Origin of the sequence: Paenibacillus camerounensis (assembly GCF_000723885.1) — a bacterium.
GTDB classification, from domain to species: Bacteria; Bacillota; Bacilli; order Paenibacillales; family Paenibacillaceae; genus Paenibacillus_AQ; species Paenibacillus_AQ camerounensis.
Window position 1 is genome coordinate 57672 of sequence record NZ_CCDG010000021.1, and the last position, 210479, is coordinate 268150.

The following is a 210479-nucleotide window of genomic DNA, read 5'->3' on the forward strand; positions in this document are numbered from 1 at the left end:
GCAGTGCCTTCGGTGTAGAAAAAATCCGCGCCGGAGCCACAGCAGCAATCCGGAATGCTGCCAACTCCTCTGAAATTATAGAGTACTTGTCCTCAAACTCCTCGATTACAATTGAGATTATCAGCGGCTATCAGGAGGCCTACTTCGGATTTCTGGGGGTTATCAATGCCTCAGACGTGCAGGACGGATTCGTTATTGATATTGGCGGGGGCAGCACGGAGATTACGCTGTTCCGCGGACGCCGGTATCAGCACAGCATCTCTTTCCCTTTTGGTGCAGTCAATACGAATCTGCTCTTCAGCCACAACGGGAACTGGAACGCAGAGCAGATCAAGAAGCTTCAGGCCTATGTGACCGGAAGACTGGTTGAGCATGACTGGCTGGGAACAGGCGCCGGGCTCCCGCTCTACGGCCTTGGAGGTACACTCCGGTCCCTTGGTAAGCTGGATCAGAGGAACAGGGATTATTCGCTGCCGAATTCACACGGCTACACCTTATCTGCTGAAACGGTCAACCGGTTTATGGAGATTCTTCCCGCGACGCCTTTTGATAAGCGCAAGGATCAGGACGGGCTGTCCAAGAGCCGTGCTGACATTATTGTGTCCGGGCTAATTATCTTCCATACCGTGTATCACTATATCGGGGCAAGCCAGGCGGTCATCAGCGGCGAGGGGCTGCGTGAAGGGATGCTGCATGATCTCCTGCGGCCGGAGCAGCCCGTGCGCGACAGTGCGCTGGAATTCAGCCTGGATACAATTGTCCGCTTTGACATTCACACCTCCAAGCAGCATTTGGATCATATTCATAAGCTGGCATTGCGTTTATTTAGCGCTTTTGAACCGGGAGGAGACCGGGCAGAGCAGGAGATGCTCATCTATGTCTCTGTGATGCTGCATCGTACAGGCTCTAATATTAACTACTACCAGTCCAAGCGGCATACCCGCTACTGGCTGATGAATTCACCGATCCGCGGCCTGACACACCGCCAGCTGATCCTCTGCGCAATGATTGCTTCGTACAGCACAAAAAGCCGGAAGCAGAAATTGTCCCTGGCGCATAAGGACATTTTACTGGCTTCCGACGAAGATCTGATTCATAAGCTGGGAACACTTGTGCAGCTTAGCATTGCGCTGGACAGTACCGAGATCGGCATCATCCGCGATCTAAGTGTCCGCCTGCACGGCGGAACACTGGATCTGGAGCTGCACGGCACGACAACTGTGCTTATCGGCCAGGAGGACATTGAGAACGCCCTGAAGGCGTTCAGGGCTGCTTGGTCGGTGAAGGTAAAGCTCGGCTACTTTTCCAGCGTCTAACATCCATAGCGGCGAACTGGCTCCGGAACGGGGCCTTTTTGTCGTCCGGACGCTCATAGTATCCGTTTGGCTGGAGAAAGCTTGCTTTCATGTTGTCCTTGAGCGACATATCCAGCACCTTTACAATCTGCTTCTTGATAACGGTGTCCTTCACCGGGCACATCAGCTCTATCCGCCGGGTGAGGTTGCGGGTCATCCAGTCGGCGCTGGACAGATAAATTTCAGGATCGCCGCCGTTCTCAAAGTAATAGATGCGGGAGTGCTCCAGGAACCGGTCCACAATGCTGCGTACTGTAATCCGCTCACTGAGGCCTTCGATGCCCGGACGGAGGCAGCAGACGCCGCGAACAATCAGGTCGATGGATACTCCGCTCTGGGCCGCGCTGTACAGGCTGTCTATGACCTCCTGGTTGGACAGGGAATTCATCTTGGCAATAATCCGTGCCGGCCGTCCGGCAGCGGCATGCTCGGCTTCGCGCATAATCAGCTTCTGCAGCGACAGGCTCATATTGGTTGGGGCAACGATAAAAGCGTTCCAATTATAGTTGGCCGAATAACCGGTCATCTGGTTGAACAGCTCGGAAGCATCAAGGCCGATTTCGCCATTCGCTGTAAACAGGCTGAGGTCGGTATAAGCCTTGGCGGTGCTGTCATTATAATTTCCCGTGCCGACGTGGACATAACGGCGCAGCTCGTTGCCTTCCTGGCGGACGATAAGCGTGACTTTGGCATGTGTTTTGAGGCCCATAAGACCATAGACAACATGACAGCCTGACTGCTCCAGCTTGCGCGCCCAGGCAATGTTGCGTTCCTCGTCGAACCGGGCTTTTAGCTCAACCACGACAGTAACCTGTTTGCCGGACTCGGCAGCATGGGCAAGCGCAGCAATCAGCGGAGAATTGCCGCTCACGCGGTACAGTGTCATTTTGATGGCCATTACATACTCGTCTTCTGAAGCCTGGGTGATAAAATCAACCATGGCGTCAAATGATTCATAAGGATGGTAGACAAGCACATCACGCTCACGCAAAACCTCGAAGAAATCCTCATTCTCATCAAATTCTGCCGGATACAGCGGCTCAATCGGGGAATCGAACAAATAATTGAAGCCCTTCAGGCTATTTGCGAAGCCGCGCAGAAACCCGAGATCCAGCGGACCGTCAATTTCAAATACGAAATCCTCCAGTTCGAATTCAGCCTGCAGCTGTTCGAGGGCATACGGATGGATGCCTTTTTGAACTTCAAGGCGGGCCGGTACGCCGCGACGGCGTTTGCGCAGCTCCTTTTCAATCTCCTCCAGCAGATCCTCCGCGCCTTCCTCATCAATGGTCAGATCGGAATTACGGGTTAGACGGAACTCATTGACCGCTACAGGCTCGTAACCGCTGAACAGGGTCTGGATATGATGGCGGATGACATCTTCAATGAAAACGAACTGGCGTTTTTTACTGTTAGAGCGGTGGGGCAGAGGAATACATCTGGGCAGACTAGACGGAATTTGCAAAATAGCAAAGTAAGGCTCTTCATCCTGCGTGTTCTTGCGGGTAAGCACAACGGCCAGATAGATGAACTGGCTGTGAACAAGCGGAAACGGCCGGCTCTGGTCAACAGCCATCGGTGTCAGAACAGGGAAAATGATATCACGGTAATACTGCTCAATAGACTGCTCCTGCGCATGGGTGAGATCCTCATAATTGACGAATACAATGCCTTCTTTGTGCAGATTCCGGGACAGATCACGGAAGGTGCGGTACTGGTCGGCGATAATTTTAGTAACACGTTTGATAAGGCGTTTGTATAAGCCCGAGGGCGTATATCCCGTAAAATCCTTTTTGGTGTAGCCTGCCCGGATCTGATCCTGAATACCCGCAACACGGACGCTGATGAACTCATCCAGGTTGCTTGATACGATTGCCAGAAATTTAGCGCGCTCCATCAGCGGATTCTCAATATCCTGCGCTTCCTGCAGTACCCTGCGGTTAAATTCAATCCAGCTCAGGTCCCGGTTAAGATATGCGGTTGCAGGACCGCTTTGTATGTTCTTTTTGTCATCTGTAATCACGTTGATAGACCCTCCAAGTATGCTTCAGTATCTTATAAAAACCTTATTCTATTATTCTACTATTTGCAAAAGCGAGAAATGTTAACTCTGTGTAAAATTTTTGACGGCTGGCTGACGGACTTTCTAATAAATTTATAAATTCATTTGAATTTATGATCAGTAAGTAATAAATATCGTCCTCCAAACCGTGAAGGTTATCGTATTTCTAACAGAATGGTAACATTTTCATAGGCATTGGTTACAAAATTGTGATATATTCGTTACTGTCAGTTAACAAAGCACTGCACTTTAGATGCCGGATAAGATGAAGGTACGTAAGTCCAGAGTTACTTCGGTGTGAGAAAGGGAAATTCCTGCACACCCCATTAATGAAGGAGGCACATATGAAGACCAGATTCAGAGCCGTTACATTATTAGCTGCCGCTATAGGGATCAGCACAATGCTGCAATCAGCCCCCGTACAGGCAGACAGCGTACATATCGCAGGAGGAAGTACTACCTATTATACTCTATCAGGTTATTATGGCATAAGCGTCGATGAAATTATGAATGCTAATCCGGGTGTTACAGCGGGTAATATCTATCCGGGCCTAAGCCTTACGATCCCCGGAGTTACCTCTCCCAAAGCAACAGCTGCGCTCAAAACAACAATTGAAGCAGCGGCCGTCACTCAGGCCTCTGTTATCTCGGCCAGCCTGAACGTCGAAGCAGCTACCAATACTGTCGAGGCCTGGGGCAAGGAATTCAGCTATGCCAAGGTGATTCAGGTCAAAGCCTCCGCTTATTCCTCTGCTGCAAGCGAGAACGGTGGATGGGGTGCTGTCGATTATTTCGGTAATCCGCTGAAGCTGGGTACCATTGCAGTTGATCCGAGCGTAATACCGCTTGGAACGAAGGTGCTTGTAACAGGACACTCGCATCCCGGATTACCCAAGATGGCTTTTCTGGCTATAGCTTCGGATAAAGGCAGTGCTATTAAGGGCAACCGGATTGATATATTTATTCCGGGCAGCCAGAGCTCAGTTGCGGAATTTGGTTATCAGTACGTAAATTTGTTCATTATTGAATAGCATTTGAGGTAAGCGGATGAACATCATTATTCTTTACCGCACAAAACGGATACCGTCCTGTACAGGGGTATCCGTTTTGTTGTTTTATTTATTTTTGGAGACCTGCAGCATATGAGGCACCGTCACAAATGTATATCCCCTTTTACGCATAATTGTAATCACCTCAGGCAGCGCTTGAATGGTTCCCTGCAGATTGCTGCCTTTGCCGCCGCCCCCGTGCTGCAGAATTATTGCCCCCTTGCCTGCATGGGCTACAATATTGTTCCTGACCTGGGCTTTAGACAGGCCCCGCCAGTCCAGAGAATCCACATTCCAGTTCACCAGCTTGTAACCGTGTGCCTTGGCCCACTTCAGCTGCGGCTCGCTGATATCCCCGTAGGGAGGCCGGATCAGCTTCGGCTTGTAGCCGGCCAGTGCCGAGAGGATATTTTCAGTGCGGATAATCTGGGTGCGGAATTCATTCATTCCCAGCTTGCCGAACTCAGGATGATTATAGGAGTGGTTTCCAATGACATGTCCTTCACGTATAATACGCGCAATGAGCTCCGGGTGGCGTTCAGCCCTGCTGCCGACTACAAAAAAAGTGGCTTTGACCTGATATTTACGCAGGACATCCAGCAGCTGAGGAGTAAACCGCGGGTCTGGAACATCATCGAAGGTCAGTGCGATCATTCTGGTCCGCGGGCCCTGGGTCAATAGAGTCTCCGGATATTTACGGATCAGCTGGCTTAAAGTCAGCCCTTTGTTACGCTTACTGCGCCGGGCTGCAGCAGCTTTCAGGGGGGAGTCTGCAGGGATAGACTGCGGTGTATCCTTCTCCTCCTTTTGAAGCTGTTCCGGTTCCTGAGCCATAGTGCAGGCAGAGCCGGAGACGGCATCAGCATAACCGGAGGAGCTAATGCTGCCGGCAAGCAGCAGGAGAAGACAGAGCAGGATATGTAGCTTCCGGTTTTTTGGCAGCTGCTCCATACAGCCTCGCCTCCTTTTAACGTTGTATTCGCCTGTAAAGCTTCTATCTTCCAGGAACGCTGATTCCATTGTTATCCCCAGCCGTCACGGTATTTATGCCGGACTTTGAGCGGAATGCAAAGATTCACCACTGTCTTTATTCCGTGTATACTTAAGTTATCCGGGGGTTTAGCCCGGCAATGAAAAAAGCTGAATGAAGGAAGGGAACGGAAATGTCAGATTTGTTCACCCCGTATGAATTAAAGGCGCTCACTTTAAAAAACCGGGTGGTTATGCCCCCGATGTGCCAGTATGCAGTAGATCTGGAGGATGGCGTACCTAATGACTGGCATTTCGTGCATTATGTCAGCCGTGCGGTCGGCGGCACCGGCTTTATTATTGTAGAGATGAGCGGAATACATCCGGATGGACGGATTACGAATAAGGATACAGGCATTTGGGATGACGGTCAGCTTCCTGCTTTCCGTAAAATAACAGATGCAGTCCACGCCTACGGCACCAAAATTGCCATTCAGTTGGGACATGCCGGTCGCAAGGCGCAGGATGCCAATCCGCCTGTGGCACCTTCAGCAATTGCCTTTGATGATCGGTCGAAAACCCCGCAGGCGCTAAGCGCGGAGGGTATAACCGAGATGATTGCCGCTTACAGGGACGGGGCGAGAAGAGCGGTAGAGGCTGGCTTTGACACGGTAGAGCTGCATGGTGCGCACGGATATCTGATCCATCAGTTCCATTCTCCTCTGACGAATATCAGAGACGATGAGTACGGGGCTGATCCGTTTCTCTTCGGTGAACAGGTTGTCCAGGCGGTAAAGGAAGTGCTGCCGCCGGAAATGCCGCTGATCATGCGTATTTCCGCCAGAGAGTATGTTGAAGGCGGCTACGATGCAGCCTATGCGCTGGAATTCTGCCGCCGCTACAAAGCGGCCGGTGTGGACATGTTCCATGTCTCTTCAGGCGGTGAAGGTCCGGTTGGCTCGGCAGGTGTGCCGAATGCCGGACCGGCATATCAGGTAGATCTGGCAGAGTATATCCGCAGCGGCTTGCAGATTCCGGTGATTGCTGTCGGCAAGCTGGATGACTACCGCGAGGCACAAGCAGTTATTGAGGAGAAAAAGGCAGAGCTGGTAGCAGTCGGAAGAGCCATGCTCAGTGATCCTTATTGGGCGCTGCATGCAGAAGAGGCGCTGGGCGGAGTAGATAAAGCCAATGTGCCGGTGCCGTATGAACGCGGAGTATGGAAAAGAAAATAGATTATTAATAATGTGAAGTAAGTCACAGATTTTCAGCTCCTTCTAAGGCATGGTTAATAAGATAAAATTTGAAGGAGCTTGATAACGTGGCGACGGTAATCAGTAACGAGCGGCTGGCTAATGGGGTATATCACCTTCGGGTTGAAGGGGATCACGGCGGTAAAATGGGTCAATTCTACATGCTGCGGGCATGGGGAGCCTATCCGCTGCTGTCGAGGCCTCTTAGTATACATCAGGTGAATGATGACGGTGTGGAATTTCTGTATCATGTTGTTGGTGAGGGAACCGAAATTTTTGCCGAACTGACTCCCGGAGATGCCATTCAGCTTGAAGGACCCTTTGGCAACGGCTTCCCTGAAGTAGAAGGGAAGGTTGCCCTGATCGGCGGAGGCATCGGGATTGCGCCGCTGTATTATTGCGCACGGCAGCTTCCTGACAGTGATGTGTATCTGGGCTTCAGCAGAGAAGCCTTCCGGACAGAGGCCTTCCGGCCTCTGGCAGCTGAGCTTACCGTTGACGTCGGCGGACTTATTCTGAATAGTGTGGATTTTAACAGCTATGACCATATCTTCGTCTGCGGGCCTCAGCCGATGCTGAAGGCGGCTCAGATGAAGGGTGCTGCAGCCGGAGCCGGCGGCAGAAGCCCTAAAGTGTATCTGTCTTTGGAGAACCGGATGGCCTGCGGAATAGGTGCCTGCCTCGTCTGCAGCGTATCCTGCCGTGACGGACAGCGGAAGGCTTGTACAGACGGACCTGTATTCCTTGCTGAGGAGGTTGTTTTCCATGATTAGTACTTCGGTTGATACAACAGCGACAATTGCGGGTGTTCATTTTAAGAACCCGGTCGTAATGGCTTCAGGGACCTTTGGCTTCGGCAAAGAGTATGGCAAGCTGTATGATGTTGACATATTGGGCGGAATCTCCGGCAAGGGGCTTACTCTGCACGCCAAGGCCGGTAATGCGGGCATACGGGTATATGAGACAGCATCCGGTCTGCTGAACAGTGTAGGACTTGAAAATCCGGGCGTTGAAGCCTTCCTGAGCAAGGAGCTGCCTTACTGGGAGACACTGGACACCGCACGTATCGTGAATCTTGGCGGCAATACGCTGGCAGATTATGTGCTCGGGGCAGAGCTGATCCAGCGGGATGCTAATCAGCGGGCGCTGGAGGGCAGGAAGGCTGTAGACATGATAGAGCTTAATATTTCCTGCCCTAACGTCAAGGAAGGCGGAATTGCGTTCGGTGTCAAGACACCGGCCGCCAAGGAGGTTGTCCGTGCAGTGAGGGCCGCTACAAGCCTGCCGCTTGCTGTGAAGCTGTCACCAAACGCTGAGGATATCGCCGAGATGGCTGAGATGTGTGAAGCGGAGGGCGCAGATGCTGTTTCGCTGATTAATACCATATCCGGGATGAAGATTGACGTGCGCCGCCGCCGGAGCGTATTCAACAACCTGTATGCAGGGCTGTCAGGACCTGCGATTAAGCCGGTTGCCTTGCGGATGGTGCATCAGGTTGCTAACCGGGTAACCATCCCGGTAATCGGAATGGGCGGTATTACTTCAGCGACAGATATTATTGAATTCATTATGGCCGGCGCTACAGTTGTCCAGGTTGGAACGTATAATTTCATGAACATGCGGGCCGGCAGCACGCTGGTTGAGGAGCTGCACCAGTTCATGCTGGAGGAGAACATTTCGTCCTTGGATGAAATCCGCGGGATTGTCTAAATCCTGCTTGAGTGAGACAACCGCCGGAACTAAGGTTAATATTATAGATAGGGGGAGCACAGTTGCCGCCTGAGACACAGGAGTTTGATGATATTGAGCTGTCAGCCATTCAAGCCGGAGCCGACCTGCTGCTGCTCATTACAGGCGGTGTCCGCCATATCGGCGCTGCAAGCACAGCCTTCATCGACGGGGGGGCAGTGAGCGCGGGGACAACAGCCGTTCCCCATCATAAGGAACATACGATCAGTGAGGATATCGCCCGCAGAGCTGCCGCTGCGCTGAACTGCACGGTAACGGTTGTGATGGGCATTCACTATGATCATTTGAGTAAAGAAGGCATCATGCAAGTCGTCCGGACGGTTAATAATAAAGTGGATCAATATTTGGCGCAACAAAAATGAAACGATACTGGCACTCCCTGCGTAAAAGAATACCAAGTGAGCAGTTAACTTTTATTTTGGAGGAATGAACCATGTCTATATTTAAACGTTTGCGTGATTTGACCATGTCCAATGTGAATGCCATTATTGACAAAGCAGAAGATCCAATCAAAATGACCGACCAGTATATCCGTGATATGACAGAGGATCTTGAGGATGCAGAGAAGGCGGTAGCCGCCCAGATCGCGATTGAGAAGAAATTCAAACAGCTGTACGAAGAGCAGGAAGCCCTTGTTGCCAAGCGTAATCAGCAGGCTCACACCGCAGCCCAGGCCGGTAACGTTGATCTGGCCCGCAGAGCGCTGGAAGAGAAGAAATCGGCTGAAGCGAAGCTGGTGGAATACAAGGCAAGCTTTGATCAGAATAAGGCTTCTGCGGACAACCTGCGTGCCAAGCTGGATGAAATGCGCAAGCAGCTTACCCAGATGAAGAACAAACGCGAGACGCTGGTTGCCCGTTATAATGCAGCCAAGGCCCAGACCGAAATTAACAAAGCAATGAGCGGATTCAGCTCTGATTCGGCATCAGCCGGCCTGAAGCGGATGGAAGAGAAGATGCTAGCTGCTGAAGCGCAGGCTGAAGCCAGCAACGAGATGAATTCAGGCACGAAATCGCTGGACGATGAGTTCGAGAAGCTTGGCAAGGATCAGGCTGTAGAAGACGAGCTCGCAGCGCTGATGAAGCAGTACGACAAGCAGTAACATAAGATAAGCCGGTCCTGAGCCGGTTACAGCAGGCGGAGGAGAGACGGAAGCAGGATCTCCTTCGCCTTATCTATGCTTGCTGTAGCGGACAGGTAAAATGAACAAGCGGGGGCTAATGAAATGGATTTCCATACGCTGGTGTCCATGGTTGTGTGGACGGTGAGCGGCGCAGTGCTGCTATTTGTGCTGATGTACGTGGATTCGCTGTTTACCCGTTATAACGATCTGGAAGAAATGAAAGCAGGTAATATGGCAGTTACGGCCCGTTTTCTGCTGAAGCTGCTGGCGCAGGGTTATATTCTGTCTTGCTCTCTTGCTTCATCGAGCAGCCTGGGAGATGCACTAATCGTATCCGTCGTATCCTTCTGTCTGCTGTTTATTGTAGAAAAGGCCGTTGAGCTGCTGCTCGGGAAATGGGGCAAAATCGACCTTGATCACGGAACGCGTCTGGGCAAAATCGGATACGGTCTGCTGGCAGGCTTTCTTCACGTGAACGGGGCTCTAATCATTACTGCGTTTATCCGCGGATAATGCGGAATTTGTAAGCTTCACAATCATTAAACCACTTATTAAAGGATGATGGAATTTGAGCATCTGGAAAAGAATCGGCAATCTCTTCTCCAAGCCTCCGGCACCGGAAGCGCCCAAAAGCATGCTGAATCTCGCCCCCGGAGATATCTGTGAAGTATCTCTGGTTACCTACGAGGTAACCGGCCGGACGAAGACCACCGGACGTAATGCCGTCGTGCTGACACTGCGGGACGGCAGCCGGATTGCCTATCTGCATGTTGAAGAGCGGGAACAGCTGCAATACGCGCTCTATCAGCCGATTGACGGGCGTCTGGACAATCCGGCAGAGGTGCCGGCAACGCTGGAGCTGGACGGATACACCTTTCATCTGGAGGAAGAATACGAAGGCTACGCTGCGGTTACCGGCCAGACTCCTTATATGAACGGCGGAACCCAGCATGTCTGGCAGTACCAGTCAGATGATTACAGGCTGCTGCGGGTGGAGTGGCAGAACGGACGTTTTATGCTCTACGACGGGGAGAAAATTATCCCGGCCGATGTCCGGGTCATCCGGGCAACGTAAGCTTACACAGCCGATTAAAGAAGTGAGGATGCCTATGCGGTTCCGCAAGGCGTCCTTTTTGTGCTTTTATAGCTGTAAATTCAACTTTTTACCGTCCCATGTTAATATAGTGTGAGAAAAACATCAGGAATAACGGAGGTAGTCATGGACAGACACCGGGATAAAAAGGATCAGAAGTTCCAGCGTAAAGCACTGCAGGTACAGGAAGCCCAGGCACGGGTCATGCAATATGCCAGGCCTCTCGGTTCAGAGGAAGTACCGCTAAGCCAGAGCTGCGGGCGTGTACTGGCAGAGCCGCTTACTGCGCCGCATCCGTTTCCGGCGTTTAACCGTTCGGGTATGGACGGGTATGCAGTTATAGCTGCTGATACTGCAAACTGTAATACGGAGCAGCCGGTATGGCTTGCGGTCGTGGATAATATCCCGTGCGGCTCAGTGCCTTCAGCAGTGATAACATCCGGTACGGCAGCGCGGATTATGACCGGAGCCCAGGTGCCGGAGGGCGCAGATACCGTTGTAATGGTTGAGATCACCGAAACCAAAGAAATGGACGGCCAAGTGTATGTAGGTCTCCGCAAACCACAGCAGGCGGGCAGCAATATTACACCTCTGGGTTTTGAATTAAAAGAAAGCGAGCAGGTCCTTCCGGCAGGACGTTGCATCTCGGCCGGGGATATCGCCGTGCTTGCTGCCTTCGGCGTGCCTCTGGTTTCAGTTCACAGGCGTCCGAAAGTGGCTGTGTTTGCGACGGGATCGGAGCTGCTGGAGGTGGATGAACCGCTGCAGCCCGGTAAGATCCGTAACAGCAATTCGCCTATGCTGGAGGCACTGGTCAGAGAGGCCGGCGGAGAGGCGGTTATGCTGGGGGCGATTGCCGATGATCTGGAGCTGGCGCGCAGCAGGGTGCAGATGGCGCTTGAGACCCATGATTTGGTTATCACATCCGGGGGAGTCTCTGTCGGCGACTATGATATTATGGGTGACCTGGTGCGTGAAAAAAGCAGCGAAATGCTGTTCAATAAGGTTACCATGCGTCCGGGAAGTGTTACGACCGCAGCTGTACGCGGGGGGAAGCTGCTGCTCGCTCTGTCCGGGAATCCCGGAGCAAGCTTTGTTGGGTTCCATCTGTTTGCCCGGCCAGTCATCTCGCTGATGCTGGGATTGACCCGGCCTTTGCTTCCGGAATGGACTGCCGTTATGGGTACAGATTATAGCAGAGTGAACAATTATACCCGGTTTGTACGGGCCAGGCTGGCAGTCCACGACGGGGTTGTCCAGGCCTATCCGGCAACTATCGATGAGTCCTCTGTTATGGTTACCATTAAGGACAGCGACTGCCTGATCGTTGTTCCGCCCGAAGTACGCGGTTTGAAGACCGGGGATAAAGTGAAGGTATTGAAGCTTCCGGGTGAACTCCGCGGGCAGGAATGAGAGGGGGAGGTACGATTGCGGCGCAGGAAAAATAACATTAATGGCGGAGGGCAGCACCTGCAGCAGAATCTCAACCGGCGCGTTCGGGGAATACAGGTGAGTAGAACCTCTTCCTTGCAGGCAGCGGGGAACAGAGATACTGAGAGCTTGAATAAACCGGTTGTCTGGCAAATTGTCGGCTACAAAAATAGCGGGAAAACCTCCTTGGTCTGTGCGCTTATCCCATTACTAAGTCAGGAGGGAAAGCGTGTAGCTGTCATTAAGCATGACGGCCATGATTATGACATGGATCATCGCGATACAGATACCTGGAAGCATAGACAAGCCGGTGCGATGGCGGTTGCCATTACGAGCACAGCACGCACATCTGTTATTGAAGAGCAGGGCAGCAGCCTGCAGGAGCTGATTGCGGGTTTTTCCGGCTATGATTACGTTCTGGTGGAAGGCTTCAAGCAGGAAGCATACCCGAAAATAGTGCTGATAAGACAGCATGACGACCTTGAATTACTGCAGCAGACCCGTAATATTGCCGCAATAGCGGCATGGGAACAAATGATCCCGTGTGTCTGTGCAGCAGCTCAACGGCAGCGTGAACGGATTTTTGAAATCAATGATATTTCGGGCATTGCTGACTTTTTATACAATCAACGATCTGATTTTTAAAATTTCAACATATGAAAAATTCACAATAGATTTACGGAAAATCAACTGCTGCTGCTGATCAGCAGCTATTTAACACCTGTATAAAGGAAGGGCGGTTCCAGGCCCCTGGTTAGGGAATAAGAAGGAGGATTGCACGAGTGACAATCAGCAAGCAAAATGCAGAGCACTACGTATGGGGAGAGGGATGTGACGGATGGTATTTAGTCAACGATGATAAGCTTAGTATCATCCACGAGCGGATGCCGGCGGATACAGTAGAAGTAAGGCATTATCATGAGAAATCCCGGCAGTTTTTCTTTATACTGTCCGGTACGGCTACACTGGAAGTGGATGGCGTTGAATATACCTTAAAGCCCCAGGAGGGAAAAGAGGTCCCGCCGCTTGTTGCGCACCAAATGTTAAATAAATCTGGTAACGACGTCGAATTTCTGGTTACTTCCCGGCCGCCCAGTAAGGGCGACCGTATAGTAGTTGAGCCGGCCGATTAAGCCTGGCTAAATATAAGGATAAAAGGATGATAACATTGGACCAGAGGCTAATGTGCCTTCATGCCAGCCCAATGCTCAGGCCGGACCAAAGATCCGGGAAGCTTCGTAGCCCCGTCCCCCTTGGCGGCATTCACCTGAAACTGGGTCAGGAACAGACTGCCGGTAAGATCAGCGCCGCAGATATTGGCATCGCGGAAATCGGCTCCGATCAGATCCGCTGCCCGGAGATCTGATCCGCTAAGGTCGGCGGCGATCAGCCAGGCTCCGCGCAGGCTGACCCCGCGCAGATCGGCTCCTTTGAGCCGCGCTCCGATCAGGTCAGCGCCGCGCCCGTAGGTTTTCTGACGCTTAGGCGCCGGCTGTAGCTCTCTCCGGGCAGCCTCTCTTGTAAGCTCGCTTGCCTTTATCAGCAGTTCATTAACCTCCTGCCGGTGTACAGGGATATCAAGCGAGAGCAGTGATTCCGGGTCAAGCAAGGTAAGCTGCTCTGTCCGGTCCCATGCAGCAGCCAGTGCGGCATGAACGGGCTCTGCGGCCGGCCTGGCAAGCGCCTCAGCTATGTACCACAGCAATTCGTGAAGCTGGCGCATTACCGGGAAGACCTCGAACATCTGGCCGGCAGTGAAAGGGGCCTTACGCCAGTCAACTCCGCCATAAGTGGTCAGCGATACTTTTTGTCCTGCGCCGAAGCAGTCATATACGGTGCAGCCGCGCATACCAGACTCTCTTAGCCGGGTATGAATTCCGCAGCGGAAATCCTCTTTCAGGTTGTGGCAGGGCTGACCGGCCGCTTTATCCATTGCGAAATCGGATGACTGGGCAAAGGGCAGGGCAGCACAGCATAATCCGAAGCATTGTTCACAATCCGTGCGCAGACTGAGCCGCTTTTCTCCGGCGGAACAGTTTGTTAACTCTTCATTTTCAAACAACGAATTTCCCTCCAGCAATATAACTAATGATTAATGATAGATAGGTAATAATGCCATTATAGTGACAGGCTCAGCTGTCCTGGCGCCGTTCGATCGCTTCAGACATCGTTTTATCTGTCAGGTGGGCATAGACCTCAGTCGTTTCGGTTGAGGCATGTCCAAGCTGTTCTTTAGTCTTGTAGATATCGTTCTGCAAATAGTAGTCGGTAGCGAACGAATGGCGCAGCTTATGGACGGTGAGATAAGGCTTGCCGAAACGTTTGGCGTATTTGATAATCATCTCTTGAATCGCCCGCTTAGTCATGCGCTTGCCTTCCTTACTGCCGTTGGGTAGTGCAATGAAAAGCGCTTTTTCACGTTTTGGTGTTTTGTAACGGGCCTGGCGGAGGCTCAGATACTGGGCCAGATCGTCTTTGGCCTGCTCGCGGAAATACACCGGAGTCTTGAAGGTTTCATCGTTATTACCTTTACGGTATACATAGAGCAGCTTGTTGTTTACATCCACATCGTCGATATTCAGATTAACAACCTCAGATACCCGCAGTCCTGAATTAAGGATCAGGCTTGCAATACAAGCATCCCGTTCCCGGTTTTGCTGGAAGGAATAATAGGCCTGCTTGTTAGCCTCCACATCTTGTCCGTAGCCTTCATAAATATAGCCGACGAACTCCAGCAGCTCCTCCTCCTCAAGGATTTTGCCTTTAAGCTTGGCGGCGGTGTCCTTAGGCTTATGGATGCGTTTGATTTCGACTTTGGCCATAATATTGCGCTTCAGCAGCGGATAGAAGTTCTCATCCTCGGCAATCTGGCTCAAATAATGGAATAGGGAGCGCAGGGCAGACAGCTTACGGGAGACCGTAACCCGGGAGTTGGCACTCTCGGCGCGGGTAGTCAGATACAGGCGGTAGCCGACAATGCTGTCCATATGAAGCGTTTCTAGTTCCAGTAGGGTAATGCTGGCATTACTCTCCGCAGCGGACAGACCCTCCGCCCGGAGCCAGCCGAAAAAGGATTCATAATCCCGGATATACTCCAGCAGGGTGGAGGGGGACAGATCCGGACGTTTAAAGTCAATGAACTGCTGGACATACCAGGGCATGTGAACTACACGCTGATCCAGATGCTTGCGGTCACTGTTTTTTTGAATGCTGATGACAATCACCTTTTTCTGAGTTTGCAATTTTATTGGAAATAGGGCTGTATGTTACGTGGGTTTGTCTATTTTATCATAAAGTTATATGATGTGTATTAAAACGTTAAGCACAGAGGTGAGCCCAATGGAACTTGGAATCGAGCTGGTTCCCAAGGAGCAGAAAGAAATGATCAGCAAGCTGATGCAGTTTTATCTTTATGATTTTACCCGCTATCTGGACATTCAGGTGGACCGTGAAGGCAATTTCCCGGCGTATCCGGGCCTTGAAGCATACTGGAGCAGCGGTAACAATAAATTTGCTTATCTGTTTACTGTAGACGGGAATATCGCCGGCTTTGCACTGGTGGACCGTCTGCTGCGGGACCCGGAAGGGCAATTTTATATGACTGAATTTTTTGTTATGCAGAAGTACCGCCGCAGCGGAGTAGGAACATGGGCAGCACACAGGCTGTTTGACATGTTCCCCGGAGACTGGAAGGTCTCGCAGATCCGCGCGAATACACCGGCCCGCAACTTCTGGCACAGGGTAATCGGCGAATACACGAGCGGGGATTTCAAAGAGCGCTTTAACCCGCGGCAGGGGAATCCGAGCCAGTACTTCAGCACAGTAAATGCTGCCGGAGCCAAAAAATAACGATGAGACGTTAACTCTGAACGGAAGCAGGAAAAGAGGTTTAGATGAAATCAGCAACAGATGTACCAGATCCGCTTAAGCTCGCAATCACACTGATGACTGCACTCGCAGGCGGGGGGATATTCATGATCCTGAACCTGCCGGTTCCATGGCTGCTCGGTCCGATGATCGCAACCTTGATTGGATCTAATCTGCGCAAGCAATATTATACCTGGCCTAGTCCGCTCAGGAACACGGGAATGATTATCGTCGGCTATACCATCGGCCTTTCATTAACCGCGCCGGCATTGAGGGAAATGGCGGGACAGCTGCCATCAATGCTCCTGATGACGGGGCTGCTGCTGCTTTTTTGTGCAGGAATTGCCGTCATTGTCTCCAGAATATCCGGTATGAATTACAAGACAATCCTGCTCGGAAGCATACCAGGCGGATTGACACAGATGATTGTGCTGGCGGAAGAATCCGAGAACGTTAATCTGACTGTTGTGACTGTGATCCAGGTGGTCCGCCTGATGATGATTATTATCGGGGTACCGCTGCTGATATTTAGTCCGCTTGTAGGAAACAGTTCAGGAATCGGGTCAGTAGTCCCTGTTGGTATGGAGCTCACAGCCGGCTGGACGGGTATAGATTCGAATTTCCTGATCTTCGCCGCCGCCTGTACCTTCTGTGCAATTGCCGGACAAAAGGTAAGATTTCCGACAGCCTATCTGCTTGGTCCGGCGCTAATTACCTCGGGTCTGCAGATCAGCGGACTGCAAGGACCTGTACTGCCCGCAATCCTGCTGAATGCTGCCCAGCTTATGATAGGGGTGTTTGTGGGCATGCTGCTCGATCCGCGCAAGCTGAACAATAAGCTGCTTACATTGTCACTGGCTATCGGCAGCAGCGTTGTGCTGATCGGCGGTGCTTATCTGATGAGTCTGGGGTTTGCATATATTGATGCTGTCTCCGTATCTACGGCAATACTTAGCCTGGCACCGGGGGGAATGGACCAGATGAGTCTGATCGCCCATGAGGTAGGGGCGGATTTGCCGACGGTGGCTGGTTACCAGCTGTTCCGGACCTTTTTTATCTTTTTTGCCGTACCGCCGCTGTTCAAGCTCATTTTTCGGGAAAAGAAGAGGGGAGCAACCCTAACAGGTTAACATAGCTATAGTTATGTTAACTTTGTTTTGTTGCAGTTGTAGCGGGAAACTGAAAACTAATAATTAATCAATTAATCAGCAACAGTTAACATAACAATAAGTATGTTAACTGTTGCTATTTTCACTTCGCCACATCCCCCCTGCATCTTTTTAATATTATTTCAACATATGAAAAATTCATAATAGAAAGCCCAAAATATATCCCCCCTTGATACACATTGCTGAAACACACATACAACCTCCCTAAATACAAAAAACACAAGTAGAAACGGCTATGCCGACCTTCAGAGAAGGCGGTAACCGTTCCTGCGAGAAATATAAGGATTAATGATAGCGTATAACATATAAAATCTTATATGAGGTTAATGAACCAACGCTGTGAGCCGTTTTTTTAGCTCAAGTGCAGTGTTAAGAGCAGACAGCGCATGATCCAGCGAAAGTATAGACTCTGTACCGTCCTTGAAGCAATTCAGCGCATAACGCAGACTTTCCTCATATGGGTTGACCTTGTCGAGAACGACCTCTTGTCTTCCAGAGCTGCTGTATTCATAGAGTGCTGTATCTACGCCACCCCGCATATCATCTTTTTCATGAAATTCAAGCTTGCCCTGCTCAAAGTAAGCCTCATAACCGACCTTAAAAGGATAAGCTGAGGGCATTAAGGAGGCTGCGATAACCTGAGCATTGATCTGCGGTGTATCAAAGGCTGCCTGAACCAGAGATTGGCCGGTGTGTGAACCCACTGTACCCCAGACGCTTATTAAAGCAGCATCCTTTAGTGTCCAGGTTATAAAATCAAGCTCATGGATCATCAGGCTAACTGTAATCTTATCGAGGCCCAGATCTCCCCATAATGGCGGCGTTTCCCGGGATAAACTTACCTTTAGAAGCCGGCCGTATTTCTCCTGCTGCAAAGACTCATATAGGTACCGGTATGCAGGATCAAATTTGATGAACTGGTTGACGAATACTCTTTTAGCTGATTGTGCTTCGGCTTGTTTCATGGCGATAGCATCTTCCATAGTGAGGCATACCGGCGTTTCACAGAATACATGCTTTCCGGCTTGCAGTGCCAGCAGGGTATACTGCTTATGTAGTTCCGATGGAAGGCAGATATCAATAATATCTATTCCGGGATCGTTAATTACTTCATCCAGAGAAGTAGAGATTTCAATGTCTAATTCTTTTTTGAGCTTCAGCAGCTTTTCTTCATTCCGTCCGAAGAGGACCACACGGTTAACCTTCTCTAATTTGCTTAAAATACCTGCGTGGTAAGCTCCGAATCCGGTGCCTAATATACCAATGTTCATTTACAACAGCTCCTTATGTCTGATACATTTCATAATAAACTACGATTGTTGACAACTGTTTGGCAAGAATAATCCGGTGGGCGTAAAAAGAAATGAAGGAGGCCGGTTAGCGATGCGTGTTCACCGTTTAATAGCAATTCTATTGCTGATTGAATCCCGCGGGAAAATGAAGGCCAGTGAGCTCGCGGCCGCACTAGAGACGTCAGCCCGTTCTATTTACCGGGATATAGATATTCTGGCGGAAGCCGGACTTCCAATGGTGACTACAACCGGTCCGAACGGCGGGATCTCCCTGATGGAGGGTTACACGCTTAATCTGCGCCAATTGAATGGCGATGAGGTGGTCCATTTGTATTTAACGGGAATGGGGTTCCATACAGGGCAGCAGGGAGAATCGGGCTTACAGCTCAAGAATGCCCTGCTCAAACTGGAGAAGACCTTGCCCGAAGCCTATCAGGCCGATATCCGCAAGGCGAAGAGTGTTTTTCATTTTGATCCTACGCCTTGGTGGAACGAACGTCCGGCAATTCCCTGTCTGGAAAGGCTGCGGTCAGCACTGTGGCGTTCTCTCAAAATCAGAATTGAATACAGTAAGGTTAATGGAGCGGTATCCAGCCGTACGCTGCAGCCGTATGGACTTGTTGTAAAGCAAGGGGAATGGTATCTGGTCGGCTTTTGTGAATCGGCTGAGGATCTGCGTACTTTTAAATGTGAACGGATTACAGGGGCTGAGCTGCTTGAGGAGGACTATGACATTCCTGCTGATTTTTCATTGGAGGCGTACTGGAGCAGCCGTGAGAATATATTTAAGCATAACCGCAGGGCAGAGGAATACTATCCGGTGGTTATCCGGTTGAACCAGCCTTGTCCTGAAGCCGTTAGCAGGCTGGAATTGTTGAGTGTTGCAGCTGAACAGGAGGCTCAGATCCTGACTGTTAACATGTATAGCTATGAGCAGGCGTGTGACAAAGTGATGGCTTTGCCTACTAATGTAGAGGTTCTGCAGCCGGTAGTGCTGAGAGAATATATCAGAGAGAAAAGTCTGCTTTTGCAAAAGCTATATATTTGATTTGTAATAATGAGATGTGTTCATAATGAATTAACATATTAATTATTATGTTAACTTTATTGCTGGGTTTAAACTTTTCTCATAGAATGATTGATTCTCCTACCCTGCATAGGTAAAATTATTCATTGAGTGCCGTGGGAGTATTCGGAATCTTTTGGACGATTATGGCTATACAGATGGGGGCACCGATATTTTTTGCAGCGTTCGGCATCATTTTTGTCGGGTTGGCTATCGGGCAGGCAATTTATCATTTTAAGAATGCAACGGGCGAGAACCGGATGTCGCTGCTGGACATCACAGAAGCTAATGAAGAACCGGACCCTCTGGACCGTTTTCTTCAAAAATCTGCAGGTCCCGCTTCTCACAGCCGTGAATTCCAGGATGATAATAGTGAGCACGGCTCAAGTTACTGCCCTTATTGCGGCAGCAAGGTGACGAATACGGCTTACCAGTTCTGCCCGAAATGCGGCAAGGCATTGGAGTCTTAGACGGATATCGAATGATTAATTACAATAAAACAGCGGCAGCTCAGGACCTGATGGTCCACGGCTGCCGCTGTTTATATGAGATACAGCTGCTTTGACTGCTTATGCTACAAGCAGCTTTTGGCTTCTGACAGGTCTCTGGCTTTGAGCCTTCTATGGGCAAGAATGAGGAACGGCAGACCGAGGGCTGTAGTCAGCGCAAGCGGCACAAAGACAGCGGGACCGCTTGAGGCGCCGAACTGATCCAGCAGCAGGCCGCCAAGGATGGGGGCCATAACACCGCCGAGCCCGTTGAAGCCGATTGTTCCGAAATAGGTTCCTTTCCATTCTGGTTTGGCAATCCGGTCTATCAGCATGTCCATCATAGTGAACAGCAGTACCTCTCCGATGGTGAACAGAATGACGCCGGCCATCATCAGCCCGATCCCGCCTGCGGCACCGAACAGCAGCATACTGAGGGCAACACAGATATTACCGAGAATCAGCGGCACAATCGGCGAAAACCGGCTTGCTGTGCGGACTATCGGATATTGGACAACCAGCACCGTAACAGCATTCAGCGACAGCATATAAGAGAACACCTTGCCGCCGTCGGTGAAATGCGGATTCATTGCCAGGTATTGCGCCAGCGTTGAGCTGAAATGTCCGTAGCCGAGCACACAGAAAATGGTACCCAGCAGCACCGGCAGAAAGACGCGGTCACGACCGGTAACAGCCAGCGCGGCACGGAGCTTAGGAGCCTTAGCCGCCGGACGTTCAGGCAGGGTTGAATGGTGAATCCGAAATTGCATGAACAATACCAGCCCGTAGGCGATATAGACAATCCCCGCGATAACAAAGGGAAAGGTCGATTCAGCAGAGCCAAGCTGAAGGCCGATAATAGGCCCGAACACAACACCAAGGTTAACTGCCGCATATCTGAGATTGAACACAAGCAGCTTATGCTCCGGCGGAGTAATATCCGATAGCATGGCCCGGGAGGTTGGCTCGAATACCGCACGGCAGATCCCGTTCAAGGTATTAACGAGGAAAAATACCCATAAATGCTGGGCGGCGGCAAAGCCGAAGAAGACGCAGGCCCAGCCGAAGACTGAGACGAGCATGACGATTTTGCGGCCGATTACATCAGAGATATAACCGCCGTAGAAGCTGATCATCACTCCGGCCAGAGAGCTGACGGCTACCGTGAAGCCAGTCTGGGTCGGGGAAGCCCCAAGCACCTGGGTCAGATAGATGGATAAGAAAGGAATACTCATCGAGGTAACCAGCCGGCCGAACATGGTCCCGATAATAATGGTCCAGGCTAATGGATGGATATGCTGTAGACGCTGTTTCATAAGTCGGTGAATCTCCTAATCTGCTGAATGAATTTTGAGGGACTGCCATTCCAGGCGGTGTCATGTATAATTGTAATGTAAAAAGGGGGAAATAAAAGTGTAAGGTTTACACACTCCCTTTCACCTTTATAGGAGCGATCAGGATGGATAATCATATCTCGCATTATCTGCGGATAGCAGCCGGTTCTGGCAGTCCTTACAGGCTGCTGGAGCCGCTTCCGGCAAGTATTGATGCACTGGCTGAGGTGCTGTGCTGCACACCGCGCAACGTTAAATTTATACTGCGCCGGCTGGAAGAGGAGGGATTGATACTCTGGCAGCCGGGCAGAGGCAGGGGCCATTTCTCTACAATCACTTTTCTGCGCAGCATGGAAGAGGTGCTGGAAGAGCAGCTGCAGGGACTGATGGGCAAAGGGAAGGTCAAGCAGGGAATAGAGCTAATCGGCCTTCCGGAAGTTCAAGGTCCGCTGAAGGAAAGGCTGCTGGCCGTCCTGAATAAGCAAATGGGCTACCATAGTGAAGCAGAGAGCACCACAGGGCTTGATATTCTGCGGATTATCAGCAACCGGCATGTGCTTGCGCTGGATACGGCCTCTGTCTACACCGCTTTTGAAGCTTTTTTACTTGGTCAAATTTACAGCACACTTATAACCTACGAAGCGTCCAGCGATAGCTTTATGCCTGCGCTTGCTCATATGTGGGAAGTTAACGAAGCGTGCACCAGCTACGTGTTCTATCTGCGTAAAGGCGTCCGCTTCCATCACGGACGGGTTATGACCTCCACAGATGTTAAGCACACACTGATGAGGCTCAAGGAATTGGATAGTCCGGCGATATGGCATTTCCAGAATATTGCGGGTATAGAGCTGCTTGGTGATCACCGGATCCGTTTTGACCTGTCACGCCCGAACCGTTTTTTTCTGCATACATTAAGCTCCATCTATATGTCCATTGTTCCATATGATCTGGAGTTTAATCCGCTTAGCCCGGCCGGAACCGGTCCATACCGGGTAACCAGGCTGAGCGGTGATGTGGTTGAACTTGCGGCCTTCGATGAGTACTACGGTATACGTCCGCTGCTGGACCGGGTGGAGATCTGGACATTGCCGGATCAATGGGCCAGCGTACGCCAGTATCAGCTGCCGGAAGCGGGGGAGGTCCGTCCTTCCTCAGCCGCTTGCATCAATAACAGCATCGATTATCCGGCGCTGGGATGCAGGTATCTCCTCACCAATTTCCGCAAAAAGGGCCTGCAGCACAACCGGCCATTCCGTCAGGCTATGAGACTCTTATATCATCCGCTGTCCTTGAAGAAGGAGCTTGGCGGGAACCGGATTACCCCGGCAGCGAGTTTTTTGCCCTGGCTGAGCCGTCAGGCCAACTTCAGCGAACCTTCTCCAGATGCTATTAAGAAGCAGCTTAAGTTAAGCGGCTATAACGGTGAATATATAACCTTGGCGTATACCAGCAAAAAGGATGAACGCGATGAGGCCGAATGGCTGCAGCGCCGCGGAGCTTCAGCAGGTATAGCCTTCAAGCTGCTGGAATACAAGGATTTTCAGCTGGAAGAGATCATCAGCCGGGCGGATTTTGTATTTTCTGAAGAGGTGCTTGAGGATGACTGGCAGTGGGGAATGATCAATTACTTTGTTAACAGGTCTAACCATCTGCATGGACTCCTGCTGGATAGCCAGCTGGCCGTGATTACACAGAAGGTCAGCTCATTCATGGAGCTGGATGACAAGAGCAGAAGCAGTATGCTGCAGCAGACGGAGGATCTTTTACGTGATAATGCCTGGGTGCTTTACGGGTGCCATCTGAACAAAAGAGCCCAGCATAATCAGAGCCTGTTCGGTCTGCATACCGGCTCGTTTGGATTTCTCGATATTTCGAAGCTGTGGATTAAATCAAGCTTTCCGGAGGGAAGCGTGGAGAGCTAACGTTTTCTTTTTGCGGCAGAGGGTATAGAGTATAAGATATGCGAGTTCACAGGCGTTCCCGAAATCATAACGAAGGATAACAGGAGGCAGCCAGGATGGAAAAACGAAAATACGGCAATACGGATATGGAAGTTAGTGTGCTGGGCTTCGGCGGCTCGGAAATCCGCGGTTCTGGCCAGCAGACGGTAGACCGTCTGCTGGGAAGCGCAGTGGATGCAGGGCTCAATCTGATTGATACGGCTGAATGCTACGGAGACAGCGAGGAGCTTATCGGTAAGGCACTCGGCTCGCGCCGCAGTGACTATTATCTGTTTACCAAATGCGGTCATTCCGCAGGTCTGGAATATCCGGATTGGGACCTGGCTATGCTGGAAAAGAGTATTGACCGCAGCCTCAAGCGCCTGCAGACTGACTACGTGGATATGATACACCTGCACAGCTGCCGGGAAGAGGTGCTGCGTGACGGAGGCGTGATTGAAGTGCTGCAGCGGGCTAAAGAAGCAGGCAAAACACGTTATATCGGCTACAGCGGTGACCGCAAGGATGCACTCTATGCAGTGCAGACCGGCGTGTTTGACAGCCTGCAAATCTCGGTCAACATAGCAGATCAGGAGGCTATTGACCTGACATTGGGCGAAGCAGTCAAAAGGAATATAGGCGTAACTGCGAAACGCCCGATCGCCAATGCCGCCTGGATGTCCGAAAGCGTGGATGAGAGTGATTATTCTTATATTTACTGGAAACGGCTGCGTGAATTGACCTACGGTTTTTTAGCGGACCCGCAAAAAGCAGTTGGGACGGCGCTGCGTTTCACGCTCAGTACACCAGGAGTGCATACAGCCATTGTCGGTACTACCAAGCCTGAACGCTGGCAGCAGAATGCGGCACTGTTAAGCGGGGGCGCTTTGCCTGCAGAGCAGTACGAGGAGATCCGCAGCCTTTGGCGGAGTATGGCTGGTGCAGATTGGGTGGGCCAGACCTAAACCGGTTTTCATGATAACGGGCTGGGGCTCATGCCGTTTTTACGGTGTGGGCTCTTTATTTTGCATATAGTCATGGATCGGCTGGCAGAAAATTAGTTCATCAGTTTAAGGGAATACGGAACATTGGATTAGCTTAGATAAAAAAGGGGAGCCCCGTACCAAACGGTGCTCCCCTTCACTATGAGTGCTGGAAACAGACCGTGCTAAGCCGGGACAGCGAGCTAGACCGCCTGCTTGCCGTCACACTTTTTGCAGACATCCAGCTTGCCGCCGTCCGCTTTTTTGCCGATATAGAGCAGCTTGATCCGTGTACTGCCGCAGATTGGACAGGTTCCTCTGCTGCGGGACGGCATCCGCCAGAGTGCTTTACCGCGTTTGTTCTTGGACATGAGTATTCCCACCTTCACTCGTTATACCCTATCCTATGCCTGTCCTGATCTGACTAGTACTTTTCATATTGACATACCAGTTATTACTAATATAGTGTGAAGGCTGTATATTCATAATCATTCGGTATAACGATTACAGGAGGCAGCTATGCATACTTTCATCTACATGGTAAGGCACGGTGATTCACCAAAGAATGAAGGCAACGAAAGAACCAGAGGGCTGACGGGGAAGGGGAAAGCGGATGTATTCCGGGTAACTGATTTGCTGAAGCGGGAAGAGATCGAGGTGTTTGTATCAAGCCCGTATCAAAGAGCGGTCCTAACCATTGAGCATTTGGCTCAAGCCAGCGGCAAGGAAATACTATTGTATGAAGAGCTTAAGGAAAGGATTTTTCTGAATGAAGACAAGCGCCTGCCTGATGAGGTGTTGGTCCCTTTATTGGAGAAGTCTTTTATAGACCCCGATTATTCATTACCGGGCGGCGAATCGAATGCGGATTGTCAGGGCCGGGCGATGACTGTGGTCAAAGAGCTGTTACAGGAGCATAAGGGGAAAAAGATAGCTATAGGCACCCACGGTGCTGTGATGGTCTTAATTATGAATGCTTTTGATTCAAAATATGATCTGGATTTCCTGCTGGGCTTGTCCAAGCCCGATGTATACAGACTGGAGTTCGACGGGGTTGAGCTGGTTGAAGTTGTGAGGCTGTGGAGTTAATGATAGTAACTGCTAGTTCATAGACAGCGCCAGCCGCAGATTATAGCTATATTGCAGGCTGGCGCTGCTCCGTTTACATGCTTTTCTGGTATTGAACGATCAGATAGTGACTCATGAAATGGTAGATCAGAAATACAACCACTACAGCGAGGGTCACCCATAACGGGGCTGAAATAAGGATAGTAACATAGGCGATCGCCATGATCAGCCATTGTGTGATGTCTGCAGCTTTGGCTTTGGCGCGGTTGCGGATCACCGTATTCCGTTCGTCGTTATAATCGATGCGCGCTTGTTTGTCTAGCTCAGGGTTCTTGCGTGCTGCACGGATCATTAACAGATTAGATATACTAACCCCCGCACTGCCTGCCCCGATTCCGATCAACACACCTGAGACCGCCTTGAATTCCTCATTGTTAAAAAAGAAGCTCGCCGCAACCGCGCAGATCCCCATGAATAGCAATATTCCGTAGAAAGCTCGTGATCTTCTCATTTCTGTTCCTCCTCGTAGATAAAAATCTCCTCAACGGACAGGTTAAAATAACGGGCGATTTTAAAAGCCAAAATGATGGAAGGGTTGTATCTTCCGTTTTCGAGCGAGCCTATTGTCTGTCTGGATACTTCCAAGGCAGCTGCAAGCTCTTCCTGCTTAATACCGTGCTGTTTGCGTATTTCCTCAAGCCTGTTTTTCAAATAATCACCTCACTGTGACAGATGGAAAGCATGCTTTCCATCATTAACATAGCATTAAAAACGGAAAATGTAAAGGTTACTTTCCATTTTGGTGAGATTATATTATAGGGTGCTGTCAGCTCGGAATTCGTTATTTCAGGTGAAAAAGCTGTCCATTTTAGGCCGAAAAAACAGCGTATAACATAAATTATACGCTGTTTTACTTTAAATCGATTTTTATTACATCACACGGACAAGAATCCGGCTTAAAGAACGCTCTATTTACCATTATAATCCAGAGTGTAAACAGACTTCATCTGTAATTCCATCCGTCATGCTATAATGATTCAAAAACGAACAGGTGGAGAGTTATGACAACTGGAAAATCAGGCGCTGTCCAAAAATGGAGATCGGACAAGCTTTCACATTTAGGCTCTTCCATTTTTGCTGAGGTGGCAGAGTGGAAGGAGGAGGCGATCCGCTCCGGTCTTGAAATTATTGATCTGGGCATAGGCAGTCCGGATCAGGCGCCCGCCCCTGAAATCCGAGAAGCGTTAAGTGCGGCAGTGCTCCGGGATGACAGCTATTCTTACCCGGCTTCCAAGGGCAGCAGTGCCTTCCGTGAGCAGGCTGCCAAGTGGATGAGCTGGCGGTTTGGAGTGGAGGTTAATCCTGAAGAGGAGCTGGTGTCTCTGATGGGTTCACAGGACGGGCTGGCCCATCTGGCTTTGGCCGTATGCAATCCCGGTGATCTGGCAATTGTGCCCGATCCGGGGTATCCCATTTATTCAGGATCACTTGCTATCGCCGGGGTGAGGGCATGGCCGCTGCCGCTGCTGGCGGAGAATGATTTCCTGCCTGATCTGGACAGCATTCCGGATGAGGTGTGGCGAGAGGCTGCTTTTATCCTGCTTGCCTTTCCGGGGAATCCGGTTTCGGTAACGGCCGATTATGCATACATGGAGAAGCTGGTGGCGCTGGCTCTGAAATGGGAGGTGCTGATCATCCATGATCTGGCCTACTCGGAAATGGGCTTTGACGGCTACCGTCCGCTGAGCGTCCTGCAGGTACCTGGAGCGATACATACAGCGGTTGAATTTCATTCCTTTTCCAAAAGCTTCAACATGGCCGGCTGCCGCATCGGCTTCATGACCGGTAACCGTGAAGCAGTGGGTGCGCTCCGTGAACTCAAGAGTAATGTCGATTACGGGGTATTTAATCCGGTGCAGGAGGCAGCGGTGCTGGCCTTGGAGCTGGCGATGCAGGGAGATGGACGGCTTGAGGTTGCTCCGCTCTATGAACGCAGACGGGATGTATTCGTGCAGGCGCTGGCTGAGGAAGGCTGGGGCGTTCCGAGCCCGAAGGCTACGATGTTTATCTGGGCACCGCTGCCGGAGGTGTTTTGCGCAGGTCAGACCGGGCGGTCACGGAGGTTTGCGCAGGAGCTGCTGCTAAAGACCGGAGTGGCAATTATTCCGGGGGATGCTTTTGGCGCACAGGGTGAAGGGTTTGTACGGATTGCGCTGGTGGAGGATGAAGGACGGCTTATTCAGGCAGCGCAGAGAATCGGCAGTTTCGTACAGGCTCTGTAATAGAAAGAACAAAAAGGACTTCCTGCAGTGGAAGCCCTTTTTGTTTTGAAGCAATCTATTGCGGCTGAGCGGGGCGAAGCTTTTGAAACAGACAGATTCCTAGCAGTCCTAAGCATGCAGCATCAACGATTCTCACAACATGTACGCCGTAGCTCTGTAAGGATACCGGGGCTATAACGTACCAGACCAATAGGATGACGATAGCCAAGAGACACACGGCCGCCCAGAAGATCGCTTTTTGCTTAACCGATATGCTGGAAGGCTCCTGCATGTTAGAACGGCTCCTGTAAACCAGATAAATGAAGATCAGACTGAGTCCGAGCAGTGTACTGCCATGCTGCAGGAATTTGTATAACGGAATGCTGTGACCGTACACGCTGAACATGTGATTAAAGAACCCGGGGAATTTTGTCACCATAACCCCCTGCTTATGGGTAAAAGCATCCCAGGCCACATGCGTGAGCATGCCGAAGAGTGCTGAATAGAGGAAGACGAATACCCGGATAACAGGATTTGCAGCTGCACGGTGTGTGTAAGTGTCCTGGAGATAATGCGGCAGATGGCTCATAAAAGTCTTGTGCACAAAGTAGTGATAGATCAGATAAAAGACCGCAACCAGCGGCAGATTAAATACAAAAAATCCGGTAAATGAATGTCCGATCTCGGCAACCGGCCTGCCTCTGACAAAGTATTCGAAATCCGGTGACATGCTGCCCAGGACCATCGCGGAAAAATGAACGTAAGTGCTTTTGCGGGAAAAGGGTAATAGAATTGCCGGGTGTGCAAAAGTTAAGGGCATGATTATAATCTCCTGGTTTGTTTATTCTTGTAACAAGGCTTCGGGCATTTCCAGTGCAAAGGTTATGTTCTCAAAACGCACCAGTGCGGTTGTGCCGGAGATGATAATATGGCTGAAGTAAGTGTAAGACAGACCAGTGTCTAGTTTGCCTACAGCGGCTCCGGTGCGGGCATCCATGATGATGAAGCTGCCATTATCATAGCTGGCGAATACAGCATTCCCTTCCTTTTGAATCAGCGTAATCCCATCCGCCGGAGCTGCGAAGGGGACGGTCCGCTCATCCGCCAGATGAACACCAGTCACCATATTATTTTTCCGGAAAAAAGCCATTCCATCTGTAGGCCCGGCTGCCCAAACACCGTATTCATCATAGCTTTTGACGCCTGAGCCATCCGTTTGACCAAGGGTGAAACGAATGAGTGAGCGATCTGCCTGATCCGGCTTGCTGTCAAGCGTATAGACATAGGGCTGTTCAATTAGGGTCAAGCTGCTTTCTGTGAGCTGTACATCTGTCAGAGACTGATAATGTTCTTGCCTGGTCAGTTGTCCTGTCGCAGAATCCAGTCTTACAAGAGTCAGGAGGTGACCGGCAACCGGCGAGTCTCCGGGAATGTACTGCTCAGCAGCTGTCTCACGCAGCACCAGGTCATCTTCATAGGTGGTAACCGGACTTAAGATGCCTTCCGTGCGCCACATCCGCTTCCCGGTCGCAGGCTCCAGCCCAAAGAATTGCGAACGGATATTATCGATAGTACTGGACACGATCAGCACACCTTTATGCCCGCCGTGAATGGTACCGGCATACATCGGGATATCCGGATTTGTCCACAGCTGGTTGCCTGTATCAGGGTCATAGGCGGCTATACCGCCGCTTTCATTGGCAAAAATAATGGTCTTGCCAATTAAGCGGGCGTGTCCGCCTATTTCCATAAACTGCTTGGCAACTTTCGTGCTCCATAGCTGCTTCCCGGTGTCCGCTGACAGCTTAACGAGGTGGTCGCTGCCGCTTATGGTATAAACAGTGTTACCGCTGATGATTTCCGGCGTTCCTGCGTTCTCAAAAGTCCAGGCAATTGAACCGGAGGTGAGGCTGGCGGCATGCAGCGTATTATTGTGTGAGTAGTAGAATCGGCCATCCGAGACAGGGGGATCATCCGAATATATGCCGCTGCCTTCCGTATCAGCCTGCCATAATACCTTAAGCGGAGTGACGGCTTGCGGAGACGGTTTTGGCGTTATGTTCGCTGAAGCGGCATCAGTAGCTTCCTTAGGGTTTTGGTTTTGGCTGTTCTGGCTGTAATCCGCTTCATGTGAAGCGTTGACGAGACCGTATGTAAGCAGGCCGGCTGCCAGCAGTAAAGCGAGTCCAAGGGTCGTTCTGGACAAAGGGATCAGCTCCTTGATGGATATTATTATACTTTATTGACCCTCGGATCAGGCGATTAGTTGCTGTTTGGTCATGAAAATAATATATGGTTAACATAATAATATATATGTCACCTATATTCGCGGTTAACGGATTAGGGTAATAAAAAGCAACTACAACTCAGAGGAGGAACAATCATGGGGTTTCATCTTGGCGGACTGGGCGATAAGGTCCAGGGTCTTATGAATTCAGTTAAAGACGGGAATATAGGGGAACTGCTGCAAAAGCTGCCGCTGGATAAGCTTCCGTTAGATCAGCTATTGGACAAGCTGCCTCTGGAGCAGCTGCTGTCCAGCCCGTTTCTGCAGAAGTTTACCTCCTTCGGGTCGCTGAAGGAGCTCCTGCAAAGCGGCGGATTCTCCGGCTCCTCGGCTGACGACCTGAAGTCGCTGCCCCAGGATCAATTGGACGAGCATGTGAACAAAACGACCTCGTTCGGCTCGCTGAAGGATATGCTGCTGAAAGCGGCTGAATTCTATGCCCAGCGGAAATAAGCGGAGCACATTTGTACTGAATATAAGGATAACAAACAGGCCAGCCCCACAAATGTCGGGGCTGGCCTGTTATACGTATAAAGCGGGCTGAGCTGCCTTGGGAAAACGCAGTTACTGCTTTAACCAGGCGGTTGCCAGCAGCAAGGCGCCTTTTTTCGCTTCGGTATCTGCCATTGCATTCAGCATAACAAAGTCATGGATGATTCCCTGGAAGCGTACAGCTGTAACAGGCACTCCGGCTTCGCGCAGCTTATTGGCATAGGCTTCGCCTTCATCACGCAGCACATCCGCTTCACCGGTAATGATCAGTGCCTCGGGCAGACCGCTTAGCTGCTCAAGGCTGGCCCGGAGCGGAGAGGCGGTGATCTGCGCCCGTTCTTCCGGGTCGGCTGTATATTGATCCCAGAACCATTGCATGCCTGTACGCTGCAGGAAGTAGCCTTCTGCGAACAGATGATAGGATTCAGTATCGAAGGCGGCATCTGTTACCGGATAGAACAGCAGCTGCTTGGCGATCTTCGGTCCGCTGCGCTCCTTAGCCATCAGTGTAATAGCCGCTGTCATATTACCGCCGACACTGTCACCGGCCACGGTCACATTACCGCTGTCCAGCCCGTTTTTTCCGCCTTCCTTGGAAATCCATTCCAGGACAGCATAGATTTCTTCAATAGCAGTAGGATACTTGGCTTCCGGGGACAGGCTATATTCTGGAAAAACAACCGCAGCTTCCGCACCGGCCGCCAGCTCCCGGATCAGCCGGTCATGGGTGTGGCTGTTGCCGAACACCCAGCCTGCGCCATGAATATAGAGGATGACCGGCAGGTCGTCACCGACTCTGTTCAGCGGGCGGATAATCCGCACAGGCACTTTACCGCCGGGACCGCCAGAGACGATAGTATCCTGAATGTCGACTGCAGGCTTATCAACTTCGCCGGACTGAACATTATTTACTGTTTCCCGGCCTTTTTCCGGCCCCAGGTCAGGGAGAAAAGGGGGCTCCGAGTTATCATTCGCAAATTGCAGGGCAGCTGGCTCCAGTACGATTTTATTATAATCCGACATATATTATCTCTCCTTCGTGTGTTATGAATGATAGAACTTCTCTCCTTCATCCATAACCCGCTGCATACAGTCTGAAACGATTCACTTTGAGGTTGAATAGTATGGATTCAATATTAAAGGCCGCGATTCCTTAGCAATTAAGGAGTATCGCGGCCTGTTTGTGTATAGCAATTATATACATTCTCAATTGTATTAAATGACTTTGGACTTTTTCTGCTGCGGTTTTCTTTCGGGCAGATCAGGCAGCGAACGGCGGCTGCTCCGGAGCCAGACAATGGCCGTGAAGCATGCCGCAATGGCGAGCGGATAACCGATTGCCCAGCCGGTAAACGGAAACACTGCTACCGTCGCGGAAAAAGAAATCCAGCTGATTGTTACGCCCATCCGGCTGCCCTTAAGCAATCGTATACCTGCCGCGCAGCCGCCGATGTAGGTCAGGATGAAGGTTGCGTTCGGAAACTGTATCAGGGTGGTTATAGACAGCAGTCCGCTTCCGTACAGAAACAGGATTACTGCATAGCAGCCCATAAGGAACATCGTGGCACCTGACGGTGTCTGATACCGGGAGGATAACCGGCTCATCCACCGGGGCGCGTAGCCCTGACGGGCTAAAGCGAAGGCTACACGTGAAGCTGCGCTTGTATAGGCGATGATGGTTGCCGTACAAATGAACATTCCGGTGAGTCCGGCGATGAAGCCGCCCCATGCTCCCAGCGGCTGGCTGATGATCCAGACCAGCGAAGAATCTGCTCCGCCCCGGAGATAGCTTTGAGTGCCGACCGTTGCCAGGGCAGAGAGGAAATAGAGTACGCCTACAATGACAGCGGCAATGGTAACCCCTTTTATGGCAGCACGCTGCGGATCTTTAAATTCCTCTGACAGATGAGACACGGCTTCCCAGCCGATAAAGCACCAGAAGAGAATTGCAGCAGCTTGCCCGATGCTGGTCCAGCCGTGCGGAAGGAACGGAGTGAAATGAGTGCTTTCCATCCGGGGCAGCGCCGCGGCAAAGGAGAAGACCAGCACAGAGACAATGGCGATTACGACGGCAATTTGCACTTTGCCGGCGACCTGCATCCCGATCCAGTTCGTGATCAGCCCCGCTGCCAGCATGCCGGCAGCAATAGCGATTCTTGCACCGTCGCTCCAGCCCATGGCGGCGGTCATATAGCCTGCCCCGGTTAGCGCGGCAACGGGTCCGCCGATCGGAACAGACATCAGGAAGAACCAGCCGACCATCGCTCCGGCCCGCGGACCGAACGCCAGTGTTACAAAGTGTGATACGCCGCCGGCATTCGGATATTTGGCAGACAGCAGTCCCATCGACAGCGCCAATGGAAGAATTAACAGTGTCATAAAGCCCCAGGCCAGCAGAGATGCCGGTCCGGCCATTTCGGCCGCCAGGCCGGGAACGATCAGCACCCCGGAGCCGAGCACAGCACCGATGTAGAGGGCAATGGCCTGCGGCATGCCGATATTGCGTTGCAGAGAATTGCTTTGCTTCATTTAAATATCCCGCTTTCCTTGTATTTATGTATAGAGTATCAGATAATAGATCCATTGGAAAAACGGAATTATTAAATACTATCCATTCAAAAAACCGATGATAACTTTTTTATAAGGAGGCTGGCAGGCAAGCTATGGAATCTAGGCATTTATTCACCTTTCTGGTTGTAGTTGAGGCAGGCAGCTTTACAAGAGCCGCCCAGAAGCTGGACTATGCGCAGTCGAGCATTACAGCGCAGATCCAGGCACTCGAAATAGAGCTGGGCCAGCCTTTGTTTGACCGGATCGGCAAAAAAATCATGCTGACTGATGCCGGACGCCGCCTGCTGCCTTACGCACAGGAGATTTCCCGGATGCATGCCCTGGCAGAGGGTGCGCTGCGATCGGAAACGGAGCTATCCGGTGTGCTGCGCATAGGTGCACCTGAATCACTGGCTGCGTTCCGTCTGCCGGGGATTATCAAGGAATTCCGCATGTCTCATCCCCAGGTCCGGATTACGCTGAAGCCGGGGGTCTGCTGGGAGCTGACGGAGATGGCCCGCACCGGTGAGCTTGATCTGGTCTTTCTGCTTCAGCCGGACACCGAATACAAGGACTTAACCTGTGAAACGCTGATTCAGGTGGAAATGACGCTGGTGGCGCCGCTTGATCACCCGCTGACTGCTTTACAGGAGGTTATGCCGCTCGATCTGAAGCAGGAGACTATCCTGCATACAGAGGCAGGGTGCACCTACCGCACACTGTTTGAGCGCCATCTTAACAGCCATGGCGTATATCCCGATCCTAATCTGGAATTCTGGAGCATTGAAGCCATTAAGCAGTGTGTGATGTCCGGGCTGGGCATTTCCTTCCTGCCGCTGATTACGGTCAGAAATGAGCTGTCTGAAGGCAAGCTGGCACGTCTGAACTGGAATGATGAGTCTCAGCGGGTAGCTACACAAATGGCCTACCATAACAAAAAATGGGTTTCACCCGCACTCGATGAATTTCTGGCAATCGTACAGATACATGCAGCAGAATGGCGCACAAACAGGGGGGATCGGCAGTGAGTGAGCTGGAAACGGATTACGAAGAAGAGCTGGAGGCATTTCTGATCTGGATGAAGGATGCCGGATTTACTGCATACACGCAGAAGTCTTATCTTGCTGATGTGCGTGAATTCCTGGAGGGACTTAATGGCAAGCGGCTGGAATCCGTCAAAAAGCTGCATGTAGTCTCCTATCTGACCTCTGTGCGTGAACGGGGCGTCAGTGACTCGACCAGAAACCGGAAGCATGCCTCCATCAACTGCCTGTTCCGGGCGCTGATTGAGCTTGAGCTGCTCACCGTTAATCCCGCTGCCGGCATCAAAAAATCCAAGACCGAAAAAAACCGTGAGCCGGTGTATTTGGGTGAGAGCGATCTGCAGCAGTTCCTGTCAGCTGTCAGCGGGAAATACCGCAGCCGCAACCTCGCAGTCTTCCTTCTTATGTCCTATATGGGGCTGCGGGTAGGGGAGGTGCACACGCTTAATCTTAATGATTACAGTGCAGACCGCAGATCGCTGCGTGTATTTGGGAAAGGCCGTAAATGGCGGAATGTCCCGATCCCGGAAGCTGTCGCACCTTATTTGGAAGAAGCGATCAATGAGCGCCTGACACCGTGGCGCAGTAAAGAAGAAGCCATGTTCATCTCGCAGAAAGGCCGGAGACTCTCCATACGAGGGATTCAGGGGATTGCTGCGGATACGTTTGAGCGGTTCCAGCAGGGTGTGCCCGAGGCGCACCGCCGTGCGTATTCAAGCCACAAGCTGCGTCATTCCTTCGCTACCATGCTTCTTCGCAAGGGAGCGGATCTGCGGACAGTACAGGAGCTGCTGGGCCACTCCTCGATTCAGACTACAACCGTGTATACACATATTACGAGCCGTGAAAAGGAAGAGGCTATGGCCAGGCTGCAGATTAGCATACCGGAGAAGGAAGCGGCGGTTGTGGAGTAACCAATGAGAACAGCATAGTTCATACCAGTGAATTCCCTAATCATGTGTTTATTCGAACAAGCCGGAGGACCCAAAAGTCCGCCGGTTTTTTCATATTTATAGACTCCGTGTTTTGTAGGGTGAGCAATCATGAAATAATAACTTGTTATTATTTTGTTTTTCAATTATCCTAACAAAAGATAGATATTAATTCTAAATGTTATAAGCGGAGAGAAGCTGCTAATTTAATCAACGGGAGGATACAGCGGTGAAAGAAGGATTTTTTAAAGGAATGACTTATGGCTGGGAATCAACAAGAGGAGCATACAGGCAGCCTTATGCGGAGGAATCGCTGCGGAAGCTGGCAGAAACCGGAAGTGAATGGATTGCTCTGTCCTTTTGGACGTGGCAGGACACGGTGCATTCCACCGAGATTTATTTTGACTACGGATATACAATGACAGACCGGGATATAGAGCATACGGTTAAGCTGGCTAAAGAGCTGGGGCTGAAGGTGTGCCTGAAACCGGTGGTGAACTCCAGAGACGGAATCTGGAGAGCCCGGATCGGTTTTCCTGAGGATGGGGATGTTTACTGGGCTGCCTGGTTCAAGTCCTATACAAACTTCATTAAGCATTATGCAGAACTGGCGGAGGAGCTGGAGTGTGAGCTGTTCTGCATCGGCTGCGAGATGGTGGCTACAGAATCGCGGGAGACAGAGTGGCGCAATCTGATCAGTGAGGTCAAAGGCCTGTATAACGGCCCGATTGTGTACAATGCTAATCATGGTAAAGAAGAGGGAATTGAGTGGCTTGACGAGGTTGATTATATCGGAACAAGCGCATATTATCCGGTAGCGTCCGTTCCGGGCGATACTCTGGAGAATATGCGGGCCTCCTGGGAGGAGCAGAAGCCGCGGCTGAAGGCACTGGCTGACCGGTTCGGTAAGAAGCTTGTCTTTATTGAAATTGGCTGCCGCAGCGCGTTAGGCTGTGCCACGATGCCGTGGGATTTCAGCCATAAGGAGCTTCCGGCTTCCCAGCAGGAGCAGGCGAACTTTTACCGTTCGGCGCTGGAGACCTTCTGGGATGAATCCTGGTTCGCCGGTTTCTTCTGGTGGGACTGGAGTACGAAGCTGTATCCGGCTGAAGAAGCGGCGACTAACGTCGGGTTCGATATTTACGGCAAGGAAGCAGAGCAGGTGTTAAAAGAATATTACCAGCGTCCGGTGATTCGTTAATCTGGAAATTACGTCCAGGATATTAATTTCATTGTCAGATAAAAATGTTTCATGTTATATTAACAAAATGACATGGCAAGTTAACTCCGTCCTTTAACAGCGGTGTGTGCGATACACGCTGAAGGACGGATTCTTTTGTGTGCGGGTGTACGCAAACAAGGGCTATCTTCCGGTCCGACAAAGCGACCGGGAGATAGCCCTTGTTTGTTATAGGAGAATGCTATTTTTACAGCTCCAGCTTGGAAATCTCTGATTTCAGCTTGTCCGCCGATTTCTGGAACAAGGCCTGCTCTTCCTCGTTAAGAGGCAGATCGAGAACTTCCCGCACACCGGAACGGTCAACGACACAAGGTGCACCGAGGAATACATCGGACACTCCGTTGTAGTTGTTAAGCAGGGTAGAGACATTCAGTACAGCGCCTTCATTGTCCAGAATCGAGACAACAATCCGGTCCAGTGCCAGTGCAATGGCATAGGACGTAGAGCCTTTGGCATCAATAATTTCATACGCGGCATTTTTGGTGTCTTCAAAGATATCCTTGCGCTCCGCTTCATCGAAGCCAAGGTCAGTTCCCGCAATATTGGCGAGACTCCATACCGGAAGCTCTGAATCACCATGCTCCCCGATAATCTGTCCATGAATACTGCGCGGATCAATCTCCTTGTGCTTTCCGATCAGGTAACGGAAACGTGCGCTGTCGAGCACAGTACCGGAACCGATGACCCGTCTGCGGTCAAAGCCGCTGATCTTCAGGGTGGCATAAGCCAGAATATCCACCGGATTCGTAGCAATCAGCAGGATGGCATGATGGTTGTATTTAGTGATTTTTTGGATGATGTCTTTGAAGATGGCAATATTCTTGCGCAGCAGATCGATCCGGGTTTCGCCCGGCTTCTGCGATGCACCGGCGGTAACGATAATGATATCCGCTTCCCGGCAATCTTCATAGGTTCCTGCCCATAGCTTCACGCCGCCGACAAACGGCATGCCGTGATTCATGTCCAGCGCTTCTCCAAGGGCCTTCTGATGATTGACATCTATAAGTACCAGTTCTTGCATACGTCTGCGCAGCAGCAGGGTATAAGCGGTTGTTGTTCCTACTGCACCGGTGCCGATAACTACGACACGATTGGGCTTAAATGGGGGGGCCATTGATACATCTCCTCCGAAGTTCGAATTTTTTGTGTCCAATCTTAACCATCATAATCGTTAAATGTAGTGTTTTCAAGCATGCTGTTTTTAATCCATTACCCCGGATGCGGGTATGCTAACAACAACATTTGGCAATAGGGCTGCCGGTTCCTGGTTCCGGCATTATTTTGGCTTGCTGACCATAAGGTCATTAGCGATATATCACTATTATTGACAGGAGAGAAAAGAAGTATGGATTTATTCCGCAAGAAACCGCTGGCTGTCCCTGTGAGCGACAATGCCGGCAAGCTCAGCAAAACCTTAGGTGCCCTTGATCTTACCGCACTCGGCGTGGGTGCGATCATCGGTACCGGCATTTTTGTAATGACAGGGGTTGCTGCTGCAGAGCATGCCGGACCCGGCCTGGTGCTGTCCTTCGTACTTGCCGGAATCGCCTGCGTGCTGTCCGCACTCTGCTATTCGGAGTTTGCCTCGACACTTCCCGTATCAGGCAGCGCCTATGCTTACAGCTACGTTGCATTTGGTGAGCTGCTGGCCTGGATTCTCGGCTGGGATCTGGTGCTGGAATACGGAGTTGCGGCTGCAGCGGTAAGCAGCGGCTGGTCCGGGTATTTTCAGGGGCTGCTGGAGGGCTTCGGAATTCATTTGCCTACTGCGCTGTCCGGGGCATATAATGCGGACAAAGGTACCTTTATAAATCTGCCTGCAGTGATTATCATCCTGCTGATTTCTTATCTGCTGACAAGAGGCGTCAAAGAAACAGCACGCTTTAATGCGATAATGGTAGTTGTAAAGCTCGCTGTGGTCCTGCTGTTTATCTTCACCGGTATCTTCTATGTTAAGCCGGAGAACTGGACACCGTTTCTGCCCTATGGCTTCCACGGGGTCGTTAACGGGGCGGCGACGGTATTTTTCGCTTATATCGGCTTTGATGCCTTGTCGACGGCTGCTGAAGAGGTCAAGCGCCCGCAGCGAGATCTGCCAATCGGAATTATTTCTTCACTTGCCATCTGCACAGTCCTGTATATTTCAGTCTCGCTCGTGCTGACCGGAATTGTGCCTTATCAGAACCTGAATGTCAGCGATCCGGTTTCCTTCGCATTGCGGTTTGTGGATCAGAATATGATTGCCGGCCTGATCTCCGTCGGGGCCATAGCCGGTATGACGACTGTGCTGCTCGTTCTGCTGTTCGGACAGACCCGTCTGCTGTTCGCCATTTCCCGGGACGGGCTGCTTCCCGAAAGCCTGGCGAAGATTAATACAAAGACACAGACTCCGGTGCGCAGCACCTGGATGGTCGGCGGCATTATTGCCGTATTCACCGGCTTTGTGCCGCTGGACCGGCTTGCCGACCTGACAAGCATCGGGACCTTGTTCGCCTTCCTCGTGGTCTCGCTTGGTGTTATCGTCATGCGGCGTTCGCATCCAGAGCTCAAACGGGGGTTCAGAGTGCCCTGGGTTCCGGTAATTCCGCTGTTGAGTGCAGCAGCCTGCGGTTATTTGATGTATAATCTGGGCAGAGAAACCTGGATCGGATTTTTCATCTGGCTGGTCCTCGGATTACTGATCTACTGGCTCTATGGCTATAAAAACAGTAAACTGAATAAGAAGTAAGTCAAAAGAAAGGGGGGAGAGCCTTGTTTCCTTACACTGCAGGTTACAGGAAGCTGGGAATATCCGCTGCGGTTCTTTTTATCCTGCTGATTGTATCAGCCTGCTCCTCATCCCCGGCACCAGCACCGACTCTGCCTCCTCAGCCGACGGAAGCGCCGGAGGAAGGGCAGACGATTACGCTGATTACCCCCGGCGATGCCAAAAACGTAACCAATGAAAGCACGCCAAAATATCAGATCCAGACCCGTCTGACCGATTTCAGGCTGCTGAATGAATCGGTCGGTCTGGCATGGGGTGTCACCAAAAAGGAACTGCGGATCTATATGACCAAGGATAATGGGGGAACCTGGGCTAATATTTCACCTTCAACAAATGTTCAGTTTTTGGCCAATCCGGTGTACGGGGAAGAAATTTTTTTCACTGATCCTCATAACGGCTGGATTATCCGCAGCTCGTTCGGGGTAACGGAGACGGTTGTTCTGCGGACCACAGACGGCGGCCAGAGCTGGAAGGTATCTTCTTTTCCCGATTCGAACACGGTATCGTCTATTTACTTCAGTTCTCCGCAGAACGGCTGGCTGATGACCTCCTGGGATGCAAATGCCACCAAGTCAAGTAAGGCTCTCTATGCCACTAAGGATGGAGGAGCGACCTGGACCATGGTTATGCAGAATGAACAGTATAATCCGAACCTGCCGAACAACACGATTCCTATGGCCGGTATTGTTACCGGAATGATCTTTAAGAACACCACGCATGGACTGGTGACCCTGCAGACCGGTGCGCTACCCAAAATCTACATGACCAGCGACAGCGGGGTTACTTGGCATCCGGGTCAGGAGATCCTGGTTAATGCAGAGTGGGGAGGCTGCGACAAGGTGATTACCGGAGAACCGGAGTTTTTCGGCGGAAACAGTGCCGCCGGCTTTCTCCCGGCAGCCTGTCAGACAGACAAGCAAAACAGCGTGACTTATAACGGCTACTTTACAGCTAACGGCGGTGACAACTGGAAATTTGTTGATTTTGTGCTGAACAGCCAGACTGGAGTCAACCGTTATCTTCCGCCCGCTTTTATTAGTGCCGGGACCGGCTGGCTGCTGAGCGGTAATATGATCTTCAAAACCGTGAACCAGGGCCAGACTTGGGTGCCGCTGCCGGCCAGCAGTGTCCTCCAGTCAAAGTTGCTTGAATACCCTGAGATCGTGAAGCTACAGTTTATTTCAGAGGATGTGGGCTGGCTGCTGATCCAGAAGGAAGAGGACCGCAGGTCCATATTGCTGCAGACAACGAACGGCGGGGTCAGCTGGCGCGTCATGTAGCAGAATCTATATGAGTGAAGGAAGGCTGCTCTGTGCAGTCTTCTTTTTTTGACGGAGGATGCTTATGTCTGAATATCAGAGAATAGAAACGGAAGCAGAGCTGCGTGATTTGCTGGGTTCCCCGGGGCAGCTTGTACAGCACAAGGTGATTGGTGTGATTGATGAGCATTGCCGGCGTTTTATCGCCCGGTCCCCGATCCTGATGATGGCTACTTCAGATCATGAAGGTCATGTGGATGTTTCACCAAGAGGGGATGCACCGGGTTTTGTGCAGATTCTGGACGAGCGCCGGCTGGTCATTCCTGAACGCCCGGGCAACCGCAGAATGGACTCGCTGATTAATCTGTTATCTAACCCGCGGGCAGGGCTGATTTTTATGATACCGGGGCTTGAAGAGACGTTGCGGGTGAACGGGCGGGCGGCAATTGTCCGGGATGAGCAGCTGCTGCAGCAAATGGAAGCTTACGGGCGGACGCCGCTGGTAAGGATTATGGTAGAAGTAGAGGAATGTTATACTCATTGTGCCAAAGCGTTCAAACGCTCAAGCCTGTGGAATCCGGAATCCTGGCCGGCAAAGGACCAATTACCTGATATTCCGAAGATGATAGCAGATCATGTGAAGCTGCCCGGAATCAGTGCTGAACAGGTGACAGCCTCGCTCAACGACAGCTATATAAATAGGCTGTACTAATCCAAGCTTTGTCCAAAAGTTGAACAAAAAAACGTATTTCAAATTTTCTTTAAAAATGTGAAAAAAATCACATGACAAACGAAAACGCTTGTGATATATTTAACACATAGAAAACAAGTTCATTTTTTCACAAACTTTCATCTACGAATAGGAGAGATTATAATGACAACTTTCGAAACGGATTATGTGACTAGAAACCTTCTGCAATTGTGCTATAACTGCGATGACGCTCACCTGTGTGAAACGGAAGAGCAATGCAGAGCCTGCTGGGCTGACAACGGTATGATGCCGACCGAAGAGAATGAAACCAGACAATTTCTTGATCTTGTGCATGCATAGAGTAATAGATCGGCAAGCAGCGGTTAAAGACCACATACGTTCTCGTAACTGAGAACAGAGTGGTCTTTTTTGCATTCAAAAACGTAAATCAGGAACTTCTGCAGCGTCAGGCTATTTGTATTATTAGTGATGCTGTATTAGAAGGATAAGGCATATACATGTACAGAAGCATCCCCATGAATGTGCAGGGGGCGGCAAGTATTTGGGGTATGAGGGGGAATAAGCATGGGAATGGGCTCGGATCCTTCTTGGATGTTTGATCTTACCGGAACAGTGATACCGATCTTCCTTGTGGTGATGATCGGTATTGTAGCAGTATCTGCAGGCAGAGGCTTGTTTCAGTGGAGCCGCAATAACAGCTCGCCCCTGCTCACTATCCCCGCCCGTATTGTCAGCAAACGCAGTGAAGTCCGCCAGCAGCAGCTTCAGGATGACAGCCAGTCCAGCCGGACCAGCACCACTTATTATCTGACTTATGAGCTGCAGGACGGCGTCCGGATGGAGTTCAAGGTGGACGGCAGTGAATTCGGCATGAGTGCAGAAGGGGACAGGGGCATATTAAGCTATCAGGGAACCAGATACCATGGCTTCAAGCGGCATCCCCATTACTCAACTGCAGAATAGCAGGAGGTTGAAGCAAGACGTTAGTAGCGGCTGCAGTTTATTTACTATATAGTACGGTCTCAGTACAATCCCCTTGATTCCTTAACCGGAATAAGGGGATATTTATATTATGACTCTATCACCAGCCAGCTTAGGAGGAGAATGAATAGTGGAATATGCCAACAAAATTGTAATTGTTACAGGCGCAGGCCGCGGGATCGGCAGAGCGGTAGCCGCTGCTTACGCTGCGGAAGGGGCAAAGGTAGTTGTGGCAGAGCTGGAATCCGCACTGGGTCAAAAGACGGCAAAAGAGATTACCGCAGCGGGCGGACATGCTGAATATGTGTCCTGTGATGTCAGCCGGGAAGATCAGATTATAGCGCTTGTTGCCCATACAGCGGAGAAGTATGGAACAGTCGACATTCTAGTCAATAATGCCGGGATCGCAAATCCGCATGCGGCTTCGCTGTACGAGCTGTCTGCAGATGACTGGGACAAGGTGCTTAATACAAACGCCCGGAGCGTATTTCTTGCGACCCGGGAGGCGGCCAAACACATGCGGAGGAACCCGGGCGGCGGGTCGGTCGTCAATTTGTCCTCAACCCGCGCGCTGATGTCTGAGCCTGATACGGAGGCTTATGCAGCATCTAAAGGGGCGATAACCGCCCTGACGCATGCGATGGCAGTAACCTTGGGGAAGGATGGTATAACTGTGAACTGTATCAGTCCGGGATGGATTGAGACCGGGGATTATAGCGGGCTGCGTGAGGCTGATCATAAGCAGCATCCGGCCGGCCGTGTCGGTAAGCCGGAGGATATAGCCCGGGCCTGCCTGTATTTAACAGCCCCGGAGAATAACTTCATTACAGGGGCACAGCTGGTGATTGACGGTGGCATGACCCGCAAGATGATCTATGAGCCATGATCTGCTGTAACGGGAGGCTGAGGCGTTGAGAAATTCATAACGGACTGTCACCTCTTAGGCGGATGCACATACAATACAGCGAGCAGGAAAGAAGGAGGAGAACACATGGCCGTTATCAAAACGAACTCGGAAGATGTGAGGGTGCTGGCACGGCTGATGAGGGCGGAAGCCGAGGAGGATGGGGATTCCGGCATGCTGATGGTCGGCAATGTCGGGGTCAACCGGATTCTCGGAAATTGTCTAGACTTCAACAACATCCGGAATGTGAACGATATGGTGTATCAGAGTCCAGGCGGCTTCGAGGCCCCGCAGAAGAGTTACTTTTACCAGCGGGCCAGAGAGTCGGACATCAGGCTGGCCAAACGGGCTATCGCAGGTGAACGAACCTGGCCGGCCTCCAACGCCCTATGGTTCTTCCGTCCAGTCGGAGCCTGTCCGGCAACGTGGTATAACCAGCAGAATACCGGACGTTACAAGGCCCATTGCTTCTTTACCCCGACCGCTGAGGATTGCCCGGCTGTATACTAGGCGCCCGCAGGCTGCAGGAGACAGAACGGCTGGGTCCGTCCGCCGGAGCTGTCTCCCTGAGCCAACATTTACTTAGGAGGTTTTACAAAAATGATCAGCCAACCTTACCGTCCCGTTACTTATATGATCGGCAGCAACCCCGGCGGGGCCATGATGCCAATGGGAACCATGCCGCCCCAGGTGACCAGCGGAAGCCCGATGACTCCGGGCGGAGCAGTAGTGCCTACAACCGCACCCGTTTTTGAACAATCGTACATCGAAAATATTTTCCGGCTGAACCTCGGCAAGGTCGGAACGTTCTACTACACATACGAGAATAACAAAGAGTGGAATGCTAAGGTATACAAAGGCGTGCTTGAGGCTGCCGGCCGTGACCACATTATCATCAGTGATCCGGTTACCGGACAGCGCACTGTGCTGCTGATGATCTACTTCGATTATGCCACCTTTGATGAGCCGCTGGCTTACCAGTATCCCGGCGTAATCGGCAATCCGCCTACCCGCAACTGCCGGTAAGGCACAGAGGCTTTCCTTGAATAAGACAGTCCCGAATTAGCGGGACTGTCTTTTTTTTGCCGGATCAACGGCATCAAAATCTATCCATTTGAATGGAATGTCCATAAGATTGGCAGCGAAATCATATTTTTACACTAATAATACCTGTTTTTGTGGCGCGGATAATAATATAATACAGTATATCTTAACATCCGTGATTACAGTCAGGAGATGAAGGCATTGGGAAATTGACGATGAAAGGAACAGCTGCTATGACGCAGACTGACACTCTGAATAAACGAAGGAGGTGGGCCTATCCGCTGAACAAGGACTCGGTGGATAGGAGTATAATTTGAGCGACCCTTTACCCGGTATATTACATGTAGGTCTTATTATCATGCTTGTGCTGTTTAACGGCTTTTTTGTTTCGGTTGAGTATGCAATGGTCAAGGTGCGCAGCGGCCGCATTGAATCACTGATTGAGGAAGGCAGCAAAAGAGCGCTAGCAGCTAAAGACATCGTGCACAATCTGGACGCATACCTGTCCGCCTGCCAGCTTGGCATCACGCTTGCCTCGCTCGCACTCGGCTGGCTTGGAGAGCCGGCGGTAGCCACGATTGTCGGGCCGCTTGTAACAAGTTTGGGCTTTGGCGATACTGCCGTTTATGTCATTTCGCTGATTATTGCTTTTATGTTCATTACGGTTCTGCATATTGTGCTTGGTGAGCTTGCTCCGAAGACAATTGCGGTGAACAAGGCTGAGGCGGTGCTTCTGCTAACCTCGGGAGCCATGAATGTTTTTTACCGGATCATGTATCCGTTTATCTGGATCGTGAACGGTTTGGCCCGGGGGCTGCTGCGCATATTCCGTCTGGCTCCTGCTTCGGAGCTGGCCACTGCGCATACTGAGGAAGAAATCCGTATTATCATGCAGGAGAGTAACAAAAGCGGTCTTATCGACAATACCGAAATGACACTGGTAGACAATATTTTTGAATTCGCAGATACAATGGCGCGGGAGATTATGATTCCCCGAACCGAAATGATCTGTCTGAACAGCCATCTGCCGGCGGAAGAGAATCTGGAGATTGCTTATGACGGCATGAGAACACGTTATCCGGTCTGCGACGGCGATAAGGATCATATTCTAGGCTTCATTCACATCAAGGACCTGATCCGTGAGAACACGCCGAAGTATACGGAGCTGATTCGTCCGATTCTGACGGTGCCTGAGTCTATTCAGATCAGTGCTCTGCTAAAGGTGATGCAGCGGGCCAAGACACAGATTGCTATCCTCATTGATGAGTATGGCGGCACTTCCGGCATGGTTACACTGGAGGATATCATGGAAGAGATTGTAGGCGAAATCCAGGATGAGTTCGACCATGAACGCCCCGGTGTTGAGCGGCTGGGGGAAGACGAGTTCTCCATTGACGGTCTTATGCTGATAGAAGAAATCAATGACATGCTGGGGCTTCATATGGAGACGGATGATTATGATACCATTGGAGGCTGGCTGTATTCCAAGCTTGAGGTAAGTCCTCCGCAAAAAGGCCAGACGGCCGAATTCGACGGCCATCTGTTCGTAGTAGAGGAAACCGAAAACAAACGGATATCACGGATCAAGCTGCTGAAGCTGCAGATACTGGCTGAGGAAGCCGGAGCGTAACGGTTGTATCATTAGGCATGGCGCAGGTAAGTGCGCTGTGCCTTTTTTTGATTCATTTTAAAAATAGATATTAACGAAATTTTAGCAGGTTCGTGACGTTTCTTGGAGGGTAAAGGTAGGGTAAATACATGATTTGTACAATTTTTAAAAAAGAAAGGGGAGGAGCGCATGCTGCAACATCCGGATCATTACCGTGACCTGCTGGTGCTCTTTTCTGTTATTATAGCGCTGTTGTCCTGCTTCTCAGCGTTGGATCTAGCCGAGCGGCTGATCCGCGAGAACAGGGGACATAAATTTATTCTGCTGCTGTCTGTTTTGCTTGGCACGGGAATGTGGAGCATGCACTTTATCGGGATGCGGGCAATGCGGACTGATATTAGCGTCGCTTACGATTTTCCTTTGCTGCTATTGTCCCTGATTGTACCGGTAGCGGCCTCATATGCGCTATTTTTGCTGCTCAGCAGCCCGTACACCCGCAATCGGCTGTTTTTGGGATTCGGCGGTGTTCTTTTTAGCGCCGGGATTCAGATTATGCATTATTGCGGCATTCTGTCGATGAAATTTTTCGGGAATTATGAGCAGAGCCTGCTCTCTATCCTGTTCTCCTTCGGCTTGGCATTGATTGTTCCGGCGGTTGTCTGTTTGTATCATCCGCGCTGGATTGCAGGGCCGTACAATATGTTAACACTAAAAAAGGTGCTGCTGGTGCTCGTGCTTACTGCCGGCCTGAGCGGATCTCATTACGCAGCAATGAACGGGGCAGAATTCTCAGCTTCAGGAATCTTTAATTACAGCGGCACAGTCCCGCTTCTGCCTGATTTCCTGCTGGCAATGGTACTGGCTGTTTCCTTTTTATTCATAGTTATGGCGGTACTGATACTGCTGTACAGGGACCGGCAGCGTATCCTTTTCTCGGCCAGCTTCAATGAACAGCGGTATACAGCCTTGTTTGACTCCAGCCCTGATATGGTACTCTGCATAGATCCGGTGCGCCGGAAGGTGATCAGCTCCAACCCCTCCCTGCAGCAGACAACCGGCTACCGTAAGGAGGAGCTTGGTGATTACAAAAGAATTTTCAGTACTCCGAGGGATGAAGCCATGCTGAAGGAAGCGGTAGAGCGTGCAGTTTCGGGCCATTCCTCCAAGATTGAGCTTGAAGTAATAATAAAAAACGGCGGAACCATGATCTGCAGCACAACTGTGTTCCCGCTTCTTCACGGCAACCAGAAGCTGGTATATCTGGTTGCCGAGGATATTACGCCCTTTATCCGGTTTCAGCAGCAGCTGATTGAAGCCAAGGAAGCCGCAGAAGGCGCAGACCGGATGAAAAGCGAGTTCCTGACCACGATGAGCCACGAGATCCGCACACCGCTGAACGGCATAATCGGGATCAATCAGCTCCTTGCCGATGACATTGCCGAACCCGGTCAGCAGGAGCTGCTGAGGCTGCAGTATAACAGCAGCCAGGCGCTGCTGAGTGTCGTGAATGATGTGCTGGACTTCTCCAGGCTGGCTTCGGACGGGTTGCAGCTGCGCAGTGAAGCTTTTCCGCTTCAGGCACTGCTTACGGAATGTTCCGAGCTGTTCGAGTCGGCAGCGAAGGAAAAGGGATTGCAGCTGAAGCTGCAGGTTACAGGGGATATTCCTGAATATGTAAAAGGGGACAGTCTGAGAATCCGCCAAATTTTGGTGAATCTAATCGGCAATGCCGTCAAATTTACGCCTGCCGGCGGGGTGACCGTTGAGGTAGGGTTCAGCCCTGTAGAGGGCACAAAAGGAGAATATACTTTTCGCATCAAGGATACCGGTATTGGCATCCCGGCGGATAAGCTGCCGCTGCTCTTTCAGCCCTTTACCCAGCTGGATGCCTCACATAACCGGCAGTATCCCGGCACCGGGCTTGGGCTTGCGATCTGCAGGAAGCTGGTGGAGCTGATGGACGGGCAGATTAGAATGAACTCAGAGCCGGGTGCCGGGACTGAGGCTGTTTTTAGCCTGATGCTTGATTCAGGACAGATGGAGGGTGAAGGGTCCCGTGACTTTAGTAAGCCGGACTCCCTGGAGCTGAATACGGAGGCTGGATAAGCTTAGGTTTGCCAAAGTGAGAAGTTTAATTATATAATTTTAAATTATATGATTCATATTCAACGGGTCCCGCGGGACAGAAAGGAACTCTCACTTGAGCAAAAACAAACGCAAAAGCGCTGCACTTCAACAGAAGAGCAAAAATGAGAAGCTTGTAGCGCAGATGGAGAACCAAAAGAAGAAAACACTGATAGTGATTGTTTCGACGATCGTGGTGGTGGCTGTTATTTTTGCAGGATTATTTATGCTGGCCGGCAGAGACAGCTCAACAGCAGGCACCCCAGCTGCACCGGTTGAATTCAATTACAGTGAAATGTCAAGAATGGGCAGTGAAGATGCACCGGTCAAAATCGTGGAATTCGGCGATTACAAATGCCCGGCTTGCGCCCAGTTTGCAGGTGTAATCAAGCCGCAGCTTGTTCAGGAATATGTAAATCAGGATAAGGCAGCCCTATACTTTGTAAATCTGGCCTTCCTTGGTCCTGACTCAACAACGGCAGCCCTTGCAGCCTTGTCGGTTTATAATCAGAACAATGATGCATTCTGGACATACTATGATGCTCTCTATGCGAATCAAGGCGACGAGAACAAGGAATGGGCTACGGCTGACTTCCTGGTCGAACTTGCGCAGAAAGAGAACCTGCCAATTGACTTCGAGTTGCTCCGCAAAGACATTGAAGACAAAACGTATATCAGCCAGATCCAGAGTGAAGTACAGCTGGCTACGACATCCGGCGTATCTTCAACTCCAACGCTGTTTGTCAACGGGGTAATGGTCAATGAGCCTTTTAATATGGAGGCTATTGATGCCCAGATTCAGGCCGCTTCCGAAGCGGCGGCTGCCCAGTGATGAGGTTCGCTGCCTTTTGCCGGCGTCATTGTCTCTATCTGGCCTGGTTCGTATCCATTATTGCGGTTGCAGGGAGCTTATATCTGAGCGAAGTATTGAAATATGAGCCTTGTAAGCTATGCTGGTTCCAGCGCATCTTCATGTATCCGCAGCTGTTTCTGCTGGGCATTGCCACATACCGCGGGGATAAAAAGATTATTCCTTACGTATTGCCGTTAAGCATTATTGGCGGAAGCATCTCCGTCTATCACTATGCAGAGCAGAAGATTCCTGCACTGAGCAAGGTGCTTCCATGCACGGTAGGCGTTCCCTGCAATGTAGATTATGTGAATCTATTGGGCTTTATTACCATCCCTTTGATGGCTTTAACCGCCTTCACGCTGATTACAATTTTACTGTGGACAGGCCGCAAAGATACGGCAGAGGAATAGACCGCTGACAGCAGGCTTTAGCACATAATAAACCATGATTTTTTTGTCACAAATAACATCCGAAATACGTTAAAACCAAGATACAAAGGGATAATGCAAGAGAATGAAAGAGCCATTCATCCCCGATCTTGGAATTGCGTGTTTTGGATGTTTTTTCATGTCTTTTTCATTTGTTTCACAACTTTACTGGAAATGCTTTGTCGACTATCATTAAGCCTTGTGAGAAGTTGAATATGCGCTGAATTTTCCGCAGGGAAATCGGGGGAACCAAACTCGGCTGAAAGGCCGACGGGGTGAATCGGAAGCAGGCCATAAAGGCTGTAACCGTAGGGCTTTCCACAGCCCGAATCCGCCAGCTAACCTCGTAAGCAAAGGTGGGATAATGACCATGCCAGAAGCATGCGGATCATTTCCGTATGCTTATTTTTGTGCCTGCATTTATGAAAATCCCCCTATGAAAACGATGAAAACAGCGCACGGTATAACCGGTTCAACTAACAAAGAGAGGAACTGTTACACAATGGTAAGCAAGGTAAAACGACTATTGATCGGACGTCCGATGAAGTCGAACGAACTCGATCATGAAAAGTTATCCAAGGTAAAGGCACTGGCTGTCCTGTCTTCTGATGCGCTCTCGTCTGTAGCCTACGGAACGGAACAAATTCTATTGGTGCTGGTGGCTGCGGGCTTCACCGCCATCTGGTACTCACTGCCAATCGCGCTTGCCGTATTGGGCCTGCTGGCCATACTCATTCTATCCTACCGGCAGACGATCTTTGCCTATCCGCAGGGCGGAGGAGCCTACATCGTAGCCAAAAGCAATCTCGGTGTACCCACCGGCCTGTTAGCCGGCGGATCGCTGCTGGTCGATTATATTCTTACCGTTGCCGTTAGCGCCTCGGCGGGCACGGATGCAATTACATCCGCTTTTCCAGGCTTGCATGATCACACTGTCCTTATCGCTGTATCCGTTATTCTATTGTTAACGATCGTCAATCTGCGCGGGGTTACGGAATCGGCCTCTTTTATCGCAATCCCGGTATATTTATTCGTCGTTTCAATCTTCTTCCTGATCGGTGCAGGGGTGTTCAAATACTTGACGGCAGGCGCTCATGCCAGTGTACCTGAGATCGGCTCGGCGGTGTCCAATGTCAGTCTATTCTTATTATTAAAAGCATTCAGCTCCGGCTGTTCGGCGCTGACCGGGGTAGAAGCAGTCTCCAACGCGATCCCGAACTTCAAGGCTCCGGCTGAAAAAAATGCCGCCAAAACGCTGATGATGATGGGGCTTATCCTCGGTCTGATGTTCACAGGCATCACCCTGCTGGCTTACTGGTATGGGGTTACCCCGGATGAAAAAGCCACAGTAGTGTCACAAATTGCGGAGTCAACTTTTGGCCGCGGCGGTGTGTACTTCTTCATTCAAGGGGTTACCGCTGTTATCCTCTTCCTGGCTGCAAATACGGCTTACTCGGCGTTCCCGCTGCTGGCCTTCATGTTTGCCAAAGACAAGTATTTGCCGCATGCATTTATGGTCCGCGGCGACCGGCTGGGCTTCTCTAACGGGATTATTTTTCTCGGCGTCCTGTCGGCAGTGCTGGTAGCTGCTTTTCACGGAAACACAGAAGGTCTGATTCCGCTGTACGCTGTCGGCGTATTTATCCCGTTCACACTGTCCCAGCTCGGGATGATGGTGCACTGGTTCAAAACAAGACCCAAGGGCTGGCAGAACAAGTTTGCGGTGAACACGGTCGGCATGCTCACTACCCTCACTATTACTATGATCTTCATTATTACGAAGTTCTCCAGCGTGTGGATGGCCTTCATCTTCCTGCCGGTTGTCATGTTCGTATTCCACCGGATTCACCGCCATTACATGAACACAGCAGACCAGCTGCGCATTTGCCCGGCAACCGATAAGCCGTGTATTAAAGGTAGTACCGTTGTCGTGCCTGTAGCCGGTGTAACCCGTGCTGTGCTTCATTCAATCAGCTATGCCAAGTCCTTGACGGATAACGTGGTGGCTGTATATGTGGGGTTTGATGAAGAGGAGATTCACCGGATGGAGCAGAAGTGGGAGGAGTGGAATCCGGGTGTGCGCCTAATCGTTCTGCGTTCCCGGTACCGCAGCATCATCCGCCCGCTGGTCAAGTTTATTGATACTGTAGAGTGGAAGACCGCTTCAACGGACCATATTACGGTGCTGATACCGCAGTTTATTACGAAGCACTGGTGGCAGGCGGTTCTCCATAATCAGACTAGTCTGTTCATCCGCTCTTACCTCATGAATCAGAAGGATATTGTAGTTGCAACAGTACCGTACCATCTGCATAAATAGACAGGGAATATGAAAAGGGGCTGCTTCCGTTGATGACGGAGGCGGCCTTTTTAGATGGTAAGAAAACCGGAATTTGCTATACAAAATAATTATTGTGTTGACATAGATAATGAGAATCAATATCATTTAAGGGGTTAAGACAAAGGAATATATCTTTGAGCTCAGAGCGATCTACAACCAGGAGGGGTATTAAATGTTTTTATCAGAAACAAAGAAATCCATGAAGCTGGCGCTGGCCGGACTTCTGGCCATGACCATGCTGCTATCCGCTTGCGGCAATAATAACGGAGGAAATGCAGCAAATTCGTCAGCAGCTCCGGCTGCTACAGCTGAGGGTGCTGCTGAGGCGACAACAGCTCCTTCTGAAACTGCTGCACCTGCTGCAGAAAAAACAGTTAAGGATGCCATGGGGCATGAGGTTACCGTCCCGGCGAACCCGCAGCGTGTGCTTGGCTCGTATCTGGAGGATTATCTGGTAACGCTCGGCGTAACGCCGGTTGCCCAGTGGTCCATCGCTAACGGCGGCGTTCAGGATTATCTGTCTGACCCGCTAAAGGATGTTCCGGAAATCAGCTTTGATCTTCCGCTTGAGGCTGTTACCAGCTTCGCTCCGGACTTCCACATTGTACAGTCAGAAGGCTCTGTACAAAACGGACTGTATGATCAGCTGAATAAGATTGCGCCTACCTACGTGTTGGGCGATGAAATCAGCAAGGACTGGCGTAAAGCACTGCTTACCATTGCAGACCTGCTGAACAAAACACCGGAAGCGGAAAAAGCGATTGCCGATTATGAGCAAAAGGCAGCTGATGCCAAGGAAAAAATCACTGCATCCTTCGGCGAGAAGTCGGTTGCAATTCTGTGGCTTGTGCAGAAGAACTTCTTTATTGTGGACGAGACCCGCGCGAGCGGAGCAGTTCTGTACGGGGATATCGGACTGCAGCTGCCTAACCTGGTTACAGACATTCCAGCAGAATCCAGAGCAACCTGGAATCCGATTACACTGGAAAAGCTGGCTGAACTGACTGCTGACCATATCTTTCTCGTAAACAGTGACCAGACTGATGCATCGGACATTCTGAACGGGCCGATCTGGCAGGGGATCCCTTCTGTGAAGGCCGGCAAGGTTACAGAGCTTAGCGCAACGAGCAGCTGGCTGTACAGCGGTGCGTATGCCAACACCAAGACTATTGATGATGCTGTCAGCGCACTTGTGAAGTAAGACTGCTTGACAGGATCAGTTGACTTAGACATGTGCAGGCTTTTGTATCTTTCAGATACAGAGCCTGCACCTTTTTTTAGCCTTTCATCAAGCGGGCTGCCCACTTCCTTATCATACGTGAACTCTTGTACAACTTACATATATTTGCGATAATGATAATTGAGAAACAATATCAGTAGAGTGATAAACAATTTCAATTGAACTTATTCCGTTAAGGGGAAGACTTATGGACTCATCTAGACATTCTGCATCCGGCAGTCCGCATGCAGAAACGGCAACGCCACTGCAGCCCAGGCCTGCTGCCGCAGCTATCATCTTCATTCTCGGCATTGGCGCTATTCTCTTCGGACTGACGCTGTCAGTTTCGGTAGGAGCGGCGGATATCCGGCTGGCTACGGTTTGGGAAGCGGTATTCCGGTTCAACCCGGATCTGCAGCAGCATCAGATTATATGGGAGCTGCGCATCCCCAGGGCACTGGCAGGTGCGCTCGTCGGTGCCTGCTTCGCAGTAGCTGGTGCCATTATGCAGGGCATGACCCGCAATCCGCTGGCCGACTCCGGTTTGCTCGGACTGAATGCAGGCGCGAGCGCCGCACTGGCACTGACCTTTGCGTTTGCCCCGGCAGTATCTTTTATGTACATTATGCTGTATTGCTTCACCGGTGCAGCGGCGGCATCCCTGCTTGTATTCGGCATCGGCTCGCTCAGCCATAGCGGTCTGACCCCATTGCGGCTTACGCTTGCCGGGGCTGCTGTAAGCGCACTGCTGCTTGCAGTAAGCCAGGGTGTTGCTATTCTGTTCAATCTGTCGCAGGATATTGCGTTTTGGATGGCAGGGGGAGTAGGAGGAGCGAACTGGACCCAGCTTAAGATCATGACACCCTGGATTGCCGGAGCGCTCATTGCGGCATTGCTGCTGTCCAGATCGATTACACTGCTGAGCCTGGGGCAGGAGGTTGCTGCCGGACTCGGCCAGCGGACCAGGCTGGTGCAGTTAGCGGGCATGATTGTTGTAGTAATTCTTGCGGGGGCGGCAGTCTCTACAGTAGGGCCAATTGCTTTTGTAGGTCTGATCATTCCGCATATCACAAGGTATCTGGTCGGAGTAGATTACCGCTGGATCATCCCTTGTTCAGCAATACTGGGAAGCCTGATGATCGTGTTTGCCGATATCGCCGCCCGGATGATTAACGCTCCCTATGAAACTCCGATCGGAGCTCTGATTGCTGTAATAGGCGTTCCGTTCTTTGTCTATCTGGCAAGCAAGCGGAAGGGGGAGCTGTAATGAGCCGGATGATTGCGCCAGCCTCAGCGAAGGTATCCCACAGCCGTCATTTAACGATTCTTATGCTGCTGGGTATTCTAATCATCGTTATGTTTATTGTCAGCATGAATACCGGGCTGATGCGCCTTACGCCGCTTGAGGTTGTCCATACCTTGCTGGGTGATGGAACACGGCAGCAGAAGCTGATCCTGTTTGATTTCCGGCTGCCGCGCATAGTCATCTCAATGCTGGTCGGTGCAGGCTTCGCTGTCTCCGGCTGCATCCTGCAGAGCCTCTCGCGCAATGCGCTAGCCGAGCCGTCAACACTGGGGATTAACGCCGGAGCCGGCTTTGCGGTCATTATCTTTATTTCGTTTGTACCGGCTACAGCCGCAGGCCACATCTTTGTGCTTCCGCTGATGGCTCTCATTGGGGCTATGCTGACCGCAGCACTGATCTACTTTTTATCCTACCGGCGGGAAGACGGATTATCACCGACCCGGATGATCCTGATCGGGATTGCCGTGGGGGCGGGGATCTATGCCATCCAGATGATCCTGACACTCCGGCTTGATCCTCAGAACTTTCAGTTTGTGTCGATCTGGCTGGCCGGTAAAATCTGGGGCGGCGACTGGCGGTTTGTGCTTGCATTGTTGCCCTGGATCGCCGTCATTCTGCCGTTTGCCTTATACAAATCCCGGGTGCTTAACCTGCTGAACCTAGGCGATCAAACCTCGGCAGGGCTGGGGATGCCGGTGGAGAAGGAACGCCTCGTCCTGCTGGCGGCAGCAGTAGCTCTGTCCGGCGCCTGCATCTCTGTCAGCGGCGGCATCGGCTTCGTCGGGCTGATCGCGCCTCATCTGGCCCGCAGGCTGGTCGGGCCGAAGCATCAGGTGCTGCTGCCCGCCTGCGCGCTGATTGGCTCTCTGCTGCTGATTACCGCAGATACCATTGCCCGCTGGATTCTGCAGCCTGCAGAGATTCCAACCGGTATTGTGGTGGCGCTTATCGGAGCCCCGTATTTCTTGTATTTGTTAGCCAAATCCAAAGCATAAATATATAAAATTTTTGAGGAGTGGGGATTATGTCAGAACGTTTAAACACAGAGCAGCTAAGTATCGGGTACGCGGAAGCAACCATTGTGAAGGAGCTGAACCTGTCACTGCCGACAGGGAAAATTACCGCTCTGGTCGGAGCTAACGGGTCCGGTAAATCCACCATTCTTAAGACAATGGCCCGGATTATGAAGCCGAAGAGCGGAAGCGTCATGCTGGACGGCAAATCCATCCATACACTGTCAACCAAGGAAGTAGCACGTCAGCTGGCAATCCTGCCGCAGAACCCGACCGCACCGGACGGGCTGACTGTATCGGAGTTGGTCAGCTACGGACGTTATCCGCATCAGAAGGGCTTCGGGACAATGACACCTGAAGATCGTGAAATCATCGCTAATGCCATTCAAGTAACCGGTATGGAGGAATTTCATGACCGTCCGATCGACCGCCTCTCAGGCGGGCAGCGCCAGCGTGCCTGGATCGCTATGGCTCTGGCCCAGCAGACTGAAATCCTATTCCTGGACGAGCCCACCACGTTCCTCGATATGGCCCATCAGCTGGAAGTGCTGCAGCTCCTGCAGAAGCTGAACCAGGAGGAAGGCCGGACCATTATTATGGTCGTGCATGATCTTAACCATGCTTCCCGTTATGCCCAGCATATGGTGGCGATCAAAGCAGGCACGGTCATCAGTGAAGGGGCTCCTGCTGAGGTTATGACACCGGAAGTGCTCCGCAAGGTGTTTGGGATTGAATGTGACATCGTTGCCGATCCGCGGACCGGTGTGCCGCTGTGCCTGCCGTATGAGCTGGCGGCTTACAAGGCTGCCGGTTTGTAAGCAGGTTTAAGGGAAGCAACAGGAGGAGGAAATGAGATGACAAAAGTACAGCAGCAGGAACAGATAAAGGACTTCAGCAGCAAGTTTGATTTGCATCCCGGCACACCTGAAGGCACCGTGTATTCCTTTAATGCCGGGGAGATGGCTGATGAAGCGGGAATGAGCGTTTTTGTCGAATGCTACAGGCCGCTGATAAAAGGGCTGGATGATAAGGTGGCAGCAACCTACTTTGCCGGAGCATTCGGTAATATCGCTCTTGCAGTCCAGTATGCGCTCACTGTATCTTCAGCTGTCCCTGTCGTCAGTCTGCAGAAGTTATCTGTACATCTCATTCCTGCCGATGGATATTGGCGTGTGGCCTTTTCTCTGGGTGAATGGTCATTTGAGCCTGCTCCGGCGGAGGCCGGGCAGCGGAGAGAATGGCGCAATGAGCAGCTGATACGGTTCTACCGGGATACGGCTGCTCCGCTGCTGTCCATGCTGTCCCGGGTCACCGGACTACCCGGTGGAGAAATCTGGGGACAGCTGCCTACCAAATTCAACTATTACCTGGAGGTCTTTACCTCGGGGGGGCTTCCTGAGCGCTTGCTGAATACACTGCAGGACGATTACAGGTATCTATGTGAAGAAATACCGGCAGAAATATTCGGTTTGAAGAAAAATCCGTTCCGCGTCCAGGTGCGCAAGCTTGAATCGCTGGCTGATCAGGATAAGACCGTGAATATGCGCAACCGCTGCTGCCTCTATTACCGGACCGAAGGAGGAAGCTACTGCTATACCTGCCCTCGCCTGAAAGAAGAGGAACGGGCGGTACGCCGGACGGAGTTCAGGAAAACGGCATCAGCAGGACAGGCATAGAAATAATATTTCATTAAATGTCCGCATAAACTCTATAAGCACACCTGCAGCAACAGGCTCCCGTCATTGACAAGGGAGCCTGTTCGTTGTTACAGTTGTGGATGCCATCAATCAGGCTGATCACCGGATCATGTATTGATTATAAAGGAGCATGAAAGATGAACATAAGCCAAATCGAAAAGGATTTGCAGCAGCTTCTTCCGGACGGAACGGTAAGAAGCCGGGAAATGCTGAAGCCCTATGTGTTTACACAGATCGGCGGCATTGCCGACATTCTGGCAACGCCTGCGAGCTATGAAGAAATTCAACGTGTGGTTACCTATGCCAGGGAGCAGGACATTCCTCTAACCGTGCTGGGTAACGGATCCAACGTTATTATCCGCGACGGCGGTATCCGCGGAATTGTGCTGTATACTTCTATTTTGGATAAGATGACTATAGAGAACGGTCTGCTGGTTGCCCAGTGCGGCGCCAAAATTATCGACACATCCTATTATGCGCTTGAGCGGGAGCTGACGGGTCTGGAATTTGCCTGCGGCATACCGGGAACCGTAGGCGGGGCGCTGTATATGAATGCCGGTGCTTACGGCGGTGAGGGCAAGGATGTACTGCACAGTGCACTAGCGGGGGATAAAGACGGTGAACTTGTTACGCTGCTGGGCGAGGAGCTGAAGTTTGGTTACCGGCACAGTGTTTTTGCAGGCGGAGATTACGTTGTACTGGAAGCGCGATTTGCCCTTCAGCCGGGAGAGCCGGCCGTTATCAGAGCCAAGATGGATGAGCTGACCGATCTGCGCGAGTCGAAGCAGCCGCTGGAATACCCTTCCTGCGGAAGTGTATTTAAACGGCCGCCGGGCAGATTTGCCGGGCAGCTAATTCAGGAGAGCGGGCTACAGGGCGTGAGAATAGGCGGAGCAGAGGTATCCCTCAAGCATGCCGGGTTTATTGTGAATGCGGATAATGCTACAGCCAATGATTACATCGGGCTGATCCATCATGTCCGTGCTGCGGTCAAGAATAAATTCGGCATAGAGCTGGAGCCGGAAGTCAGAATTATCGGGGAAGACTGAGCAGGAGGCCGCAGACAAGTGCTGCGGCCTCCTTTTTGTTGCCCAATTAACAATGCTGCCTTAAGCCTGTCCGAAGGAGAGGGTGTATTTAGCCCGGTCTGTCTGCAGCTCCGCTCTTTCGGCTTCCGCCGAATGCAGCTGTAAGCCGCTGACAGCTATTTCATAGCTCGGCTGAGGAAGCGGTACAAGCTCGCCGTCGCCGTTCAGCGTATTTCCGCTTCCCCTGAGAATTAAGGCATCCCCAAGATAATCGTCAATGACCTCCTCAGCCCCGCGGTAATCTACCGACTCCAGGCTGAAATGGACGGTATCGACATCGTCAAGCTCCTGCTTTGTAATGACTACTGTCTGTCCTGATTCTGAATTCAACCAATCCTTAAGCTGTTGTACAGCTTGTTCCATAAGTGATCCCATCCTTTATGCAGGAGATTATATTCTAAGTTACCCCGTTCGGCGGGATTGAATCCACCCGTTATCACTAATCGTTGAGCAGTTGCATGTGCTTGCCAGCGGAAGGGGAAACATGATATAGTTCAAGACGCTAATATACAAGCATAAGAAGAATTCTGCATTCATACGCAGGAGAGGTTCGCGAACTCCCTCTATAAAAAACTATTTAGTAGAGCCAGGTTTTCGAAATCTCGTTCTTCTTTCCTGTTCCGGCAGCAAGCCGGGGGAAAAGAGAGGGGTTTTTTGTCATGTCAGAAGGCAGACTGAAAGAGGAAATGCCGGAGGTAACCCTGCTGGGTAACCAGGGAACCAAGTATAATTTTGGATACGATCCGGAAGTGCTGGAAGCGTTCGATAACAAGCATCCCGGCCGCGATTATTTTGTCAAATTCAATTGTCCGGAGTTCACCAGCCTGTGTCCGGTAACCGGGCAGCCGGATTTCGGTGTGATGTACATCTCGTACATTCCCGATATCAAAATGGTGGAATCCAAGTCACTTAAGCTGTACCTGTTCAGTTTCCGCAATCACGGCGATTTTCATGAGGACTGTGTCAACATTATTATGAATGACCTGATTTCTCTGATGAATCCGCGTTATATTGAAGTGTGGGGCAAGTTCACACCACGCGGCGGCATCTCCATTGATCCTTACTGCAACTGGGGGCGTCCGGGTACCAAGTATGAGGATATGGCTGGGCACCGGCTGATGAATCATGACCTGTATCCTGAGAAAGTGGACAACCGGTAAACGGAAAGCATGGGAGGAGAGATGAATCGTATGAATAAAAAAGCACTTGTCGTATTCAGCGGCGGACAAGACAGCACCACATGCCTCGTATGGGCACTTCAGCAATTTGAAGAGGTGCAGGTCGTTACTTTTAACTATAACCAGCGTCATGCGGCTGAGATTGAAGTTGCGAAGGAAATTGCCGCTAATTTCGGCGTCAAGCAGCACATTCTTGATCTGGGACTGCTGAATCAGCTGGCACCCAACGCCCTTACCCGCGATGATATAGCCATTGAAGCCGGGGAGGACGGAGAGCTGCCGAGTACATTCGTGGACGGACGTAACCTGCTGTTCCTGTCGTTTGCCGCCATTCTGGCGAAGCAGCTGGGCTATGCGAATATTATTACTGGCGTATGCCAAACCGACTTCAGCGGATATCCGGACTGCCGTGACGTGTTCGTAAAATCACTGAATGTGACGCTTAATCTGTCGATGGATTATGAATTCGTCATTCACACTCCGCTGATGTGGCTTGATAAAAAAGAAACCTGGAAGCTGGCCGACGAGCTCGGCCGCTTCGATTATGTCCGTGAGCATACCTTGACCTGCTATAACGGCGTTATCGGCAGCGGCTGCGGCACCTGTCCGGCATGTCTGCTGCGCCAGCGCGGGCTTGAGCAGTATGAGGCAGAACGAAAGCCGGGTGAGCTGTAATGCGGGGTGAAGTAACAGTCTGCAAAATATTCACCTTTGATTCTGCGCATCAGCTGATCGGGCACAAAGGTAAATGCAGCAATCTGCACGGGCATACGTATAAGCTGGAGGTTATGCTCAAAGGCAAGCCGCTGGCGGAGGCCGGGCATTCGGACGAGGGCTTCGTCATTGATTTCAGCGATATCAAAGCGATCGTACAGCAGCAGCTGGTGGACCGGCTGGATCATGCTTTTCTGGCCATGGGCAATGAGCCTGTACTGGAGACGCTGAATCAGACCGGATCTAAGGTTGCGCTGCTGGGCTTCCGCACAACCGTCGAGAATATGTCTGCCTATATCGCCTACCGGCTGAAGCTGGCGGAGCTGCCGCTTTACTCCGTGAGGCTGTGGGAGACACCGACCTCCTGGGCAGAGGTCCTGTCCGAGGATATTCCGCAGGACGGGCCAGCCTACAGGATGCACGGGGGCTGTGACTGTGAGTAAAATTCCTGTAATTGAAATCTTCGGCCCTACGATCCAAGGGGAAGGGGCCGTTATTGGCGTCAAAACGATGTTCGTCCGCACTTACGGCTGTGATTACCGCTGCGGCTGGTGCGATTCCGCATTCACCTGGGACGGCTCAGCCAAGGATAAGGTGCAGCTGATGGAGCCGGAGGCGATCTTGAATGAGCTGCTGGAGCTTGCCGGCGATAACTTTGATTGTGTCACCATCTCCGGGGGCAATCCGGCCCTGATCGGCGAGAGCATGGCTGATTTCGTGAAGCTTCTTCATCAACGCGGCATTCAGGCCGCCATCGAAACCCAGGGCAGCCGCTGGCAGGACTGGTTCTATGCTATTGATGTGCTGACCATCAGTCCAAAGCCGCCCAGCTCGGGTATGGTGACAGACTGGGAGAAGCTGGATGACATTATCGATAAGCTGCGGCTGGCAGGCAAAGCTGCCCATAGCCTGAAGGTAGTTGTATTTAACGAGGAAGACTTTGCTTATGCGCGAAATGTTCACCGGCGTTATCCTGAGATTCCGATGTATCTGCAGCCTGGTAACGAGGATGTCACGGAGCCGGGAGATATTTCTGCCCGCCTGCTGGGCCGGCTGGAGTGGCTGTTCAATCTGGTCATTGCCGACCCGGCCATGAACCGGGCCAGAGTACTGCCGCAGCTGCATGCACTGATCTGGCATAACAAACGGGGCAAATAACGTAATATACTTAAGAGGCATGTGCGACCATCATCTGATGACTGTACATGCCTCTTTTACTGCAATGAGGTTGTCGACTATGAATTCCTACTATACTATTAAAAGAGTGATATAATATGATTTTATTTGCAGAACAGGGAGGGGAATCATGGGGCAAGTGAATCTCCGGGCCGGACCGATGAGCCCGGCGGCAACCCGGTTCAGCGGCCTTTCTGCCGAACACTGACCGACTTGTACAGCATATGACGGATTTCCTCCAGCCGCGAGAAATTCTGCTTAAAGCTATTGCCGGATGATCTTCTGAGCCCTTCGTTGAAATCCTTTTTATACAGGAATGGTGCTTCCAGATGCAGCGCGATAACATGAATCTGATTCCAGCCGGGGTAACGGTCGTTATGATAAAGGATGTTTGTGGTTTCCAGTGCGGTGAAGCTCTGGCACCAATTGCGTTCCTCCAGAATGTAGCGCATCGCCGGCCCGTTGCCGTGAATCATGATCTCCCGGAATTCATCCAGAGCATCTGCGGCGACGTCTACGTATTCAACGATCTGCAGCGGCTGAAACCAGCGGCGGCGTGTTCCGGTAGCAGGTATAGGGTAGTTGCTCTCCGGCGTGCTGAACAGGACTTCTTGCCGGATCAGTTCGGCGGCAGAGAATTTCTCTATGGCCGTTAACCGGTGCAGGCATTCTTCAGCGTGTCCGCGGCTGTCTAACTGTATCAAGTGAAGCGTGTTCCAGACAGTGAATTTGCCGTATTGCTCAGTTGTGATTCTATGCCTATAGATTTCATAGCCGGTAATGCCGGAATGCTTCAGCTCGTCATAGACGGGCAGAACAACAGTGTGCAGGTATTGGCTGTATGCTCTCAGAGCTTCCTTAGGAATGTTATAGGTAAAGGCAAGATAATAAGTATTATTTAACGGTTTCATCTATTCGGTTCACTCCTAATGTAATTTATATTTCTAGTCTAACAGGGTTCGCGTGCCTGTTATAACAGGCACGGGAGTTTTTTCACCCCGATCGGGATTATTGAAGCAGTAGTGCATATGTACCTAATCCAAGGAGGAATTATAAATGACCACGGCACTGTTGATTATTGACGTACAGGAAGCGATGTTTTCATATCCGGGTATGAGCCTTTACGACGGGGAGCAAGTGATGGACCGCATTGTTGCACTGCTTGGTAAGGCACGCTCGGCGGGAGTGCCGGTTGTCTACATACAGCATACGGAAGATGAGGAATATACCAAAGGCCTGCCGACCTGGGAGATCAGTAGCCGGATTACCCCGCAGGATGGCGAATCTGTTGTGGAGAAGCCTACCTGGGATGCATTTCACCGGACAACGCTGCATGAGGAGCTTCAACGATTAGGTGTTACAGGGCTGGTCATCTGCGGGATGCAGACTGAATTCTGTCTTGATACAACCTGCCGCCGCGCTTACAGCATGGGGTACAGCAATATTCTGGTACAGGATGCACATAGTACTTTTGATAATGCGAATTTCAGCGGGGAAGAGATCGTGCGCCACCATAACGGGGTGCTTGGCGGAAGGTTTGCCAGCCTTCGCAAAGCAGATGAGATCGTCTTCGCATGAGTAAGGCCAAAGCGGCAATGAAGCCGATCCGCCGCTCAAGACTGAGGCTGTTTGCCGGCAAGCGGTATTACACCTGGGCGAGATATTGGCAGTGGCTGACTGCTTCAGGTACACGGGCAAGGTCCCGCAGTGCAGAGGTGCTGGCTTACACAGCCGCCGCTCATGCAACCCCGCTGCTCCGTAAGCTTCGTAACGTGGATATGCAGCTGCAGTACAACAAAATTACGAACCTAAGACTGGCTGCCGCAAGGCTTGACGGACTGCTGATCAGACCGGGTGAAACCTTCTCCTACTGGCAGAGCATCGGTAAGCCGACCCGCCGTAAAGGTTATCTGGACGGTATGGTGTTATTCTATGGCGGATTCCGCACCGGAACCGGCGGAGGTCTATGCCAGCTGTCGAACCTGATCTACTGGATGGCACTGCATACCCCGCTGACGGTGACCGAGCGTCACCGCCACAGCTATGATGTGTTCCCGGATGAGAAGCGCACCCAGCCCTTTGGCAGCGGTGCGACCTGTGCTTATAATTATCTGGATCTGCAGCTTACCAATCATACGGAGCATACTTATCAGTTGAAGCTGCATCTCGATGACACACATCTGCATGGGGAATGGAGATGTGATAATGAGCAGCTGTATCAGTATGAAATTTATGAAGCGGAGCATGTAATCAGCCTGGAGCCATGGGGCGGTTATATCCGCAGCAACCGGATCCGGCGCCGGGTGCTGACGCGCAGCGGTGAGCTGGCCGGTGATGAGGCAGTGGCTGAGAATCATGCGCTGATGATGTATTCGCCGCTGCTGTATCCGCCTGCAGGCACTGAAGAAGGTGCCTTATAACCGTTGACTAACTTTCTGGACCGGGGATAATCTGCAGGATTTTAGGGTTATAACATAATAGACTTTGTTTGTAACCCTACTTTCGAAGGAGTGATCCTCATCATGAAAGCTGTTACTTATCAGGGAAAGAAGAAAGTGGAAGTGAAAGAAGTTGCTGATGCCAAGCTGGAGAAAAAGGATGATATACTAATCCGGGTAACTTCTACAGCCATTTGCGGTTCGGATCTGCATATTTACAATGGGGCAATTCCCGGCATGCATGATGATTATGTCATCGGGCATGAGCCGATGGGGATTGTTGAGGATGTCGGGCCGGATATAACCAAAGTCAAAAAAGGGGACCGCGTTATTATTCCGTTCAATGTTGCCTGCGGACACTGTTATTTCTGCCAACATGAGATGGAGAGCCAGTGCGATCACGCTAACGATGCCAAGGATACCGGCGGGATGCTCGGTTATTCCGATTCGTATGGCGGATTTGCCGGAGGGCAGGCAGAGCTGCTTCGTGTGCCTTATGGTAACTTCGGGCCGTTTGTGGTTCCGGAGGATGCGGAGATGGAGGATGAAAAGCTGCTTTTCCTGTCTGACATTGTACCGACTGCCTGGTGGGGCGTTGAGCATGCAGAAGTCAAACCCGGAGATACGGTAATTGTACTGGGCTGTGGTCCGGTCGGCCTGCTGACACAGAAGTTTGCCTGGATGAAGGGCGCTTCGCGGGTTATTGCTGTTGATCATGTGCCATACCGGCTGGAGCATGCCAGACGGACCAACAATGTCGAGATTTTTAATTTTGAAAAGATCAAGGACATAGAGGTCCATCTTAAGGAGATTACGCACGGCGGTGCAGATGTGGTTATTGACTGTGTAGGCCTTGATGCCAAGAAGACAGTGGTAGAAAAGGTAGAGACCGCTCTGATGCTCCAGGGAGGCTCACTCGGCGCATTCCGGATTGCATCGGAGGTAGTACGCAAGTTTGGTACGATTCAGCTTATCGGTGTCTATGGCCTTAACTATAACATGTTCCCGCTGGGTCATCTGTTTGAGCGCAATGTAAGCCTCAAAATGGGCCAGGCGCCGGTTATCCATTACATGCCGCTCCTGTATCAGATGATCAAGGAAGGCAAGTTCGATCCTACGGATATTATCACCCACCGTCTTCCTATCAGCCAGGGAGATCATGCCTATAAGGTGTTTGGGGAGAAGGAAGAGGACTGTATCAAGGTTATACTGAAGCCATAGCAGGCACATCGAGTGAGCAGAGACAGCCTGCCGGATCATCCGGCGGGTTTTTTGGTTGACTGAAAGGGTAACCAGGATATAAGCTCTAAGTTAGGTTTGATTTATGCTCTTTATATCTGAAAGGAAGCTGCTCTGTGAATTTCAAAAAACCGCCGGTTCCGGTTCCGCTGCTCATGCTGATCGGAATTGTAGCCATCTCATTCTCTGCTATTTTTATAAAATGGTCCTCTGCCCCTGCTTCCATACAGGGCATGTACCGCCTGCTGTTCACCTCACTGCTGATGCTGCCCTTTGTCCGGCCATACAGCGGAGCTGCCTTCGCGCTTAAGAAGAAAGACTGGCTCCTGCTCGGGTTCTCCGGAGTCATGCTGGCGCTGCATTTCCTGCTGTGGATGGGCTCGCTTAAGTTCACCTCTGTAGCAAGTTCAACAATGATTATGGCGCTGGAGCCGGTATTCATTATGATCGGTTCGTATGTGCTGTATAAGGAAAGAAGCACCAAATCAGCGATTCTGGGCCTGGGGATTGCAATATTCGGAACGGTCTTCATCGGCTGGGGCGACATCGGGCTGTCAGCAGATAATATAAAAGGTGACCTGCTGTCGGTTGGCGGCACAATCGCGGTCTCCGTGCATATGATGGTTGGCCAGCGTCTGGTCTCCCGTATGCCTTCTTATTTGTACAGCCTGATTGTATTCATCTCTGCTTCCGTTGTTTTTGCCGTGTACAATCTGGTAGCCGGAATCCCGTTCTTTGACTATCCGCCGAAGGAGTGGGGCATCTTTGTACTTCTGGCGATTGTGCCGACCGTATTCGGTCATATCCTGTTCAATTGGCTGCTGCAGTACGTATCAGCTACGACAGTCTCCATGAACATTCTCGGTGAGCCTGTCGGTGCCAGTATTCTGGCCTTCCTGCTGCTTGGTGAGAAGCTCAACGGCCTGCAGTGGACAGGCGGACTCCTTGTCATGAGCGGACTGGCTGTCTATCTGTATGCCGGCCGTAAAAAAGCAGCACAAATTGCTGAGCCGCTGCCATCCGCATCATAAGAGTATTCAGACAAGCTTCAGATTAATTACATAAAGGGGTACTTAATATAATGAATGAACAGAATTTGAATGAAGGACAGGAACAGCAGGCTGTGGTCCCGTCTAGTGAAGAGACATGGAACGAGGATACTTATGCTGCCTGGACGGGCAGGTTCGGGACACCGGCAGAAGCGGCTGCCAAGCTGAACAAAGACCCGCAGGGCAGATTGTTTCCGCTCCATCCTTATCTGGGGGAAGTTCAGGGCAAGAAGATTATGAATCTCATGGGTTCCAACGGGATGAAGGGTGTTGCACTCGCTCTGCTGGGTGCAGATGTAAGTGTGGCTGATTTCTCTGAAGCCAATGCAAGGTATGCGGCAGAGCTGGCAGAAGCAGCCGGAGTCGGTCTCGATTATATCGTGTCAGATGTTCTAAAGCTGCCGGAAGAGATACTGGACGGTTCTTACGATATTGTATTTGCCGAGATGGGCATTATCCATTATTTCACCGACCTTGCACCGTTCATGGACACGGTCTGCCGGCTGCTTACTTCCGGAGGACGGTTCGTCCTGCGTGATTTTCACCCCGTTACAACCAAGCTGATATCCTCAAAAGGCTCCACCGCGAAGGTGCGCAAGCATAAGGTGGACGGTGATTATTTCGATACTTCACTGGAGGAGAAGAGGGTCTCCTACTCCAAATACCTTCCGGCTTCCGCCCATATTCCCGGAAGCGAATTGAAGCAAAGTGTCGTATACTGGCGGCGCTGGACACTTGGCGAGCTGGTGACGGCAGCGGCACGCAGCGGGCTTGTCATCTGCGAGCTGGCGGAGGAGCCGAACCTGTCCTCCGATGTGTATGACAAAGGCATCCCCAAAACCTTTACTCTGGTGGCCGAAAAGAGATAGACATAAATAAACGGACTGTACCTTTAGTGCTTTTTGTAAAAGCTGAAGGGACAGTCCGTTTTTATTATTTATATACTTAATAGAGTTAATTATTAATCTGGTGATTTATTTCTGCGGCCATATCGATGAAAGCCTGCTGCAGCGGCGTTAATGCGTGATCCTTGCGCCAGGCGTAAGCAAAGCGGGCTGCTGGCGGCACTATGCCGGGCAAGGGGGAACAACGCAGCCTGCCCAGAGCCAGCTCGGTTTCGATGCCTGCTTTGGCGAATATACCAACCGTTCCGCCCTCCATGACCATCCCTTTATAGGCTTCAGGGGAGTTTACAATAGCATGATTCCATAGCCGTACAGCATTGGCCTGTGCCCAGCTGTCAGCAGCATTAGCCAGATAAGTGGCTTGTTCGTGCTGAATCCACGGCTCAAGCGCTACAAGCTCTGGAGTCAGCTCTGATTCTTGGGATAGGGGATGTTCGGGAGCAAAAATGAGCACCGTCTCATCCGGGGCGATGTCCTGTGTCTGAAAGGCTTCATTATCATTATCCGTCATATGAAGCACCGCGAGCTGAATATCCCGGCTGCGCAGCCGCTCCCTGAGCGAAGCGTCATTGTGTACGTTCAGAGTGACATCGATTCCCGGGTGAAGGTGGATGAATCGGGACAGTATTTTTGGCAAAGTATATGTACCAGGTATATAGGAAGCTTCCAGCTCCAGATTACCGGATGAAAGGGACGAGAACTGCTTTAGACTCCGTTCAGCTTCCACCGCAAGCGACACAATCCGCACAGCATACTGGTAAAGCGCCCGGCCGGCATCCGTCAAGAGAACACGTCCGCTGCGGTATTGGAACAGGGAGGTTCCGAGCTCCGTCTCCAGGCTTTTCATATGGAAGGAAACCGTGGGCTGCTTTAGGCCGAGCTCGGCGGCTACATCTGTAACTTTCTTATATTTTTCAATCAGGACGACGATTTGCAGTTTAGTTATATTCATGACTTTCCTCCGCTTAAATGGTGAACAGATGTTACTTTATCTATCTAATATAGATTATATCTATAACAATATACATTTTCTATTAGTATTTTTATCTTTCGCTTTACAAAACGCAGACTTTTATCTAACGAACGGGTTCTAGAATAAGAAGAGTAAAGCGGAGAGACAACATAGAGGAAGCTTCCAAAGTGAGTTTTGTAGAAGCAGATTCAATGGTGCACTAAAACACAAACTTTAGGAGGAACAAAATCAATGCAATTCAGAAAATCGTGGATCATGGCTCTGGCACTAACAAGCGTAGTAGCACTTTCGGCATGCGGTAACAGCAACAATGCGGCAACTAATAACGGGGGCAACAACGCAGCTGCGACAAACACACCTACAGAGAGCAGCAGCGGTGCAGACTTAAGCGGATCGATCCTGGCTTCAGGTTCTACAGCATTACAACCATTGGTTGAACTGGCAGCTGAAAGCTTCATGGATGCTAACAGCGGCGTTGATATTCAGGTTCAAGGCGGCGGCAGCGGTACCGGTCTTACTCAGGTTTCTGAAGGCCAGGTAGATATCGGTAACTCTGACGTATTCGCAGAAGAGAAATTGAAGGATGCCGATGCTGCAAAAGCGGAAGCACTCGTAGACCATCAGGTAGCGGTTGTTGCAATCGCAGCAGTATCTAACCCGGATGCAGGTGTTGACAGCTTGACCAAACAGCAGCTGGTTGATATTTTCACCGGTAAAATCACTAACTGGAGCGAAGTTGGCGGTACCGACCAGGCGATTCAGATCATCAACCGTCCAAGCAGCTCCGGTACACGTGCTACCTTTGAAGCATTCGCACTCGGAACGAAGACAGAAGACCTTCAAGGTTCCGTACAAGAGGATTCCTCCGGTACTGTTAAGAAGATGATCGGCGAAACACCGGGAGCAATCGGTTACCTTGCATTGTCCTACCTCGATGACACTATTAAGACTATTAACTATGACGGCGTTGAGCCTTCCGTAGACAACGTAGTGAGCGGTGATTATCCGGTATGGGCATACCAGCACATGTACACTAACGGTGAACCTAATGAAGTTGTAAAAGCATTCCTTGATTACATGCTGACTGATGAAGTACAGAACGGTGATGTTGTTGAGCTGGGATACATTCCTGCTTCTGCAATGCAGGTTTCCCGTGATGTAGAAGGTAACGTAACAGCGAAATAAACCAGGCTTAACACAGGATATTATCCAGTAGAACTTCATGTGAATTAGAGGCGGAATTCTTCTGCCTCTCTTTTCACTTTAGAAAGAGGGAGCATCTTGCGGGGAAAAACAAACAAAAAAAAGATCGAAAAACATCATATTGAGGACTTGGTTGGACGTATTTATATGTCCTTTTGCGTGCTGCTTCTGATCGTGATCATTGTTTCAATGGTCTATTTCGTAGCGTCCAAAGGTTTAGCCAATTTTATCAGCGGCAGAGTAAGCTTGTCGGATTTCCTCTTTGGAACAAAATGGGCGCCTGAGGCAGATACACCTTCATTCGGGGCGCTGCCCTTCATCTCCGGTTCATTCCTGGTAACACTGCTCGCGGCGTTGATTGCTAGCCCGCTGAGTATCTGTGCAGCACTGTTCATGACTGAAATTGTTCCGGGGTGGGGGAAAAAGCTGCTGCAGCCGGTTATTGAGCTGCTCTCCGGTATTCCATCCGTTGTATACGGCTTTGTAGGCCTCAGTGTTATTGTTCCGTTCCTTCGGGATACGTTTCCCGGCCAGGGCATCGGGGTTGCTGCAGGCGCGCTTGTGCTGTCGGTCATGATCCTTCCGACGATAACAAGCGTGGCTGCAGATGCGCTTGCTTCTTTGCCGCAAAATTTGAAAGAATCTTCATTTGCGCTTGGTGCCACCCGCTGGCAGACGATCTCCCGGGTCATTCTCCCGACTACAATGCCGGCCATCATGACCGGGGTAGTACTGGGGATGGCCCGCGCATTCGGTGAAGCGCTGGCTGTCCAGATGGTTATCGGTAATGCGCCTTTCGTGCCGCGTTCACTCTTTGAATCGGCCTCCACGCTGACGAGTGTCATTACGCTCAGTATGGGGAACACAACATTGGGTTCGACGTTAAATAACGCGCTGTGGAGTATGGCGCTGGTTCTTATGCTGATGACGTTTGTATTCGTCCTCCTCGTAAGAATGCTCGAAAGGAGAAATAAGATTTGAAGCCGAAAACAGCAGACAAAATCGCCACTACCTTCATCGTCTTTTTCGCATTGCTTATTGTAGCCATCCTGATTGGCCTTTTGGGATACATCCTGGTACGGGGACTCAATCATATCAGCTGGGATTTCTTAACCTCGGCACCGCAAAAAATCCGCGCAGGCGGCGGGGTAGGGCCGCAGCTCTTTAACTCGCTCTACCTGCTCGTACTGACCCTGCTCATTACCGTTCCGCTCGGCCTTGGCGCCGGTATCTTCATGGCGGAATATGCCCGTCCCGGCAAGCTTACGAACTTCATCCGTCTGATTGTGGAAGTACTGTCATCCTTCCCTTCGATCATTGTCGGCCTGTTCGGCCTCTTGCTGATCGTGAACTATTTCGAACTCGGATTCTCATTGATTTCAGGTGCTATAGCCCTTACATTCTTCAATCTGCCGCTGATGGTACGTATTACAGAGCAGGCCTTCCGCACTGTACCAAAAGCCCAGAAGGAAGCCGGATTCGCTCTCGGTTTATCCAAGTGGAAGATTGTAACCTCAGTGCTGCTTCCGGTAGCCTTGCCTACAATCATTACCGGAACCATTTTATCCGCAGGACGTGTATTTGGTGAAGCGGCGGCCCTGATGTTCACAGCGGGAATGAGCAGCCCGCGTCTGAATTTCTCAGACTGGAATCCGCTGCATGCTAATTCTCCGCTGAACCCGTTCCGTCCGGCAGAGACGCTGGCGGTTCATATCTGGAAAATCAACAGTGAGGGCCTTGCACCTGATGCGATTCAAATTGCAGCCGGCGCCTCGGCGGTGCTCGTAATTACAGTGTTGCTGTTCAACCTGCTGGCCCGGTACTTCGGCAGACTTATCTACCGCAAGCTGACAGCATCCAAAAGAATAAACTAGCAGGTATTTATTAGAGACAAACAGGAGGAGTAAGAGATGGGAACAGCGGCAGCGGTACGCGAATCATTTCAAACAGAGAATCTTAGCATTTTTTACGGGACTTACGAAGCGGTTAAGGGAATTAGCCTGCCTTTTGCCCAGAATACAGTTACGGCGCTGATTGGTCCCTCAGGCTGCGGTAAATCAACCTTTCTCCGTTCACTGAACCGGATGAATGACGATATTTCCGGCTCAACAACCAAAGGCAGCATCTGGATCGACGGAGTGGATATTAACGCTCAGGGGACAGATGTTATCAAGCTGCGCCAGAAGATCGGAATGGTCTGGCAGAAGCCGAACCCGTTCTACAAATCCATTTATGACAATATTGCCTTTGGTCCAAAGTATCATGGCATCAAAGGCAAGGCTGCACTGGATGAGATCGTTGAGAGCAGCCTGCGCCGCGCCGCCCTGTGGGATGAAGTCAAGGACCGGCTGAAAGATTCTGCACTCGCCCTGTCAGGCGGCCAGCAGCAGCGCCTCTGCATCGCCCGTGCCTTGTCGGTTAACCCGCAAATCCTCCTGCTCGATGAGCCTGCTTCCGCACTTGACCCTGTATCGACAGGTAAGGTGGAGGAGCTGATCAAGGAGCTGAAAGAAGAGCTGCGCATTGTTATCGTTACACACAATATGCAGCAGGCAGCGCGTATTTCGGATTACACGGCTTACTTCTATCTTGGTTCGCTTGTGGAATATGACAAGACTGAGAAGGTATTCAGCAATCCGGAGAACCAGATGACCCAGGAATACATTATGGGCCGCTTCGGCTGAGTCCGGTTAGGCATGAAGGGAAGCATCCTTAGGGTTGCTTCTTTTTTCACTTGTAAAACTAATGGTATTAGTTTATATTATAACTAATATCATTAGTTTTAGGGAGGAACGATATGAGAACTACTCAGATTGGGAACTTGGTACAGCTTACCTGGCTTCCGGATTTTTTTCCTGTGAATTGTTATCTTGTTGTTGAAGAGAATGAGCTGACCCTGATTGATGCAGCGCTGCCGTTTAGTGTAAAAGGTATTATTAGCGCTGCTGCCAAGCTGAACAAACCGGTTACAAGGATCGTTCTTACTCATGCCCACGGCGACCATGTGGGGGCATTGGATGAGCTGAAGAGACGGCTTCCTGCAGCGAAGGTATACATCTCCGAACGCGATGCTGCCCTTTTAAGGGGGGACCGTTCTCTGCGGGCGGGTGAGCCCCGGATGCCGATTAAGGGATCAGTGCCAAAGAAGCTGAAGACCAGACCTGATGTTGTATTGCAGGAAGGGGATCTTATCGGCTCACTGCAGGCTATCAGCACACCGGGCCATACTCCGGGCTCGATGTCCTTTATAGATACACGCACCAGGGCAATAATCGCCGGTGATGCCTTTCAGGCTTTCCACAGGACAGCTGTATCAGGCACAGTGGTTCCGCTGTTCCCTTTTCCGGCCATGGCTACCTGGAACAAAGAGCTGGCGCTGGCAAGCGCCATTAAGCTTATTGAGCTGTCACCGGCGGTACTGGCCGTAGGCCATGGCAATTTGCTTAAAGAACCTATGGAGGCAATGAAACAAGCTATCCGTAGATCAGAACAGACGCTAAGAAAGGCAGGAAGCTAAATGTCGCCCAGAGCCGGATTGGATACACAAACACTGGTACTTGCCGCAGCGGAGCTCGCTGATGAGCATGGTATGGAAGGGGTGACTCTGGCTTTGCTTGCGGCCAAGCTGGGCGTCCGATCTCCTTCCTTGTATAATCATGTTAACGGGCTTAAGGAGCTGCGCATTTTGCTGGCAACACACGGACTGCAGCTGCTGTATGCTGACATGTCAGCCGCAATAAAAGGGGTCAGCGGAGGAGAAGCTGTCCACGCCATCAGCAGAGCCTATGTAAAGTTCGCACAGCAGCGCCCCGGCCTCTACGAAACGACGCTGCAGGCTCCGGAAGAGGGGAATGCCGGCCTTGAGGAAGCAGGCGCAAAGCCCCTGCAGCTAATCATCAGTGTATTGTCCGGCTATGAGCTGGGCAAGTCAGGCGAGCTGCATGCAGTCCGGGGGTTAAGAAGCATTCTGCACGGCTTCGCTGCTCTCAGGAACAAGGGCGGCTTCGGGATGCCGCTGGACCTGGAGGAGAGCCTGATCCGGTTAATCGATGCTTATATTGCCGGAATCGGCTGTATGAGGACCGGTGATTAAGCAGCAAATGAATAGACGATTGATAATTAATCCTAAGGGAGAGATGTTCAGAATGGACGAGCAAGGTATTGTAACCACCTATGAAGAAATGACTGAAGTGGTGAACAGACTGGGAATACTGCCGCTGGCCCAGCTGATCCCCGGACATCCGTCGCTGAACAGGCTGACCAAGGCCGAGAACTGGCATACCGGCTCAGAGCTTGATCCTTGGGCCTGGCGGGCCAGATTCCCCGGGGAAGGGCTGGCGGGCTACGGCAAGTTCATCCGCAAGAAGGCAGTACTAGTCTCGCGGGAGTGGTTTCCGGCCTTTGTAAAGGCGGTAGGGAGCTCAATGGAGCTGGAAGAGCGGTACAACAACGGGCTGGCCAGCAGAGAGGCTGTACAGCTGCTGCAGATCATCCGCGATAATGAAGGGATTGAGACGCGGGAGCTGCGTTCGCTGGCGGAGATGAAGGCCAAAGAGAAGAAGACGGCTTTTGATAACGCGCTGAACGAGCTGCAGGGCACAGCAGACATTGTTATTTCAGGGGTCAAAGCCCGGTTGAATACAGAGGGTGAGGTGAACGGCTGGAACAGTACGTCCTTTGAGACGGCCGCCCGCTGGATGAAGGAGAATAACCTGCCTAGCTTCGGGGGATCGCGTGAAGAAGCCGCAGAATGGCTGCAAGCGGCTATGGAAGCCCGGTGGACGAATGAGGCTCAGGCCTGGATCAATAAAGTATTGTCTCTATAAAAAAACGGGGGATGTCCCACGGGCCGGAAACGGCCTGCAGAACATCCCGGTAAGCGCTTACTTGAAGGTGTATATAATAAATCAGCCTTACAGCATGGGTGCCAGGTAGGCAATCAGAAAATAAAGGAAACCGAATAGAAGCATGATGTAGGCTGTGTATTTGATTGCGTTGGAGGCTACGATGCTTGCATCCGTCGGGGGCTGAAGCTTAGGTCGCCCGGTTTCGGGCTGCTCCTGTTCCGGGGACATCGATTCTTTCATAGTGCTCCCTCCCAATATTCATGGATCATATATGGAAATACAATCCTTAATTGTATTGTGGCATATTTGTGAATAAAATTCAACGATATTGTGAACGAAAATAAAACGAAAGTTAAAATTTAAGCAAATAGCCCCCTGCTGAACTCATTGAGCACAGCAGGGGGCTTGCTATTATCTCGCAGGCAACCAGGTGATTCTGGCCTTATGCCCAGTTTCCTGAGCGGAAAATAGGTTCTGTCTTACCGTCATCAGTGATCCCGTCAATATTCATCTCTGCTGAGCCCATCATAAAGTCCACATGCGTGAGACTATGATTCATCCCATGCCCGGCAAGCTGTTCCTTGGTCATATTAATGCCGTCCTGCAGGGTGAAGGCGTATGCTGCGCCTAGTGCCAGGTGACAGGAAGCATTTTCATCATACAGGGTTGTGAAGTAAAGAATACCGCTCTCGGAGATCGGTGAATGGTAAGGAACAAGCGCGACTTCACCAAAGTATGCCGCGCCTTCGTCCATAGCTAGCAGTGAAGCCAGAGCATCATAGCCCACTTCTGCAGTGAAATCTGTCACTTTACCATTCTCCAGGGTCAGAGTAAAGCGGTCGATAATATTACCGCTGTAGCTGAGCGGCTTGGTGCTGCTGACGGTTCCGTTCGCGCCTGTCTTGAGCGGAGCGGTGAAGACCTCTTCCGTCGGAATGTTGGCGAGAAAAGGTACACCGCGCCCGTTAACCGCACCGGCTTGACACCAGATGTGTCCTTCCGGAAGCTCGAGGGTCAGATCTGTACCCGGAGCTGTATAATGCAGCTTGCGGTATTTACGCTCATTCAGGATATCACAGCGCTGCTTCAAGCCGTCAAGATGCTTGGTCCAGGCTTCAACCGGGTTTTCATGATCAGCACGGACCGCCTTGAAAATTGCATCCCAGAGAAGTCCTACCTGCTCCTCAGCCGGGGCATCCGGAAATACTTTTGCTGCCCACGTAGGGGACGGGTAGGCCACGATGCTCCAGCTGATCTGGTTGGACATCAGCATTTCACGATAAGGAGCCATTGCAGTGCCGGCTGTACGCTGATTGTCAGCAATCCGGCTGGCTTCGATACCGTTCAGCAGATCCGGGTTAGTGGAGACCACGTTTAAGAAAGCAGCACCCTTTTTACCCAAATCCTCCAATTCATCCGCATGCCACTTAGGCGGCTCCAAAAAGCTTTCGGCCGGAGCAAGCTCATAACGTGTCCGTGTTACCAGCTCATCACTGTAATTCACCTTGACCTGCTTAGCTCCTGCTTCATAGGCCTGCCGCACAATCAGGCGGACCAATTCCGCAGACTCGATATCTGCATTGATAACCAAGATTTGTCCCTGTTGGATATTGACTCCGACTTTTACCGCGAGCAGTGCATAGTTCTCCAGTTTTTGCTTGAAATCCAGCATTGGTCCAGCTCCCCTCAAATGTGTCTGTATATTTTAGAATGCCCAGTTTCCCTGCAGGAAGACAGGTTCCTGTGAGCCGTCTTCATGGATTCCATAGATGTCCATCTCGGCTGAGCCGATCATGAAGTCAACATGGGTAACACTGGTGTTAAGGCCGTTTGCAACCAGCTCATCCTCAGTCATTTCTTTGCCGCCTTCCAGACAGAAAGCGTAGGCTGTGCCAATCGCAAGGTGATTGGAGGCATTTTCGTCAAACAAGGTGTTGAAATAAAGGATATTCGATTCAGAGATAGGAGACTTATGCGGCACAAGCGCAACCTCGCCCAGATACTTGGCGCCTTCGTCGAGTCCGATCAGATACTCCAGTGAATCCTGGCCTGTCTCTGCGCTGACGCTGATAATACGGCCGTTCTCAAAGGTAATGGAGAAGCCTTCGATAATATTGCCGCCGTAGCTGAGCGGCTTGGTGGCTCTGACCGTTCCGTTGACTCCGGTTTTCAGCGGTGCTGTAAAGACCTCCTCAGTCGGCATATTGGCGACAAAAGAATGGCCTTTGGCGTTAATGCTGTCACCCTGTGCCCACAAATGGCCTTTTGGCAGCTCAATTGTAAGGTCAGTCCCCGGTGCTATGTAATGCAAGCTTTTGTATTTCTTGGCGTTAAGAACATCTGCCTTCTGCTCCAGGTTATCAAGGTGCTCCTGCCAGGCGGCAACAGGATCTTCGCGGTCCAGGCGTACGGTATGGAAGATTGCTTCCCACAGCTTATCTACGCGCTCCTCAGCCGGAACATCAGGGAATACCTTATCCGCCCAAGCCTGCGACGGGATCGCAACGATGCTCCAGCTGACTTTATCAGACATCTGCAGCTCCCGGTATTTTTTAAGTGCAGCTCCCCGTGTCTTCTGGAAGCCTGCTATCCGCTCGGGATCAATACCCTTCAGGGCATCCGGGTTCTCTGCGATTACATTCAGGAAGGCTGCGCCGTTCTCGGCAAATTCCGTTACTTCACCGGCAAACCAGGTAGGCGGCTTGGTGAACACCTCAGGGGCGGCGTGCTCGAACTGCTGGCGGGTAACAAACTCATCACTCCAGTTTACTTTGACCAGGCTTGCTCCGAGGCGGTAGGCTTTGGCTGTAATCAGACGGACAAATTCGGCTCCGGCAACCGGTGCATTAACGACCAGAGTCTGGCCCGGCTGGACGTTAACTCCGATTTCTACGGCGAGGTCTGCATACTTGCTGAGCTTTGCTGCAAAATCAGTCATTGGTTTTCCTCCATATTTATTCTATTTTTACTTCTGTAAAGCATTGTACTAAATTATTAACCGCCGGATGAAAAAAGTCAATTGCGTCGTAAAGGGAAGGATTTTGATGTATATAAATGCTATACTATGGATGTGAGATTGATCAGAGGAAAGGCAGGAAACAGGCATGAACGTGGAAATTGTTAAGGCAGAGCTGAAACGCGAGGAGGACAGAAGCTTTATCGGGAGAACCGTGTTCACCGTAGAGCAGCATACTTCTCCATATGAGATTACTTTCTTCAGTAAAAGAGGTAGTGAATGGGATTACAGCCTCAGCTTTGCCGGTGAACCGGGCAGTGAGGAGCAGTTCCTTGAGGTGGACGGGCTGCTGGAGAATGATGATGATTTCTTTAACCAGCTGCTGGATGCCGCTCTGGACACCCAGGAGGAACCTGTAGAATAATCCAAAAATGCGACCGCTTAGGGCATTAGCTGCCTGCTAAGGGTCGCATTTTGTTATCCGATCGTAATATTCCCCTCCGGGTAACGGAAGAGCTCTTTGTTCTTCTTGGGCTTAATTGCATACGCCAGCGTTAGCGGGCCGGTACGGCCGACAAACATCAGGATGATGACCAGAATTTTACCCGGGGTGGTCAGCTCAGGTGTCAAGCCCATCGTAATACCGGAGGTACCGAAGGCGGATACGGCCTCGAACAGGACGGTCAGGAAGTCAGCACTTTCCGTGACAGACAGCAGCATGGTAGCTATAACGATAAGCATCAGGGAGAGAAGCGTCATCGTAATGGCCCGATAGACATTGTCCTTGGAAATCCGGTGCCGGAACATGACGATGTCCTCTTTGCCTCTGATTTTGCTGTAGGCGGTGACGACCAGGATGGCAAAGGTGGTGATTTTGATCCCGCCCCCGGTTGAACCCGGAGCTGCACCGATGAACATGAGCAGGATCATCATAAACTGGGTGGATTCGCGCAGCAGCGGAATATCAATGGTGGTCACCCCGCCGGAGCGCGGTGTTATGGCCTGCAGGAAGGACGCCATGATTTTGCCGCCGGCATGCAGCGGCTTAAGCGTCTGATTCAGCTCCAGCCAGAAAAAGATTACCGCACCGATTAGAATCAGCGCTGCCGAGGCAGCGAGCACGACTTTGGAATGCAAGGTCAGCCGCTTGCGCTTCGGAAAGTCGACAATGTCCGATAAGACAATGAAGCCGATTCCGCCAAGAAAAATCAGCAGCATGGAGGTGATATTGACAATCGGGTCCTCCGCATAACGCGTAAGCCCGCTGAACGGCCCGTGAAGATCGCCGAACAGGTCAAAGCCTGCATTGTTGAAGATCGAGACACTATGGAAGAGTCCATAATAAACGGCCTTCCCGGCAGGCATATCCATGAGGAATCTGACAGTAAAGAGGAAGGCTCCAATGAGCTGAATTACCAGAGAGTAGATAAGTACCCGGCGGATCAGCTTTACAATACCCTGCATCGAGCTCTGATTCATCGATTCCTGCAGCAGAAGGCGTTCCTTAAGTGAGATTTTTTTGTTCAGGACGAGCGTAATCAAGGTGGCCATGGTAACAAAGCCAAGTCCGCCGAACTGGAAAAGCACCAGCAGGACGATCTGGCCGAACACAGTCAGCTGAGTCCCTGTATCAATTACCGCAAGACCGGTTACACAGGTTGCGGAGGTAGCCATGAATAAGGCATCGATAAAAGAAATCTGTCCACTGGTTGAAGCGGCCGGTAAGCAGAGCAGCAGTGTGCCGATTGCAATCAGCGCTATGAAGCCAAGTGACAGTATTTTGGGCGGTGTCAGTTTTAAATGCCCAAGTGATATATTAGCCAAACCATCAATCCCCCGAAGTCTTGTAATTATCCTTCAAGATTATAGCATAAGTTGCTGCTGGTCACTAAGGGGAAGGAAACTGGCGGATTGAGATCGAATCAATAAGTTTGGAATAGGATATTTTGGATGAAAAGGAGGATTACTCATGAACATATTATACAGAGAGCTTGTTCCGGAGGATGCCGGCAGCCTGCTCAGCCTGCAGCACTCCTTGGATGAGGAGACAGCATTTATGCTGCTGGAGCCGGATGAACGGCAGACAAATGTGCAGCAAGTCAAGGAAATGATAGAGGCAGCCGGGAAGTCAGCTAATTCCGTTCTAATCTGTGCTGAAGTGGCTGGTGAGCTGGCCGGCTATATTTCACTCCAAGGCGAAGGATTAAAGCGGATCAGACACAGCGCCTACATTGTTATCGGTATCAGGAAAGCTTTTCAGGGCCTTGGAATCGGCAGCGGGCTGTTCAGGGAGATGGAGAACCGGGCGCGTGCTAAAGGGCTTGTGCGGCTCGAGCTGACGGTTATGGTACATAATGAACGGGGAATCGCACTTTATAAGAAATGCGGCTTTGAGATTGAAGGACTGAAGAAGAAGTCCTTATACATAGACGGTGAATGGGTAGACGAGTATTACATGGGTAAAATCCTGGCATAGCTGTTAGAAATAAATTAAGGCGCTCCCGTCACAGGAGCGCCTCTTGCTATTGTATATGAGTATTATTCCGCTGGCTGTCCATCTGCATCCTTCTCGCCGATAAACACTTCGACTTTGCGTATCCGGTTCTTGTTCATCTCACGTACAGTCAATGTAATATGCTCATGTTCCATACTTTTGCCGATGGCAGGTTCCGCCATGTGACTGTACAGCCAGCCGCCGATGGTGGTTACTTCATCATCATGAAGATCAATGCCGGCCCGCTGCTTAAGCTCCATTAGAGATACCTTGCCGTCGAACAGGTAACGGGAATCATCCAGCTGCTCGACATTTTTGCTCTCGTCTCCGTCGAACTCGTCACGGATCTCGCCGACTATCTCTTCCAGAATATCTTCAATCGTGATAAGGCCGGAAGTACCGCCGTATTCATCCAGCAGAAGGGCTATATGTACACGTTCCACCTGCATACGGGTCAGAAGAGTCTTAACCGGGGTTACCTCAGATACAGTCAGAAGCGGCTGGATCAGTTTTTTGAAATCAAAATCAGCATTATTATTGTCATATTGCAGATACAGCTGCTTCGTGTTAATCATCCCGATAATATTATCTTTACTGCCGTCCGCCACCGGGAAGCGGGTGTATTGCTCTCTGCGGATAATCTCAAAATTCTCCTGAAGGCTATTCTCGGTAAACAGGCAGATCATGTCGGTACGCGGCACCATAATTTCCTTTGCCAGCATCTCGTCAAAATTAAAGATCCGGTTCACGTAACCGTACTCAGCCTTGTTAATCTTCCCGTTCTCATAGCTCTCGGAGAGGATCAGGCGAATCTCTTCTTCAGAGTGCGCATCTCCGTGCTCACTGGCCGGTTTCATCCCGAACAAGCGGACCAGCATATTGGCCGAGCCGTTCATCAGCCAGATTAAGGGGTAAAGAATTCTGTAGAACCAAATGATCAGCGGTGAGGTAAATTGACCGATTTTTTCCGGAATGTTGATTGCCGCCGTCTTAGGAGCAAGCTCACCAACGACAACGTGCAGGAATGTGGCGATGATAAAGGCCAGTGCGAATGCGATGGGCTCACTTACACTGTGACTGACGTCTGCCAGATCAAAGAGCGGCAGGATCAGCTGCTCAAAGGCCGGTTCGGCAAGTGCCCCGATCCCGAGTGCTGTAATGGTAATCCCGAGCTGACAGGCGGAGAGATAACCGTCGAGGTTAGCCGCTACACGCTGCACAGCCAAAGCATTCTTCTTGCCGTCGAGCACCATCTGGCTTACCTGGCTGCCTCTAAGCCGTACCACTGCAAATTCCGTTGCTACAAAAAAAGCGGTTAAAACAATCAAAATAGCCACCAACGTCAAACTAAGTCCTATACCCATAAAATCTTTACCATCCCTCTCGTCAATAAAATAGGTTATACTCATATTATGAGTTCATATGAACTCATTGTACGAACTTTCAGTTAAAAAATCAAATGGCGGAGGGATGCCATCAATGCAAGCTTTCTCATTAAGCCGTAAGGAAATGTCTGCACTCCTGCTGTCCCTGACGGAAAAAAGTGATCGCAATACACTGAGCATCCTGCAGGATGCATGGGCGAAGTTTCATCAGGAGGAAGTGCGTAGGGGGATGTCACTCACTGCCTTTTTGTCCACTGATATCCCGCCGATTATGCAGAAAATGATTAAAGGTACAAAAATTAACGGTTTGTCACTCGCTGATATTGCGGCCCTGGGCCAGCGGATTGAATATTCCACCCTGTCAGCCACCGCTATGCAGAACTGGGTCAAGCGCGATTTCAAGGAATACCTCGGCTCACCCCGGCTGGGCAGGAAATACTCTGTTAATCAGGCTGCTCTTCTATTTATAATAGATGATCTCAAATCAGCCCTGGACTTTGAAAGCATACGCCAGCTGTTCCGTATCCTGTTTCTGGCGCCTGAACGTGATGATGATGATCTGGTTGAGCCGGCCGAGCTGTATTTCGGTTATGCAGAGCTTATCGAGGATATGAAGCGGAGTCCTGTGCTGCAGGCGCAGGGGATTGCCGAGCGCAGCGCCAGCAAGCAATATTCCTGGAAGACCGACAGTACGCTTAAGGGTGCGATGGAGAAAATGATGGACAAGCTTACGCACCTTAACCCTTCAGAGAAGGATGCAGTGCGCAACATGCTGATGATAGCGGCAATTTCTGTACAGACCTGTTATTTTCAGTCGCTGGCAAGACAATACTGCAATGCCGCTTTATTCCTTGATTTTTGACCCGTGCAAATTTAGAATGTGTAGGAGTATATAATGGTTCCGGGTGCACCGCATAGCCGGAGTCAGGAAGAGGTGCTTGGAAAGATGGGTCAAATGACGCTATTGCGCAATCGTAAGCAGCGCAAGCTGCTGCTGAGCGCAGGCTTAAGCTGGATGTTCGATGCGATGGATGTCGGCATGATATCCTTTGTCGTAGCGGCGCTGGCCAAGGAATGGCAGCTGGGTCCGGAGCAGATCGGGCTGTTAACCAGTATAAATTCCGTCGGAATGGCGGTGGGTGCGGCGGCGGCCGGATTGCTGGCTGACCGTTTCGGACGCAAATCAGTTCTGCTGTGGACGCTTGTAATCTTCTCGGCAGCAAGCGGCTTGTCTGCATTCGCAACAGGGTTCGCCATTCTGTGCGTGCTGAGGTTCATTGCTGGCTTCGGGCTGGGCGGTGAATTGCCGGTAGCCTCGACGCTGGTGTCTGAGAGCATGCCTGCCGCTGAGAGGGGACGGGCTGTCGTTCTGCTGGAGAGCTTTTGGGCAGTCGGCTGGATTGCTTCAGCTTTAATCGCTTTCTTCATCATCCCGGACTACGGCTGGCGGGTCGCTTTTGCCATAGGCGCGGTTCCGGCGCTGTATGCATTGTATTTGCGCAAGGCCATTGATGATTCCCCGCGGTTCAAAGAGATGAAGAAGCAGGCTCCTGTCCCGCTCAGAAAGCGGATCGCAGCGGTCTGGTCACCCGAATACCGCCGTTCGACAATCATGCTGTGGATTCTCTGGTTTACGGTTGTATTCTCCTACTATGGAATGTTTCTCTGGCTTCCTACAGTTATGGTGCTGAAGGGCTTCAGCCTGGTCAAGAGCTTTGAGTACGTGCTGATTATGACGCTGGCCCAGCTGCCCGGCTATTTCACCGCCGCATACTTTATTGAGAAGTTCGGCCGCAAATTTGTACTCGTTATCTATCTCCTACTGACCGCTGTCAGTGCCGCCTGGTTCGGCAACGCCACAACGGAAGGTATGCTGATGGCTGCAGGGATCTGCCTGTCCTTCTTCAATCTGGGCGCCTGGGGTGGCATGTACGCCTACAGTCCTGAGCTGTATCCGACAGCAGCCCGTTCGACCGGCGTTGGGCTGGCCACCTCCTTCGGGCGGATCGGCGGCATTATTGCCCCGCTGCTGGTAGGGGTAATGGTAGGGAAGGATGTCAGCATCAGTGCGATTTTTATGCTGTTCTTCGTAACCATAGTTATCGGGGCTCTTGCAGTTCTGGTGCTTGGTAAAGAAACGAAGGGAACAGAACTGAGTTAAGCAGATGAAGTACAAGCTATATAGCAGTACAGGCCGCCGGAGGATTCCGGCGGTTTTTTGTATGCAAGGAACCAGCACAGGTTGCTTACTTATTTAATGAAAGGCCTTACTTTTATAGATGTACCCTAAGTGGAAGGACAAGTATAATTACTTTTGTAATCGCTTACTTTCGAAATGGAACGCAGCATAAGCTTACCGGTAAGCCTTATGCTGCGGGCAGGACAGAGAAAATTGAAGGAGGCAGCAGATGAAGATCAACGGAAAAAAGGGGATATTTCTGGCTTTAAGTTCGGTATTGCTGATTGCTACAGCCGCATGCTCGTCCGGCGGAGGGAATTCGGGCGGACAATCAACTGAAGGTACCGCAGCAACGGCGGGAAGTGATGCTACAGCGAAGACGATTGAGCTGCGCATGACCTGGTGGGGCTCACAAACCCGGCATGATCTGACAACCAAAATGATTGCACTGTTTGAGGAGAAACATCCGAATATCAAAATTAAGCCGGAGTATTCCGGCTGGGACGGCTATTTCGACAAGCTGTCCACCCAGGTGGCAGGCTCAAATGCACCGGATATTATCCAAATGGACTACGCTTTCCTGTCTGACTACGCCAAGCGCGGCACACTGCTTGATCTGGGGCCATACACAGAAGACGGTACCCTGCGGACAGAACAGCATGAAAGCAGCATGCTCGAAGCCGGCAGTATCGACGGCAAGCTGTATGCCATTACCCTTGGACTCAACGCTGCCGGTGTAATCTACAACGCTTCCGTGCTGCAGGAGCTGGGTATTGCGGAACCGGAAGAATCATGGACCTGGACCGATTTTGCAGACCTGTCCAACCAGATTGCCGAGAAGAAAGGCGAGGGCTATTACGGCACACCTGATATTTCGGGTACAACCAATATGTTTGAATTCTTTGTCCGTCAAAATGGAACGGGGCTGTTCGCTGACAAAGCACTGGGGCCATCGCAGGAAGTAACCATGAACTGGTTCAACTACTGGAAGGATCTGCGTGAATCCGGCGGTGCTACAACGCCCGAGATAACTGCAGCAATGACCAACGCACTGGAGACACGTCCGCTTTCTGTAGGGCAATCCGCGTTTGACTTTGCCTGGTCCAACCAGCTGCTTACCTATATCAACGTGCAAAAGAACCAGTCAGATAAGCTGAAGATGCAGGTTATTCCGCACAGCGAGAACGAAAAGCAAATCGGCGAATATCTGAAGCCGGGCCAATTCATCTCCGGTAATGCCAAAACCAAACATCCGAAAGAAGTGGCCATGCTGATTGACTTCATGGTTAATGATCCTGATGCAACTGCCATTCTGGGCTCTGAGCGCGGCGTACCTGTCAATTCCGGCATCCGCGAGCAGCTGAAGTCTAATCTGACAGAATCAGAACAGCTGGTCTTTGACTTTATCGATCTCGTATCCCAGCACTCCAGCAACATTGATCCACCTTACCCGCAGGGGTTCTCGGAAATCGACAAAAATTTCAAAAGCGCCAGTGAACAGATTGCCTTCGGTCAAGGCAGTATAGAGCAGGTAACCGAGCAATTTATCTCAGGTGCAAATCAGATATTATCAAAAACACAATAGGTGAGGGAGGCGGCGCTAGGCCCGTTGAGGCTACGGTGCCGTCTCTCCCGCAAGGGAGCGAGGGAAACCACATTGGGTACAGAGCTATTACCAGTTAAACGGCAAACCAGAACGATACGCCGGAGATCAGGCGCTAAGTATAATCAGAACGGCATCGCTCTATTGTTCCTGGCACCTTGGCTGATTGGACTGGTCTGTCTAACGCTGGGGCCGATGGCTGCTTCACTTTATTATTCTTTTACCGACTACAGTATCCTCGAAAGCTCCAGATGGATCGGTGCGGATAACTTCGTCACGATGTTCACGTCTGATCCGCTATTTACGCAATCCCTTAAGGTAACGTTTATTTTCGTATTCGTATCGGTACCGCTTAAACTGATATTTGCACTGGCAGTAGCCCTGCTCCTTAATAAAGGCATCCGCGGGCTGGGTATTTACCGTACAGTGTATTACATCCCTACTTTGCTGGGCGGCAGTGTAGCCATCGCCATGCTTTGGCGTAAGATGCTCGGTGGGGACGGCCTGCTCAACCAGCTGCTGGCGATGATCGGCATCCATGCACCGGACTGGGTCTCCAATCCGAAATATTCACTGTATTCTATTGTTCTCTTATCTGTCTGGCAGTTCGGTTCGTCGATGATTATTTTCCTGTCGGGACTGAAGCAGGTTCCCCCGGAGTATTATGATGCATCTTCGGTGGATGGTGCGGGTAAAATCGGACAATTCCTTCACATAACACTGCCGGTTCTCTCTCCTGTCATTTTCTTTAATGTCATTATGCAGACGATTACGGCCTTTCAGTCCTTCACGCAGGCTTTCATTATCAGTAACGGCAGCGGCGGGCCGGTAAACTCAACGCTCATGTATTCGCTATACCTGTATAAGAAAGGCTTCTCCTTCTTTCAGATGGGTTATGCCTCGGCGATGGCCTGGGTACTGGTGCTGCTGATCGGTATATTTACCTTGCTTGTGTTCGGCAGCAGCAAATACTGGGTCCACTATGAGGATGGGGGGAAATAAGACATGGATGCAACAGCTGCTTTTAAAAAATCAGTCATCATCAAACATATTTTTATCTGTCTGATCGCCTTTATCATGTTATATCCGGTACTCTGGATGCTTGGCAGCTCGTTTAAGCCGGCTAATATGATTTTCACCGAAATCTGGTTCTGGCCGAAAGAGTGGAACTTTCAGAATTATGCTAACGGCTGGTCCGGCTTTCAGGGCAGCTCCTTTGCCCGGTTTCTGGTCAATTCAAGCCTGGTCTCCATCGGTGCAGTGCTTGGTAATGTAATCACATGTTCTATGGCAGCTTATGCCTTTGCCCGGCTGAATTTCCGTTTCAAAGCGGTGTGCTTTGCACTCATGCTCATGACAATCATGCTCCCGCTGCATGTAACACTGATTCCACGCTACATTCTTTTTAATAATCTGGGCTGGGTGAACACATTCGCTCCCCTGATTGCTCCGAAGTGGGTGGCAACGGATGGCTTCTTTATTTTCCTCACAGTCCAGTTTATACGCGGCTTGCCAAAAGAGCTGGATGAGGCGGCAACCATCGACGGCTGCGGTCCGGTTATGATCTTTTGGCGGATAATTGTTCCGCTTGCCTTGCCAGCACTGATAACGACAATGATCTTCACCTTTATGTGGACCTGGGATGATTTCTTCAGCCAGCTGATATTCCTCAGTGACGTCACTAAATATACAGTACCGCTGGGGCTTCGCCTGTTTCTGGATTCCAGCTCCCAGTCCGATTGGGGCCCGATGTTTGCCATGTCGGTATTATCGCTGGTGCCTTGCTTTATCCTTTTCATCACCTTACAAAAGTACTTTGTCGAAGGAATTGCCACTTCCGGTCTGAAGGGTTAGAATCTTGAGTAGAGTATTCCGCGAGCAGGCAGAAACGGTTCACCGCGTCTTGAAAGCGGTTTAACTGTTTCTGCCTGTTTGGCACAAAGGATGGGGCAGATGAAACAACGGGTATTCGGCAGATGGATGCTGCGGATCAGGCGGAGCAAGCTGTCAACTTTGATGGCAGCCAGTATCATTTTTTTCAATCTAGTCTTTATGGGGATCATCGTCCTGCTGGCATACCGGACTTTTTCTACCGTTACCTTTAATGAGATCAGTAAATCACGGCTGGCCCTTCTAAATGAGAGCACGAAGCGGGGCTTCGACTTCATGGCCAATGTGTCCGGGACAGCTTACTCCATAGCTGCCAACAAGACGATAATGGAGTATCTTGAAACAGAGCCGGTCTCCAAATACCAGATGATCTCCAAAAAACGGGAGATTACTGAAATCCTGCAGCATACGCTGGTGCTGAATGAGGGAGTCAGCTCAATCGAAATATACACCGATCTGTTCAACGATGTGCAGCAGAGCTCCACCGACCTCGTCTTTCCGGTGAATACCATAGAGAAGGAAGTCTGGTACGACAAGCTGAAGCAGGCGGATGCCCTCTGGGTTCCCCTTGGAGACAGCAATGGAGGCAATGAAAGCAAGCCGTACCTGATCGGCCATATTCAGCATCTGTTCGGCAGCGAGGGCAAGACGATCGGTTATCTGTATATCCGCCTGTCGGCTGACGATATCCTTAACCAGTTCAGGGATATTCCGATTGTGCTGGACGGACAGATCCATCTGGTTGATACAAGCGGCAATATGCTGCTGCTGGTTAACGGCGGGAACGCTCCTTCCCAGAAAGCCGTACTTGAGCCGGAGTGGCTCAATCAGCATACCTATGAAGCCAAGGACGGATATGAGCTGCTGAAGACAGAAGGCCAGACCTATCTCGTAATGTTCTCCCGGCCAAGCACAATCTCCTGGCGTCTGGTGCAGGTGATTCCAACGAAAGAACTGCTGCAGGAGGTACGCAAGGCGGATAGGCAGATTCTGCTGATTGGCCTGCTCAGTCTGCTGTTGTCGGCGCTGCTGGCGTATTTCTTCATTCATAACATGATCCGGCCGGTACGCCGGCTGATTCAGGAGATGCGTAAGCTGGAGCGCGGGGACTTCAGGGCCAGCATGAGCGAGTCACTAACGGAAGAGTACACACAGATGTCGTACGGGTTCAATCACATGGTTAACCGGCTGCATGAGCTGATGCAAAGTGAACGGGAAGCCAGCGCAGCCAAACGGGAAGCTCAGGTGGGACTGCTGGAGGCCCAGATCAAGCCGCATTTTCTCTACAATACGCTCGACATGATACATTGGAAGGCCATGGATTATAATGCACAGGATATCAGCTTCATGATCACCCAGCTCGGGAAAATGCTGCGGATCGGCCTCAGCGGCGGCAAAATGCTGATTCGTCTCCGGGACGAGCTGGAGCATGCCCGTTGTTACATCAGCATTCAGCAGGAGCGTTTGCCGTTCTCAATCGAGTATACGGAAGCGATCGCAGACCCGGCTGTAAGAAGCAATTATATTCCCAAGGTCATTCTTCAGCCGCTGATTGAGAATGCCATCATACACGGGAGCAAGGCTCATGATCCGGGACCGCTGGTGATCCGGGTGGAGATTAGGGAGATCAAACCGCAGGGGAGTCAGCCGTTCCTGCAGATCTGCGTCCTGGACAACGGCTGCGGGCTGCCGGAGGACTGGTCGATGGACAATGTCAAAGGAATTGGCACACGCAATGTGATGAACCGGATTCAGCTGTACTGCGGGGAACCATACGGACTGTATCTGGCCAACCTGCCGGAGAAAGGGGTTGCGGCTATGATTACACTGCCTGTTATTGAGACGGAGGAACAGCTGGAGCGGCTGCTGCGTGATCAGTTATGAGACGTACCATATTACTTGTGGATGACGATCCTCACATTCTGAAAGCCCTTACGAGACACGTAGACTGGGAGCGTCTGGAGCTTACAATAGCGGGATCGGCAATGAACGGCAATGAAGCGCTGGAGCTGTTCCGCGGGCTGTCGCCCGATCTGGTGATGACAGATGTGTATATGCCGGGAATGAGCGGTCTTGAGCTGACCGAAATGCTCAGGGAGCAGAAGCCGGAGCTGCCGATTATTATACTAAGCGGTTACGAGGAGTTTGAGAATGCCCGTCAGGCCATGCGGTGGGGGGTGAGCCATTTTCTGCTCAAGCCGGCCAGAGTTGAGGAGATTGAAGCTGTGCTGCGGGAAGTGCTGCTGGAGCTGGATGCGCAGGAGCAGAAGCAGCGGCTCGAGGAGCGCTATAAGCAGGAGATTGGCCGTACGCTTCCCTTTTTGCGGGAGCGCCTTCTGATGGATCTGCTGACCACACGCTATAGTGCGGAAGAATTATCGGAGGAAAAGCTCGGGTATCTGCAGGTTGCCCGTCCGCAGCAGCTGGCCGCGGCCAGCATCCAGCTTAACCGACCGTCACATGCCCGGAAGCTGAAGGAACGGGAGTGGCAGCTGCTGAGGTTCGGGGCCAGCAATATCTGCAGGGAGACTCTCAAAATGAAGCTGGCAGAGTTCCCCTCCATCCAGGGACACGTGCTTGACTATTCGGAGGATCTGCTGGTTATTCTGCTGCTGGACCGTGAAGCAGAGGCGTTGTCAGTGCTGCTGACTGAAGCGGTTCAGGAAACTACAGATAAGATTATGAATTATATCCAGCTTCAGGCTTACGCAGGTATCGGTTCCGTTAAGCAGGCTATGCATGAGCTGATTGACTGCTATCTCGAAAGCCGGGAGGCACTGTTATCCGCTGAATATCAGGGAACGGGGCTGGTCTATACCTTTGAGGAGAAAGGCGGCAAAAGCCGCTGGACGTTAGAGGATTACTCCCGTCTGCTGCAGCAGTGGAACGAAGCGCTGCAAGGCCGGGATTCTGCGGGAATCTGGGAGATCTGGGAAGTCATTCATGCAAGACTCCAGATGGATGATCAGAATGCCATTCAGGATATCCAGACTGTCTGTGTCGGGCTGTTCACTGCACTGATGTATTTCTGGAATGCCTGCTGTCCTATGCGTACGCCGCCCATGACCATGCCGCAATTTCTGCAGGCGGTGTCAGGGTATAACTCGTGGAAAAGCCTGACGGAGTGGATGGGACAGATTTTTCCGGCTTATCTGAAGGCTGCATTCTCGGAAATGGGAGTGAAGAAGAACAGGCTCGTTGAGAGTGTGAAAAAATATGTGGAGGCCCGCTACCATCAGGAAATCAGCTTCATGGGCATTGCCCAGGAGCTGCATGTGCATCCGAAATATTTAAGCCAGCTGTTCAAACGGGTCAGCGGAGAGAATTTTGTCAGCTATCTGAACCATTACCGGGTGAATCGGGCTATTGAATATCTGCAGTCCGGCCAGCACATGGTGTATGAGATCAGCGAAATGGTCGGCTTCAACAATCCCGCTTATTTCAGCCAGGTCTTCAAGATGATTACGGGCCGGAGCCCTTCGGAGTATCTGAATGCTTGAGGAAGGAATTCTTCTTTATGATCGTGCCTGCTGGAGCGAATAGCTAACATAAGATCCTGAGGGGCTCAGGGTCTTTTTTTCAAATATAATGTATATGTTTACCGCCTTCTCTGAAGGACGGCATAGCCGTTTCTACTTGTTTGTGAAAAATAATAAGAACGGATAGACCTGTGGTCTTAAACCATTCGGGTGGAGGTATACGCTGCATCAGGCAGACGTCGTATATGATATAATGTTGAAATGACTATGGTATACGAGTGGAGAGATTACGGATGCCCAAAGATAAGCAGGGCCTGCATTTCTCGGAGCTGGTCTGGGAGAGCAGCGAGCAGAATATGGCGGTTCCCCCGCGGGGGTCCGTACACAGCCTGAGTAGCAGCACGGTTAATAAAAAGACGGACAAAAACGGACAGGCTGGCGAAGCTGCTCCGCAGCAGCTGCAGCTGTGGGATCTGGAGCAGGGCAGCCCGTCCGCTTCCGCGGAACGGTCTGTGCAGAAGGCGGATCAGCCTAAAGAGTGGAATATTCCGCCAAAGGAACCCCGGATGAAGTCGGCTCCTCCGCTGCCGCGTATAGCGCCATCGGCATCCACCGCCAAAAAGGAGTCGGAAAGCGAATTCGTGCAGCAGGCGGCTGAGCTCGAGGATATGACTGCAGATGAAGCGAAGCTTGTTCCGTTCAAAAGCTACTGGCCGAGCTACAGCCATATGACTGCTGAACAGAGCCGCTGGTACTTTTACTGGCGTAATGAGGTTAGACAGGGGAGATTCCCGAAGACGGATTTGTCTTATATCTTTCTGCATGTATATGAACTCATTAACGGCATCGGCTGGAGAGAGCCGGAGGAGGGTTACCGGCAGCTGGGGCTGATCTGGGAGGCTTACCGGACTCAATATAAACGGCTGGACCAGTATCTCGGCAGCTGGATGGCGGATTTCTCCTTTGTGCACAAGCTGGATGTCCCTCTGTCGCTGATTGTTGCGCGCACACGCGGATTGTCCGGCGACCTGGCGGAGATCGAGCTGCTGCGCTGTCTCAGCTCCGCTCCGGAGCAGCTGACCTTTGAGGTCCTGACGGTGATGTCCGATTATGATATCAGCAAGTCCAAGTTCTATGCCGGTGAAGGAAAAGAAGCGGCTGAACGCTATATACCGCAGGTGGTAGCCTTAATTGATGCCTATGTCGCGAGAAAGCACGGGGCACGGCTGATTGAAAAATTCCCTCCGGGTCCTCCGGTTATGCGGGAGCGCTATTTGTTCCGCAGTGCAGTATACGATATCTCGCGATACGGCTATTCTGTACTTGTGCCTGTCGTACGGATCAGCAAACTGCTGCCGCTGCGCAGCCTGATTACCCGCCTGTTCCGGCTGACCGAGAATAAGCTGAGGGAGCTGACGGGCTTCCGCGGCCGGCTGAAGGATATCCGGATTGACCCGGACATGGACGAGCTGATCACCAAATATCTGCGGCGGGAATTCCGCAAAGCGGAGCAGGAGGCTAAAGGCCCGGCGGTTGTGATCGACCAGTCGAAGCTGGAGCAGCTGAAGAGTGATTCAGAGGTTGTCCGCAGCCTGCTGACTGTAGAGGCATATGAGGAGCCGTTGACGGAGCAGTCCTATGAACCGGAACAGAATATAATAGAAGAAGAGAACAGCCCGGAACAGGATTATGGCCAGCTGATTGAGGTCAATACTGCTGCTGATGGCAAAACTTCTGCTGTACAGTTATCTGACGGTGTTCCTCCCGAATGGGCGGAGCTCAGCGGTGAATTGCTTCCGCTGCACCGGGAGGTGCTGCTGGCACTTGCTGCAGACAACGGATCTTCACAGGTTAATAGAATTGCTGCTGCGGCCGGAACGATGCCGGAGCTTGTATATGATGAAATCAATGAGCTTGCGGTGAACATACTCGGTGATCTGCTGATTGACGGTGAGGAGCTGGCTGAGGAATGGAAGCCGATGCTGTATTTATTTAATGAGGTGAATGATTAAATGAGTGAATTAAAAATACCAAAACGGATGACAACCGCACTGGTCAATTCCCTGACTGCCGGGGTCGTGCCGCGGATCGGACTGGAGCATATCGCTGTAGGACGCCGGTCTGAGGTGGAAGCGATCCTCCGGGATATGGAGAATATCGCAGATGGCGGTGCGGCCTTCAAGCTGATTACCGGAAAATTTGGCAGCGGTAAAAGCTTTCTGCTGCAGATTATCCGCAACTACGCGATGGACCGTGACTTTGTGGTGGCGGACGCAGACCTGTCGCCTGAGCGCAGGCTGGTAGGGACGAAAGGGCAGGGGCTGGCGACCTACCGGGAGCTGATGAGCCACCTGTCAACACGCACCCGTCCGGATGGCGGAGCGCTGGAGATCATGCTGCAGAAATGGATCATGGGCCTTCAGCAGGCTGTGATACAGGAAAAAGGCATTTCTCCGGATGCCCCGCAGCTGGCGGAGGAAGTGGAGCAGCGGATTTATACGGTCGCCTCGGGCATGCGCGGACTGGTGCACGGCTTTGATTTTGCCAAGGTGCTGGCTTCTTACTGGAATGGCCACAAGCTGGCAGAGGACGAGCTGAAGCAGGATGCGCTACGCTGGCTGCGGGGCGAATTCGCCACCCGTACAGAGGCACGAAAAGCGCTTGGTGTCGGTGTCATCATTGATGACGATAACTGGTACGATTATATGAAGCTCTGGGCGGAGCTCACCGGCGCGATCGGTTACAAAGGCTTGCTGCTGTTTATTGACGAAGGCGTGAATCTCTACAAAATTACGAACAGCATCTCCCGGCAGAGTAACTATGAGAAGCTGCTGACCATGTTCAATGACACGATGCAGGGCAAGGCGGAGCGCCTGGGCATCTTCATCGGGGGCACCCCGCAGTTCGTTGAAGACGGACGGCGCGGCCTGTTTAGCTACGAGGCTCTGCGTTCGCGGCTGGTTGCGGGACGTTACGGAGCGGCAGGGCTGAATAACTTTACCGGGCCGATTATTGCGCTGGAGATGCTCTCGCATGAAGAGATTCTGGTACTGCTGCAGAAGCTGCGGGATATTCACGCTCTGCACTACGGCTATGAAGCCAGGCTGACCCAGGAGCAGCTGGTGCATTTCATGGAGGAAGCCGTGGGCAAGCTGGGTGCGGACGAGCTGCTGACCCCGCGTGAAATTGTGCGTGATTTCATGGATCTGCTGCATACGCTGAGCCAGCATCCTGAGCTGTCCTTTGAGAAGCTGGTCGGGGAGCGGACGATTAAACCGGATGCAACCGATGACAATGAGCTGGACGGCCTGCTGGCGGAGTTTGACCTATGAGCAGCAACCCGTTCTACAGGCTGGCCCCGTTTATTAAAGAGTTCATATACAAGAACCGCTGGGAGACGCTGCGCGAGGCCCAGGTAGATGCCTGCCGCGTACTGTTCGACACGCCGCATCATCTGCTGATCGCCTCCGGGACGGCTTCGGGGAAGACGGAGGCGGCTTTTTTTCCGGCGCTGACGGAGCTGTATGAACGCCCGTCCGATTCCGTGGGCATTCTCTATATCGCGCCCCTTAAGGCACTGATCAACGATCAGTTCACCCGGTTAAATGATCTGCTGCGCGAGGGCAACATCCCGGTCTGGCACTGGCACGGCGACGTGCCGCAGGCCGACAAAACCAGGCTGATGCAGAAGCCTTCCGGCGTCCTCCAGATTACTCCGGAGTCGCTGGAAGGCCTGCTGATGAACCGGCCGAATGCCATTCCGGCCCTGTTCCATGATCTGCGCTTCATCATCGTTGATGAAGTGCATGCGTTTATGGGCGCGGACCGCGGCATCCAGGTGCTCAGCCAGCTGGCGCGGATCTCGCGGATGGCCGGCTGCCAGCCGCGGCGGATCGGGCTCTCCGCTACGCTCAGCGACTATGCCTCCGTGACGGAGTGGCTGGCCGCCGGAACGCGCGAGAGCGTAGAGGTCTCTGCGCCGCAGGGCGGACGCAAGCTCCGGCTGAGCGTGGAGCATTTCTCGTTCCCGGATGCGCGGGACGAGGTACAGGCCGAGCGGCTGGAGCAGGCGCGGCAAAGCTATTACGGGTTCATCTATGACCATACGCATCTGAAGAAGGCGCTGGTCTTCACGAACAGCCGCACGGATGCGGAGGAGACCATCCTCGAGATGCGGCGGGTGGCCGCGAAGCGCGGGGAGCGCGACGTGTTCCATGTGCATCACGGCAGCATCTCGTCGATGCTGCGCGAAGAGACGGAGGCCGCGCTCCGCGAGGGCTCCGGCCCTGCTGTTGCCGCAGCGACGCTGACGCTGGAGCTGGGCATTGACCTTGGCGAGCTGGAGCGCGTGCTGCAGCTCGGCGCGCCTTACAGCTGCGCGAGCTTCGTGCAGCGGCTGGGACGGTCCGGACGGCGCGGCGATGCAGCGTCCGAGATGATCTTCGTCACGCCCGAGGAGGAGGACGAGGAGGCGCAGCTTCCCGCGCGGATGCCGTGGACGCTGCTGCGGGCCATTGCAGTCATCGAGCTGTACGTGCGCGAGAAATGGGTGGAGCCGCTGAATGTACGGCAGCTGCCGGTAGGGCTGCTCTATCATCAGACGATGAGCATTCTCAAGAGCATGGGCGAAGCCGAGCCTGAAGACCTGAAAGAAGCGGTATTAACACTGCCTTCCTTCCGCAGGATCGATCCGGCGGATTATGACGCTTTTATGGAGTACATGATTGCAATGGGTCATATCGAGATGATAGATGAGGGCACAGTGCTGATCGGCCTGGCCGGCGAGAAGATCGTGAATAACTTCCGTTTCTACGCGGTGTTCAAGGATGATGAAGAGCATGTTGTATATAACGGAACCGAGGAGATCGGTTCCATTACTACTGTGCCGCCGCCGGGTTATTGCTTCACGCTTGCCGGCAAGCTGTGGAAGATCGAAGAGGTCGATAACCGCCACAAAGCGGTCTATGTCAAAAGCTCGCGCGGCAAGGTGGATACCCTATGGCTTGGCGCAGGCGGCGATGTGCATACCCGCATCATGACCAAGATCCGCGAGGTTCTTGGCTCAACAGCAATATATTCATACCTTGCGCCAAGCGCGGCTGCCAGGCTGGAGCGGGCGCGCCGGCTGGCGAAGGAGAGCGGACTGCTGACCCGCGAGGTGCTTCCGGCTGGCGGCGATTCGATCTTTATTCTGCCCTGGGCCGGCAGCCGGCAGTTCCGTACGCTGGAACGCCTGCTGAAGAACAACCTCAAGGGCCGGCTCGGCCTGCGCTCTATTGTGCCAATGGAGCCCTATTACATGGTCGTAGCCGGCAAGGCGGATGCGGAGACGCTGGAAGCAGAGATTATCGCAGAGAGCGTGGCAGCTACCGATCCGTTATCCTTGCTTGGGCCGGATGAGGCTCCGTACCTCGGCAAATATGACGAGTTCATTCCTCATGACCTGCTGCGCAAGGCTTTTTCCCTGGACGGGCTCGATGTGCCCGGACTGCTGTCTGTGCTGGACAGGTGGAAACGCGGGGAGTAAGCGCCGCAGGAGTTGCTGTTTGACCAAAATGGATTTTCGCCAGCTGTTTTCAATGGCTCCGTCTTTCAATTAGCAAAAAAAGCAGCACATACCGGTATAGAAACCGTTATCTGCTGCTTTTTTCACTTTAATCATGCGTAACCTTTTATATTTCGTAACACTGTTTAGATATTATTTGTATTGAGGTAGAAATTGCTGATGGTGTCCTCTGATCCTACTGCAAACAAAATAATAACCACAAAAAAGATGATAAGCAACGCGTAAATAATCGTACCGACAATGCCGCAGACCAGCCCGGCAATGGCCAGGCCTCGGCCCCCTTCATAACGGTTACGGATCTCCTTCAGGGAGAGGGCAGACAGAATAATGGCCACGATTCCGAACAGCAGGCCGATATAAGGGGTCACGATGGAGAGAATTCCCAGGACCAGCGAGGCAATAGATTTGCCGTTCGTTTGTGCAGGCGGAGGCGGCGGGGGAGGGTAGTAATCCTGTTGTTGACCATAGGGTTGATAATTCATGATAAAACTCCTCTGACTAAATGATGGCTAATGCGTCTTATAAAAAGCTCATACGTTCATTATATTACATATGTTCCCGTTATAGGAGATCTCAGGTTCATTTATTTCTGCTGCGGTGTGTAATTTATCCAGTGCTGAAGTTTTACTGCCAGCTTAAGTCCAGAAGCTTCAGCCAGCCGGATGGACGGCGTGTTGGTATCCTGCACCTGATATCTGGGAATATAACCCCTCTCCAGGGTATGGTGTAACGCTGTCCGGAGCACGCGTGCTGCAAGTCCTTGCCGGCGGCCTGATGCAGCCGTATGTACGGCCCCGATCTCCCAGATCTGCTCTTCGTTGCGGAAGACGATGCAGGTGCTGAGCGGAGTTAGTTCCCCGTAAATAGCCACCGAGAAGGCGCCATCCTGAAAATAATCCTCTATCTCCTCCGTAGTATATCCGTTCTCCATCCACAGCGGCAGCAGCTGCTCATCCAACCGGCTGCTAACGGTGGCCTGGCCGTCCGGGATGTAGCTGTGTCCGGGAACAGAGCTGTAAGAGTAGAAGCGGCGGACTGGCGTGAGCGGGAAATAAGGAGCAATAGCCTCACCGGCCTCCTCCTGCAGCTTGAATACAAGCCTGGCGTCAGCTGGAATTCTTCGTATAAGGTCAGGAAGCAATTCAGGGCTGGTGTAATCCATAAGGACGACGTAATCCGCCTCTGGGTATACTTGCCTGTCGTAGTAGTAAGCATCTGCCGGCATCATCAGGACCACGCCCCACTCTTTTCCTTGCTCCAAAAGATAGCAGTCCATCAGCTGATGGTAGGCTGTCAGCATCTTTAACGGGGTAATGTTCTTAAGCGGGTTACTGCGCAGGTAACACATAACCGTATCGTAATTACTCATTTTTTCATCACCTCCGTGTACTCGTAATTCACATATTCTACTACAAACCATCCTGCCTGGCTCTACTTATATCTGCGGATCTGCTTAAGCGTTAACACTGCTGCAGTCCCGAACAGGCTTAAAAGAGCTCCGGCAGCTGCCAGAACCTGTGAGACGCCAAATACATCCGCACCTGCCGAGAAAACGGCCAAGCCCAGCGGGGCGGAGCCACACTCATCAGTGAACCCAATACGCCGAACATCCGGCCCTGCAGCTCTTCCGGTACCTCCAGCCTAAGAATGATATTAATCAGTAAAGTACTGAAGGAGAAGGTGAAGCCGATCAGTAGAATGACGGGAAGTGCCGTGTTCATGGAGGAGGTGAAAGAGAGGAGAAGATAGAGCGGTCCGAGCAGCAGCAGGCTGGCAGAAATGACTTTACCGCGCTGCTTCAGCTTGCTGCCCGCCAGAATAATTACTCCTGAGCCCAGCATGTAGCCGAGCGGAATACTGCTCTCCAGCAGCCCGAACTGCAAAGGCGCCGCTCTCCAGACCTGAACAGCCATCACCTGGGTAAGCATCAGGCAGGAGAGGAAGAACATGGTAAGAACAGGCAGAAGAATAAGTATTGACCGGGCAAAAGAATGGCTCCAGATATAGCGGAAGCCGCCGGTGACATCCTGCTTAAAGGAATGATGCGCAGTAGAGACAGGAGAATTGGCAGCAAAAGCGCCGGCAGCTGCAACCAGCAGAAAAGCCAGCATGAACGTCATTCCGTCAACAAATACGGCCCATGCTCCGCCAAACGCGGCAACAAATATACCGCCCAGGGCATAACCGGTCGTCCGCGAAATATTCTCTGATAGCGTCATCCAGCCTGCAGCCTGCTGAATATAAGTTTTACCAACCACAGGAAGAAGGGAGGCCTGGAAGGCAGGTGCCTGAAACTGTCCGGCTGCTGTCACAATTCCGGTCAGGCAGATAATGAGAATATAGGACGGGGATTGTTGTGTAAGCGTGAATGCAATGGCCAGCACGGTAAGGCTCTGGACAAGATAGGAGCACAAAATCAGCGTTCTGCGGTTCATACGGTCAGCAAGTGTACCGGTGACACTCCCCAGCAATGAGCACAGAAGCAGGTTACTGATCGTTAATACGCTCATCATCCGCGCACTGCCTGTTTCCTGCAATACCCAGAGGCTGAGCGCCAGGGCGTGAAAAGCGTTCCCCAGAACAGACAAGGTGCTGGCTGAGAAAAGCAAAAGGAATACCCTGTTCTTGTGCAGAGCCGGGTACATACGGGGCTGCTCGGTTAACGGTTGGCCGGTTCCGGCGGCAGTTGGAATCATAGCGTGACCTCCTATAATAACTTAAACGTTTAAGTTATTATAAAGAAATTAAGGAGCGACATCAACTAAAAATTGGTTGCCCGCAGCAATAGCAGGGTCATCCGGTGCGGAATTCAGCTTCACCATCAGTTCAAAAGCAGTCTCAGCCCGGTCATTCTGAAACCGGATAATCCTAGCATCCGGCTGCACAACTTCCGGGAATCCGCATGTGCACAGCACTGTAACCGAGGCGGCGAGCCCGGTGCGTTCAACCGCTTTTGCCAGAAATTCATTCATGACAATAACATGCTTACCCTGGTTCCGCTGTAAAAATGCTTCAAGCTCTTCATACGCCTGACCTGCTCCAGCCGATACATAAATATCTTCCCTGGCTATTCCGGAATTGTCGATAATCCAGCTTGCAAGTGCTGTATTGTTAAAGCTCTCCATAACTAGGCAGCAGGAAGCAGCAGCAGAGGAGACCGCCGATTGCAGCGCCTGAGGGTAATTATAATTAACCTGATTAAACATCCGGTCATTGATTAGGCTGCCGATCAGAATCAGGGGGACACCGTCCACAAAATTAGCGGAGATCCGGTAAAACATCTCGTCCATGACATCCACGACGAACACAGCATCCAGCTTGCGCTCCCGGATTATATCCATCGCCGGATTCAGCGGATCAAGGCTGATTACCAGTGTATGGTAGCCTGCCGCGGTTAGCTTTGACTCCAGACTGTCGGTCAGGGACATATGGCTCTGGCGCTTCCAAAAGGGAAGGTTCTGAGATTGGTTAATGAGGATGCCTACCATTCCCGTCCGCTGGACAACAAGCGAGCGCGCAGCCAGATTAGGGACATAGTTCAGCTCCTTGGCTATACTTAGAATGCTCTGGCGGGTGGGGTCAGGGATCGTCTGGTTTTTGACATTATTCAGCACATAGCTGACCGTAGCCACCGATACATTAGCCAGCCGGGCGATATCCTTCATCGTTGCTTTTTTCATCCTGTATTCTCCTTTAATGTGGACAATCCTAGAAGAAAAGACTATCATTCACGGCCGGAAGAAGTCAATCTATGCAGCGATATTGAGGCCTTAAGAAGATGTGAAAAAAGCCGCTCAAGTCATTATCGTGACTATGAGCAGCCTATGGCTGAGAGCTAGGTTTCGTTTTTGGTCACTCCGTTAAGACTCGGTACATAGTCAGCTGCTTTGTCCGGATCAACCATTTGCGGAATCTCTGTAATTGAAGCGTGGTTCTGCTGGTTGTGTTTTTTGTCGGCACGGTTATTTGCGCGGTCGTATTTCGGGTCAGCACTGTTTTTGGGCATGAAATTCACCTCCGTTTGCTAACCCATAGTATGAGACGGCTGCTGGCATTTTATTCCGATCCGGCGATTCACTAAGATATTGTAAGTGTATTCAGTCACGCCAGAAGTCAGGGCTGGACGGTTCGTCCGGCAGCTTGGCATAGTATTCACTGATTCCGGGAGGGTTGCTGCAGCTGAAGGTTCTCCACGGATTCAGCTGCGGTGAACCGAAGCAGACATGCAGCTCACGGGCTGCGTTATCACACAGCTGTCGAGCACTGCCCGTACCACCCCCGGAAAAACAAAACCTGTCTCCGACAGAGCCGGTCTTATCCGCCCGGACGTTGTTGTTATACATAGTCCTTCTTCGTTCATGCCGTCATATCGTCCGAATAATTGAAGCGCAAATCCGGTATGCGCCGGCTTGCCTTTAACTCTGGTGGTACTGAGCAGCAATTGATTATAGGGAGCATCCTCCCAGCCAAAGTCATATTTTGTTTAGCCCGTTCCAGCAAATGTCCATACCCGGGGCGGCAGGCTGCATACATTATAGGAAGATATCCTTACACGCAATTAGCAGAGTATGCTGCTTAACGCAGGTTACGGAATCGTAAAGGAGGAGCTGCCTGTGTCCGCTACAAAGCATATCCTTGCACCGAATACGCCCTATGCGACCCCGTATTATGTGATCAATGGCCATAGGCCGGGTCCGGTCTTTATGGTGGTATCAGGCATCCATGGCAATGAACCGGCGAGCATCCGCGCAGCGCAGGCGCTGGCGGGGAGATTCCGGCGCAGGGAGCTGGTGCTTGCCGGCGGCAGATTGATCATAGTTCCGCTGGTGAATCAGCGGGCTTACCGGCAGAAGAGCCGGGGGGTACCGGATCTAAACCGGACATTTCCCCATGTCTCAGCTTCCCGGGCGGGCCATCCGCTGTCTGCTGCACTGTTCCGTCTAGCCCGGCAGCATCGTCCCGCCTGGTATCTGGATTTGCATGAAGCTAACGGACTGTCCCAGCTTAACCGCAAGCGTGTAGGCCAGACCCTGCTGGTAAGTCAGGGCACAAGTGCAGCTGCTGCAGCCCGCCGGATTATTATTAAGATGAACCGAAAGGTCGGGATTACCGCTCACCGTTTCAATATCAAGCACCGGGAGCGCTCCGGTACCTCACGGATGGCGGTCCAGCAGCTGCTGGGAGCCCGGGCTGTTACGGTTGAAACCTGCTGGAGCTTAGATTTTGCCCTGCGGGTCAAATACCAGCAGCAAATGGTATCGCATTTTTTAAAAAGAGCAGGAATGATAGGCTGAACATTGCAGGCTGGTCACGCAGAAAATGCGTGTTCAGCTTTTTTTATTGTACAAAATTCTGTGATACAAAAATCACATACAATATGCCCCCTGGGGGGATATATTTCATGATAATAGTTCTCATTTATAATAAATAAGGAGTGATAATCATGGGAGAAGTGGCTGTAAAGAAACGTTCTGTAAGAGTAGTCTGGGAGAAAAACGGCGGGATCTTCATTGCTGCAGCCTGTCTGGTGCTGATTGCACTGGCCTGGCTGCTGGAGAGGCAGGGTATGCAGGCAGGGGCCATTACATTGTTCGTGCTGGCCTATGCAGTCGGCGGATACCGCAAGGCCTGGGAGGGTATGGAGACGTTAATTAAGGAGAAGGACCTTGATGTAGACCTTCTGATGGTCGTGGCCGCAATCGGAGCAGCTGCAATCGGATATTGGCTGGATGGTGCTGTGCTTATCTTTATTTTTTGCCTGAGCGGAGCACTTGAGGAGTATTCAATGGAGAAGACGAATCAGGATATTGCGGCTATTCTGAAATACCGTCCAGAGACAGCCGTGTTGCTGAAGAACGGAACGGAAGTAACCGTTCAGGCCTCTCAGCTTATAACCGGAGATATCGTACGGGTCCGGCCGGGTGAGCGTATTCCGTGTGACGGTATTGTACTCGAAGGGGTATCTGCTGTTGACCAGTCAACCTTGACCGGAGAATCCGTCCCTGCCGATAAAATGCCGGATGACGGTGTCTACGCAGGTTCGATCAACGGACAGGGTGCGCTGAAGCTTCGTGTTACACAAACGGCGGAAGATACGCTGTTATCAAGAATTATACATATGGTGCAGGAAGCCAAAAATGAGACCCCGCCGAGCCAGCTTTTTGTCGAACGGTTCGAAGGCATCTATGCGAAGACTGTAGTGGGGGCAGCGCTGCTGCTGATGGTTTTGCCGCCTTATCTGCTGCAATGGACATGGGAGGATACCATCTACCGGGCAATGATTTTTTTGGTGGTTGCTTCGCCTTGTGCACTGGTGTCATCCATTATGCCTGCTATTCTCTCGGGAATTTCCAATGCGGCGCGCAAAGGGGTTCTTTTTAAGGGAGGCATTCATCTAGAGGCTATGGCCGGTGTGCAGGCTGTTGTATTTGATAAAACCGGTACCCTTACAGAAGGCAAGCCTGTGATAACCGGCGTGTACCCGGCAGAAGGGATGACAGAAGCAGAGCTGCTGGGCCTGGCAGCTTCCCTGGAGCAGCTCTCCCGGCATCCGGTTGCCCGGGCGGTAGTTGAATACGCCGGAGCTAAGCAGATTGCGCTCGCGCCGGTTTCTGCAATGCAGGATGTGACCGGATTCGGCGTCAGCGGAATTGTGAACGGTGCCCTCTGTATGATCGGCAAACGAAGCCTGCTCCACACTCACAAGCAGGATGAACGCAGCCAGGCGACAGCAGCACAGCTGGAGGCAGGCGGCAACACGGTGATTTACGTTGAAGCCGGGGGACAATTTGCCGGAATGCTTGCGGTTCAGGATAGGGTCCGCAGCTATTCGGCAGAGGCGGTAAAGCAGCTTAAGGGTATGAACAAGAAGGTTATCATGCTCACCGGAGATGCCCGTCACACCGCTCAAGCCATCGCCCGCCAGTGCGGAATTGATGAGGTCTATGCCGAAATGCTGCCGGACGGGAAGCTGGAGATGATTAAGGAGCTAACCGGGAAATACGGTAAGGTTGCCATGGTAGGTGACGGGGTCAACGATGGCCCGGCACTGGCAGCAGCTTCTGTCGGTATAGCCATGGGAGCTGCCGGAAGCGATGTCGCCCTGGAAACAGCCAATGTGGTGCTCATGAATGATGATATTACAAAAATTCCGTATGCAATCACGCTCGGCAGACGTACGAGCCGGGTGATCAGACAGAATATTACCTTTGCGCTGGCGGTCATTGTGATTCTGGTTGTCTCGAATTTTTGGGGCGGGCTGAATCTGCCGTCGGGGGTTGTAAGCCATGAAGGGAGCACACTGGCAGTTATTCTTAGCGGACTCCGTCTGCTGAGATAAAGCGGGGTGAATGGGGTAACCCTTCCATTAGATGGAATGCTCAATGTCATAGGAGCCGAGCCCCGGAATATGATATTTTTAGGCAAATTTCATGCCAAGGGGGAAGACAAGTGATTACTCCGGATAATCTTGAAACGTATTATGTCAGAATAGGCAGGCTGAAGCAGCGTTATCTGCCGGAACGGTTTGAACAGGATCTGCCTGCGTTTGGCTCCCACCAGGAGGCGGCAGAATGGTTCCGCTCCCTTTTCAGCGGAGATTTTATCTTCGTGGAGGTTATGGAAGCGGCAGGCGCGGAGCAGTATTACCAGTATGATATTATACATGACCGGGAAATCTGGGAGCGCAGGCAAAGGGATATCCGTGAAAAAGGGGCCGCCAGCGGGCTTGGAATGCTGCTGTGCGCCCAGCGGGTTGATATCTATGAGGACGGCTCGGTGCATCTGGCAGTGTGAATAACGGCCGTCTGGAACGATTGTATCCGTTCCGGGCGGCCGATTGCCGCAGATGGGCCGGAACACCGGCAATCCGCAGCATAAATTCCACATTCTCATAAGCGGTCATCATCGAAATGAGCGCAAAGGATTGAAACACTAGGCCCATTTCAGTCCGCCGGAGCTCATCACGCCGGCGTTCCGGGAGTTCCGTAATGTCGCGTCCGTCAAACAGAATGCTGCCTTTTGTCGGCTGATCCAGGGCACCAAGCAGATTGACCAGCGCGGTCTTGCCTGATTCGGATCTGCCCTTGAAGGCAATCAGCCTGCCTGCCTGCCGGCAGCGCCAGGTCGATGTCCCGCAGCACAGTGACTGCGCTGTTCCCGCTGCCGAAGGTACGGGAGATGCCGCTGGCACGGATAATGTCGCTAGCTGGCGTATTCACCGTTACAAACCTCCTATCCATAATTGGTATAAGTTCTGACACTGCAGGCTGTCTGACATTATGTATTTGAAAACGCTGACAAAAACTCATCTATAATTTACTACATATCCTGTAAATAACAATGCCTTAAATCGCTGCTTGTGGATCAACCGCACCGCTTCATCCCGCAATTGGTACTGACCCCTTCTGATTGACTTTTAGCCTCATACTAACAACAACTCTCTCTTACTTCTTGAATGTGGTTATATCTGCAGCTACATATTCCTGCATAAAGACAAGTGCGGGATTTTATTGCAAAAGAGCGTGGAAATGCCTACCTTTCCCGTAGAATTGCCTCTTATTACCAGGCTGAAGGGGTCACTATAATGGGGGTGTACACCCACTATTTTTAGCTGAGGAGGAGTAAAATGCGCAATAAGTATGTCATCTGGTCACTTGTAGCAGCGCTGCTGGTCTCAACCCTGTATCTGGCTGCCGGTTCGTTCGGCATCACCTATGCCGCCGGCGGGCAGAATCTGACACCGGGTAAAGCAGTAACGGCAAGCGGCCACACGCAGGAGTATGCGCCAGATAATGTAAAAGACAGCAACCAGGGTACCTACTGGGAAAGTTCAAACAGCTCATTTCCGCAATGGATTCAGGTTGATCTCGGGACAAGTACAAGCATCGACCAGGTTGTGCTGAAGCTGCCGGCCGCTTGGGAATCCCGCACACAGACACTGACTGTTCAGGGCAGCTCAAATGGAACGGCTTATACTACACTTGCTGGCAGTGCTGCTTATGTCTTCAATCCCGCATCGGGCAATTCAGTATCCGTTAACTTCAGTGCTGCCGCTACCCGGTATGTCCGGATCACTGTAACGGCCAATACGGGCTGGCCTGCGGCACAGTTCTCAGAGGTTGAAATATATGCTGCTGCCGCTGCTACACCGTCCCCGACAACGGTTCCAACACCACTGCCGGCTACACCGACTCCTGTACCAACAGCTATGCCGACAACAGCACCTACAACAACACCGGCATCATCCGCAACTCCTGTGCCTACTGTGACACCTTCCACACCTCCGGGCAGCAATATCGCTGCCGGCAAACCAGTCACTGCATCTTCTTCTACACAAAGCTATGCTGCCGCCAATGCTAATGATAATAATACTGCAACCTACTGGGAAGGCGGCGGAAATCCAAGCCATCTGGTTCTGGATCTGGGCGCTAATCACAATATTACATCTATCGTCCTTAAGCTGAATCCGGCTGTCGAATGGGGGACCCGGACCCAGACGATTCAAGTTCTCGGACATAATCAGACCACAACAACGTTCAGTAATCTGGTATCTGCGCAGAGCTATACCTTTAATCCTGCCTCAGGGAATACAGTCACTATTCCGGTAACAGCCACCGTTATGCGTCTGCAGCTTACCATTACGGCGAACAGCGGAGCACCGGCCGGACAGATTGCTGAATTTCAGGTGTTCGGTGTACCGGCTGCCAATCCGGATCTGACCATCACCGGAATGTCATGGACACCGGGGTCACCGGATGAAGCAAGTGCGGTTACACTGAATGCCGTGGTGAAAAATGCCGGAACTGCCGCTTCCGCAGCAACGACCGTCAACTTTTACCTGAACAATGAGCTTGCCGGATCAGCCGCCGTCGGCATACTGGCTGCAGGCGCTTCATCCACCGTGTCTCTGAATGCCGGAAGCAAGCCTGCAGGCAGCTATTCAGTGAGTGCGAAGGCCGATGAAGACAATCTGGTAATAGAGCAGAATGAAGCCAATAACAGCTATAGCCATACAACAGCCCTCGCTGTTAATCCTGTCTCGAGTTCCGATCTGGCCGTTACGGCCGCCTGGACTCCCGGTATGCCGTCAGCAGGCAGCAGTGTGGCTTTCTCCGTCAACATCAAAAATCAGGGGACTGTTGCTTCTGCAGGCGGAGCCCATCCGGTAACGCTTGTCCTTAAAAATGCCGCCGGAGCAACGCTTCAGACCTTTAACACCTCGTACAACGGTGTCATTGCTGCGGGAGCATCAGTTAATGCAGCTATCCCGGGCTCTTGGACTGCTGTTAACGGAAATTATACCGTCAGTACATCAATAGCAGCAGACGGAAACGAGGTGCCTGCGAAGCAGACCAATAATACAAGCTCGGTTAATCTGGTTGTCTATGCCCAGCGTGGAGCCAGCGTACCCTATAGCAGGTACGATACGGAGGACGCGGTCAAAGGCGGTGCTGCCGCACTGCGGACAGCTCCAACGTTCGATCAGTCCCTGACTGCCTCGGAAGCCTCGGGCCAGCAGTATATTGCTCTTCCTTCCAATGGCTCCTATGCCGAATGGACTGTCAGATCCGGCCAGGGTGGAGCAGGTGTAACCATGCGCTTCACCATGCCGGATTCCTCCGACGGAATGGGTCTCAGCGGCTCGCTCGATGTCTATGTCAATGGGACGAAGGCAAAGACAGTTGCCTTAACCTCTTACTTCAACTGGCAGTATTTCTCGGGTGATATGCCGTCTGATTCTCCGGGCGGAGGGCGTCCGCTGTTCCGCTTCGATGAGGTACACTTCAAGCTGGACACTGCGCTCAAGGCCGGAGATACCATCCGTATCCAGAAAACAAACGGGGATGCCTACGAATACGGTGTAGATTTCCTGGAGATTGAACCGGTGCCTGCTGTTATCGCGCGTCCGGCAGGTGCAGTGTCCGTTACCGATCACGGGGCAATAGCAAACGACGGCAAAGATGATCTCGCTGCCTTCAAAGCTGCGGTCACTGCAGCTGTTGCTGCTAACAAAACACTATATATTCCCGAGGGAACCTTTCATTTAGGCGGCATGTGGGAGATCGGCTCGGTCAGCAGCAAAATCAGCAATATCACCATAACCGGCGCCGGCTTATGGCATACCAATATCCAGTTCACGAATCCGAATGCGGCTGGCGGAGGCATCTCACTGCGTGTCACCGGAAAGCTGGATTTCAGTAATGTCTATATGAACTCGAACCTGCGCTCGCGTTACGGCCAGAATGCCATTTACAAAGGCTTAATGGACAATTTCGGCACTAATTCGGTCATCCATGATGTGTGGGTGGAGCATTTTGAATGCGGGATGTGGGTAGGCGATTATGCGCACACACCGGCGATTTATGCAACCGGACTTGTTGTGGAGAACAGCAGGATCCGCAACAATCTGGCCGACGGCATCAATTTTGCGCAGGGAACCAGTAATTCCACCGTGCGCAACAGCAGCATCCGCAATAACGGGGACGACGGGCTCGCCGTATGGACCAGCAACACGAACGGAGCACCGGCCGGAGTAAATAATACGTTCTCCTACAATACGATCGAGAATAACTGGCGCGCTGCAGCAATTGCCTTCTTTGGCGGAAGCGGACACAAAGCGGATCACAACTACATTATTGATACAGTAGGGGGTTCCGGCATCCGGATGAATACCGTGTTCCCGGGCTACCATTTCCAGAATAATACGGGCATTGTATTCTCGGATACAACGATCATCACCAGCGGTACCAGCCAGGATCTCTACAACGGGGAGAGAGGGGCTATCGACCTTGAAGCCTCCAATGATGCCATCAAAAATGTGACCTTCAGCAATATAGATATCATCAACACTCAGCGTGATGCAATCCAGTTCGGTTATGGAGGCGGATTCGAGAATATTGTATTTAATAACATTAACATTAACGGAACGGGACTTGACGGTATCACAACATCTCGTTTCTCCGGACCGCACAAGGGGGCTGCCATCTATACGTATACAGGGAACGGAGCGGCAGCGTTCAATAATCTCATTACAAGCAATATTGCCTATCCGGATTTGAACTACATCCAGTCCGGTTTTAATCTGACTATTAACAATTAATAGTTGTGCCTGGCAGCAGGGAGGGAGAGGGTTTTTGAACCCTCTCTTTTTCCTGTACATTTAATTAACGATGTTAATAATTAATAGAGTGAATCATAATATTCCTTCCGGCAGCAGATTTCTTAGCTAATAACAGGAAACCGGTTTCTGAGTGTGTTATTAGTAGTATACGTGAGTATTACTCAGGTATCACTATGAATTTCAGCTCAAAAGATCCATTGACTGCGCTCGCTCCCGGATACTATAATCAGAATCAGGAAAAATTCATTGGAGCAAAAGCGGCATCAGCCGCTTTATTTTACTCTAATTTTGCAAACGCATACAATGGAGCTTTTCCGTCAATCCGCGGGGGTGATGGATGGTGTAGTGTAGTGCAGTGCAGGTAGCTTTAGCCGATTGCCGGGTAATCTCGTACTCTTATTTTTGCAAACGTTTGCGCATGAAAGAGGTTAGCTCTGTTTTTAACCATTTGAGCAGGAGGTAGTCTATTTGGTACAACATAAAACGAGGCGTTTTCTTTCCTGGCTGGTCATTTTTGCACTCTGCTTCAGCTTGTTCGGTCCATCCGGCGGAGCTTCCGCCAGCAATACCAATTATACCGTTACTTACACCAACAGTACCGCAACAGCTGTAACGCTGCACTGGACAACGAATAACTGGTCGAGCATAACAGATACTGCGATGTCTAAAAGCGGAACAACCTTCACGGCCAACCTATCCGTTGCCGAAGGAGCTACCCTGACGTATTGCTATCACATCACCGCTCCAACCGACAGCTGGGACAGTAACGGCGGCAAAAACTGGACCGTAACGATCCCCTCTGCCGGCAGATATGAAGCGGAGAATGCAGCATTAACTGGCGGGGCAAAAGTAAACACCAACCATACCGGCTACTCGGGAGCGGGCTTTGTGGACGGGTATACGGCCAGCGGGGCAGCTACAGCTTTTACAGTGCAGGCTTCTGCCGCAGGCACCTACAACACAACCTTGCGATATGCGAACGCGACAGGCAGCAGCAAGACGGTATCCGTATATGTGAACGGGACCCGAATCAAGCAATCTACCTTCGCGAGTCTGAGCAGCTGGGATTCCTGGGCTGACCAGACAGAGTCCCTTAATCTGCAGGCAGGCAGCAACACCATCACCTACAAATACGATCCGGCGGACAGCGGAAATATTAATATTGATTATGTAACGGTGCTGCCGGGAACAACACCAACACCAACGGCAACTCCGGTGCCGACAGCCCAGCCTACAGCAACGCCGTCTGCTACTCCTTCACCAACTCCAGTGGTTACACCATCACCAACGCCTGTACCCACAGCAACTCCCACACCTACGAATACACCAACAGCAACTCCTACACCAAGCCCTACAGTCAGCCCGACACCTGCAGCAGGCATTACAGTCCATGTGAAAAAGCCGTCCGGCTGGAATTCGGCCATGCGCATCCATTACTGGAACCTGAGTCCGGCATCGGTACCCGTCAGCGGAGCCTGGCCCGGCATTCTGATGAATTCTGACGGGAACGACTGGTACAGCTATACCATTCCCGGTGCAGCGAGCACGAGCCTGATTTTCAATGACAGCAGCGGGAAACAGACAGGCGATTTAACCCGCAATGTAAAAGAAAGCTGGTACTATACAGACAACGTCTGGTATACCGCGAATCCGGAGGCGCTGAAGACACCGGTTATCACGGTCTCACCGGCTCCAAAAACATACGATTCTGCACAAACGGTTGCACTTGCCAGCAGCAATACCGGCGACAAAATCTACTATACAACCAACGGCTCCACACCAACCGCCGCATCGGCACTGTACACTGCGCCAATCCAGGTCTCGTCCTCAATGACGATCAAAGCGTTTGGCGTTAATGCGGACGGCGTAGCAGGCAGTGTGTCTTCCTTTGCCTATGTGATTGATCTGAATGCCGATCTGCAGCCGCCGGTGATTACGCCCAATCTGCCGGTAGGACAGAACGCTACAGCGGTCAATGTCTCTTTTAACATCAAAGACAACAAAGCCGCCGCCGTAACCGCCTACTATACAGAGGATGGCACAGAGCCTACTACCAGCTCCAAAGTATACTTAACAGGTAATGTGCTTGCCGGGCTGACCGGCCCGCAAATCCTGATCGCCAAGACGACAACCCTGAAATTTCTCGTTATTGACGCCGCCGGTAACCGGACGGCCCAAAGCTTCGTCTACAGCATCGGCAGCAAGGGGGATTTCCGCGAGGATTCGATATACTTTGTCATCACTTCACGATTCTATGACGGCGATACCAGCAACAATGCCCATTCCTGGGACGATGCCAAGGCCGGCAACCCGGATTCCGATCCGGCGTGGAGAGGCGATTTCAAGGGCCTGATCCAAAAGCTTGATTACATCAAAGCGCTCGGCTTCAGCGCCATCTGGATTACACCTGTCGTGCAGAATGCCAGCGGGTATGATTATCACGGCTATCACGCAATTAATTTTGCCAAAATCGACCCGAGATACGAGTCCGCAGGCGCCTCCTACCAGGAGCTGATCAACGCCGCCCATGCCAAGGGCATTAGGGTTATCCAGGATATCGTCGTCAATCATACCGGCAACTTCGGCGAGGAGAACCTGTTCCCGATGTTCAAGAAGGATGAGACCCAGCCGGATACGATCGCGAATCTGCTCAAAATAACCGACAAGCTGCCCGCTAATTACGATTCCATGACACCGGATCAGCAGTATCAGGCCAGACTGGCCCTGATGAAGACTGCCGAGACCAACAACAATATCTATCACACCGAAAAAAGCCTCTCCTGGGAGTCGTACACCGTCCAAACGGGACAGATCGCCGGGGATTGCGTGGATCTCAATACGGAGAATCCCGTGGTCAACCAGTATCTGATCGACAGCTACAACCAGTATATCGATATGGGCGTTGACGCTTTCCGGGTGGATACGGTGAAGCATGTCAGCCGGTATATTTTTAATAAGTACTTTGTTCCGGCATGGAAGGAAAGAGGCGGCTCGAACTTCTTCATCTTCGGCGAGGTCGCTACCCGCTACAGAGATGTCTGGAACAGCGGCATTCCGGCGATTTCTACACCGTTCTATACGTGGAAGTCGGCAAAATCCTACCCTGGCGATGGTCAAAATGACTACGCTTCCAACAAACTGTCCGTCGAGCAGGAATGGGCGGATAATTCCACAACTGCGGGTCAGCCGACATCGAACAATGCTTTTCTGATCGGCAACACTTATCATGCTCCGGACTATTCGATGAAATCAGGCATGGATGTGATCGACTTCCCGATGCACTGGGCGTTCAAAACAGCGCAGGAAGCGTTCAGCATGCGCAGCGGTGACCAGTTCTATAATGATGCTACCTGGAACGTGACCTATATTGATTCACACGACTATGCCCCTGACCAGGCACCGGAGAATCAGCGGTTTGCCGGAACACAGGACACATGGGCTGAGAACCTGGCGCTGATGTTCACCTTCCGCGGCATCCCGGCTATCTACTACGGCTCGGAGATCGAATTCCAGAAGGGAAAAGTGATTGACGTCGGCCCGAATGCGCCGCTCAGCACGACCGGACGCGCTTATTTCGGCGATCACATTGAAGGCAGCGTCACCGTACAGGATTTTGGAAGATACACAAATGCTACGGGAACACTCGCTGATTCGCTAAATCATCCGCTGGCCAAACATATCCGTCAGCTTAATCTGATCAGAAGAGCGGTACCTGCCCTGCAAAAGGGCCAATACTCCACAGAGAATGTCAGCGGCAATCTGGCCTTCAAAAGAAGATACACTGACGCAGCCAAAGGCATCGACAGCTTTGCACTCGTAACGATTTCCGGCAATGCTACCTTCACAGGTATTCCAAACGGGACTTATGTAGATGCAGTAACGGGCGATAGCAAAAATGTAACGAACGGAACCATTACGCTGAACTGCTCCGGCAAAGGCAATGCAAGAGTCTATGTGCTGAACGGCAGCGGCGGGATCGGTGAGAGCGGAACGTATCTGAAATAAAAGGATGAAATAAGGTTAATGTCTGCAGCCTTCTGCTTCCCGGAGCAGGAGGCTTTTTTGAATAAAATTTAATCATACTAATTTGGTGTGGATAGTTGATAATTTATAGAGTTGCAGTTATAATCCTATTAATCATCAATGAGTAACAACGATAAATGCAATATAACATCGTATACATTTACTAATCGGACAACAGGAAGGATGGGCTGAATGACACTGGAAATTCAACCTTTACAGCTGGAATACGAATTCTTACAGGTACTGCTGGAAGCCCGGGCTCCGCTGGGAGCCAGTACCCTTGTACATACACTCGGCAAGAAATATGCGCTAAGCCAGGCAACGATCGGGCGCAAGCTGATGGAATTTGATTATCAAGGCTATACCGTGCTTAAGGGCCGCAGGGGCCGGGTGCTGACAGATAAGGGAGTTGCCCGGGTACATTATCTGGAAAAAAATCTGCAGCAAAAGAATGTAAACTCACAGCTTCTCCGGCTGCTGAACAATTCCGGTGAGTCAGCACTGCTTGATGTGCTGGTTGCGAGGCGGGCGCTTGAGCGTGAGATAGCCTCGCTTGCGGCCATACGGGCTACACCTGAAGAAATCAAGCTGCTTGAAGCTTCCATCGCCAGCCAGCTGGAGCTGCTGTCACGAGATATCACCCCGTACGAGGAAGACCGCGAGTTCCATATGCTGCTTGCGCTTGCCGCCCGCAACCAGGTGCTCCTACATGCGGTTCAGCTGGTCTGGCAGACAGGGAGGGATTTCCTGGAGACGGCGGATATCCGCCGCACCGTAGGCAGTGCGCTGGTCGTGGATCACCGCAACATCCTCGATGCAGTAATTGCGGGATCTGCCGGGCAGGCGGAAGCCGCAATGGTTACCCATATCAACCAGATGATTGAAGATGTTAAGCGGTATTATGCAATTCAAAATGAGGAGCAGCCGGGTTCTTAGGCTGCACAGGTTAAAGGAGTGGAAGCAGTGGACAGCAAGTACCGCTTAGGCATAGATATCGGAGGAACGTTTACAGATGCCATCGTAACAGACAATCAGGGCCGGGTGGTTACCACTCTCAAGACACCGTCGGTTGCTGATGCGCCTGAGCAGGCAATATTTAATGCGCTGGAGCAGCTGCAGGAACGTGGTGTGGATACGAAGCAGATTGATCTTTTTGTACATGGCACGACGCTCGGGGTTAACACGCTGATTGAGCGCAGCGGCGCCGTTACCGGACTGCTGGTCACCAGGGGCTTCCGGGACGTCCTGGAAATCCGCCGGCTGCGGCTTGAGAATACAACCAATCTGTATGGCGATAAGACACCGCCGCTGGTTCCCCGGCAGCTGGTGAAGGAAATCAATGAACGCCAGCTTGCCGACGGTACTGTGCTGACACCTCTTGATCCCCAGGAGCTGCTGGCAGCAGTGGAGGATCTGGTTCAGCTGGGAGTAACGGCGCTGGCGGTCAGCTTCCTGCATTCTTACGCGAATGACTCGCATGAGGCACAAGCGGAGCAGCTGATCCGTGAGCGTTATCCTCAGCTGTTCATCTGCAGAAGCAGCGCCATCTGGCCGCAGCAGCGAGAATTCGAGCGCACGCTGGCGACCGTAATGAATGCCTATGTCGGGGAACAGATGGGCTCCTATTTTAAACGTCTGCAGGCCGGAATAGGACAATACGGGGTATCGGCGACACTGCTGTCCACGATGTCTAACGGCGGCATGATGACGGCAGCACGTGCTGCGGCCGAGCCGGTCAGAACACTGCTGTCCGGTCCTGCCTCCGGTGTAATCGGGGCAACTTACATTGCCGGACAGGCCGGAATCAGCCAGGTTGTCACCTTTGACATGGGCGGAACCAGCGTGGATGTCGCCTTGATTGACAAGGAACCGGCTTATTCCACAGAGAATCAGGTCGGTGATTATCCGGTTATCATTCCCGCTGTCGATGTAACGGCCATTGGGGCCGGCGGCGGCTCCATCGCCTGGGTCGATTCGGTAGGCGTGCTGAAGGTCGGCCCGCGCAGCGCCGGTGCAAGACCCGGTCCGGCCTGTTATAACCGCGGCGGAGAGCACGCTACGACCACCGATGCTTATCTGCATCTGGGAATTCTTCAGGCTGACCGCTTCCTTGGCGGCCAGATGCGGCTGTACCCGGAGCTGGCCGAACAGGCGCTGACGCGGCTGGGCAGTCAGCTCCGGCTGAGCGCCACGCAGACTGCCCAGGCCATTCTGGATGTGGCAACCGCGAATATGTATGCCCAGTTCTCACCGCTGATGGCGCGCAAGGGTGTCGATCCGCGTGACTTCACCCTGCTGGCATACGGCGGCGCAGGCCCGATGCATGCTTTTCTGATGGCCCGTGAAGTGGGCATCCGCAAGGTGCTGATTCCTCCGTCACCGGGTACCCTGTGTGCCATGGGCTGTATGGTCGCCAACCTGCGTAATGATTTCGTCTTTACCTTCCATAAGAGCAGCGGGCATCTGCAGGATGGCGAGCTGCTGTCACAGTACTCCCTGCTGGAGCAGCAGGGACGGCGCTGGATTGAGGAAGAAGCCAGCGGCGGCGTAGAGCTGGGCGGAACCTATGTGATTTACAGTGCGGATATGCGTTATGAGGGACAAGCCTTTGACCTTGAGGTTACCCTGTCTGAAGCGGAAATAAACAGTCCGGATCAAGCCAAGCATAAGTTCCATCAGCAGTATGAGTCTGTATTCGGCATCAGCCAGCCTGATGCCGAGGTCATGTTCGTCAATCTGCGGGCAAGCATTGTCGGGCTGCTGCCGAGCAAGCCGGCGGTCGGGCTGGTGCAGGCAACCGGCAGCAGTAAGCCTGCCGAGCTTCGCAGCATCAGGTTTGACGGACTGGATCATCAGGCCAAGGTACTCAGCCGGGAGCAGCTAAGCTCAGAGCGCCGGATTTCCGGTCCGGTCATTCTTGAGGAATATGATACGACCGTCTTTATCCCTCCGGGCTTTGCGATCTACAGAGACGCCGGCGGCAACATCATCGGGGAGGCTGAGCTATGATTACGGATAAAGTCTTTCTCGAAATCTTCAATAACCGGATTCAGGCTGCCGTCGAAGAGATGGCTAATGTCGTCCTCCGTACCGGCTTCACAGCCTTTGTTAAGGAGACCGGGGATTTCGGCACATACCTGCTCTCGCCTGCCGGAGAAACCTTCGGCTCGCCGCTGGATACCGGTTATAACCTCTCACTCGGCATTCCCGCAGCCACTGCCATTAATGCGATTAAGGACTGGCAGGAAGGCGACATCGTGATCTGCAATGATCCTTATTCCACCGGAGGGATGGTTACCCATCTGCCGGACCTTCACCTGATCAAGCCTTATTTCCATGAAGGCCGGATAATCGCCTTCGGCTTATGCTTCGTGCATTCCTCCGATGTCGGCGGGAAGGTTCCCGGCAGTGTATCGCCAACCGCCTATGACATTCATATGGAAGGAATCCGCATTGCTCCGGTCAAGCTGTATGAGGCCGGCCGGCTCAACGGGCAGGTTCTGCGTCTGCTGCTCGATAACAGCCGAATACCGGAGCAGAACCAGGGGGATCTGAATGCCCTGATGGCTGCGCTGAACAGAGGCGAGGTCCGCCTGAAGGAGCTGATCAGACGCTATGGTGCGGAGCAGGTAGAGCAGGGGATTGAGAATCTGCTTGAATATGCCGAGCTGAAAGCCCGGACCATCATCGAAGAGATTCCGGACGGCTCCTATGATTTCTGGGATTATCTGGAGAAGGGACCGGGAGGCTACCCGATCCGGCTGCGCTGCCGGATGACCATCAGCGGTTCGGATATCCATCTGGACTTCACCGGAACCGATCCGCAGGTCAGAGCCTCCTTTAATATCCCGACGCATAACCAGCAGGGGCATTACATGCTGGTCCCGGCGCTGATCCGCTATTTCCGGACTTTTGATCCGACCATCCCCTGGAATTCAGGTATGGTGCGGATGGTAAGCAACTATGCGCCGCCGGCCTCGCTGCTCAATCCGCAGGTGAATGCGGCAGTCGGCGCACGCGCCGCAACCTTTATCCGGGTGATGGATGTGATTACCGGCGCGCTCAGCCAGGCACAGGTGAATAAAGTGCCGGCGGCGGGAGCCGGACAGGCGTGCATCGTTATGATGGCGATGACTGATCCGGCGGACGGCAAGAGCAAGGTCGGCGTGATCCAGCCGATCTGCGGCGGCTCAGGGGCGAGACCGATGAAGGACGGGATTGACGGGATGGACTTTGCAGTAGGCCATCTGCGGAATATCCCGGCGGAAACGGTCGAAGCGGAAATGCCGATCCTGATCGAGCAATACGGACTGCGTAAGGATTCAGCCGGAGCCGGCAGGTTCAGGGGCGGAAGCGGCATTGATCTGCGCGTGCGGATTCTCAGTCCGGACACGGTGATGACAGCCAGGAATATGGAACGGATGGAGTTTCAGCCTTGGGGCCGTGTCGGCGGCGGTGTCGGCGAGCATGGCGAGGCCATCCTGAACGAAGGGCGCGCGGGAGAACGGAGCCTTGGCCGGATTGACGAGCTGCTGCTGCAGCCGGGAGATACGGTAACCTTCCTGTCCCAGGGCGGCGGCGGTTATGGTGATCCGTATGAGCGGGAGCCGAAGCTTGTGCTTGAGGATGTGCTGAAAGGGCTATTATCGGCTGGACAGGCCCGGGAAGGCTACGGTGTGGAAATTGCCGGCAATACTGTGGATGAAGCAGCCACCAGTCTGCTGCGATCCGGCACAGCCGGCAGCCGAGAAGCCTTCAGCTTCGGAGAAGCACGTGAGACATTCGAAGCCCTGTGGGCTGACGAGATGCAGCTTGCCGTTATCAATGCATTAAGCCAATATCCGCTGGCACTCCGTGATTATCTGAAGCGTCAGACGATGGCGGAAGTGGAAAAGCTCACCCGTACGGGTGAAGCAGTAACCCCCCAGGCAGTACCTGAAGTAATGGAACAGCTCCGCAGGGCAATCGGCCTGCGCTGATGAACAGAGATGCTGGTTAGCATGACCACATAAATAATCAAACCTAAGGGAGAGACAACCAATGACTACTATGTTTAAAACAAAACGGACTTATCTTGTACCTGCATTATCGCTTGCCATGATGGTGGCACTCTCTGCCTGCGGCGGAAATAACGCTAATAATGCAGCCGGCAATACCTCTCCAACCAATGCCGCCGCTACCGACAGCTCTGCTGCCGCGGGCAGCGGGGAAAAAGTTAAGCTGACAATGTTCATCTGGGCCGGTTCCAACCAGGACGTGGTGCCTAAGGAAGTTGTAGCAGAGTACGTCAAGAATCATCCGAATGTTGAGGTTACCTTCGAGGAGTCCTCGAACTCCGTAATGTACCCGAAAATGCTGGCCGGCAAGCAGGCAGACCCTAATAACCCGGTTGTAAACTTCGGCTACTTTAATGCGGATGCTTCGGCTAAGGGTATTAACGACGATATGTGGGAGCCGCTGGATACTGCGGTTGTAACGAATATGAAGGATATTCCCGAGCAGTTCCACACCGCTGATAATAAAGGCATCGTCTGGGGCGTCTCCAGCTTTGCGCTTGTCTATAACAAGGATCTGGTGAAAACCCCGCCGACCAGCTGGAATGACCTGTGGAGCAGCGAGGAGTTCAAAGGCAAAACCGCACTTTGGGATTACATGTTCTATTCCTACCTGTCCCCGCTGCTGGCTGTAAAAGGCGAAGAGCTGGGTGCGTCCTACGAGAATCCTGAGCCGGCGTTCCAGTACTGGGCTGACAACAGCGACCAGATCGGTACACTGGTAACCTCCAATGACCAGCTTAAAGGGCTGCTGGATTCCGGTGATGCCCTGATCGCACCGTTCAGCGCACAGGTGGCGCAGACCTGGATTGACGGCGGCTCCCCGCTGGCAGTAGCTTATCCGCAGGAAGGCGCTATTTCGTTCCCGTACTCTCTGCAGGTCGTAAAAGGCTCTACACCGGAGCAGCAGAAAGTCGCTAATGAAATCATTAATGAGCTGCTGAGTGCGGATGCATTGTCCCGATATGCTGATGCTACTGGAACACCGGTAACAAGCACAACTGCCGTAGTTCCGGATAAATACAAAGCAGACCCTTCCTTCTCCGCCGAAGAGCAGAGCAAAGGCATTAACCCGGACTGGGATACCCTTGCGAAGAACAGCTCAGCCTGGAAGGAACTATGGGACCGTATGGTTAAGACTGAACTGTAATGAACGGAACAAAGAGGTAAGAAGATAACCCGGCTGCCCCAGGCAGCCGGCAGGAACAGGAGATGAAGACTATGAGCGGCGGACAGGGGCCCATTGCCATTGAGACACGGGATGTCATTAAGCGTTATGCGGGTAACACAGCTGTGAACCGGGTTTCGCTTCAGGTCAAACGGGGAGAGTTCGTCTCTCTGCTCGGACCGAGCGGCTGCGGAAAAACGACCCTGCTGCGGATGCTTGGCGGCCTGGAACAGCCGGATGAGGGCACAGTGCTGCTATCAGGACAGGATGTTTCCGGTATTCCCGCTTACGGGCGGAATTCCAATATGATTTTTCAGCAGCTGGCGCTGTTTCCCCATATGGATGTTTTCAATAATATTGCCTATGGCCTAAAAGTGAAAAAGACACCTAAGGCCGAGATCAGAAAGCGGGTCCATGACATGCTGGAGCTTGTGCAGCTCGGGGATTACAGCAAGCGCGCTGTATCCCAGCTGTCCGGCGGCCAGGCCCAGCGCGTGGCGATTGCCCGCGCCCTAATTAACAAGCCGGAGGTTCTTCTGCTCGACGAGCCGCTCTCCGCACTCGATATGCAGCTGCGGCTGGACATGCAGCGTGAACTGAAGCGCATTCAGCGTGACTTCGGGGGCACCTTCATCTTCGTTACCCATGATCAGAACGAAGCGATGAATATGTCCGACCGGATTGGCGTCATGCGGGGCGGCAGGCTGCTGCAATATGGCACGCCGGATGAGATCTATGAGCAGCCGGTGGACAGCTTTGTGGCCAAATTCATCGGGGATACCAACCTGATGAAGGTAAAGGTACTGGGCACAGAGCAGGGAAATGTATGGGTTCAGGCCGGGGGGGTGAAGCTGGCTGTCCGGGAGCCGGCAACAGGACCTGTGCTGCCGGATGGAAGTACAGGGTTCCTGTCGGTCCGCTATGAGTATCTGCGGACCGGTGAAGCAGCCAAAGATTGTGTAAACCGGCTGGAAGGCCGGGTGACAGACAGTGTATATGGCGGTGCAAGCATCCGCTATACACTGGATCTGGGCGGACATATCCAGCTGCAGGCGAGCAGCCTGTTCCAGCGGGGGGATGCCCGTTATGTGCCGGGCGATACCCTGGCTGCAGGCTTCAATCCCGAAGACGGCCTGCTGCTGCCGGATGATCCGTCGCCGGACCGGGAAGGTGCCCTATGATGCGCGCAGCCGGCAGGCTTACAGGGCTGTTCACCTCAGGGAACCGCTCCTGGGCGGCGCAGCTTCTTCTTCTGCTGCCGGCACTTGCCCTGATGGGGGTGGTATATCTGGGCGGCCTGCTGATTTTTGGCCGGTACAGCTTTGATCTGTATGAGAACGGACGGATGGTCCGCGACTGGAATCTGGATACGTACCGCGCCTTTCTTGGCGATCCGTACTACTGGAAGCTGATCGGTACCACGTTTAGAGTCGCAGCCTTAGTCACCTTTTGGAGTCTGCTGCTTGCTTATCCGCTGGCTTATGTGATTGCCGGCCTGAAGTCGCCGGGGATTAAGCAGACCTTGCTCCTGCTGACGTTCCTGCCGCTGCTGGTCAGTGCAGTCGTCAGATCCTACGGCTGGCAGCTGCTGCTGTCACGCCAGGGATTTATCAACTGGCTGTTCATCCGGCTTGGACTGACAGACAGCGGATTCGAGATGATGTACAACGAGACCGGTGTAGTTGTCGCGCTTGTACATATTTTTCTGCCGTTTATGGTCTTTCCGCTGCTTAATGTGCTGACCCAGACGGACGGCACGCTGAAAGCGGCCGCACATGATCTCGGCGCCGGCAAATGGCGGACCTTCTTCACCATTACGCTGCCCTTGTCAGCCCGCGGAATTGCCAGCGGAGTACAGATCGTCTTTACGCTCTGCCTGACGGCCTTTACAACACCGCAGCTGATCGGCGGCGGACGCGTAATGACACTTCCCGTCCTTATTTATCAGCGCACGCTGGATACGAACTGGCCAATGGCTGCGGTAGCCAGCCTCTTCCTGTTTGCTTCGTCGATTCTGGTGTCGCTATTTGTGAACAAGGGCGCTGACTGGCTGATGTTCCGCCGCACCCGGACGGGAGGACAGAAGCATGCGTAGAGGAAACCGTAATTACAAATGGGTACTGTATACGTTTGCCGGACTCATCGGTCTGTATCTGCTACTCCCGCTGCTGATGATCCTGCTGACCTCGCTAAGCAGCGGGAGTGCCAGCAAGTTTCCGCCGGAAGGGCTGACGCTTGAATGGTACAGCAAGCTTGGTGAGCAGAAGCAGTTCCTGGAGGCTTTCCGCAACAGTATGATCGCTTCTGCCGGAGCGGTGCTGCTGGCGCTGGTTACCGGCACGCTGGCTGCGCTGGCGATTGTGAATTATTCTTTTCCGGGCAGAGGCCTGCTGCGTGCGTTCTTCATGTCACCGATGGTAATGCCGAAGATTACGCTTGGCGTTGCCTACCTGATCCTGTTCTCCAAAATGCACATCGCGGGCGGGCTGTTTGCCCTGATACTGGGTGAAGCAGTAATTGTTCTGCCGTTTGTGCTGTCCATTGTCGGCAGCGCGCTGGCTAACCTTAATCCGGTGCACCGTGAAGCGGCTGCCGATTTAGGAGCAGGACCGCTGAAGATATTCTTCACGGTGACACTCCCGCAGCTGAAGCTGTCTCTGCTGCTCGCAGGCTCAATTGCGTTCGTCTTCACCTTTGACCAGGTGGAAACAGCGCTGCTTATCCTGCGCCAGGGAAGCTATACGCTGCCGATACAGCTGTTCCTGTATATGGAAAAATGGCAGGACCCGACGGTTGCCGTCGTTTCTGTGGTCCTTATAGCCTTTGCGCTTGCGCTGTTCTTTGCAATCAAACTGGTCATCCGCACGGCTCCGGGACTAGATACACTGGCCGGAGGCAGACAGAATAAAGGAGGTCCTAAAACCTGATGGACAATCAAGAGCAAGCTTCGGTATCCGGTGTGAACCGGCCGCGCGCAGCTGAGTATATGGCCCTGAACGGCTTATCTGCACTGGTAGCGACAACACCGGAAAATATTAACTATATCCTCGGCTCCCAGCTGCGGGCCAGCAACTGGACAATGCAGATTTATGCGGTGCTTCCGCAGGATAGTAATGCCCGTCCCGCAGTTATCATTCCAACCAACCGGCTTGGTGTTATCGCCCAGATGGGAATTTCCGGCGCGGATCTGTATGTGTACAGTGACTTTTTTGTGGAAGGCTCCATCGAAGGCAAAGCTTCTACACCCGATATTGATTTGTTCTATTCCCTGATGCAGAATACAACCAGCCATGCCGGTCCTGTAGAAGCACTTAACGCTGCACTGAAGGATCTGGGTCTGGAAGGGCAGGCGGTAGGGGTAGATGAGATGAGAATTGCCCCGGACATGCTGGCCAAATTCTCGGCAGGCCTTCCCGGCGGGACAGCTATGCCTGCGTATAAACTGTTCCGCCAGATCCGCCAGATCAAGACGCCGTTTGAAATCGAGCGGCTGCGCAGAGCAGCTCACTTAAATGAAGCGATTGAGCAGCAGCTGATCGATATGATTGCTGCAGGCGTACATGAGAAGGACATTGCCGAGCATTACCGGCTTGCTGTTATGAAGGCCGGGGGGACTCCGGCGATGACTGCTGTCGGTGCGGGGCCGCGCAGTGCACTGCCGCTGATTGAGAACTACTTCCGCGAGATTGAGCACGGGGATCAGGTCCGCTTTGACCTCTGTCTTCAGCTGGACGGCTATTGGGGCGATATCGGCAGAACGGTTGTGCTTGGTGAGCCCACACCGTGGATGGAGCAGCATTTCTCCGCGGTGCGCAGCGGCTGGGAGCAGGCGCTTGAGACGGTGCGTCCCGGGGTCAAAGCGTCTGAAGTCTTTAACGCAGCGGTAGCGCGAGTTCAAAAGGAAGGCATTCCTCATTACCGCCGCCAGCATGTAGGACATGCCATCGGTCTGGAGCTCTACGATGATATTACACTCTCACCCGGTGACCACCGTGTGCTGGAGCGGGGAATGGTACTTTGTGTCGAGGTTCCATACTATGAGCTGGGAGCGGGCGGCTTCCAGATTGAAGATACGGTTGTTGTTACGGCAGACGGCTATGAATTCCTGACCTCGATGGAACGCAAGCTGTTCCGCAAGTAAACACAAATACAAACAGAAGGTTCCGGTCAACCGGTCCTGTCAAGGCAACCGGAGCTTCTTAACATGAAGAAGGTTGGACGTCATGAAGATTCAGCAAGGTTCACCGCAATTCCGCAATATCAGCCTGGCCCTGTTCGCCGGAGGTTTTGTTACCTTTGCACTGCTATATACACTGCAGCCGCTGATGCCGGAAATAACCGGGGACTTTGGCATTACACCTACCAAAGCCAGTCTAACCCTGTCGGTTACAACCATCGCGATGGCGCTGACCATGCTGTTCATCGGTTCGGTTTCCGATGCGGCAGGACGAAGGGCCATCATGACGGCTTCCCTGGTTGCAGCTTCTCTAATCGCCGTATTCTCTGCCTTCAGCCCGGAGTTTCCGGTACTGCTGCTGCTGAGAATTGTGCAGGGCATCGCGCTGGCCGGCCTGCCGGCTATTGCGATGACTTATCTGGTGGAAGAGATTGATCCGGCCAGCCTTGGTTATGCAATGGGGCTGTATATCAGCGGCAACTCAATCGGCGGCATGGCCGGCCGGATCATTAGCGGCCTCTTGACCGACTGGTTCAGCTGGCGGGTAGCCGTCGGCGGAATCGGTGTGCTTGGACTTGCAGCAGCCGTCATATTCTGGATGGTCATTCCGCCCTCGCGCCATTTCGTCAAGCAGCCCGGCAAGCTCAGCCGGGTTATTCCGCTGCTCTGGTCACAGTGCCGCAACCCCCGGCTGTTATGTCTGTACGGCCTCGGGTTCCTGTTAATGGGCAGCTTTGTCACCCTGTTCAACTATATCGGCTTTGAGCTGACGGGTGCGCCGTATAATCTGAGCCAGTCGCTGGTCGGAAGTATCTTTGTCGTCTATCTGATGGGGACCTTCAGCTCCACCTGGATGGGGAGACTGGCTGACCGGTACGGACGGACCGGAGTGCTCATCCTGGCACTGGCGATCATTCTGAGCGGCGCGCTCTGCACACTGCATCCGTATCTGTGGGTCAAAATCATCGGCCTGGCGCTGTTCGCCTTCGGCTTCTTCGGCGGGCATTCCATTGCCAGCAGCTGGGTTGGCCTTGTTGCCGATGAACACAAGTCGCAGGCTAACGCATTGTATCTCTTTTTCTACTATGTGGGCTCAAGTCTAAGCGGTACCGGCGGCGGTGTGCTGTACGGGCATTTCGGCTGGACCGGGATCATCGGCATGATTGCCGTATATGTCGCCCTTAGTCTGCTTCTGTGCAATATCCTTGTACATAAGAACAGGGCGGTACAGCAGCACACTTTATCACCGTAGCAGAACATATTACGCGAATTTGCATAAATTATGGGGCAGCCGAATACGGCTGTCTTTTTTCAAATATTCAAAGGCACATGTGGTAAAATAGATAAGCAATTATCAAGCACGAAAAGAGTGAAATTATGCGGATTGGTTTTTTTGACTCCGGTATCGGCGGAATTACGGTGCTGCACCAGGCTTTGAAGCTTCTGCCGAATGAAGATTACCTGTTCTATGCAGATACGCAGAATGTCCCCTACGGAGAGAAAACAAAAGATGAAGTGAAACAATATATATTTCAGGCCGTTCAGTTTATTGCCGACCAGCAGGTGAAAGCACTTGTCATCGCCTGCAACACAGCAACCAGCGTCGCTATTGAGGAGCTGCGTGAGCGGTATGCTTTTCCAATCCTCGGAATTGAACCGGCTGTGAAGCCGGCTGTGCAGAAATGGGAGATTGACCGCAAAAAGGTGCTCGTCCTGGCTACCAATCTGACGCTAAAAGAAGAAAAGTTCAATAACCTGGTCAAGCGGCTTGATCATCAGGATATCGTTAATTGTCTGGCGCTTCCGGGTCTGGTGGAGTTCGCCGAGCGCCATCAGTTTAATGAAGAGATCGTCGGCAGCTATCTGCGGCAGGAATTATCGCGCTTTGATCTATGCCAGTATGGTACGGTTGTGCTCGGCTGCACGCATTTTCCTTATTTCACCGGTGTGCTCCGGGATTTGTTCCCGGAAGGTACTGATCTGATCTCCGGCAGCTTAGGCACGGCGAGGAACCTGAAGCGGATACTGGAAAATAATGATCTGCTGGAGAGCGCCAGCGGGAATATTGTCTTTTATCAGTCGGGAGTCAGGGTAGAGGATGCAGCTACCTTGGAGCGTTACGGACAGCTGCTGGCAATGATGGATGAACGGTAGACATGCTTGCCGTGATTGAGCGATTGCCGCTTTCCTGCTATACTTTTGGCATGTGAACGGAATAGGGGGTTAACCCGATGGCATTATTGAATTGCTCATTAGCTAGGCTGTCCTCATGCAAAGCCTGATCAGGGGCGATACTTTGTGTGGGGTGCGATAAAAGGTTACAAGCCAGTCGCCCAAACTAGATTTTATCGTTTCTAATAGTAGGCTTTGCACCGGTATGAGAGTAACTATCATATCTAAGGGGCGAAAACCTATGAATACACCATTTATTAGAAACCATCAATTTAACGTCATTATGAAGCAGGCGGATTTCCTGCAGAACACGCTGCGGACGGTTGCAGACCGGAGAGTGCTGGAGACGGTGAGGTACACTGCGGCTGACACGGTGGTTAATGCTTTTACTGAACTGACTGCGGACCAGCGGGAGCTGCTGGAGCGGATTTCGGTCTTTGAGTCGGGTTATGACTTTCAGCGCTTTCTTGACAGTATGGAGCCGCTCATGGTCCCTTATCCGGACGTTACGCTGAAGCAGATCCAGAAGCTTTTTCCCAAGACCAAGAAGCTGAAGGTACCTGATCTGAGTACTATAGATTTCCGGTACATCACCTATCTGAGCTGGTTAGACATCGCTGCCAACAAGCTGTTCATTGTCTATCCTTATGAAGGCCGGTTCATTGGAATCGAAGGAAGGCTTCTACCCGTGAATAAGAAGGGATACTGCCTGTTCTGCAACCGGCATCAGGAGCTTGCCTTTCTCTCGGTGTCAACCAAGCCTGTGCATGCCTCGCAGGACAACATCGCCTCTGTGGGGCAATATGTCTGCATGGACAATCTTGCCTGTAATCATAGCATTACGAGCACAGAAGCATTGGAGAGGTTCGTGCGGTCTGTTCGCAAACCATAATCAGATTAAGAGACGGCTGCCCTTAGCGGGCAACCGTCTTTTGTATTTACATGGCCTGAGTGGTACGGATTATTCACAGTTGTACTGAATGCCCCATTGTGCCCTAACCGAGCTCATTATATCCATTACATCCTGGGAGAGGGGGAGTGTATCATTGCTGCTTTTGCCGGTAATAAGGCTGTGCATCGCTGTAATTTCATATTGCAGTGCTTTGGCGCTGTCGCCGGCTTGAATCTGCTCCTGACGCCCGTCCAGATATTGAATGACAGCGCTTGAGGCACGGGGAAAATTGTCTACCGTCATGAAGCCAAGCTCACCGGCCACAATTCCGCGCTTGGGCATTTTGGACCGCATGGTTAGCGATATGACGGCCATCTCATCAGCATGATTCTGTAAAAGAATGCCCGACTGCTCATCTACCCCTGTCTCAAAAGACTTAACGTTGGTCAGAATCTCGTGTGGCTGCTGTGAGAGAAAATACCGGGCGAACGAAAGCGCGTAGGTCCCGATATCCAGCAGTGCTCCTCCAGCCAGGTCTTTATTGAAAAAGCGGCTATTCACATCATACTCCTTATGGCTCCCGAACGAGACCTGAATCATCTTCAGCCGGCCGATTGCCCCTTCATTGAGCAGCTTACGCAGCTTATGGTAAAGCGGCATATGGTAGATGGTCATGGCTTCAGCCAGGATTAACCGGTTCTGTTCTGCGAGATGCATCAGTTCACGCAGCTGCGTGCTGTTTACGGTGATTGCTTTTTCACAGAGGACGTGTTTACCTGCTATAAGGCTATCCTTGATGTACTGGTAATGATGGCTGTGTGGTGTAGCAATGTAGACAACATCGAGATCAGGGTCGGCAAGCATTGCATGATGATCTCCGTAAGCGTTCAGAGCCCCATAGCGTTTGGCGAAGTCCTCTGCTTTAACTGTGGTTCTAGATGATACTGAATATAGAGAGCCACCCACACATAGAAGTGCTTCTGCAAATTCTGCGGCAATGGTCCCCGGCCCGATAATTCCCCATTGTAACTGATTCATTTGAATCCTCCATTCTTAATAAATTTTGCCGTATGTTTCCCGAAAAATCGTCCGGACCCCGTGCTCACCTGCTACAATCACTCCGCTTACTTCCATTGTAAACAGCGAGGTTTCGATAACACCGTTAATTTTCTTTAGATTGTCCTGCAGTATTTCAATCTCCAGCCGGTCCGGCTCCGTGAACAATACATCAAGCAGCAGATGCCCGTTATCACTTATAGTGTAACCATCCTTCGCCGGACTTGTACGGACCGTACTGCTGCCGCCAAGCGAGGTGACTGAACGCTGCACATAGCCTAATGCCTCGTGTAGAATCTCCAGAACCACCGGATGCTTGAACGTCAGCCTCTCCACCAGCTTGCTTTCATCCGCGAGTAGAATATAGTGATCCGCCATGCCAGCAACCAGCTTCTCTCTGGTATGGATACCTCCGCCGCTTTTTAAAGCCCTGAACTGATGATCCACCTCATCACATCCGTCAAAAGCAACCGAAATCCGCTCCACAGACCCTAACGGAAGCAGGGGTAAGCCGTAGCGGATACATAATGCAGCAGTCGCAGCAGAAGGAGTTACCACCTCAATACACCTGCCGCATTCATGAAGGAGTTTGATTAGACAGGCAATCGTACTGCCGCCTCCAAGGCCGATAACGGTATTCTCTTGTATATAGCTAATTGCCTCTTGGGCCGCTTTCATACGCAGCTGTTCTTTGTCCAAAGTAATCATCTCCAGGGTGGATTCGTTTTTCTGCACAATTGTGCTTTTTAATATAAAACGTGCAAGATGAAGCGGATTGAGTATAATAGTGATAGTTGAATCTGTCAAATGTACTATAGAAGAGTGAGGCGATTAGGTGAACCAGCATGACGAGCGAAAGGTACTAATAAGGATTGCCCGGATGTATTATGAGCAGGATATGACACAGAGTGAAATATCTAAGGTGCTTGGCATTTACCGCACGACGATCAGCCGGCTGCTGAAGCGGGTCCGCGAAGAAGGTATTGTGACCATTACCATTAATGACGTGGATGCAGATCAGTTCTCGCTGGAAAGGGAGCTATGCAGCCGTTTTGGACTCCAGGAGGCGATTGTAGTGGCAGCCGATCCGGACCAGCCCGGTGAGTTAAAAAGAAAAGCCATGGGTCAAGCCTGCGCCACTTGGCTGCAGCAGAGGGTAAAGACCAAAGATGTGATCGGCTTCTCCTGGGGAAGCAGTCTGGCAGCGGTAGTAGAGGCCCTGCAGGCAGATAATCAGCCTTTTGTCACCTTTATCCCGATGGTGGGCGGCCCTTCAGGCCAGCTGGAAAGCCGGTTCCATGTGAATACGCTCTGTTATCAGGCGGCCTCCAGGTGGCGTGCACGGTCCCTAATGATTGATGCACCCGCGATTACGGGGCAGCGAGAGATCAGAGATATGCTGCTGCAAGCTCCTTATTTGCGAAAAATCACCGGTTACTGGGACAAAATCGATATCGCGCTGTTCGGCATCGGTTCTGCTGAAATTCAGGGAGGCGAAGCCTGGAAAGGCTTTTACGGTGAAGCCGTTATCAGCGAGCTTGAAAGCGGCCTGGCAGCCGGTGATATCTGCTCACGCTTTTATAACGGAGAAGGGGTTCCGGTTAATACGAGTCTGGATGGCAGAACACTTACTGTAACTTTAGAGCAGATCGCGAAGGCGCGGCTGTCTGTCGGTGTAGCAGAATCGATAGAGAAGGTGCCGGGGATACTGGGAGCTTTGCAGGGCGGGTATATGAATGTGCTGGTTACGACGGAGGAGACGGCGCTGGAGCTGCTGAAGTGCGAGGGGAATAACAGTGGTACGGGTGTTGATCCAAGCTAAATATCTATACATCTCTGTCTGCAGAAAAGTCCGGATTCCGGACTTTTCTTTTTTTGTTGCAAAGCTTCTGTATGTACAGCATTCTTGCAAAAGTACAGTAACATTTCCATGTGCGGCGTGCTATCTTTGGGCTGCGGGATTTGAATATTCAGATAAAAGGAGGAGTTGATGAATTGTTGTGAATGCGTTTACATTGCGCGGGATTAAATAAGACGTACCTGCAATGTCTTCTATGTATTTAAATGAGGGAGGCGGAAGTTTTGAACAAAATGAAGAAATGGAAGCTGGCGGCCGTTATAATGGCAATGCTGACTCTGGTGCCGGCGGGAGCGGGACATGCGGCTCCGGTGCTGGAGGCGGTTCCTTTTCCGATGGATTCGAGCAATCAGGCAGGCTGGTGGGCACCGCTTGCTACGTACGGGCTGGGTTTTGAATATGCTTATATGGCTTATAATGCTCCGGGCTCTATTCCGGGTAAGCACACGGTTGCTATTGCTAGACGGGACAATGACGGGAATTGGAGCAAGCTTCCGCTTATGGACGGGTCTGCACCCGCAGAGTACCTTGACGATCTTGGTCATAATCAGCCCTCGATGGCCAGAGACGGCAGCGGCCGGTTTCATGTGTTTGCTTCCATGCACAGCAATGCCTGGCGGTATTACCGCTCAGATACGGTCGGCGGCATTCCGCAGAATCACTCGGATGAACTGCCTCAGGGCATGACAGTAACCTATCCGGTGGTGACGACCGCTCCCAATGGGGATTTGTATTTAATGGTAAGGGCAGATAAAGATCCGGCCGGCAAAAGAGACGCAGTGCTTTTCCGCTGGAACAATGCAGATTCCGTATGGACTCAGGTCAAAGTGATTGCTACACATCTGAACCGGTCTGCCTATCCGGATGACCTGGTGTTTGATTCTAATGGAGATTTGCACATTTTGTTTGAATGGGCACATTTTGCCGCCAGTCCGCTGCGTCATCAGCTGTCCTATTTGAAATATAGTCCGGCTACGGACGAATTCACCAGAGCAGATGGAACAGTGGTAACAACACCAGTGACTCTGACTACGGCAGACATTGTGCAGCCTTTGGCTCCTGGTGAAGCCTATGTACAGAGCGGCAGCGATCCGGGCGGTCCAGGCGTTCAAAGCGCAAAAATGACTATTGATTCCGCCAATCGGCCAGTAATCGCATACCGTTACCGTGAAGTGGGCAGTACAAGCTTTGCAGTCAAACTGGCCACTTACGAAGCTTCCGGGTGGAACCTGCAGACGGTCTATAACGCAGCCCCTACCAATGCAGCTATAGATGTAACTTGGGCAGGTAATGCGGCAAGAATCTATTATGTAAAAAGCAGCGGAACAGACCGTGCTTTCATGGCAGTAAATACGGGCGGCAGCTGGGCTGAAACCTCGCTTGCTCCGGGCATCCCGATTGAGCGGCTTGCAGTGGACCGCAGTCCCAAAGGAATTGATATCCTGTATCTGGTGGATGTGACGAATCTGAAGCTTTATTACGGGCGGAATAACTAAGGCAGAGCAACGGATGGCAATGGATTGATTCCAGATAACTGAATGGATGAGCAGGGTGAGGCGAGTGAATTAACGTTGCTCATGTGATGAAGAGGCAGCTGATGCATATAGGCACTGGCTGCCTTTATAAATTATACAGATCATAAGGTAGGGAGTTTGTCTAATAGCATATTTATCCATGTTAAATGAAAGATTTTCCCGGGTTCATAAAATTATATAGTCATATTTATCCATGTTAATGAGGGCTTGGTACAAAGCTTAGGCTGCAGTCTTAGAGATTCACAAATCTGCCAATAGCCGTGTAAAGTGCAGGCAGGGATTGGGTTCCGAAATCTAGAATATAGTTGTAATCCCATTAGATGGATATACTGATGATGGAAGAACCGTAATTAGCTTTTTTTATGAAAGGAGTGCTGCTGATAATGAATTTGGAATTTGACAGTGAAATTAAGATACTGGAAGGTAAAATGAAATGGAAAGTGATTTATTTCCCATACTCCGTTCAGGAATTATTCAACACCAGCGGTAAGGTACCCGTACAAATCTTAGTGGATGGTCACAAGTTCGAGCATACCTTGCTGCCGTCAAAAAACGGGCATTATTTGGTTTACAATGAATTCATCCGCAGAGAAGTGCGTAAAGAGATTGGCGATCAGCTTCATGTTATTTTAACGAAATGTGAGGAAAAACGTGAGGTGACCGTACCGGACAACATTTCGAAAGTCCTGGAGGATCACCAGCTTCTGGAGCAGTTCCTGGGTCAGCCTGATTATATCAAGCGGGAGCAGCTCAATCACATCGAATTAGCCAAAAAGGAAGAGACGAATATAAGGATAATATATGGTAAAAATGTGCAAATTAATTGAATTTCAATATAAGTAAAAGCATTAGTAACAACATAAAGCACAAAAAATAAACAACAACAATCAAACAACTAAAGAAAATAAAATCAAAACTAAAATCAGAAATAATTAAACAATATAGAAGAAAGAAATAGAGCACTAAAATTACATAATACTCAGTTAACTGAAATATCCGGATTCGGTCATAAAACAGCTTAAATCAGCCTGATGCGAATTCTTTACTTACTACTTCTTCACAAAACCCGTATTTTGTACATATGTAGTTGGGTTGGATTTGGGGCTCTTTGACCTGCTTCGGTATTGTGTTGTTCCTGATGTTTACAACAATGTGTCTATTCATTTTTAAATGAAAATACTCCATCAGCACATGCTGATGGAGTAAATATGCAACCATCTACATCAAATCCCTACGGTGTTTGCCCTCTCCCCCTGAAAGTTCGCATTTAATGCTTGAGCGGAGGAGCTTGCATAGGATTAAGACCAGCCGAAGCCCAAGCCAGTGCTTGATTCTGATCTAATTTATTCAAACGATTCATTTCGATTTCTGGAATCTCAAAATCAAACAAATCCAAGTTTTCTCGGATACGTTCAGCTTTACTGCTTTTCGTTAATACCCCATAACCGTGTTGCAATCCCCAGCGAAGCAGTAATCGGGCTTCTGATACCTTTAATTTTGCAGCAATTTCTTTAGTGATCACTTGACACTCTTCTTTTATTTCTGCAAGTACTTCTCCGCCCTGTCCTTTTTCAACTCGCCAAGTGGAAAGCGGAGCAAGCGAGCTATAGGCAATGGGTGCAATTGCATTTTCCTTCATATACACTGTCAAATCCGCCTGGGCACAAATGGGGTGAAACTCTACTTGGTTTGCCTCAGGTTTAGCCAGATCTGCAGCCAAAATCTCTTTAATGGTATCTATATTGTAGTTGGATACTCCAATATGCTTTGCAAGCCCGAGTTTCCGCAGCTCCATTAAAGCACTCCACTGTTCCAGTCTAAGGTCTGATATTGGGGCATGAATAAGGTAAAGATCAACATAATCAAGCTGAAGCTGTTTAAGCTGTGTTTTTAGTGTTTCAATGGTCTGCTTATAGTTTTTACTTGGACCAGGGAAAAGTTTAGTCGTTACGTAAATTTCATTTCTTGAAACACCAGCTGCTTTAATACCTTTCCCAGTTCCTTCTTCATTATTATAAGCTTCAGAAGAATCAATGTGTCTAAAGCCGGCTCTAAGCGCCTCTTTTACACTGTATTCAGCTTGAGCTGTTGATAATTGAAAGGTACCAAAACCTACGAGAGGCATGTCGATTCCATTACGGGCCGATTGTGATAACACCATAAAATATCGATCTCCTTTTCTTGTTATTGTAGTATCATCCTCATTTTTTTTCTTCAGCTCTTATTACCGTAAAGCAAGTGCTTCAAGTTCAGGCGTTAATGCATACGTCACGTAATCCTTAGCACTTTGTTCAAGTTCCTCATCGGACAAATGATTAACACCATTCAACACATATGGGGTCAAATAGCTTGTACCAATTAAGTTGCTGGTCGCTTGAAGAGGTCTGAGTAACTCTGTAACCGTATATTCAAATTCCCCATTTGGCGAATAGTTTTCCGCAGCACCGCCTGTACTAACAGAAACAAGCAATTCTTTCCCGTGGAGTTTATCTCCTGTGCTGCCAAAAGCCCAGCCATAGACAAGGACTTCATCCTCCCATTTTTTTAGCAGCGAAGGCGTACTGTACCAATAGAACGGGAATTGCAAAATAATCCGGTCATGCTGCTCCAACATTATATCTGCAGTTAATGTAGTAAGTTCCTTAACTAATCTTGCGGGATGTTCAGAACGATTTTCCCAATGTTTGCTCCCTTTTCTATCCTTAGCAGCGCATCAGGTACTTCCTCCAGTGAATAGGTTTTGTCTAGAATGGGGCGAATTTCATGCTGCTCCACGAGCTTTACCATATCAGCGAAATCTTGGGGGCTGCCCATTGTTGATCCTATCACTGAAATTTCTTTAACCGTCATACTGGGCAGTATAAAATTTGGAACTGGGCCCCTTGTTGCTCCGAAGCTGACGATCCGGCTTCCAATCTTCCCAAGTGAAGGCAATATGCTGAATACTTCACCGCCGATACTGTCGATGGACAGATCAATCCCGCCGGTTAAGTCCTGTACTTGCTTCGCCCAATTCTCTGCTGTGTAGTTGATACCGCCGGTTGCACCGAAGCTTTTTGCTTTTTCGATCTTTTCTTCTTTGCTGGAGGTCACATAAACTTTAGCCCCAAGTGCAGCAGCAAATTGAACAATATAAGTGGCCACACCGCCTCCAACTCCCGGAATGAGTACCGTCTCGCCTTTTTTAACTTTACCTTTAGTTACAAGGGCACGGTAAGCTGTCAAACCGGCGAGGGGCAGCGCTGCTGCTTCTTCCCATGATAAATGAGAGGGTTTCGAGTAGACATTCTCTGCCGGCACTTTAACATATTGGGCATAGGTCCCGTTTGCAGGAACGCCCAGCACTGTGAATTCCGCATTTTTAATATGCATATCGCTGCCCCAGTTCAAGCCTGGATTAATGATCACTTGGTCACCGGGCACAACATTGCTGACCTCATCTCCTATCGCGGCAATTTCCCCTGCACCATCCGAGCCGGGAATTGCCGGCAGCTTAATACCCGGATACCGCCCTTGGATGACTAACAAATCCCGGCGGTTTACAGCGGCGGCCTTCAGCCGCACAACGACTTCTTTTGAACCAGGTATAGGTGTATCTACCTCTTCCAGTTTCAATTGTTCCGGTCCGCCGGTTTCTCTTAACATCATAGCCTTCATGTGTCTATTCCCGTCCTTTCGCCTCAAGCCTTTTTCTATTGAATTTCTTCAATGTGAGTATAAATTCACTATGAGATTTCTTACCTGCTCGATGGAATTATTAAAGCTCCTACTTGTCTCATCCAAGCTAAACGAATGAATGCAGTCCTCCATGCTTTACAACAGTTATCAAAAAAATGTAATCAAATTTATGATTTACAATTCTGATTTATCTGAGTTAATATAAGCCTAGCATCTTCGTGTTACACGAAGTCAATACTATTAAATTGCATTTAGGAGGTCTTTTTTTGTATACAGTAAAAGAAGTGGCCCAATTACTTAATTTAACAGAACACACCGTTCGTTTTTATACCGATAAAGGACTAATTCCTAGTATAAAACGTGATAAAAATAATAATCGTGTTTTTGATAATGAATCTGTTAGATGGCTAATCGGTGCAAAAAACCTTAAGAAATGTGGAATGTCTGTTGAGGACATTAAGAAATATGTTGACTTCTGTTTAGAGGGAGATTCTACTCTTCAGAAGCGGTATGATATTATACTCAAGCAAAAAGAGATCATGCTCGCTCATTTAGAAGAAGCTAAAATGATGGCAAAATTTATCGTTAGTAAAGAAAAGCATTACCGGGATATTATTGATGAAGTTATTCCAGATGATACCAACCCTGCCAATTGGGAACGAGTTGACTGTACACTAAAATACCCAGAGTCTACTATCCGTAGAGGCAACAAGTTTAAGAATGAGAAGGTTGTCAAAAAGTCGTATTTGTAAGGCTAAATAAATAAATAGTGGGAAAAATAATGAACGAGTTTAAATATATTGTTAGGGGGAGTTTAAGATTGACCGGCTTCTCTTCTATACACTAATTGCGTTTATCATTCCTTGGGGGATATGCATCTATTTTTTAAGGAAAAATGTCCAGCTTCTTATTGTGTATATCCCAATAGTCACAAGTGTTGCAATGTTAATGAATATCGTTGGTTTTCATTTCGATTTCTGGAGCATACACCCGTATAACATCGCTGCACTTCCGTTTGATTTTGGCATCTACCCTGTTCTTGCATGCTTTATGATTAGCGGGATTAACAAAGATAAACATTCTGCTTTAGCAGCAGTAGCTTTGTACAGCGTCTTAACAACGCTAATGGAATATGGTGCATTTTCAACTGGAATCGTATCATATGGAAATAACTGGAACATAGGCTGGACATTAATCTCATATTTTGTGGCGTATACAGTTATAGTGCTTTATAGATCCTTGTTTAATAAGTATTTCTAAAAAGGCTCATACCCTTAGGTACAATAAATGGCTTCCTCTCTGAATAAGCCGCTGTCCATGTGGACCATAATGCACACATACCATAATGCCCTCGTTGCTCGTTTCCATCCCCTTCCCCCATTTTAATCCAGATAAAAACACAAATTGAGCCCGCGGTTGACAGGCTCCTCCGGTTAATGATTATTCTGTTGAATAAAATAGGCTTGTAAATAAAAGCAAATTTTGATAATAAGTTTTTTCACCAGGAGTATAGAAAATAAATATTTACATTTTACAATTCTTCACATGTTAAGCATAGGCAGTCTACTTGGATACAGGCCGTCCCTTGATTTTACCCAAAATAAGCCAGGACAGAGGCAACAGGATATTAAAGAAAATAACACCCGTCGGCCAGACAGCCGTTATCTCAGCTGTAACCGACGGATTATCCCAAACCAGCATGGCAAGTGGAATGCAGAGCAGCGCCAAAGGTATAAGAAAGGCAAAATGCTGCTTGAGCCCAAATAAATCAGCCAGTCCATGGGCACATATATAGAAGGTGAAAATCATCCGGTAAAACATGACAATAAACCAGATTACCGTTACAGCTGTCTCAATCCGTTCGTAAAAGCCGCCGACGGTCACTGTTTTTGCAGCGAATTGGCTGGCGTACGGAATATTGGGCGGAAGATTCTCGCCGAGCACAACGGTGACCATGATTGTCAGGAAAAGCAGGCCGAGGCCTGTCAATATGCTGCTCTGCCATAAAGCCTTCCGGTAGGTTTGTTTGGATTGTATAAATGGAGCCAGGAACAAACTTAGGGCGATTTCACTGTTAGGATAACCAATAAACATCGTTGTCCCGTGTAGAACCGGACCAGCTCCGTTGTCCAAAAACGGAAGAAGCCGGTTCCACTCTGCACCGTGCAAAAGAGATAATAGTAACACTACAAGCAATAAACCTGCGATGGGAAAGGTAATCTCTGTGGATTTTGCTACTGCAGAAATTCCTTTATGTAAGCAGTACACCATCGCAAACAAAATAATGATGTATATTGCTGCGGGCGGGGTTTCAATATAGAGATCGGTGCTGGTGAAATCACCAAGGCTGCGCAGAGTCAGTACTAAGATTTGAAAGGGAACAAAGAACAGGTATACTGCGAGCAGTCCTTTCCCTATCCACCGGCCCAATATCCGGTTCAAATACTGGCCAACCGTATTTCCGTTCATCTGCTTAAAGATTCCTGTAAAAACTGGAATAAGCAGAAATTGAAATCCTGTTCCCAGCAGGATGGGTAACCAGGCATCACTCCCGCTTACTCCTATGAGTACAGAAGGAAGTCCCAACAATGCACTTCCCCAATAACTGAGCGTCAGCAGCATGCATAATTCTCGTGATGTCACCGTTACCCTCCATTCCTGTTTCGTTTACCCAAGCCCCAAAGCTTTATTGACCAACTGCAGCAGTGTGATGTAAGGTCTCAACAGGATTGGCCCGATCCAATGCTGCGTGTATATGATATTCATGACTAACGCGCAAGCATATAGTCCGTGAATTGGTATTGAATAACGAATCCTTTTTTTGTTGGCGTGAATTTTTATCCCCTGCCAGATCCACAGCATGACCGTAACTAGTATGATTAACCGGTTCACTCCACGAGTCCTTTCTGAATCGGATTGACAATTCTTCCCCTGCCCTTAATCTCATACTTTACAATAACTTCAACATCCATTTTGCTAAAATAACGGCGCCACTCATTTCTCCACTTTTTCCATTCCTTCGGGTACTTCTGATGAAATTTCTGGCCGAATCCGAAAATATCTGAAGCATACCGATGCTGTACCTCTTTAATCCCGTGATCGATAAGCTCTTTGGTCTTCTGTGCTGCCAGCTCTCTTACCTGCTCTAACACCTTCCGGTCATTAAGATTAAGCTTGCATTCAACTTCAGCAATGTTGGCTTCAACAGCAATCTCCACGGAAGCTGCAGGCTCGCCATTTCTAATCAGAGGTTTAATTTTCGTCTCGCTATGCACAAGCTCCATTACGTATTGGCCCTCTTTATCCGGGCATTCCACCTTGCCCACTGTAGATTTCACTTTTCCGGTTACATAGTTGTATGCTTTACTGTCACTGTCGTTAAGCCATCCCACAAGAATTTGATCTTTCATCACTCCGATGCCGGAATACTCAAATTTTGCCGGACTATCCAACACGGCGATATTATCCTTTCCTTTCCCTTTTTCCACATCACCTACGAGGTTGAGTCCTGTAATTACGGCTTGCTGTCCCTCTGTGTTAAACCATTTCATTAAATCAAGCAGCGTTACCGCTGCGGTAGGAGCCCAGACCTTTTCGGATTCATTGAGAGAATCGAACATATCTCTTGCGGGCATTTGTTCAAGCGGCGTGAGGATCGACAGTGCATCATGCGCGCTTCCGTTGCGGACAATGACTACATCAAAATTAGGCCTTACTTCATGATCCCGAAACAAAAAGTCCAATGCATTCAGAACGCCTTCCCTGGCAATAGCTTCATCAATGAGCAGTATACTCAAATGGGAAAGATATATTTTGCGCGGCAGTTTAGTAGTCATTTTTCGTAATGCTTCCATTACTGTTTTTTCTTCCGTGGACATCACCAGTGCAGGCGGACTTCCGGTTCCGCTGCTTGAGCCTGCCTGCCGGGGAGCTACAACCTGTGTTGTAATCCGATAGCCCTGCTCTGTCTTATCTATGCCAAGGCCAATCGTGACTGCCAGCTCATTTAGCTCTTTTCGGCTCCAGCAGCCGGTTATGCTTAAAGCCATTATGATTAGCATAGTGAAAATTCCTGTTTTTTTCATACCGGCTGCTTATCCTTCTTACCCTTTAATTTTGAACGTAGCCAATAAGGCGCCCTAATTAATCCGTCAATTTGCTCTCCGCTCATATATGGAGCATAGGGACGCATATAGGGCTGCCCCATAGATTGAAGACTGCACAGATGGACAGCCAGTACCACGAAACCGATCGTCAAACCATAGATACCGAAGGATGCTGCTATCCCCATGAAGAGGAAACGTGTAAGCCGGAAGGCAATCGACATATTATAAGCAGGAATAACAAAGCTTGATATCCCAGTGATAGCAACTACAATGACCATGGCGGCTGATACAAAGCCTGCATCCACAGCGGCTTGACCCACAACGATCGTTCCAACAATGGAGACCGCCTGTCCAATATTGCGCGGCATCCGGATTCCGGCTTCTCTAATAATTTCAAAGGTAATTTCCATGAGGATAGCCTCTACAAATGCCGGAAACGGCACCCCTTCCCGCTGAAACATTAAACTGAGCAGAAGCTGCGTTGGAAGCAGATCCTGATGATAGGTTGTGATTGCAATATAAATAGCGGGGGCAGTTAAACAGATTACGCCTGCTATTAGCCGGAGAATTCGGATAAAGCTCGAAAATACATAGGGCTGATAGCTGTCTTCTGCCGATTGAATAAAATCCAGGAACATGGCAGGGACAATCATGGCAAAGGGAGAACCGTCGATAAACAGAGCAACCCTGCCTTCGGCTAATGCGGCTGTAACACTATCCGGCCTCTCTGTATTCAGTACTGTAGGAAAAATAGTCCCTTTGTTGCTCTGCAAATATTCTTCAATATATTCCCCTTCAAGCACGGTTTTTAATGACACATGGTCAATCAGCTGCCATATTTGATCAAGCACCTGCTGTTTAACCATTCCATCAATGTACATAACTGATATATCGGTCTGTGTCATACGTCCCGCAGTATGTGTGTCGATGCGCAGGCGTTCGTCTTTCATTTTCCGGCGGATCATCGTGATGTTAGTACGCAAGTCCTCCGTAAATCCTTCCTGAGGTCCTCTTATCACCGTCTGAGTTTTGGTTTCTTCAATTCCGCGCTTCTCGTAGCCTTGGATAGATACCGTTAACCCCTGCTCATATCCGTCAATCAGTATCAACAGACAGCCTGAGAGAATGGTACGGACCGCATGCTGGAAATCCTCAACCAGGCTGACCTGACCAGCAGAAATTACCTTTCCGCTAAAAATTGAAATCATATCCTCATTAAAAGGGACGGATTGCAAATGCTGGATAGCTGGTATAATTCTTTCCTGCAGCACCTGGTTATCTACCATTCCATCCAAGTAAACCAGCCTTACCTGACAGGTTGTATCCTTATATCCTTCATGTGTCTTATTGAACTGCAGACAACGGATCGTTAAATCGGAGCTATCCCCAAGAGTCTTTTTGAGTATTGCAGCATTGGCGGATGAGTCTTTGCTAAGCGGGATAGTCTCCTCTTCGCGGTTCGATTGCCGGCTGCTTTTTTTATCATTAATTCTCATGCGGGTCCTCCTTTAATCCCTTTTTAACGATTTTTTCCTGAATAGTTTTACCTGAAATTAATTTTTCATTCTTCGATTTTGGCTATGTGTCAAACACTTAATAACAGAAGAAGAGCTGATCAATTTGTTCTCGACCAGCTCATGCTGAATAATTATGCTATTAGATACTTATCAAAAACGGTAATGGGACTTTAATGTTGTTTTCCGAATCTTTCTTTGTATGCTTTTTTGCTCTTTCAAGAGCAGCATTTCGCTCTTCAGCTTTCTCTAATGCGTCTGTCACGTAAAATCGCCGCATGTGGGGAGTTCCTTTTTTTTATTTACAAACCAACGGTCGGTTTATATAATGAATTTAGATAGCAACCTGTTCAAAGCTCGGACAAAGAGGAGAATATAGCCATGAAGAACTCAGACCGCCGAAAGCAAACAATCCAGCAGCTACTGGCTGCAACTAAGGCATTATTGCGCGACAAAAGCTGTCATGCCATTACCTTAAGGGACATCATGGAGCAATCGCAATTATCGAAGGGGGCGATATTTCATTATGTAAAAAGCAAAGATGAGATTTTTGCCTGGGTGCTGGAGGAGCGGCTTGATGCTGTTAATGAACATTTCGAGGAAGAAGTAGCAGGCACCTTGGATAAAACATTTGACGGGCCCATGCAGGCCATCTCCAGGAACCTTGCAGAACTGGAAGACAGTCATGAAGTGACGAACAAAATTCTTTTATACATGCTTGGTAAGGAGAATGAACCGGCGGTAGCAGAAGTGCTTGAGCGTTTCTATGAGCGGTCAGTATCTGTCTCCAGACAGTGGATCACAACAGGTCAAAAGTACGGCGTCGTTAAAGAAAATGTAAACCCTGATGAGACGGCAGAGTTGTTTGTTCTACTGTCACTGGGGCTGCGTGTACGGTCATCCCTGCGCTCATCCTATACGTCGCTTTCAGCGCAAAGCGTATCGGACATTATAGCTGGAATTCTGAAAAAATAAAGATAAAGGGAGGATTAATAATGGTTCCTTTTATAGCGTTAATTGTATCTTTTTCTGTGTTTCGGGTGTTAGGTTTCCTGGGCTTAACTTACTTGAATGATTGGCAAACTTCCCTTCAATGGGCAGTATTTGTTATGTTGCTATTGAGTGCTTCTGCCCACTGGGGACGGCGGCGGCCGGATTTGGTCAAAATGGTGCCGCCCGTTTTTCCGCAAAAAGAATGGATTGTGACGGGGACTGGGTTTCTGGAAATTGCCGGAGCTCTGGGCATTCTTCTGCCCGCATTCTCATTAGCTGCTTCTGTGTGCCTGGTTTTGCTGCTAATCGCTATGCTCCCCGCCAATATCTATGCCGCCCGGAACAAGTTGACTATCGGCGGCAAACCGGTGCCGAAATTTCCGGTCCGGATAGGAATCCAACTCATTTTTATTACTGCTATACTGCTTGCCTCCCCGTTGTTCAATCTATAGCTGGTAAACGATTTCTGCCCTTAACAATGCCAAGCACCATGCCCTCATACATCCTATTTTGCTTCTTACTGAGAAACGTTTTTTCGTTCTATCTGGGCGTTCAGACGTTGGTTGAACTTGTCAACGCGTCCACCTGTTTCAGTATGCTTTTGTCTGCCGGTATAAAAAGGATGTGAAGCGGAGCTTGAATCTACACGGATCACCGGATATGTCTGCCCGTCTTCCCACTTCATTGTTTCCGCAGAGCTTCTGGTACAGGCGCTCAGGAATGAAAACCCTGCGCTTGCATCTAAAAAAATTTGTCAAACTGCAGCATTAAACGGGTCTTCATTGTTATCCACGGACTCGTCCTCTTGAACCAGGCAGGCATCTAACTCGCGTATGATTTGCTCTTTGTTCATATTTTTTCCTATGAAGACAAGCTCAATCATACGATCACCAAATCGAACATCCCAAATATCTTTCAGTCCTTCTCTAGCATCAAACAATTGCTTAATTTCATCCGGACTCAGGGCAGCAATCCAGTAACCTGCTGGAATGATGTCCATCGCTCGTCCTGACTGAGAGATCTTGAACACTGTTTCAGCTTGTGTGATTAGCCACATTACGCCTTTACACCGGGTTACTTCCCGCGGCCAACGATCAAGAAATTCATCAAATCGCACCGGATGAAAGGGTTCTCTTCTGCGGTAGACAAACGAATGGATGCCAAGCTGGTCTGCTTCGTTTTCTACAAATTCACTTAAATCTTCTGTATCCAAAAAGTCTTGAATGCCGTTGCTTTCATCAAACAATCCGGTGTTCAAAACATCTTTTACAATGACGCGGCTAAAGGAAGTTTCAATAAAATTAGCTCTCGGCTGAATTTTACGAATAAACGATGTCAAATACTCTTTTTCGTTTTGAGCTAACAAATCAATTTTATTGAAGACAAGTACATCACAAAATTCAATTTGATTGATAATCAATTGATTGCTATCTGCATAATCCTCGTTATACATGCCATCTTGGGAGGAGAACTGCCCTAAAATCCTGTATCCATCTACAACCGTTACATTAGTATCCAAACGTGAGATTGTACGTAGTGGCATCCCATCCCGCGTCACTCCGTTAATGATGGTATTCGCTATTAATTGCGGGAGCGCAACGCCTGAGGCTTCAACAATGATCAAGTCCACTTCACCCGAAGCAGCCAAATAATATACAGCTTCAATTAAGTCCCTTTTTAAATCTGAGCTGATACTACCTGAGGACATGACCACTAGACGATCCTTGTCTGTAAAAAACTCGCTTTGCTCAACTGTCTTTGCATCTACATTGACTTCTGCCAAATCATTAACAATTAGTCCGATGCGTAAATGTTCTTTGCACAGTAAAAGATGCAAGAGCATTGTAGTCTTCCCAGATCCTAAATATCCGGATATTACTGTGACAGGTACACGACTCATTTATTGTCCGCCCTTCTACAAGATCATTCTCAGAGCAGCGACAAATGTTACTACTCGACGGGTTATTCGTAATAATTACTATTTAATCTCAATAGTCATCTTATGCTCCTGATTATTTTTTGTCAATCTCGGAGCTTATTTTCTTACATAGCCCTTTTGCAGGTCAACATTGAAATACAAAAGAAACCCGGAGTCTTTAAAAGACCCGGGTTTCTGGAATCAGCGGGTTTCCCCGCGGTGCAGAAATTCATCAATCTTTAGACGCAAAAAAATAAACCCTTTTGATAACGGGTTTATTGATATACGAGCATTCTAATAAAAGAGTTTACATTTCCCAGGCTAGGACTTTGGGGCTGTAGTCATTCATCCCATCCACGCCTTCTGCGCCATCGCCTGAAGCGGTTCACTGATGCCAATACCCACCTCTTCAGCAGTCTGCGCCTCCGGCCGGTCACTCCAGACGGAAAAGGAACAGCCAATGAGCCAAGGCGGATACGGTCTACTGTATTCCTGCACGGCATCCCGGACTTTTCCCGGGAAAAGTCCGGGATGCCAGGAACTGCTAATTTTCTTTCCAATAGGATAAGTATAGCCCGCATGTTCGCCTAATACATAGTAAAAATACGCATCGTTATAATTCAGCACCTGATGCCCGTTGGCAATAAACGTCTCAACCGGGGCCATCTGCTCATGCCATTTTGTCCAGTACGTAATTTGAATAGAGGGTTTAGGCTGTACCTTCTGGATCAGATCCCCCCGGTATAGCCCGTCATTCCAGGCGCGGACGGTCCAGCCCTTGGCTTCCAGATGGTCAGCGATGCCGTTTAGGTAATCAATGTATGTGTCCACACCGGTACCTCCGCTGATTCCAAGAGCGCTCCTTGCATACTCAGCGAGCTGCGGATACTTGCCGAACTGCCCGAAATCAATGAATTCATCACCGCCGATGTGAAAATGCGTGCTGCCGGCAAATAACTCCGCGTATTCGTCGATCAGCTCCAGAACGAACCTTCGGGCGGCTGTGTTCGTAATATCCAGCGCGCCTGGAGCGGCGGCTCCCGATGAATCCTTAAGCAGCCACTCCGGATGATTTCTGAGCGCATAACCCAAATGACCCGGCGAATCCAGCGAAGGAATGACATCAATATGATACCTTGCTGCCGTAGCGATAATATCCCGTACCTGTTCCTTCGTTAAGTACTGCTCTGACATCACCTCAGGGTACTTTTCACTCATCAGCCGGAAGCCTTCATTCTCGGAAAAATGCAGCTGCAGCGTGTTCAGCCTGAGCCGGGACATCTCCCCGATCCGCTCCTTGATCCATTCTGCAGAATAATATTTCCGTCCGATATCAATATGCAGCGCCCGCTCGGGCATCACGGGATAATCTATAATTCGGCCGTATTGCATAAAACCGTTGTTCAAGCATTGCTGCATTACCGTCCGCAAGGCGTACATTACGGCTCTTTCACTTGCAGCCGTTATTGTTACAGTGCTTCCGATATCTATACAATAGCCTTCCCTGTGAATACTTCCTCCGAATTCTGCTTGGTCACTCCGTTCAATAACCATATCTCCCGGCAAAGCTGCCTCTGTCTCTCCGTGCAGTACAGGCAGGAGCTGACCGGGCAGAAGCCCGCTGGCAGCCATTTCCTCGAGAATAAGGTTTACTGTATCCGGCAGCAGCTCATTTCCGTTCGACCGGATGCTGTTTATAAGAAGTATCCGTGATTGTGCGGATAGCCTCCACTGCTCCCCTGAAGCCACAGTGTAATGCTGCACATAAGGTGTACGTCTTTCCTGCTGAATCTGTTCATCCATACGCTGGGATCACCTCTTTCTTAACTTTGCGGGATTAGCTCAGCCGGATGCCTACCGTTGCTATTTCATGTCCTCTGAGCTGAAACGATACTATACCAGATGCTCCAGTATTGTCTTGCTCCAATATGCCCTCTTCAGTCTCCAATACATTGGATTTGTAGAAGCCTGCTGCGGCAAATCCGGTAGCCAGCTGCAATACGCAGGGCTGCTCCGCCATATTGAACCAGCGGAGCAGCAGGTCACCGTTGTCCCCGTTCATCTTGAGCGAGGAGAACGCTGCAGTCTCGCCGCTCCAGCGGAACGGGGAATAGACAGGGCGAATAACTCCTCCATGCAGCTCAGCCTGGACAGCCATCCAAGGGATCTGGAACTGGTACGCCGCTGCTGCAGCGCCGGAATCCACCGCATCCCCGCCGTGCGGAATGAGCAGCATTTCCGCTGTCTGCTCCCCTGGGCACTGGGCCTCCGGTGTAGGGAACCACCCCCAGTCACCCATCTCACCGACACAGCGGAGTAAAGTAACGGCAATTGTATTACGGCCGTCACGCAGAATTTCATATTCCTGAAGTCCAAGATTGGCTACCGTAAATCCTGCATGATCCTCTGCCACATTCACGAAAGCCTGCTGATGCTGTGCATTGCTCGGGTTCAGCCATTCCGGTGCCGGTTCATTAGGACGCTCTGCCAGCTCGAACATGGAATCAACATGGTGGGAAGCTGCAGTAAGATCTGTGGGGAAAAGCATCCGCAGCCGGTAGTCTTTGGCGTTATTGCTGATGTAGCTTTTCACTTCCAGTCCTTTGCCGCTGCGTTCCAGCCTGAGTACAGTGCGAAGCTTAAGCTGCACCGTCTCTACCGAGCGCTGCGCCTGCCGCTCCGGATAATAGACTAAGGCCCGCTGCTCAGCTTCCAGCATGGCATCGGCCGAAGCCGGAACCGTCCAATTATGGGTGATTTCCACTGAAGCCCGGTATGGCTTATTCTCAATGATACGAACCTCAGCTGTCAATCCCCTGGTCGTAAGCGGCTCTTCACCTGCGGGCTGTCTGTACATATATTCGTTGCCGATGTCTCCGGTATTCTCGTAGACGCCGAGATCACGGTAAATTCTGCCGCTTGGCTTATGCACCAGTGTGAAGGAGCCGTCAGCCTTGATCTCCACGCGCAGGGTCTCATTCTCCAGCACCGGCTGATCTTGTTCCATTGCTGCCAGCGCAGCCGGCTGCGGTAGTGCTGCTTCCGCTGCCGCAGCGCCGTCTGCCGCAAATGCGCCGGTACGAGCAAAGCCGTCTTCAACTTGACGGCGTACCCAGGCATAGGCACGCAGCCCAAGCGCAGGTACAGCTGCCGCTTCGAAGGTCAGCTTCACCCTGCGGCAGCTGTACGCCTGCCGGAATCTGTCCTCCGGCAGGTCATAGCCGAAGCTAAGCCCCAGATCCTCCACCGAACAAGGAATCTCTATCCCTTGTTCGTCGACCAGTACGCGTCCGGCCAGCTCCACCGCCTGCATCCGCCGGGCGGTCTCATCCAGCGGCAGGCCTTCGCGCAGGTACAGGCGGGCAGCATCCAGCTCCACGCTGACTGTGCCCGTGCGGGTCCAGCCGCTTGTATTCGCAGCAACAAGCGGAAGGGCCTCATCGCCGTAAGCGGCAAATCCAGCCGTATCCACCTTGCCGGCGATGAAATGCAGGCTGTCCGCCACGATGCCTTCAGCCATATGGCGGCTCTTGTCAAAGCGGGTCACCATCTCGCGGTGCACCTCATCCACACTGCAGCCGCATATCGAATCATGCGGATGATTCTGCAGCAGCGTCTTCCATGCATAGGTCAGCAGATGCTGCGGATACTCTCCGCCGTGCAGCTTGGCAGTTGCCGCCAGCGGCTCGGCCACCTTTTCCAGCAGCGCCTGGCCGCGCTGGTTCAGCTGCTTCAGGTAGACCCGGGCCGAAGCGGTATTGACCAGCGTTCCCCAGCCGTCGGTGCGCTGGCTCCGCAGCTCGCCCTTAACGGACGACAGGCTGCGGCCGGCGAGTGAGTCCTGTACGGCCTGAATATAGTCAGGGAAATTCGAGTGGACGAAGGAGATGTCCGGATACAGCTGCGCCGCCGTGCGGATCGCTTCCGGCAGATCGAGCTGCAGCGGCTGATGGTCGCAGCCGTTCATGAACAGCAGCTGGTCTGTGGCCGCGTACTGCCGGGCATCTGCCAGCTTGCGCTCCCAGAAAGCTCGGGACTCTTCCGCCCCCGCCGGAATCTCATTGCCGTTCGAGTACCAGTTGGCGAACAGGATGCCAAGCACCTTGGAGCCGTCCGCTCCTTCCCAGACCAGCTCGGAGAAGGAGGATTCGTAACCGTCTCCGGAGACGGTATTGTTGAAGCCTGTCGGCTTCACCCCGCGCCCGAAGAAGGCGTTCTGGATACCGGCCTGCACCATCAGCTGGGGAATCTGCCCGGTCAGGCCGAAGGTGTCGGGGAAATATCCGATTTTGGCTACCGTTCCGTAATCGCCCGCATCCTGGTGTCCGAGCTGCAAATTGCGCACATTGGCTTCCGGACTGGTCAGAAACGCATCCTGCAGAATGTACCACGGCCCGATATGAATCCGCCCTTCGCGGATATGGCGCTCCAGGCGTTCCCGGTTCTCCGGGCGCACCTGCAGATAATCCTCAATAATAATGGTCTGCCCGTCGAAGAAGAAGCTCCGGAATTCCGGCTCCTGTTCAAGCTTATCCAGCAGGCTGTCAACCAGCCGGATAAGCCGGAGATGATGGCGTTCATAGGGCAGATACCATTCCCGGTCCCAGTGAGTATGCGAGATAATATGCGCGGTCTGTGGTTTGTTCATCGCTGTTATACCTCAGTCTCCAGCGGGAATTCCTCCATATAATGCAGCAGCTCATCCACGGTTGTGAAGGCAAGCCCTGTTACCGTATCTGCACAGCCGTAATAGATCGCAATCCGTCCGGTAGCGGCATCGGTCAGCGCCGCACACGGGAAGGTCACATTCGGCACATCGCCAACACATTCATACAGCGTCTCCGGGCCGAGAATGTAGTTGCGTGAGCGGGCTTTTACCTTCCAGGGCTGATCCAGGTCGAGCAGCGCACAGCCCATCCGGTAGACAAACCCGTTGCACGTATTGATTACGCCATGATAGATCAGCAGCCAGCCCTTGTCCGTCTCAATCGGGATCGGGCCGGGACCAATTTTCTTCGACTGCCAGGCGGAGGCATCGCCGTTTACCGTCCCCATGACATAACGGTGCTTGCCCCAGAAGGTCAGATCCGGGCTTTCACTGTAGAAAATATCGCCAAACGGTGTATGTCCGGTATCGCTTGGACGGCTGAGCATGGCATAATGTTCACCAATTTTGCGCGGGAACAGCACACCATTGCGGTTATACGGCAGGAAGGCATTCTCCAGCTGATGGAAGGTAACAAAATCAAAGGTATACGCCAGCCCGATGGTCGGCCCGTGATAGCCGTTGCACCAGGAGATGTAGTAGCGGTCACCGATTTTGCAGACCCGGGGATCATAGCGGTATTCCCGCTTGATAATCTCCTCATCGCCCTCAAAGACAATCGGATCATGGTTGATGCTCCAGTTCACGCCATCTGCGCTGAACCCGGCAAAGATATCCATGCTGACCGATCTGGAATCACAGCGGAATACTCCCGCGAAGCCGTCTTTAAACGGAATAACGGCGGAATTGAATACACTGTTGGAATTCGGAATGGCGTTGCGCTGAATGATCGGGTTGGCGGAATATCTCCATACCGGCGCATTTACATCGGCCGGCTTTTCCTGCCAGGGAATATTCGCTAAAGGTTCTCCAATAATGGTAGTCATGTTAAAGTCTCCTTTGGTTATATAATTTGGTTATATAATTTGGTTAAATAAAATAAATAACAGTGTTAAAGAATGCCTTCCTGCAGCGCCCGCCAGATCAGCTGGGAGAACAGGCTGTTCGACCAGGCGAACCATTTGCGGGTATAGACATCCGGATCGTCGGCATGAAAGCCTTCATGCATATATCCGGTACCGCCGTCGGTTGCCTCAAGCATATCAATGACCGCCAGCTTTTCTTCCCGGCTATCCGCTGTAATCCCCTTCATGGACAGCGCCATATGCCAGATGTACCCCGGCGGGGTATGCGGGCTGCCAATTCCCTTCGCGGCTTTGCCCTCGTAATAGAACGGGTTCTCCCGGCTTAGTGCAAACCGTCTTGTATTCTGATAGACCGGATCATCATTCTCCAGATAGCCCAGGTACGGAATGGAGATCAGGCCAGGTGTTCCGGCATCGTCCATCAGGCAGTAGTTACCGAAGCCGTCCGTCTCATAAGCATAGATGGGTCCGAACTTCGGATGGCGGTAGATACCGTACAGCTTGATGCCGTGCTCTACCTCCTGCTCCAGCTCTTTCAGCTCAGCCAGAAAATCAAGATCGCGGAATATCCATTCGGCAAAATCCTGCATCTGCCGCAGCGCCACCACAGCGAACATATTCCCCGGAATGTTGTAGTGGAAGTCACAGGCATCATCGCTGGACCGGAAGCCGGACCAGATCATCCCCGTATAGTTGACCGGCATACCCAGGCCGCCGTTACGGATGGAGTCCTTCATAATCCCGTTATTCCGCGTGAAGCGGTACGGGGATTGTTCAGCATGGTGCTGCTCCCGCTTGAACAGACCGGTAATGATTCTTAGCATTTTTTTGAACTCAGCAGTGAAGAAATCCGTCTGCTTCGTCTCCTCCCAATAGGCATGCGCCAGCCGGATTACGAAGCATAGCGAGTCAATCTCGAACTTGCGCTCCCAGACCCAGGGGGACATCTCCGTCACATCCCCTGCATTCCAGTGCCAGTCATTGGCCGTTTCGTTGAACGCATTGGCATAAGGGTCGGTCAGCACATACTGTGTATGGCGCTTGATCAGGCCGCCGATAACACGCTGCAGCTCAGGGTCATTTTTGGCAAAAGGCACATAATGAATAACCTGCTCCACTGAATCGCGCAGCCAGCAGGCGGGAATATCGCCCGTAATAACGAACGTCGTCCCGTCCTCAAGCAGCTTGGTTGTGGTCTCCAGTGTGTTCGGGAAACAGTTCTTGAACAGCTGCTGCAGCTTGGGCCGGTGGGCCAGCTTGTCATCGGCTTCGGCCAGCACGGCCTGAATGGAGGCTGGCAGCGCCAGCTCCGGCATTTGAATTTGGGGAAGACGGAATTGTTCCAATGGTTTGTTCTCCTTCTAATTAATCTGTGGAATGAATGATTTTGACTGTCTTGATCTCGAACGGGCGGAATTCCAGGATTAGCCCCCCATCGTCTTCTGATTGCAGCAGCTCTGTCTCTTCCTCCAGAGCATTCGATAAATACAGCTTGGAGTAAGGCTGCGGCCAGCTAAGCTTCACCGTTTCACGCCCGCCTGCCGATTCATAGAACCGCAGAATGCTGCCGCTGCCGTCTTCCGCAGGTTTGACCGTATCGAGGACAACCTGCTTCCCGTCGTAAGGAATAAAGGAGCCTGCCGCAGAGAACTTGCCCGCATCTGCTGCTTCACCGGCACCTCCGTTTAATGCACCGGCAGCAGCCACTGCATAGGCTGGATGATTAAGCTCTGCCGCTTTGCGCAGCGTATGCGCCGACCGCCAGTCTCCGCGGTGCGGATAGAGGGAATACGTAAATTCATGGGTGCCCAGATCGGCGGAATGGTCCGGCCAGCGCGGTGCGCGAAGCAATGACAGCCGGATCGTGCTGCCCTGAATGTCATAGCCGTACTTGCAGTCATTTAGCAGGCTCACGCCATAATCATGCTCGGACACATCGGCATAACGGTGGCCGCAGACTTCATACTGCGCCTGCTCCCAGCTTGTATTGCGGTGTGTAACCCGCTCCAGCGCCCCGAATGGAATTTCATAGGTTGCCTTGCTGGTTACTACATCTACAGGGAAACCGGCTTTCAGCAGTTTATGGGCTTCCTTCCAATCGACGGTTGTCTTGAAATCGATTCTCCGGTCGGCATGATACAGGATCAGCTGCTGCCGGATTTCAGACTGGCCGATACTCCAGCGGAAGAACAGCACATCGCAGACTTCACCTGCGGACTCCAGGCCTTTCTCCAGCAGCACAGCCGCTCCGGCAGGCTGGGCCTCATAGCGGCTGTCAATATCCCAGGCATCCCATAGCACCGGACGGTCGTGGAAGAAATGAAGCCGGTTTGCGCTCTCTCCGGGTTTTACAATCTCCCTCAGGGATTCCTTGTCGTACAGGCTGATGATTTCACCCTGTTCATTGAACAGAATGCGGTAATATTCGGTCTCCCAGCGGTCTTCCAATACCGGCACGACAGGGATAACGGCCGATTCTTCCGTATCTTTCAACGAACCTGAAGCCGCGCGCTGATCGTGCTCATTGCCTTCAGCCTCCGAGTGTTCCTCTGCTCTCAACCATACGGTTGCGTACCCGAACGCCGGCACCTCCGGTATCCGGACACGCAGAAGATTCTGATCTCCAGTAGTAACCAGCTGGGCTGCCAGGCGCTCCCCGTTCTGGTCATACACCGCAAACGCAGCATCCTCCGCTCCTTCATGCTGCAGCTCTACAACCAGATCCCTGGCCCAGCCCAGGCTGTTCAGCACAACATACGGCCGGCCTTCACCTTCCGCAGGGATGCCGGAAACAACGGCTTCCGTGACGGTCTTCAGACTTCGTTTCCCCAGGAAGAAGATCTCCTTATATTCCTTCTCTGAGGTTTGATAGACCTCGGGAATTGAAGATCCGGGGATGATGTCATGGAACTGGTTGAGCAGAAGCAGCTTCCAGCCGTCATGCAGCGCCTGGTTCACCGCTTCACGCTCCTCCGGATGCAGCCGGTCTCCGGCCAGACTCTGCCACAGCTCAGCTTCCCGGTACAGGATTTCGGCCTTGCGGTTATTGCGCTTATTGCGCGCATGGGTCGTATATGTTCCCCGGTGCAGCTCCAGATACAGGTCACCCTGCCAGACCGGCAGCTCCGGCAGCTTCGGCTGAATACCGGCAAAGAAATCAGCAGCTGTGCTGTAGCCGGAGGCCGGCTGGCCGACCATCAGCTCCGAACGGCTGATGTACTCCAGCATCTCCCGCGTAACCCCGCCGCCGCCGTCGCCGTGTCCGTACAGCAGCATCTGCTCGCCGTGGACAGCCTTCTCGCGGTAGGACTGCCAGTGGTCATGGATATCCTTCGGCAGCGTATTTTCGTTCACCCCGTGATTCATGAAGGATAAGAGTGAGGTACCGTCGATGCCCACCCAGCGGAACAGATCATAAGGGAACAGATTGGTATCATTCCAGCCGAGCTTGGTGGTCATGAAGTAGCGGATTTTGCCGTGCTGCAGAATCTGCGGCAGTGACGCGCAATACCCGAAGGTATCCGGCAGCCACTCAATTTCTGAGCGCAGGCCGAACTCCTCCTGGTAGAAGCTCTGCCCGTAGAGCATTTGCCGCATCAGCGATTCACCGCTCGGGATATTAAGATCCGGCTCAACCCACATGCCGCCGACCAGCTCCCAGCGTCCTTGGCGGATGCGCTCCTTAACCTTGCCGTACAGCTGCGGATCATTCTCCTTCAAATAGGCAAACAGCTGCGGCTGGCTCTGGGCATACCGGTAATCCGGATATTGCTCCATCAGTGCATTCACCGTAGAGAAGGTCCGGCTCGCCTTGCGCACCGTTTCCCGCGCCGGCCACAGCCAGGCGATGTCGATATGCGACTGGCCGATCATATGAATGAAGCCTTCGCTGTTGCCGCCAAGCTTGCGGACTTTGATGATCAGCTCCTGTTCAATGCCCGAGATTGCTATGCCGTTCATCGCAGCCTCCGGCCCCAGCATGACAAAGGCATCCATCGCCTGAATCAGCGCCTCAAGGATCCGGTTCCGGCGGAAATCCTGCTCCGGCAGCAGCAGCGCCGAGTCCCGGATAACGGTCGCCGTATACATCAGCGACTGCACCGGCAGGTTCACTCTAACCAATGCAGCGGTAACTGAGCGGACCGGCGGCTGGATAACGGCTTGTTTATTCAGCGGGTCATCCGGTTCCGGGACCGGATCATAGAGCTCGATCTCCAGCTCCGGTGTCCGGCTGTCGGCTTCCGGGTTGAGGGCGGCAAAGGTATGATTACGGTCCAGCCCCTGGCGTGAAGCCCCGTTAACCCGCAGCAGCCCTTCTCCGCCGGAACGGAAGAGGATACCGGTGTCCGTTCCAGTCCACCCGGCAGGAATAACCGGTCTCGCGCGGAAGAAATAGGTGGTTCCCTGCACACTCGGAAACAGGCCGAAGGCTTCACTGCCGTGATAGGGCTGCAGCTCAGTGTAATCGCCCGGCAGCCTGTACTCGGCGGAGAAAACCTTCCAGTCCTCAATATCCTGGTATTCCAGCCATTGCTGCTGCGCACATTCACGGATAAACCGGTTAATTCGTTCTAGATCCATACGTTCCATGTCTATTCCTCCATAACAAGAAGTCCAATATCGAGCGTATCATTGACATTCCGGCCGACCCTGACCCGGAAGCTTCCCGGCTCTACCACCGGCATATAATCCGGTCCGATGTAGCTCAGCTGTTCTGCACCTACTGTGAAAGTGACCGTCTGTTTCGCTCCCGGCTCCAGAACGATTTTGCGGAAGCCCTTGAGCTCCTTCGCCGGTCTTGTCACCTTGCTGACAGAGTCGGAAATATACAGCTGAACGACCTCTGCACCTTTGCAGGAGCCGATATTCTCTACTTCAACCGTAACCGCAGCAGTACCGTCCGCCGGAATCTCCGCCGGTTCAATCCGCAGACCGCTGTAGCGGAATTCGGTATAGCTTAAACCGAACCCGAAGGGATAACGGGGCTGAGACGACCCTTCCAGATAACGGGCACCGCGCGAGCGTTTGCCGAGATAATAGACCGGCAGCTGTCCGGCATCCACGGGGAGGGAGACGGTCAGCCGGCCGGAAGGATTGACATCGCCGAACAGGATATCCGCAATGGCATGTCCGCCTTCCTGCCCGGGATACCAGGCTTCCAGAATGGCATCTGCATGCTCATCAATCCAAGGCTCGGCGACAGGACGGCCGTTGATGTACACAACGACCACCGGATTGCCGAGCGCTTTCAGCTGCTGCATCAGCTCCAGCTGGATGCCGGACAGGTGCAGCGACATCCGGTCGATGCCTTCCCCGCAATCCATATCGCTCAGCTCATTCTCCGTAACCTTCGAGGCTCCGGTCCGCAGGTCAATGCTGCCTTCCCCGAAATCTCTGGCACTGGACCCGCCCAGCACCAGAACAATTGTGTCCGCCCCGGCTGCTGCCTGCACCGCAGGCTCCAGACCCTCGGCTGACTGATCCTTAATCCGGCAGCCCGGCGCATAGCTGACCCGCTCCGGCTCTGCAGAGAGCTTGCTGCGGATTCCGCCGAGCACCGTCGTCACCTTGCCGGGCGGCTGCGGGGAGGTATAATCCCCGAGCTGGTTATAGCCGGCGTCGGCATTCGGGCCAATGACAGCAATCCTGCCGCTGTGCCTGGGCAGCGGCAGCACCCCTTCATTCTTCAGCAGCACAATGCCTTCGGCGGCAATGGTCCGGGCCAGCTCCGCATGAGCTGCGCTGCCAATGACGTTCTCCGCCCGGTCCGGGTCGGCAAACGGCTGTTCAAACAAGCCCAGCCTGAACTTCAGATCAAGCACACGGGAGACAGCTTCATCGACGAACCGTTCCTCCAGCCGTCCGGAGCGGAGCGCCGTAAGCAGATGCCGTCCGAACATCTCGCCGGACATCTCCATGTCAATGCCCGCCTGCAGCGCCTGCACAGCCGCATCTTCACCGCTATCGGCCGTATCATGACCCGAGGCCAGCATATCAATTGCGCCGCAATCGGTAATGATCATGCCGCGGAAGCCCCATTCCCCGCGCAGCACATCCTGCAGCAGCTCCTTATTGGTTGTGCAAGGAATGCCGTCAATTTCGTTGTAGGCAGGCATAATTGATACCGCGCCGGCCTCCACCGCTTTGCGGAAGGGATGCAGGTCAACCTCAAGCAGCTCCCGCCTGCCGATATGCGCGGGTCCGGCATTCCGGCCGCCCTCCGAGCTGCCGTAGGCGACAAAATGCTTCATCGTCGCGCCAACACTGGACCCGCTGCTGAGCTCCTCCCCCTGCAGTCCTTCCACTGAAGCTGCGGCGAATTCACCGATGAGATACGGGTCCTCGCCGAAGCATTCCTCGGTCCGGCCCCACCGTGGATCGCGGACCACGTCCAGCACCGGCGAATAGGTCACGGCTCCGCCCTGGCTCCGGGTCTCCAGAGCTACAGCCCGGCACATCTCCCGGTACAGCTCCACATTCCAGGTGCTGCCGATCAGCAGCGGAACGGGAAATACCGTCGCCCCGATCGCCATATGCCCGTGCGAGCATTCTTCCCCGATCAGCAGGGGAATGCCCAGCCTGGAGTGCTCCAGAGCATAACGCTGAATGATATTCACCGCTTCCGCACCGGCACGTGGTCCGAGGCCGGTATCCAGCGTAACCCCGGTCCAGGGATCTGCGCGCAGGGTTCCATATAAAGAGCCGACACTGCCTTCACGGATTCTGCTTTTAAAATCCGCTGTCAGCCTCACCATGCCTCCGGTCACTTCCGTATGATCGTCTGCCGCGTCTATGCTGTCTTTTATATATTCATAGGTCTGCCATCCGAACAGCTGAATCAGCTGGCCCACCTTCTCTTCCGGCGTCATCAGCCCCAGCAGATGTTCCGTCCGCCTGGAAATCGGCTGCGTATGGTCTTTATATAACATCCGGCTCCACTCCCTCTTTGTTGTTTGGTGCACTGCTTTGCTTCACTTTCACTTAGTCTTATTCTTTGACTGCCCCGACGGTCAGACCCTGGATGAAATAACGCTGGAAAAACGGATAAGCGAAGATGATCGGCCCGGTAGCCAGCACAACCATTGCCATCCGCGATGTATCCTGAGGCATGGAGCGGAGCGCTTCCAGGCTTAGCGAGCTGTTCTGGGAATTCTGCAGAATGAACTGCATGCTCGTCTCAATCCGCATCAGCATGGACTGCAGCGGCACCAGATTAGGATTATCAATATAGAGCAGCGCATTGAACCAGTCATTCCAGTACCCGAGTGTGCTGAACAGGCCAATCGTAGCCAGGCCGGGCAAGGACAGCGGCAGCACAATTCTCAGGAAGGTGCGGAATTCACCGGCTCCGTCTATTTTGGCCGATTCAATAAGGGGGTCCGGTACGCTGGTAATGTAAAAGGTACGCAGAATTATAATGTAAAAAGCATTCATCGCCAGCGGCAGCACCAGCGCCCAGATACTGTCCTTGAGGCCGAGCATCTGCGTCACTATGATGTAGGTCGGAACCAGGCCCCCGTTGAACAGCATCGTAAAGAAGGCGAAGAAGGCGAAGAATTTGCGGTATTTAAAGCTTTTACGCGAAATTGCATAGGCATAAAGTGATATAAGCAGCAGGCTGACCATTGTGCCAATCACCGTCACGGCAATCGTCACCCCATAGGACCGGAGCAGGGTATCCCCCGTGCCGAAAACATATTTATACGCCTCCAAACTCCACTTGGCCGGAATTAACTTGTAGCCGTCCCGGGCCAGCGCCCCTTCATCCGTAAACGAGATAAGCACCACAAACAGAAACGGGAACACACACAGTAAGGAAAAAGCTCCGGCAATACAATTAAAAACGATATTCCATACGGACGAGAGCTGATGAAAATCGCGCGATTTTATAGGCTTAGCAGACATTCAAAGACCTCACTTTCCTTTAATTCCCCTAAAATAATGCACTGTCCTTATCAAATTTACGCACGATGTAATTGGAGGCAAGCACCAGCACGAATCCAACCACCGACTGATACAGGCCGGCTGCGGTACTCATTCCGATCTCTCCTGTTGTCTTAAGTCCGCGGTACACATACGTATCGATTACGTTGGTCACGCTGTAGAGCGTCCCCGAATTTCTCGGCACCTGATAGAACAGCCCGAAATCTGCATAGAAGATTTTCCCGATTGCAAGCAGGGTCATAATGATAATAATCGGATTCAAAAGCGGCAGCGTAATGTTGCGGATCTGCTGGAATTTGCTGGCCCCGTCAATCATCGCCGCCTCGTACAGCGACTTGTCTATGCCCATAATCGCAGCCAGATACACCACGCTGTTATACCCGACGGCCTTCCACAAATAGACGAAGATAATGATGAACGGCCAGTATTTCGATTCCGAATACCAGGAAATGTGGCTGCCGAACAATTGATTCAGCAGTCCACGCTCCGAGCTCAGGAAGCTGAACGCGAAATAGCCTACAACCACCCAAGACAAGAAGTACGGCAGGAACATTCCTGTCTGATACAGCTTAGCAAGCTTTTTATTGGCTATCTCTGACAGCACAACGGCCAGCAGCACCGACATAATCAGGCCCAGCACAATAAAAGCCGTATTATACAAAATCGTATTGCGTGTAATCAGAAAGGCATCATTCGTGCTGAACAGAAACTTGAAGTTATCCCAGCCGACCCATTTACTCCTGATAATGCTGGCCCAGAACCCGTCCCGGCTGAACCGGTATTCCTTGAAGGCAATAACCGTCCCCACCATCGGCAGGTAGGAGAAGAATAAAAACCACAATGTGCCCGGGAGAACCATAAACAGCAACACTTTATTTCTCATAATATCCTTAGCCGATCTTCCTATTTTCCCCATGCGCCTAGCTCCTCCTATGCCAAAAAATACATTTATGGTGCAAAAAGACCGGGCCAGGTCTGTTCACCCTCCCGGTCTTCAATCCGTAACTACTTGTTATTCGCTGCTTTCCAGGCATCGATTTGTGTCTGGGCTTCAGCAATAATGTTGTCCAGGCCGGCGGCTTTAAATTTCTCATTGGCTTTGGCCAGGTATTCATCTGGATCTACTGATCCTGTCATCAGCGGAGCCCAGAACTCTTCCTTCACGTTCTGCACGGCGGCAATCTCATTGGTGATATTGGATGTATCGAAGTTGAAGCCGAGCAGCGGAGCATTGATACCGGAATCATTAAAGGTTTTGAATTCTTCCCATTTGTTCTCAGGGTCACCTTCATTTAGGTAGTTGATCATGATATTGCCCAGGGAGAAGGTTGGCATATCATAGTTTTTGGCGTCCGGCAGGTTCTTGATCATGTTGTCGCTGATTTTCTCGTAGTGCACACCTTCGATACCGGAGTCAATCATATTGCGCAGTACAGGATCTGTGTTCAACAGGTTCAGGAATTCCATTGCCTTCTCAGGATACTCGGAGTTCGCCGAAATCGCCTGCATTGAGCCCATTACGGACCAATTGTAGATGTACGGCTGGCCGGCCGGTGTCGATACAACCGGATAACCGTAGCTTGCGCTCCACAGATTGTCGGCCATCGGCTGGGTAGCCGCGCGGTCTGTGAACCATTTGCCTGCTTTGTACAGGTCATCCACGGAGGTTGTAGTGGCTACTTCAGGAGAAATGTAACCGGCCTGATAGAACTTGCGGACCGTTTGAAGCGCTTCCTTAATTTCCGGAGTTTCAAGAATATTTACAACCTTGTAGTCCTTGGTGTCCATATATACAGCCATTGGCATCTTTTCAATGACATAGTCGAACGGCATAACCGGCATAAAGTCCTTAACCATGGCGTACGGTGTGATTTCAGGCTCGTTATCCTTAATGGTTTTCAGCAGCGGCTCCAGGTCAGCCAGCGTTTTTACGCTGGTCAGATCGAGATTATATTTGTCCAGCAGCTCTTTGTTGAAGCGGTACACCTCTTGTGCGGGAAGCTCTTTGTTGGCCGGAATGGCATAGTTGTGGCCGTCAACCTTGGAGCCTTCCAAGAATGCAGGATCAATTGTATCCACAATGCCCTTACCTTGATCTTTGAGCAGATCATCGAGCTGCAGGAAGGCGCCTTTGCGGGAGTTCTGCACATAATCAAATGCCCAGGAGCAGGTGAACAGAATATCCATCGGTTCGCCTGAAGCGACCATAACCTGCATCTTCTGTGTGTAGTCGCCAAAGTCGATCATTTTCACGTCGAGCGTAGCATTGATTTTGTCCAGCGTGTATTTGTTGACTTCCTCCATGACTTTATCCAGGTCCTTCTGCGGTGCACCGATGGTATACCAGATCAGCTCTACAGGCTCTTCTGCAGGCTTGGTGTCAGGCGCGTCCGTTGTCGTGTTCGTTGCCGCAGCGTTATTACCGCCCGTACCCGTAGTATTCTTGGTGTTGTTGTTTCCCCCGCATGCGCTAAGGGCCATCGAAATCGTTAAAAGCGTTGTCAACAATAAGGAGAAGTGTTTCTTTTTCTTGCTCATTTGTCGTACCCCCTTTTAATTAGCTGGCAGGCAAGCAGTCATACCGGTTATTTCCGGCTGCTGTTTCCCTGTGGCTATAGCCTAACTTTATAAGATGAAAGCATTTTCAAATAGAAGAGAAACTATATAAATTCAGGTATGAAATAAAGAAACAATGCGGTAAAAATGAAATCCTGCTCTTTTCGCAAAAAGGACTGCCTTAGAGTAGCCCTTTGAATTCTGTCGGTGAGATGCCGACGTATTTCTTAAATTGCTTATAAAAATAGCCCATTTCCCAGTAGCCGACGCTCCGGGCAATTTCGTGCACCTTATGATTTGTCAGGCGCAGCTGCTCCTTCGCTTTCTCAATCCGGTAGCGGTTCAAATATTCGGCAAAGGATTCGCCGGTCGATTTGTGGAAGACCTGTCCCAGATAGACGGGGTGAATATTGAACATGAAGCCCAGCTTCTTCAGGGACAGATCCTCCCCGTAGGATTTCTCAATGTAATTCAGCACCTGATTCACCACCGGACTTTTCAGCTCCCGGTCCAGCAGCTCAATAATGCATCCGGCCGTCTGTCTTAAGGCTGCCGCTAATCCGGGCAGGGATTGCGCCTTGTGGATTGCAGTCAGGCCGGCCGCAATGAGATCGCGCTCCAATTCATTGCGGATATCCTTAATGAGCATGCGGAAGTAAAGAACCCATTCGATGGCGATTTCCCTCAAGAGCTCAGGGGTGAGACCCTCCATACAGGGCGCGGAGAAATACAGGTCGAACTGCTCCGCCAGCCCCGCCGCATTTTTGGCCATAATTAATTTGGAGTATTCACTCCAGTCCTCCGGCAAGGCCGCTTCCAGATTCTCCTTGCGGTCCTTCAGCTGTTCATAATAAACCAGGCTGCGCTCCGGATGGATCTCCAGGAATTCCTGTACCTGCTTCGCCTGCTCATAGCTTAGCGGGGCGGAATCCTGCACATCGACGATGCTCCCGACCGAGATACGGAGCCTCTGGCTGTCAGCGCATAAGCCCTGTACCGCCTGCAGGAGTGAGGACAGCTCCTCCGCCCCCTTCTTTTCCCCGGCAAAATTATGTATGAGCACCAGATCATTGTCTGAATCCCAGAACATGAAGAAGGCCGGATGGGCAGTAACCAGCTCTGCCGCATTTTCCCTGAACCTATCTGTTGCCGGATCAGCCTGGACCAGTGCTACCTGAACATAAGGCTCATTGAACGACAGGCCCAGCAGCCGGAGCCGCTCAGCCAGCTCTTCCGGGTCAATCTGGCCCCGCAGCCAGCGCAGCAGCACATTGTCTTTAAGCACGGAATGGGTATATTGCGAACGCTCGGTATCCATCCTGGAGACATTCAGCTTCTCCACAAGGGTCTCCAGGGTACTGTGGAATTCCTCCAGATTAATCGGTTTGAGCAGATAATTTTCGATTCCGAGCGACAGCCCTTCTTTTACATACGTGAATTCATCATAGCCGCTCAGTACAACCGCCTTCATCTCCGGACGGATTTCACCGGCTGCACGGATTAGCTCAAGACCGGTCATCTCCGGCATCGAAATATCGGTTATCAGAATATCAGCGGGTACCTCACGCAGCCTCTCCAGCGCCTCCCGCCCATTCTCAGCCTGCCCGGCAATCGTAAGGCCCAGCAGATTCCAGTCCAAAATATCCTGTAAACCGCTCAGGATGAACGGCTCATCGTCCACAATAAATACCTTATACATGCTCTGTCTCCTCCTTCGCGGGATAAGGGAATGTGAGGGTGACTTCGGTACCCTTTCCCTCCTCGCTAATCAGTACAACACCAAACGGTGCCCCATACATCAGTCTAAGACGCTCATGAATACTCCGCAGTCCGAACGACTCTGACCCGGATAGAGCCCCTTGATTATCCAGTCCCTGCCGGAGCTGGCTCAGCCGTTCTGCGGGAATACCGAGCCCGTTATCAGCTACGATAACCCGGATATGCCCATTCTCCGCGGCTACTGTAATGGTAATTACGTTCCCGCTTTGCCCGGTCCGCATGCCGTGCAGGATATAATTCTCGATTACCGGCTGAAGCGACATTTTGAGGACAGACAGCCCTTCCAGCTCTTTACTGCATTCAATCGTATAAACGAACCTGTCTTTATAGCGGATGCGGAACAGCTCCAGGTACATCCGGCACGCCTCCAGCTCATCCTTGAACGTATATCTCGCCTTGGGCCGGACGTAGGCTTTGAACAGCACGGACAGGCTGTAGATCATCTCGCCAACATCCTTCGCCCCGCTTGAGATCGCCCGCATACGGATGACCTCCAGTGTATTGTAGAGAAAATGCGGATTCACCCGCGCTTCCAGCGTGGCAATCTCCGTATGCTTTTGCCTGATTTCCGCCTTGTACACCTGATCAATATATTGGTTAAGCTCATCCAGCATACTGTTGAAGCTCTTGGCGATCTGGCCCAGTTCGTCCTCACGGCTGTCGACAATCCGGGTATTGAGGTCCCCGTTCTTCACTCTGCGGGTAAAGCGGATGATCCGGTGTGTGCGCTTGGCAAAATTAGAAATAAACATCGCCGGCAGCAATACCGCGAACAGGATGCAGATAAGGGCTATGAACAGAATCGTATTGCGCGCACTGCGGTAGGTTTCGGCCAGCTCCTGCCTGGAGATCAGGCTGACTACCGAATAACCGGCCTGGCTCTGGGTCAGGCTTGTCACCACCATCCCGTCAACGGTGATTTCCTCACCGAAGTTCAGTCCCGTCAGCTTATCGAATTTCTTGCCATACCCTGCACCCGAAGTATCGAAAATGACTTCATTCTGTGCCGAGAGCACAAGAATATTCCCCTTAAATTCCGCTTTATAGTTGTTCATCGCCTGCCAGATCGCCGACGAGTCGAAGTAGACCAGCATCTGGCCGATATTAAGCAGCGACGACTTATTGTTAATCGGGATTTTCACCGAGAACATGGGTGTATTCTGCATTCCGATGCTCTTCAGTACCCAGATATTCGGGACAGACACGAGACTTTCCTCATCCAGATACATGCTGTCCGGGACATAGGAGTGCGCAGCATTGGTCGCCACGATGTCGAACTGCCTGCGGTCCTGGTAATAGTACATCACCTGCTGGTTGGCACTGTACAGCATGAGGCTGCGGATATCAGGGTCATCATCGATTTTATTCTGAAAATACTGCACAACATTGGATGTGGACGGGTCTCCCTGAAGATAGCGGTCCAGCCGGTGCTCCACATATTCACCATACGGGTTCTCTAGTAAAAAAGTAGTATTGCTCGCCAGACTCCCGTCCCGGTATACATCGCGGATCATATCCTGGACAGACTGATATTTGCTCTCCACATAATTGCTGATGCTCTCCATCGTCTTCCGCTGGATATCCATCTGCCGCTGTACCGCCGATTCCGAGATCAGCTTCAGCATCAGATAAGTAAAGACGATAATCGTTGCAACGAACACACAGGATACGATCAGGGTGAAGCGCATAAACAAATTATCTTTAAAATATTTACGGTACAGGGTGTTTCTCCGCATAATCCACCTCCTAAGGTACATTTGAACTGTGAGCATGATACGCAAGAAGCGCTCCCCCCTGATGGCATCAGGAGGCGAGCGCCTTGAGTTATGGCTTGCGGAGCATGAGCTGCCCGCTTCTTAAACAATAGTATATTGCAAATTATTCGGCAGAAGCTGGGCTGCCTTCACATATTGCACCGCCGATTCCGAAATTTCTGAAGCAATTTTCAGAGACAGAGGGAGCCGGCTTTCCTTCGCTGCTGTCCAAGGTAATATGATATGGTCCTCTAAGATAGACAGGTTCAGATTTATTTCCGCTATAATCTTCCATTACGGCTGTGACTACTTTTGCCGTAGAGGTAAAACTCAGACTGGATTTGGTCGTGCGCCCGCGGATAATCATCGGTTTATTGGCCGCAGAGCCTGACAAGTAGGTTACCGGGAAGGATTTATCCTTGCCGTCTTCATTAATGTACATATACCGCCAGTCCCGGGTATTCGGCATTGGCAAATTCAGTGTATTGTTGTTCCAGGACCAGGCCTCAGCGTATGGCTCTGCTACCTTATCAATGAAAGACCCGTTATAGGTGACAGTATCCGTACTGCCCGCCTGCACTGTAACGGTATACTCATCTCCGTTGACAGGCATGTCAGTGAACAAGGCTGAGACTGTACCCTGCGGCAGGATCATTTCTCTGGATACAGGCTCAGGGGTTGTGATCCAGTTGACCGATTTCACAGTAACCTTGATGCTGCCCGGGCTCTGGCCCGGATTGGACCATTTGACCAGAAAATCGCCATTGCTGCCTGACTCGGTTTCAATGTTCGAGACTGCGGTGTTCAGGTCAAAGGACACCCTTGCCGCTTCACCCTCCAGCCCGTCCGCTCCTACCGGAACGACCTTCAGTACACTATACTTGGACGGCAGCTTCTTAATGTAGAAGGTTTCGTCGTATTTTCCGCCCATAAATACGTCGTTCACGTAGACATTATATTGCTTCACTTTGGAATAATCGTTGTCCATCGTCCAGCTTACGATCATTTCATTAGTACCGGACCACGCCTGTGCAATCTTTAGATTTGCCGGAGCAGCCGGTTTGACAGCCGAGCCGTCATAAATGCGGAGCTGTCCGAGATTCACCTGATAATTTGCGATTGTACTCTGCCCCGGAGTGAACACAAGCCCAAACGCCGCGATCTCCCGGCCGGCATAGGCTCCAAGATTCAGTTCGGCAGCGACCCAGCCGGCGGTTTGCTTGCCGCTGTTCCCAACAGGCAGCTTAACCACTTCGTCCGGCTTATCCTTAAAGATCACTCCAGCGCTTATGACCGAAGCATCGTCAGCCGACGGCTTACTATAGACGATAGACAGCTTGGAGCCAGGCTTCACGGCCAGATCACTCTTGTACAAGCGGAGAAAATTCTCCTTGTCCAAGGCCCCGCTTACAGCGAGGGAGCTGCCGCCGTTGTAGGCGCCGAGCTGCTTGTAATGGACCCGGCTATTGGCGGTTTGATTATATTCCGGGCCATAATCGAAATCTACCGTCAACCGGCTGCCTGCAGTATCCTGCCACCACTGCCAGGTAACCGGGACATCCTGCAGACTCATATTGGACCACTCGTCCGCACTGGATTCTGCCCCGTTCACATAATAGGAGAGCCCGTGTCCGGTATTGAAATTTGTATAGAAGTTCGTATCCTTCACAACCGAGCGTTCCGCAATGACCGAGGCGATGCCCGGCCAGTAGCGGTTATCGGCATAGACATCAGCCACGGTATTGGTTGACGATACGGCTGTACTGGCCGGATTGACATTCGGTCCGGACCACCAGAGCTGCTCCCGCAGCTGGGTCATCCACTGGTAGCTGTTATCAGAGCGGTTGGAGACCGGCCAGGCTTTTCCCATATCCTCATCAAGCCCGGCATGTACAAAGTCAGCTCCCAGCGTGGCAAGGCTGACCAGCGGTACGCCGCCCGACAGCTTGTTCTTAAGCGCAGTTCCCTGCACACTCTTGAAGCGGTCACGTCCAGCCTCAAGTCCCGCAAAGCCGATGTCAAAGAGATTGTAATCAGTTCCTTGAGCGTTGTTCAGATTGCTCAGATAATTCTTTGCTGAAGTAATCTGCGAGCTGCCCATGCCATAGTCGAAAAAGTAGGAATTTGAAACCTGCTCCTTCGTTGACTTGTCATACAGCATTGAGATGTTATTGTCGTTAAAGGTACGGGCAAAGGTATTGGAACCCGTTGACGTATTCAGGGAATCGTACCATTGGACGTACATCCCTCCCTTTTGTAACGCTTTCATAAAAGCGATATAAGCGGGAATATCCGCAGTGGCCACATTCGGGCTTAGCTCCTCCTGATTCAGGAAATACCCGTCGTAGCCAAAGTAATGCGCCATCTCAATCATTTTCTCCGCAACCGGGAAATTCCCGTTCTCGTCCTTCACAATCATCTGCTTGTAGGTCTGCTGACCGCGGTCATTGTTGGAGAAAAAGACACCGGCCAGTGACAGAACCCCGTTCTTGTGTGCGGCATCTGTATAGGTCGGGTTGGGTATGTTCAGCATTCCGAATTCAAACCATTTCTGCTGCCAGTCGGACTGCGCCAAGTCATCGTAATATTCATGCGGGGTATACGCCGTTGCGGTACCGTGCCAGTAGGAATAATAATCAATGTATTGCCAAAAATTGAAATGATACTGGGCAAACTTGTTCGTATACGGGGCATTCTCTATGAATGCGTTTCCATAATCACCTGCAACGGTAATCATTTTTACGTCAGGGTTCAGACTGGGATTTGCCTGTGTATCCTTGAAAGGCGCAATCCGTTGCTGTAGCGGAACACGGGACCTAAGCAGCTCAGCATCGGGATCGGTGGCCGGGCTCCAGTCGGCAATCTGATTGCTTGTATAGCCGTGTACACTGGGCTGATTCACTCCATGCGCACTGTCTTCCTTGAACGGCCAGGTGTCTCCGGCAAGGGCGGTCTGCGGCAGCATTGTGACAAGAAGCGCTGCACTAAGTACAGCTGAAGTCAGCTTACGGAGCTTATGTGCTCGTGGATATAATACCATTGCTCACTCTCCTCATTCCATGGATAATTTCTGGTGCTTAGCTCAAGCATTATCTGAAATCGCATTCATGAAAAGATCCGCTATACCTCCCCTTTCTGTTTTATCCAACATAACTATATAGCAGGATCTGCAGGTCCAAGTAGAAGCGATATTAAAGATACCCTAGTCAAATTAAAGAAAAAGATGATATTATCCTCTTATATTTGCTCAGCTGTTTATAATTTAAATGTGGAGATTAACTTATGAAGTATTTCTATACATATACATCTGCGCCGCTATCCTTTGGGACCTGCGGAAACCTTATGAGTAAGGATGGTTTTCTTCATCACAGACGGAATTTTGAATACAATGTGTTCATTTATGTACTTGAAGGGGTTCTGAATATTACCCAGGCGGAGGGTGCTCATGCGGTGGCTTCGGGACAATATATTTTCCTTAAAAGCGGAGAAGAGCATTATGGACATCTGCCTTCCAGCGGCAGGCTTTCTTATTTGTGGGTTCACTTTTCTTCAGATCATCCGTGGGAGGAAGGTTCGTTCCACAGCCGTTTCGAGCCTCCGGCCTCCTACTCCTATTTGATCTGCGAGCACGGCTCGTCAGGGAATCAGCAGCGTATCACCATGTTATTCCAGCAGCTGATCAGCCTCTCGCGCCAGGAAACCCTTTATAATGAAGCAATGCTCCACTACGCTGTGAGCCTGCTGGCTATGGAGATTACACAGGTGTTTCTCGACAGCTTATTTAACCGGAACCGTAATATTTCGCCTGTTGTGTACACGATTATGGAATGGATCACAGCCAATTGCCACAAGCCGCTTAGCCTGCAGGAGATTGCTGATGAATTTCACTATAACGCTGCCTATCTTTCCTCATTATTTAAAAAGGAAACAGGCATGAAGCTGATCTATTTCCTGAATAAGTCGAGGATTGATATTTCCAAAAACCTTATGTCCAGCAACAACATCAGCATAAAAGAAGCCGCATTTTCATGCGGCTTCCACGACGAGAAATACTTTATGAAGCTGTTTAAAATGTACGAGGGCATAACTCCCCAGCAGTATAAAAATGCTTTTCACAAAAAATGATTATTTTTGGCTGAAATAGACTGTGTATGATTCATCTGTAATCTCGTACAGCGGCTTTAACATAAAGTTAGTCTGCTGATGGCGTGTGCGGTAGCTGTTTTGTCTCCATGGGAATGTTCCATAAGTGTGCTCGGCCTGCGGCATCAGGAAGTCCTTAGGATTGCTGAAATCGCCTTTAAGTCCGCAATCGCTGTCAGTAAGCCCTGCAAGTACAATCGGCCCGTCAACTATAGCGGCAAGCTCCGGCATGTCAGGTAACGGCTCCATAACCAGGGCACTCGGGAAGAAAATATGAATCGTATCGTTCTTCCATTCTTGCGTAAGCTTCAAATAGCCGCCGCTGATTTCAGGTGCTGCAACCGCTTGTCCATTAACTTGGACCGTAGGAATTCCTTTGACCCAGGAGGGAACACGGAAGAGCAAGGTAAACTTATCTGAGACGGATGACGTAACACTGAATTTCAAAGACCATCTCGACATCTGACTGTCATCGTGCTCGTCAAAGAAAGCCTGGGCATTGTAGTATTTCATATCCGTGGTCTGCTCGAGGGTGATATCTGCCTCCCCCCGGCGGTACTCAAGCCTTGAGGGAATGTACTGGCTGATAGTCAGACTGTTCGCTTCAGGATCTTCAAAGTAAATGAGATCAGCATATATTGACTGTGCCTGGACCATCGTTCCGTGGCAGCACCAGAAATCTCTGGTTTTGTTCCCCCACTTTTTGCGGCTACCGGCTGTTAGCGGAAGAAAATAAGCGGGCATTCCCGTTTCTGCATTGTGCTGCGCCAAAAATCCGTTGTAGAGGCTTCTTTCAATATAATCCGCGTATTCGGTATTGCCTGTCCACTTAAACAGATAGGAAGCCGTTCTAACCATATTGTAGACGGTGCAGAACTCCTGATTTTTTTCACCAAGGAATTGTCCAAGCATAAAGGGAGGCTCCCAGAATTCGCCTGCATTTTGGCCGCATGTGCAATAGGTTCCTCTATCGGTAACGGCATTCTTCCAGAACAGCTCTGTAAGATTGCGCCAATGCTCTGAACCGGTCACTTCATAAAGCTTAGCCGCCCCGTGGGAAAACGGGATACTTGCATTAGCATGACTGTTGGTGAGCGCATCTTTGCCCTCCTGAAGCTTTCGGAACAGGCTCGGATTCTGATAGCTTTCTGCAAGGGACATATATTTGTCATTACGGGTTATCTCGTATAAATTCACCCAAATTTCAAGCATGCCTCCCTCTTCCCCGCTGTACACCGCATGAGGATTAGTCTTCAGCATCGCATTCACCCACCGGATATACCAGTCGCTCAGCCTGTCTAAAATCACCAAAGCCTGTTCGTTACCGGCATCTGTGTATGCATGGGTGAGTCCCATAATGGTTTTGTGCATTACATATTGCGGTGACCAGATGTGCTTGTTATCTGCCAGCCTCTGAAAATATTTCTCGGGTATCGAGCCGATCCATTCTCCCCCGTTCAGCTCTTGACATTTGGCCAGCTCTGAAACGATTTTATCAAGCTTGGCCTTCAGCTCCCCGTCCTGTTCTGTTGCCACATAAGCAGCTGCAGCAGACAGCCAGTGGCCCAAAAAGTGTCCCCTAAGCTGACATGTCGGAGCCTCCCAGCCCCAGTGAAGCTTTGCCGTTTCCGGATTATCCACCACCTGCAGTCCAGGTAAAATAATACCCGCTTCCAGATAGAAATTTTGGAGCAGGCACTGGGTATCCAGTTCCATCAGGTATTCCCTGTTAATCTCGAATCTCTCCCGAAAAACACCCGGAAGCAGCTTAACCTTCGTTTTATCGATTTTTGACAGCATCGCTATCCCTCACTTAACCAAAATAATGTACTACGATCATCTTAGTTCAATTTCACGGGGGCGTCGGTAGACAAAAGCCCAGAAAGGGTTGAGGAATTTTAGGAGTTCTCTCTTCTATTTCTGTGCCTAACTAAATAAACAGTGCCTATCCAAAGTAACAATATAATGGTGAAGGCAGCTGAAATAAGGATGAACCCGCTTTTTTGCGTAAAGAAAAATGGACTTGACTGGTGGAATTCAGAATGGCCTTCTTTAGGGGCTGGCTGCCTATTGATACTGAAATCAAATCGCGCTACATTCGCATCCCCCTGTCCCGTTCTGACAAGTGCTGAGTAATCGCCTGGTTTTAAAATGGCCGGGTATGGAATTCTGACGGTGGATTGCTTATTCAAGTCCACAATGACTCTCCCGCTTACTTGTGTATGTCCGATAGGATGATAAGAATATTCATTTTGAGCGTTAGATTTTGCTTTTAATAAGTCAATAGAAACACGTACTTCTGCGGATTCCATCCCCTGATTTCTGACCTCAATCAACATTAACGATTTTCCGCCATCGTCATACCCGAATGTGAAATGATCTATACTTACCGTACTCCCGGCAGCTGAGAGATGCTGTGTAAAGAACATAAGACATATTGCTAACGCAGCAAAAAGGCTTAGCGCCCGCATACTTGCCTCCCCCTACTCCTCATAAAGGCACCCCTTGCGGGATGCCCTGGGACTTAACTATTCCGTTAACCTACTCGGCCTGCTTCTGAAGCTTCAGTTCATCCAGTGCATGCTCGATCTCACCAGCAAGATTAGGGTCCAGATACTGCGGGGTTATACTCTTGGCTGCTGAGTTGAAGTGGTTCAGCGCTTCAAGCTCCGCTTCGATGAGAAGAACCTTCTCTTCAGCCCGGGCGAATCCGTGGGCGATATTCTCCGTCTGGAAGGCGACGACGGTCTGCTGTATGTCCTTCAATGAACTTGCTACATTAACACGAGAAGCGAGCAGCAGCCGGCGGTGATTATATTCTTCAGACTGCACAAGCAGCTGGCCGATCTTTTCGGTCAAGGTTTTGGTCTGCTCCTGGATGGCTGCATATTGTAAACGGTAGGCGGTGAGCTTCTTCTCCTGCATCATTTTTTCCTGAAGGGCAAGCTTGGCCACATGATCTTCTCCGCGTTCAACAGCAAGCTTCGCCTGACGCTCTCTTTTCTGGACGGCCGATTCTGCTTCAGCAATCAGCGCTGCTTGTCTTTTCTCAATAAACAGCTGATTTGTCAGTGCCTGCTGGCCTCTCGCTAATTCCTGGTCAAACTCGCGGATATATTGGTTGACCATGTTAAGCGGCTGTTCGCATTTATCCAAAAGCCCATTCGTTTCTGCCAGAAAAAATTGTTTTACCCGTTTGAAAATTCCCATGTTATTTCGTCTCCTTTAGGTTCATTTGATGGGTCTCCCATTGGTCGAGGAACTTTGAAGTAGATGGAGCTGCAAAAGCTGTCTGTCCTCCAGTACTCCAATCCTGGCGCTTTTTCCGCCGTATGAAGGAATAAAGCAGCCCGGTTCCAAGCAGTCCTCCGCCAATTCCTGCGGCTAGCCCCGCACCATCCCATTCTTCTTCATGATGACCATCCCCGCGTCCTTCACTCTGCTCATGGTCATCCTCTTTAAACGGAGAGTATTCTTTGTCATGGAATCCGGACTGCAGGGAAGTTTGGAGCGTGTAACCCGTTTCCTCTTCATTGTGTCCGTCGTATAACTCTGAGGCTGCATATACACCCCCTCCAATTACAGCGATAATGATGGCTGCAGCCAATGCTTTTTTAAACCAGCTCTTCCGGGTTTTCATTCTGCACCTTTCCTCTCTGTAGATCATGTATCTCTTTCATGTGTCTCACTATATCCGTGATAAGTAAAAGTACAGTAAATGATTAAAAGGAAATACACAAAAATAAAAGCCTCTCTCCTAATTACAGAGAAAGGCTTGAATAGGGATGGGGATATCCCTAATCTAAAGCTAAAGGAAATGTTGCTGTAAAAAGACTTCCCTCGCCAAATACACTCTCGGCCCGGATTGATCCCTCATGGGCTTCCACAATCCACTTAGCAATCGGTAAACCAAGACCGGCACTCCCTTCATCCCGTGAACGGAATTTCTCCACCCGGTAAAAACGGTCAAAAATCCGCTCTAAATCATCCTTGGGGATACCGATGCCCGTATCTTTTATCAATAAACTCCATTGCCTTGCGTTACGCTCTACTTTAACGTCAATTGTGCCACCTTCAGGTGTGTATTTAATCGCATTATCTAACAGGATGTATACGAGCTGCTTAATCCGTTCAATATCTCCTTTAACCAGGAATGCTTCGGATATCGTTGTGCTGAGCGTAATGTTCTTTTTGTGCGCGACAGTTTCAAAGGGAGTTACCCATTGATGCATTTTTGGCAACAAGTCAAAAGATTCTTTATTAAATGGAATATTTTCCGAATCAGAACGGGCGAGCAGCAGCAAATGCTGAACCATCCGGCTCATCCGCCCGACTTCTTCTCTCATATCCGATACAACTTCCTTGGTATAAGCGGAAAAGTCCTCTCCGTTCTCGATTTCAATGACATCCAGAGAGGTATTCATAATGCTTAGCGGAGTACGAAGCTCATGTGAAGCATCGGCCAGGAATTGCTGCTGCTGCTGATACGAATGCTGGACCGGAACCATCGCCTTTTTGGACATGGAGTAACTCAGCCATATCGCAGCAATCAGGAACAGGCCCAGAATAAACAGTGCCACCATGAATAAGTTCTCGTACACTTCCAGATAAAAGCTTACATCTTTTGCTGCATAAACCGTTATTTGCCTGCCATCTTCTGTTATCATAGGACGGGCACCCATAAAGAGCAGCCTGTCATGCTCCGTCCTGTCTTCTCCTTCATGCCCGTTATGAGGCAGATCCAGCCATGTCAGCCGGTATGCCTCCCGTTTAGGATGCCATTCTTCAATCTTTTCCAGGTTAGCTCCGGCGTTTTGCGGAAAGGCTGCGCTTCCCGATAGGACGTTCCCTTGATGATCGACCATATAAAAAAAGTAAAGGTCCTCAACGGTAGTTCCGGATAAATCCGGGACAGCAAGGTTACCATCCGCTGAAGCATACAAGGTAGTCTGCAAGGATTGCCGCTGATCACGATAAGCCATGCCTACAAAAAAGACAGAGACAATAAGCGAAAATAGGATCAGAAAGAGGATAATCAGCCAGGTGTAGGTGAATGTCAGCTTTCTCCTTGTTTGAACAAACAAATCCCGCTTCTTCACTGATTTATACCGAAAAACGGTACCCCACACCCCTGACGCTGACGATAAGCGACTCCCCTGTGCGGTCCTGTAATTTGTCACGAAGCATTTTAACCGTAACATCCACGTTTTTATAGGAAACTTCACTTTCAACCCCCCATACACGATCCAAAATGACTTCTCTTGTCAGCACGTTACCGGTATTTTGCAGAAAAAAATCCAGCAGCTGATACTCTCTAGGACTAAGGTAAATCTCTTCATCATCTCTCATCAGCTTTCGTGAAGTCCGGTTCAAGCTAAACATCCCGAACGGGATGATCTCTGAATGGATGGGGGCAAAATTGCGTCTCATCAATGTGCGGATCCGTGCCAGCAATTCTTCCATTTCAAACGGTTTGGTCAGATAATCATCAGCACCGGCGTCGAGTCCCAGTATTTTATCCTGTAGCGCATCTTTTGCAGTCAGTAAAAGAATAGCTTTGGCGTAGTCCTGTGTTCTTAAGCTCTTACACACATCGATTCCGTCCATCAGGGGCATCATCCAGTCGAGAATGACAACGTCATAGGCTGCGCCTAAGGCATATTCAAGAGCATCCTGGCCGTTGTCTACCCATTCCACATGATACCCGCCCTTTTTCTCGAGCACATATTTAATAAGCTTTCCCAGCTTTTTATCATCTTCAGCAAGCAGAATATTCATGTTACCTTCACCACCAAATGCATAATAGGATTATGATACCACAGTAAAATAAAAATGTAGTAAAGGCATGTGTGCCTGTACTGAAATACCAAAAAACTCCCCATGCAGGCGCAGGTTTACTGGTTCACCTGATTGCCTGTGGGGAGCGCACACTATAATTCTGATTATCTGTTATTTACTGAAAAGCTGCTCTGCATCATCGAGAGCCATACTATGTCCAATCGAGGAATAATCGAGCCACTTTTGCCCGTCCAGAATGTAGACATGATTGTTTTTGACTGCCTTCAGGTTTTGCCAGATCGGATTTTTGGTCATTTCTTCATAATTGCTTTTTGCCACATCACCCGTGCTGATAATCACAAAGATGGCATCGGCATCAAAGTCCGGCAGCACTTCCTTGGAGATCACCTGATAAGGCTCATCTGCAGGGATCTTCTCGACCCCGTCAGCCATCTTCAGCTTCAAATCCTCGAACATAATCGGACCGAGCGGACGTCTGGTTCCCATAACACGCAACTCTTTTGCCGTCATGCGAATGGCCATTACCTTAGCATCTGCACCAAGCTCATTTGTGATCAAGCCGCTTACCCGTTCTGCTTTTACTTTATAATCCTGAATAAAAGCTTCCGCTTCCTGCTCCTTACCAACATGTTCGGCAATGCGCTTCAGATGATCTGCCCAGGTGCCGCTGTCCATGTCGATCGTAACGGTTGGTGCGATTTTTTCGAATTTGGCCAGGTCGTCCCCGGAGTACACTTCATCGATATAGATCACGTCAGGTTTCAGAGCAAGCACAGCCTCCATATCCGGATCGGTCACTACACCGAATTTCGCTGCTCCCTGCAGCCGGTCAGCCACATGGGGCAGGAAATCCTTCACATCCCCGCCTACAACGGAGCCTGCAGGAGTAATCCCGAGAGCCAGCAGATTGTTGGTGATGTGAATCGACATCGAGGCAATCTTGGCATTTGGATCGTGGGCAATAACATCTGCTGCCGATTCAGCAGCTTCCGTTGGTGCCGCAGATGCTTCCGCAGACGGTGAAGCCGCCGCAGAGGAATCTGCTGTATTGTTAGATTGCCCGCAAGCGGATAGTACAGCAAGCAACAGGATGGATACGAGCATTAAGGTTATCTTTTTCATATGAATTCTATACCCCCGAGTAGTTATTGAATGTAGTAAATCAGTTTTTTGTTTTAAATAAAAGATATAAGAAGTATGGCCCGCCAATCGCGGCCACAACGACACCTGCCGGAATCGCATTGGGCCGGAAAATCGAGCGGCCGACTGTATCGGCCGTGACCAGTATGAGCAGACCAATCAGCGCTGCTACCGGCAAAAAATAGCGGTGCTGCGGTCCGGCCAGCCGTTTGGCGATATGAGGCGCGACCAGGCCGATAAATCCGACCCCCCCGGCCACTGAGACGCTTGCACATGACAGTGCAACCGCCATACCCAGCAGCACCAGCCTTTCACGGGTCACATGGTTCCCGACACTATAGGCTATTTCATCGCCTAGCACGAAGATATCCAGCGCTTTTGACCGGCTGTAAATGACCGGAACAAGCACAGCAATCCATGGCAGCAGCGCCCATACATGAATCCAGTCCCTGCCCCATACACTTCCGGCAAGCCAGCGCGCAGTAAAAGCGTAGGTCTCCTCATCCAGCTTCAAGGACAATAGCAGGGTAACAGCACTTATTCCTGCAGCGACGGCAATTCCTACGAGAATCAGTCTTATAGGCAGGATTCCCCGGTGGCGATCATAAGCGAACATAAAGATAATTAGTGCGCTGAGAACACCTCCGATAAAGGTGAACAGCGGGATCAGCACTGCCATTGGTCCGTCCATGGAGCGGAAAAAGGAAACGAAAATAATCAGTCCGAGCGCAGCTCCTGTATTGATTCCAAGAATGCCGGGATCAGCCAAGGAATTCCGTGTAGAACCTTGGAACACGGCGCCTGAGATTCCAAGCCCGATGCCGGCCAGCATGGTCACGATGATTCGCGGCATCCGGTAATCAAACAGGATCATCTGCTCTTCACTTGTGCCGTAACCGAACAGCGTTTTCCACACAGTCAGCGGAGCCAGGGAGATCGAGCCAGTGTTCAGGCTGATCAATATCACGGTTATGGCCAGCAGAAGCAGAGCTGTACTAACAGTCAGAGCACGCCGGGCCCTCTTTTTCTCCACTTGAGCCATGTTCAGGTTCATCTTATAGATCCCTCCCTTCTTTGCGGGCAAGATACAGGAAGAAGGGAACTCCGACCATGGCTACCATAGCACCGATGGCGAATTCCTGCGGCGGATTAACCATCCGCGAGGCAAAGTCCGCCCAGACCAGCAGGATCGCCCCGAGCAATGCGGAAAACGGAATGATGATCCGGTAATCGACCCCGAGCAGTCGCCGGGCAATATGCGGCACAACCAATCCGACAAAGCTGATGGAGCCGGCAACCGCCACAGAGGAACCCGCCAGAATCACGGCTGCAGTTAAACCGAGAATGCGGATACGGTTTGTATGTACGCCCAGATTAACCGCTGTTTCCTCCCCAAGTGACATAAAGGTAATGGGCCGGCCCATTACAGTAGCCCACAGGACTACAGCTATCACGACAGGTGTAAGAATCCGCAGATGGTCCCAGCTTACACCTGCGACACCTCCGGCATACCAGAAGGCCAAATCCTGGCTCAGAGCAAAATAAATCGCAATACCTGTACTGAGCGAGTGAAGAATGGCTGCAACGACGGCACCGGCAATCGTTAACCTTAAGGAGGTCAGCCCTCCTGGTGTCGAAGCACCAAGCAGGACAATGAATACTGTAGTCAGGGCGGCACCTGCAAAGGAAAACAAAATAAGTCCCCAATATGACATCCCTGGTACAATGGCAAAGCAAAGCGCCACGGCAAAAGCAGAACCGGCATTTACGCCCAGGATCCCGCTGTCGGCCAGCGGATTGCGTGTTACTCCCTGCATCACTGTTCCGGCTACCGCGAAGGCCATCCCGGTCACGACAGCTCCCAGCACCCGCGGCAGCCGCAGATCATGGACGATCTGATGCGGGGTTAGCGTGGTGTCGTAGTGAAAAACCGCGGCCCACACCGTCTGAAGCGTTAATTCCTTGGCGCCGAAGGAAACGGCCAGAAAGATGGAGACTGCCAATCCGGCAGCGGCGGCAATAAACCATAGAATGATTAAGATTCTTGAATGTAATTTCATAGGACTGCGCTCAGATAGGCTCCTCCTTTTTCTGTGGTTCCATGATTATGATAATCATTATCACTTATTATAATTACCTTTTTAAATAGGTACATGCCGATATCCAAGATGCTAATATGGACATTTTTTAGATCTGCTCCCGCAGGCTGGAGGATTGGGTCAGCAGTCTTACTGCCTCCTCCATCTGCTGGTTTATCACATGAGGGGCATAGACCAGCCATTTCTCCCAATCGATAAAAAAGAACCGTTTGCTGCGGATGGCCGAATGCTGCCCCCAGGCCGGATTATCCCTCTGCCAAGCACGGATACGCTGCTTGTCCCCTTCTGTCTCCACGGCAAAAAAGAGGAAATCACAGTCATAGTCCTTCAGCTCATCCGGAGTAATCGCCGTCCAGTTGAAGCCGGTGCCTGCGGGATACAGATCCATTTGTGCCTGTATCCGCTCGGGCGGCGTAAGCTGAAGGGAACGATAAAGAGCGTGGCCGACATTCCTTGCCCCGTACATCCGCAGCTCATGTTCGCGGCAGACACATACTCCGACCGTTCCAGATCCCGTTATCGGGCGCAGAGCCTTGCGCAGGTTCTGCGCCTTGCGCTCATGGGATTCCAGCCATTTGACAGCTTCTTCCTCCCGGTTCACAAGCTCCCCGATCTTCAGCAGATGTGTATATACATCCTGGCTGACCCAGGGAATGGCTACTACCGGCGCTATATCGTTGATATGTTCCCTGGCTTTGGACAGCACATTATCCTTGCATAGAATCAGGTCCGGCTGCTCCAGCAGAAAGTCCTCCCGGCTGATTCCCCAGGGATCAGTGGCATGTTCAGGCAATGTCAGGTTTTTGGTAATCAGGGAGAGATGGCGGTGCAGCTGCGCTGCGCAGGGCTTTATCCCTAGTGTGTACAGATGGTCAGTGTAGGCTGCAGACAGCGAAATGACTTTTTTATCGTGATTCTTGGAATACATTCTCGGGGAGCAACCGCTGGTCTCTTTAAACCGCCGGCTGAAATAGAATTCATCCTTGTATCCTACCTCCGCTGCGATTTCCTTTACAGGCTTCTCTGTTAACAAGAGCATTTCTTTCGCCCTGTTCACCCGCAGGTGGGTTAGAAAAGAAACCGGTGATTTATCCATGGTCTGCTTAAAAACCTGAGAATAATAAGAAGGATGAAGCCGGGCCATGTCGGCCAGCTGGTCGATTCTAATATCCTCCTGGTAATGGTTTTGCAGATAATTCAGAGTCAGCTTTAGTCTCAGATCTATATCGTTTGAGGCAGGCCCGGCATAACGTAAAAGTCCATCCAGCATATCGTGCAGATATTGCTGGCTCAAGAACGGGTTCTGCATACGCCACAGCTGGCCTTCGGCAACCAGAAGATTGAACAGCTGTTTGAACTGGCTGCCGCCGATCCGGATATAGCCCTGGAGAGGAAAGCCGGTTTCACGCTGATATTCTCTGGAATTCCGTTCCTTTTTGAACATCCTGTAGATGTCAAAAGCGATCCAGAACAGCTGCAGCTCCTCTCCGCTGCTGGCGGTGAGCTTAAGGCTGGTTTCCGGAGGATACATATAGAGGGCATCCCGCTCAAGCTTAAGCGTCTGCCCGTTAACGTTCAGCTCTCCTTTTCCGCGGGCTATGTATAGGAGCGTATGATGCTCCAAAGGCTGTCCTTCCGCCCATTTAGGGACAACAGAAGCCTGCCAGGCTTCCGCAATTTCATAAAAAATCCCGTTTAGAAAGGAACTGCTCTTCACCGTTGCTAACATTGCATTGAAGCTCCCTTCTGTGTAAACCTGACGGGTTCATAAATCACTGACGATCAACTTAAAAACACTACCCCGCGGGTAGTGTTAATGGACTAAAACAAGTCTGGAGATAATGATAATCACTATCAATTATATGAAATCTTCGGTTTACTGTCCATATGTTTAAAATTGTGAGGAATTTAAGGGCAGTCCCCTATAACCGAATAATATTTGCTAACGGATAAATAACGGCTCACCGGGTGCTCATAGTGCTCTTTAACAGCCGTTATCCAGCTTAAGTCCTGTGCAGATACATTAAGTAAGCCGGCTTGCCTCCAATATCCCGCGCTCTCATCCGGAGTCCGGATATTGGCTAAAGGTGCCGCTGAGGTCTGAAGAAGCTGTGCAGAATGAGCAGCAGGTTTCTTTTTGCTGAGCAAGTGTTTAGAGAACTCTGTTAGACCTGCCCTCCGCTTGCGGTGATCAAGGCGTCTCGTACTGTCAATAGCGGCAATTCTCCCGTTCTTCCCGGTAAGCAGGGCCCAGCGTTCCAGCACAGCTAACGGATCAGGCAGCAGCCAGAGCAGATTACGGCTTATGACCGCATCGATCTCACCCGGTGCAATCGGCGGATCGGCAACATCTCCAACCCGTACAGAAGCCATGGGATAAGGAGCCAAGCGCTGCTCTGCAAGTCTCGCGCGGCTCTCGGCGAACTCAACCGCTATCACCTCGTATCCCAGCCGGGCTAAATATTCAGCGATGATCCCTGTTCCGCTGCCCATGTCGGCGATCCGCCGGATCACGCGTCCGCCTGCAGGCCGTTCAAGCAGAGGCGGCAAAGCGCCGAACCATACCGGATGTTCCCGGAAGCCCGCGCTGCCGCCAAGCCTGCTGTGGTCATCAAGGGACTCCCTTAGTCCTCTTGTATTCCAGTATTGTTGTACCTTATTACTTTGGGCCAATCCGATCCCTCCATATTGAGATTATTTGTTAATTGCCGGTACCTTCAGCTGAAGTCCTGCTGTGAAGAATAACCGGTAAATGAATACGCTTAGCAATATGCTTGTAATTGCAGCAGATGAAGTAAAGGAAAACACGATTAGAATCTGATACCGCACAGCAATGACCGGATTTGCTCCGGCAATAATCATTCCGGTCATCATCCCCGGCAGCTGGACGAGACCTACGGTTTTCATCCCGTCAATTGTAGGAATCATACTGAATTTTACTGCTCTTGTTCTGACTGTCTGGATGGCCTGCTTCGCAGTCGCCCCGAGTGACAATAACGTTTCAATCTCCCCTTTGTTCTGCTGCACCTCATGCTTAAACTGGTTGATGAACAAACCGGAGACGACCATAGCGCTTCCGATTGTCATACCGCTTATAGGAATGATGTATTGCGGGGTTGCCTCTATAATATGCAGGCCCAGCAGTATTCCCATCATCAGCATCTCGGAAGCAGATATAGCCACCGCAATCCGCCATAACAGTCCCGGCAGGCCCTTCCCCCGCTTGGCAGCGTTCCAGGAAGCAACGCCAATCATAAAGATAATGATGAGTATAACAAAGAGCATATGCTCGGCATGAAAAATGAACTGGAGCACATAGCCGACAGCCAGCAGCTGAACAGCTGAGCGGACGGTTCCTATAGCGATGTCCTTTTCCAGTCCGAGCTTCTGCCAGATAGAGATCAGCATTGTGCCTATAACAAATAGCAGGGTAAAGCTAAGTGCCGTTAGGCTCATTAGTGTCTCCCCCTTCCATGCTGCGTATATATTTCCGGGCCAGTTCCGCAACAGGCTCCTTAAACAGTACATCACTTTGCTGATCCTGCAGGCTCCCCTGGCTCATAACCCAGGTTCTGCTGCTAATCCTCCGGGCCTGCTCCAGATCGTGGGTAACCCAGAGGAAGGAGGTTCCTTCTTCCCGGTGCCGCTTGAGCAGAAGCGCTTCTACCAACTGTGAGCTGTTCATATCAAGTGAAGCTGTAATTTCATCCAGCAGCAGGATTTGCGGACGGAGCAGTAAGGAACGAATTAGCGAGATGCGCTGCTTTTCCCCACCGGAGCAGTCTCCGGCGTTTTTACTGAGATCCAAATAATGAAGCCCCAGCTCCTCAATCAGCTTGGCAGCAAGCCCGGAGTTATATGGAGTTCCGTGAAGCTTACTGGTTAACCGGAGATTGTCCTCCACACTGCCGGGCAGCATTACGGCTTGCTGCGCCACATATGTCACTGCCGTGCGCCACTGCCGGGAACTCATCGCCCTAAAGGATACACCATCCAAGATCAGGTCCCCTTCATCTGGGGCATCGAGCAGAGCCAGCATCCGGAGCAGAGTGCTTTTCCCCTGGCCTGATGCACCTATAACTGCTATTCGTTCTGGTCCTAAGAGTGCAGCATTGAGGTTTGAGAAGAGATATTTTGAAGGCCTGTCGCCGGCATCCCAATGGGTTTTGGCCAGATGATGTATTTCAAATGAACTGTTCAATACGAATCCTCCATTCGCTAAACAGCATGTGCTAATAAATCGCAATTGGACCATAAGGGCCAGCGATAATTTCTATTTTGGTTTCAAAAATATTCGTCAATACTTCTGGATTCATGACCTCTTCTACTGTTCCAAAAGCAGCGATTTGACCATCCTTCATAGCACAGATTCGATCCGAGTATTTGGCTGCAAAATTAATATCATGCATCACAGTCAGAATGGTTCTTCCGAATTCATCAGCGGCATGCCGCAAATGCTCCATCATTTGAACAGATCGGGCAACATCAAGATTGTTCAGAGGCTCGTCCAAAAGTACATACTCAGTCTCTTGGCACAAAACCATTGCTACATATGCCCGCTGTCTTTGACCGCCGGATAGCTCATCTAAATATCTGTTTTCGAGCTCAGTCAGGTCTAAAAAGTCGATATATTTAGATATAATAGCTTCATCTTCTTTAGTTAATCTTCCCTTGGAATAAGGAAAACGCCCAAATCCGGCCAGTTGCCGGACGGTGAGCCGTGTTACAAAATGATTTTCTTGCCGTAATATGGTCACGATTTTGGCTAAGTCTTTGGATTTGGTTGCTGAAACGTCCATATTGGCGATCGTAATCTGCCCCTCGTCTATATTCAGGAGTCTTCCAATCATCAAAAGCGTTGTAGATTTCCCTGCACCATTGGGACCAATTAAAGAGGTAAAACCAGCCTTTGGTATTTCAATATTGAGGGGTCCTATATTTACTGTATTACTGTATAACTTTCTGACATTATTAATCTTTATCATAAGGACCTCTTCCTTAATATCACAAATAGGAATATTACGCCACCGAACATCTCAATGATAACGGATACTACACCCTGGGCATTAAACACATGATACATTAGAAAGTAAGCAGCCGTTAGGATCAAAAAGCCTATCGCAAGTGCCATTGGATAAATGTATCTGTGATCATAAGTCGGCGCAGCCTGATAACTCAAGGTTGCGACTAAAAAACCAAAAAAGGTAAGCGGTCCAACCAAAGCTGTTGAGATTGACATCAGAACAGACACTAGAATCAGCGCATAAATAACACTGGATTGATGTTTAACTCCAATAGAGGTAGAGACATCCTTTCCAAGTGAAACTACATTTAAATTCCGGGAATTCACAAGAAGCAATAAGGCTACAATGATTACCATCGGAATGACAATAGGATAATATTCGGAATCCGCATTGTTAACAGAGCCGAATAATCTTGCCTGCAAAAGATCAAACTCAGACGGTGCAAGCAGCTTTCTCATAAAGGTGGATACCGAATTAAGTCCTGTTCCAATAATGATTCCGACCAATAGCATCAGCTGCAGATTTCCATACTTCCCGGAAAGCAGCCATCCGTACAGGATCAAACTCATCATGATCATAATGACAACCTGAAATAAAAAGGGGCCTGTACCACTGAAACTTACCAATGTGCCCGCACCAAAGAAAAATATCGTACCCGTATTAATTACGGAGTAAAGAGATTCAAAACCTAACAGAGACGGAGTTATAATGCGATTATTCGTAATCGATTGAAAAGTAACGGTAGCCAAACTGTGACAGACAGCAGCAATAATCATAGCTATAATAGCGTCCAGCCTTCTCCTCACTACTGGAATAAAAGAAGGGGAATCTACAGGAACCGGATTATTGTAAACTAAGAGGCCATAAGCAAAAAGTATGCCAAAAGCAATCAATGTAAACAACATGAGCCAGTACCGTTTTTCTTCTTTTTTAGAACGAAAAGCGCTAGCTGATCTGCTCTTGCTATGAAGGCCGGATATGACTTCGCTCATCTTAGCCTCCTTGGCTTTCTTTGTCTTAACAAAAGAATAATAAACACGGCTGATCCCGCAGTTCCGAGTATTAAAGAGACGGGGACTTCAAATGGCATTATGATTGTACGCGAAATAATGTCACAAAGCGTTATTGTTCCCATTCCTAACACACACACCCAAGGCAGATTACTTCTAAGGTCATCTCCTCTGATCATTGAGACAATATTCGGGACAATTAATCCCAAAAAAGGTAGGTTTCCAATGACCGCTGCTACAATACCTACTGCAATAGAAATAAGACCAGTGCCTAAAAGGATGATCCGGTTATAATTAACACCCAGACTAGTTGCAACATCTTCTCCTAATCCAGCCAAAGTCAATCTGTTAGCATAGACAAATATAAGTAAAGTAACGATAACTATGATCCATAAATATTCATACCGTCCAATTTGAACTGCAGCAAAAGAGCCTACAAACCAAGTCTCAATATTTTGTGTGGCTTGAAACAGCAGTCCGACAAAAGTAGAAATAGAAGAAATAACCGCCCCAAGCATAATCCCGATAATCGGGACAACTAAGGAGGAACGAAGCTTAACTCTTCTTAAAAATAAAAAGAAAATCATTGTTCCTATAAAAGAAAAAGAGATTGCGCCTGTCATTCTTAAAACTAACGTAGGGGCCGGGAAAAATAAGTACACTATTAGAAGCCCTAAACCTGCCCACTCAATCGTTCCTGTGGTGGTAGGTTCGACTAAACGATTTTGGGTAATTAGCTGCATTACAAGTCCTGCCATGGACATCGCAGCTCCAGTAAGCATCAGTGCGGCTGTTCTAGGAACACGGGTGGTAAAAAACATCTGCATACCGTCCTCTTGTCCGCGTATATCATAAACGCCTGTAAACAGTGATATTATTCCTAACATAGCAACAACTATGACTGCCAATATAAAAGATTTGGTCCATAGCTTATTTTGGGTATAAAGCTGGGGTTGAGAAAAATTCTCAACCCCAGCCTTTGCATTTTTCAGCACTATGGTTATACTCCTTTAACCTATTTGGATAAGGTATCTGCGAGGTTCTTAAATATCTCTATAAATGTTTCAATGGATTCGTTGGTGTAGGTGTCATTTGGCGCATAAGCAAGCTGTCCTTTAGAAACTGCCGTTACGTTTTGAAGAGCTGGAGAATTATCAATTACGTCCTGTGCAGGAACCGCATCCGTCTCAGAAGATACTGCCGCATCACGATCCAGTACGAGAAGCCAATCCGGATTACTTTGTGCAATGGCTTCAACAGAAATATCATCGCCCTTATGATCTGAAGTCGCATTTTCGATTTCTAATGCCGGTTTCCAGCCGAAAATATCATACATCGGTCCCCATACACGTCCAAAGTGAGGAGCCGAGAACCCGATATTCCCGCCAGATACTTCAACGCCCATTACTGTATCCGTTCCGTTATAGGCTGATTTAGCAGCTTCAATAGCTTTATCGAAGTCAGCTGTTAATTGTTTAGCTTCTTCATTCTTATCAAAGATTTGACCTAAAGTTACTGTAGCATTCTTAAGCCCGTTTACCAGATTATCCCCGGGTGTAGCAGCTGCCTCAGAAACATCAAAGTTAAGATCAATTACAGCTGCATTTGGCACCAGCTTTTTGATATCTTCATAATAACCGGCAAATCTTTGACCAATAATGACCAGCTCAGGATTTGCAGCAGCTACGATTTCAAGATTGGGTTCACGGTGATTCCCGACATTTTGAACGGACTCGTCGCTTACATATGGGGAATCAGCAGGCATAACATCCTTGGGAACTGCCGCTAAATTAATATTCCAGCTCGCTAAAGTTTCAAAGGTTCTGCTATCTAAAGAAATCACATTTTTTGGATTTACAGGAACCGCAACTGTTCCATGTGCATCTGTAATTTCAATTGTAGCTGTAGTTGCAGTTGAATTATTTGCTTCTCCATTCGTTCCAGCTTCAACATTTCCGTTATTTGAATTCGAACAAGCTGCCAGCATCAGTGTTAAGACAGCCAAAAAAAACATTAATTTTATTTTTCTCATTTTCAGTACTCTCCCCTTATATATGCTATGTAAAAAAACAGACCCTGCCCCCCTACTCATTATTTTCCAGAAAATGATCGGATTTTAATCTCCTCAACGCCAATTGCTATTGATAATCATTTTCATTTGAAGCTTTATGGACTAGTATAGCCATTAATTATGTGAAAATCTTGTGAAGGATTCTACTTTTCAATCATCGAATAACCCCTGCCATGAATCGTTTGAATGTACCGGTCATTTTTCTCACACTTTAACTTCTTTCTTAAATATCCAATATACAGATCCACTACATTTGGATTGACAGCTGAATCATAGCCCCACACATGGTTCAAGAGCATTTCACGGCTCAATATCCTATTTTTGTTCTTAATTAAAAATACAAGTAAATCGAATTCGCGGTTGGTAAGGCGGAGAAGAGTATCTCCTTTTTTCACAATATTGCTGGATGCATCAACGAAGAGTTCTTTACATTGATAAAACGGAGTATCGTTTGGCTGAATGCCGTCCCCTCTTCTTAAAATCACTTTTATCCGTTCAACTAATTCTTCCTTCACAAAGGGTTTTCTTATGTAATCATCCGCTCCCGCCTGTAATCCTGCTATGCAATCCTTGCTGGACACATTATCGGTCAAAATGATGATCGGTGTCGTTTTTGCAACCCGGATCTGTCTGCAAATTTCCGGTCCGGGAATACTCAGTGAATCCCAGTCCAGCAGGATCATATCCCAATCTTGCTGATACACTATATCTAAACCTTGATTTTCATTATGAAGGGTAAGAACAAACCCTCCTTCTTGCTTTAGTCCGCTTACGATTTTCTTTGATAACGATCGTCTATTCTTAATTACCAGCACTTGCTTCACTTGTCTAAACCTCTCTTTCTAAGTTAATCCGCTCTCTCCGGTATGTTTGATAAGATGCCATATGATGGAATATGGCGCCTTTTCCGTAGGAATTGTGGAGTATGGAAATGGGTGGAACATTGGACGGACCTTCATTTCTTATCTTATAGCTTATACGGTAGTGATAATCTATAATCATATTCTGTAATTTCAAATTCAAAAGAAATCAATCCTCACCGGGAAGTGTGGGGATAGCTAAGGCGGGGCTCTTCTATGAGCAAAGTTCGAGATTATGCTAGATGCGAGTGCTCTGCGACATCATTCAACAAGAAATGTCTTGCATCCTATTTCAAAATTATAAAGTAAAGACTAAATACAAAGTCAACCCGAATTTGTCAGAGGAATAAAAAAACCACAAGGAATTGTTACATTCGCATGTGGTTTTATCATTTAATGATTTCGTTTTTGTTTATCCCTTAGCTTCAATGAAGATGTATTTGGAGGTGCGCTCTTTGATAAGCCACTTCCCGTTTTGTCGTTCGTAAACATCATTATATTGAACGCTGTAATGGATGCAAGATAGGTTTTCTTGAAATCAGGCGGAGTATAAATTGAACCGGATAATTTGATTGCTTCAATCTGTAAATCGCTTAACTTACACATTGAATATAAGCCAAAAGCTAATGTAAAAGCGGCATAGATAAAGTTCGCTATATTTTTCTCAATAGTCGTATATAGGATGGCATGCAATTCAATAAGTCGTTCATACTCCATTAAAGTTTCGGTCCATATTTCACCAATCTCTTGGATAGAATACAGCTTGTTGATTACAAAAGATTAACTTAGCTTAGCTATCCAGGACTTGAGATCCTGATTCAAGATTAATAATATAATTTCTTCTTTTGTTTTAAAATATTTATATAGTGGCAGTATCTTTTTCTGTTCTAACTATGATTTTGCGAGATAATCCACTCATCAACGGTAACTACTTCAGCTTGAGCTGGGAATACCTTCTCAATAAGAACGCGGTGAGTCTCTGGATCCGGATCAATACAAGCATCGGATAGAACCTTAATAGTATAATCCTTATCTGCTGCTTCTCTTAATGTCGACAGAATAACTCCGCTAGTAGCAATACCGCTAAGTATAAGTGTATTGATATGGTTGGATCTGAGAATCACATCAAGGTCACTACCCGTGAATGCACTCACTCGGAGTTTGTTCACAATTATCTCATCTTCTCTGGGCTCAACTGATTGGTGAATCTGTGTCATCTCTTCTGGTATTGTCATTGATCCTGCCCGATTACGTGTGTTTCCAAACATTTTGTTATTGGGATTAATTTCAGGAAAACCGGCACGAAAAGCCACTTTTACATAAATAACAGGAATTCCTTGATCACGTGCAAACGCAATAGACTGCTGAAATGGGGATAGAAGCTTGTCGTTATCTACATAACGCGAAACAATACTGTTCTGCATATCCATTACCAACAGCGCACTTTTGTTGCTTGAATTAGACATAAGCAGTTTCCTCCTTAGAATACGATTATTTGTGAGCCCTCTCCAGATTCATATTCCTTTGGAATAAACGGAGGGGTGGTTCCGTTTAAGATTATACGGAACCACCCCTCCGTTTGTCAAACCGACCTGACATGCTATACTATTGGATAAAGTGAGGTGTTCATTTATATGTCTGATTTAAATGAAGGTAATGAGGCTTCAAAAAAGGGGATCCGTAAAGATGCCCGGCGAAACCGGGATACTTTACTCGAAATTGCTCAAAAAATCTTCACAACCCAGGGTATCTCCGTTTCTATGGATGAAATTGCAAAGCATGCAGGTGTTGGTGTCGGAACAGTATATCGTCATTTTCCAAATAAACAAAAGTTGTTTGAGGCAGTTATGATTAGCCACAAATCCCGCCTTATTGAAGAGGCAAATCAGTTAATCAATCATGAAGAACCCGGTGAAGCATTCTTTTCCTACCTTGATAAAATTATTCGTGAAGGCATCTCTAATAAAGCAATTACGGATGCCCTTATTGGAAATCTTCAGGTAGACATAGGACGGTCAGAGCTTGCATCGGAGTACTGGAGCGGTATTAAAAAATTACTTGTCCGTGCACAACAGGCGGGTTATGTGAGAAGTGACGTTGAGATAGAAGATATTAAAATCATCTTTATCGGTATTCTTCAGGCATCTGGAGACAGCAAGCTATACCCTTCCCGTGCGGTGTCAATCCTCTTTGACGGTCTTAAAATACATAAATAATGTAATTTTATTCGGATATGCTGGAAGGAAATGCGGGATAGAACAAAAAAAGCCGCTACAATAGCGACTCCTAACTGGCACTGTGACTTTTCACATGTTTATACTATATAGATTGAACTAATAATATTGCTGTTTTGGGATTGCATGTGACTCCAGAGAATGTTTGGACTTCCAGCCGCTGTTGTCTGCAGATTTCTTGATTTATACCGTTTTTAACGGTTGAAATCCGCAGACAAAGGCGGTCGCTACCGCTCCTCCAGTTCCAAAATTCCCCTCCGCCACTTTTCCCTTAACTTAAATTCTTAAGTTCAATCTATATAGAGTTTGTTTTGTAAGATCATTTTTCCCCATACATGCATGGCTTCTAGTACAGGCTGAAATTGTTTGCCTTGCCCGGTTAATGAATACTCCACTTTCGGGGGAACAACCTTATATACTTCCCGGTGTAGAAGCCCATCCTCTTCAAGTTCACGCAGTTGACGCGTTAGAATCCCTTTTGATACGCCTGGTATCATCCGCAGCAATTCGTTAAACCGAATGACTCCATGCTCATGCAAATGCGATAAAATGATGATTTTCCAACGTCCTGCAATTACATCTTGAGCTAAGGTGAGCGGACAGATTTTTTCGATTGTGTCTGTTGAGACGTCTATTTGATCATACAGATGTCTAGCCATAGGTCTTCCTCCAAGGTCTCATTTATGTGACTATGTCATGAAAATGTGCGTACTTATATTAATGTTTATAATGCTTTATTATAGCGTTAAGCAAATATAAATCTAGCTCTTATTGGAGGCACATGACATGAAAATTTTTGTAACAGGCGCTACTGGACATTTAGGCGGACAAATCATTGAATTTTTAGCGGAAAAAATACCGGCTGCGGATATTATCGCAGGAACAACAAACCCCGCCTCTGAAAAGGCGTTACGTTTAACTGCTCAAGGAATCGAAGTGCGTAAAGCAGATTTTGAAGATCAGGCTTCTCTGGTAGAAGCATTTACGGGTATCGATAAAGTATTTATCGTCTCAACCTTTGGTGATCTCGAATTATACGTACGCCAGCAAACAAATGCTGTTGAAGCTGCAAAACAAGCAGGTGTACAACAATTGGTGTATTCTTCTGCCCCGCGTGCTGACGTAAGCCCATTTATTTTAGCAGGTCCCCACCTGGTACGTGAAAATATCATAAAGGAATCAGGCATTCCATACGTATTCGTACGTAATAACTGGTATGTAGAAAACGAATTAGCCACGATACAACAATGTTTAAACGGTGCACCTTGGGTAACTTCCGCTGGTGAAGGTAAAGTGGGCTGGGTGCTACGTGCTGATCTGGCTGAAGCAACTGCAAACGTTCTGGCTACTGGCGGTCACGACAACAAAATATATGAACTAGGCGGAGAGAACTTAACACAAGCTGAATTTGTTGCAGCCTTAAATGATGTGACGGGTAAAGAAATTGCAGTCATGAACGCAGATGATGCCACTTATAGTAAGATGTTAGAGCAAGCTAACTTGCCAGCAGAAATGATTGGTATGTTAACTATGATTCAGCAAGGCATTCGCGAAGGCGGATTAGATATCAATCCGTCTGATCTAGAGATGTTGCTTGGCCGCAAACCGGCAGGTGTAAAAGAAGCGCTTCAGCTATTATTAGCATAAAATAGATAAAGCCTCTGTTCATTAAGAACAGGGGCTTTTAAAAGTCGTTCTATATAATTATTGGAAATGTATGTATAAATCTAAAGGATGTTTTCTGCAAAAGCGTAATTATATCTTTACAATGCGTACGTTGAGCGCGCTTCAAGCAAAATTTTTTCCGTTGAACTCTCCGATTCCCTTATTGGCAACCTGCTCCAGAGCATAAATCATCTCCTGGGTAACACGTTCCTTCCCGCGAAATCCGCCAAGCAGGACTCCTGCAACACGAAAGTCGTTCCACACTGGCACCGCTCCAATACTCTTTAAACTTTCCATCCTTGAAATTGGATAATTGAAAAGCTCGCCTGGCTGCAGATATTCATCAAACGAAGGTATAAGTATTGATCTCCCAGTCTGAAATACTTCTGCAATGCCTCGCCCCGAATGTAGAATAATTCGTTTATAACCCTCATTCCTATTACCAGAAACATATCTCCAGCGAATTACGCCCTCGTATGCTATGGCTAACGAAAGAAACTCGTACCCAAGAGCCTCCCGGATCTGCTTTAATTCCAAGTTGTAGTCTATCTTGTTAGACATCTATTTCTCCTTTGCAAAAAAAACTTGTTGGGTTCCTTTTAATAGTCTATCACAAGTCATTCTGATTCAAAAAGCATTAATATTATCTAAATATAACGATAAATATTTACTTGATATTCTAATTATAATTAAAATATATTAATTAATACAAAATCAATGACAGTTTATTATTTGAGAACACTAAAAGAACCCGCATTGCTGCAGGTTCTAAGGATTGTCTTCTGATGGAATGTATCCGGATTATGCCCTCTCCAGCCAAAACCATTTTCTCATAGTGATTCGATCCGCCTAATCTCCCTTGTTCACTTTTGCTGTCAGATGAACCGGATGAATGCGATAGACGGCTACAGTGTTGCCGTCCTTCGCCGAGCGGTAGCGCTCCACCATGCGTTCGGACATGCCTTGCGGATATACACCGGGCGTATATTTGTCCAGCAGCTTTTGCAGTGCACCTGTTGCCTGCCGCAGATCGTTGACTCTTACTACCTCGCCAAACAGCATAACACTGAAGTAGGCAGTATCCGCCTTACATGGCACGGGGTCAGTCACTGTGCGGTCCTCGCGGAAGACGGTAAAGCTAACTGCCGGATGTGCTTCTAGCAGCCGGACTTTTTTGCCTGAGCCCATGCCGTGGAAATAAATAGCCCCTTCATGCCATACATAGTTGACCGGAACAGCATACGGATAAATATCACCGCCAATCCCTATAATACCGACCCTCGCCGTATCCAAAAAAGCATCGATCTGCTCCTGATCCTGGCAATCGCGCTGCCGGTAGCTTACCTGCTCCATCCTGCCGCCACCTCCCTCGCTTCCAGACGGCTTAGAAACTCCGCCATCCACAAATTGTTAAGCTCCAAATATCCGTCTCCGGCGCCGGCAATCACCTGCTCTGGAGTCTGCACATAACGTGCCGGCTTCATTTCAGCTCCGCCCTCTTCAATATATCCGTACAACATCTCCTCTGTATTCTCCAGATGGAACTGGAAGCCAAAGACCCGGTCCCTGTACATGAACAGCTGGTTCGCACAGGCTTCGCTGCCAGCCAATACGATCGCCTGTGGCGGAAGAAGGCTGAAGGTGTCATAATGCCACTGAAAGACGATGGAGGTCTCGGGGAAAAAGGAGAACAGCTCATGCTTCTGTGCCGCAGCGCACCATCTGACCGGTATCCAGCCGATCTCCGGTTCTGAGTTCCGTGTAACCCGCCCGCCCAGCACATCGGCAATAAGCTGACTGCCCAGGCAGAGGCCGATGACGACCTTGCCGGAGGCAATGGCTACACGTATTAGCGCTTTCTCAGGCTGCAGCCAAGGGTAAATCTTCTCCTCATAAATATTCATCGGACCGCCCATGATGATCAGCCAGTCGAACTGCTCCGCACCGGGCAGAACTTCATTCTGATACAGCAGCGTCCGGGTCACCGTATGCCCTCGCTGTGCTGCCCAGCCAAGAATGCAGCCCGGATGTTCAAGCGCAATATGCTGCAGATAATGAATCCTCACCTTCTCCCGCCTCCTCTTTGTTTATGCGGTGCGCATAACGGCCCGCATCGCAGCAATATGTCCGGGATCAAATAAAGCATGCACCTGCCTGCACATAGCCAGCACCCGGTCGGCATCCTCCGGCTCCGGCACGCCGTGGAAGTAATCGTCCAGCGAGCAAATACCGAAGATAAAATCCAGCGCGCGTATATCCTTATTCAGCTCGGGCGGAAATGCCACCGCCTGCTCCGCTGCGTTCATCAGACAGATGAAATTATGATTCAGCGGCTCCTTGCCGTACAGGTGACATACCGCCACCAGATAGCGCTCCAGCGCAACCGAGCCAACATTGAAAATCAGACTGTGACGGAAGCCCTCGCGCTTCAGCTGCTCCGTCCGCCGGTGGTATCCTTGCGCATCGCGATAATTCTCCTCAAAGGACTCCATGTCAATCCCGGCCAGCATGGACATTTCTTCAGCACCTCCTTAAATAACGCTTACGTTCGCAGCCCCCGCCCCGCAGATTACCCGGAGTTCATTCCGAAGCATACGCTTTACATTGCAGGGAACTTTTGCGGGGATTTCTCACCACACGTTCAGAATCCATTCTTTATTCTTCTTGTATTCCATATCGGTGAATAGCGTGTTCGCCATCTCCTCCGCCAGCCAGATTGCTCCGGCATAGCCGACCACCGGATGACGGTGCAGGCCCGCGCGGTCATAGGTAGGGAAGCCGACGCGCACCATGGGTACGTTATTGTCGATAGCGACGAATCGGCCTTTGGAGTGGCCCAGGATCAGGTCAAGGTTCAGCTCCTTGTTTTTGATCCGGTCCTCCAGCTCCATCAGGTCGGCGTTCAGCACAATCTCCATCTCGAAATCAACGCCGCTCTGCAGCGCTTTAATGCGGGGGTCGTTCTTATACGTCGTATTGTCATCACCGAGCAGCAGCAGCACCGGCTTCATCTCCAGGTCGATACAGAATTCGGCGAGGCCGATGACGAGATCCGGATGCCCATAGATCGCTACCCGCTTCTCGGCGAGGAACATATGCACCAGGTCGGCCAGCGCATCTATTGCCTTGCCCCGCTCGCGCACGAGTGACTGCGGAATCGGCTTGCCGGTCAGCGCTTTGACATTGTGCAGGAACGTATCGGTGTTGCGGATGCCGATCGGCGTCGGTCCGATTATCGACGGAATCCCGAATTCATTCTCCAGATAGCGCGCCGCCCGGCCGCCCTCATACCGGTTCAGCGCCAGCGTGCCGATGGCGTTCGCCGTGCCGGTAAGGTCCTCGATGGTGGTGCTGCCGTGTGACTCTCCGCTTTTATCCGGCATAATCGGGGAATCGAACGACTCGATCTCGAACAGCACGGTCGCGTCAACCTGCATCTCGGCCAGCAGCTGCTTCAGTACCGTCACGTCCCCCGGATTAACCCAGCCGGTAATCAGATTCAGCTTGCCGCTGGGCTCTGATTTCTTGGCGAAATGGCTGACGAACGCTTCGACTGCCACATCATAGCCGCTAACCTGGCTGCCGACGAAGCTTGGCGCATGCACGGCGATGAGATGTACCTCGCGGTCGGCATATTTTTCCTGCAGGAGGCCACGGTTCAGCTTCAGGATGACCCCGTCCACATCATCTCCGATGACCTCGGTTGAGCAAGTGGTAATGATCGGAACAACCTTCACATCCGGGTAACGCATCAGCAGGACATCGACTGCCTCCTCTACCCGGTTCAGTGCTCCGAATACAGCTCCGTCCTCATGTACCGAAGAAGAAGCGATCAGGAAATTTTCCTTGAAATGCTGGGAAAACAGCAGCCGGACGAACATCACACAGCCCTGGCCTCCATGCACGATGCCGATGCAATCCTTAATTCCGATGCTGGCATATTGAGCCCCCGCCGGCTGGCAGGTGAATATCGGATTAATGACCCCGCTGCGCCCTTTTTGAATGACTTCACAAGTCATAATTCATGACCCCCCACTCTTCCTTCCGGTTTCAGCACCGGATTAATACTGCTTCACGGTCAGCTCCTTGTTGAGAGAGCCAGTAATGGTCACATAATCGATCCGGTCCTTCAGCGCCGCCATCAGCACCCTGATCTCGGGCACCGTTAACGATGCGGTCCAGGTGAACCGGCTGCGGTATTCCTCTGCCAGCACAACGGCATCAACCCAGTAGCAGCGGTCCTCGGCCGTCTCTTTTGCAACCGGATCACCGCACAGAATCTGTGTCGTCTTCGTCAGAACACCCTCATTCTGGCGTTCCCGGTCCCAGGCGCGGGAGTGGAACTGCCAGAGGCATTTTTTCAGAATAAAATCCTCCAGCTGAGCCACCCGCTCCTTCAGCACATCCTCTTCCATCTGGTTATGTCCCCCTCCCATGCTTATACCAAGGCTTTAGATTCGTTCATATACGGGTAATCCCGCTCGCGCAGCGGACTGACCGAATCGTAACCGCCGGTGTACTGACGCATCTCTGATGAATCTCTAATTTCCGGTGTTAGATGAATATCGGACAACATACGTCTTGTTATAAATCCTTTGTCGGCCGGAATTTCGTCCTTACTGATATCCAGTGCGGATAACTGGTGAATCGGCGAATAGATCGCATTATAGATATCGCGCGCGAAGCGGACCCAGCCCTCATAACCCTTATACGGCCCGTTGTGATACGCATGCGCATTGAGATACGGTACACGGATTTTTTTCGCAACCTCTCCCGGACGTTTCCCTGTAAAAATAACATCAGGCTTTAGCTTCTCCATCGCCTCCAAGCCTTCCAACTCGTTCGGATCATCGATGGCCAGCGCTCCCTGCTCACAGCGGGCAATTCCCTTTTCCATATCGCCCTGATGGCCGAACTTCGTGTACAGCGATACGACCTCGACGCCCATCTCCTCATGGATGACGTTCGCCCAATGCCACAGCTTGGAGCCGCCCGGCCACAGGCATACCTTCTTGCCCTTCAGCCGTTCCTTGTACCAGTCCAGCTCAGGCTTCCAGCGCGCCGTCTCTGCGTCAATAATTGCTTGGGCACGATCCTCGATGCCGAAGAACAGCCCGATCTTGCGCAGTGAAGCGGATAATGGCTCGAAGCCGAAGCCGTCGATGTCCAGCCGGGGAATGCCGTAGCGCACCCGCAGCTCATTGCAGATATACTCCGCCGATCGGGCGCATTCCAGCACATTGAGGTGTGCACGGTGCATTGCCCGGAGATCGTCATATGATCCGTTGCCAGTGAAGGTCGAGAGCACCTGAATGCCCATTCGTTTAAAATAGTCGATCATAACCTCCTGGTCGCCCTGGATGTTATATTCGCCGACGTAATTGATCACGTAGTCGCTTGTGATCTTAGGCTCGACCGTACCTACCTTGTTGTTGACCCAGGCGATGTTGATCTTGTGATGGCCGCCGGATTGGCTCGGGCCGGCAAAGCCGGGCGAGTTACAGACGAAGATGTCCACATCCGGCATCTCTTCCATGACCTCCTGCGCTATTGCCCCGATGTCATCCCCAATCAGCGCGGTGGCACAGGTCGAGTAGATCGTCATCCGCTTAATTTCCGGAAAAGCCTGGAAGGCCTCGATGATATTTTTCTTGAGCAGCCCTTCCGCCCCGAACACGATATGCTTCTCCTTCACATCGCTGGCAAATGTGTTCTTGAGCTGGAAATTATCGTTGTCGCTAATATACCGCTTTGTCTGCCAAGTATCATAGGTGCAGCCTACCGGACCGTGGCTCAGATGAATAACATCCTTCATCGGCGTGCCGATAACATGCTTCGCACCGCAATACGCGCAGCCGCGTTCCGAGATGGAACCGGGGATGGTATTCAGATAGCCGAGAGGCAGCGCCGAGGTCAGATCCTCGCCCGGCCCTTTAACAACCGCGTGCTCCCTCCGCTCAGGGATACAGGTACTGCAATTAAATTCATGAAAGGGCATAATGGCTCCTCCTTACCCGAATTAGATTAATCGACGATACCATACTTCGAGACCATGGACTCCAGCTCATCCATGCTCAGCGGCTTAGGGATAACAAAGTTCTGATTCTCAATAATTTTGCGGCCCAGCTCACCATATTCCCCGGCCTGATTACAATTGGGATCGAACTCGACGACCGTCTTCTTGTTGAACTCGGCCTTTTGGACGATATTGTCACGGGGCATGAAGTGGATCATCTGCGTGCCGATGGAAGCAGTGAACTCCTCCAGGAACTCACGTTCCTTGTCGACGTTGCGGCTGTTGCAGATGATGCCGCCAAGCCGGACGCCGCTCTGTTTGGCGTATTTCACAAGGCCTTTACAGATATTGTTCGCGGCATAGATTGCCATCATCTCGCCGGAGGCTACGATGTACACCTCCTGGGCTTTGCCGTCACGGATCGGCATGGCGAACCCGCCGCACACCACGTCGCCCAGTACATCGAAGAAGACGAAATCAAGATCATCCGTGTAAGCCCCGTTGCTCTCCATCAAGTCAATTGCCGTGATAACACCGCGTCCAGCACACCCGACCCCAGGCTCAGGTCCGCCCGACTCCACGCACTGGATATTAAGATATCCAGATTTGACGACCTTCTCGGTTGTGATATTCTCGGCTCCGTCGTCGCGCAGCATATCCATCAGCGTCTTTTGGTTCATGCCCCCGAGAATCATGCGGGTCGAATCCGCCTTCGGATCACAGCCGTGAATGAACACCTTTTGCTTGTGGTAATATGCCATTGCCGCCGCCGTGTTCTGCTGGGTTGTTGATTTGCCGATGCCGCCCTTTCCGTAAATTGCGATTTTTCTTGTCATCCCTCAACACTCCTTCTGATCTTCTCAATTGGTTTGTGCGATGCTGTAACTTGCCTTCCGAGTTGACTCGATCATAGCAGACAGGGACGGAGTGTCAACGCTACTTCCGTACTATGGGGAGGAACTTGCTTGGAAACGTTCGTATAATTAAACTTGAAAGCGTTTAATATTAACAAATGGAAGTCAGGTTCATGGGAAAAAGCAATAATAATACGGCTTAGTATTAATGATAACGGTATCATTGCAAGGGGAAAACCGGGTTTGTATCATTGATGTTAATAAATGTGTCATCATTCTTGAACCTATTGTTAAAGGTTATGAAATAGGCTTGTTTTCGGGGATTTGCAGCAAGTACAATGGCGTCAGAAGCTGTGGATTCCTGTACATCCGCTGAGCACACACCGTTCGAAATCGCGGGATGAAGCTGGCCTACAAATGGTAGACAAGGAGTGATAGACATGAAGCAATATGCAAGTGTGACAAAGGATAGCTGTATCGCCTGCGGTTCCTGCAGCTCTGCTGCGCCTGAAATTTTTGATCTCGATAACGATGGAGTAGCTGAGGTGATTTACGAGGGAGACAGCAACCGCGGCATTACGGCGATCGCGAGGGAGCTGCTCGCAGATCTGCAGGATGCTATCGACAGCTGCCCGACCGGCTGCATCAAGCTTGCGGCTGCGCCGCTTACGTAAGACGCGAAGCAGACCATTGTAAAGCAGGCTGGCATGACCGGATTACCACAGATCACAAGGGTGCAATGAACGGATCAGCCGGACATGAACTGAAGAACGACAATAGAAAGGGATGCATTGGCAGTATAACACTGCTCAAGGCACCCCTTGTCTGTGCGTATTTAGGGCAAGGTCACTCTCCGGCTGCCCTCGACTGCGCACGGGCGAAGGCGTTCACCAGCCAGCGCGGACGGGACGTGGTCAACATCTCGTGTAGTTGATCGAGCAGCGGCGCGATCTCGCTGCCGCTTCCGGTACTTCTCGCAGCTCTGTCAAGCGGTACCCCGCTTCATCGAGCTCGGAGATCGTGAACGAGCTGCACTGTCCGAAATGGCAGTCGAGCGTCGCTCCTTGATTAGAGGCAAACGCCAGCTTCATAGGTACATCCTCTCCTTGCTGATTAAAGTATTGGCATACAGGCATAACAGCTCCGCTGTGCCCCTGTAGCCCACGCTGGTCGTTGCAGGCGAGCCGAAGCGGTTGAATACCGGGAAGCCGGCAGGCAGATACGGAGTATGCTGTTGCTCCGCCCGCTCTGCCCCGTAGGAGTTGCTGATCCACAAATCGCCCTCATCCATGGCCAGCCGTTCCAGATCATCCAGGTCACCGACGCTGATGCCGGGTGGCAACAGCTCCAAGGCTGGTGACTGTACCGGCACAACACCGCTAAAGCGCCTGATTCCCATCTCTTTGAAGGTCTGAAAGACAGATACAAGGTGATCGCCTTCAAGCGCAGCGACAACATGCCGGCCCCGGAAGGCGGAACGGGTATCCAGCATGCAATCGAGTAAAAATTGCCGCTGCCAGCGGTATTTGTTCGGCCCTTCGTTGCCGCTGAGCCGGCGGAGTAGCAGTATCAGCTCATCCGATTCGCATAATCCGGTCACTCCGTGGAACAGCCGGTACGGGATGCCGAGCTCTTCCTCCAGCAGCCTGGCGCACGGCTCCATGGAACGTCCGATTACAATCGTGTACGCCGAGGAAGGGAGCTCACGCAGATAATCGAGCGGCACACCGCCCCGCGTCAGCGGGGTGTAGCCGGTCATCAGATGCCCGGTCAGCGAAGAAGATAAGTCGGGCAGCACGATAACCTCGATGCCGAAGGAAGCGATCATCTCCTTCAGCTCCATCACATCCCCCGGCGTGAGATGCGAACCGGGCAGCAGATTGATGCGTGAGGTGCGCTTGCGGCTGCGGGAGCGCCGTCCGCTGCTGCGCAGCAGCTTTTGCAGCACACAGTATACCGTCTGCGCGTACCCCGACTCCAGGGAGCCTTCATAATCGGGCAAATAGAGTCCCAGCAGCAGCCTGTCATGAAACCGCTCCTTGTGCAGCTTATAATAGGCTTCCACTGCTCCGAGCAGATCCTCACCGACGACTTCGGTAAGTGAGGTGCCGATCAGGGCGATGACATCAGGCTGATATTCGCTTGTTACATGCTGCAGCATGTCGTGGATGCTCTGAGACCCGCCGAAGATCAGATTTTGCTCATGAATCGCAATGTTCTGCACAGAGATAGGCTCTCGGAAATGACGGGCCAAGGACTGCTTCACGGATTCGGTGCATCCCTCCGCACCGTGAAGCACCGGGACCGAGCGGTAAATGCCCTGCAGCGCCAGTACCCCGCCCACTGCCTGACTGACCCGCAGCGGGTTAATCGGCCACGGCTTGGCCGGCGGTATCTCATTATTCACTCGAGCCATAACTCTCTACCTCCCACGGCGAGCTGCGGCGAATCATTGACCAGACCGGCTGCTCAAGTGTATCCAGCAAGTCCTGTGCCAGCCTGCGTGCACCTTCATATCCGGCATACCCGCCATGGAGCGCCTCATCGATGTTGATGAATGGCAGCTTCTCCTTAAGCGGGACGAATGCGTTGCGTCCGCTTACGATCATCAGCTCCGCCTTGCGTACACGGTACGCTTCCAGTATTTGCGCTTCGCTGCTGCGGTGGATTAGCACCGTATCCTCCCGAATCCGCTCCTTGATCCGCGATAGATCCTCCTGGCCGTTCTGGTTCGTGCCGATCGCAACGATCCGCAGGCCAAGCTCAACCAGCAGGGGAATGTAGATCCAGCTCTCGATGCCGTCGGTAAATAATACAATTCGTTTGCCTTTCAGCGGCTTATAACGGCGGAGAATCTCTTTGTGCAGCAGCTCCTCTTCCCTCCGCATATAACGGTGAATCCGTTGGTCCAGCTCCGCATTCTGAAAATGATAAGACAGCTGGCTTAGCGAGAAACGGATTTCTCTTGTTCCGCAGAATGATCCTTCAAAATAAGGAATGCCGAACGAATCCCGCATCCTGCGGGCTAGCGTCACCATTGACCGAGTACAGATGAGAATATTCAGCTTGGCAAGATGGGCCGAGCGCAGCTCCTCTAACGAACAATCGCCGGCAATCTGCGAGATGACTCTGATTCCCACGCTGGAGAGCATGGCTTCGATCTTACGGCCTTCACGGGAAAAACGGAAATCCCCGATCAGATTGACATCATACGGGGTCTGTTGTTCGCCCCTTATTCCAGCGGTTCCGATGACCTTATTGAATAGCGCTTCCCCCGCCTGGCGGTTACCCATATTCCCGCTGCCGATAAATCCAGCATTATGAATTGGAATAACCGGTACTTTGTATTCGTCCTCCGCCTGAACGCACACCGCTTCCAGATCCTCTGAGGTCAGGAACGTAATACAGGTCTCATACACAAAAATGCATGGAGGCTGATAGGTGATAGCGATGTAACGAATCGCTTCCAGCAGCTTCTTCTGGCCTCCGTGGATGATGTCCATCTCCGTGAGCCCCATCGAGAAGCCATGGCTCGACAGCGGTCCTCCAGTCGCCCCGGCTTCAAGCATTCCCCAGCTGTTCTGCAGACAGCCCGGTGTCCCGTGAACGAGATGGGCCGCATCCGTTATTGGCAAAAGCACAGCTTGAGAGCCCTGAAACGCACAGCTTTTGGTCAACTCGCCCGGAACGGACTTCGTACAGCTCTTGGTGTGCTGGCTGTTGTGCTCGCATTCCGGCTCAATAAACAGATTCGGATTCCCTTTGGACAGTGCCTTCCCCTCCTTCGGCTTTATCCGTGACCCAATAAACTACCGGTTACAATATCTCATTCCCAGATGACCGAAACACCTCCTGTTTATAACTAAAACATACTAATTATCGAATAATAGCTGGAATAAAGGTTTTAATTATATTACTTTTTATCCAAACATAACACAATATAAAAAAGCATTTCCAAGTGGATCGACATATTTTATGTTATGAATTCTGACAATCCCTTCACGTGAAACGCTTACTTCAAGGCATGAGAGCGTATTATATTTTTCGTTGAAGACCGATCTCTTCAGGTATATTACACTCCTCGAATCCCCCTGTATATTGAATCGCACAGTTCTGTTGTAAATCTTCCTGACATTCCTTCAAGCGCCGTATTGGTGAACGCTACTACACTAAGTTCCTCTATCGGATCGACAAACCAAGAGTGACCATAGGTGCCACCCATCCGCCACGTACCCACCGACTCAGGTGTATTGGCATCCGCCGGGTCTTTAAGCAGTGTAAAACCAAGCCCGAAGCCTCGCCCCGGCCAATAGGGCATCTCAAGATTCCCTATTTGGCTGGTAAAGTGTTAGTACATATATTGAAGATAACGCTGTGATTGTGTTAAACAGAAGAAAGCCGATGATGCACAGCAGCAGAAGCAAAATCTCCTTTTTTTATTTTTTGGCTAAACATGCTTTCGCTTCCGTATAAGCTTATATAAATGAAACACTTTTTCACATAGATGATTAAAGGGAGGATGGATGAATGAAGAGGAAAATTCTCTAATTTTCATAAAAATACCGTTATTTTATAGGGGGATTGAGAAAGCATGTTATGGGGGAAGTGGATACAATCGTCATTAGAAAAACTGGTTGAAGACCAGGTTCTTATGGCGGTTAGAATCTATACGTATATTAATTGAATTAAATATCCTCTATACAAGCATTTTTAAAAGCCGACCCCAATAAGGGATCGGCTTTATGGTGAAGAGGCCTACAGTCAATCTTGTCTGTTCTCAACAGATTTCATACGGTTCTGATCATCAGGCAGCCGGTCATTGCTAAATTCCTGGCCTGCTTCTGACTCACCATGCCCGCTGGCACTGCGTGCAAAATTTGTGAACTGTTTTTTTTGCTCATCCAGCTCGTGTTTTTTTTTTAGAAGCTCCTTCGGATCCTGCGTTGTCATAAATTACCCTCCTGGACAATCAAATCATACAGCTTGGTTTACGTTTGAAGTTTTCCATATTATCCAAGTGCTTATTCAGCTAATGTAATTATATTTCAACAGGCAGCTCTACAATCTCTGCGCCGCCCCTGATCAGTTGGATGTTTGGATTGTCTTCATGTACGCTTTAAAGTCAGCGGCGATTTCCTTATATTTCGTATGATGCAGGTAATGGGAGCCTTCCATCGGGATCATAAGGCCCTGTGCTGATTGTTTGACTTGTGCCTCATGCAGCGGAATCCACTGGTCGTTCTGTTCGTTGTTCGACTGGACAAAGAGAAGGAGCGGCAGATCGTTTGGATAGGTCAGCTTCTCTCCGTTTTTGAAATTGGAACCGAGATGCTTTAGCTCGTTCATTAATGTTGTATTGCTCCCGACTTGATTCGTAATGAGACGCAGCTGTTCTTTGGTATGCTCATCGTAGTCAAGCGACGCATAGGAATCTCCGCTCACCTTTTGCAGCAATCTCGTCAGCCCTGACTGCTGCATGAACTGCATCGTTTTCAGAGGTAATTTGACATCCATGCCGGGCTGATTCGGAACACTGCTGTCGATACCGACAAAAGCAAGAACCTCGTCAGGGTAGCTGTTCACATATGACACAGCGTACAGTCCGGTAATGGAATGTCCCATAAGAATGTAGCGGTCGATACCCAACTGCTGTACCGCTTCATGAATTTCGCTGATGATATTCTCCGTTGTCCGCGCTTTATCCGTTGTGTCGCTAAGTCCGTATCCGAAGGGCTCTATCGCTACAACCCGGTAATCTGGAGACAATTCGTCGATCAATAATTTAAAGTCAAGCACTGGTGACGGGGTCCCCTGACCGGGAAGAAGGACAATGGTCTGTGCGCCGCTGCCTTGGATGTACACGTTCATTTGCTTGCCGTCCACAGATACGGTCTGGCCGTAAGGCTCAATCTTCTTTTTTTCGATTCCCTTACTGATCACATGAACAAAAAATACAATGCCCATGAACAACACAAGCGCACCGGCAATGCCTCCCAATATCTTTAACCATAATCTCCGTTTTTTGCGGATTCCGGTCCCGTTCTTAATGTCTGTCTTTTCTGTCACGTTCATCTTCTCCTGTCCTGATATCTGTAGAGCCATAATAATAACGGCATAGATAAAGTGTACCTAGACAATATGTCCCCATCGTGACGGCAATATGAACGGAGTATGAACAGGTATAAAAAAGAAGAGATACACCTCAAAGATGTATCTCCTTCTATTCGGAAAGGGATGACTATGCTTAGGCTGAATGATCCTGCCCTGCCGGCGGCCGGATGGGCAGCGTAACGATGATGCTTGTCCCGCGGCCGGACTCACTATCTGCCCGGATATCACCGGAATGCAGCATAATAATCTGCTTCACAATAGCTAATCCCATACCGCTGCCGCCGTACTGGCGGCTATGGGAACGGTCCGCCTTAAAGAACCTTTCGAAAATGCGCTGCTGGTCCTCCGGAGATATACCGATTCCCGTGTCGGTTATACGGACGATAACATTTCTGCCGTCCTGTCTGATGCTGACGGTGATGGTATCCCCTTCATCAGAGAATTTGATGCTGTTGCCGAGAATGTTCGTCCAGACCTGATTTAAAAGATCATGATCTGCCTCAATCCGAAAGGTCTTTAACTGAAGCTCAAAGCTGATGCTGCGTGCTGACCATTGCGGCTGAAGCGCCACAATGACCCGCCTGATCTGCTCATCGAGGCTGAAGGTGCGGGGCTGCAGCTGCTGTGACTGTGATTCAAGCAGGCTTAGCTTCATTAGGCTATCGCTCATTTTGGACATCCGTTCCGCTTCAGAGATAATAATATCGAGATAGCGTTCCCGCTCGCTGACCGGGAGGTTCATCTGTTTCAGCGCTTTGGCATATCCGGTAATTGAAGTAAGCGGGGACTGAACCTCGTGGGATACGTTGGATACAAAATCCCTGCGCATCTGTTCGACCTGCTTCAGATCATATGTCATCTTTTCAAAGCTCTGAGCCAGCGTGCCCAGCTCCCCCTTCTGCTTAATGTTTAGCCTGATATTAAAATTCCCGCTGGCGATATGCACGGTTGCATCCGTCAGCTTTTTGATCGGATTCACGAGAAACTTGGTAGCAACCAGAATAACCAGACTGCCTGTTACCAATGTGAAGATTGAGAAAATCAGCAAAAATTCTACGGCCACTGTGTTAGAGGTTGGTGTTATGGTCTCTATGAACATGGCCCTGATTTCCCCTTCACTTGTAAAGGGCAGTCCGACAAGTGTGGTGCTGACCACCCCGCGGTTTGCCTGAACCGTATTCCCCTTCAGAACCCTGCTCCATAATGCCTCTGTAATTGCAGCCGGTTTATATCCCTCAGGCCCTCCGAAGGACTGGTACTGGCCGGTTTCATCAAAAAACCTGACGTTGTACATTTCCAGAAGGCTCATCCCCTTCACATAAGCATTTGCTTTGTCTAAAGGGAGTGTTTCATATATCCGGGCAACATCACGGCCAAAGTAAATCATAGGTATCTGCAGGTTCTCATTCAGCTTATCTTTCAATACCCAGGCTGCCAGTAAAAAGGAAATAAAGGTGCCGCCGATTACTGTGGCCAAGAAGATTAATACCACCCTTGTATATAAAGATCTAATCATAGGTTAATGCCATCCCCTTCAGCCTGTATTCCTTCATATTCTAAGCTCATTGTAGTTTAGATTTCAGCAAATGATCAAATCGGCCCTGCCTTAATCCAAAAAAAAGTCCAGCAGATTATACCTGCTGGACTTTAGAGCCTAACTAACGCCTAGTGAGCCGGCTCGGACGAAATTAACGGATGTAGTTGTTGATTGCAGCATTCAGTTCAGCAATCACTTGGGCTTCATTGCCATGATGAACGGCATCTACCACACAATTCTCCAAATGATCCTTCAACAGCAGCTTAGCTGCTCCATCCAGTGCTTTTTGCACAGCGGCAATCTGCAGCAGAATGTCGGGACACTGGCGTCCGCTGATCGTCATTTCTTTGACAGAACGGATATGTCCCTCTACCTTAGCCAGCCGATTAATAATATCTTTACGGTATTTATGCTCATGATTATGCACTTCAGACATGTGATGCTTACCTCCCTAACGAAATCCTGTATGTACCGGCATGAGATCAGACGTAATGTACAATATAAATAGTACCGTTGTCTGAGCTTGCTGTCCAACATTCCATAGGGGAATTACTTGTTTAACGTACTGAACCAGTTATCCAATGCCTGAACAACATCCTTAAGCTGCTCATCTCCTGTGATTTCTGGTACATTGTCACCTTTTTGCATACCGTATGATCCGAATTGTCCGTGATTGCCGCCTTCTATACTAACGAATGTCGTGTCTGCGGGAAGATTGGTTTTGGTCTTCTCCCATTCTTCCTTGTTAAGTACACCATCGGATGTTCCTGTAATTTGCAAAGCGGATAAGCCGGTTGTGCTTAAGCTTCCGCCGTCATCGGCATAAGCCGCCAGGTAAAAGATTCCTTCGAGCTTACCGGAGTTATCTGCTGCGTAACGGGATGCAAAAGCGCCCCCCAGCGAGTGTCCGCCAATCACAAAAGCTTCATCAGGATGCTCAGCAATAAATGAGTCTGCTTTGTTTAGACCGAATATGGCTAAATTCAGCGGCATCTTGGCGATGTATACTCTGTGTCCTTGTTCGGCCATTGTTCTGGCGAGGGGAGAGTAGCTTTCCGGTTCTACCAGTCCTCCAGGATAAAAAATGATATTCGGCTCAACGGCCTCTCCTCCCTGCGGCTCAAACCGGTAACCCTGCTTAATCTCAGTGACAACAACCTTAGCGTCGCTTTGCATTGCGGCTTCAGCCTGCCCTGAAGGGCTGTAGGTAACGGACGCCAGAAAGATAAACCCGCCGGCTGCAAGGACAACGGCGACCACGCTTATCCATATCAGTATTTTCTTCCATCTGCTCATGCGCTTAGCCGTTTTCAAGGGTTAACCACCTTTACTTCATACGATTTTAACTACAAATTAAATTATATTTACCGGTGAGTAAAATTACAAGAGGATTTTGCTTATACCCGGGGAATGTCATAATATAAACATGAAGGAGAGTGTGCAATGCCAGAGAAATCAGCAAAACGTATGCCGGGCAGGCCCAAGCAGGCTGACATGAACATTTCCATTCACCAGGCTATCATTTCTACAGCTTCTGCTTTATTTAAGGAATATGGCTATGAATCGGTGTCGCTTCAGCAGATCGGACGACGCTGCGGCGTATCCAAACAGACTATTTATTATCATTTCGCAAGCAAACCCGAACTATTCAAGGTTGCTATGACAACAATGCTTCAAAATATTCTGGCAGTTACTTCTCAAATGCTGGATGAAGCCGATCATCTGGAGCATGGCTTGGTGCGTTTGGCTGAAGTCATATTAGCGAATCCGCATGCTGAGATTGAGACGATGATGAGAGAAGCCGAGCCTTTTCTTGAAACAGAGCAGATATTAGCGATTCGGGAAGCTGAGCAGCATATTCATGAATTGTTGGCTGTTCACTTCAGGCTCGCCATGGATCAGCAGTTCCTTCGTGAAGAAGATCCAATGTTCCTGGCCGAGACCTTCTCGACCTTGATGCTGATGGGAAACCGTGAGAATGTTCTTAATAAATATGAATCTCCTCTGATTCTGGGTCAGAAGCTGATAACCCTGTTTCTTCGCGGGGCGAAGGTAACGTAATCCCTTACCAACAAAGTGCGGTTACATGTAAAAGACGTTCAAGCCTCCACGGCGGCCCGCGGGTATGAACGTCTTTTTCGCCGTAGTCAAGCACGGGCTAATAAATTAATATGTAGTCCTGCCGGCAGTTTATTTATCCGGTAAACCGGCTATCCTTAACATCAGCCTAATTTGGTTCCGGCGTGGAAATTACTGGTGTGCAATTAACCCGGCGAATCGGGCTTCCAGCTTGTCTGCTGTCATGGCACCTCCGCCCAGCTCGAAGATCTCATCCCCTTTTTGCAATAACAATGTAGGGTAGCTTCTTGCTCCAAGCTTAAGGGCGATCTCAAAATCTTCATGTGCCTCCGCAATAGTCTCTGGTGCAGTAAGACCTTCAATGAGCTGCTGCTCATCCAAACCGTACATGCTTGCAAGCTCAAGATAAGTTGCGGCATCACTTAGGCTTTTGCCATTGAAGTAGAATGCCCGCTGCATTGCCGAAGCCAGATCCAGCGCACATTCAGGAGCAAGCGCACGTAATGCGGAGAAACCGATAGCGGCCGCTTCTGAGTCAAGAACCAGACTCCCTTCCTTTAACAGTTGCTCATAGGCGGTACCAAACACTGCTCCTGTAAGCTGGCTAATCCGGTTATTCGCCTCCGGCATATATGGATATGCGGTCAGAGGCTGGCTTCGCTCACCTGTAAATAGACCGCCGGATACTACCCTTACGGGAAGCTCCAGGTGATTCTCGTGAAAAGTGCGCAGGCTTTTTGAGAATCCATAACACCATCCGCAATAGGCATCCCATACATAGATTAATGAAAGCTGTTCATTTGTCATTATTAGCATCTCCTATTTCTTTAATGTAACTATAGTAGTTACAAGTAACAATATAAGTTACAATCAGTCTTCTGTCAACATATCGGTGGTAATCTGTTTATCAGCAGCAGCTCGTGGTCCTCTAAACGTGAAAGGTCCTGTCAGTATATTTACTGACAGGACCTTTCAGCTTGTATTAACTAAATAACGCCTTCTCCTCCAATAGCAGTTGCTGTGAATGCTATCGGTCCGAACAGATTGATAGGCAGGGTGCTGGCGTTTTGAATAACCAGTTCATAGTTATGGATTCCCAGATAAGGACCGTCTACCCACAGAACATGTAATTGAATATCCGTTAGGGTAGTAAAGCGGAAAAAGGACCGATAAATATCGACTCCAGCACGCCGTATTATAACGTAAAATTCGCTGTCAGCTAGGGCCGTGACACTAAAGCTGCCATTCAATTCGACTCTGCTGGAGAAAGAAGCAGGGTTAGCGGGACTTAGATTAACTTGTACAGCAGCCAGCCCCGCCCCGGCTCCAACAATTCCGGCAATCGATACAGCTGTGTTAAGCGGGTCTAACGGGATTTTTGCCTGAGAGCCATAGCTTATAATGGTCGACATTTGTGATCACTCCATTTCGGGTTTATACGTTATCATATTGGAAACTTCGATGATAGATTGGACTTCCTTGCCCCAAAATAAATATAGTAGATTGTCACCGGGAAATCGGGCATAAAAAAATCAACCCATTTAAAAATGAGTTGATTCATCATTGGTATCATCTTTGTTGTTCAATTATTTTAACAGCTTTTCCGGGTTCTTCACTTTTATGGAAGCAACCTCTCCGCAGTCCGAGCAAATCGTATAGACCTTTTCAGAGCCGATTGCCAGTTTCTTATCCAGCGGGCGAAGATTGATAAAATCCGTAGCTTGTACAAAGGAATTTCCGCCACATGCAGTACATTTCTTTTCAGCAACATCCATAATTATGATTCCTCCTTTATCTGTTAAATGGTAATACGTTATTAATAGTGTTAAAGTTCCAAATTTAGAAAAGATTTAAGGCTAATAACCCTTCTACTAAACACGGGATATATGAGAGTGAGCCCTAAAGCTGAAGCTGTCATTAGTAATGCTGCTAAATCTAGCGTCATCATATCATTCACAAGCCGGATCATCGGTGATAACAGTAAAAAACCGGCCGACGCAAATATTGCCGAAAGCCATGTCCATTCACCCTCACGGCTTAAGAAGGACAAATTCATACCGGTCAGGCTAAAGATAAGAGGCCACGTGAATATATAACTGGCGCCTGTCAGATACACAGTGCTGGCAATGCAGAGTAACAGCCAAAGGAACAATGCACCCATCCAAAGATTTTCAGTACGGATATAGCGTGATAACACACGTATTAGGATAAACGAAATAAACAACGTCAAGACCAATAATCCTAACAGATAGGTTAAACTTAATTGAGAATCCAGCAGTAAAGAGATGTATTCATCTCGGGGCAAATTAGACTTAACTACATTCCATAAAAGCGTAATAACACCATATGTAATTCCCAGACACAGCAGTGTAATCAGGAATCCGCCTGTCGTTCCCGTCATACGGATACGGCTTCTGCGCATCCCGTGCAATAGGGTTATAACAAATAACAATACAGCTGATAAAGTGAACCCTGTAGCCCAAGATTCCGGATAACTAACCACATTCCAGCCGATTACGTTAAAATAGACACGGTCTTCTTGTTCCACTTGAGTCAGATCAAGGTTACCAAAGTGCCGGGTCAGGCTAAGCATATATTCCCCATGGTGCTGCAGGCTGGCCTGATCCAAATTGTCCGGAGTATCGGTTGGCTGGTGATAGGTGTCGAGACCCGATCCAAAGGCAAAATTTAATCCGGCCAGTCCGCCCTCACGGAACTTTGTCAGGTCGGTATCGTTAGGCATATGTTTATACACATCATAGAGCAGAGAGTAAGCCAGCGGCTGTGGAGCTGATTTTAAGAACTCTTTAACCATCCAGCCATTCTGCCCGCTTGTCTCAAACATAAACGATGCGCCTTTGTTTCCGCGCGCTTCAAAATTAAACACGAGTCCAACGTCATTCACCCATGGATGTTCATTCATGAACGCTTCGGCTCCAAGCATACCCGGTTCCTCGGCATCTGTCATCAGCACGATCAGATCGTTTTTCAGCGGACCGGATACCTGTAATGCACGCACTGTCTCCAGCATAGCAGCAATTGCGGCACCATCGTCTGCCGCTCCCGGACCTGTGGCTACAGAATCATAGTGGGCTGCAATCATAACGGCTTTACTGTTATCGGTGCCTGGAATTCTCGTGACGATATTTTCGATGTATCCGAGAATTCGTTCCCCGTTCCATACGTTCGAGACAAAGGGCTTTTGGATTTCCGGCTGTAAGCCGAGACCTTTCAGCTCGGACAGCAGATAATCGCGAACCTTATCATGCTCAGGCGTCTGAATCGGGTGCGGTTCCTTTGCAATTACTTGAAGCTTCTCCATCGCACGTTCCGCCGAGAACGAATCGGGAGATGCATTCAAATCTGCAGGTGCCGGAGCTTTAATCTGCAGCAGGCCGGTCAGGACAGCACCTGCTAATACAAGGGGGATGCCGATTCTCTTTAACCATTTTGTTGCATGGCGCATAGTTTTACTCATAACCTCCCAACATTTTCTCATATCCGCCGATATGCAATTATCAACTTAATTTACATATTCTAGATTATCGTGAGAAAACCTTTAATTCCCTAATTTGAACGCAAACAAGCCCTTCTTTAGAAGAAGGGTTGTTAGCAAGGTTTATAACCTGAAAGTTAAAGTGAATGTCACGCCGCCGTCTTTATTCTCTACAGTATAGCCGCACTCGTGCAGCTCCAGAATTCGTTTTACAACAGCAAGGCCCAGTCCGGTTCCTCCGCTCTTGCGGTCCCTTGCGGCTTCTGCACGGAAAAACCGTTCCCAGATCCGTTTCAAATAGGGATCCGGGATACTATCCCCCTTATTGTGAATGTAATAGCAGCAGCTGCCCTCCGCACCCGATATACCGATTTCAATCGTACTGCCTGCTTCCGCATGACGAATCGCGTTGGTCAGGAGGTTCACCATTACCTGCTCCATTTTGCCGGCATCCACCTGGACTGCCCTCTCTTCGTGTATGACGACTTGGGCAGTGAGTTCTTTTTCCCGCATCTGATAGACAAGCTTCTGAAGCACTTCATCCGTCAGCTCACTGAGCAATACTGTGGATTTATACAGCTTAACTGCCGGCGAATCCAAGCGGAGCAGCTCCAGCATATCCTGAACAAGCCGCTCCATCTTCTCGCTCTCCTCCACAATCACACTGATGTAATGCTCCTGTCTGCCCGCGCTGATGCCGTCCTGCATGCCTTCCGCGAACCCGCGTACAATGCTTAGAGGCGTCTTTAGCTCATGGGAAGCATTGGCGAAAAAGTCCTTCTGCAGCTGCTCCAGTTCCTTATTCTGCTCAATCTCTTGGGTTAGCCGGATGTTGGCCGTGCTCAGCTCATCCAAGGTCAATCCCAGCTTGCTTGACAGCTCGTACAGCGTATTGGCGAGATTGCCCAGCTCATCCTTACGCTGACGAGGCTCCTCTCCTGAGAAATCGAGACTGTTCATCTGCTCCGCCCGCTTATTCAGGATCAGAAGCGGACGCGTGACCAGACGGGAATACAGCATGGAGAGAAGCACAATCAGCACGAGCCCGCCGGCTCCCAGATAAGCGAAAAACAGGCGTAACGCGCTGTTGGTCTCTTTAATTTCCTGCAGGGAGGTTACCAGCAGCAGCAAATTAATTTCACCGTCATCACCGGGCACGGGCTGAATCAGAATACCGCTCCGGTTCCCTCCGAAGGTATCAATCCATTCCAGCTCGACCGGCTCCATTCTTTTCAGCTGCCGGGTATAAGTGTCGGATAAGGGGAAGAATTCATCCAGTGCCAGAAACAGAAGCCCCAAGCGCCGCGCCGGCTTGTTCACCCCGGGTACGCTGACGGTTTCAATCGTCCCTTTTATCGCATCGTATTCATTTTGCTCCCCTTTATCTCCGGCAGACTGTGCGGGTGTTTCCTCACCGCCGGCTTTGGCAATATAGTAGGGGTAAAAAACCTCGCTGTCCCCTGCCTCGCCTTTTTCACCGTACAGCGTAACCTCTTCTCCTGGCGCAAGCCTAAGCTGTTCAAATTCGGACCGGTATGTCAAATAGATATAGATCAGAGAAACATCGAGCGCTGTACCGTCAGCACGGATAATGTGCATGCGGAACGGGTCGTTGGCCACCTTGCTTCCCTCAAAATCGGTCAATACAAAGTTCACATCCTCCCGGCGCATCCGTAACATGACAGGTGAGTCTGTTGCGCGGAGCTCCTCCGGGTTCTTCCGGTAGACAGAAGCTAGATAGGCTGCATCACGCTCAAGCTTTGCCATTTTGCGGTGCTCGTAGAATTGCGGGAAGACCAGCAGTTGGGCCAGCAGCACAACAACATAAAATAGAATAAAGGTGGCAGCTGTAGCAATAAAGAGCTTAGCGGTTATTCCGCCTCTTTTCATGGCTTGTCCTCATAGGTGTAGCCTATGCCGAATACAGTCCGTATGCTGTCTGCTGCTGGGCCCATTTTGCCTCTCAGCTTTTTGATATGTGTATCGACAACGCGCACATCTCCTTCATATTCCGCTCCCCAGATATAGGCCAGAATGGCATCGCGCGACATGATGATCCCCCGGTTGCGCAGCAGCAGCTGCAGTATGCCGTATTCCTTGGGGGTCAAATCAAAGGTTTCGCCTTCACGCTCCAGTCCATGGCTGCGGTTGTTCAGCTGAACGCCGGAGCTGATAGGCGTATGTGTTGCCGATACCAGGTTGCCGTCTACTCTGCGCATCAGCACTTCCGCCTTGGATACCAGTACCTTGGGGCTGAAGGGCTTGGTCACGTAATCATCGGCTCCCAGCTCATACCCTTCAATCTGCCGTTCAGCACCGGACACTGCGGTCAGGATAATGATGGGCACGCCCGAGGTCTGCCGGATTCTGCGGCATAGCTCCCATCCGTCCATCTCCGGCATCATCAGATCCAGAATCACAAGATCCGGGATCTCAGTTTCAAAAGCATGCATCCCTTCACTGCCGTCAGCAGCCTGGACAACAAGCCATTGCTTCGCGGCAAAATAATCCGTGATGAGCTCACGGATCCGTACTTCATCTTCAACAATCAGGACTTTCTTCGACAAAGAACCGCCCTCCCTTCTTCCGGGTTCAAAGACTTGCATGTCCCAATATTTTACCTGTAATGATAAAAAACAGACACCATACCAGGGCGCCGATTGCTGCAAATAAACTGTATTTCCGTAGCGGCATCCGGCTGATTCCGCACATGTAGCAGGTGACATGTCTAAAGCCCGGAATGAAATAGCCGAATATCAGGGACAGCCGGCCATAGCGGTTCATCCAGCCTTCTACCTTGGCAATCCGCTGCGGCTTCAGGCCCACCCATTTTCCATAGCGGTCAAGCAGCGGCCGCCCTGCCTTACGTCCGATCAGGTAGCTGATCATCATTCCGCTCAGAGCGCCCATGAAGCTGAACAGCAGGGCATAAGGCAGCTTCAAGGTTCCGATGGCTGTTAAATAACCGACACCAGTCATAAGCAGCTCATCGGGAACGGGTAATCCGATAATTCCCAGTGCCAGCAGTCCGTAAATCGCTGTATAGCCATATTCTGTCAGGAACAGCATCACGTTATCCATCAGCAGTCCTCGGCCGGCTCAGGCTTCATTTTTTTGAGGCTGGGAAAAGCCAGCCGGCTGATCATCAGCGCTCCGACTACCGGCATTCCGATGACAGCGGCAGACGCCGACGGAATTACAGTGAGCAGTAATACGGCCATAGCTGCCATTGGGGTCGGCATTCCGATGAAGCCGGGCACATGACTCTGTCCGGTATTGAAGCGTGCCAGCCGCAGCGCACTGCAGCAGACAAAAATAAGGCAGCCCATGGCACCGGCTACGCGGATTTCATTAAGCGAAGCAGCATAGATAAGAGCGGCTGGCGCTATACCGAATGTCACCAGATCAGCCAGGGAGTCCAGCTCCTTGCCCAGCTCTGATGCGGCATCCAGCTTTCTCGCGCAGAAGCCGTCGAAGAAATCGCAGATCATTCCAAGCCCGATCAGCAGCATGGCTGCGGGCAGGTGTTGTTTGTAAATGCATAATATAGCGAGGAATCCGGCCAGCAGATTGGCCAGTGTCAACGCCGAAGGAATCAGCTTTTTCATGAATCTTCACTCCCGGTTCAATGTTTAGG

The 210479-nt window shown here is 50.6% G+C and carries 194 protein-coding genes, 2 pseudogenes and 2 riboswitches (1 of these 198 only partly in view); of the genes and pseudogenes, 99 read left to right on the forward strand and 97 right to left on the reverse strand.

What is annotated here, in order from left to right; translation table 11 throughout:
- Positions 1–1316, forward strand: the 3' portion of a protein-coding gene (locus BN3772_RS08180; RefSeq protein WP_042198599.1) for a Ppx/GppA phosphatase family protein. 214 nt of this gene lie to the left of the window's left edge; the window shows 1316 of its 1530 coding nt (coding positions 215–1530); its start codon lies beyond the left edge, outside the window; it ends in the stop codon at positions 1314–1316.
- Here the strand turns inward: BN3772_RS08180 and ppk1 are convergent.
- A complete protein-coding gene (gene ppk1, locus BN3772_RS08185) occupies positions 1264–3378 on the reverse strand; it encodes a polyphosphate kinase 1 (RefSeq protein ID WP_086074460.1) in 2115 nt (704 codons plus the stop codon). The two genes, BN3772_RS08180 and ppk1, sit on opposite strands and share 53 nt — an antisense overlap.
- A gap of 383 nt (positions 3379–3761) precedes the next feature.
- Here ppk1 and BN3772_RS08190 point away from each other — a divergent pair, with 383 nt between their 5' ends.
- Complete coding sequence (locus BN3772_RS08190) at positions 3762–4448, forward strand: 3D domain-containing protein (RefSeq protein WP_052380419.1); 687 nt, start codon at positions 3762–3764, stop codon at positions 4446–4448.
- Between the two features lie 84 nt (positions 4449–4532).
- Here BN3772_RS08190 and BN3772_RS08195 read toward each other — a convergent pair whose 3' ends face one another.
- Positions 4533–5417: a polysaccharide deacetylase family protein gene (locus BN3772_RS08195; protein ID WP_086074461.1), complete on the reverse strand. Its 885-nt coding sequence runs from the start codon at positions 5415–5417 to the stop codon at positions 4533–4535.
- Between the two features lie 212 nt (positions 5418–5629).
- Here BN3772_RS08195 and BN3772_RS08200 point away from each other — a divergent pair, with 212 nt between their 5' ends.
- The 10 genes from BN3772_RS08200 (at position 5630) to BN3772_RS08245 (ending at position 13217) form a co-directional block, all read left to right on the forward strand.
- Positions 5630–6670, forward strand: a complete 1041-nt coding sequence (locus tag BN3772_RS08200) for an NADH:flavin oxidoreductase/NADH oxidase (RefSeq protein ID WP_042198603.1) — start codon at positions 5630–5632, stop codon at positions 6668–6670.
- An 86-nt stretch (positions 6671–6756) separates the two neighbouring features.
- Positions 6757–7461, forward strand: coding sequence for a dihydroorotate dehydrogenase electron transfer subunit (locus BN3772_RS08205; RefSeq protein ID WP_042198607.1), 705 nt, complete (start codon positions 6757–6759; stop codon positions 7459–7461).
- Positions 7454–8398: a dihydroorotate dehydrogenase gene (locus tag BN3772_RS08210; protein WP_086074462.1), complete on the forward strand. Its 945-nt coding sequence runs from the start codon at positions 7454–7456 to the stop codon at positions 8396–8398. Before BN3772_RS08205 ends, BN3772_RS08210 begins: the two co-directional genes overlap by 8 nt.
- 62 nt (positions 8399–8460) lie before the next feature.
- The gene (lpdD, locus tag BN3772_RS08215) at positions 8461–8799 is read left to right on the forward strand and encodes a prenylated flavin chaperone LpdD (protein ID WP_052380420.1); all 339 of its coding nucleotides are present in this window, start codon (positions 8461–8463) and stop codon (positions 8797–8799) included.
- 71 nt (positions 8800–8870) lie between these two features.
- Complete coding sequence (locus BN3772_RS08220; RefSeq protein ID WP_039873692.1) at positions 8871–9539, forward strand: PspA/IM30 family protein; 669 nt, start codon at positions 8871–8873, stop codon at positions 9537–9539.
- 123 nt (positions 9540–9662) lie between these two features.
- Positions 9663–10073, forward strand: a complete 411-nt coding sequence (locus BN3772_RS08225) for a DUF350 domain-containing protein (RefSeq protein ID WP_042198613.1) — start codon at positions 9663–9665, stop codon at positions 10071–10073.
- Between the two features lie 55 nt (positions 10074–10128).
- Positions 10129–10635 (forward strand): DUF4178 domain-containing protein, encoded by a 507-nt coding sequence (locus BN3772_RS08230; protein ID WP_042177245.1) that lies wholly within the window; start codon positions 10129–10131, stop codon positions 10633–10635.
- Between the two features lie 144 nt (positions 10636–10779).
- Entirely contained in the window at positions 10780–12066 is a 1287-nt protein-coding gene (locus BN3772_RS08235) for a molybdopterin molybdotransferase MoeA (RefSeq protein WP_042198615.1), read from the forward strand.
- 147 nt (positions 12067–12213) lie between these two features.
- Entirely contained in the window at positions 12214–12729 is a 516-nt protein-coding gene (mobB, locus tag BN3772_RS08240) for a molybdopterin-guanine dinucleotide biosynthesis protein B (protein WP_042198968.1), read from the forward strand.
- Positions 12730–12866: 137 nt separating this feature from the next.
- On the forward strand, positions 12867–13217 hold the full coding sequence (locus BN3772_RS08245) for a cupin domain-containing protein (protein WP_042198617.1): 351 nt from the start codon (positions 12867–12869) through the stop codon (positions 13215–13217).
- Positions 13218–13264: 47 nt separating this feature from the next.
- On the opposite strand, the gene BN3772_RS08250 is transcribed toward BN3772_RS08245, so the two are convergent.
- On the reverse strand, positions 13265–14146 hold the full coding sequence (locus BN3772_RS08250) for a pentapeptide repeat-containing protein (protein WP_042198619.1): 882 nt from the start codon (positions 14144–14146) through the stop codon (positions 13265–13267).
- Between the two features lie 70 nt (positions 14147–14216).
- A complete protein-coding gene (gene xerS, locus BN3772_RS08255; protein ID WP_042198970.1) occupies positions 14217–15299 on the reverse strand; it encodes a tyrosine recombinase XerS in 1083 nt (360 codons plus the stop codon).
- 124 nt (positions 15300–15423) lie between these two features.
- Between xerS and BN3772_RS08260 the strand changes: the two genes are divergently transcribed.
- On the forward strand, positions 15424–15933 hold the full coding sequence (locus BN3772_RS08260; RefSeq protein WP_042198621.1) for a GNAT family N-acetyltransferase: 510 nt from the start codon (positions 15424–15426) through the stop codon (positions 15931–15933).
- Positions 15934–15977: 44 nt separating this feature from the next.
- Positions 15978–17081 carry an AbrB family transcriptional regulator gene (locus tag BN3772_RS08265; RefSeq protein ID WP_042198623.1) on the forward strand — a complete coding sequence of 368 codons (1104 nt, stop codon included), beginning with the start codon at positions 15978–15980 and terminating at the stop codon, positions 17079–17081.
- Positions 17082–17443: 362 nt separating this feature from the next.
- Here the strand turns inward: BN3772_RS08265 and BN3772_RS08270 are convergent, their stop codons facing one another.
- Positions 17444–18391, reverse strand: coding sequence for a Gfo/Idh/MocA family protein (locus BN3772_RS08270; protein ID WP_042198625.1), 948 nt, complete (start codon positions 18389–18391; stop codon positions 17444–17446).
- Positions 18392–18503: 112 nt separating this feature from the next.
- On the opposite strand from BN3772_RS08270, the gene BN3772_RS08275 reads away from it, so the two are divergent.
- Positions 18504–19460, forward strand: coding sequence for a helix-turn-helix transcriptional regulator (locus BN3772_RS08275; RefSeq protein ID WP_042198627.1), 957 nt, complete (start codon positions 18504–18506; stop codon positions 19458–19460).
- Between the two features lie 134 nt (positions 19461–19594).
- Entirely contained in the window at positions 19595–19948 is a 354-nt protein-coding gene (locus tag BN3772_RS08280) for a zinc ribbon domain-containing protein (RefSeq protein WP_244444709.1), read from the forward strand.
- Positions 19949–20052: 104 nt separating this feature from the next.
- Here the strand turns inward: BN3772_RS08280 and BN3772_RS08285 are convergent, their stop codons facing one another.
- Positions 20053–21282 (reverse strand): MDR family MFS transporter, encoded by a 1230-nt coding sequence (locus BN3772_RS08285; RefSeq protein ID WP_042198633.1) that lies wholly within the window; start codon positions 21280–21282, stop codon positions 20053–20055.
- Positions 21283–21425: 143 nt separating this feature from the next.
- Here BN3772_RS08285 and BN3772_RS08290 point away from each other — a divergent pair, with 143 nt between their 5' ends.
- Together BN3772_RS08290 and BN3772_RS08295 are read left to right on the forward strand one after the other, a co-directional pair.
- Entirely contained in the window at positions 21426–23222 is a 1797-nt protein-coding gene (locus BN3772_RS08290) for an ABC transporter substrate-binding protein (RefSeq protein ID WP_052380422.1), read from the forward strand.
- Positions 23223–23317: 95 nt separating this feature from the next.
- Entirely contained in the window at positions 23318–24205 is an 888-nt protein-coding gene (locus BN3772_RS08295) for an aldo/keto reductase (protein ID WP_042198635.1), read from the forward strand.
- A gap of 221 nt (positions 24206–24426) precedes the next feature.
- Here the strand turns inward: BN3772_RS08295 and BN3772_RS30875 are convergent, their stop codons facing one another.
- Positions 24427–24594, reverse strand: coding sequence for a hypothetical protein (locus tag BN3772_RS30875; RefSeq protein WP_167336658.1), 168 nt, complete (start codon positions 24592–24594; stop codon positions 24427–24429).
- Between the two features lie 148 nt (positions 24595–24742).
- Here BN3772_RS30875 and BN3772_RS08300 point away from each other — a divergent pair, with 148 nt between their 5' ends.
- The gene (locus BN3772_RS08300; RefSeq protein WP_042198637.1) at positions 24743–25312 is read left to right on the forward strand and encodes a histidine phosphatase family protein; all 570 of its coding nucleotides are present in this window, start codon (positions 24743–24745) and stop codon (positions 25310–25312) included.
- Between the two features lie 73 nt (positions 25313–25385).
- On the opposite strand, the gene BN3772_RS08305 is transcribed toward BN3772_RS08300, so the two are convergent.
- Positions 25386–25802, reverse strand: coding sequence for a hypothetical protein (locus BN3772_RS08305; protein ID WP_042198639.1), 417 nt, complete (start codon positions 25800–25802; stop codon positions 25386–25388).
- Entirely contained in the window at positions 25799–26002 is a 204-nt protein-coding gene (locus tag BN3772_RS08310) for a helix-turn-helix transcriptional regulator (protein WP_039873665.1), read from the reverse strand. The genes BN3772_RS08305 and BN3772_RS08310 overlap by 4 nt, the downstream gene beginning before the upstream one ends.
- 350 nt (positions 26003–26352) lie before the next feature.
- On the opposite strand from BN3772_RS08310, the gene BN3772_RS08315 reads away from it, so the two are divergent.
- A complete protein-coding gene (locus tag BN3772_RS08315) occupies positions 26353–27573 on the forward strand; it encodes an aminotransferase class I/II-fold pyridoxal phosphate-dependent enzyme (protein WP_042198641.1) in 1221 nt (406 codons plus the stop codon).
- Positions 27574–27628: 55 nt separating this feature from the next.
- Here BN3772_RS08315 and BN3772_RS08320 read toward each other — a convergent pair whose 3' ends face one another.
- Together BN3772_RS08320 and BN3772_RS08325 are read right to left on the reverse strand one after the other, a co-directional pair.
- Positions 27629–28372 (reverse strand): DUF4184 family protein, encoded by a 744-nt coding sequence (locus tag BN3772_RS08320; RefSeq protein ID WP_042198644.1) that lies wholly within the window; start codon positions 28370–28372, stop codon positions 27629–27631.
- 21 nt (positions 28373–28393) lie between these two features.
- A complete protein-coding gene (locus BN3772_RS08325; protein WP_042198647.1) occupies positions 28394–29758 on the reverse strand; it encodes an outer membrane protein assembly factor BamB family protein in 1365 nt (454 codons plus the stop codon).
- Between the two features lie 177 nt (positions 29759–29935).
- On the opposite strand from BN3772_RS08325, the gene BN3772_RS08330 reads away from it, so the two are divergent.
- On the forward strand, positions 29936–30292 hold the full coding sequence (locus tag BN3772_RS08330) for a hypothetical protein (protein WP_052380423.1): 357 nt from the start codon (positions 29936–29938) through the stop codon (positions 30290–30292).
- Positions 30293–30403: 111 nt separating this feature from the next.
- Here the strand turns inward: BN3772_RS08330 and BN3772_RS08335 are convergent, their stop codons facing one another.
- Together BN3772_RS08335 and BN3772_RS08340 are read right to left on the reverse strand one after the other, a co-directional pair.
- On the reverse strand, positions 30404–31354 hold the full coding sequence (locus tag BN3772_RS08335) for an alpha/beta hydrolase (protein ID WP_042198651.1): 951 nt from the start codon (positions 31352–31354) through the stop codon (positions 30404–30406).
- A 192-nt stretch (positions 31355–31546) separates the two neighbouring features.
- The gene (locus BN3772_RS08340) at positions 31547–32860 is read right to left on the reverse strand and encodes an APC family permease (RefSeq protein WP_042198653.1); all 1314 of its coding nucleotides are present in this window, start codon (positions 32858–32860) and stop codon (positions 31547–31549) included.
- 134 nt (positions 32861–32994) lie between these two features.
- On the opposite strand from BN3772_RS08340, the gene BN3772_RS08345 reads away from it, so the two are divergent.
- The 3 genes from BN3772_RS08345 (at position 32995) to BN3772_RS08355 (ending at position 36057) form a co-directional block, all read left to right on the forward strand.
- The gene (locus BN3772_RS08345; RefSeq protein WP_042198655.1) at positions 32995–33909 is read left to right on the forward strand and encodes a LysR family transcriptional regulator; all 915 of its coding nucleotides are present in this window, start codon (positions 32995–32997) and stop codon (positions 33907–33909) included.
- On the forward strand, positions 33879–34838 hold the full coding sequence (locus BN3772_RS08350; protein WP_042198656.1) for a tyrosine-type recombinase/integrase: 960 nt from the start codon (positions 33879–33881) through the stop codon (positions 34836–34838). The genes BN3772_RS08345 and BN3772_RS08350 overlap by 31 nt, the downstream gene beginning before the upstream one ends.
- A 247-nt stretch (positions 34839–35085) precedes the next feature.
- The gene (locus BN3772_RS08355) at positions 35086–36057 is read left to right on the forward strand and encodes a glycoside hydrolase family 113 (protein ID WP_042198658.1); all 972 of its coding nucleotides are present in this window, start codon (positions 35086–35088) and stop codon (positions 36055–36057) included.
- A gap of 226 nt (positions 36058–36283) precedes the next feature.
- On the opposite strand, the gene BN3772_RS08360 is transcribed toward BN3772_RS08355, so the two are convergent.
- Complete coding sequence (locus BN3772_RS08360) at positions 36284–37210, reverse strand: L-lactate dehydrogenase (protein ID WP_042177214.1); 927 nt, start codon at positions 37208–37210, stop codon at positions 36284–36286.
- A gap of 231 nt (positions 37211–37441) precedes the next feature.
- On the opposite strand from BN3772_RS08360, the gene bcaP reads away from it, so the two are divergent.
- The 19 genes from bcaP (at position 37442) to murB (ending at position 57402) form a co-directional block, all read left to right on the forward strand.
- Complete coding sequence (gene bcaP, locus BN3772_RS08365; protein ID WP_042177209.1) at positions 37442–38824, forward strand: branched-chain amino acid transporter BcaP; 1383 nt, start codon at positions 37442–37444, stop codon at positions 38822–38824.
- A 23-nt stretch (positions 38825–38847) separates the two neighbouring features.
- On the forward strand, positions 38848–40143 hold the full coding sequence (locus BN3772_RS08370) for a WD40/YVTN/BNR-like repeat-containing protein (RefSeq protein ID WP_042198660.1): 1296 nt from the start codon (positions 38848–38850) through the stop codon (positions 40141–40143).
- A 64-nt stretch (positions 40144–40207) separates the two neighbouring features.
- On the forward strand, positions 40208–40834 hold the full coding sequence (locus tag BN3772_RS08375; RefSeq protein ID WP_042198662.1) for a pyridoxamine 5'-phosphate oxidase family protein: 627 nt from the start codon (positions 40208–40210) through the stop codon (positions 40832–40834).
- Positions 40835–40996: 162 nt separating this feature from the next.
- Positions 40997–41173, forward strand: a complete 177-nt coding sequence (locus BN3772_RS30880) for a hypothetical protein (protein WP_167336659.1) — start codon at positions 40997–40999, stop codon at positions 41171–41173.
- A 225-nt stretch (positions 41174–41398) separates the two neighbouring features.
- Entirely contained in the window at positions 41399–41797 is a 399-nt protein-coding gene (locus tag BN3772_RS08380) for a DUF2500 domain-containing protein (protein WP_081947636.1), read from the forward strand.
- A 148-nt stretch (positions 41798–41945) separates the two neighbouring features.
- Complete coding sequence (locus BN3772_RS08385; protein WP_042198663.1) at positions 41946–42701, forward strand: SDR family NAD(P)-dependent oxidoreductase; 756 nt, start codon at positions 41946–41948, stop codon at positions 42699–42701.
- 105 nt (positions 42702–42806) lie between these two features.
- On the forward strand, positions 42807–43229 hold the full coding sequence (locus tag BN3772_RS08390) for a cell wall hydrolase (RefSeq protein WP_042198665.1): 423 nt from the start codon (positions 42807–42809) through the stop codon (positions 43227–43229).
- 90 nt (positions 43230–43319) lie between these two features.
- Positions 43320–43745 carry a spore coat protein GerQ gene (gene gerQ / locus BN3772_RS08395; RefSeq protein ID WP_042198668.1) on the forward strand — a complete coding sequence of 142 codons (426 nt, stop codon included), beginning with the start codon at positions 43320–43322 and terminating at the stop codon, positions 43743–43745.
- Positions 43746–44076: 331 nt separating this feature from the next.
- The gene (locus BN3772_RS08400) at positions 44077–45393 is read left to right on the forward strand and encodes a hemolysin family protein (RefSeq protein ID WP_042177198.1); all 1317 of its coding nucleotides are present in this window, start codon (positions 44077–44079) and stop codon (positions 45391–45393) included.
- A gap of 168 nt (positions 45394–45561) precedes the next feature.
- Entirely contained in the window at positions 45562–47478 is a 1917-nt protein-coding gene (locus BN3772_RS08405; RefSeq protein ID WP_052380424.1) for an ATP-binding protein, read from the forward strand.
- A 94-nt stretch (positions 47479–47572) separates the two neighbouring features.
- Complete coding sequence (locus BN3772_RS08410) at positions 47573–48328, forward strand: DsbA family protein (protein ID WP_042198670.1); 756 nt, start codon at positions 47573–47575, stop codon at positions 48326–48328.
- Positions 48328–48759 carry a disulfide oxidoreductase gene (locus tag BN3772_RS08415; RefSeq protein WP_042198672.1) on the forward strand — a complete coding sequence of 144 codons (432 nt, stop codon included), beginning with the start codon at positions 48328–48330 and terminating at the stop codon, positions 48757–48759. Before BN3772_RS08410 ends, BN3772_RS08415 begins: the two co-directional genes overlap by 1 nt.
- A gap of 226 nt (positions 48760–48985) precedes the next feature.
- Positions 48986–49145: riboswitch (cyclic di-AMP (ydaO/yuaA leader) on the forward strand.
- Positions 49146–49279: 134 nt separating this feature from the next.
- A complete protein-coding gene (locus BN3772_RS08420; RefSeq protein WP_042198674.1) occupies positions 49280–51097 on the forward strand; it encodes an APC family permease in 1818 nt (605 codons plus the stop codon).
- 193 nt (positions 51098–51290) lie between these two features.
- Positions 51291–52319, forward strand: coding sequence for an ABC transporter substrate-binding protein (locus BN3772_RS08425; RefSeq protein ID WP_042198678.1), 1029 nt, complete (start codon positions 51291–51293; stop codon positions 52317–52319).
- A 226-nt stretch (positions 52320–52545) separates the two neighbouring features.
- The gene (locus BN3772_RS08430) at positions 52546–53604 is read left to right on the forward strand and encodes a FecCD family ABC transporter permease (RefSeq protein ID WP_042198681.1); all 1059 of its coding nucleotides are present in this window, start codon (positions 52546–52548) and stop codon (positions 53602–53604) included.
- A gap of 8 nt (positions 53605–53612) precedes the next feature.
- The gene (locus BN3772_RS08435; protein ID WP_425280427.1) at positions 53613–54638 is read left to right on the forward strand and encodes a FecCD family ABC transporter permease; all 1026 of its coding nucleotides are present in this window, start codon (positions 53613–53615) and stop codon (positions 54636–54638) included.
- 29 nt (positions 54639–54667) lie between these two features.
- Positions 54668–55474: an ABC transporter ATP-binding protein gene (locus BN3772_RS08440; protein WP_042198686.1), complete on the forward strand. Its 807-nt coding sequence runs from the start codon at positions 54668–54670 to the stop codon at positions 55472–55474.
- A gap of 36 nt (positions 55475–55510) precedes the next feature.
- Positions 55511–56332, forward strand: coding sequence for a (2Fe-2S)-binding protein (locus BN3772_RS08445; protein ID WP_042198688.1), 822 nt, complete (start codon positions 55511–55513; stop codon positions 56330–56332).
- Positions 56333–56490: 158 nt separating this feature from the next.
- Complete coding sequence (gene murB, locus BN3772_RS08450) at positions 56491–57402, forward strand: UDP-N-acetylmuramate dehydrogenase (protein WP_042198690.1); 912 nt, start codon at positions 56491–56493, stop codon at positions 57400–57402.
- 60 nt (positions 57403–57462) lie between these two features.
- Here murB and ymzB read toward each other — a convergent pair whose 3' ends face one another.
- A complete protein-coding gene (gene ymzB / locus BN3772_RS08455) occupies positions 57463–57804 on the reverse strand; it encodes a protein YmzB (RefSeq protein WP_042198692.1) in 342 nt (113 codons plus the stop codon).
- A 176-nt stretch (positions 57805–57980) separates the two neighbouring features.
- A riboswitch (PreQ1 riboswitch) is annotated at positions 57981–58024 on the forward strand.
- Positions 58025–58100: 76 nt separating this feature from the next.
- Between ymzB and queF the strand changes: the two genes are divergently transcribed.
- Genes queF through queE form a run of 4 tightly spaced genes read left to right on the forward strand, consistent with a single transcriptional unit; the run spans position 58101 to position 60491 of the window.
- Positions 58101–58601 (forward strand): preQ(1) synthase, encoded by a 501-nt coding sequence (gene queF / locus BN3772_RS08460; RefSeq protein ID WP_042198695.1) that lies wholly within the window; start codon positions 58101–58103, stop codon positions 58599–58601.
- Between the two features lie 30 nt (positions 58602–58631).
- Positions 58632–59294, forward strand: a complete 663-nt coding sequence (gene queC / locus BN3772_RS08465) for a 7-cyano-7-deazaguanine synthase QueC (protein WP_042198697.1) — start codon at positions 58632–58634, stop codon at positions 59292–59294.
- Complete coding sequence (locus BN3772_RS08470; protein ID WP_042198699.1) at positions 59294–59776, forward strand: 6-pyruvoyl trahydropterin synthase family protein; 483 nt, start codon at positions 59294–59296, stop codon at positions 59774–59776. Before queC ends, BN3772_RS08470 begins: the two co-directional genes overlap by 1 nt.
- Positions 59769–60491, forward strand: coding sequence for a 7-carboxy-7-deazaguanine synthase QueE (gene queE, locus BN3772_RS08475; protein WP_042198701.1), 723 nt, complete (start codon positions 59769–59771; stop codon positions 60489–60491). Before BN3772_RS08470 ends, queE begins: the two co-directional genes overlap by 8 nt.
- A 200-nt stretch (positions 60492–60691) precedes the next feature.
- Here queE and BN3772_RS08480 read toward each other — a convergent pair whose 3' ends face one another.
- Positions 60692–61420, reverse strand: coding sequence for a hypothetical protein (locus BN3772_RS08480; protein WP_042198704.1), 729 nt, complete (start codon positions 61418–61420; stop codon positions 60692–60694).
- 145 nt (positions 61421–61565) lie between these two features.
- Here BN3772_RS08480 and BN3772_RS08485 point away from each other — a divergent pair, with 145 nt between their 5' ends.
- The 5 genes from BN3772_RS08485 (at position 61566) to BN3772_RS08505 (ending at position 66104) form a co-directional block, all read left to right on the forward strand.
- Positions 61566–62087 carry a cysteine hydrolase family protein gene (locus BN3772_RS08485; protein WP_042177177.1) on the forward strand — a complete coding sequence of 174 codons (522 nt, stop codon included), beginning with the start codon at positions 61566–61568 and terminating at the stop codon, positions 62085–62087.
- Positions 62084–62929: a VanW family protein gene (locus BN3772_RS08490; protein ID WP_244444699.1), complete on the forward strand. Its 846-nt coding sequence runs from the start codon at positions 62084–62086 to the stop codon at positions 62927–62929. Before BN3772_RS08485 ends, BN3772_RS08490 begins: the two co-directional genes overlap by 4 nt.
- A gap of 102 nt (positions 62930–63031) precedes the next feature.
- Positions 63032–64168 (forward strand): zinc-dependent alcohol dehydrogenase, encoded by a 1137-nt coding sequence (locus tag BN3772_RS08495; RefSeq protein WP_042198706.1) that lies wholly within the window; start codon positions 63032–63034, stop codon positions 64166–64168.
- A gap of 134 nt (positions 64169–64302) precedes the next feature.
- Positions 64303–65217, forward strand: a complete 915-nt coding sequence (locus tag BN3772_RS08500; RefSeq protein ID WP_209443630.1) for a DMT family transporter — start codon at positions 64303–64305, stop codon at positions 65215–65217.
- A gap of 50 nt (positions 65218–65267) precedes the next feature.
- Positions 65268–66104, forward strand: coding sequence for a class I SAM-dependent methyltransferase (locus tag BN3772_RS08505; RefSeq protein ID WP_042198708.1), 837 nt, complete (start codon positions 65268–65270; stop codon positions 66102–66104).
- Positions 66105–66189: 85 nt separating this feature from the next.
- On the opposite strand, the gene BN3772_RS08510 is transcribed toward BN3772_RS08505, so the two are convergent.
- Complete coding sequence (locus BN3772_RS08510) at positions 66190–67092, reverse strand: LysR family transcriptional regulator (RefSeq protein ID WP_042198710.1); 903 nt, start codon at positions 67090–67092, stop codon at positions 66190–66192.
- A 252-nt stretch (positions 67093–67344) separates the two neighbouring features.
- Here BN3772_RS08510 and BN3772_RS08515 point away from each other — a divergent pair, with 252 nt between their 5' ends.
- The 7 genes from BN3772_RS08515 (at position 67345) to BN3772_RS08545 (ending at position 73142) form a co-directional block, all read left to right on the forward strand.
- The gene (locus BN3772_RS08515; RefSeq protein WP_042198712.1) at positions 67345–68298 is read left to right on the forward strand and encodes a phosphate ABC transporter substrate-binding protein PstS family protein; all 954 of its coding nucleotides are present in this window, start codon (positions 67345–67347) and stop codon (positions 68296–68298) included.
- Positions 68299–68394: 96 nt separating this feature from the next.
- Positions 68395–69297 carry a phosphate ABC transporter permease subunit PstC gene (pstC, locus tag BN3772_RS08520; protein WP_209443631.1) on the forward strand — a complete coding sequence of 301 codons (903 nt, stop codon included), beginning with the start codon at positions 68395–68397 and terminating at the stop codon, positions 69295–69297.
- The gene (gene pstA, locus BN3772_RS08525) at positions 69294–70190 is read left to right on the forward strand and encodes a phosphate ABC transporter permease PstA (protein ID WP_042198718.1); all 897 of its coding nucleotides are present in this window, start codon (positions 69294–69296) and stop codon (positions 70188–70190) included. Before pstC ends, pstA begins: the two co-directional genes overlap by 4 nt.
- A 36-nt stretch (positions 70191–70226) precedes the next feature.
- Entirely contained in the window at positions 70227–71000 is a 774-nt protein-coding gene (pstB, locus tag BN3772_RS08530; protein WP_042177166.1) for a phosphate ABC transporter ATP-binding protein PstB, read from the forward strand.
- A gap of 113 nt (positions 71001–71113) precedes the next feature.
- Positions 71114–71833 carry an MBL fold metallo-hydrolase gene (locus BN3772_RS08535; RefSeq protein WP_042198720.1) on the forward strand — a complete coding sequence of 240 codons (720 nt, stop codon included), beginning with the start codon at positions 71114–71116 and terminating at the stop codon, positions 71831–71833.
- Positions 71834–72409, forward strand: coding sequence for a TetR/AcrR family transcriptional regulator (locus BN3772_RS08540; protein ID WP_042198723.1), 576 nt, complete (start codon positions 71834–71836; stop codon positions 72407–72409).
- 52 nt (positions 72410–72461) lie between these two features.
- On the forward strand, positions 72462–73142 hold the full coding sequence (locus tag BN3772_RS08545; RefSeq protein ID WP_042198726.1) for an AlkZ-related protein: 681 nt from the start codon (positions 72462–72464) through the stop codon (positions 73140–73142).
- An 87-nt stretch (positions 73143–73229) separates the two neighbouring features.
- On the opposite strand, the gene BN3772_RS30565 is transcribed toward BN3772_RS08545, so the two are convergent.
- From BN3772_RS30565 to BN3772_RS08555, 3 genes are all read right to left on the reverse strand, one after another.
- On the reverse strand, positions 73230–73403 hold the full coding sequence (locus tag BN3772_RS30565; protein WP_156123824.1) for a hypothetical protein: 174 nt from the start codon (positions 73401–73403) through the stop codon (positions 73230–73232).
- 202 nt (positions 73404–73605) lie between these two features.
- The gene (locus tag BN3772_RS08550) at positions 73606–74835 is read right to left on the reverse strand and encodes an aminopeptidase (protein WP_042198729.1); all 1230 of its coding nucleotides are present in this window, start codon (positions 74833–74835) and stop codon (positions 73606–73608) included.
- Positions 74836–74868: 33 nt separating this feature from the next.
- Complete coding sequence (locus tag BN3772_RS08555; RefSeq protein WP_042198732.1) at positions 74869–76101, reverse strand: aminopeptidase; 1233 nt, start codon at positions 76099–76101, stop codon at positions 74869–74871.
- Positions 76102–76267: 166 nt separating this feature from the next.
- Between BN3772_RS08555 and BN3772_RS08560 the strand changes: the two genes are divergently transcribed.
- Positions 76268–76543: a hypothetical protein gene (locus BN3772_RS08560; protein WP_042177157.1), complete on the forward strand. Its 276-nt coding sequence runs from the start codon at positions 76268–76270 to the stop codon at positions 76541–76543.
- A gap of 53 nt (positions 76544–76596) precedes the next feature.
- On the opposite strand, the gene BN3772_RS08565 is transcribed toward BN3772_RS08560, so the two are convergent.
- Positions 76597–77943, reverse strand: coding sequence for a TrkH family potassium uptake protein (locus tag BN3772_RS08565; RefSeq protein WP_042198734.1), 1347 nt, complete (start codon positions 77941–77943; stop codon positions 76597–76599).
- 145 nt (positions 77944–78088) lie between these two features.
- On the opposite strand from BN3772_RS08565, the gene BN3772_RS08570 reads away from it, so the two are divergent.
- The gene (locus BN3772_RS08570; RefSeq protein ID WP_042198737.1) at positions 78089–78595 is read left to right on the forward strand and encodes a GNAT family N-acetyltransferase; all 507 of its coding nucleotides are present in this window, start codon (positions 78089–78091) and stop codon (positions 78593–78595) included.
- 62 nt (positions 78596–78657) lie between these two features.
- On the opposite strand, the gene BN3772_RS08575 is transcribed toward BN3772_RS08570, so the two are convergent.
- The gene (locus BN3772_RS08575) at positions 78658–79977 is read right to left on the reverse strand and encodes a hemolysin family protein (RefSeq protein ID WP_086074464.1); all 1320 of its coding nucleotides are present in this window, start codon (positions 79975–79977) and stop codon (positions 78658–78660) included.
- A 115-nt stretch (positions 79978–80092) separates the two neighbouring features.
- Between BN3772_RS08575 and BN3772_RS08580 the strand changes: the two genes are divergently transcribed.
- The 10 genes from BN3772_RS08580 to BN3772_RS08625 all read left to right on the forward strand — a co-directional run bounded on the left by BN3772_RS08580 (position 80093) and on the right by BN3772_RS08625 (position 94676).
- Positions 80093–80860: a DUF1836 domain-containing protein gene (locus BN3772_RS08580; protein WP_042198739.1), complete on the forward strand. Its 768-nt coding sequence runs from the start codon at positions 80093–80095 to the stop codon at positions 80858–80860.
- Positions 80861–80944: 84 nt separating this feature from the next.
- Positions 80945–82159 carry an MFS transporter gene (locus tag BN3772_RS08585; RefSeq protein ID WP_042182772.1) on the forward strand — a complete coding sequence of 405 codons (1215 nt, stop codon included), beginning with the start codon at positions 80945–80947 and terminating at the stop codon, positions 82157–82159.
- 247 nt (positions 82160–82406) lie between these two features.
- Positions 82407–83762 carry an ABC transporter substrate-binding protein gene (locus BN3772_RS08590; protein WP_042198741.1) on the forward strand — a complete coding sequence of 452 codons (1356 nt, stop codon included), beginning with the start codon at positions 82407–82409 and terminating at the stop codon, positions 83760–83762.
- A 114-nt stretch (positions 83763–83876) separates the two neighbouring features.
- Entirely contained in the window at positions 83877–84782 is a 906-nt protein-coding gene (locus BN3772_RS08595; RefSeq protein ID WP_042198982.1) for a carbohydrate ABC transporter permease, read from the forward strand.
- Between the two features lie 3 nt (positions 84783–84785).
- The gene (locus BN3772_RS08600; RefSeq protein ID WP_042198742.1) at positions 84786–85634 is read left to right on the forward strand and encodes a carbohydrate ABC transporter permease; all 849 of its coding nucleotides are present in this window, start codon (positions 84786–84788) and stop codon (positions 85632–85634) included.
- Between the two features lie 99 nt (positions 85635–85733).
- On the forward strand, positions 85734–87554 hold the full coding sequence (locus BN3772_RS08605) for a cache domain-containing sensor histidine kinase (protein ID WP_042198745.1): 1821 nt from the start codon (positions 85734–85736) through the stop codon (positions 87552–87554).
- Positions 87551–89170, forward strand: coding sequence for a response regulator transcription factor (locus tag BN3772_RS08610; RefSeq protein ID WP_042198747.1), 1620 nt, complete (start codon positions 87551–87553; stop codon positions 89168–89170). The genes BN3772_RS08605 and BN3772_RS08610 overlap by 4 nt, the downstream gene beginning before the upstream one ends.
- Before the next feature lie 272 nt (positions 89171–89442).
- A complete protein-coding gene (locus BN3772_RS08615; protein ID WP_052380426.1) occupies positions 89443–91161 on the forward strand; it encodes a TerB N-terminal domain-containing protein in 1719 nt (572 codons plus the stop codon).
- Positions 91162–92481, forward strand: a complete 1320-nt coding sequence (locus BN3772_RS08620; protein ID WP_042198749.1) for an ATP-binding protein — start codon at positions 91162–91164, stop codon at positions 92479–92481.
- Positions 92478–94676, forward strand: a complete 2199-nt coding sequence (locus tag BN3772_RS08625) for a DEAD/DEAH box helicase (RefSeq protein WP_042198751.1) — start codon at positions 92478–92480, stop codon at positions 94674–94676. The genes BN3772_RS08620 and BN3772_RS08625 overlap by 4 nt, the downstream gene beginning before the upstream one ends.
- 164 nt (positions 94677–94840) lie before the next feature.
- On the opposite strand, the gene BN3772_RS08630 is transcribed toward BN3772_RS08625, so the two are convergent.
- From BN3772_RS08630 to BN3772_RS30570, 6 genes are all read right to left on the reverse strand, one after another.
- Positions 94841–95197, reverse strand: coding sequence for a DUF4190 domain-containing protein (locus BN3772_RS08630; RefSeq protein WP_042198753.1), 357 nt, complete (start codon positions 95195–95197; stop codon positions 94841–94843).
- A 101-nt stretch (positions 95198–95298) separates the two neighbouring features.
- Complete coding sequence (locus BN3772_RS08635) at positions 95299–96084, reverse strand: GNAT family N-acetyltransferase (RefSeq protein ID WP_042198755.1); 786 nt, start codon at positions 96082–96084, stop codon at positions 95299–95301.
- Positions 96085–96202: 118 nt separating this feature from the next.
- Positions 96203–97411 carry an MFS transporter gene (locus BN3772_RS08640; protein ID WP_052380427.1) on the reverse strand — a complete coding sequence of 403 codons (1209 nt, stop codon included), beginning with the start codon at positions 97409–97411 and terminating at the stop codon, positions 96203–96205.
- Positions 97412–97459: 48 nt separating this feature from the next.
- Entirely contained in the window at positions 97460–98395 is a 936-nt protein-coding gene (locus tag BN3772_RS08645; RefSeq protein WP_042198757.1) for a LacI family DNA-binding transcriptional regulator, read from the reverse strand.
- A gap of 155 nt (positions 98396–98550) precedes the next feature.
- Positions 98551–98721: a hypothetical protein gene (locus BN3772_RS30885; protein WP_167336660.1), complete on the reverse strand. Its 171-nt coding sequence runs from the start codon at positions 98719–98721 to the stop codon at positions 98551–98553.
- Between the two features lie 192 nt (positions 98722–98913).
- On the reverse strand, positions 98914–99156 hold the full coding sequence (locus BN3772_RS30570; RefSeq protein ID WP_157643565.1) for a carcinine hydrolase/isopenicillin-N N-acyltransferase family protein: 243 nt from the start codon (positions 99154–99156) through the stop codon (positions 98914–98916).
- A 172-nt stretch (positions 99157–99328) separates the two neighbouring features.
- Here BN3772_RS30570 and BN3772_RS08655 point away from each other — a divergent pair, with 172 nt between their 5' ends.
- From BN3772_RS08655 to BN3772_RS31195, 3 genes are all read left to right on the forward strand, one after another.
- A complete protein-coding gene (locus BN3772_RS08655) occupies positions 99329–100009 on the forward strand; it encodes a succinylglutamate desuccinylase/aspartoacylase family protein (protein ID WP_086074480.1) in 681 nt (226 codons plus the stop codon).
- Between the two features lie 149 nt (positions 100010–100158).
- Complete coding sequence (locus BN3772_RS08660; protein ID WP_042198765.1) at positions 100159–102054, forward strand: heavy metal translocating P-type ATPase; 1896 nt, start codon at positions 100159–100161, stop codon at positions 102052–102054.
- 110 nt (positions 102055–102164) lie between these two features.
- Positions 102165–102509, forward strand: a complete 345-nt coding sequence (locus BN3772_RS31195; protein ID WP_042198767.1) for a hypothetical protein — start codon at positions 102165–102167, stop codon at positions 102507–102509.
- 103 nt (positions 102510–102612) lie between these two features.
- Here the strand turns inward: BN3772_RS31195 and BN3772_RS31700 are convergent.
- Both BN3772_RS31700 and BN3772_RS31200 read right to left on the reverse strand, forming a co-directional pair.
- A pseudogene (locus BN3772_RS31700) lies at positions 102613–102813 on the reverse strand (ATP-binding cassette domain-containing protein); the annotation flags it as partial.
- On the reverse strand, positions 102716–102934 hold the full coding sequence (locus BN3772_RS31200) for a hypothetical protein (protein WP_042198769.1): 219 nt from the start codon (positions 102932–102934) through the stop codon (positions 102716–102718). The pseudogene BN3772_RS31700 and the gene BN3772_RS31200, both read right to left, overlap by 98 nt.
- A 407-nt stretch (positions 102935–103341) precedes the next feature.
- Here BN3772_RS31200 and BN3772_RS08670 point away from each other — a divergent pair, with 407 nt between their 5' ends.
- The 13 genes from BN3772_RS08670 to BN3772_RS08730 all read left to right on the forward strand — a co-directional run bounded on the left by BN3772_RS08670 (position 103342) and on the right by BN3772_RS08730 (position 124322).
- A complete protein-coding gene (locus BN3772_RS08670; protein ID WP_042198771.1) occupies positions 103342–106815 on the forward strand; it encodes a discoidin domain-containing protein in 3474 nt (1157 codons plus the stop codon).
- Positions 106816–107304: 489 nt separating this feature from the next.
- Positions 107305–110841, forward strand: a complete 3537-nt coding sequence (locus tag BN3772_RS08675; protein ID WP_042198774.1) for an alpha-amylase family glycosyl hydrolase — start codon at positions 107305–107307, stop codon at positions 110839–110841.
- A 210-nt stretch (positions 110842–111051) separates the two neighbouring features.
- Positions 111052–111795 carry a FadR/GntR family transcriptional regulator gene (locus tag BN3772_RS08680; RefSeq protein WP_042198776.1) on the forward strand — a complete coding sequence of 248 codons (744 nt, stop codon included), beginning with the start codon at positions 111052–111054 and terminating at the stop codon, positions 111793–111795.
- Between the two features lie 27 nt (positions 111796–111822).
- Positions 111823–113868: a hydantoinase/oxoprolinase family protein gene (locus BN3772_RS08685; RefSeq protein ID WP_042198778.1), complete on the forward strand. Its 2046-nt coding sequence runs from the start codon at positions 111823–111825 to the stop codon at positions 113866–113868.
- On the forward strand, positions 113865–115838 hold the full coding sequence (locus BN3772_RS08690) for a hydantoinase B/oxoprolinase family protein (RefSeq protein WP_042198780.1): 1974 nt from the start codon (positions 113865–113867) through the stop codon (positions 115836–115838). Before BN3772_RS08685 ends, BN3772_RS08690 begins: the two co-directional genes overlap by 4 nt.
- 61 nt (positions 115839–115899) lie before the next feature.
- The gene (locus BN3772_RS08695) at positions 115900–117063 is read left to right on the forward strand and encodes an ABC transporter substrate-binding protein (protein WP_042198782.1); all 1164 of its coding nucleotides are present in this window, start codon (positions 115900–115902) and stop codon (positions 117061–117063) included.
- Positions 117064–117134: 71 nt separating this feature from the next.
- Complete coding sequence (locus tag BN3772_RS08700; protein WP_042198784.1) at positions 117135–118262, forward strand: ABC transporter ATP-binding protein; 1128 nt, start codon at positions 117135–117137, stop codon at positions 118260–118262.
- Positions 118259–119176, forward strand: coding sequence for an ABC transporter permease (locus tag BN3772_RS08705; protein ID WP_042198785.1), 918 nt, complete (start codon positions 118259–118261; stop codon positions 119174–119176). The genes BN3772_RS08700 and BN3772_RS08705 overlap by 4 nt, the downstream gene beginning before the upstream one ends.
- Positions 119169–120008 carry an ABC transporter permease gene (locus BN3772_RS08710; protein WP_042198788.1) on the forward strand — a complete coding sequence of 280 codons (840 nt, stop codon included), beginning with the start codon at positions 119169–119171 and terminating at the stop codon, positions 120006–120008. The genes BN3772_RS08705 and BN3772_RS08710 overlap by 8 nt, the downstream gene beginning before the upstream one ends.
- Complete coding sequence (locus BN3772_RS08715) at positions 120008–121222, forward strand: M24 family metallopeptidase (protein ID WP_042198790.1); 1215 nt, start codon at positions 120008–120010, stop codon at positions 121220–121222. Before BN3772_RS08710 ends, BN3772_RS08715 begins: the two co-directional genes overlap by 1 nt.
- Positions 121223–121304: 82 nt before the next feature.
- Positions 121305–122510 (forward strand): MFS transporter, encoded by a 1206-nt coding sequence (locus BN3772_RS08720; protein ID WP_042198792.1) that lies wholly within the window; start codon positions 121305–121307, stop codon positions 122508–122510.
- A 125-nt stretch (positions 122511–122635) separates the two neighbouring features.
- Positions 122636–123412 (forward strand): glutamate racemase, encoded by a 777-nt coding sequence (murI, locus tag BN3772_RS08725; protein WP_042198794.1) that lies wholly within the window; start codon positions 122636–122638, stop codon positions 123410–123412.
- 259 nt (positions 123413–123671) lie between these two features.
- Positions 123672–124322 (forward strand): FusB/FusC family EF-G-binding protein, encoded by a 651-nt coding sequence (locus BN3772_RS08730; protein WP_042198797.1) that lies wholly within the window; start codon positions 123672–123674, stop codon positions 124320–124322.
- Positions 124323–124391: 69 nt separating this feature from the next.
- Here the strand turns inward: BN3772_RS08730 and BN3772_RS08735 are convergent, their stop codons facing one another.
- Positions 124392–125360: a Gfo/Idh/MocA family protein gene (locus BN3772_RS08735; RefSeq protein WP_042198800.1), complete on the reverse strand. Its 969-nt coding sequence runs from the start codon at positions 125358–125360 to the stop codon at positions 124392–124394.
- A 15-nt stretch (positions 125361–125375) separates the two neighbouring features.
- A complete protein-coding gene (rpiA, locus tag BN3772_RS08740; RefSeq protein WP_244444700.1) occupies positions 125376–126077 on the reverse strand; it encodes a ribose 5-phosphate isomerase A in 702 nt (233 codons plus the stop codon).
- 136 nt (positions 126078–126213) lie between these two features.
- Between rpiA and BN3772_RS08745 the strand changes: the two genes are divergently transcribed.
- The 3 genes from BN3772_RS08745 (at position 126214) to BN3772_RS08755 (ending at position 129598) form a co-directional block, all read left to right on the forward strand.
- Positions 126214–127200: a sugar-binding transcriptional regulator gene (locus BN3772_RS08745; protein WP_042198802.1), complete on the forward strand. Its 987-nt coding sequence runs from the start codon at positions 126214–126216 to the stop codon at positions 127198–127200.
- Between the two features lie 269 nt (positions 127201–127469).
- Positions 127470–128732, forward strand: coding sequence for a BNR-4 repeat-containing protein (locus BN3772_RS08750; RefSeq protein ID WP_052380434.1), 1263 nt, complete (start codon positions 127470–127472; stop codon positions 128730–128732).
- A 422-nt stretch (positions 128733–129154) separates the two neighbouring features.
- The gene (locus BN3772_RS08755) at positions 129155–129598 is read left to right on the forward strand and encodes a YdeI/OmpD-associated family protein (protein ID WP_052380428.1); all 444 of its coding nucleotides are present in this window, start codon (positions 129155–129157) and stop codon (positions 129596–129598) included.
- A gap of 440 nt (positions 129599–130038) precedes the next feature.
- Here the strand turns inward: BN3772_RS08755 and BN3772_RS08765 are convergent, their stop codons facing one another.
- The 3 genes from BN3772_RS08765 to BN3772_RS08775 all read right to left on the reverse strand — a co-directional run bounded on the left by BN3772_RS08765 (position 130039) and on the right by BN3772_RS08775 (position 132428).
- Entirely contained in the window at positions 130039–130932 is an 894-nt protein-coding gene (locus tag BN3772_RS08765) for an aldo/keto reductase (RefSeq protein WP_042198812.1), read from the reverse strand.
- A 63-nt stretch (positions 130933–130995) separates the two neighbouring features.
- Positions 130996–131382: an NAD(P)H-dependent oxidoreductase gene (locus BN3772_RS08770; RefSeq protein WP_244444701.1), complete on the reverse strand. Its 387-nt coding sequence runs from the start codon at positions 131380–131382 to the stop codon at positions 130996–130998.
- Between the two features lie 35 nt (positions 131383–131417).
- Positions 131418–132428, reverse strand: coding sequence for a quinone oxidoreductase family protein (locus tag BN3772_RS08775; protein ID WP_042198817.1), 1011 nt, complete (start codon positions 132426–132428; stop codon positions 131418–131420).
- 287 nt (positions 132429–132715) lie between these two features.
- On the opposite strand from BN3772_RS08775, the gene BN3772_RS08780 reads away from it, so the two are divergent.
- Together BN3772_RS08780 and BN3772_RS31705 are read left to right on the forward strand one after the other, a co-directional pair.
- Complete coding sequence (locus BN3772_RS08780) at positions 132716–133201, forward strand: MerR family transcriptional regulator (protein WP_042198820.1); 486 nt, start codon at positions 132716–132718, stop codon at positions 133199–133201.
- 124 nt (positions 133202–133325) lie between these two features.
- The gene (locus BN3772_RS31705) at positions 133326–133709 is read left to right on the forward strand and encodes a CBO0543 family protein (protein WP_425280428.1); all 384 of its coding nucleotides are present in this window, start codon (positions 133326–133328) and stop codon (positions 133707–133709) included.
- Between the two features lie 303 nt (positions 133710–134012).
- Here the strand turns inward: BN3772_RS31705 and BN3772_RS08785 are convergent, their stop codons facing one another.
- From BN3772_RS08785 to BN3772_RS08800, 3 genes are all read right to left on the reverse strand, one after another.
- Positions 134013–135092 (reverse strand): GerAB/ArcD/ProY family transporter, encoded by a 1080-nt coding sequence (locus BN3772_RS08785; RefSeq protein ID WP_157643566.1) that lies wholly within the window; start codon positions 135090–135092, stop codon positions 134013–134015.
- Between the two features lie 245 nt (positions 135093–135337).
- Positions 135338–136510, reverse strand: a complete 1173-nt coding sequence (locus BN3772_RS08795; protein ID WP_157643567.1) for a Ger(x)C family spore germination protein — start codon at positions 136508–136510, stop codon at positions 135338–135340.
- Between the two features lie 20 nt (positions 136511–136530).
- A complete protein-coding gene (locus BN3772_RS08800) occupies positions 136531–138051 on the reverse strand; it encodes a spore germination protein (RefSeq protein WP_042198831.1) in 1521 nt (506 codons plus the stop codon).
- 399 nt (positions 138052–138450) lie between these two features.
- Here BN3772_RS08800 and BN3772_RS08805 point away from each other — a divergent pair, with 399 nt between their 5' ends.
- Together BN3772_RS08805 and BN3772_RS08810 are read left to right on the forward strand one after the other, a co-directional pair.
- The gene (locus BN3772_RS08805) at positions 138451–139044 is read left to right on the forward strand and encodes a TetR/AcrR family transcriptional regulator (RefSeq protein WP_042198833.1); all 594 of its coding nucleotides are present in this window, start codon (positions 138451–138453) and stop codon (positions 139042–139044) included.
- 20 nt (positions 139045–139064) lie between these two features.
- A complete protein-coding gene (locus BN3772_RS08810; RefSeq protein WP_042198835.1) occupies positions 139065–139514 on the forward strand; it encodes a DoxX family protein in 450 nt (149 codons plus the stop codon).
- Positions 139515–139579: 65 nt separating this feature from the next.
- Here BN3772_RS08810 and BN3772_RS08815 read toward each other — a convergent pair whose 3' ends face one another.
- The 14 genes from BN3772_RS08815 to BN3772_RS08880 form a co-directional block, all read right to left on the reverse strand.
- The gene (locus tag BN3772_RS08815; protein WP_086074470.1) at positions 139580–139813 is read right to left on the reverse strand and encodes a type B 50S ribosomal protein L31; all 234 of its coding nucleotides are present in this window, start codon (positions 139811–139813) and stop codon (positions 139580–139582) included.
- A 3-nt stretch (positions 139814–139816) separates the two neighbouring features.
- Positions 139817–140962: a CobW family GTP-binding protein gene (locus BN3772_RS08820; RefSeq protein ID WP_042198837.1), complete on the reverse strand. Its 1146-nt coding sequence runs from the start codon at positions 140960–140962 to the stop codon at positions 139817–139819.
- 363 nt (positions 140963–141325) lie between these two features.
- Complete coding sequence (locus BN3772_RS08825) at positions 141326–142783, reverse strand: beta-N-acetylhexosaminidase (protein WP_086074471.1); 1458 nt, start codon at positions 142781–142783, stop codon at positions 141326–141328.
- A gap of 34 nt (positions 142784–142817) precedes the next feature.
- Entirely contained in the window at positions 142818–145628 is a 2811-nt protein-coding gene (locus BN3772_RS08830) for an alpha-mannosidase (protein WP_042198839.1), read from the reverse strand.
- A gap of 5 nt (positions 145629–145633) precedes the next feature.
- Entirely contained in the window at positions 145634–146632 is a 999-nt protein-coding gene (locus BN3772_RS08835) for a glycoside hydrolase family 130 protein (protein WP_042198845.1), read from the reverse strand.
- A gap of 65 nt (positions 146633–146697) precedes the next feature.
- Positions 146698–148017: a glycoside hydrolase family 125 protein gene (locus tag BN3772_RS08840; protein WP_042198846.1), complete on the reverse strand. Its 1320-nt coding sequence runs from the start codon at positions 148015–148017 to the stop codon at positions 146698–146700.
- A 19-nt stretch (positions 148018–148036) separates the two neighbouring features.
- A complete protein-coding gene (locus tag BN3772_RS08845; protein WP_244444702.1) occupies positions 148037–151261 on the reverse strand; it encodes an alpha-mannosidase in 3225 nt (1074 codons plus the stop codon).
- A gap of 2 nt (positions 151262–151263) precedes the next feature.
- Positions 151264–153600: a glycoside hydrolase family 3 N-terminal domain-containing protein gene (locus BN3772_RS08850; protein ID WP_042198848.1), complete on the reverse strand. Its 2337-nt coding sequence runs from the start codon at positions 153598–153600 to the stop codon at positions 151264–151266.
- Between the two features lie 58 nt (positions 153601–153658).
- Complete coding sequence (locus BN3772_RS08855) at positions 153659–154576, reverse strand: carbohydrate ABC transporter permease (RefSeq protein ID WP_042198850.1); 918 nt, start codon at positions 154574–154576, stop codon at positions 153659–153661.
- 28 nt (positions 154577–154604) lie between these two features.
- Positions 154605–155531, reverse strand: coding sequence for an ABC transporter permease (locus BN3772_RS08860; RefSeq protein ID WP_042198852.1), 927 nt, complete (start codon positions 155529–155531; stop codon positions 154605–154607).
- Between the two features lie 89 nt (positions 155532–155620).
- Positions 155621–157153, reverse strand: a complete 1533-nt coding sequence (locus BN3772_RS08865; RefSeq protein ID WP_042198857.1) for an ABC transporter substrate-binding protein — start codon at positions 157151–157153, stop codon at positions 155621–155623.
- 199 nt (positions 157154–157352) lie between these two features.
- Entirely contained in the window at positions 157353–158870 is a 1518-nt protein-coding gene (locus BN3772_RS08870; protein ID WP_042198858.1) for a response regulator transcription factor, read from the reverse strand.
- Entirely contained in the window at positions 158863–160686 is a 1824-nt protein-coding gene (locus tag BN3772_RS08875; RefSeq protein ID WP_042198859.1) for a sensor histidine kinase, read from the reverse strand. The genes BN3772_RS08870 and BN3772_RS08875 overlap by 8 nt, the downstream gene beginning before the upstream one ends.
- A gap of 142 nt (positions 160687–160828) precedes the next feature.
- Entirely contained in the window at positions 160829–163744 is a 2916-nt protein-coding gene (locus BN3772_RS08880; protein WP_086074472.1) for an endo-beta-N-acetylglucosaminidase, read from the reverse strand.
- 242 nt (positions 163745–163986) lie between these two features.
- On the opposite strand from BN3772_RS08880, the gene BN3772_RS08885 reads away from it, so the two are divergent.
- Positions 163987–164829, forward strand: a complete 843-nt coding sequence (locus BN3772_RS08885; protein ID WP_042198869.1) for a helix-turn-helix transcriptional regulator — start codon at positions 163987–163989, stop codon at positions 164827–164829.
- On the opposite strand, the gene BN3772_RS08890 is transcribed toward BN3772_RS08885, so the two are convergent.
- The 19 genes from BN3772_RS08890 to BN3772_RS08985 form a co-directional block, all read right to left on the reverse strand.
- Positions 164830–166647 carry a beta-L-arabinofuranosidase domain-containing protein gene (locus tag BN3772_RS08890; protein ID WP_042198870.1) on the reverse strand — a complete coding sequence of 606 codons (1818 nt, stop codon included), beginning with the start codon at positions 166645–166647 and terminating at the stop codon, positions 164830–164832. It abuts the gene before it with no gap.
- A gap of 98 nt (positions 166648–166745) precedes the next feature.
- Positions 166746–167318, reverse strand: a complete 573-nt coding sequence (locus BN3772_RS08895; protein ID WP_042198871.1) for a hypothetical protein — start codon at positions 167316–167318, stop codon at positions 166746–166748.
- 70 nt (positions 167319–167388) lie between these two features.
- Positions 167389–168057, reverse strand: a complete 669-nt coding sequence (locus BN3772_RS08900; protein WP_042198875.1) for a PspA/IM30 family protein — start codon at positions 168055–168057, stop codon at positions 167389–167391.
- Position 168058: 1 nt separating this feature from the next.
- On the reverse strand, positions 168059–168487 hold the full coding sequence (locus tag BN3772_RS08905; protein ID WP_042198877.1) for a hypothetical protein: 429 nt from the start codon (positions 168485–168487) through the stop codon (positions 168059–168061).
- Between the two features lie 157 nt (positions 168488–168644).
- Positions 168645–169931, reverse strand: coding sequence for a sensor histidine kinase (locus tag BN3772_RS08910; protein ID WP_244444703.1), 1287 nt, complete (start codon positions 169929–169931; stop codon positions 168645–168647).
- Positions 169932–169950: 19 nt separating this feature from the next.
- Positions 169951–170625: a response regulator transcription factor gene (locus BN3772_RS08915; RefSeq protein WP_042198881.1), complete on the reverse strand. Its 675-nt coding sequence runs from the start codon at positions 170623–170625 to the stop codon at positions 169951–169953.
- A gap of 171 nt (positions 170626–170796) precedes the next feature.
- Positions 170797–171768 carry an ABC transporter substrate-binding protein gene (locus BN3772_RS08920; protein WP_042198883.1) on the reverse strand — a complete coding sequence of 324 codons (972 nt, stop codon included), beginning with the start codon at positions 171766–171768 and terminating at the stop codon, positions 170797–170799.
- Positions 171769–171808: 40 nt separating this feature from the next.
- On the reverse strand, positions 171809–172828 hold the full coding sequence (locus tag BN3772_RS08925; protein WP_042198994.1) for a FecCD family ABC transporter permease: 1020 nt from the start codon (positions 172826–172828) through the stop codon (positions 171809–171811).
- Between the two features lie 13 nt (positions 172829–172841).
- A complete protein-coding gene (locus BN3772_RS08930; protein ID WP_042198885.1) occupies positions 172842–173846 on the reverse strand; it encodes a FecCD family ABC transporter permease in 1005 nt (334 codons plus the stop codon).
- Positions 173847–173973: 127 nt separating this feature from the next.
- Positions 173974–175614, reverse strand: a complete 1641-nt coding sequence (locus BN3772_RS08935; protein ID WP_042198888.1) for an AraC family transcriptional regulator — start codon at positions 175612–175614, stop codon at positions 173974–173976.
- Positions 175615–175793: 179 nt separating this feature from the next.
- A complete protein-coding gene (locus BN3772_RS08940) occupies positions 175794–176558 on the reverse strand; it encodes a class I SAM-dependent methyltransferase (protein WP_042198890.1) in 765 nt (254 codons plus the stop codon).
- Positions 176559–176579: 21 nt separating this feature from the next.
- Positions 176580–177341: an ABC transporter permease gene (locus BN3772_RS08945; RefSeq protein WP_042198891.1), complete on the reverse strand. Its 762-nt coding sequence runs from the start codon at positions 177339–177341 to the stop codon at positions 176580–176582.
- Entirely contained in the window at positions 177322–178086 is a 765-nt protein-coding gene (locus tag BN3772_RS08950) for an ABC transporter ATP-binding protein (protein ID WP_086074473.1), read from the reverse strand. The genes BN3772_RS08945 and BN3772_RS08950 overlap by 20 nt, the downstream gene beginning before the upstream one ends.
- A gap of 31 nt (positions 178087–178117) precedes the next feature.
- The gene (locus BN3772_RS08955) at positions 178118–178870 is read right to left on the reverse strand and encodes an iron ABC transporter ATP-binding protein (RefSeq protein WP_042198893.1); all 753 of its coding nucleotides are present in this window, start codon (positions 178868–178870) and stop codon (positions 178118–178120) included.
- On the reverse strand, positions 178867–179901 hold the full coding sequence (locus tag BN3772_RS08960) for an iron chelate uptake ABC transporter family permease subunit (RefSeq protein ID WP_042198894.1): 1035 nt from the start codon (positions 179899–179901) through the stop codon (positions 178867–178869). Before BN3772_RS08960 ends, BN3772_RS08955 begins: the two co-directional genes overlap by 4 nt.
- Entirely contained in the window at positions 179898–180818 is a 921-nt protein-coding gene (locus BN3772_RS08965; RefSeq protein WP_425280429.1) for an ABC transporter permease, read from the reverse strand. The genes BN3772_RS08960 and BN3772_RS08965 overlap by 4 nt, the downstream gene beginning before the upstream one ends.
- 116 nt (positions 180819–180934) lie before the next feature.
- Complete coding sequence (locus BN3772_RS08970) at positions 180935–181951, reverse strand: siderophore ABC transporter substrate-binding protein (RefSeq protein WP_042198898.1); 1017 nt, start codon at positions 181949–181951, stop codon at positions 180935–180937.
- Between the two features lie 182 nt (positions 181952–182133).
- A complete protein-coding gene (locus BN3772_RS08975) occupies positions 182134–182814 on the reverse strand; it encodes a response regulator transcription factor (protein WP_042198900.1) in 681 nt (226 codons plus the stop codon).
- 923 nt (positions 182815–183737) lie between these two features.
- On the reverse strand, positions 183738–184316 hold the full coding sequence (locus tag BN3772_RS08985; RefSeq protein WP_042198904.1) for a cysteine hydrolase family protein: 579 nt from the start codon (positions 184314–184316) through the stop codon (positions 183738–183740).
- Between the two features lie 168 nt (positions 184317–184484).
- Between BN3772_RS08985 and BN3772_RS08990 the strand changes: the two genes are divergently transcribed.
- Positions 184485–185066, forward strand: a complete 582-nt coding sequence (locus BN3772_RS08990) for a TetR/AcrR family transcriptional regulator (protein WP_042198906.1) — start codon at positions 184485–184487, stop codon at positions 185064–185066.
- A 308-nt stretch (positions 185067–185374) separates the two neighbouring features.
- Here the strand turns inward: BN3772_RS08990 and BN3772_RS08995 are convergent, their stop codons facing one another.
- Positions 185375–185743, reverse strand: coding sequence for a winged helix-turn-helix transcriptional regulator (locus BN3772_RS08995; protein WP_042198908.1), 369 nt, complete (start codon positions 185741–185743; stop codon positions 185375–185377).
- A 127-nt stretch (positions 185744–185870) separates the two neighbouring features.
- Here BN3772_RS08995 and BN3772_RS09000 point away from each other — a divergent pair, with 127 nt between their 5' ends.
- Positions 185871–186731: an SDR family oxidoreductase gene (locus BN3772_RS09000; protein ID WP_042198910.1), complete on the forward strand. Its 861-nt coding sequence runs from the start codon at positions 185871–185873 to the stop codon at positions 186729–186731.
- A gap of 141 nt (positions 186732–186872) precedes the next feature.
- Here the strand turns inward: BN3772_RS09000 and BN3772_RS09005 are convergent, their stop codons facing one another.
- The 8 genes from BN3772_RS09005 to nifH all read right to left on the reverse strand — a co-directional run bounded on the left by BN3772_RS09005 (position 186873) and on the right by nifH (position 193601).
- On the reverse strand, positions 186873–187310 hold the full coding sequence (locus tag BN3772_RS09005) for a GAF domain-containing protein (protein WP_042198912.1): 438 nt from the start codon (positions 187308–187310) through the stop codon (positions 186873–186875).
- A 288-nt stretch (positions 187311–187598) separates the two neighbouring features.
- Positions 187599–188102 (reverse strand): pyridoxamine 5'-phosphate oxidase family protein, encoded by a 504-nt coding sequence (locus tag BN3772_RS09010; RefSeq protein WP_042198914.1) that lies wholly within the window; start codon positions 188100–188102, stop codon positions 187599–187601.
- The gene (locus tag BN3772_RS09015; protein WP_042198916.1) at positions 188090–188815 is read right to left on the reverse strand and encodes a type 1 glutamine amidotransferase; all 726 of its coding nucleotides are present in this window, start codon (positions 188813–188815) and stop codon (positions 188090–188092) included. Before BN3772_RS09015 ends, BN3772_RS09010 begins: the two co-directional genes overlap by 13 nt.
- A 21-nt stretch (positions 188816–188836) precedes the next feature.
- On the reverse strand, positions 188837–189265 hold the full coding sequence (locus BN3772_RS09020) for a hypothetical protein (RefSeq protein ID WP_244444705.1): 429 nt from the start codon (positions 189263–189265) through the stop codon (positions 188837–188839).
- A gap of 114 nt (positions 189266–189379) precedes the next feature.
- Positions 189380–190768 (reverse strand): Fe-only nitrogenase subunit beta, encoded by a 1389-nt coding sequence (gene anfK / locus BN3772_RS09025; RefSeq protein WP_042198918.1) that lies wholly within the window; start codon positions 190766–190768, stop codon positions 189380–189382.
- A 42-nt stretch (positions 190769–190810) separates the two neighbouring features.
- Positions 190811–191164, reverse strand: coding sequence for a Fe-only nitrogenase subunit delta (gene anfG / locus BN3772_RS09030; protein WP_042198920.1), 354 nt, complete (start codon positions 191162–191164; stop codon positions 190811–190813).
- A gap of 23 nt (positions 191165–191187) precedes the next feature.
- Positions 191188–192747: a nitrogenase iron-iron protein, alpha chain gene (gene anfD, locus BN3772_RS09035; RefSeq protein ID WP_042198922.1), complete on the reverse strand. Its 1560-nt coding sequence runs from the start codon at positions 192745–192747 to the stop codon at positions 191188–191190.
- Between the two features lie 26 nt (positions 192748–192773).
- Positions 192774–193601: a nitrogenase iron protein gene (nifH, locus tag BN3772_RS09040; protein ID WP_042198924.1), complete on the reverse strand. Its 828-nt coding sequence runs from the start codon at positions 193599–193601 to the stop codon at positions 192774–192776.
- A gap of 458 nt (positions 193602–194059) precedes the next feature.
- Between nifH and BN3772_RS09045 the strand changes: the two genes are divergently transcribed.
- The gene (locus BN3772_RS09045; RefSeq protein WP_042198926.1) at positions 194060–194293 is read left to right on the forward strand and encodes a ferredoxin; all 234 of its coding nucleotides are present in this window, start codon (positions 194060–194062) and stop codon (positions 194291–194293) included.
- Positions 194294–194533: 240 nt separating this feature from the next.
- On the opposite strand, the gene BN3772_RS30575 is transcribed toward BN3772_RS09045, so the two are convergent.
- The 9 genes and pseudogenes from BN3772_RS30575 to BN3772_RS09085 form a co-directional block, all read right to left on the reverse strand.
- Positions 194534–194710: a NifB/NifX family molybdenum-iron cluster-binding protein gene (locus tag BN3772_RS30575; protein WP_167336661.1), complete on the reverse strand. Its 177-nt coding sequence runs from the start codon at positions 194708–194710 to the stop codon at positions 194534–194536.
- Positions 194707–196035: a nitrogenase iron-molybdenum cofactor biosynthesis protein NifN gene (gene nifN, locus BN3772_RS09050; protein WP_042198928.1), complete on the reverse strand. Its 1329-nt coding sequence runs from the start codon at positions 196033–196035 to the stop codon at positions 194707–194709. The genes BN3772_RS30575 and nifN overlap by 4 nt, the downstream gene beginning before the upstream one ends.
- Positions 196019–197296 carry a nitrogenase component 1 gene (locus BN3772_RS09055; RefSeq protein WP_280114380.1) on the reverse strand — a complete coding sequence of 426 codons (1278 nt, stop codon included), beginning with the start codon at positions 197294–197296 and terminating at the stop codon, positions 196019–196021. The genes nifN and BN3772_RS09055 overlap by 17 nt, the downstream gene beginning before the upstream one ends.
- A gap of 395 nt (positions 197297–197691) precedes the next feature.
- A pseudogene (locus tag BN3772_RS09060) lies at positions 197692–197961 on the reverse strand (serine hydrolase); the annotation flags it as partial.
- 419 nt (positions 197962–198380) lie between these two features.
- Positions 198381–198569 (reverse strand): hypothetical protein, encoded by a 189-nt coding sequence (locus BN3772_RS09065; RefSeq protein WP_042198932.1) that lies wholly within the window; start codon positions 198567–198569, stop codon positions 198381–198383.
- Positions 198570–198701: 132 nt separating this feature from the next.
- Entirely contained in the window at positions 198702–199691 is a 990-nt protein-coding gene (locus tag BN3772_RS09070) for an alpha/beta fold hydrolase (RefSeq protein WP_042198934.1), read from the reverse strand.
- 172 nt (positions 199692–199863) lie between these two features.
- The gene (locus tag BN3772_RS09075) at positions 199864–201246 is read right to left on the reverse strand and encodes a sensor histidine kinase (protein WP_042198936.1); all 1383 of its coding nucleotides are present in this window, start codon (positions 201244–201246) and stop codon (positions 199864–199866) included.
- 172 nt (positions 201247–201418) lie between these two features.
- The gene (locus BN3772_RS09080) at positions 201419–201703 is read right to left on the reverse strand and encodes a metal-sensing transcriptional repressor (RefSeq protein ID WP_197071337.1); all 285 of its coding nucleotides are present in this window, start codon (positions 201701–201703) and stop codon (positions 201419–201421) included.
- Positions 201704–201816: 113 nt separating this feature from the next.
- Positions 201817–202581, reverse strand: coding sequence for an alpha/beta hydrolase (locus BN3772_RS09085; RefSeq protein WP_244444706.1), 765 nt, complete (start codon positions 202579–202581; stop codon positions 201817–201819).
- 129 nt (positions 202582–202710) lie between these two features.
- Here BN3772_RS09085 and BN3772_RS09090 point away from each other — a divergent pair, with 129 nt between their 5' ends.
- On the forward strand, positions 202711–203328 hold the full coding sequence (locus BN3772_RS09090) for a TetR/AcrR family transcriptional regulator (protein WP_042198938.1): 618 nt from the start codon (positions 202711–202713) through the stop codon (positions 203326–203328).
- Between the two features lie 189 nt (positions 203329–203517).
- Here BN3772_RS09090 and BN3772_RS09095 read toward each other — a convergent pair whose 3' ends face one another.
- The 8 genes from BN3772_RS09095 to pssA all read right to left on the reverse strand — a co-directional run bounded on the left by BN3772_RS09095 (position 203518) and on the right by pssA (position 210450).
- Complete coding sequence (locus BN3772_RS09095) at positions 203518–204153, reverse strand: DsbA family protein (protein WP_042198939.1); 636 nt, start codon at positions 204151–204153, stop codon at positions 203518–203520.
- Positions 204154–204332: 179 nt separating this feature from the next.
- Complete coding sequence (locus BN3772_RS09100) at positions 204333–204758, reverse strand: hypothetical protein (RefSeq protein ID WP_042198941.1); 426 nt, start codon at positions 204756–204758, stop codon at positions 204333–204335.
- A gap of 174 nt (positions 204759–204932) precedes the next feature.
- Positions 204933–205121: a hypothetical protein gene (locus BN3772_RS09105; RefSeq protein ID WP_042177025.1), complete on the reverse strand. Its 189-nt coding sequence runs from the start codon at positions 205119–205121 to the stop codon at positions 204933–204935.
- A 50-nt stretch (positions 205122–205171) separates the two neighbouring features.
- Entirely contained in the window at positions 205172–206824 is a 1653-nt protein-coding gene (locus BN3772_RS09110; RefSeq protein ID WP_042198943.1) for a M20/M25/M40 family metallo-hydrolase, read from the reverse strand.
- 141 nt (positions 206825–206965) lie between these two features.
- Positions 206966–208732: a sensor histidine kinase gene (locus tag BN3772_RS09115; protein WP_042198945.1), complete on the reverse strand. Its 1767-nt coding sequence runs from the start codon at positions 208730–208732 to the stop codon at positions 206966–206968.
- Entirely contained in the window at positions 208729–209409 is a 681-nt protein-coding gene (locus BN3772_RS09120; RefSeq protein WP_042198947.1) for a response regulator transcription factor, read from the reverse strand. Before BN3772_RS09120 ends, BN3772_RS09115 begins: the two co-directional genes overlap by 4 nt.
- Before the next feature lie 25 nt (positions 209410–209434).
- Positions 209435–209923 (reverse strand): DedA family protein, encoded by a 489-nt coding sequence (locus BN3772_RS09125; protein WP_042198949.1) that lies wholly within the window; start codon positions 209921–209923, stop codon positions 209435–209437.
- Positions 209923–210450: a CDP-diacylglycerol--serine O-phosphatidyltransferase gene (gene pssA / locus BN3772_RS09130; protein WP_042198950.1), complete on the reverse strand. Its 528-nt coding sequence runs from the start codon at positions 210448–210450 to the stop codon at positions 209923–209925. Before pssA ends, BN3772_RS09125 begins: the two co-directional genes overlap by 1 nt.
- Positions 210451–210479 lie beyond the last annotated feature (29 nt).

Bases quoted from the DNA above. Each gene is read 5' to 3' on its own strand.
- BN3772_RS08955 (WP_042198893.1), bottom strand. From the start codon at position 178,870: ATGATAAAGATTAATAATGTCAGAAAGTTATACAGTAATACAGTAAAT.
- BN3772_RS08390 (WP_042198665.1), top strand. From the start codon at position 42,807: ATGGCCGTTATCAAAACGAACTCGGAAGATGTGAGGGTGCTGGCACGG.
- BN3772_RS08890 (WP_042198870.1), bottom strand. From the start codon at position 166,647: ATGCTGTCAAAAATCGATAAAACGAAGGTTAAGCTGCTTCCGGGTGTT.
- BN3772_RS09065 (WP_042198932.1), bottom strand. From the start codon at position 198,569: ATGACAACGCAGGATCCGAAGGAGCTTCTAAAAAAAAAACACGAGCTG.
- gerQ (WP_042198668.1), top strand. From the start codon at position 43,320: ATGATCAGCCAACCTTACCGTCCCGTTACTTATATGATCGGCAGCAAC.
- BN3772_RS08645 (WP_042198757.1), bottom strand. From the start codon at position 98,395: ATGAAAAAAGCAACGATGAAGGATATCGCCCGGCTGGCTAATGTATCG.
- BN3772_RS08550 (WP_042198729.1), bottom strand. From the start codon at position 74,835: ATGCTGGATTTCAAGCAAAAACTGGAGAACTATGCACTGCTCGCGGTA.
- BN3772_RS08420 (WP_042198674.1), top strand. From the start codon at position 49,280: ATGGTAAGCAAGGTAAAACGACTATTGATCGGACGTCCGATGAAGTCG.
- BN3772_RS08850 (WP_042198848.1), bottom strand. From the start codon at position 153,600: ATGTTATATAAAGACCATACGCAGCCGATTTCCAGGCGGACGGAACAT.
- BN3772_RS08810 (WP_042198835.1), top strand. From the start codon at position 139,065: ATGGTTCCTTTTATAGCGTTAATTGTATCTTTTTCTGTGTTTCGGGTG.
- murB (WP_042198690.1), top strand. From the start codon at position 56,491: ATGAACATAAGCCAAATCGAAAAGGATTTGCAGCAGCTTCTTCCGGAC.
- murI (WP_042198794.1), top strand. From the start codon at position 122,636: ATGCGGATTGGTTTTTTTGACTCCGGTATCGGCGGAATTACGGTGCTG.
- BN3772_RS08870 (WP_042198858.1), bottom strand. From the start codon at position 158,870: ATGTATAAGGTATTTATTGTGGACGATGAGCCGTTCATCCTGAGCGGT.
- BN3772_RS08915 (WP_042198881.1), bottom strand. From the start codon at position 170,625: ATGAATATTCTGCTTGCTGAAGATGATAAAAAGCTGGGAAAGCTTATT.
- BN3772_RS08490 (WP_244444699.1), top strand. From the start codon at position 62,084: ATGAGTAAGGCCAAAGCGGCAATGAAGCCGATCCGCCGCTCAAGACTG.
- BN3772_RS30875 (WP_167336658.1), bottom strand. From the start codon at position 24,594: ATGTCCAAGAACAAACGCGGTAAAGCACTCTGGCGGATGCCGTCCCGC.
- BN3772_RS09100 (WP_042198941.1), bottom strand. From the start codon at position 204,758: ATGTCGACCATTATAAGCTATGGCTCTCAGGCAAAAATCCCGTTAGAC.
- BN3772_RS08690 (WP_042198780.1), top strand. From the start codon at position 113,865: ATGATTACGGATAAAGTCTTTCTCGAAATCTTCAATAACCGGATTCAG.
- BN3772_RS08680 (WP_042198776.1), top strand. From the start codon at position 111,052: ATGACACTGGAAATTCAACCTTTACAGCTGGAATACGAATTCTTACAG.
- BN3772_RS08880 (WP_086074472.1), bottom strand. From the start codon at position 163,744: ATGGTATTATATCCACGAGCACATAAGCTCCGTAAGCTGACTTCAGCT.
- anfG (WP_042198920.1), bottom strand. From the start codon at position 191,164: ATGGAAGAGGATGTGCTGAAGGAGCGGGTGGCTCAGCTGGAGGATTTT.
- BN3772_RS08340 (WP_042198653.1), bottom strand. From the start codon at position 32,860: ATGAAGCAAAGCAATTCTCTGCAACGCAATATCGGCATGCCGCAGGCC.
- BN3772_RS08555 (WP_042198732.1), bottom strand. From the start codon at position 76,101: ATGACTGATTTTGCAGCAAAGCTCAGCAAGTATGCAGACCTCGCCGTA.
- BN3772_RS08845 (WP_244444702.1), bottom strand. From the start codon at position 151,261: ATGGAACGTATGGATCTAGAACGAATTAACCGGTTTATCCGTGAATGT.
- BN3772_RS08630 (WP_042198753.1), bottom strand. From the start codon at position 95,197: ATGAATTATCAACCCTATGGTCAACAACAGGATTACTACCCTCCCCCG.
- pstB (WP_042177166.1), top strand. From the start codon at position 70,227: ATGGGAACAGCGGCAGCGGTACGCGAATCATTTCAAACAGAGAATCTT.
- BN3772_RS09110 (WP_042198943.1), bottom strand. From the start codon at position 206,824: ATGAGTAAAACTATGCGCCATGCAACAAAATGGTTAAAGAGAATCGGC.
- BN3772_RS08350 (WP_042198656.1), top strand. From the start codon at position 33,879: ATGGCGCACAAACAGGGGGGATCGGCAGTGAGTGAGCTGGAAACGGAT.
- BN3772_RS08775 (WP_042198817.1), bottom strand. From the start codon at position 132,428: ATGAAGGCTATGATGTTAAGAGAAACCGGCGGACCGGAACAATTGAAA.
- BN3772_RS09095 (WP_042198939.1), bottom strand. From the start codon at position 204,153: ATGACAAATGAACAGCTTTCATTAATCTATGTATGGGATGCCTATTGC.
- nifN (WP_042198928.1), bottom strand. From the start codon at position 196,035: ATGGCTCGAGTGAATAATGAGATACCGCCGGCCAAGCCGTGGCCGATT.
- BN3772_RS08700 (WP_042198784.1), top strand. From the start codon at position 117,135: ATGAGCGGCGGACAGGGGCCCATTGCCATTGAGACACGGGATGTCATT.
- BN3772_RS08560 (WP_042177157.1), top strand. From the start codon at position 76,268: ATGAACGTGGAAATTGTTAAGGCAGAGCTGAAACGCGAGGAGGACAGA.
- BN3772_RS08960 (WP_042198894.1), bottom strand. From the start codon at position 179,901: ATGAGCGAAGTCATATCCGGCCTTCATAGCAAGAGCAGATCAGCTAGC.
- BN3772_RS08945 (WP_042198891.1), bottom strand. From the start codon at position 177,341: ATGAGCCTAACGGCACTTAGCTTTACCCTGCTATTTGTTATAGGCACA.
- BN3772_RS08405 (WP_052380424.1), top strand. From the start codon at position 45,562: ATGCTGCAACATCCGGATCATTACCGTGACCTGCTGGTGCTCTTTTCT.
- BN3772_RS08435 (WP_425280427.1), top strand. From the start codon at position 53,613: ATGATTGCGCCAGCCTCAGCGAAGGTATCCCACAGCCGTCATTTAACG.
- BN3772_RS30565 (WP_156123824.1), bottom strand. From the start codon at position 73,403: ATGAAAGAATCGATGTCCCCGGAACAGGAGCAGCCCGAAACCGGGCGA.
- BN3772_RS08970 (WP_042198898.1), bottom strand. From the start codon at position 181,951: ATGAGAAAAATAAAATTAATGTTTTTTTTGGCTGTCTTAACACTGATG.
- BN3772_RS08445 (WP_042198688.1), top strand. From the start codon at position 55,511: ATGACAAAAGTACAGCAGCAGGAACAGATAAAGGACTTCAGCAGCAAG.
- BN3772_RS08190 (WP_052380419.1), top strand. From the start codon at position 3,762: ATGAAGACCAGATTCAGAGCCGTTACATTATTAGCTGCCGCTATAGGG.
- BN3772_RS08320 (WP_042198644.1), bottom strand. From the start codon at position 28,372: ATGCCCTTAACTTTTGCACACCCGGCAATTCTATTACCCTTTTCCCGC.
- BN3772_RS08615 (WP_052380426.1), top strand. From the start codon at position 89,443: ATGCCCAAAGATAAGCAGGGCCTGCATTTCTCGGAGCTGGTCTGGGAG.
- BN3772_RS08375 (WP_042198662.1), top strand. From the start codon at position 40,208: ATGTCTGAATATCAGAGAATAGAAACGGAAGCAGAGCTGCGTGATTTG.
- bcaP (WP_042177209.1), top strand. From the start codon at position 37,442: ATGGATTTATTCCGCAAGAAACCGCTGGCTGTCCCTGTGAGCGACAAT.
- BN3772_RS08830 (WP_042198839.1), bottom strand. From the start codon at position 145,628: ATGAACAAACCACAGACCGCGCATATTATCTCGCATACTCACTGGGAC.
- BN3772_RS08710 (WP_042198788.1), top strand. From the start codon at position 119,169: ATGCGTAGAGGAAACCGTAATTACAAATGGGTACTGTATACGTTTGCC.
- queF (WP_042198695.1), top strand. From the start codon at position 58,101: ATGTCAGAAGGCAGACTGAAAGAGGAAATGCCGGAGGTAACCCTGCTG.
- BN3772_RS08925 (WP_042198994.1), bottom strand. From the start codon at position 172,828: ATGGCTCAAGTGGAGAAAAAGAGGGCCCGGCGTGCTCTGACTGTTAGT.
- BN3772_RS08805 (WP_042198833.1), top strand. From the start codon at position 138,451: ATGAAGAACTCAGACCGCCGAAAGCAAACAATCCAGCAGCTACTGGCT.
- BN3772_RS09070 (WP_042198934.1), bottom strand. From the start codon at position 199,691: ATGAACGTGACAGAAAAGACAGACATTAAGAACGGGACCGGAATCCGC.
- BN3772_RS08900 (WP_042198875.1), bottom strand. From the start codon at position 168,057: ATGGGAATTTTCAAACGGGTAAAACAATTTTTTCTGGCAGAAACGAAT.
- BN3772_RS08750 (WP_052380434.1), top strand. From the start codon at position 127,470: ATGAAGAAATGGAAGCTGGCGGCCGTTATAATGGCAATGCTGACTCTG.
- ymzB (WP_042198692.1), bottom strand. From the start codon at position 57,804: ATGGAACAAGCTGTACAACAGCTTAAGGATTGGTTGAATTCAGAATCA.
- BN3772_RS08920 (WP_042198883.1), bottom strand. From the start codon at position 171,768: ATGAAAAAGATAACCTTAATGCTCGTATCCATCCTGTTGCTTGCTGTA.
- BN3772_RS08495 (WP_042198706.1), top strand. From the start codon at position 63,032: ATGAAAGCTGTTACTTATCAGGGAAAGAAGAAAGTGGAAGTGAAAGAA.
- BN3772_RS08660 (WP_042198765.1), top strand. From the start codon at position 100,159: ATGGGAGAAGTGGCTGTAAAGAAACGTTCTGTAAGAGTAGTCTGGGAG.
- BN3772_RS08860 (WP_042198852.1), bottom strand. From the start codon at position 155,531: ATGGGGAAAATAGGAAGATCGGCTAAGGATATTATGAGAAATAAAGTG.
- BN3772_RS08265 (WP_042198623.1), top strand. From the start codon at position 15,978: ATGAAATCAGCAACAGATGTACCAGATCCGCTTAAGCTCGCAATCACA.
- BN3772_RS08270 (WP_042198625.1), bottom strand. From the start codon at position 18,391: ATGAACATTGGTATATTAGGCACCGGATTCGGAGCTTACCACGCAGGT.
- BN3772_RS08290 (WP_052380422.1), top strand. From the start codon at position 21,426: ATGGATAATCATATCTCGCATTATCTGCGGATAGCAGCCGGTTCTGGC.
- BN3772_RS08300 (WP_042198637.1), top strand. From the start codon at position 24,743: ATGCATACTTTCATCTACATGGTAAGGCACGGTGATTCACCAAAGAAT.
- pssA (WP_042198950.1), bottom strand. From the start codon at position 210,450: ATGAAAAAGCTGATTCCTTCGGCGTTGACACTGGCCAATCTGCTGGCC.
- BN3772_RS08720 (WP_042198792.1), top strand. From the start codon at position 121,305: ATGAAGATTCAGCAAGGTTCACCGCAATTCCGCAATATCAGCCTGGCC.
- BN3772_RS09125 (WP_042198949.1), bottom strand. From the start codon at position 209,923: ATGGATAACGTGATGCTGTTCCTGACAGAATATGGCTATACAGCGATT.
- BN3772_RS09020 (WP_244444705.1), bottom strand. From the start codon at position 189,265: ATGTCCATGCTGGCCGGGATTGACATGGAGTCCTTTGAGGAGAATTAT.
- BN3772_RS08755 (WP_052380428.1), top strand. From the start codon at position 129,155: ATGAATTTGGAATTTGACAGTGAAATTAAGATACTGGAAGGTAAAATG.
- BN3772_RS08540 (WP_042198723.1), top strand. From the start codon at position 71,834: ATGTCGCCCAGAGCCGGATTGGATACACAAACACTGGTACTTGCCGCA.
- BN3772_RS08990 (WP_042198906.1), top strand. From the start codon at position 184,485: ATGTCTGATTTAAATGAAGGTAATGAGGCTTCAAAAAAGGGGATCCGT.
- BN3772_RS08470 (WP_042198699.1), top strand. From the start codon at position 59,294: ATGCGGGGTGAAGTAACAGTCTGCAAAATATTCACCTTTGATTCTGCG.
- BN3772_RS08380 (WP_081947636.1), top strand. From the start codon at position 41,399: ATGGGAATGGGCTCGGATCCTTCTTGGATGTTTGATCTTACCGGAACA.
- BN3772_RS09080 (WP_197071337.1), bottom strand. From the start codon at position 201,703: ATGTCTGAAGTGCATAATCATGAGCATAAATACCGTAAAGATATTATT.
- BN3772_RS08195 (WP_086074461.1), bottom strand. From the start codon at position 5,417: ATGGAGCAGCTGCCAAAAAACCGGAAGCTACATATCCTGCTCTGTCTT.
- BN3772_RS08305 (WP_042198639.1), bottom strand. From the start codon at position 25,802: ATGAGAAGATCACGAGCTTTCTACGGAATATTGCTATTCATGGGGATC.
- BN3772_RS08545 (WP_042198726.1), top strand. From the start codon at position 72,462: ATGGACGAGCAAGGTATTGTAACCACCTATGAAGAAATGACTGAAGTG.
- BN3772_RS08415 (WP_042198672.1), top strand. From the start codon at position 48,328: ATGAGGTTCGCTGCCTTTTGCCGGCGTCATTGTCTCTATCTGGCCTGG.
- BN3772_RS08985 (WP_042198904.1), bottom strand. From the start codon at position 184,316: ATGTCTAATTCAAGCAACAAAAGTGCGCTGTTGGTAATGGATATGCAG.
- BN3772_RS08480 (WP_042198704.1), bottom strand. From the start codon at position 61,420: ATGAAACCGTTAAATAATACTTATTATCTTGCCTTTACCTATAACATT.
- BN3772_RS08225 (WP_042198613.1), top strand. From the start codon at position 9,663: ATGGATTTCCATACGCTGGTGTCCATGGTTGTGTGGACGGTGAGCGGC.
- BN3772_RS08605 (WP_042198745.1), top strand. From the start codon at position 85,734: ATGAAACAACGGGTATTCGGCAGATGGATGCTGCGGATCAGGCGGAGC.
- BN3772_RS08820 (WP_042198837.1), bottom strand. From the start codon at position 140,962: ATGAGTCGTGTACCTGTCACAGTAATATCCGGATATTTAGGATCTGGG.
- BN3772_RS30880 (WP_167336659.1), top strand. From the start codon at position 40,997: ATGACAACTTTCGAAACGGATTATGTGACTAGAAACCTTCTGCAATTG.
- BN3772_RS08730 (WP_042198797.1), top strand. From the start codon at position 123,672: ATGAATACACCATTTATTAGAAACCATCAATTTAACGTCATTATGAAG.
- BN3772_RS08235 (WP_042198615.1), top strand. From the start codon at position 10,780: ATGGACAGACACCGGGATAAAAAGGATCAGAAGTTCCAGCGTAAAGCA.
- BN3772_RS08695 (WP_042198782.1), top strand. From the start codon at position 115,900: ATGACTACTATGTTTAAAACAAAACGGACTTATCTTGTACCTGCATTA.
- BN3772_RS30885 (WP_167336660.1), bottom strand. From the start codon at position 98,721: ATGCCCAAAAACAGTGCTGACCCGAAATACGACCGCGCAAATAACCGT.
- BN3772_RS08220 (WP_039873692.1), top strand. From the start codon at position 8,871: ATGTCTATATTTAAACGTTTGCGTGATTTGACCATGTCCAATGTGAAT.
- BN3772_RS08625 (WP_042198751.1), top strand. From the start codon at position 92,478: ATGAGCAGCAACCCGTTCTACAGGCTGGCCCCGTTTATTAAAGAGTTC.
- BN3772_RS08315 (WP_042198641.1), top strand. From the start codon at position 26,353: ATGACAACTGGAAAATCAGGCGCTGTCCAAAAATGGAGATCGGACAAG.
- BN3772_RS08275 (WP_042198627.1), top strand. From the start codon at position 18,504: ATGCGTGTTCACCGTTTAATAGCAATTCTATTGCTGATTGAATCCCGC.
- queC (WP_042198697.1), top strand. From the start codon at position 58,632: ATGAATAAAAAAGCACTTGTCGTATTCAGCGGCGGACAAGACAGCACC.
- BN3772_RS08765 (WP_042198812.1), bottom strand. From the start codon at position 130,932: ATGGTGTTATCACAATCGGCCCGTAATGGAATCGACATGCCTCTCGTA.
- BN3772_RS08735 (WP_042198800.1), bottom strand. From the start codon at position 125,360: ATGAATCAGTTACAATGGGGAATTATCGGGCCGGGGACCATTGCCGCA.
- BN3772_RS08580 (WP_042198739.1), top strand. From the start codon at position 80,093: ATGCAAGCTTTCTCATTAAGCCGTAAGGAAATGTCTGCACTCCTGCTG.
- BN3772_RS08905 (WP_042198877.1), bottom strand. From the start codon at position 168,487: ATGAAAACCCGGAAGAGCTGGTTTAAAAAAGCATTGGCTGCAGCCATC.
- BN3772_RS08640 (WP_052380427.1), bottom strand. From the start codon at position 97,411: ATGATTCCAACTGCCGCCGGAACCGGCCAACCGTTAACCGAGCAGCCC.
- BN3772_RS08895 (WP_042198871.1), bottom strand. From the start codon at position 167,318: ATGCGGGCGCTAAGCCTTTTTGCTGCGTTAGCAATATGTCTTATGTTC.
- BN3772_RS08485 (WP_042177177.1), top strand. From the start codon at position 61,566: ATGACCACGGCACTGTTGATTATTGACGTACAGGAAGCGATGTTTTCA.
- BN3772_RS08570 (WP_042198737.1), top strand. From the start codon at position 78,089: ATGAACATATTATACAGAGAGCTTGTTCCGGAGGATGCCGGCAGCCTG.
- BN3772_RS08515 (WP_042198712.1), top strand. From the start codon at position 67,345: ATGCAATTCAGAAAATCGTGGATCATGGCTCTGGCACTAACAAGCGTA.
- BN3772_RS08995 (WP_042198908.1), bottom strand. From the start codon at position 185,743: ATGGCTAGACATCTGTATGATCAAATAGACGTCTCAACAGACACAATC.
- BN3772_RS08590 (WP_042198741.1), top strand. From the start codon at position 82,407: ATGAAGATCAACGGAAAAAAGGGGATATTTCTGGCTTTAAGTTCGGTA.
- BN3772_RS08610 (WP_042198747.1), top strand. From the start codon at position 87,551: ATGAGACGTACCATATTACTTGTGGATGACGATCCTCACATTCTGAAA.
- BN3772_RS08345 (WP_042198655.1), top strand. From the start codon at position 32,995: ATGGAATCTAGGCATTTATTCACCTTTCTGGTTGTAGTTGAGGCAGGC.
- BN3772_RS08620 (WP_042198749.1), top strand. From the start codon at position 91,162: ATGAGTGAATTAAAAATACCAAAACGGATGACAACCGCACTGGTCAAT.
- BN3772_RS30575 (WP_167336661.1), bottom strand. From the start codon at position 194,710: ATGAAGCTGGCGTTTGCCTCTAATCAAGGAGCGACGCTCGACTGCCAT.
- BN3772_RS08600 (WP_042198742.1), top strand. From the start codon at position 84,786: ATGGATGCAACAGCTGCTTTTAAAAAATCAGTCATCATCAAACATATT.
- BN3772_RS09010 (WP_042198914.1), bottom strand. From the start codon at position 188,102: ATGGAGCAGGTAAGCTACCGGCAGCGCGATTGCCAGGATCAGGAGCAG.
- BN3772_RS09000 (WP_042198910.1), top strand. From the start codon at position 185,871: ATGAAAATTTTTGTAACAGGCGCTACTGGACATTTAGGCGGACAAATC.
- BN3772_RS09105 (WP_042177025.1), bottom strand. From the start codon at position 205,121: ATGGATGTTGCTGAAAAGAAATGTACTGCATGTGGCGGAAATTCCTTT.
- BN3772_RS08670 (WP_042198771.1), top strand. From the start codon at position 103,342: ATGCGCAATAAGTATGTCATCTGGTCACTTGTAGCAGCGCTGCTGGTC.
- BN3772_RS08285 (WP_042198633.1), bottom strand. From the start codon at position 21,282: ATGAAACAGCGTCTACAGCATATCCATCCATTAGCCTGGACCATTATT.
- BN3772_RS08335 (WP_042198651.1), bottom strand. From the start codon at position 31,354: ATGTCGGATTATAATAAAATCGTACTGGAGCCAGCTGCCCTGCAATTT.
- BN3772_RS08260 (WP_042198621.1), top strand. From the start codon at position 15,424: ATGGAACTTGGAATCGAGCTGGTTCCCAAGGAGCAGAAAGAAATGATC.
- BN3772_RS08705 (WP_042198785.1), top strand. From the start codon at position 118,259: ATGATGCGCGCAGCCGGCAGGCTTACAGGGCTGTTCACCTCAGGGAAC.
- BN3772_RS08295 (WP_042198635.1), top strand. From the start codon at position 23,318: ATGGAAAAACGAAAATACGGCAATACGGATATGGAAGTTAGTGTGCTG.
- BN3772_RS08585 (WP_042182772.1), top strand. From the start codon at position 80,945: ATGGGTCAAATGACGCTATTGCGCAATCGTAAGCAGCGCAAGCTGCTG.
- BN3772_RS08430 (WP_042198681.1), top strand. From the start codon at position 52,546: ATGGACTCATCTAGACATTCTGCATCCGGCAGTCCGCATGCAGAAACG.
- anfK (WP_042198918.1), bottom strand. From the start codon at position 190,768: ATGACTTGTGAAGTCATTCAAAAAGGGCGCAGCGGGGTCATTAATCCG.
- BN3772_RS09045 (WP_042198926.1), top strand. From the start codon at position 194,060: ATGAAGCAATATGCAAGTGTGACAAAGGATAGCTGTATCGCCTGCGGT.
- BN3772_RS09075 (WP_042198936.1), bottom strand. From the start codon at position 201,246: ATGATTAGATCTTTATATACAAGGGTGGTATTAATCTTCTTGGCCACA.
- BN3772_RS08795 (WP_157643567.1), bottom strand. From the start codon at position 136,510: ATGCTAATCATAATGGCTTTAAGCATAACCGGCTGCTGGAGCCGAAAA.
- BN3772_RS08865 (WP_042198857.1), bottom strand. From the start codon at position 157,153: ATGAGCAAGAAAAAGAAACACTTCTCCTTATTGTTGACAACGCTTTTA.
- BN3772_RS08210 (WP_086074462.1), top strand. From the start codon at position 7,454: ATGATTAGTACTTCGGTTGATACAACAGCGACAATTGCGGGTGTTCAT.
- anfD (WP_042198922.1), bottom strand. From the start codon at position 192,747: ATGCCCTTTCATGAATTTAATTGCAGTACCTGTATCCCTGAGCGGAGG.
- nifH (WP_042198924.1), bottom strand. From the start codon at position 193,601: ATGACAAGAAAAATCGCAATTTACGGAAAGGGCGGCATCGGCAAATCA.
- BN3772_RS08715 (WP_042198790.1), top strand. From the start codon at position 120,008: ATGGACAATCAAGAGCAAGCTTCGGTATCCGGTGTGAACCGGCCGCGC.
- BN3772_RS09005 (WP_042198912.1), bottom strand. From the start codon at position 187,310: ATGTCTAACAAGATAGACTACAACTTGGAATTAAAGCAGATCCGGGAG.
- BN3772_RS08635 (WP_042198755.1), bottom strand. From the start codon at position 96,084: ATGAGTAATTACGATACGGTTATGTGTTACCTGCGCAGTAACCCGCTT.
- BN3772_RS08360 (WP_042177214.1), bottom strand. From the start codon at position 37,210: ATGGCCCCCCCATTTAAGCCCAATCGTGTCGTAGTTATCGGCACCGGT.
- BN3772_RS09090 (WP_042198938.1), top strand. From the start codon at position 202,711: ATGCCAGAGAAATCAGCAAAACGTATGCCGGGCAGGCCCAAGCAGGCT.
- BN3772_RS09115 (WP_042198945.1), bottom strand. From the start codon at position 208,732: ATGAAAAGAGGCGGAATAACCGCTAAGCTCTTTATTGCTACAGCTGCC.
- BN3772_RS08440 (WP_042198686.1), top strand. From the start codon at position 54,668: ATGTCAGAACGTTTAAACACAGAGCAGCTAAGTATCGGGTACGCGGAA.
- BN3772_RS08200 (WP_042198603.1), top strand. From the start codon at position 5,630: ATGTCAGATTTGTTCACCCCGTATGAATTAAAGGCGCTCACTTTAAAA.
- BN3772_RS08535 (WP_042198720.1), top strand. From the start codon at position 71,114: ATGAGAACTACTCAGATTGGGAACTTGGTACAGCTTACCTGGCTTCCG.
- BN3772_RS08835 (WP_042198845.1), bottom strand. From the start codon at position 146,632: ATGACTACCATTATTGGAGAACCTTTAGCGAATATTCCCTGGCAGGAA.
- BN3772_RS08935 (WP_042198888.1), bottom strand. From the start codon at position 175,614: ATGTTAGCAACGGTGAAGAGCAGTTCCTTTCTAAACGGGATTTTTTAT.
- BN3772_RS08855 (WP_042198850.1), bottom strand. From the start codon at position 154,576: ATGTCTGCTAAGCCTATAAAATCGCGCGATTTTCATCAGCTCTCGTCC.
- BN3772_RS08510 (WP_042198710.1), bottom strand. From the start codon at position 67,092: ATGAATATAACTAAACTGCAAATCGTCGTCCTGATTGAAAAATATAAG.
- BN3772_RS08800 (WP_042198831.1), bottom strand. From the start codon at position 138,051: ATGAGAATTAATGATAAAAAAAGCAGCCGGCAATCGAACCGCGAAGAG.
- BN3772_RS08575 (WP_086074464.1), bottom strand. From the start codon at position 79,977: ATGGGTATAGGACTTAGTTTGACGTTGGTGGCTATTTTGATTGTTTTA.
- BN3772_RS08885 (WP_042198869.1), top strand. From the start codon at position 163,987: ATGAAGTATTTCTATACATATACATCTGCGCCGCTATCCTTTGGGACC.
- BN3772_RS08330 (WP_052380423.1), top strand. From the start codon at position 29,936: ATGGGGTTTCATCTTGGCGGACTGGGCGATAAGGTCCAGGGTCTTATG.
- BN3772_RS08425 (WP_042198678.1), top strand. From the start codon at position 51,291: ATGTTTTTATCAGAAACAAAGAAATCCATGAAGCTGGCGCTGGCCGGA.
- BN3772_RS08930 (WP_042198885.1), bottom strand. From the start codon at position 173,846: ATGAAATTACATTCAAGAATCTTAATCATTCTATGGTTTATTGCCGCC.
- BN3772_RS08825 (WP_086074471.1), bottom strand. From the start codon at position 142,783: ATGGATGAACAGATTCAGCAGGAAAGACGTACACCTTATGTGCAGCAT.
- BN3772_RS08875 (WP_042198859.1), bottom strand. From the start codon at position 160,686: ATGCGGAGAAACACCCTGTACCGTAAATATTTTAAAGATAATTTGTTT.
- BN3772_RS08505 (WP_042198708.1), top strand. From the start codon at position 65,268: ATGAATGAACAGAATTTGAATGAAGGACAGGAACAGCAGGCTGTGGTC.